Annotated in this window: 161 protein-coding genes, 6 tRNA genes, 1 other RNA gene and 1 riboswitch (1 of these 169 only partly in view); of the genes, 64 read left to right on the forward strand and 104 right to left on the reverse strand. The window is 72.8% G+C overall.

Translation table 11 applies throughout. The features are described from left to right. Together orn and ACZ4XJ_RS10060 are read left to right on the forward strand one after the other, a co-directional pair. Window positions 1-423, forward strand: partial view of an oligoribonuclease gene (gene orn, locus ACZ4XJ_RS10055; RefSeq protein ID WP_362879180.1) — the 3' portion only. The gene continues 180 nt to the left of window position 1, outside the view; only the last 423 of its 603 coding nucleotides appear in the window; its start codon lies off the left edge, out of view; it ends in the stop codon at window positions 421-423. A 94-nt stretch (window positions 424-517) separates the two neighbouring features. Continuing rightward, a tRNA-His gene (locus tag ACZ4XJ_RS10060) sits at window positions 518-590 on the forward strand. Window positions 591-695: 105 nt separating this feature from the next. Here the strand turns inward: ACZ4XJ_RS10060 and ACZ4XJ_RS10065 are convergent. Next, on the reverse strand, window positions 696-1,742 hold the full coding sequence (locus ACZ4XJ_RS10065) for a LacI family DNA-binding transcriptional regulator (protein WP_468495845.1): 1,047 nt from the start codon (window positions 1,740-1,742) through the stop codon (window positions 696-698). A 102-nt stretch (window positions 1,743-1,844) separates the two neighbouring features. On the opposite strand from ACZ4XJ_RS10065, the gene ACZ4XJ_RS10070 reads away from it, so the two are divergent. The 4 genes from ACZ4XJ_RS10070 to ACZ4XJ_RS10085 are packed head-to-tail and all read left to right on the forward strand — an operon-like array spanning window position 1,845 to window position 6,340. Next, on the forward strand, window positions 1,845-3,161 hold the full coding sequence (locus ACZ4XJ_RS10070) for an ABC transporter substrate-binding protein (RefSeq protein ID WP_468495846.1): 1,317 nt from the start codon (window positions 1,845-1,847) through the stop codon (window positions 3,159-3,161). Window positions 3,162-3,168: 7 nt separating this feature from the next. Next, window positions 3,169-4,185 (forward strand): carbohydrate ABC transporter permease, encoded by a 1,017-nt coding sequence (locus ACZ4XJ_RS10075; RefSeq protein ID WP_468495847.1) that lies wholly within the window; start codon window positions 3,169-3,171, stop codon window positions 4,183-4,185. Continuing rightward, window positions 4,182-5,006, forward strand: coding sequence for a carbohydrate ABC transporter permease (locus tag ACZ4XJ_RS10080; protein ID WP_362879184.1), 825 nt, complete (start codon window positions 4,182-4,184; stop codon window positions 5,004-5,006). Before ACZ4XJ_RS10075 ends, ACZ4XJ_RS10080 begins: the two co-directional genes overlap by 4 nt. Then, window positions 5,003-6,340 carry a GH1 family beta-glucosidase gene (locus tag ACZ4XJ_RS10085; protein ID WP_362879186.1) on the forward strand — a complete coding sequence of 446 codons (1,338 nt, stop codon included), beginning with the start codon at window positions 5,003-5,005 and terminating at the stop codon, window positions 6,338-6,340. The genes ACZ4XJ_RS10080 and ACZ4XJ_RS10085 overlap by 4 nt, the downstream gene beginning before the upstream one ends. A gap of 58 nt (window positions 6,341-6,398) precedes the next feature. On the opposite strand, the gene ACZ4XJ_RS10090 is transcribed toward ACZ4XJ_RS10085, so the two are convergent. Further along, window positions 6,399-7,223, reverse strand: coding sequence for an SDR family oxidoreductase (locus tag ACZ4XJ_RS10090; protein WP_468495848.1), 825 nt, complete (start codon window positions 7,221-7,223; stop codon window positions 6,399-6,401). Window positions 7,224-7,360: 137 nt separating this feature from the next. Here ACZ4XJ_RS10090 and ACZ4XJ_RS10095 point away from each other — a divergent pair, with 137 nt between their 5' ends. Continuing rightward, window positions 7,361-7,858 (forward strand): MarR family winged helix-turn-helix transcriptional regulator, encoded by a 498-nt coding sequence (locus ACZ4XJ_RS10095; protein ID WP_362879188.1) that lies wholly within the window; start codon window positions 7,361-7,363, stop codon window positions 7,856-7,858. Window positions 7,859-8,128: 270 nt separating this feature from the next. Next, the gene (locus tag ACZ4XJ_RS10100; RefSeq protein ID WP_362879190.1) at window positions 8,129-8,572 is read left to right on the forward strand and encodes a hypothetical protein; all 444 of its coding nucleotides are present in this window, start codon (window positions 8,129-8,131) and stop codon (window positions 8,570-8,572) included. Window positions 8,573-8,687: 115 nt separating this feature from the next. Here the strand turns inward: ACZ4XJ_RS10100 and ACZ4XJ_RS10105 are convergent, their stop codons facing one another. From ACZ4XJ_RS10105 to ACZ4XJ_RS10120, 4 genes are all read right to left on the reverse strand, one after another. Continuing rightward, window positions 8,688-8,987, reverse strand: coding sequence for a hypothetical protein (locus tag ACZ4XJ_RS10105; RefSeq protein WP_362879192.1), 300 nt, complete (start codon window positions 8,985-8,987; stop codon window positions 8,688-8,690). A gap of 15 nt (window positions 8,988-9,002) precedes the next feature. After that, window positions 9,003-9,329, reverse strand: a complete 327-nt coding sequence (locus ACZ4XJ_RS10110) for a hypothetical protein (RefSeq protein ID WP_468495849.1) — start codon at window positions 9,327-9,329, stop codon at window positions 9,003-9,005. Window positions 9,330-9,404: 75 nt separating this feature from the next. Next, entirely contained in the window at window positions 9,405-10,802 is a 1,398-nt protein-coding gene (locus tag ACZ4XJ_RS10115; protein ID WP_468495850.1) for a sensor histidine kinase, read from the reverse strand. After that, window positions 10,799-11,485 (reverse strand): response regulator transcription factor, encoded by a 687-nt coding sequence (locus ACZ4XJ_RS10120; RefSeq protein WP_468495851.1) that lies wholly within the window; start codon window positions 11,483-11,485, stop codon window positions 10,799-10,801. Before ACZ4XJ_RS10120 ends, ACZ4XJ_RS10115 begins: the two co-directional genes overlap by 4 nt. Window positions 11,486-11,562: 77 nt before the next feature. On the opposite strand from ACZ4XJ_RS10120, the gene ACZ4XJ_RS10125 reads away from it, so the two are divergent. Beyond that, on the forward strand, window positions 11,563-12,099 hold the full coding sequence (locus tag ACZ4XJ_RS10125; RefSeq protein ID WP_362879198.1) for a hypothetical protein: 537 nt from the start codon (window positions 11,563-11,565) through the stop codon (window positions 12,097-12,099). A gap of 21 nt (window positions 12,100-12,120) precedes the next feature. Here ACZ4XJ_RS10125 and ACZ4XJ_RS10130 read toward each other — a convergent pair whose 3' ends face one another. Both ACZ4XJ_RS10130 and ACZ4XJ_RS10135 read right to left on the reverse strand, forming a co-directional pair. Continuing rightward, entirely contained in the window at window positions 12,121-13,014 is an 894-nt protein-coding gene (locus tag ACZ4XJ_RS10130; protein WP_362879200.1) for a spermidine synthase, read from the reverse strand. A gap of 25 nt (window positions 13,015-13,039) precedes the next feature. Continuing rightward, window positions 13,040-13,459, reverse strand: a complete 420-nt coding sequence (locus ACZ4XJ_RS10135) for a hypothetical protein (RefSeq protein ID WP_362879201.1) — start codon at window positions 13,457-13,459, stop codon at window positions 13,040-13,042. A 260-nt stretch (window positions 13,460-13,719) separates the two neighbouring features. Between ACZ4XJ_RS10135 and ACZ4XJ_RS10140 the strand changes: the two genes are divergently transcribed. After that, window positions 13,720-15,042: a tetratricopeptide repeat protein gene (locus ACZ4XJ_RS10140; protein WP_468495947.1), complete on the forward strand. Its 1,323-nt coding sequence runs from the start codon at window positions 13,720-13,722 to the stop codon at window positions 15,040-15,042. A gap of 39 nt (window positions 15,043-15,081) precedes the next feature. Here ACZ4XJ_RS10140 and ACZ4XJ_RS10145 read toward each other — a convergent pair whose 3' ends face one another. After that, window positions 15,082-15,678: a histidine phosphatase family protein gene (locus ACZ4XJ_RS10145; RefSeq protein ID WP_362879203.1), complete on the reverse strand. Its 597-nt coding sequence runs from the start codon at window positions 15,676-15,678 to the stop codon at window positions 15,082-15,084. A gap of 117 nt (window positions 15,679-15,795) precedes the next feature. Between ACZ4XJ_RS10145 and ACZ4XJ_RS10150 the strand changes: the two genes are divergently transcribed. From ACZ4XJ_RS10150 to ACZ4XJ_RS10185, 8 genes are all read left to right on the forward strand, one after another. Next, window positions 15,796-16,734 carry a phosphatase PAP2 family protein gene (locus tag ACZ4XJ_RS10150; protein ID WP_468495852.1) on the forward strand — a complete coding sequence of 313 codons (939 nt, stop codon included), beginning with the start codon at window positions 15,796-15,798 and terminating at the stop codon, window positions 16,732-16,734. Further along, window positions 16,661-17,839, forward strand: a complete 1,179-nt coding sequence (locus ACZ4XJ_RS10155) for a hypothetical protein (protein WP_468495853.1) — start codon at window positions 16,661-16,663, stop codon at window positions 17,837-17,839. Before ACZ4XJ_RS10150 ends, ACZ4XJ_RS10155 begins: the two co-directional genes overlap by 74 nt. Next, window positions 17,827-19,413: a hypothetical protein gene (locus ACZ4XJ_RS10160; RefSeq protein ID WP_468495854.1), complete on the forward strand. Its 1,587-nt coding sequence runs from the start codon at window positions 17,827-17,829 to the stop codon at window positions 19,411-19,413. Before ACZ4XJ_RS10155 ends, ACZ4XJ_RS10160 begins: the two co-directional genes overlap by 13 nt. After that, a complete protein-coding gene (locus tag ACZ4XJ_RS10165) occupies window positions 19,410-20,741 on the forward strand; it encodes an AAA domain-containing protein (RefSeq protein WP_362879211.1) in 1,332 nt (443 codons plus the stop codon). The genes ACZ4XJ_RS10160 and ACZ4XJ_RS10165 overlap by 4 nt, the downstream gene beginning before the upstream one ends. A 156-nt stretch (window positions 20,742-20,897) precedes the next feature. Further along, on the forward strand, window positions 20,898-21,455 hold the full coding sequence (locus ACZ4XJ_RS10170; RefSeq protein ID WP_362879213.1) for an NADPH-dependent FMN reductase: 558 nt from the start codon (window positions 20,898-20,900) through the stop codon (window positions 21,453-21,455). Between the two features lie 77 nt (window positions 21,456-21,532). Next, on the forward strand, window positions 21,533-21,880 hold the full coding sequence (locus tag ACZ4XJ_RS10175; protein WP_362879214.1) for a hypothetical protein: 348 nt from the start codon (window positions 21,533-21,535) through the stop codon (window positions 21,878-21,880). Between the two features lie 178 nt (window positions 21,881-22,058). Continuing rightward, window positions 22,059-22,652 carry a bifunctional DNA primase/polymerase gene (locus ACZ4XJ_RS10180; RefSeq protein ID WP_468495855.1) on the forward strand — a complete coding sequence of 198 codons (594 nt, stop codon included), beginning with the start codon at window positions 22,059-22,061 and terminating at the stop codon, window positions 22,650-22,652. Then, window positions 22,643-22,716 (forward strand) — tRNA-Lys (locus ACZ4XJ_RS10185). The genes ACZ4XJ_RS10180 and ACZ4XJ_RS10185 overlap by 10 nt, the downstream gene beginning before the upstream one ends. Before the next feature lie 64 nt (window positions 22,717-22,780). On the opposite strand, the gene ACZ4XJ_RS10190 is transcribed toward ACZ4XJ_RS10185, so the two are convergent. Next, entirely contained in the window at window positions 22,781-24,016 is a 1,236-nt protein-coding gene (locus ACZ4XJ_RS10190) for a M6 family metalloprotease domain-containing protein (protein WP_362879218.1), read from the reverse strand. Between the two features lie 368 nt (window positions 24,017-24,384). Between ACZ4XJ_RS10190 and ACZ4XJ_RS10195 the strand changes: the two genes are divergently transcribed. Next, complete coding sequence (locus ACZ4XJ_RS10195; RefSeq protein ID WP_468495856.1) at window positions 24,385-26,238, forward strand: putative bifunctional diguanylate cyclase/phosphodiesterase; 1,854 nt, start codon at window positions 24,385-24,387, stop codon at window positions 26,236-26,238. 133 nt (window positions 26,239-26,371) lie between these two features. Here the strand turns inward: ACZ4XJ_RS10195 and ACZ4XJ_RS10200 are convergent, their stop codons facing one another. Both ACZ4XJ_RS10200 and ACZ4XJ_RS10205 read right to left on the reverse strand, forming a co-directional pair. After that, the gene (locus tag ACZ4XJ_RS10200) at window positions 26,372-28,066 is read right to left on the reverse strand and encodes a glycosyl hydrolase family 18 protein (protein WP_468495857.1); all 1,695 of its coding nucleotides are present in this window, start codon (window positions 28,064-28,066) and stop codon (window positions 26,372-26,374) included. 254 nt (window positions 28,067-28,320) lie between these two features. Further along, window positions 28,321-29,448, reverse strand: a complete 1,128-nt coding sequence (locus ACZ4XJ_RS10205; RefSeq protein WP_468495858.1) for an LLM class flavin-dependent oxidoreductase — start codon at window positions 29,446-29,448, stop codon at window positions 28,321-28,323. A 242-nt stretch (window positions 29,449-29,690) separates the two neighbouring features. Between ACZ4XJ_RS10205 and ACZ4XJ_RS10210 the strand changes: the two genes are divergently transcribed. Next, window positions 29,691-30,449, forward strand: a complete 759-nt coding sequence (locus ACZ4XJ_RS10210; RefSeq protein ID WP_281206459.1) for an IclR family transcriptional regulator — start codon at window positions 29,691-29,693, stop codon at window positions 30,447-30,449. A gap of 109 nt (window positions 30,450-30,558) precedes the next feature. Here the strand turns inward: ACZ4XJ_RS10210 and ACZ4XJ_RS10215 are convergent. The 5 genes from ACZ4XJ_RS10215 to ACZ4XJ_RS10235 all read right to left on the reverse strand — a co-directional run bounded on the left by ACZ4XJ_RS10215 (window position 30,559) and on the right by ACZ4XJ_RS10235 (window position 38,589). Continuing rightward, window positions 30,559-30,632: transfer RNA gene (locus ACZ4XJ_RS10215), tRNA-Lys, on the reverse strand. 200 nt (window positions 30,633-30,832) lie between these two features. After that, a complete protein-coding gene (locus ACZ4XJ_RS10220) occupies window positions 30,833-32,551 on the reverse strand; it encodes an AMP-binding protein (protein WP_468495859.1) in 1,719 nt (572 codons plus the stop codon). Between the two features lie 26 nt (window positions 32,552-32,577). After that, window positions 32,578-33,252, reverse strand: a complete 675-nt coding sequence (locus tag ACZ4XJ_RS10225; protein WP_468495860.1) for a lytic polysaccharide monooxygenase auxiliary activity family 9 protein — start codon at window positions 33,250-33,252, stop codon at window positions 32,578-32,580. Window positions 33,253-33,556: 304 nt separating this feature from the next. Next, entirely contained in the window at window positions 33,557-37,183 is a 3,627-nt protein-coding gene (locus ACZ4XJ_RS10230) for an SPFH domain-containing protein (protein ID WP_468495861.1), read from the reverse strand. 11 nt (window positions 37,184-37,194) lie between these two features. Next, entirely contained in the window at window positions 37,195-38,589 is a 1,395-nt protein-coding gene (locus ACZ4XJ_RS10235) for a peptidoglycan-binding protein (RefSeq protein WP_468495948.1), read from the reverse strand. A gap of 227 nt (window positions 38,590-38,816) precedes the next feature. Here ACZ4XJ_RS10235 and ACZ4XJ_RS10240 point away from each other — a divergent pair. Continuing rightward, window positions 38,817-38,890, forward strand: a tRNA-Lys gene (locus tag ACZ4XJ_RS10240). A gap of 79 nt (window positions 38,891-38,969) precedes the next feature. Here ACZ4XJ_RS10240 and ACZ4XJ_RS10245 read toward each other — a convergent pair. The 13 genes from ACZ4XJ_RS10245 to ACZ4XJ_RS10305 form a co-directional block, all read right to left on the reverse strand. Next, complete coding sequence (locus ACZ4XJ_RS10245; RefSeq protein ID WP_362879230.1) at window positions 38,970-39,632, reverse strand: class F sortase; 663 nt, start codon at window positions 39,630-39,632, stop codon at window positions 38,970-38,972. Continuing rightward, a complete protein-coding gene (locus ACZ4XJ_RS10250) occupies window positions 39,629-40,264 on the reverse strand; it encodes a hypothetical protein (RefSeq protein ID WP_362879232.1) in 636 nt (211 codons plus the stop codon). Before ACZ4XJ_RS10250 ends, ACZ4XJ_RS10245 begins: the two co-directional genes overlap by 4 nt. Window positions 40,265-40,402: 138 nt before the next feature. Further along, complete coding sequence (locus tag ACZ4XJ_RS10255) at window positions 40,403-41,182, reverse strand: HAD-IIA family hydrolase (RefSeq protein WP_362879234.1); 780 nt, start codon at window positions 41,180-41,182, stop codon at window positions 40,403-40,405. Window positions 41,183-41,322: 140 nt separating this feature from the next. Beyond that, a complete protein-coding gene (locus ACZ4XJ_RS10260; protein WP_468495862.1) occupies window positions 41,323-42,843 on the reverse strand; it encodes an alkaline phosphatase family protein in 1,521 nt (506 codons plus the stop codon). Window positions 42,844-42,988: 145 nt separating this feature from the next. Next, window positions 42,989-44,065, reverse strand: a complete 1,077-nt coding sequence (locus ACZ4XJ_RS10265; RefSeq protein WP_468495863.1) for a 2-aminoethylphosphonate ABC transporter substrate-binding protein — start codon at window positions 44,063-44,065, stop codon at window positions 42,989-42,991. A 32-nt stretch (window positions 44,066-44,097) separates the two neighbouring features. Beyond that, window positions 44,098-44,895 (reverse strand): ABC transporter permease, encoded by a 798-nt coding sequence (locus tag ACZ4XJ_RS10270; RefSeq protein ID WP_468495864.1) that lies wholly within the window; start codon window positions 44,893-44,895, stop codon window positions 44,098-44,100. Beyond that, on the reverse strand, window positions 44,882-45,814 hold the full coding sequence (locus ACZ4XJ_RS10275; RefSeq protein ID WP_362880335.1) for a 2-aminoethylphosphonate ABC transporter permease subunit: 933 nt from the start codon (window positions 45,812-45,814) through the stop codon (window positions 44,882-44,884). The genes ACZ4XJ_RS10270 and ACZ4XJ_RS10275 overlap by 14 nt, the downstream gene beginning before the upstream one ends. Beyond that, entirely contained in the window at window positions 45,807-46,856 is a 1,050-nt protein-coding gene (locus ACZ4XJ_RS10280) for an ABC transporter ATP-binding protein (RefSeq protein ID WP_362880336.1), read from the reverse strand. Before ACZ4XJ_RS10280 ends, ACZ4XJ_RS10275 begins: the two co-directional genes overlap by 8 nt. Then, window positions 46,853-47,548, reverse strand: a complete 696-nt coding sequence (locus ACZ4XJ_RS10285) for a phosphonatase-like hydrolase (protein WP_468495865.1) — start codon at window positions 47,546-47,548, stop codon at window positions 46,853-46,855. The genes ACZ4XJ_RS10280 and ACZ4XJ_RS10285 overlap by 4 nt, the downstream gene beginning before the upstream one ends. 5 nt (window positions 47,549-47,553) lie before the next feature. Continuing rightward, on the reverse strand, window positions 47,554-48,675 hold the full coding sequence (locus ACZ4XJ_RS10290; RefSeq protein WP_468495866.1) for a TIGR03364 family FAD-dependent oxidoreductase: 1,122 nt from the start codon (window positions 48,673-48,675) through the stop codon (window positions 47,554-47,556). Between the two features lie 158 nt (window positions 48,676-48,833). Next, entirely contained in the window at window positions 48,834-49,604 is a 771-nt protein-coding gene (locus ACZ4XJ_RS10295; protein ID WP_362880342.1) for a GntR family transcriptional regulator, read from the reverse strand. A gap of 83 nt (window positions 49,605-49,687) precedes the next feature. Then, on the reverse strand, window positions 49,688-50,434 hold the full coding sequence (locus ACZ4XJ_RS10300; protein ID WP_468495867.1) for a hypothetical protein: 747 nt from the start codon (window positions 50,432-50,434) through the stop codon (window positions 49,688-49,690). Between the two features lie 194 nt (window positions 50,435-50,628). Continuing rightward, a complete protein-coding gene (locus tag ACZ4XJ_RS10305) occupies window positions 50,629-51,792 on the reverse strand; it encodes an ROK family transcriptional regulator (RefSeq protein ID WP_468495868.1) in 1,164 nt (387 codons plus the stop codon). On the opposite strand from ACZ4XJ_RS10305, the gene ACZ4XJ_RS10310 reads away from it, so the two are divergent. Both ACZ4XJ_RS10310 and ACZ4XJ_RS10315 read left to right on the forward strand, forming a co-directional pair. Further along, window positions 51,791-52,888, forward strand: a complete 1,098-nt coding sequence (locus ACZ4XJ_RS10310) for a Gfo/Idh/MocA family oxidoreductase (RefSeq protein ID WP_468495869.1) — start codon at window positions 51,791-51,793, stop codon at window positions 52,886-52,888. The genes ACZ4XJ_RS10305 and ACZ4XJ_RS10310 overlap by 2 nt on opposite strands. Window positions 52,889-53,017: 129 nt before the next feature. Then, a complete protein-coding gene (locus ACZ4XJ_RS10315) occupies window positions 53,018-54,289 on the forward strand; it encodes an ALF repeat-containing protein (RefSeq protein ID WP_468495870.1) in 1,272 nt (423 codons plus the stop codon). A gap of 70 nt (window positions 54,290-54,359) precedes the next feature. Here the strand turns inward: ACZ4XJ_RS10315 and ACZ4XJ_RS10320 are convergent, their stop codons facing one another. From ACZ4XJ_RS10320 to ACZ4XJ_RS10330, 3 genes are all read right to left on the reverse strand, one after another. Continuing rightward, window positions 54,360-55,217, reverse strand: a complete 858-nt coding sequence (locus tag ACZ4XJ_RS10320; protein ID WP_362880350.1) for a fumarylacetoacetate hydrolase family protein — start codon at window positions 55,215-55,217, stop codon at window positions 54,360-54,362. A 138-nt stretch (window positions 55,218-55,355) separates the two neighbouring features. Then, window positions 55,356-55,559: a hypothetical protein gene (locus ACZ4XJ_RS10325; RefSeq protein ID WP_468495871.1), complete on the reverse strand. Its 204-nt coding sequence runs from the start codon at window positions 55,557-55,559 to the stop codon at window positions 55,356-55,358. 149 nt (window positions 55,560-55,708) lie between these two features. After that, window positions 55,709-56,578, reverse strand: coding sequence for a class E sortase (locus ACZ4XJ_RS10330; protein WP_468495872.1), 870 nt, complete (start codon window positions 56,576-56,578; stop codon window positions 55,709-55,711). A gap of 56 nt (window positions 56,579-56,634) precedes the next feature. On the opposite strand from ACZ4XJ_RS10330, the gene ACZ4XJ_RS10335 reads away from it, so the two are divergent. Then, window positions 56,635-57,633 (forward strand): SEC-C metal-binding domain-containing protein, encoded by a 999-nt coding sequence (locus ACZ4XJ_RS10335; protein WP_362880355.1) that lies wholly within the window; start codon window positions 56,635-56,637, stop codon window positions 57,631-57,633. Between the two features lie 141 nt (window positions 57,634-57,774). Continuing rightward, entirely contained in the window at window positions 57,775-58,269 is a 495-nt protein-coding gene (locus ACZ4XJ_RS10340) for a very short patch repair endonuclease (RefSeq protein WP_362880357.1), read from the forward strand. A gap of 218 nt (window positions 58,270-58,487) precedes the next feature. Here the strand turns inward: ACZ4XJ_RS10340 and ACZ4XJ_RS10345 are convergent, their stop codons facing one another. Next, window positions 58,488-59,783, reverse strand: a complete 1,296-nt coding sequence (locus tag ACZ4XJ_RS10345) for a hypothetical protein (protein WP_468495873.1) — start codon at window positions 59,781-59,783, stop codon at window positions 58,488-58,490. Window positions 59,784-60,148: 365 nt separating this feature from the next. Further along, entirely contained in the window at window positions 60,149-60,694 is a 546-nt protein-coding gene (locus ACZ4XJ_RS10350) for an acetyl-CoA sensor PanZ family protein (protein WP_362880361.1), read from the reverse strand. A 242-nt stretch (window positions 60,695-60,936) separates the two neighbouring features. On the opposite strand from ACZ4XJ_RS10350, the gene ACZ4XJ_RS10355 reads away from it, so the two are divergent. Together ACZ4XJ_RS10355 and ACZ4XJ_RS10360 are read left to right on the forward strand one after the other, a co-directional pair. Then, a complete protein-coding gene (locus tag ACZ4XJ_RS10355) occupies window positions 60,937-61,113 on the forward strand; it encodes a hypothetical protein (RefSeq protein WP_362880363.1) in 177 nt (58 codons plus the stop codon). A gap of 52 nt (window positions 61,114-61,165) precedes the next feature. Further along, window positions 61,166-61,465, forward strand: a complete 300-nt coding sequence (locus tag ACZ4XJ_RS10360; protein ID WP_468495874.1) for a hypothetical protein — start codon at window positions 61,166-61,168, stop codon at window positions 61,463-61,465. A 42-nt stretch (window positions 61,466-61,507) separates the two neighbouring features. Here the strand turns inward: ACZ4XJ_RS10360 and ACZ4XJ_RS10365 are convergent, their stop codons facing one another. From ACZ4XJ_RS10365 to ACZ4XJ_RS10385, 5 genes are all read right to left on the reverse strand, one after another. Then, on the reverse strand, window positions 61,508-62,824 hold the full coding sequence (locus ACZ4XJ_RS10365) for a DUF445 domain-containing protein (RefSeq protein WP_468495875.1): 1,317 nt from the start codon (window positions 62,822-62,824) through the stop codon (window positions 61,508-61,510). A 229-nt stretch (window positions 62,825-63,053) separates the two neighbouring features. Further along, complete coding sequence (locus ACZ4XJ_RS10370; protein ID WP_383993146.1) at window positions 63,054-63,818, reverse strand: DUF1707 SHOCT-like domain-containing protein; 765 nt, start codon at window positions 63,816-63,818, stop codon at window positions 63,054-63,056. A 100-nt stretch (window positions 63,819-63,918) separates the two neighbouring features. Further along, a complete protein-coding gene (locus ACZ4XJ_RS10375; RefSeq protein WP_468495876.1) occupies window positions 63,919-64,887 on the reverse strand; it encodes an ABC transporter ATP-binding protein in 969 nt (322 codons plus the stop codon). A gap of 6 nt (window positions 64,888-64,893) precedes the next feature. Next, entirely contained in the window at window positions 64,894-65,802 is a 909-nt protein-coding gene (locus tag ACZ4XJ_RS10380) for an ABC transporter permease (protein WP_468495877.1), read from the reverse strand. Further along, window positions 65,795-66,610: an ABC transporter permease gene (locus tag ACZ4XJ_RS10385; protein ID WP_468495878.1), complete on the reverse strand. Its 816-nt coding sequence runs from the start codon at window positions 66,608-66,610 to the stop codon at window positions 65,795-65,797. The genes ACZ4XJ_RS10380 and ACZ4XJ_RS10385 overlap by 8 nt, the downstream gene beginning before the upstream one ends. A gap of 175 nt (window positions 66,611-66,785) precedes the next feature. Between ACZ4XJ_RS10385 and ACZ4XJ_RS10390 the strand changes: the two genes are divergently transcribed. Continuing rightward, window positions 66,786-69,266 carry a transglycosylase domain-containing protein gene (locus ACZ4XJ_RS10390; RefSeq protein ID WP_468495879.1) on the forward strand — a complete coding sequence of 827 codons (2,481 nt, stop codon included), beginning with the start codon at window positions 66,786-66,788 and terminating at the stop codon, window positions 69,264-69,266. A 58-nt stretch (window positions 69,267-69,324) separates the two neighbouring features. Here the strand turns inward: ACZ4XJ_RS10390 and ACZ4XJ_RS10395 are convergent, their stop codons facing one another. The 3 genes from ACZ4XJ_RS10395 to ACZ4XJ_RS10405 form a co-directional block, all read right to left on the reverse strand. Beyond that, window positions 69,325-69,645, reverse strand: a complete 321-nt coding sequence (locus tag ACZ4XJ_RS10395; protein WP_362880371.1) for a DMT family transporter — start codon at window positions 69,643-69,645, stop codon at window positions 69,325-69,327. A gap of 31 nt (window positions 69,646-69,676) precedes the next feature. After that, a riboswitch (guanidine-III (ykkC-III) riboswitch) is annotated at window positions 69,677-69,756 on the reverse strand. A gap of 76 nt (window positions 69,757-69,832) precedes the next feature. Beyond that, window positions 69,833-70,174: a GroES family chaperonin gene (locus ACZ4XJ_RS10400; RefSeq protein ID WP_362880373.1), complete on the reverse strand. Its 342-nt coding sequence runs from the start codon at window positions 70,172-70,174 to the stop codon at window positions 69,833-69,835. Window positions 70,175-70,220: 46 nt separating this feature from the next. After that, window positions 70,221-70,538: a DUF3618 domain-containing protein gene (locus ACZ4XJ_RS10405; RefSeq protein WP_362880375.1), complete on the reverse strand. Its 318-nt coding sequence runs from the start codon at window positions 70,536-70,538 to the stop codon at window positions 70,221-70,223. Window positions 70,539-70,650: 112 nt separating this feature from the next. Between ACZ4XJ_RS10405 and bcp the strand changes: the two genes are divergently transcribed. Together bcp and ACZ4XJ_RS10415 are read left to right on the forward strand one after the other, a co-directional pair. Continuing rightward, on the forward strand, window positions 70,651-71,118 hold the full coding sequence (gene bcp / locus ACZ4XJ_RS10410; RefSeq protein ID WP_362880376.1) for a thioredoxin-dependent thiol peroxidase: 468 nt from the start codon (window positions 70,651-70,653) through the stop codon (window positions 71,116-71,118). Window positions 71,119-71,245: 127 nt separating this feature from the next. Next, window positions 71,246-71,328, forward strand: a tRNA-Leu gene (locus tag ACZ4XJ_RS10415). 147 nt (window positions 71,329-71,475) lie between these two features. Here ACZ4XJ_RS10415 and rdgB read toward each other — a convergent pair. The 4 genes from rdgB to ACZ4XJ_RS10435 form a co-directional block, all read right to left on the reverse strand. Then, window positions 71,476-72,090, reverse strand: coding sequence for an RdgB/HAM1 family non-canonical purine NTP pyrophosphatase (gene rdgB / locus ACZ4XJ_RS10420; protein ID WP_362880378.1), 615 nt, complete (start codon window positions 72,088-72,090; stop codon window positions 71,476-71,478). A gap of 43 nt (window positions 72,091-72,133) precedes the next feature. Further along, window positions 72,134-72,520 carry a hypothetical protein gene (locus ACZ4XJ_RS10425; protein WP_362880380.1) on the reverse strand — a complete coding sequence of 129 codons (387 nt, stop codon included), beginning with the start codon at window positions 72,518-72,520 and terminating at the stop codon, window positions 72,134-72,136. 104 nt (window positions 72,521-72,624) lie between these two features. Beyond that, a complete protein-coding gene (gene rph / locus ACZ4XJ_RS10430) occupies window positions 72,625-73,359 on the reverse strand; it encodes a ribonuclease PH (RefSeq protein WP_362880381.1) in 735 nt (244 codons plus the stop codon). Between the two features lie 434 nt (window positions 73,360-73,793). Next, the gene (locus tag ACZ4XJ_RS10435) at window positions 73,794-74,105 is read right to left on the reverse strand and encodes a PTS sugar transporter subunit IIB (protein ID WP_362880383.1); all 312 of its coding nucleotides are present in this window, start codon (window positions 74,103-74,105) and stop codon (window positions 73,794-73,796) included. 140 nt (window positions 74,106-74,245) lie between these two features. Here ACZ4XJ_RS10435 and ACZ4XJ_RS10440 point away from each other — a divergent pair, with 140 nt between their 5' ends. Next, complete coding sequence (locus ACZ4XJ_RS10440) at window positions 74,246-75,547, forward strand: PTS transporter subunit EIIC (protein WP_362880385.1); 1,302 nt, start codon at window positions 74,246-74,248, stop codon at window positions 75,545-75,547. A 321-nt stretch (window positions 75,548-75,868) separates the two neighbouring features. Next, entirely contained in the window at window positions 75,869-77,143 is a 1,275-nt protein-coding gene (locus ACZ4XJ_RS10445; RefSeq protein ID WP_362880387.1) for a PTS transporter subunit EIIC, read from the forward strand. A gap of 112 nt (window positions 77,144-77,255) precedes the next feature. On the opposite strand, the gene ACZ4XJ_RS10450 is transcribed toward ACZ4XJ_RS10445, so the two are convergent. Continuing rightward, complete coding sequence (locus tag ACZ4XJ_RS10450; protein WP_362880388.1) at window positions 77,256-78,008, reverse strand: MBL fold metallo-hydrolase; 753 nt, start codon at window positions 78,006-78,008, stop codon at window positions 77,256-77,258. Window positions 78,009-78,203: 195 nt separating this feature from the next. Here ACZ4XJ_RS10450 and ACZ4XJ_RS10455 point away from each other — a divergent pair, with 195 nt between their 5' ends. Beyond that, entirely contained in the window at window positions 78,204-78,629 is a 426-nt protein-coding gene (locus ACZ4XJ_RS10455; RefSeq protein WP_362880390.1) for a hypothetical protein, read from the forward strand. A 209-nt stretch (window positions 78,630-78,838) separates the two neighbouring features. On the opposite strand, the gene ACZ4XJ_RS10460 is transcribed toward ACZ4XJ_RS10455, so the two are convergent. The 7 genes from ACZ4XJ_RS10460 to clpS form a co-directional block, all read right to left on the reverse strand. Continuing rightward, entirely contained in the window at window positions 78,839-79,789 is a 951-nt protein-coding gene (locus tag ACZ4XJ_RS10460) for a PLP-dependent cysteine synthase family protein (protein WP_362880392.1), read from the reverse strand. Next, window positions 79,789-80,076, reverse strand: a complete 288-nt coding sequence (locus tag ACZ4XJ_RS10465; RefSeq protein ID WP_281208476.1) for a MoaD/ThiS family protein — start codon at window positions 80,074-80,076, stop codon at window positions 79,789-79,791. Before ACZ4XJ_RS10465 ends, ACZ4XJ_RS10460 begins: the two co-directional genes overlap by 1 nt. 88 nt (window positions 80,077-80,164) lie before the next feature. Beyond that, window positions 80,165-80,272, reverse strand: a complete 108-nt coding sequence (locus ACZ4XJ_RS10470; protein ID WP_338014447.1) for a putative leader peptide — start codon at window positions 80,270-80,272, stop codon at window positions 80,165-80,167. A gap of 77 nt (window positions 80,273-80,349) precedes the next feature. Continuing rightward, window positions 80,350-80,772, reverse strand: coding sequence for a M67 family metallopeptidase (locus ACZ4XJ_RS10475; protein WP_362880394.1), 423 nt, complete (start codon window positions 80,770-80,772; stop codon window positions 80,350-80,352). 131 nt (window positions 80,773-80,903) lie between these two features. Next, window positions 80,904-82,334, reverse strand: a complete 1,431-nt coding sequence (locus tag ACZ4XJ_RS10480) for an amino acid permease (RefSeq protein WP_362880395.1) — start codon at window positions 82,332-82,334, stop codon at window positions 80,904-80,906. A gap of 316 nt (window positions 82,335-82,650) precedes the next feature. Beyond that, window positions 82,651-83,259, reverse strand: coding sequence for a DUF2017 domain-containing protein (locus ACZ4XJ_RS10485; protein ID WP_468495880.1), 609 nt, complete (start codon window positions 83,257-83,259; stop codon window positions 82,651-82,653). Next, window positions 83,259-83,573, reverse strand: coding sequence for an ATP-dependent Clp protease adapter ClpS (gene clpS / locus ACZ4XJ_RS10490; RefSeq protein ID WP_362880399.1), 315 nt, complete (start codon window positions 83,571-83,573; stop codon window positions 83,259-83,261). The genes ACZ4XJ_RS10485 and clpS overlap by 1 nt, the downstream gene beginning before the upstream one ends. Before the next feature lie 81 nt (window positions 83,574-83,654). Here clpS and ACZ4XJ_RS10495 point away from each other — a divergent pair, with 81 nt between their 5' ends. Together ACZ4XJ_RS10495 and ACZ4XJ_RS10500 are read left to right on the forward strand one after the other, a co-directional pair. Further along, window positions 83,655-84,983 (forward strand): nicotinate phosphoribosyltransferase, encoded by a 1,329-nt coding sequence (locus ACZ4XJ_RS10495; RefSeq protein ID WP_362880401.1) that lies wholly within the window; start codon window positions 83,655-83,657, stop codon window positions 84,981-84,983. Window positions 84,984-85,107: 124 nt separating this feature from the next. After that, the gene (locus ACZ4XJ_RS10500) at window positions 85,108-85,701 is read left to right on the forward strand and encodes an isochorismatase family protein (RefSeq protein ID WP_468495881.1); all 594 of its coding nucleotides are present in this window, start codon (window positions 85,108-85,110) and stop codon (window positions 85,699-85,701) included. Between the two features lie 91 nt (window positions 85,702-85,792). Here the strand turns inward: ACZ4XJ_RS10500 and ACZ4XJ_RS10505 are convergent, their stop codons facing one another. Both ACZ4XJ_RS10505 and ACZ4XJ_RS10510 read right to left on the reverse strand, forming a co-directional pair. Beyond that, complete coding sequence (locus ACZ4XJ_RS10505) at window positions 85,793-86,098, reverse strand: hypothetical protein (protein WP_362880404.1); 306 nt, start codon at window positions 86,096-86,098, stop codon at window positions 85,793-85,795. 113 nt (window positions 86,099-86,211) lie between these two features. Continuing rightward, window positions 86,212-88,566, reverse strand: coding sequence for an immune inhibitor A domain-containing protein (locus tag ACZ4XJ_RS10510; RefSeq protein ID WP_362880448.1), 2,355 nt, complete (start codon window positions 88,564-88,566; stop codon window positions 86,212-86,214). Between the two features lie 476 nt (window positions 88,567-89,042). Here ACZ4XJ_RS10510 and ACZ4XJ_RS10515 point away from each other — a divergent pair, with 476 nt between their 5' ends. Further along, window positions 89,043-89,321 carry a hypothetical protein gene (locus ACZ4XJ_RS10515; RefSeq protein ID WP_362880405.1) on the forward strand — a complete coding sequence of 93 codons (279 nt, stop codon included), beginning with the start codon at window positions 89,043-89,045 and terminating at the stop codon, window positions 89,319-89,321. Between the two features lie 118 nt (window positions 89,322-89,439). Here ACZ4XJ_RS10515 and ACZ4XJ_RS10520 read toward each other — a convergent pair whose 3' ends face one another. Then, window positions 89,440-89,940: an RDD family protein gene (locus tag ACZ4XJ_RS10520; RefSeq protein ID WP_362880407.1), complete on the reverse strand. Its 501-nt coding sequence runs from the start codon at window positions 89,938-89,940 to the stop codon at window positions 89,440-89,442. A gap of 350 nt (window positions 89,941-90,290) precedes the next feature. Further along, on the reverse strand, window positions 90,291-91,715 hold the full coding sequence (locus tag ACZ4XJ_RS10525) for an RDD family protein (RefSeq protein WP_468495882.1): 1,425 nt from the start codon (window positions 91,713-91,715) through the stop codon (window positions 90,291-90,293). Window positions 91,716-92,070: 355 nt separating this feature from the next. On the opposite strand from ACZ4XJ_RS10525, the gene ACZ4XJ_RS10530 reads away from it, so the two are divergent. Continuing rightward, window positions 92,071-92,550 carry an SsgA family sporulation/cell division regulator gene (locus ACZ4XJ_RS10530; RefSeq protein WP_362880410.1) on the forward strand — a complete coding sequence of 160 codons (480 nt, stop codon included), beginning with the start codon at window positions 92,071-92,073 and terminating at the stop codon, window positions 92,548-92,550. Window positions 92,551-92,588: 38 nt separating this feature from the next. Here ACZ4XJ_RS10530 and ACZ4XJ_RS10535 read toward each other — a convergent pair whose 3' ends face one another. Next, window positions 92,589-93,995, reverse strand: a complete 1,407-nt coding sequence (locus ACZ4XJ_RS10535) for an FAD-binding oxidoreductase (RefSeq protein WP_468495949.1) — start codon at window positions 93,993-93,995, stop codon at window positions 92,589-92,591. 168 nt (window positions 93,996-94,163) lie between these two features. On the opposite strand from ACZ4XJ_RS10535, the gene ACZ4XJ_RS10540 reads away from it, so the two are divergent. Then, the gene (locus ACZ4XJ_RS10540; RefSeq protein WP_468495883.1) at window positions 94,164-95,780 is read left to right on the forward strand and encodes a tetratricopeptide repeat protein; all 1,617 of its coding nucleotides are present in this window, start codon (window positions 94,164-94,166) and stop codon (window positions 95,778-95,780) included. A gap of 84 nt (window positions 95,781-95,864) precedes the next feature. Here ACZ4XJ_RS10540 and hppD read toward each other — a convergent pair whose 3' ends face one another. Then, the gene (gene hppD / locus ACZ4XJ_RS10545) at window positions 95,865-97,010 is read right to left on the reverse strand and encodes a 4-hydroxyphenylpyruvate dioxygenase (RefSeq protein ID WP_362880413.1); all 1,146 of its coding nucleotides are present in this window, start codon (window positions 97,008-97,010) and stop codon (window positions 95,865-95,867) included. A 144-nt stretch (window positions 97,011-97,154) separates the two neighbouring features. On the opposite strand from hppD, the gene ACZ4XJ_RS10550 reads away from it, so the two are divergent. The 4 genes from ACZ4XJ_RS10550 (at window position 97,155) to ACZ4XJ_RS10565 (ending at window position 100,000) form a co-directional block, all read left to right on the forward strand. Next, window positions 97,155-97,631 carry an Lrp/AsnC family transcriptional regulator gene (locus ACZ4XJ_RS10550; RefSeq protein ID WP_362880414.1) on the forward strand — a complete coding sequence of 159 codons (477 nt, stop codon included), beginning with the start codon at window positions 97,155-97,157 and terminating at the stop codon, window positions 97,629-97,631. A 110-nt stretch (window positions 97,632-97,741) separates the two neighbouring features. After that, the gene (locus ACZ4XJ_RS10555; protein ID WP_362880416.1) at window positions 97,742-98,341 is read left to right on the forward strand and encodes an ArsR/SmtB family transcription factor; all 600 of its coding nucleotides are present in this window, start codon (window positions 97,742-97,744) and stop codon (window positions 98,339-98,341) included. A 121-nt stretch (window positions 98,342-98,462) separates the two neighbouring features. Then, window positions 98,463-98,705, forward strand: a complete 243-nt coding sequence (locus ACZ4XJ_RS10560; RefSeq protein WP_362880418.1) for a hypothetical protein — start codon at window positions 98,463-98,465, stop codon at window positions 98,703-98,705. Beyond that, window positions 98,702-100,000 carry an MFS transporter gene (locus ACZ4XJ_RS10565; protein WP_468495884.1) on the forward strand — a complete coding sequence of 433 codons (1,299 nt, stop codon included), beginning with the start codon at window positions 98,702-98,704 and terminating at the stop codon, window positions 99,998-100,000. The genes ACZ4XJ_RS10560 and ACZ4XJ_RS10565 overlap by 4 nt, the downstream gene beginning before the upstream one ends. Here the strand turns inward: ACZ4XJ_RS10565 and ACZ4XJ_RS10570 are convergent. Further along, window positions 99,930-100,727 (reverse strand): S16 family serine protease, encoded by a 798-nt coding sequence (locus ACZ4XJ_RS10570; protein WP_362880421.1) that lies wholly within the window; start codon window positions 100,725-100,727, stop codon window positions 99,930-99,932. The two genes, ACZ4XJ_RS10565 and ACZ4XJ_RS10570, sit on opposite strands and share 71 nt — an antisense overlap. A gap of 177 nt (window positions 100,728-100,904) precedes the next feature. Further along, complete coding sequence (locus tag ACZ4XJ_RS10575; protein WP_069920456.1) at window positions 100,905-101,546, reverse strand: IclR family transcriptional regulator; 642 nt, start codon at window positions 101,544-101,546, stop codon at window positions 100,905-100,907. A 364-nt stretch (window positions 101,547-101,910) separates the two neighbouring features. Here ACZ4XJ_RS10575 and ACZ4XJ_RS10580 point away from each other — a divergent pair, with 364 nt between their 5' ends. Further along, a complete protein-coding gene (locus ACZ4XJ_RS10580) occupies window positions 101,911-102,975 on the forward strand; it encodes a hypothetical protein (protein ID WP_362880423.1) in 1,065 nt (354 codons plus the stop codon). An 86-nt stretch (window positions 102,976-103,061) separates the two neighbouring features. Here ACZ4XJ_RS10580 and ACZ4XJ_RS10585 read toward each other — a convergent pair whose 3' ends face one another. Beyond that, window positions 103,062-104,894 carry a DEAD/DEAH box helicase gene (locus tag ACZ4XJ_RS10585; RefSeq protein ID WP_384001962.1) on the reverse strand — a complete coding sequence of 611 codons (1,833 nt, stop codon included), beginning with the start codon at window positions 104,892-104,894 and terminating at the stop codon, window positions 103,062-103,064. Window positions 104,895-105,100: 206 nt separating this feature from the next. After that, window positions 105,101-106,609 (reverse strand): MFS transporter, encoded by a 1,509-nt coding sequence (locus tag ACZ4XJ_RS10590; protein ID WP_468495885.1) that lies wholly within the window; start codon window positions 106,607-106,609, stop codon window positions 105,101-105,103. Between the two features lie 198 nt (window positions 106,610-106,807). Between ACZ4XJ_RS10590 and ACZ4XJ_RS10595 the strand changes: the two genes are divergently transcribed. Continuing rightward, window positions 106,808-106,879: transfer RNA gene (locus ACZ4XJ_RS10595), tRNA-Cys, on the forward strand. Window positions 106,880-106,947: 68 nt separating this feature from the next. Here the strand turns inward: ACZ4XJ_RS10595 and ACZ4XJ_RS10600 are convergent. From ACZ4XJ_RS10600 to ACZ4XJ_RS10655, 12 genes are all read right to left on the reverse strand, one after another. After that, on the reverse strand, window positions 106,948-107,223 hold the full coding sequence (locus ACZ4XJ_RS10600; protein WP_468495886.1) for a hypothetical protein: 276 nt from the start codon (window positions 107,221-107,223) through the stop codon (window positions 106,948-106,950). A gap of 263 nt (window positions 107,224-107,486) precedes the next feature. Then, window positions 107,487-109,781 carry a DUF6571 family protein gene (locus tag ACZ4XJ_RS10605; protein ID WP_468495887.1) on the reverse strand — a complete coding sequence of 765 codons (2,295 nt, stop codon included), beginning with the start codon at window positions 109,779-109,781 and terminating at the stop codon, window positions 107,487-107,489. Between the two features lie 8 nt (window positions 109,782-109,789). Continuing rightward, window positions 109,790-110,200: a hypothetical protein gene (locus tag ACZ4XJ_RS10610; protein WP_468495888.1), complete on the reverse strand. Its 411-nt coding sequence runs from the start codon at window positions 110,198-110,200 to the stop codon at window positions 109,790-109,792. A 32-nt stretch (window positions 110,201-110,232) separates the two neighbouring features. After that, window positions 110,233-111,420, reverse strand: coding sequence for a type VII secretion-associated serine protease mycosin (gene mycP / locus ACZ4XJ_RS10615; RefSeq protein ID WP_468495889.1), 1,188 nt, complete (start codon window positions 111,418-111,420; stop codon window positions 110,233-110,235). 21 nt (window positions 111,421-111,441) lie between these two features. After that, window positions 111,442-112,830 carry a hypothetical protein gene (locus ACZ4XJ_RS10620; protein WP_468495890.1) on the reverse strand — a complete coding sequence of 463 codons (1,389 nt, stop codon included), beginning with the start codon at window positions 112,828-112,830 and terminating at the stop codon, window positions 111,442-111,444. After that, complete coding sequence (locus ACZ4XJ_RS10625) at window positions 112,830-113,366, reverse strand: hypothetical protein (protein ID WP_468495891.1); 537 nt, start codon at window positions 113,364-113,366, stop codon at window positions 112,830-112,832. Before ACZ4XJ_RS10625 ends, ACZ4XJ_RS10620 begins: the two co-directional genes overlap by 1 nt. Window positions 113,367-113,462: 96 nt before the next feature. Then, window positions 113,463-115,715 (reverse strand): xanthine dehydrogenase family protein molybdopterin-binding subunit, encoded by a 2,253-nt coding sequence (locus ACZ4XJ_RS10630; RefSeq protein WP_362880449.1) that lies wholly within the window; start codon window positions 115,713-115,715, stop codon window positions 113,463-113,465. A gap of 110 nt (window positions 115,716-115,825) precedes the next feature. Further along, window positions 115,826-117,997, reverse strand: a complete 2,172-nt coding sequence (locus tag ACZ4XJ_RS10635; protein WP_468495892.1) for a (2Fe-2S)-binding protein — start codon at window positions 117,995-117,997, stop codon at window positions 115,826-115,828. Continuing rightward, entirely contained in the window at window positions 117,994-118,914 is a 921-nt protein-coding gene (locus tag ACZ4XJ_RS10640) for an FAD binding domain-containing protein (protein WP_362880439.1), read from the reverse strand. The genes ACZ4XJ_RS10635 and ACZ4XJ_RS10640 overlap by 4 nt, the downstream gene beginning before the upstream one ends. Before the next feature lie 326 nt (window positions 118,915-119,240). Then, on the reverse strand, window positions 119,241-120,932 hold the full coding sequence (locus tag ACZ4XJ_RS10645; protein WP_468495893.1) for a beta-N-acetylhexosaminidase: 1,692 nt from the start codon (window positions 120,930-120,932) through the stop codon (window positions 119,241-119,243). A gap of 160 nt (window positions 120,933-121,092) precedes the next feature. Further along, a complete protein-coding gene (locus ACZ4XJ_RS10650; RefSeq protein ID WP_281211013.1) occupies window positions 121,093-121,377 on the reverse strand; it encodes a DUF3039 domain-containing protein in 285 nt (94 codons plus the stop codon). A gap of 28 nt (window positions 121,378-121,405) precedes the next feature. Then, the gene (locus tag ACZ4XJ_RS10655) at window positions 121,406-121,966 is read right to left on the reverse strand and encodes a YqgE/AlgH family protein (RefSeq protein ID WP_468495894.1); all 561 of its coding nucleotides are present in this window, start codon (window positions 121,964-121,966) and stop codon (window positions 121,406-121,408) included. 263 nt (window positions 121,967-122,229) lie between these two features. Between ACZ4XJ_RS10655 and murA the strand changes: the two genes are divergently transcribed. Further along, window positions 122,230-123,573, forward strand: a complete 1,344-nt coding sequence (gene murA / locus ACZ4XJ_RS10660; RefSeq protein WP_362880443.1) for a UDP-N-acetylglucosamine 1-carboxyvinyltransferase — start codon at window positions 122,230-122,232, stop codon at window positions 123,571-123,573. Between the two features lie 142 nt (window positions 123,574-123,715). On the opposite strand, the gene ACZ4XJ_RS10665 is transcribed toward murA, so the two are convergent. The 8 genes from ACZ4XJ_RS10665 to ACZ4XJ_RS10700 all read right to left on the reverse strand — a co-directional run bounded on the left by ACZ4XJ_RS10665 (window position 123,716) and on the right by ACZ4XJ_RS10700 (window position 134,434). Continuing rightward, window positions 123,716-123,997: an HU family DNA-binding protein gene (locus ACZ4XJ_RS10665; protein ID WP_007264399.1), complete on the reverse strand. Its 282-nt coding sequence runs from the start codon at window positions 123,995-123,997 to the stop codon at window positions 123,716-123,718. 643 nt (window positions 123,998-124,640) lie between these two features. Continuing rightward, window positions 124,641-126,047, reverse strand: coding sequence for an NAD-dependent malic enzyme (locus ACZ4XJ_RS10670; protein WP_362881640.1), 1,407 nt, complete (start codon window positions 126,045-126,047; stop codon window positions 124,641-124,643). A gap of 561 nt (window positions 126,048-126,608) precedes the next feature. Continuing rightward, the gene (locus ACZ4XJ_RS10675) at window positions 126,609-128,915 is read right to left on the reverse strand and encodes a HelD family protein (RefSeq protein ID WP_468495895.1); all 2,307 of its coding nucleotides are present in this window, start codon (window positions 128,913-128,915) and stop codon (window positions 126,609-126,611) included. Between the two features lie 281 nt (window positions 128,916-129,196). After that, on the reverse strand, window positions 129,197-129,775 hold the full coding sequence (locus tag ACZ4XJ_RS10680) for a CGNR zinc finger domain-containing protein (RefSeq protein WP_362881643.1): 579 nt from the start codon (window positions 129,773-129,775) through the stop codon (window positions 129,197-129,199). Between the two features lie 82 nt (window positions 129,776-129,857). Next, entirely contained in the window at window positions 129,858-130,400 is a 543-nt protein-coding gene (locus ACZ4XJ_RS10685) for a GNAT family N-acetyltransferase (RefSeq protein ID WP_468495896.1), read from the reverse strand. A 75-nt stretch (window positions 130,401-130,475) separates the two neighbouring features. Continuing rightward, complete coding sequence (locus ACZ4XJ_RS10690) at window positions 130,476-131,771, reverse strand: uroporphyrinogen-III synthase (RefSeq protein ID WP_468495897.1); 1,296 nt, start codon at window positions 131,769-131,771, stop codon at window positions 130,476-130,478. A 227-nt stretch (window positions 131,772-131,998) separates the two neighbouring features. Beyond that, window positions 131,999-133,369: a nitrate/nitrite transporter gene (locus ACZ4XJ_RS10695; protein WP_362881647.1), complete on the reverse strand. Its 1,371-nt coding sequence runs from the start codon at window positions 133,367-133,369 to the stop codon at window positions 131,999-132,001. A 96-nt stretch (window positions 133,370-133,465) separates the two neighbouring features. Continuing rightward, entirely contained in the window at window positions 133,466-134,434 is a 969-nt protein-coding gene (locus ACZ4XJ_RS10700; RefSeq protein WP_362881649.1) for a LysR family transcriptional regulator, read from the reverse strand. Between the two features lie 84 nt (window positions 134,435-134,518). Between ACZ4XJ_RS10700 and ACZ4XJ_RS10705 the strand changes: the two genes are divergently transcribed. The 4 genes from ACZ4XJ_RS10705 (at window position 134,519) to ACZ4XJ_RS10720 (ending at window position 137,865) form a co-directional block, all read left to right on the forward strand. Continuing rightward, a complete protein-coding gene (locus ACZ4XJ_RS10705) occupies window positions 134,519-135,787 on the forward strand; it encodes an MFS transporter (RefSeq protein WP_468495898.1) in 1,269 nt (422 codons plus the stop codon). 94 nt (window positions 135,788-135,881) lie between these two features. Next, window positions 135,882-137,141 (forward strand): SH3 domain-containing protein, encoded by a 1,260-nt coding sequence (locus tag ACZ4XJ_RS10710; RefSeq protein ID WP_468495899.1) that lies wholly within the window; start codon window positions 135,882-135,884, stop codon window positions 137,139-137,141. 194 nt (window positions 137,142-137,335) lie between these two features. After that, the gene (locus ACZ4XJ_RS10715) at window positions 137,336-137,611 is read left to right on the forward strand and encodes a type II toxin-antitoxin system Phd/YefM family antitoxin (protein ID WP_362881654.1); all 276 of its coding nucleotides are present in this window, start codon (window positions 137,336-137,338) and stop codon (window positions 137,609-137,611) included. Continuing rightward, window positions 137,608-137,865: a Txe/YoeB family addiction module toxin gene (locus ACZ4XJ_RS10720; RefSeq protein WP_319198016.1), complete on the forward strand. Its 258-nt coding sequence runs from the start codon at window positions 137,608-137,610 to the stop codon at window positions 137,863-137,865. Before ACZ4XJ_RS10715 ends, ACZ4XJ_RS10720 begins: the two co-directional genes overlap by 4 nt. Before the next feature lie 62 nt (window positions 137,866-137,927). On the opposite strand, the gene ssrA is transcribed toward ACZ4XJ_RS10720, so the two are convergent. From ssrA to ftsE, 5 genes are all read right to left on the reverse strand, one after another. Further along, window positions 137,928-138,316, reverse strand: a transfer-messenger RNA (tmRNA) gene (gene ssrA, locus ACZ4XJ_RS10725). Window positions 138,317-138,444: 128 nt separating this feature from the next. Next, window positions 138,445-138,930 (reverse strand): SsrA-binding protein SmpB, encoded by a 486-nt coding sequence (smpB, locus tag ACZ4XJ_RS10730; RefSeq protein WP_362881658.1) that lies wholly within the window; start codon window positions 138,928-138,930, stop codon window positions 138,445-138,447. An 18-nt stretch (window positions 138,931-138,948) separates the two neighbouring features. After that, window positions 138,949-140,172, reverse strand: coding sequence for a S41 family peptidase (locus ACZ4XJ_RS10735; RefSeq protein WP_468495900.1), 1,224 nt, complete (start codon window positions 140,170-140,172; stop codon window positions 138,949-138,951). A gap of 67 nt (window positions 140,173-140,239) precedes the next feature. Further along, entirely contained in the window at window positions 140,240-141,220 is a 981-nt protein-coding gene (gene ftsX, locus ACZ4XJ_RS10740) for a permease-like cell division protein FtsX (RefSeq protein ID WP_362881661.1), read from the reverse strand. A gap of 17 nt (window positions 141,221-141,237) precedes the next feature. Further along, window positions 141,238-141,927 carry a cell division ATP-binding protein FtsE gene (gene ftsE, locus ACZ4XJ_RS10745; RefSeq protein ID WP_030240478.1) on the reverse strand — a complete coding sequence of 230 codons (690 nt, stop codon included), beginning with the start codon at window positions 141,925-141,927 and terminating at the stop codon, window positions 141,238-141,240. A 225-nt stretch (window positions 141,928-142,152) separates the two neighbouring features. Here ftsE and ACZ4XJ_RS10750 point away from each other — a divergent pair, with 225 nt between their 5' ends. Further along, window positions 142,153-142,344, forward strand: a complete 192-nt coding sequence (locus tag ACZ4XJ_RS10750; protein WP_468495901.1) for a hypothetical protein — start codon at window positions 142,153-142,155, stop codon at window positions 142,342-142,344. Between the two features lie 108 nt (window positions 142,345-142,452). On the opposite strand, the gene prfB is transcribed toward ACZ4XJ_RS10750, so the two are convergent. Continuing rightward, window positions 142,453-143,562: a peptide chain release factor 2 gene (gene prfB / locus ACZ4XJ_RS10755; protein WP_362881665.1), complete on the reverse strand. Its 1,110-nt coding sequence runs from the start codon at window positions 143,560-143,562 to the stop codon at window positions 142,453-142,455. 319 nt (window positions 143,563-143,881) lie between these two features. On the opposite strand from prfB, the gene ACZ4XJ_RS10760 reads away from it, so the two are divergent. Further along, window positions 143,882-144,937 carry an isopenicillin N synthase family dioxygenase gene (locus tag ACZ4XJ_RS10760; RefSeq protein ID WP_468495902.1) on the forward strand — a complete coding sequence of 352 codons (1,056 nt, stop codon included), beginning with the start codon at window positions 143,882-143,884 and terminating at the stop codon, window positions 144,935-144,937. A gap of 66 nt (window positions 144,938-145,003) precedes the next feature. Here the strand turns inward: ACZ4XJ_RS10760 and ACZ4XJ_RS10765 are convergent, their stop codons facing one another. Together ACZ4XJ_RS10765 and ACZ4XJ_RS10770 are read right to left on the reverse strand one after the other, a co-directional pair. Further along, window positions 145,004-146,263 carry a serine/threonine-protein kinase gene (locus tag ACZ4XJ_RS10765; RefSeq protein ID WP_362881669.1) on the reverse strand — a complete coding sequence of 420 codons (1,260 nt, stop codon included), beginning with the start codon at window positions 146,261-146,263 and terminating at the stop codon, window positions 145,004-145,006. A gap of 220 nt (window positions 146,264-146,483) precedes the next feature. Beyond that, window positions 146,484-148,253: a protein kinase domain-containing protein gene (locus ACZ4XJ_RS10770; RefSeq protein WP_468495903.1), complete on the reverse strand. Its 1,770-nt coding sequence runs from the start codon at window positions 148,251-148,253 to the stop codon at window positions 146,484-146,486. A 489-nt stretch (window positions 148,254-148,742) separates the two neighbouring features. Between ACZ4XJ_RS10770 and ACZ4XJ_RS10775 the strand changes: the two genes are divergently transcribed. From ACZ4XJ_RS10775 to ACZ4XJ_RS10795, 5 genes are all read left to right on the forward strand, one after another. Then, window positions 148,743-151,694 carry an FtsK/SpoIIIE domain-containing protein gene (locus tag ACZ4XJ_RS10775; protein ID WP_362881713.1) on the forward strand — a complete coding sequence of 984 codons (2,952 nt, stop codon included), beginning with the start codon at window positions 148,743-148,745 and terminating at the stop codon, window positions 151,692-151,694. Window positions 151,695-151,812: 118 nt separating this feature from the next. After that, the gene (locus ACZ4XJ_RS10780; protein WP_362881672.1) at window positions 151,813-153,201 is read left to right on the forward strand and encodes an ABC transporter substrate-binding protein; all 1,389 of its coding nucleotides are present in this window, start codon (window positions 151,813-151,815) and stop codon (window positions 153,199-153,201) included. Between the two features lie 63 nt (window positions 153,202-153,264). Beyond that, on the forward strand, window positions 153,265-154,578 hold the full coding sequence (locus ACZ4XJ_RS10785) for a carbohydrate ABC transporter permease (RefSeq protein WP_362881674.1): 1,314 nt from the start codon (window positions 153,265-153,267) through the stop codon (window positions 154,576-154,578). Further along, entirely contained in the window at window positions 154,575-155,450 is an 876-nt protein-coding gene (locus ACZ4XJ_RS10790) for a carbohydrate ABC transporter permease (protein ID WP_362881676.1), read from the forward strand. Before ACZ4XJ_RS10785 ends, ACZ4XJ_RS10790 begins: the two co-directional genes overlap by 4 nt. Before the next feature lie 128 nt (window positions 155,451-155,578). Then, entirely contained in the window at window positions 155,579-157,858 is a 2,280-nt protein-coding gene (locus ACZ4XJ_RS10795) for a bifunctional glycosyltransferase/CDP-glycerol:glycerophosphate glycerophosphotransferase (protein ID WP_468495904.1), read from the forward strand. A 63-nt stretch (window positions 157,859-157,921) separates the two neighbouring features. On the opposite strand, the gene ACZ4XJ_RS10800 is transcribed toward ACZ4XJ_RS10795, so the two are convergent. Further along, entirely contained in the window at window positions 157,922-158,536 is a 615-nt protein-coding gene (locus tag ACZ4XJ_RS10800; RefSeq protein ID WP_468495905.1) for a TetR/AcrR family transcriptional regulator, read from the reverse strand. Between the two features lie 147 nt (window positions 158,537-158,683). Here ACZ4XJ_RS10800 and ACZ4XJ_RS10805 point away from each other — a divergent pair, with 147 nt between their 5' ends. Next, window positions 158,684-159,604: an ABC transporter permease gene (locus tag ACZ4XJ_RS10805; protein WP_468495906.1), complete on the forward strand. Its 921-nt coding sequence runs from the start codon at window positions 158,684-158,686 to the stop codon at window positions 159,602-159,604. Window positions 159,605-159,686: 82 nt separating this feature from the next. After that, complete coding sequence (locus ACZ4XJ_RS10810) at window positions 159,687-160,430, forward strand: ABC transporter ATP-binding protein (protein ID WP_468495950.1); 744 nt, start codon at window positions 159,687-159,689, stop codon at window positions 160,428-160,430. 82 nt (window positions 160,431-160,512) lie between these two features. Here ACZ4XJ_RS10810 and ACZ4XJ_RS10815 read toward each other — a convergent pair whose 3' ends face one another. The 3 genes from ACZ4XJ_RS10815 to ACZ4XJ_RS10825 all read right to left on the reverse strand — a co-directional run bounded on the left by ACZ4XJ_RS10815 (window position 160,513) and on the right by ACZ4XJ_RS10825 (window position 167,016). Further along, window positions 160,513-165,480, reverse strand: coding sequence for an NAD-glutamate dehydrogenase (locus ACZ4XJ_RS10815; RefSeq protein ID WP_468495907.1), 4,968 nt, complete (start codon window positions 165,478-165,480; stop codon window positions 160,513-160,515). Between the two features lie 370 nt (window positions 165,481-165,850). After that, the gene (locus tag ACZ4XJ_RS10820) at window positions 165,851-166,519 is read right to left on the reverse strand and encodes an HAD family hydrolase (RefSeq protein ID WP_362881684.1); all 669 of its coding nucleotides are present in this window, start codon (window positions 166,517-166,519) and stop codon (window positions 165,851-165,853) included. Next, the gene (locus tag ACZ4XJ_RS10825) at window positions 166,516-167,016 is read right to left on the reverse strand and encodes a DUF6912 family protein (RefSeq protein WP_362881686.1); all 501 of its coding nucleotides are present in this window, start codon (window positions 167,014-167,016) and stop codon (window positions 166,516-166,518) included. The genes ACZ4XJ_RS10820 and ACZ4XJ_RS10825 overlap by 4 nt, the downstream gene beginning before the upstream one ends. 317 nt (window positions 167,017-167,333) lie before the next feature. On the opposite strand from ACZ4XJ_RS10825, the gene ACZ4XJ_RS10830 reads away from it, so the two are divergent. Continuing rightward, entirely contained in the window at window positions 167,334-167,819 is a 486-nt protein-coding gene (locus ACZ4XJ_RS10830) for an Rv3235 family protein (protein ID WP_362881688.1), read from the forward strand. A gap of 120 nt (window positions 167,820-167,939) precedes the next feature. Here ACZ4XJ_RS10830 and secA read toward each other — a convergent pair whose 3' ends face one another. Then, window positions 167,940-170,732 (reverse strand): preprotein translocase subunit SecA, encoded by a 2,793-nt coding sequence (secA, locus tag ACZ4XJ_RS10835; protein WP_362881689.1) that lies wholly within the window; start codon window positions 170,730-170,732, stop codon window positions 167,940-167,942. 240 nt (window positions 170,733-170,972) lie between these two features. Between secA and ACZ4XJ_RS10840 the strand changes: the two genes are divergently transcribed. Together ACZ4XJ_RS10840 and ACZ4XJ_RS10845 are read left to right on the forward strand one after the other, a co-directional pair. Continuing rightward, window positions 170,973-171,554 carry a GNAT family N-acetyltransferase gene (locus tag ACZ4XJ_RS10840; protein ID WP_468495908.1) on the forward strand — a complete coding sequence of 194 codons (582 nt, stop codon included), beginning with the start codon at window positions 170,973-170,975 and terminating at the stop codon, window positions 171,552-171,554. Between the two features lie 10 nt (window positions 171,555-171,564). Continuing rightward, window positions 171,565-172,755 (forward strand): winged helix-turn-helix domain-containing protein, encoded by a 1,191-nt coding sequence (locus ACZ4XJ_RS10845; RefSeq protein WP_468495909.1) that lies wholly within the window; start codon window positions 171,565-171,567, stop codon window positions 172,753-172,755. A 12-nt stretch (window positions 172,756-172,767) separates the two neighbouring features. Here the strand turns inward: ACZ4XJ_RS10845 and ACZ4XJ_RS10850 are convergent, their stop codons facing one another. The 6 genes from ACZ4XJ_RS10850 to mtrA form a co-directional block, all read right to left on the reverse strand. After that, entirely contained in the window at window positions 172,768-173,496 is a 729-nt protein-coding gene (locus ACZ4XJ_RS10850; RefSeq protein ID WP_362881695.1) for a response regulator transcription factor, read from the reverse strand. A gap of 197 nt (window positions 173,497-173,693) precedes the next feature. Next, window positions 173,694-174,389: a ribosome hibernation-promoting factor, HPF/YfiA family gene (gene hpf / locus ACZ4XJ_RS10855; RefSeq protein ID WP_362881697.1), complete on the reverse strand. Its 696-nt coding sequence runs from the start codon at window positions 174,387-174,389 to the stop codon at window positions 173,694-173,696. A gap of 355 nt (window positions 174,390-174,744) precedes the next feature. Continuing rightward, on the reverse strand, window positions 174,745-175,503 hold the full coding sequence (locus tag ACZ4XJ_RS10860) for a ComF family protein (RefSeq protein WP_468495910.1): 759 nt from the start codon (window positions 175,501-175,503) through the stop codon (window positions 174,745-174,747). A 438-nt stretch (window positions 175,504-175,941) separates the two neighbouring features. Continuing rightward, window positions 175,942-177,780, reverse strand: coding sequence for an LpqB family beta-propeller domain-containing protein (locus tag ACZ4XJ_RS10865; RefSeq protein ID WP_468495911.1), 1,839 nt, complete (start codon window positions 177,778-177,780; stop codon window positions 175,942-175,944). Further along, the gene (mtrB, locus tag ACZ4XJ_RS10870) at window positions 177,770-179,620 is read right to left on the reverse strand and encodes an MtrAB system histidine kinase MtrB (protein WP_468495951.1); all 1,851 of its coding nucleotides are present in this window, start codon (window positions 179,618-179,620) and stop codon (window positions 177,770-177,772) included. Before mtrB ends, ACZ4XJ_RS10865 begins: the two co-directional genes overlap by 11 nt. Before the next feature lie 97 nt (window positions 179,621-179,717). Further along, a complete protein-coding gene (gene mtrA / locus ACZ4XJ_RS10875; RefSeq protein ID WP_199810456.1) occupies window positions 179,718-180,407 on the reverse strand; it encodes a two-component system response regulator MtrA in 690 nt (229 codons plus the stop codon). Window positions 180,408-180,646: 239 nt separating this feature from the next. Here mtrA and ACZ4XJ_RS10880 point away from each other — a divergent pair, with 239 nt between their 5' ends. The 3 genes from ACZ4XJ_RS10880 to ACZ4XJ_RS10890 all read left to right on the forward strand — a co-directional run. Beyond that, window positions 180,647-181,912 carry a glycerophosphoryl diester phosphodiesterase membrane domain-containing protein gene (locus ACZ4XJ_RS10880; RefSeq protein WP_468495912.1) on the forward strand — a complete coding sequence of 422 codons (1,266 nt, stop codon included), beginning with the start codon at window positions 180,647-180,649 and terminating at the stop codon, window positions 181,910-181,912. Between the two features lie 6 nt (window positions 181,913-181,918). Beyond that, complete coding sequence (locus ACZ4XJ_RS10885) at window positions 181,919-182,599, forward strand: DUF4129 domain-containing protein (RefSeq protein ID WP_468495913.1); 681 nt, start codon at window positions 181,919-181,921, stop codon at window positions 182,597-182,599. After that, on the forward strand, window positions 182,596-184,052 hold a 1,457-nt coding region (locus ACZ4XJ_RS10890; protein WP_468495914.1), incomplete at its 3' end, for a DUF4350 domain-containing protein. The genes ACZ4XJ_RS10885 and ACZ4XJ_RS10890, both read left to right, overlap by 4 nt.

Here is a 184,052-nt window from a genome sequence, read left to right on the forward strand (position 1 = left end):
GAGATGCACACCTCCTCCGGGCTGCTCGACGAGCTGGCCGCCGGCACCACCCTCGCCGACGCCGAGGCCCAGGTCCTGGCGTACGTGCGGGAACACGTGAAGGAGCCCCGCAAGGCGCCCCTGTGCGGCAACTCCGTCGGCACCGACCGCGGGTTCCTGCTGCGCGACATGGGCGCGCTGGAGAGCTACCTGCACTACCGGATCGTGGACGTGTCCTCGGTCAAGGAGCTGGCGCGCCGCTGGTACCCGCGGGCCTACTTCAACAGCCCGCCGAAGAACGGCAACCACCGGGCGCTCGCGGACATCAAGGAGTCCATCGCCGAGCTGCGGTACTACCGCGAGGCGGTCTTCGTGCCGCAACCCGGACCGGACTCGGACACGGCCAAGAGCATCGCCGCCAAGCACGTCGTGCCGGGCGCGTAGTACCTCCGGAGACGGGCGCGGGCAAAGGGGGGAGCGAGCACCCTCCCGGACCCTGTACGCTTTTCTTCGGCCGGTCGTTCTGCGACCGGACATGGTGGGTGTAGCTCAGTTGGTAGAGCACCTGGTTGTGGTCCAGGTGGCCGCGGGTTCAAGTCCCGTCACTCACCCTGCGGGAAGGCCCCGGTTCGCGGAAGCGGACCGGGGCCTTTCGCATGTCCGGCGGCCGGCGGGGCCGGTGGCCGCCGGCCCGTCCGTACGGCCGTGCCGTGGTGTTACGTGGACTCCCGCACGACCAGCTCGGTCGGCAGGATCAGCGCCCGCTCCCCCGGCTCCTCGACCGCGCCGTCCCGCAGGCCCGCTATGCGTTCCAGCAGCACCCGGGCCATGGTCCGGCCCATCTCCTCGATCGGCTGGCGCACGCTGGTCAGCGGCGGGTCCATGTGGCGGGCCACGACCGAGTCGTCGAAGCCGACCAGCGCGACGTCGCCCGGGACCCGGCGGCCGGCCGCGCGGAGCTCGCGCAGGGCGCCCGCCGCCATCACGTCCGAGGCGGCGAAGACGGCGTCCAGGGCGGGCCGCCGCTCCAGCAACTCGCGCATGGCCCGGCGGCCGGCGTCCTCGGTGAAGTCCCCGACCGCGATCAGCAGCTCGTCGACGGGGTGCCCGGCGACGGTCAGGGCCTGCCGGTAGCCGTCGAGGCGGCACTGGGCCCCGTACACGTCGAGCGGGCCGGTGATGGTGGCGATCGTGCGGCGGCCCCGGTCGAGGAGGTGGCGCACCGCGCCGGCGGCGCCCGCCAGGTTGTCGGAGTCCACGCTCGGCAGGGTCTCGGCGGCCGACCGCCGGCCGCTGATCACCGCCGGGATGCCCAGCTCGGTCAGCAGCTCCGGCAGCGGGTCCCCGGCGTGCACCGAGGCCAGCAGCACCCCGTCGACCCGGTGCCCCGAGAGGTACTGGGCCAGCCGGCGGCGCTCGCGGTCGCTGCCGGCGAGGGTGAGCACCAGCTGTACGTCGGTCTCGGCGAGGGTGGCGCCGACGCCGCGCACCACGTCGGAGAAGTAGGGCTCCGAGAAGAAGCGGGCCTCCGGCTCGGGGATCACCAGGGCGATGGCGTCGGTGCGGTTGGCGGCGAGCGCGCGGGCCGCCCGGTTCGGCACGTACCCCAACTCGGCGACGGCGGCCTCGACGACCTCCCGCGTACGGTCGCTGACCTTGGCCGATCCGTTGATCACCCGGGAGACGGTGCCCCGCCCGACCCCGGCCCGGACCGCTACCTCTTCCAAGGTCGGCCGTCCTCCACTGCGCCCGTGCCCGTTCATGGCTTCCTCCCGGTTGTGAATCTACCTCTTGACGACTGTGGGAGCGCTCCCACACTGTGTCACACGACACCCGGCACGTTCCGTCCTTCAGGGAGGACCCAGATGCGAGCCCGAAGAAATCTCCTCACCGCGGCCGGCGCGCTCGCCGCGACCGCTCTGCTGCTCGCCGGCTGCGCACAGGACCCGGACGAGGGCCCGAAATCGGGCTCCCCGTCGGGCGGCTCGGGGCGCACGACCCTGACCGTCGGCGTCTTCGGGGCCTTCGGCCTCCAGGAGGCCGGCCTCTACGACGAGTACATGGCGCAGAATCCGGGGATCCGGATCGAGCAGACCTCCATCGAGCGGAACGAGAACTACTACCCGCAGCTCCTGACCCACCTGGGCAGCGGCAGCGGCCTCGCCGACGTCCAGGCCGTCGAGGTCAACAACATCGCGGAGATCACCGCGACCCAGGCCGACAAGCTGCTCGACCTGGGCAAGGTGGCGGGGGTCGACAAGGCCGCGTACCTGCCGTGGAAGTGGGCGCAGGGCACGACGAAGGGCGGGGCGACCGTCGGACTCGGCACCGACATAGGCCCGCAGGGCATCTGCTACCGCAAGGACCTCTTCGCGGCGGCCGGACTGCCCACCGACCGGGAGGCGGTCGGCGCGCTGTGGGACGGCGACTGGAACAAGTACCTGGAGACGGGCCGCGCCTACAAGGCGAAGGCCGGGGACGGCAAGGCGTTCGTCGACTCGGCGTCGGGCGTGATGGCCGCCATCACCGCGAGCAGCGCCCAGCGGTTCTACGACGAACGGGGCGAGGTCGCCTACAAGACCAATCCGGCGGTGCGCGGGGCCTTCGACCTCGCCGCCTCCTTCGCCGGCGACGGGCTGAGCGCCAAGCTCCAGCAGTTCACCCCGACCTGGGACCAGGGCTTCGCCAACGGCACCTTCGCGACGATCTCCTGCCCGGCCTGGATGCTCGGCTACATCCAGGACAAGGCGGGCCCGGCGGGCAAGGACAAGTGGGACGTGGCCCGGGCGCCCAAGCCCAGCAACTGGGGCGGGTCGTTCCTGGTGGTGCCGAAGGCCGGCAAGCACACCGAGGAGGCGGCGAAGCTGGCCGCCTGGCTGACGGCTCCCGCCCAGCAGGCCAAGCTGTTCGAGAAGCGCGGCAGTTTCCCGAGCGCGAGCGCCTCGTACGGGCTGCCGGGGGTGGCGGGCGCCCGGCACGCGTACTTCGGGGGCGCGCCCATCGGGGAGATCTTCGCGCGGGCGGCCGAGGGGGTACCGGTCACGGTGATCGGCCCGAAGGACCTGGTGATCGCCCAGAACCTGGCGGACATCGGGATGCTGCAGGTCGACCAGAAGGGCCGCAGCGCGCAGGAGGGCTGGGACGCCGCGGTGAAGGCCATCGACAACGCCCTGGACCGGTGAGGTCCCGGTGACCGACACGACCGCGGCTTCGGGCACGGCCCCGGCCCCGGCCTCCCCCGCCCGCCGCGTGCGGGGCGGGGAGGGCGGGGCCGGGGGCCGGGGGTCCGGGCGGGCTCAGGTGTGGCGCTCGCGCCGCTACCGGTGGGACCTGCGCTGGAGCCCGTACGCCTTCGTGGCGCCCTTCTTCCTCTTCTTCGCCGCCTTCGGGCTGTTCCCGCTGCTGTACACGGGCTGGGCGGCGCTGCACCAGGTCGAGCTGACCGACCCGGACGCCATGACCTGGGTGGGGCTGCGGAACTTCACCCGGCTGTGGGACGACGCCTTCTTCTGGAACGCGCTGCGCAACACCGTCACCATCGGGCTGCTGTCGACGGTGCCGCAGCTGGCGATCGCGCTGGGGCTCGCCCACCTCCTCAACTACCGGATGCGCGGCTCGGCGTTCTTCCGGGTGGTGGTCCTCACTCCGTACGCGACCTCCGTGGCCGCGGCCACGCTGGTGTTCGTGCTGCTCTTCGGCCGGGACTACGGAATGGTCAACTGGGCCCTTTCCAGCGTCGGGATCGGGGCGGTCGACTGGCAGAACGGGCCGCTGGCCTCCCAGTTGGCGGTGTCCGCGATCGTGGTGTGGCGCTGGACCGGCTACAACGCGCTGATCTACCTGGCGGCGATGCAGGCCATCCCCGGGGAGCTGTACGAGTCGGCCGCCCTGGACGGGGCCTCGCGGTGGCAACAGTTCGTCCACGTGACGGTGCCCTCCCTGCGCCCGACGATCTTCTTCACCTGTGTGGTCTCCACGATCGGGGCGACCCAACTGTTCGGCGAGCCGCTGCTGTTCAACGCGGGAGCGGGCGCGACGGGCGGCTCGGACCACCAGTTCCAGACGCTGGGGCTGTACCTGTACGAGCAGGGGTGGGTGAACCTGCACCTGGGGCGGGCCTCGGCGATCGCCTGGGCGATGTTCCTGATGCTGCTGCTGGTCGCGGGGGCCGCCCGGCTGCTGCGGGGACGGGGGGCGAAGCGATGAGGTCACTGCGCGCGGGCCGGCTGACGTACGCCGTGCTCGCCCTGTTCACGGTCGGATCGCTGTTCCCGCTGGTGTGGACGGCGATCGCGGCCTCGCGCAGCAGTACGCGGCTGGCGCAGACCCCGCCGCCGTTCTGGTTCGGCGGGAACCTGGGGCGCAACCTGCGGGTCGCCTGGACCGACGCCAACATGGGCGCCGCCCTGCTGAACACGGTCGTCGTCGCCGGTACGGTCGCGGCCGTGACCGTCGTGCTGTCGACGATGGCGGGGTTCGCCTTCGCCCGGCTGCGGTTCCGCGGGCACCGGGTCCTGTTGTCGCTGGTGGTCGGGACGATGCTGATCCCGCCGCAGCTGAGCGTGGTCCCGCTGTACATGTTGGTCGCCGAACTCTCCTGGACGGACCGGCTGCAGGCGGTGATCCTGCCGGCGCTGGTGTGCGCCTTCGGGGTGTTCTTCATGCGGCAGTACCTGGCGCAGGCGTTGCCGATGGAGCTGGTGGAGGCGGCCCGCACCGACGGGGCGAACTCGTTGCGGGTGGTGTGGCACGTGGTGTTCCCGGTGGCCCGGCCGGCGATGGCGGTCCTCGGGATGCTGACCTTCGTCATGACGTGGAACGACTTCTTCTGGCCGATCGTCGCGCTGACCCAGAACGGCAGCCCGACGGTGCAGGTGGCCCTGACGGGGCTGGGCCGGGGCTACGTCCCCGACCAGTCCGTGATCATGGCGGGTGCGCTGCTGGGCACGCTCCCGCTGCTGCTGGTGTTCGTCGTCTTCGGCCGCCAGATCGTGGGCGGCATCATGCAGGGAGCGGTGAAGGGATGAACGGCGTGGGGGACATGCGATTCCCGAAGGGGTTCCTCTGGGGAGCGGCCACGGCCGCCTTCCAGATCGAGGGCGCGGCCGGGCTGCGCGGGCCGTCGATCTGGGACACCTTCTGTCGTACGCCGGGCAAGGTGCACGGCGGTGACACGGGTGACGTGGCCGTCGACCACCACCGGCTGTGGCGGGAGGACGTCCGGTTGATGGCGGAACTCGGTCTGGGCTCCTACCGGTTCTCGGTGTCCTGGCCCCGCGTCCTGGCCGGCGGGATCGGCTTCTACGACGCGCTCGTGGACGAACTCCTCGCGCATGACATCGAGCCCTGCGTGACCCTGTACCACTGGGACCTGCCGCAGCACCTGGAGGAGGCGGGCGGTTGGCCGGCCCGGGAGACGGCCCACGCCTTCGCCGGGTACGCGCGGACCGTCGCCGACGTCCTCGCCGACCGGGTCGGGCTCTGGACCACGCTCAACGAGCCCTGGTGCAGCGCGTTCCTCGGCTACGCCTCCGGGGTTCACGCCCCGGGCCGTACCGATCCGGCCGACGCCCTGCGGGCCGCCCACCATCTGAACCTGGCCCACGGGATGGCGGCCGCGGCCCTGCCCTCGCACGTCCGGACGGGCATCGCGCTCAACCCGAGCGCGGTACGGCCGCTGACCGACTCGGCCGGTGACCTGGACGCCCAGCGCCGCATCGACGCCCTCGCGAACCGGATCTTCACCGGTCCCCTGCTGCACGGCGCCTACCCCGAAGACCTCCTCTCGGACACTGCGGCGCTGACGGACTGGTCCTTCGTCCGGCCTGGGGACGAGGCCCTCATCCACCAGCCACTCGGCTTCCTCGGCGTGAACTACTACACCCCGGCGGTGGTCTCGGCCTCCTCCGACGGCCCCCGCGCCGACGGCCACGGTGCCACCGGCCACTCCCCCTGGCCCGCGGCGGACGGCGTCGCCTTCCACCAACCGCCGGGCGAACGAACCGACATGGACTGGTCGATCGACCCGACGGGCCTCTACGACCTGCTGATGCGGTTCAGCGCCGAGGTCCCGGGCCTGCCCCTGATGGTCACCGAGAACGGGGCCGCGTACGCGCCGGACCTGCACGACCCCCGGCGCATCGGCTACTTGCGGGAGCACCTGTCGGCGATCCACCGGGCGATCGGCGACGGCGCGCCCGTCGGCGGGTACTTCCTGTGGTCGCTGATGGACAACTTCGAATGGTCCTACGGCTACAGCAAGCGGTTCGGCATCGTCCACGTCGACTACGAGACCCAGACCCGCACCCCCCGTTCCAGCGCCCGCTGGTACGCCCGCCTGGCCCGCACGGGCACCCTCTGACCGCCGGCGGTCGGTGCCGCCCGCCCTGGCCGCCCACCCCCGGCTGCCCACCCCACCGCTACGGCCTGCGGAAGTCGGCGGCGTTCTCCTCGGCCCAGGTTTCGAAGGACCGCGCCGGGTGTCCGGTGAACCGTTCGACGGTGTCGGTGGTGGCGGTCGGGAGGCCTTCGGCGGCAGCCCAGTAGCCGAGGAGCGCGTCGGCCATGGAGCCGGGCAGGTACGGGGCCACCTCGGCCTTCCACTGTTCGGGGGTGACCTTCTCGTAGGGCAGGGTCCGGCCGAGGACGGAGCCGAGTATCGCGAGTTGGGTCGCGAAGGTCAGGGACTGCGGCCCGGTCAGGGTGTGGGCCCCGCCACCGCGGCCCGGGTCGGTGAGCAGGGCGAGGGCCGTCTCCGCGATGTCGGCCTCATGGATCGGGGCGGAGTGCGCTCCCGGGTAGGGCAGTCGGACGGGCCGCCCCGCGGCGAGGGACGAGGACCAGCCGCGGGCGTTCCCCGCGAAGGCCCCGGGGCGCAGCAGGGTGGTGTGCAGCGAAGAGGCCGACAGGACCTCCTCGACGGCGAGGTGGGCGGCTGCGAGGGGGTTCACGGCGGCGTCCTCCGTGATCACCGCGGAGGAGGACAGGAGCACCACGTGCTCCACCCCGGCGGCGCCGGCCTCCTCGACGAACGCCTCGATCCCGGCGGCTTCGGCGTAGAGGAAGACGGCGCGGATCCCGGCCAGCGCCCCGGCGAAGGTGGTGGGATCCGCGAGATCGCAACGCACGGCCTCGGGCGTGTCGGGCTCGCGCGAGGCGAGCCGGTAAGGGAGTCCGCGACCGGCGAGGAGGGTGGTGAGGGAACGGGCGACGGCGCCGCGGCCGCCGGTGACGAGGATCGACATGTCGATCTCCTGATCTGCTCGTGAGGCTGGTGGGTTCGGGTGACCACTTCGGTGTGCCGTAAGCTGAGTACGTGACGCAGATTCTGTGCGATACATTCTCTGCGCCACACAGTTAAATCTCAGGCATGGAGAGGCCGATGTCAACGGATTCCCCCCGTACGGGTGAGTGGAGCCGCGCCGAACTGCTCGCGCGCATCGTCACGGAGAGCCAGCGGCACTACGCCGACTACTCGCTCTTCAGCCAGGCCATGGCCGATCACGTCGGCCTGCACCCCACCGACCTCCAGTGCGTCGGCCTCCTGGACCTGGAGCCGGGGCCCGTCAGCACCGGCGACGTGGCCCGCCTCACCGGGCTGACCTCGGGGTCCGCTACCCGTCTCGTCGACCGGCTGGTCAAGGCGGGCATCGTCGAGCGGCGGGCCGATCCGCACGACCGGCGCCGCTCCCTCGTCGTCCTCTCCCCCGCCGCCCGCGACCGGATCCACCAGGCCTGGGACACCCCCGGCCGGGCCTTCGGGGCCGTACTGGACCGCTACTCCGACACCGAACTCGCGCTCATCGCCGACTACCTCCACCGCGCCGCCGAGGTCGGCCGGGCGCAGGCCCAGCGGCTGAACTCCGGCGACCCCGCCTGACCACCCCTGCTCCGGGGCTACCGAGGCCCCCGTTCCGCGGCTACCGTCCCGCCCCACGGGCAACGACGCGCGCCGGAGACACGGGAGGGTCGGCGTGCGGCTGGAGGTTGCCCGACGATGCCCGACGCCCTTCCCGACACCGCCGCCGGCCCCGGCCCCACGCCCGGCCCCACGCCCGGCCCCGCCCCCGGAGCCGGCCCCCGCCGCCGGCGGCTTCCGCGGGGTGTTCGCGCTCGGCGGCCCCGCCCTGCCCGTGTTCGCGTTCCTCGCATGGGCGGCCACCGGGCCGGCCCGTTCCACCAGCCCGAACAGGGCGATGAGGTGCGGGCGACGGCCAGGCCGATGCCGGCGACGGCGACGGCGAAGGCGGCGCGGACCGTTCCGGACACCGCCAGGAACGTTAGCGACAGCGCCGCTTGGACGCCGATCGTCCAGCGCAGCCGCACCGTCAGTTCGGCCGTACCGGGCCGGGCCACGGTCAGTAAGCCGGCGACGGAACTGGTCACGGAACGGATGGCCGAGGCGATGACGGTGGTGGGCAGCGGCCTGATCCTGGGTCAGGCGTTGGCGGCGGCCGCCGCCGGGCCGCTGGCCGCGGCGTACGGGTACCGGGCCGCGTTCGCCGTCTCCTGCGCGGCGGCCGCCGCCTCGACGGCCCTGGCCCTGGCCCTGGCCGCGACCCGTCCGGCCTGCTTCCGCCCCGGACCGGCATGATCCGCCCGGGAGGATCCGTACGGCATGACCCGCCCGGGAGGATCCGTACGGGACGATCCGCGCGGGATGCCGCCGGACGGACCGTCCCCGTACCGAAGGCGATGCGACTCAGGGCCTAACGCCCCCCGCCCAAGGCCGCGAGGCCCTTCGCCAGATCCTCGGCATTCATGACGGGAGCGACCTCGATCTCCGCGTTGAGCTGGAGGAAGAGGTCCTCCACCAGAGCCGGGACCATCGCGCTGTCCTGGAGGTCGAAGACCATCCAGCAGGAGCGCACGCCCTCGTGCAGTCCGAAGTAGGCGGCCTCCGGCTTGACCGTGTCCATCAGTTTCTTGATGGTGTGCGGCAGCGAGCCGGTCTTGATCCCCTCGTTGGCCGCGGCGGTTTCCATGTGGGCGCGGAGCATGACTCTCATGCGGGGCTCCTTCCGTCACGCCCACGCTCCGTGCGCTGCGGGCGCGGGGCAACATCTGAGCCCCCGTCCGGGGCCGGCCCCGGGAAGGAGCCCGGGAGGTCGGGGTCCGGGGAGGGCCGCCGGAACGACGCGGTCCGCCGTCGCGTGGGCGACGGCGAGGACGACGCCGATGGCGACGGCCGAGACGGTGAACAGGATCCACGCCCACAGGTACAGGTACAGGTACAGGTACAGGTGCAGGCCGAGCAGGGAGCCGCCGTAGCCCTCGTTCCTCAGCAGGGCGTGCAGCAGCGTCCGGCGCCCGGCGGCGACGGAGCCGCCGATGACGGCGACCAGGGCCACGCTCAGCCCGCCGTGCAGTCCCGGCCGGTGACGGCGCCGTCGCCGAGCGCCGTACGGATGGCCCAACCCGCCCCGTCAGTCGCCCCGCCGCTTGCGCCGCGTGCGGCGGCCGCCGGCGCCGCGGTCGCCGCCCCGGGCGCGGTCGTCGAGGGCGATCCAGACCCGGACCTCGGTCCCCCCGAGGACGGAGCGGCTCAGCCGGACGTCGCCGCCGGTGGATTCCGCGACCCGGCGCACGATGTCCAGTCCGAGGCCCGTCGAGCCGTCGCGGCCTCCGTCGTTGCCGCGCCGCAGGGCGGCGTCCGGGTCGGCGATGCCGGGTCCGGCGTCGGAGACGAGGACGATGACGGCGTCGCCCGCGTCGTGCACGTCGACGGCGAACGGGGTGGCCTCGGGGGTGTGCCGGAAGACGTTGCCGAGCATGGCGTCGAGCGCGGCGGCGAGTTCGGGCCGGGCGACGGGGATGCGCACGACGCGGTCCACGCCGGCGAGCCGCACCTCGCGGCCCTCGTCCTCGGCGAGCGCCGACCAGAAGTCCATCCGGTCACGGATCACCTCGGAGGCGTCGCAGCCGGCTCCCGCACCACCGGCCGCGCCCGCGAACCCCTGCGAGACGGGCCGCTGTTCACGGGCGGTACGGATGATCGTGTCGACCTCCCGTTCCAGCTGCTCCACGGCGGCCCGGGTGTGTTCGGCGGCCGGACCGTCGCCGAGGGAGGCCGCGTTGAGCCGCAGCACGGTCAGGGGCGTGCGCAGCCGGTGGGAGAGGTCGGCGGCGAGTTCCCGTTCGTTGGCGAGGAGTTCGACGACCTGGTCGGCCATCGAGTTGAACGCGACGGCCGCCGACCGGAGTTCCTTGGGCCCCTCCTCGGGCACCCGGGCTCCGAGCCGCCCCTCGCCGAGCTGGTGCGCGGCGTCCGCGAGCCGTTCGGCGGGCCGTACGAGGCGGGCGCCGAGCCGGTCGGCGACCGCGACCGAGCCGATGATCAGGGCGAATCCGACGCCTGCGAGGACCAGCCAGGCGGTGGTGACGCCGTTGCTGACCTCGTTCTCCGGCACCAGGATCTCGATGACCGCGATGTCCCCGGAGCCGAGGGCCGTGGGCTGGAGCACGACGGAGTCGCCGCCGCCGACGTGGGCGGTCGTCGCCCGTCCGAGGCCGCGCACCTCGGCGACGACGTGCGCGCCCGCCCAACCGTCACCGATGTCGACGGCCCCGGTCCCGCCGATGGCGGGTACGTGGACGGCCATCCGGCCGGCGGCGCCCATCTGCGTCGACTCGACGGCCTTGCGCAGTTGCACCGGGTCGGTGGTGATGGACAGGGTCGGCCCCATGGTGGCGGCCTGCCGTTCCGCGTTGGAGATGGCCCGGTCGCTGGCCATCTCCTGCACGACCATGCCGAGCGGGACGGCGAAGGCCACGACCACCATCACCGTGACGGCGAGGCACACCTTGACCAGGGCCCACCTCACGCCGGCGGCTCCAGTTTCACGCCGACGCCCCGCAGCGTGTGGAGGTAGCGGGGGCGGGCGGCGGTCTCGCCGAGCTTGCGGCGCAGCCAGGACAGGTGCACGTCGATGGTCTGGTCGTCGCCGTACGACTGCTGCCACACCTCGGCGAGCAGTTCGCGGCGGGCCACGACCACCCCGGGCCGGCCGGCGAGGAAGGCGAGCAGGTCGAACTCGCGGCGGGTGAGGTCGAGGACGGTCCCGTCGAGTTCCGCCTGGCGGCGCAACGGGTCGATGGCGAGTCCGCCGACGCGCAGCACCCGCGAGGGGGGTTCGGCGCCGGCGGCGCGGGCTCGGCGCAGGACGGCGGCCATCCGGGCGGAGAGGTGTTCGACGGAGAAGGGTTTGGTGAGGTAGTCGTCGGCGCCGTCGTTGAGGAGCCGGACGATCTCGGCCTCGTCGTCGCGCGCGGTGGCGATGATGACGGGGACGTCGGTGATGCCGCGGAGCATCTTGAGGGCTTCCGCGCCGTCGAGGTCGGGCAGGCCGAGGTCGAGTATCACCACGTCGAAGCGGTGGTGGGCGACCTCGCGCAACGCCTCCAGGGCGGTGCCGACGCTCCGCACGGTGTGGGAGGCCTCGGTCAGGTGCCGGATCAGGGCGGAACGTACGAACTGGTCGTCCTCGACCACGAGCACACTAGCCATGGCCGCACGGTAGTCCATTCGGGGGACCCCAGGAGGCGCCGGGCCACCTCTGGGGCGGGTGGTGCAGTATGTCCCCGATGCGTCGAGGACTTGTACATGCCATGGCCTGGATCCTGGCGACCGCCGCGGCCGTGACCCTGTCGTGGTGGGGCGTGCGCACCGTCATGTCCGGGACCGCCTACGATCCGCCGCTGGCCGTGCCCCTGACGACGACCCCGCTGTCCTCCTCGACGCACGGCACGCAGTCCCCGTCGCCGTCCCCCTCGCCCCCCTCGTCGCCGTCGCCGTCCGCGACGCCCTCCCCCTCGGCCTCCGCGTCGGATCCGGCCCCGGCGGCGAGGCCGAAGTCGCCGCCGCCGGCCGCCGCGCCGTCCCGGGGGCCGGAGGCATCGGGTCGGGTGAAGGGGTACTCGGTCACGGGCGGCCGGGTCGTCCTCGACCTCGGGACCGCCTCGGCCGAGCTGGTGTCGGCGACGCCGGAGGCGGGGTGGCGGATGCAGGTGTGGAAGCAGGACCTGTGGATCCGGGTCACCTTCACCCGCGACGGCCGGGAGTCGTCGGTGTTCTGCACCTGGCACGACACCGCCCCGCGCGTGGAGTTCGACGAGCGCTGAGCGGGGACGGGACCCGGCCGCCTACCGGAACACCGAGGGCGGCGGTTGCGGCGAGGCGACCGCCGAGGCGTCCGCGACGGGCGCGGCCCCGCCGGTGAAGTCGGCGAGGGCCCGGCCGTGTTCGACCCGGCCGGGGTGCGGGTCGCCGGCGACCCGGCGGGTGAACTCCGCGACGGGCAGCTCCCGGTCGGCGGCGACGAGCACCGCGTTGCCGAAGCGCTTGCCCCGCCACACCACCGGGTCGGCGGCCAGGGCCAGTTCGGTGAACCGGGAGGCGGCGGTGGCGATCTGGCTCCGCAGGTGGGTCAGCGGCGGACCGTCCGCGAGGTTCGCCACGTACCAGCCGGTGGGCGCCAGGGCCCGGCGTACGTCGTCCAGGAACTCGGTGCTGGTCAGGTGCGCCGGGGTGCGGGCGCCGCTGAAGACGTCGGCGATGACGAGGTCGGCCCAGCCGTCGGGGATCTTGGCCAGGCCCGCCCGGGCGTCCACGGCGCGGACCCGGATGCGTGCCTGGGGATCCAGCGGCAGGTGTTCGCGTACGAAGGTGACCAGGGCGCCGTCGATCTCGACGACCTGCTGGGTGGAGCGGGGCCGGCCGGCGGCCGTGTAGCGGGCCAGGGTGAAGGCGCCGCCGCCCAGGTGGACCACGTTCAACGGCTGCCGGGCGGGGGCGACGAGGTCGATCAGGTGGCCGATCCGGCGCTGGTACGAGAAGTCCAGGTACCCGGGATCGTCCAGGTCCACGTGGGACTGGGGGGCTCCGTCGATCAGCAGGGTCCAGGCGCGGGCGCGCTCGCGGTCGGGCGCCAGCTCCGCCAGGCCGCCGCCCACCTGCCCGGAGACCGGCTCCGCGCTCCCGCGCGGTCCGCCGCCGCCGCCCTTGCCACCCCTGTTGCCCTTGCTCTTGCCTGCCACGGCTCCATTATGGCTGGTCAGCGCATCAGCGACAGTTGTCGGCCGCTTCGATGAGCCGGGCGGCCTCGCCGAGCGCCGCGCGCAGCACCGCCGGGTCGGTGACCGGTCCGACGGCTTCGGGCGGGAGCAGCCAGCCGGTGCCGCCGGCCGTGGGCGAGGCGGCCTCGCCGAAGCGCATGCCGCGTCCGTTGGTCTGCGTACAGGCGCTGCCGGGCAGGTCCCAGCCGTCGGCGGTGCCCGGGGGGACGAGGAAGCCGAGGGTGGCGCCGGAGCCGTCGTGCAGGACGGGGCCGACGCCGGGGGCGGTGAGGCCGGCGCCGCGACGGATGATGTCGACGGCCTCCAGGCCCTGCCGGGTGGGGACGGTCACCAGGTCGGGGGCGTCGGGGGTGTCGATGACGGTCGCGCCGGTCTCGGGCGCGAAGTCCGTTCCAGTGCTGTCCATGCCGGCCTCCACCAAGGGAACCCCTCCTCGATCCGTATCCGCATGGGTCCAACGCACCGGAGCGTCAACGGATGCGGCGGCAAGACGCCGCAAAGGATGGCAGTTCATGGCGGATCACGGGTGAGATATCCGTTTTGTAGCCAAACATCGCATGAACGACCCTGCGTCGGCGGTACGTTCATGCGCGCCGGGGCCCCTCATGGGGCAAGTACAACCGGGATCCACTGAGATTGCCGAGCTTGTCCAGAGAGGCCACGTCCATGGCGGCGTTCCCCCACTCACCCAACTCCTCCTTCCGGCGGCTGCGCGCGGCGCGCTCCCCGGCCGAGTTCGCGGCCATGGTGCGCCGGGCCGCACGGGAGATCGGCGAAACGGTTTCCTGCGACGCCCGTTACATCGGCCGGGTCGAGTCGGGCGAGATCCGCTGCCCCAACTACGCCTACGAACGCGTCTTCCTGCACATGTTCCCCGGCCGTACCCTGGCCGACCTCGGCTTCTCCCCCCGCGAGACGGTGCGCGGGAGGTCGGCGCAGCGCGCCGCCCCCGAACCGCCCGCCCCCGTCCACCTCATCCACCGTTCCAAGGAGAGCGACGTGCTGCGTCGCGCGTTCATGGCGGGCGGCTCCGCGACCGTGGCGGCCGCTACGCTCAGCCTCACCCTGCTCGGCGACACCCGCCGGCTCCCCACCCGCGCCGGCGAGGCCGAGGCCGCCGCCGTCGAGGACGCCGTACGCCAGATCCGGCTGCTGGACGACCGGCACGGGGCGGACGCCCTGTACCGGCGCGCGGCCGGACCGCTACGGACCGCCTACGCGCTCCTGGACGCGGGAGCCACCCGGCAGTCCACCGAGGACCGGCTGCACGCGGGCGCCGGGGAGCTCGCCGTCTCGGTGGGCTGGCTCGCGCACGACTCCGGCCGCTTCGAGGACGCCCGCTCGCACTACGCGGAGGCGCTGGCCACCGCCCGGGTGTCGGGCGACTGCGGGCTGGAGGCCCACGCGTTCAGCAACATGGCCTTCCTGGCGCGGGACCGCGGCCGCCCCCGCGAATCGGTACGTGCCGCCCAGGCCGGCCGGCACGCGGCCCGCTCGATCGGCTCCCCCCGACTGCTGTCGCTGCTGGCGCTGCGGGAGGCCGGCGGCTGGTCGGGGCTGGCCGACCGCAGGGCCTGCGAGGAGGCCCTGGCCCGGGCGCACACGGAGTTCTCCAAGGGCCCCTCGGCCGCGGACCCGGAGTGGATGTCCTTCTTCGGCGAGGCCGAACTGGAGTCGCTGGAGTCCCGCTGCTGGGCCTCCCTGGGCGAGTTCGCGCGCGCGGCCCGGCACGCCCGCCGGGCCGCCGACCTCCAGGACCCGCACTTCGCGCGGAACGTGGCCCTGTACACCGCCGAACTCGCCGACGACCTGGCCCGCGCGGGGGCGCCCGACGAGGCCGCCTGGGCGGGGGGCCGCGTACTGGACCTGCTCACCGAGGTCCGGTCGACGCGGATCCGGTCCATGGTGGCGGGCACGGCCAAGACCCTGGTGCCGCACCAGCGTTCCCCCCGCGTGGGCGCCTTCCTGACCCGGCACGCCTCGGCCTGAGGGCCTGAGGGCCTGAGGGCCGGGCCGGCGGCGGGCCCGTCAGGCGTCGAGGTGCCCGGTGTCGTTCCAGCGTTCCAGCGCGGGGGCCCCGTACGCCCAGCCCAGGACGGACAGGGAGGTCGGGTCCAGCCGGATACGGGCGCCGAAGGAGGCCTCGAAACCGAGCCAGCGGGCGGCGAGGGTACGCAGGATGTGGCCGTGGGCGAAGACGAGGACGTCGCGCTCCGCCGACCGGGCCCAGGCCACGACCTCGTCCGCGCGGGCCGCGACGTCGGCCACGGACTCGCCGCCCGGCACCCCGTCGCGCCAGATCAGCCAGCCCGGCCGGACCGCCTGGATCTCGGCCGGGGTCATGCCCTCGTAGTCGCCGTAGTCCCACTCCATCAGGGTGTCCCACGGCTCCGCCCGGATCCCGAAGCCGGCCAGGTCGCAGCTCTCGCTCGCCCGGACCAGCGGGCTGGTGCGCACCTGGAGGTCGTGCAGGTCCGACCACGGCTCGCGGGCGAGGCGTTCGCCCAGCAGCTTCGCGCCCTGCCTGCCCTCCTCCAGCAGCGGCACGTCGGTACGTCCGGTGTGCTTGCCGAGGCGCGACCAAGCCGTCTGGCCGTGGCGGGCCAGCAGGATGCGGGGAGCCATGTGAGTTTCTCCTGGTCCGTGGGGGTTCGCTCCGGTACGGGCGAATCCGTCGTCCGACCATCATCCATCACATGAACACAGGGCAACTCCTCCCCTCCCCGCAGCGTCATACACCGTATGACCAATCGACGGCGACCCACGTGGTGGGCGGAACTGCTGCTCCTGGCCCTCGTCTACGGCGCCTATTCCGGCGGCAGGCTGCTGGCGCGGGGCGACGTGGACCTGGCCGTCGACCACGGGCTGGCGATCCTGCGCGTCGAGGAGCTGCTGTGGATGGACTTCGAGCGGCCGCTGAATCGTCTCTTCTCCCAATCGGGAGTCCTCGGCATACCCGCCGACTTCGTCTACGCGTCCCTGCACTACCTCGTCACCCCGGCCGTGCTGATCTGGCTCCACCAACGCCGCCCCCGGCACTACCGCGCCGCCCGGACCTGGCTGGTGGCCTCCACCCTGCTCGGACTCGTCGGCTTCTCCCTGCTGCCCACCTGCCCGCCCCGGCTGCTCGACGCCTCGTACGGGTTCACCGACACGATGGCGCAGTTCAGCGCGTACGGCTGGTGGGGCGGGGAGGCCAGTGCCCCGCGCGGGCTCGGGTCCTTCACCAACCAGTACGCGGCGATGCCGAGCCTGCACGTCGGCTGGGCGCTGTGGTGCGGGGTGCTGCTGTGGCGGCACGCGCGGACGCCGCTGGTGCGGGCGCTGGGGATCGCCTACCCCGTCCTGACGACGGTGGTGGTCATGGGCACCGCCAACCACTACTTCCTCGACGCGGTCGCCGGCGCCGCCGTGATGGGCGCGGGCGCCCTGATCGCCCGCCGCCTGCTCGCGCTCCGCGACCCGGCCGGGACCGGCACGGACGCGGCTCCGGACGCGGCTCCGGACGCGGTCCCGGACGCGGGCCCGGGCGCGGCTCCCGGAGGTCGAGCAGTCGGTTTCCGCGGTAAGTCCCCGATTGTCGGTGGCGGATGGGACACTTCCGCCCGTGAGCTCCTTCCCGCCCAGCGGCCGCCCGCAGCCGACACCGCAGACGACGACACTGCGGCAGCGGCTCGCTGACCTGCGCGGCCCCGCCGTCCCGCCCCGCCCGCTCGACGCCCGGGCGCTCGCCGCGCTCGCCGCCAACCCCGGTTGCGGCAGAAGGGCCCTGCTCGACGGCGCGGGCGTGGACAAGACGGCGCTCGCGGCGGCCCTCGGTTCGCCCGCCTCCTTCGGCCAGTCCCAGTTCGCGATCGTGCGCGGGAACTCCTTCGAGGCCAAGGTCAAGGGCGACGGCGGCGCCGAGCTGCTGCGGCTGGTGCACGAGCGGCTCGGCGGCGGCGAGGCTCCCGGCCCCGACGCCCGCGTCCCCGACCTGACCGCCGCCGGGCCCGAGGGCCGCGCCGCCCGTACCGCGCTGGCGCTGCGCGAGGCCACCGCCGCCGGGGCGTGGACGCTGCTCGACCATCCGATGCTGGCCCTGGAGGTGGCGGGCACCCCCGCCTACCTGGAGCCGGACGCGGTCGTGGTGCACCCCGACGGCCGCTGGACCGTGGTGGAGATCAAATCGTTCCCGATGATCGACGGGGCGGCCGACGCGGCGAAGGTGGGGGCCGCCGCCCGGCAGGCCGCCGTGTACGTGCTGGCGCTGGAGCGGACCGCCGGGAAGCTGGCCGAGGCCGAGGTGGGGCACCGGATCGTGCTCGTCTGCCCGAAGGACTTCTCCAACCTGCCCACCGCCGCCCTGGTCGACGTACGCCGCGAACACGCGGTGACCCGGCGGCAGTTGGAGCGGCTGACCCGGGTCGAGGACCTCGCCGCGGCGCTGCCCGAGGGGCTCTGCTTCGATCCGGCCCGCCCCGCCGAGGAACTGGACGAGGCCGTCTCCGCCGTCACCGCGGCCTACGCCCCCGAGTGCCTGGCCGCCTGCGAGCTGGCCTTCCACTGCCGCGAGCGGTCCCGCGCCGCGGGCGACCCCGGCGCGCTGGGCCGTTCCGTACGGGGCGAGCTGGGCGGCCTGACCACCGTGGAGGCGGCCCTCGCGGCGGCTGCCGGGGCGGGCCCCGCCGACGATCCCACCGCCGCCGCGCTGCACCACGCGGCCCGGCTGCGCGCCGAGGCCCTGGAGCAGGCCGCGGCCCGCCCCCCGCACCACGCCCCGGAGACCCCCGAATGCCCCTGCTGAGCACCCTGGCCCGGCTTGAGGCGGTCCGCGCGGGCCGCGCCCAGCCGCTGGCGACCGTACGGCACCGCCACCTGAGCCCGCGTCCGATGGTCTTCGTACCGCTGACCACCGCGGGCGAGGCGGGCGCCCCGCTCGGCGCGATGGTGGGCACCGACCGGCACGAGCCGCGGGTGTTCGTGATACCCCAGCCGCGCGACCGCGACCTGCGCTGGGCGTTCCTGGCGGAGCTCGCCGTCCACGTGCTGGCGCACATCGACGCGTACGCGGACACCGTCGAGCCCGCCGAGCGGACGGAGACCGACCCGGAGAGCGGCAAGCGCGTCAAGGTCGAGACCGAGCTGTGCGTGGACGCGCCGCAGCTGATCGTGCCCAGCCGCGCCGGCGTCGAGTACGTACGGCTGCTCGGCCGCTCCATGCGGTTCCGGCGCACCGCCGAGGAGGATCCGGAGAACCCGTACCCGGCGCCCTCGCAGGTGCCGATGCTGGGCCGCTGGTTCTCGCACCTCGCCGAACGCTCCCGGGTGCCCGGCTCCTCGATGCTGCTGTCGGCGACCGATCTGCTGTCCCGGCACTGGGCCACCGGCCAGAGCAACCTGGAGGACCAGCACCTGGGCGCGCTGCTGGGCTGGATCGACCCGCCCGGGGGCACCTCGGGCGCGCGGGCGGCGTACGAGGCGGAACTCACCCGGGACGGGCGGGGCCAGTTGTCCTGCCCGCCGGCCGGCCCGGCCACCGATCCGGCGTTCGACAACACGCTGCTGGCCCCGGCCATCGCCCGCTTCGACGCGGCCCGCTCGGCCCTCGCGGCCGGGACCGGCGGCGAAACCCCGGTGCGGGAGGCCGAGGGGGCGGTGCGCGCCCTGGTCGTCTCGCAGATGGAGCGCGCCTGGCGGGACACCTGGCGGGCGCTCGATCTGGTGCGCGCGCTGCCGCCGGGCGAGCGGACCGAGGAGCGCTGGACCCGCGACCGCTGGTCCTACACCGGTCACCGGGACCGCGTCCGCGCGGGCGAGCCACCGCAGCCGCGCCGCGACGACGCGGTGACCGCGGCGCAGAAGCTCGCCACCCGGGAGACCGAGCAGGTGCGTCTGGACGCCCAGGAGGCACTGGACGATCCGCTGGTCATGGCGGGTCGGCGGCTCGCGGGCGAGGCGTTCGCCGGTGAGGTCACCGAGGTGGTGATGGAGTGGACGGACTCCAAGCGGCCCAGTCCGCGCCCGCTGGTGACGGTGGCGACGGAGGACCGGCCGCAGCTCGCCGAGGACGGCGGCGGGAAGGTGTACCGCTCGCTGGACGGCCGCCCCCAGTCGGCGCTGTTCGTGCGCCGGGAGGACGACGGACACCTCGTGCTGCGGCTGCTGGACAAGATGGGCCGTACCCGGGAGCCGGAGCCGGGCTCGGTGCCGGAGAAGGGCGACCGGATCTGCTGGACGCTGTTCGAGCACGACGCGCGCGGCGGACCGAAGCTGCCCGATCCGGAGAACACCCCGTGGACGCACGGAGGGCCGCCCGGATCGGCGGCGTCCGTCCCCGGCCCGCTGCCCGACGCCGTGACCGACGAGGACATCCTGTGACCGCCTTCGACCCGGGCGCGGCCGCCGCCCAGGCGACCGCCGCCATCCTGCGCGACACCCTGCACGGCACCGAGCGGGGCGTGGTGGTGGATTCGCCGCCCGGGGCCGGCAAGTCGACGCTCGTGGTGCGCGCCGCGCGGGAACTGGCCGCGGCCGGGCGCCGGCTGATGGTGGTCGCGCAGACCAACGCGCAGGTCGACGACCTGGTGCTGCGGCTGCACGACAAGGACCCGGAGCTGCGGGTGGGTCGACTGCACAGCAGCGACGGCGACGCCTACGACCCGGCGCTGCGCGAGCTGCCGTCGGTCACCCTGTCGTCGAAGCCGGGTGACCTCGCGGAGTTGCCCATCACCTTGTCGACGGCGGCGAAGTGGGCGTACGTGAAGGACGCCGAGCCCTGGGAGCACGCCATCGTGGACGAGGCGTACCAGATGCGCTCGGACGCGCTGCTGGCCGTGGCGGGGCTGTTCGAGCGGGCGCTGTTCGTGGGCGATCCCGGGCAGCTCGACCCGTTCAGCGTGGTCGGCGCCGAGCAGTGGGCGGGCCTGTCGTACGACCCTTCGGCGTCGGCGGTCTCCACGCTGCTGGCGCACAACCCGGGGCTGCCGCAGCACCGGCTCCCGGTGTCGTGGCGGCTCCCGGCGACGGCCGCGCCGCTGGTCTCGCGCGCCTTCTACCCGTACACCCGGTTCCGCAGCGGCACCGACCACGGCGACCGGCGGCTCTCGTACGGGGTCGCGGGCGACGGTTCGGGCCCCGACCGGGTGCTGGACGAGGCCGCCGAGGCGGGCTGGGGGTTGCTGGAGCTGCCCGCGCGGCACACCCCGCGCACCGACCCGGAGGCGGTCCGGGCGGTGGCGCTGGTGGTCCGTCGGGCCCTGGACCGGGGCGCGGTCACGGTCGACGAGCAGTCCCCGGACCCGTCGCCGCTGACGGCGGACCGGATCGCGGTGGGTACCGCGCACCGCGACCAGGCGGCCGCGGTGCGCGCCGCCCTGACCGCGCTGGGCGTGTCCGGGGTTACCGTGGACACCGCGAACCGGTTGCAGGGCCGCGAGTACGACCTGACAGTGGTGCTGCACCCGCTGTCGGGCCGCCCGGACGCCACCGCGTTCCACCTGGAGACGGGCCGGTTGTGCGTGCTGGCCTCCCGGCACCGGCACGCCTGCGTGGTGGTGGCCCGGGCGGGCATAGCGGACCTGCTGGACGCCCACCCGTCGACGGAACCGGTCCAACTCGGGGTCACGGTGAAGTTCCCGGACGGCTGGGAGGCGAACCATTCGGTGCTGGCGCACCTGGCGGAGCACCGGGTGGCGTGGCGGCCCTGACGGGGCGTCGCGCGGGCCGACTTTGACATAGTGCGCGGCCCGCGTTTCCCCAGGTGAGGCGCCCCCGGCCACAATGGCGGCCGTTCAGCACGGCGCGGCCGACCTCGGTCGTGCCGGGGCACCATCACGGCACCACCCACGGGGAGTTCATCCATCATGACCCGCCTGCTCGTCATCTCCGCCGCCACCCGCCCCACCTCCAGCGGCCGTCCGCTCGCCGCCTGGGTGGCCGACCGGGCCCGCGCGCACGGCGCCTTCGAGGTGACCCCGGTGGACCTCGCCGAGATCGCGCTGCCGTTCCTGGACGAGCCCGAGTACGCCTCCACCGGCATCTACGCCCACCAGCACACCCGCGACTGGAGCGCCCTGGTGTCCTCCGCCGACGCGTTCGTCTTCGTGCTGCCCATGTACAACGGCGGGTTCACGGCCCCGTTCAAGAACGCCGTCGACTTCCTCTACAGCGAGTGGCGGGGCAAGGCGGTCGGCGTGGTCAGCTACAGCGCGGGTCCGACGGGCGGCGTCCCGGCCGCCGAGATGCTGCTGCCGGTCCTGACCCGGCTGGGCATGCGGGCGGCCGGGCGCTCCGCGTCGGTCCCGGGTGTCAACGCCCTGATCGGGGACGCGGGCTTCGAGGCCCCGGCCGGGCTGGTGGAGCGGCTGGACGGGGTCCTCGACGACGTCGCGGCGCTGGCCAAGGAGCCCGTCGCCGTGTGACGCGGGGCACTCTTGCGCGACGTTGGACAATGGAGGGTGGCCCGGAAGGATTTCGCACGCGCAGCAGGAGGACACGCATGGCAGAGCCCGAGCGGACCGAGCGGAGGCTACGGCCCGCGCCGTTGCTCTTCGAGCCCTCGGCGGCCGCCACGGACCCGGAGCACTTCTTCGACCTGGAATCCATCGAGGATCCGCGTGAGCTGCTGGCCCGGGCCACCGAGCTGACGCTGGCCTTCCGGGCGGCGCACGACCGGGCCGTGGAGTTCCAGGCCCTGGCGGCGGCTCAGCTGGCGGATCCCCGGCGCTTCGACCGGATCCCGCCGGAGGCGATCGCGGAGGTCGCGGAGTGGACCGAGGACTACGCGCGCAAGATGATCGAGTTCGGCGAGGACCTCCAGCGCGGCGCCGCCCCGGAGGGACCGTAGGCGTACCGACGGCCGGGCGGGTGCGGATCCCGTATCCGCCGGGCGGGTGCGGATCCCGTACCCGCCCGGCGGAGGCACCTGGCATATGCGCGGCGCAACATACCCCAGCGACGCCCGCCCTGTCCCGGTTTTCGGTAACTCCCGGGAACGGTGGCATCACGCCCGGTAGACCTGGGGCATGACGACGCTGACGACGGCCTCCACCGGTCCCTCCCTCGACGGCACGGACGGACGCCCCGCGTCCGCGACCCACGTCACACCGCAGGGCGCCGCCTGGCTGGCATCCGCGTCCGCCCGGCCCGAGCACACCCTCGCCGCCTGGCTGGCCCGGCCCACCACGCCCGGCGCGCTGCCCTGCGGGACCGCCTTCGACGTCGTCAACGTCCCGCTCGTACGGGGCCGCCGGATGCTCGACCTGCTGTGGGAGCGGGGCCCCGGCTCCGGCCCGGCCGCCGTGCACCGCGGCCGGATGCTGCTCTTCGCCACTCCGGGGACGGCCCAGCGGTTGCCGGCCCTGCTGGCCTGGGAGGAGTGGAGCCCGGCCGCGCCGGCGCCGCTATGCCACGGTCTCGGCGACGCCGTCACCGTGCCCCCGCTGGCCGCCGTGCCCGGTCCCTCCCGGTGGCTCGTGGCGCCCGATTGCCGACTCCCCCGGCTGCCCGGCCCGGACGCCCTGCTGTGGGCGTTCCTGCACGCCGGCCGGGGTGCGGCGACGATTTTTCCTTCGCCGGATCCTGATGCTAATGTCTACGACGTCAGCACGCGCCGCTAGCTCAGTTGGTTAGAGCAGCTGACTCTTAATCAGCGGGTCCGGGGTTCGAGTCCCTGGCGGCGCACAGACGGAAGAAGGCCCCCCACGCGAGTGGGGGGCCTTCTTCGTGTGCCGTCCCGGGCGGCCGGCTATGTGGTGATCTTGACCGTGTACGCGCCGGACCGGGTGCGGTCGGCGACCTCGATCGTGATGCCCTCCCCGGGCACGGTGAAGGCCTCGCCGACCTCCAGGGGCGCGTCCGCCAGCGGCGGGTACACCGAGCGGTCCCAGCAGGCCTCGGTGCGCGGGTGCGCGTCCAGGACCTCGATGGGGCCACCGCCGGACGACGCCTCGTTGCGGACCCGGTAGACCAGCACCCCCTCGGTGCAGGTCTCCCCGTCGTTGCCGACGGAACCCCGCGCCTCGACGGCGATCGCGCTGCCGGGGCCCGTACGGATCACCGCCAGCCGGGTGCCGCCGGTGCTGCCGGGGGCGGGGGCCTGGGCGAGCGGCTGGAGGGTGTGCATCGAGGAGCCGGACCGTACGCAGTCCACCTGCGAGCGGTCCAGCCAACCCAGCTTCCACTTGTGCCACGCGAACAGGTCGGGGGCCATGCCGAACTGGCTGCCCATGACGTCCCAGTCACCGACGTACGTGTCCCAGTCGCCCTTGCCGTCGGAGGGGCGGTGGTAGAGGTCGGGCAGGTCGAAGACGTGTCCGGTCTCGTGGGCGAGGACGTTGCGGTCCGGGGGGTGCCGCTCGAAGACGGTGACGATCCGGCGCAGCGGCGTCCCGTCGGCGGTCGGCGGCCGGTCGAAGTTGACGACCTTGGTGGCGTCGGAGTCCACCCCGGGCGCTTCCGGATCGGCGACGAAGTAGACGACGTCGTAGGCGCTGAAGTCGACCTCCGGGTCCGCGACGGCGACCGCGTCCCGCAGGTAGGCCGCCCGGTCCTCGGGGGCCCAGTCCCGCCTTATCCCGTACTCGGTGGACGGCTTGGGCATCCGGATCCACTGCTTCTGCGGGTGCGGGACCAGCCGGAACCGTCCGTAGGAGGCCCGCTCGAAGAAGTCGCTGGTGGCGGGGAAGTAGTCGGAGGTCAGCTGGTCCGGGGTGAGGCCGGTGCGGTGGTCGGGGAAGGAGAGGAACACCATCACCGCGTTGAGGGTGCGTTCCGGCTTGGGATAGGCGCGGTTCCAGGTGTCGAGGCCGAGCGAGTGGTGCGCCGCCGTACGGGTCAGGGCGCAGGGGCCCGCCTCGGAGTCGGCCGCGGCGGGGGCGGCGATCAGCGACATGGCCGCGAGGGCCGCCATGGAGGTGAGGACCGCCGCGGCACTTCGGGCGCGGGAGCCGTCCACTCCCCCGGGTGTCTGCTGTCGCGGCACATCGACCTCCGGTGGTGGATTGGTGACCTTTCATCCACTTTGAGGCGATTGTCTTACTAATGCCTTGTTCCGGTGCCCCACACGAGTGAGCGCTACGGCAAGACGGTGACCCCCGGGGTTCACGCACACGCATACGGAACGTCACGATCGATCACCGGGGATCAGGTGCGGGTCACGGCTGCTCACAGGTGTGCGGAAACGATCAGCCCGGGGTGGTCGGCGGACCATCCGACAGGGCGTCAGCACGGCGCCGTCGCGACGAAGGACCGTGTTCCGTACGGCGACGCCGCTGGATAGGGCCTCCCGGCAGCCTCTATGATCGGCACACTTTCCTGCACGGACACTCACGAGCACTGCGGGAGCCAACGGTGAGCGGAACCTCAGAGGGGACCGGTTCGGCGGCCGACAGCATCCGATCGGCCCTTACGGAGCGTCACCCAGTAGTGCCGGCCGTGCCCGGCATGGCGGCGGCGCCGGACCGGTTCGCGCCGGAACCCCTCGACTACCGGGCCGCCTTCGACGCGGCCCACCTCGCGATGGCCGTGGTCGGCCGCGACGGCGACGTCATCGCCGCCAACCAGGCCCTCGCCGGGCTGCTGGGCGGTGAGCCGCGCGCGCTGATCGGGCAGTCGGCGGCCGACCTGGTGGACCTGGCGGCCGAGGCCCGGACCTGGCAGGCGTACCAGGAGGTGTTGCGCGGACGGCAGGCCCGGCTGCGCTGCACGCGCCGCCTCAAGCACCCCGACGGGCACTCCTTGTGGACGGAGGTCACCCTGGGGCCGGTCCCCGGCACCAGGGACGTGCTGCTCTCGGTCGCCGACATCAGCGACCGGCGCGACCTCCAGGCCCGGTTGCGCCACCTCCAGATGCACGATCCGGTGACCCGGCTCCCCAACCGGGCGCTGTTCTTCGAGCGGCTCTCGGCCGCGCTGGAGGCCTCCGCGTACGGGAAGGGCGGAACGGGCCGCATCGGCCTGTGCTACCTCGATCTGGACGGTTTCAAGGCCGTCAACGACACCATGGGGCACCGGGTCGGGGACCGGCTGCTGACGGCGGTCGCGGCCCGGCTGACCCAGTGCGCGGACCAGTCCGGGTACGGGCGCACCGGCGGCCACCTGGTGGCGCGGCTCGGCGGCGACGAGTTCGCGCTGCTCGTGGAGGACTCCACCGGCACGGACCAGCTCACGGACCTGGCGCGGAGCGTCCTGGCCGCCGTACAGGAGCCGTTCGACCTGGCCGGACAGCGACTGTCGGTGTCCGCGTCGATCGGCGTGGTGGAACGCGACACGGAGGGGACGACGGCGACCGGGCTGATGCAGGCCGCCGACACGACGCTGTACTGGGCGAAGGCGGACGGCAAGGCCCGCTGGACCCTCTTCGACCCGGAGCGCAACGCGCACCGGATGACCCGGCAGGCGCTGTCCTCGACGCTCCGACCGGCGGTGGAGCGCGGCGAGTTCGAGCTGGAGTACCAGCCGCTGGTGGACCTGGAGAGCGGCGCGGTGCGCGGGGTGGAGGCCCTCGTGCGCTGGAACCACCCGCAGTTCGGCACGTTGACGCCGAATCGGTTCATCGGCATCGCCGAGGAGGACGGTTCGATCGTCCAGTTGGGCGGCTGGGTGCTGCGGACCGCCTGCCGGCAGGCCCGCCGTTGGCAGATCGAACAGCCCAGTGACGCACCGGTGTTCGTGTCGGTGAACGTGGCGGTGCGGCAGGTGTGGGATTCCGACCTGGTCGGGGACGTCGCGGAGATCCTCGCCGAGACGGGGCTGGCCCCGCAGCTGCTCCAGCTGGAGCTGACGGAGTCGGCGGTCATGGGCTCGGCGGGCCGCCCGCTCCAGGCCCTCCAGGCGCTGAGCGACATGGGCGTACGGATCGCCATCGACGACTTCGGCACCGGCTATTCGAACCTGGCCTACCTGAGCCGGCTGCCCGTGTCGGTCCTGAAGCTGGACGGCTCCTTCGTGCACGGCTTCCGCTACGAGGACGGGGCGCACCCGAACCCGGCCGACGAGACCATCGTGGAGGCCCTGGTCCAGCTCGCCCACCGGCTGGGCCTGACGGTCACCGCGGAGTGCGTGGAGACCGCCGGCCAGGCCGCCCGCCTGCGGCGCGTGGGCTGCGACACGGGCCAGGGCTGGCTGTACTCCCGCGCGGTGGCCCCGGACGTGATCGCCCGCATGATCGGCCGCCAGGCCGCGGCCCCGCGTCCCGCGGTCTGAGGGGGCGCGGGGCGACGCGGCGCCGGGCCGTGCGCCGCGGGAGCGCGGCATCGGGCAACCGTGGGACACACCCCGCCCCGCACCCGGAATCCGGGGCGGGGCGGGGTGGCGCTCGGCGCGGGGTGGGGGGAGATCAGCAGGCGCCGAGGTCCTTCCAGACACCCCATTCACCGGTGGTGCCGGGCGCCTCGTTCTGGGTCCACCACTGGGCCTTGTACTTGCGGCCGTTGTGGGAGACCTCCGTGCCGCCGGTGTAGACGCTGCCCGCGACGTAGGCCGGGACGGAACCGCAGCCGGTGGGCGGCGTCGTCGGAGGCGTGGTCGGCGGGGTCGTCGGCGGGGTGGTGGGAGGCGTGGTCGGCGGGGTGGTCGGCGGCTGGGTGGTGCCGCCGAGGGCGTCCGAGATCTGGTTCAGCAGGGTGGTGTTGTTGTCCAGACCGAGGAGGGAGTACATCATCGCGCCGGCCAGGCCGCGCTGCTTGCCGTAGTCGACCCGGGCCTGGATGGCCTTCTGGTTCAGGCCGGTGAAGAACTCGCCGTCCTTGTAGAAGTAGGCGGACTTGGCGCCCTCGTCCCAGAAGGTGGTCGCCGGGTTGTCGACGATCCCGCCGAGCTCCTTGTAGTGGGCGATGCCGGCCTGCTGGCTGACCGGGCGGACGTTGGAGGCTCCGGTGGCCGACTGGGCGAGACCGTTGTTCGCGCCGGCCGGGACGCCCTTCCAACCGCGGTAGTAGAACTCGTAGCCCAGGGTCAGCTTGTTGGCGGGGAAGCCGCCGGCGATCCCGTAGACCGGGTTGCCGTCAATCCAGGAGTCGATGGCGTTGTCGACGCTGTACTTCTGGGTGCCCGGGGCGATCGGGTCGGTCGGGTCACCGGCCGGGGAGTAGAGCGGGGACTGGTGGTAGGTCGGGCCGTCGCTGTCCCAGGCGCCGTGCATGTCGTACGTCATGATGTTCGCGTAGTCGAGGTACGCGCCGATCTTGTCCGTCTCGATGTACTTGATCTTGTCCTGGCCGGCCGGCAGGGCCGCCGTCAGCAGGTACTTCTTTCCGCCGTTGGCCGTGCCCTCGGCGTCGAGCTGCTTGCGGAACTCCTGGAGCAGCAGGGTGAAGTTCTGCTTGTCCTCGGGGCCGTAGTGGTTGCCCAGGTGGCCGCCGGAGGAGCCCGGGTACTCCCAGTCGATGTCGATGCCGTCGAAGACGCCCGCCGCGGTGCCGGGGCCGCCGAAGCCGCCCTCCACCGGGAGGTCGCCCTTGATGTACTGCTTGATGCAGGAGGCGACCAGCTTCTTGCGGGAGGCGTCGGTCTTCGCCGCGTCGTGGAAGAACTTCGAGTAGGTCCAGCCGCCCAGCGAGATGTTGATCTTCAGGTGGGGGTACTTGGCCTTCAGTTCCTTGAACTGGTTGAAGACGCCCACGATCGGCTGGTCCCACTTGTCGGCGACGCCGTCCACGCTGTCGGCCGCGCTGAAGGACTTCTGGTAGTCGGCGTAGCTGTCGCCCGCGCCGTCACCGGCGTTCGGGTTGTTGTCGTCCCCGGCCGCCTTGTTGGCCTCGAAACAGGTGAGGTCGGTGGGGTGGATGTTGCCGAACGAGTAATTGATCACGTCCAGCTTCCCCGCGATGCCCCGGGTGTCGAGGTGCTTGGGGTAGAAGGCGTTGCCGTAGACGCTCCACTGGTCGTAGTAGGCGATGCGGACACCGCCGCTGCTCACGGTGGTGGAGGCGTCCGCGGCCTGCGCGGTACCGAGTCCCGCGAAGGAGGCAAGCGCTCCGGCTGCCAGCGCGGCCGTGGCGGCGGCCGCGATGAGGGGTTTACGGATGTGCATGAACTGCCTCCGGGGGGTGGGAGGGGAGGGCATCGGCTTCAGGTGAGAGAAGTGATAGCGATCACCGACCGCCCCAGTCAATGGTTTGGACCAAAGAAGGACTAGACCACTGAGCGGCCAAATGTGCTCGTCAGAGACCTGAGCGCACACGAAGAACCGCCCGCCACCCCGGGTGACGAGCGGTTTAAGACTCCCTTAGGCCATGCTCCGGCAAGGTTTCGGCAACAAACCAGCCAAACCCCGTTCTCGACCGCTCAAGACGGAATCGAGAGGTCCGTCGGCATGCCGTACGCATCTGCGACGAGCCCGTAGGACCGCAGACGGACGTCTCCGCCGTGGGCGTTGGCCGTCAACATCAGCTCATCGGCGCCCGTCCGCTTCACCAGCCCGTCGAGCCCGGAGCGGACCTCGTCGGGGGTGCCGTGGACGATGTTCGCGAGCCAGCCGTCGACGAACTCCCGCTCCGGCGGGGAGAAGGGGTACGCCGCCGCCTCCTCGGGCGTCGGGACCAGCCCGGGCCGGCCGCTGCGCAGCCGGAGCATCGACAGCGCGCCGGTCAGGACCTGGGCGCGGGCCTCCCGCTCGGTGTCGGCGGCGAGCGCCGAGACTCCGATGACGGCGTACGGGGCGTCCAGGACGGCCGACGGCCGGAAGCTCTGCCGGTACAGGTCCAGCGCGGGCAGGGTGCCGGCGGCCGAGAAGTGGTGGGCGTACGCGAAGGGCAGGCCCAGCTCGCCGGCGAGGCGGGCGCTGAAACCGGAGGAGCCGAGCAGCCAGACGGGCGGGCGCCCGGCGGGCCCCTGCACCGGTCCGGGGACGGCGTGCACGCGGGCGTACGGGTGCCCGTCGGGGAAGTCGTCGTCGAGGAAGCGGAGCAGCTCCGCGAGCTGCCGGGGGAACTCGTCGGCGGCCTCGTCGAGCCGCCCGGAGCCGCGCAGCGCGGCGGCGGTGCGCGGGTCGGTACCCGGCGCCCGGCCGAGTCCGAGGTCGACGCGGCCCGGGGCGAAGGCCTCCAGGGTGCCGAACTGCTCGGCCACGGTCAGCGGGGCGTGGTTGGGCAGCATCACCCCGCCCGAGCCGAGCCGGATGCGGGAGGTGTGGGCGGCCAGGTGGGCCAGGATCACGGCCGGTGAGGAGCTGGCGACCCCGGGCATGGAGTGGTGCTCGGCGACCCAGTGCCGGTGGTAACCGCGGGACTCGGCGAGCCGCGCGATCTCCACGCTGGTGCGCAGCGACGCCGTCGCCGTGCTGCCGCTGCCGACGGTGACGAGGTCGAGGACCGACAGCGGCACCGGCGCCCCGCCCCGGACGGTCCCGCGGATCGGATCCGCGGCCCCCCGCCCCTCACCCGTGTGCCGGCCCGCGTCCCCGGTGTCGCTCATCGTCGCTCCCGTCCCGTCCCGTTCGTCTCGTTCGGTGGCTCTACGAAGTAATCGAACGGTCCCGGTGCCCCCGGGCATTCCCGGCAGACCGGGACGCGCTCATGCATCTGGCATATGCCAGATGAGTTACGCCTGATGGAGGGACTTGATTAAGCCATCAATCTCATCAACACACGCTCCACGTGGGCCTCTTGATGGCTATCGTGGTAGAGCAAGCGGTAACAACCTGGTAGGGGGAAACCGTGGCGCTGAAGCCCGAGCCGACCGCGCCGTTCCACTCGGTGCAGTACGCCCTGCGCGTACTCGAAACGATCGCCCGCCACACCGGCGGCGTGACCGACGTACAGATCGCGCGTGAGACAGGCCTGCCCGCGGCCCATCTCGCCCCGATGCTGCTCATGCTGCGCCGGGAGGGGTACGTCCTGCAGGTGTCGGACGGCGCCTACGCCATAGGGGACTCCCTCGTCCTGCTCGGTTCCGGGATCGACCGGCAGCAGGCTCTCCAGGAGAAGCTCCAGGAAACCCTGGACCGGCTGCGGGATTCGGTCGGCGCGGCCGTGTACATCAGCCGGTACGTGGACGGCGAGGTCCGCATCACCCAGTTCGCGGACAGTCCGCGCACGCCGAAGGTGCACGAGTGGGTCGACTTCCGTTCGGCGGCGCACGCCAGCGCGGTCGGCAAGTGTCTGCTGACGCAGCTCGACCTGAACGGGCGGCGCGACCACCTGTCGCGGCACAAGATCGCCCGGCTCACCTCGAAGACGATCGTGAACGAACGGATCCTGTTCTCGAAGCTGGACAGCCAGCCGGCCACCGTGCCCATGCTGGACCTGCAGGAATACGCGGTCGGGACGGTCTGCGCGGCCGTACCGATCACCGCCGGAGCGGCCGTGGGCTGCCTGGCGCTGTCGCTGCCCGTCGAGCACGCCCACCGACTGCGGGCCGCCGCCGACACCCTGAACCGCAAGGCAGCACCGCTACTGCTGTCGCTCACGCTCTGAGGGGCGCGTCCCGGTTGGTCCACCGAGGCCGGAGAGGCCGGAGAGGCCGGAGAGGCCGGAAAACACTTCGGGCGGTTCCCGGTGAACCGGGAACCGCCCGAAGTACAGGTGCGCCGCCAGGGACTCGAACCCCGGACCCGCTGATTAAGAGTCAGCTGCTCTAACCAACTGAGCTAGCGGCGCCTGACAAAGAAAATACTACCTGCTCCCCGGGGGTGCTCAAAACCATTACCGCGCGCGGGCGCACGCGCCGGCAGCCGCCGGGAGGCGTCCCGGGGCGGGTCCCTCGCGCCGACCGAAACGCGTCTGCGTCCGGCGCCCGGGTCGGCGGGGCGCCTGGGACGAGTGGTGCGGGCGGGGTGGGTGGGGCTGGTGGGGCGGGGTCAGTGGTCCAGGAGGGCGCGCCGGCCGTGGGCGTCGTACGCCGTCAGCAGGGCGCGGAGGTCCGGGGCGTCGAGCGGGCGGTAGCCGGGGGCGCCGGGCGGCCGCCACCAGACGGGTTCCGGGCAGCGGAAGCCGGTGCGGCGCAGGGCGACCCGGTGGACCTTGTTCGTCGCGGTGACGGGCAGGGCGTCGAGGATCCGCAGGTAGCGGGGGGTTATCTTGGTACCGAGGTCCGGTTGGGCGGTGAGGAAGCGGGTGAAGGCGTCCGGATCGAAGGCCTCTCCCCCGCGCAGTGCCAGGGCGGCCATGACCTGGTCGCCGGCTGCTTCGTCCGGGACGGCGTAGACGGCGACGGCGGCCGCCGCGTCCCAGCGGGCCAGGATGTTCTCGATCATCGCGGCGGCGAGGTTCTCGCTGTCGACGCGCAGCCGGTCGTCCGTGCGGCCCGCGAACCAGAGGAAGCCGCCGGGGTCGCGGAAGAAGAGGTCCCCGGTCCAGTACCAGCCCTCGCGGGTGCGGGCGGCGTCCGCGTCGGGGTTGCGCCAGTAGCCCTCGAACCGGCTGCGACCCCGGTTGACCAGTTCGCCTATGGCCTCCTCGCCGTTCAGCAGGCGGCCGTCGGGATCCAGCAGGGCCGGGGGGCATTCGCGCCCGGTCTCCGGGTCGATGACGGCGAGGTCGTCGCCGGCTCCGGCGCGGCCGAGGGCGCCCGCCGGGGTGTCGGGGGTGCGCTGGACGGAGGCGCCGCCCTCGGTGGCCCCGTACCCCTCCACCAGCCGGACCCCGAACCGCTCGGCGAAGCGGGCCGCGTCGACCGCCCCGGCCTCGGTGCCGAAGCCCAGGCGCAGGGTGTGTTCGCGGTCGTCGGGGCGGGGGCCGGTCGCCAGGAGGTACTGGACGGCCCGGCCGACGTAGGTGAAGTAGGTCGCGCCGTAGGCCCGTACGTCGTCCAGGAACGCGGAGGCCGAGAAGCGGCGGCGCAGGGCGACCGCGGCGCCGCCGGCGAGGGCGGGCAGCCAGTCGGCGATGACGGCGTTGCCGTGGAAGAGCGGCATGCAGACGTAGTGGACGTCGTCCGGGCCGACCGAGAAGTGCCGGGCCAGGGAGTGGCCGGCGGCGGCGAGCCGGCCCTGGGTGCAGATGGCGGCCTTGGGGGCGCCGGTGGAGCCGGAGGTGAAGTAGAGGAGGAGCCGGTCGGCGGGGCCGGGCGGGCGGCGTACGGCCGCGTCGCCGGGCGCGGCGCCGGCGTACGGGGCGAGCAGGGCCTCGTACTCCTCGGTCCCGGTGACCAGGATCCGTACGCCGGGCAGGTCGAGGCCGCGCAGCAGCGGCAGGTGGGCGGCTTCGGTGACCAGGATCCGGCAGTCGGTGTGCAGGATGTCCCGGGCCAGCTCGGGGCCGCGCCGGGTGGGATTGATCCCGGCGACGGCGGCCCCGGCAAGGGCCGCCGCGCCGAGCCAGAACGGGAACTCGGGGGTGTTGTCGAGCAGCACGCCCACGTGCGGCTGCGCCCCCGGCGCCAGCAGGTCGACGAGCAGGGCCGCCCGGGCGGCGGCCTCCCGGGCCGCGCGGTGGTGGCTCAGCGCGGTGGGGCGACCGTCGTCGTCCCGGTACTTCAGCCCGGGCCGGTGGTCGTCCCAGCCGCGCGCCACGAGTTCCGCGACGGTTCCGGGTGCGTCGGATGCGTGGGGGGCATCGGGTGCAGTCGTCGTCCGCATGCCGCCGGAGGTTAGCTGACGTTCCGTCAGAATTGAACGTCGGAGCAGGAGTAGAAGGCCATCGGGGTGTCGTGGACGGTCCACACGGCCAGGATCATGTGCCGGCCGGTCTTCCCGCTCGGCATGGCGCCCTGGTGGGTGGTGGTCATGGCGGGACGGGCGCCGTTGTAGGCCACCGTCAGGAAGGGCTGGAGGTCGAGCGCGGAGCGGGTGAGGGGCCGGCTCGGGTCCCAGCCGTTCTTGGTGACGTAGTACTTGATGTCGGTGGTGGCGTGGTTCGCGGTGAACTGCCAGCGGAAGCTGTAGCCCTGCCCGGCGCTCACGCTCGTGGCGGGCCAGGCGCCGCCGCGCGGGTCGTCGAGCTGCGCGAACTCGGGGTGACCGGCGGCGCATATCGTGCCGTCGGAGGGGCCGAGGCCCGGGAAGCCCTTGGGGCCCTCCGCGCTCTGCGGCTCCCACTGGATGGGCCCGCAGTTGGAGACGGTCTTGTTGGCGCAGAGCTTCTGGCGGCTGATCGGGGTGTCGGTGTAGCCGTGGCTGCTCGCGGTGGGCGCGGTGACCAGGGCGGCGGCGGCGAGGAGGCCGAGGCCGAGCACGGTGGCGCCGGCGGCGCGGCCGGTGCGCGCGGGGCCGCGGGGCGGCTCGACGCCGCTGGAGTGCGCGGACGGGTCGGGGCGGGTGGGCATGCGGAAGAGACGCATGATGCTCCTTGGACGTGGGGGGACGCGGGGATACGTGGGGGTCGTGGGGATCGTGGGGGATCCGGCGGGAGCGTGCGCGCGCGTGGGGAGGGTGACGAGCTTCTAGGTCTAGACCAAGTTCCACAGTATTGACGGGAGTTGGCCATGTCTATACCAATGCGAGAACGGGTGGTCCGGTCATGACCGGCCACCCGTTCCCTTTGGTCCGGTCCATGGGACGGACCGGTGTTCCTGTTGCCCTCGTTGCTCCCGGTGTTTGCGGTGCTGCCGGTGTTTGCGGTGTTTGCGGTGTTCCCGTTCGGTGTTACTGCTCGGCGCGGCCGGTGTAGAAGGCGACGGTGAGGTCCTTCACCAGGGCCTTGCGCTCGTAGTCGTCCAGTTCGACGATCCCGCGCGAGGTGAGTCGGTGGACGGTGTCGTCGACCGCGTCGACCACCGAACTCAGGACGGCGTCCCGGTGCTTGGCGTCGATCGCGGCGACCCGGCGACGGCGCATGGCCTCCGCGACCTCGGGGGCGTACTCGATCCGGGTCGGCTGCGCCGAGAACACCTCCACCCCGACGGCCTCGGTCTCGGCCGCCAGCATCCGGGTCAGCGCGTCGCCGACGGCCTCGGCGTCGCGCAGGGTCGGGGCGTCCTCGTGGAAGGCGTCGGCGGGGAGCTGGGACAGCACCCGGGCCATGGCCGACTCCACCTGCTCGGCGAGGTAGTCCGTGTGGTCCTCGACGGCGAGGGTGGCCCGGGCGGTGTCCTTGACCTGCCAGACGACCTGGACGACCACCTGGAGGGCGAGGCCGCCGGAGTCCACGGCCGGCATCGGCTCACTGCGCCAGTGCCGCAGCCGCACGTCGACGCGGCGGCGCAGCAGGAGGGGGCTGACCCAGGTCAGGCCGGTACGGCGGACCGTGCCGCGATAGCGCCCGAACAGGGTGAGCACCCAGGCGTGACCGGCCTTGGCCCGGCCGAGGCCGCCGAGCGCGAGGAGGGTCACGATGCCGAGGAAGGCCAGCGGGGGCCAGTGCGTGACGCGGAGGCCGCGGTAGGGGCGGGGGGTCACCCCGAACGCCTCGGCGAGGGCCGCCGGCACGGTGCCCGCCCGCCACAGCAGGGCCGCGCAGCCGGTCATGGCGAGCGCGCCGACGGCCAGGGCGAACCAGCCGGGGAGCACCGGGCCGCGGTGCTCGCGGAGCCGGTCGTCGCCCCGGGGGACGCGGCGGCCGGCGGGCAGCCGGGTGCTGCCGCCGGGACGCCGCGCCGGGCTCGCGGCGGGGTCGGCCGGGGCCGGCGTGGTCGCGGTCGGGGTCGGGTGGGCGCGGAACGGGAGGTGGACGGGGATCTCCGTCACCGCGGCTCCGCGCGCGGGGCGGACGTGGGGCAGGTCCTGGGTGTCGTCCTCCTCCCGCGTCGCGTCCATGCCGCGGGCGACGGCCCGGGCGACGAGCCCGGCCACGTCGGGGGTCGGTGTCGGGTGGACGGCCTTGTCGGGGCCGGGGTCGGGACCGGGAATCCCGCTTCCCCTCGGGGGGTCGGCGGGCGCCTCGGCCGGCCAGAGCTCGCTCCGGGGGTGGCCGGGGGCCGCCTCGGGCGCGGGGTGGGGGATGTCCAACCCCGCCCCGGACCCGGCCGTTGCGGCCTCCGCCTGAGCGGGGGCCACCAGCACGTCACCGCGCGGGTCGGGGGCACTGGGGAGGCCGGCGTGCTGGGGCACGGGGACGCCGGTGTCGCTGCCGCGCGGGTCCGGGGTGGCCGGCAGGCCGGCGTGCTGCGACGCCGGGATGCCGGTGCCGCTGCCGCGCGGGTCTTGAGCAGCCGTGACCCCGGCGTGCTGGGGCACGGGGACGCCGGTGTCGCTGCCGCGCGGGTCTTGAGCAGCCGTGACCCCGGCGTGCTGGGGCACGGGGACGCCGGTGTTGCCGCCGCGCGGGTCTTGAGCAGCCGTGACCCCGGCGTGCTGGGGCACGGGGACGCCGGTGTTGCCGCGTTCGGGCGCGCCCGGGACGCCGTCGTGGCGGGGGGCGACGTCCGTGTCATTGCCGTGGGGGGAGATGGAGCTGCCCCTTTCGCTGCCGCGCCGGTCCGAACCGGTCGAGACCGCATCGCGACGCGAGGCGTAGCCGGCCGTGTCGCTGCCGCTCCAGTCCAGAGACACCGGGATCCCGCGGTGGCGGGAGCCCGAACCCGCCGTGCCCGCGCCGCGGGGGTGCTGAGCAGACGGGGTGCGGGCGTGCTGGGGGGCGGAGTTGCTCGTACCGCTGGCCTGCCGGCCCGGGAGGCCGTCGTAGCGGGAGCCCGAACCCGCCGCGTCCGCGCCGCGCAAGTCCTCAGCAGGCGCGATGCCCGCGTGCTGCGGAACCGAGTCGCCCGTACCGCTGGCCTGCCGGTCCGGGAGGCCGTCGTGGCCGGAGGACTGGCTCGCCGTGTGCGCGCCGCGAAGGGGCGGTGAGGCGGAGTTGCCGGCGGTCGTGGCTTCGGTCGGCTGCGGCGCGGGGCCGAACGGGGTCGCGTCGCCCGGCTCCGGGGCGGTGGGCAGGCCGCGGCGCGTCGGCGTGGAGGTGGACGTGCTGTCGCCGTGCGGGGTCGAAGCGCCTTCTCGACCCGGTACGGAGGGCGGGTTGCCGTCGGTCGGGTACGGCTCCGCCGGGCTCCCCTCCCGGTCCGGTGCGGAGTAGGACCGGCCCCGACCGGCGGTCGGGACCTCGATCCACCGGCCTCGGCGCGGAGCCGGGGCCTCCGGCTCGGCGGGGTCCGGCCGCGCCGCCGGAACGCCGGCCGGCGCCGCGTCCTGCGGGTGGGGCCGCGCCGGGTACGCCGCCGGCCCGGCGAAACGGCCGCCCGCCGGGGGCGGAGCCTGTCCCTCCGGTACGAGGACTCCGCCGGTCAGGGGCTCCGCCCTGGAGGCCCCGGCCGGGACCGGAAGCTGGGCCTGCGCTCCCGCGTACTCCTGCACGCGCCCCTCGGCCGGGACCCGGCCGTGGTACTCCGCGCCGGAACGGGCCGTGGCCGGCGCGGCCTCGGGCCGTCCCGCCCGGGCGGCCTCCTCCGCCGGGCCGTCGCGCCCTGCGCGGTACTCCGACGACCGGTCCGCGCCCCGGGCACGGGCCTCGTCCGCCCCGGAACCCGACGCGGCCGAAGCCGCATCCGCGAACGCCGCCGCCCGGGCCGCGTACGGGGCGCCGGACTCCGCCTCCAGGGCCGCACCCCGCGCCGGGTCCGCGTACTCGGAGCGGTGTTCCGACTCGCGGTCGGCAGCCGACGTCCGAGCCCCGATCGAGGCCGGCTCGGGCCGGACCTGTCCGAACGGATCGGCGGCGCCGACCGCGTACGGGGACGCGGACCCCGCCTCACGGGAGCGACCCCGTGCCGGAGCCGACGCCCGACCGCCCGGACCGGCAGCCCCGAACTCCTCGGACCGGCCGGCCACGTACGAACCCGCCTGCTCCAGCGACCCCGCCTCACGGGAGCGACCTCGTGCCCGAGCCGACGCCCGACCGCCCGGACCGGCAGCCCCGAACTCCTCGGACCGACCGGCCGCGTACGAGCCCGCCTGCTCCGTCGGTTCCGCGAACCGGGACGCGTAGCCGGCACCGGGCTGCCACAGCTGCGCCGGGGCCCGCTCCGACGACCGGTCGGGCGTCGCCCAGGACTCCGCCTCGCGGGAGTGACCCCGCGCCGGGGTCGACGTCCAGGCGGCGGGACCGGCGGGACCGGCGGGACCGGCGGTCGGGACTTCACCGGATCGGGGCGTGCGGTAGGCGGCCGGCGCCGACGCGGGCCCGGACGCCGGGTCGGCGGCGAAGTCGTCGCCGGGATGGGACGCGGCAGGCGTCCCGGCCGCGGTCGGGGGTCGCGTCGCGGGGGTGTGTCGGGTCGGGGGCAACGCCGGGGGGACGTGGAGGGTGCCCGTCGTGGACGTGGTGCGCGTGGGGTACATCGTTGCCTCCGTCATGCGAACAGCCGCCGCCAGGTTTCCGGGCCCGGGTAACCGTCGGCCGAGGAGCCGCGCCAGCCCTGGGCGCGCTGGAACGCCTCGACGTTGCGGCGGTCGGCCTCGCTCCAGCGGACGCTCGGACCGGACGTGTAGTGCTTGCCGAAGCCCTTCTTCACCAACTGCCGGCCGAGGGCGCCGATGGCCGGATGGGACGTGCCCGGGCGGAAGACCCGCGCCCCCGGGTACGCCGCCACCCCGCCCGGCCCCGCGTGACCGATCGGAACCGTCGGAGCGGTGGGAGCGGTGGGGGTCGTGGGGGTCGTGGGGGTCGTCGTACCGCCGGGGGCCGCCGGCGGGATGTCCTTGCCCCCGCGTTCCACCAGCAGCCGCCAGGTGTGCGAGCCGGGGACGCCGTCGGCGTCGGTGCCCGTCCAGCCCTGCGCCCGCTGGAAGGCCTGCGTGGCCTGCCGGTCGGAGTCGCTCCACTTCCGGCTCGCGCCCTGCGGGTAGAAGCGGGACGCGCCCCGGCCGATCAGCATCGCGCCGAGCTCGGCGACGTGCGCGTTGTCCGCGCCCGGTCCGAACTTCGACGTCCCCGGGAAGACGGTCGAGACGACGGGGGACGGTCCGGGCTGTGGCGCGCCCGGCACGATCCCGCCCGCCACCCCGGTGAACCGGTACGGCAGGTACTTGGTCGCGTTGTTCCAGTACGCGTACGGCGTGGCCTGCTTCCGCGTGTTCGGGCGCGTCTGCTCGTAGGCGATGTAGTGGGTGCGCGTCGCGTCGGCCCAGCCCCCGAACAGGGTCACGTGGGAGCCGTTGTTCGGGTTCGCCGGGTTGTGGAAGAGCAGCATGTCCCCCGGCAGCAGCTCGTCCTTGGTGATCGGGGTGGCGAACGTGTGGAGGCTGCCGGTCCACTCGTTGGTGCCGAGGTTCCAGGCCATCGAGACGTAGCCCGAGCAGTCCTGCCGGTAGCCGTCCGTCCAGTACGCGGACATGCTGTAGGGGACCTTGGCGTCCAACCACAGCTTCGCCCGGTTGATGATCGTCGCCCGGTCGATGCGTCGGACCGCCGACGGGGCGCCGGGCAGGCCCGGCGGGCGCGTGACGGTCGACGGGCGTCCGTGCAGCGGGGCCCGGCCGCCCTGCGGGGTGTCGGGGTCGTCCAGGGTCACCGGCCCCGGGCCCGGGGCCGGTGTGTGCAGGGCCACCGCGGATCCGCCTCCGCCCAGGACCACACCGGCCGCGGTGGCGAGCACCAGCGCCCGGCGGGCTCCGCGTGCGGCCGGGTGGCCGCCGTCCCGGAGCGGTATGGCCCGCCCGCGCGCGAGGGCGCGACGCCTCTGCGCGCATCCCGGGCACGCGCAGTCGCCCGCGGGTTGGTAGTCCTCGAAGACCGGCATCGGCATCGGTGCCGGCGGCTGCTCGTGCACCGGAGGCTGCGTCGTCATGCGGTTCCGTCCACTCCCCTGCTCGTCCACTGGTCGGCCGGGCACGCATCTGGCGGGGCATCAGATTCGGCTCGACCAGACATATCGTGCACGATAAACACCCCAAACATGGGTTAATCGGACAGCGCGGGCGCGGCTGGTCACGAGCAACCCTTGAGGTGGGGTAGAGTTTTCTCTGTCAGCAGGCGCCGCTAGCTCAGTTGGTTAGAGCAGCTGACTCTTAATCAGCGGGTCCGGGGTTCGAGTCCCTGGCGGCGCACGACAAGGAGAAGCCCTCCACAGCGAAAGCTGTGGAGGGCTTCTCCCGTTGCGCCGTGCGGGTCACTTCGTGCGGAGCCTCAGACCGCGGTGCCGGAGCGGACGCCCGCGCCCGTCAGGTAGGCGGAGACCACCACGTTCGCCGAGTACTGCTTGGCCGCCTTGTCGTAGGCGCCGCCGCAGGTGACCAGCCGGAGTTCGGCCCGGCCGCCGACCCGTGGCCCGTACGCCTTCTTGGGGTCGAAGCCGGTTCGCTCGTACGTCTTGACGTCCTCGACGGTGAACTCGGCGACCGTTCCGTCCGCGCGGGCGACGCGGATCTTGGCGCCCGGTTTCACCGTCGCCAGGCCGAAGAACACCGCCGGCTTCGACTTCGTGTCCACGTGCCCCACCATCAGCGCCGTCCCGGCCGCACCCGGCGCGGCGCCCGCGCCCCACCAGCCGACCGTGCCCGGCAGTTCGTACGGCGGCGGGTCGATCGACCCCTGGGAGTCCAGGCCCCGCGAGATCACCGGGGCCTGGACGCCTATGGACGGTACGTCGATCCGGGCGGGCATCGCCCCGGACATCGGGGCGTGGGCGGCGGGCATGCCCGCACCCACCGGGCCGCCGCCCTGCCCGGCCTGCGGACCGGACGGCACACCGGTGATCTCCTTGCCCCACAGCCACAGGCCCAGGACCAGCACCGACCAGGCCGCGAAGGTCAGCAGCCGGCCGCCCGCGGTGGCCCGGTCCTCGCTCATCCGCCGCTGCGGCGACGGCGCAGGGTCAGGGCGCGGCCCGCGACCGCCAGGGTGGCCACGGCCGCGAGGGCCGCTCCGATCAGGGTGTGCGGCAGGCCCGGGCCGTCGGCGCCGTGGCCCTTCTTCGTCGCCGCGGCGAGCCGCGTCGTCTCGGCGAGCTGCGCCGACATGCCGCCGCCGCCCGCGTGGACGGGCCAGATGGGCGAACGGTACGGATCGGGGCGGTGGTGTTCGCGGTGGCGAACCTCGATCGAGCCCCGCAGCTCCTCGCTGCCGCCCTTGCCGCCCTTGTCACCGTGGCCGCCCTTGCCGTCGCACTTCACGCGGATCTCGTGCCAGCCGGCCTCGGCGTGCGAGCGGACGATCGCCTCGCCGTACAGCGCCTGCCCGTCGCGGCCGTCGGACAGGCGGACCTCCGACACGAAGACGGAGGAGTGGGCCAGCCCCCAGCCGCCGTGACAGCCGCGCACGCGCAGCTTGACCAGTGCTCCCGGCTCGGCCGGGTTCGGTTCCGCGGAGACTCCGCCGCGGTCCCATTCGTTGGCGAGGGCGGTGGGGGCGGTCACGACGGAGCATGCCGTCAGGGCGACGGCCACCCCCGCGACACGGAGAGCGAACAGTGAACTGCGCATGGTGAACCTCCTCTACGAGGAGATTCACGCGCGACGCGCCGATCCGCATCCGGAGCGGCGCTCTCTTGGCCCGTATGTGTCAGCCGTTCGCGCCAATGCCGCGCATGGGCGCGGCCGGTCCGGAGGCCGGCGCGGCGCTCAGACCAGGTCGACGAGGTCCGCGATCGAGTTGACCGTCTTGGTCGGCCGGTAGGGGAACTTCTCGGTGTCCTGCGCCGTGGTCAGGCCGGTCAGCACGAGGAAGGTCTGCATGCCCGCCTCCAGTCCGGCCAGCACGTCGGTGTCCATCCGGTCGCCGATCATGGCGCTGCTCTCGGAGTGCGCGCCGATGGCGTTGAGCCCGGTGCGCATCATCAGCGGGTTGGGCTTGCCGGCGAAGTACGGCTTCTTGCCGGTGGCCTTGGTGATCAGCGCGGCGACGGCGCCCGTGGCGGGCAGCGGGCCCTCGGTGGAGGGGCCGGTCTCGTCGGGGTTGGTGCAGATGAAGCGGGCGCCGCCGTTGATCAGGCGGACGGCCTTGGTCATGGCCTCGAAGCTGTACGTACGGGTCTCGCCGAGCACCACGTAGTCGGGTTCGTGGTCGGTGAGGATGTAGCCGATGTCGTGGAGGGCCGTGGTCAGGCCGGCCTCGCCGATGACGTAGGCGGTGCCGCCCGGGCGCTGGTCGTCGAGGAACTTCGCGGTGGCGAGCGCCGAGGTCCAGATGTTCTCCACGGGTACCTGGAGGCCCATCCGGCTGAGTCGGGCCTGGAGGTCGCGCGGGGTGTAGATCGAGTTGTTCGTCAGCACCAGGAAGGGCTTGCCGGACTCGCGCAGCCGCTTGATGAAGGCGTCGGCACCGGGGATCGGGGTGCCCTCGTGGATGAGGACCCCGTCCATGTCGGTGAGCCAGGATTCGATCGGCTTGCGCTCTGCCACGGGACTGTTCTCCGCTCTGCGGGGCCTCTGACCTCGGAGGCCTACTGGCCTCGGGGGCCTCTGGTCTGAACCACCCTATCCGTGTCGGGCCGTGGACGCGGAGCGCGTCCACGGCCCGGACGGTTCACCCCGTCGGCGGGTCAGCCGAGGGTGACGTTGTCGACGGCCCAGAACCAGTTGTTGTTGCCGCTGTAGCGGAACCGGACCTGGACGTCGGTGGCGCCGGCCGGGACCTGGAGGGCGATCGTCTCGCTCTTGGCGAGGGCGTCGGCGGTGTAGCCCTTCACGACGGTGGGGGCGCCGCCGTTGTAGGAGACGAGGACCTGGGCGCTCTGGCCGACCTCGTGGCGGTAGTGCGACTGGAAGGAGAGGGTGCGGGCGGCGCCGCCGGTGACGGCCCACTTGGGGGTGATCAGGGTGGAGTCGAAGGTGCCGGTGTGGCTCTTGTCGTCCCACTCGTCGGAGTCGGCGACGGCGAACACGTCACGGGAGCGGACGTTCAGCTCGCGCCACTGGTCGCGCTGGGCCTGGGTCCAGAACTCGTCGGTGGCGAAGGTCCAACCGGCCCACTCGGTGATGCCGCCGGTGCCCATCTTCGAGTTGTCGACGGCCCAGCCGGTGGGCGGGGTACGGGTGAAGCCCTTGGTGCCGGCCGGGATGCCCGTCTCGTCGACGCGGGCCTGGAGGGCGGGGCGCAGCGTGTCGAAGGCGTCGTTGTCGGGGGCGTTGAGGGGGACGCCGTCCAGGCCGGTGGTCGGGACGCCGACCTGGGCGAGGGCGGTCGCGGCGACGTCGGACAGGCGTACGTCGTCGCGTACCGAGCCGGCGGGGATGCCGGCGCCCTTGGCGATGACGAAGGTGCCGCGCTCGGCGGTGCTGGAGCCGCCGTGGCCGCCGGTGGTGGTGTGTCCGTGGTCGGTGGTGACCAGGATCTTCCACTTCTCCTGGGCGTAGGTGGGGCGCTGCTGGACGGCGGTGAGGAGTTGGCCGACCAGGACGTCGACGCGGGCGACGGTGTCGAGGTAGGTCTGGCTGCCGGCGCCGGAGGAGTGGCCGGCCGCGTCGATCTCGCCGAGGTAGACGAAGGCGGCGTCCGGGTTCTGGGTGCGCAGTTCGGTGGCGGCGGCCGCGGCGATCTTCGGGTCCTCGTTGCGGTAGCCGTCGCGGTCGCCCTTGAGGGAGAGCCGCTTGTCGACCTTCGTGGAGAAGATGGGGCCGTTCTGGTCGGTGGAGGTGATGGGCTCCCAGTCCGCGGCGGCGTACGTGTTGAGCGCCGGCTTGGCGTTCTCGATGCGGGTGAGGAAGTCGGGGTGGGCCGCGAAGTTCTTGCCGGTGAAGGAGTTGTCCTTCACGCCGTGCTTGTCGGGCCACACGCCGGTCGCGATGGTGGACCAGCCGGGGCCGGAGGACGTGGCGCCCATCGGGTTCGCGTAGAGGTTGCTGCGGGCGGTGAGGCCCTGGGCCATGAGGCCGTTCAGGTTCGGGGCGTTGGCGACCTTGACGCGGTCGAGGACGGCGCCGTCGAGGCCGATGACGAGGACCTTGTCGGTGTTGGCCGCCTTCGCCGCCGCGCTCGCGGTGGGCGCGCCGAGAGCGGCGGCGAGCAGGGCGGTGGCGGTGGCCGCGACGGCGAGGGTGCGTCCGGACAGGACAGGGGACACGTACTCCTCCAAGGAGCAAGTGGGGGCATGGTGAGCAGGCGGGTACTGCGGACATGCGGCGGGTCCGACCGGGGGTGCGGTTCCCGGTCCAGACCCGTTATACGACGGTCACTCTTGCGGGCGGGGGTGGCCAGGAAGTAACCGGTCAGCTTCCGGTTGCCGACTTCCACGCGTCGACGTGGGCGGTGAGGTTCGTGTCGATGTCGGCCCAGTCGGGTTCGAAGACCTCGACGCCCGTCAGCAGCTTGGTGAGTTCGACGGCGTTGGCGTCGGTCGGCTTGACGTCGGTGCGCGCCGGGAAGCCGCCGCCGACTCCGCTGACGAGCTTCTGGGCCTCCTCGCCGAGCATGTGGTCGAGGAGCTTCTTGCCGTTCTCGGTGTGCGGGGCCTTGGCGACGAGACCGGCCGCGTAGGGCAGGGCGAAGGTGGTGGGCTTGCCGCCCTCCTTCGCCGGGAACCATATGCCGATGTTCGGCATGGACTTGGACTGCGCGAAGTTCATCTGGACGTCGCCGTTGGCGACGAGCAGTTCGCCCTTGTCGGTCTTCGGCGCGAGCTTGCTGGTGGAGGAGGACGGGCCGACGTTGTTGCTCTGGAGCTTCTTGAGGTACTCCATGGCGGGTTCCCGGCCGCCGAAGTCGTGCATCGACTTGATGAGGACGGCGGTGCCGTCGCCCGCGACGCCGGGGGTGGAGTACTGGAGCTTGCCCTTGTACTTGGGGTCGAGCAGCTCCTCCCAGGTCTTGGGGGCCTCGGTGAGTTCCTTCTTGTTGTAGATGAAGCCGAAGTAGTTGTTGACGACGGACGTCCACTTGCCGTCGGCGGCCTTGTCGGCGCCGTTGACCTGCTCGGAGCCCTTGGGCCGGTACGTCTGGAGGAGGCCCTTGCCGTCGGCCTGCTGGATGAAGGGGGGCAGCGTGATCAGGACGTCGGCCTGGGTGTTGGTCTTCTCGCGGACGGCGCGCTGCACCATCTCGCCGGAGCCGCCCTCGACGTACTTGACCTCGATGCCGGTCTTGCGCGTGAAGTCGGCGAAGACCTTGTCGTACCAGCCGTCGCCCTTGTCGCTCTTGAGGCCGTCGGCGCTGTAGACGGTGACGACCTTGTCCTCGGTGGAGGAGTCGGCGGAGGTGTCGGAGCCGCAGGCGGTGAGGGCGCCGGCGAGGACGACCCCGGTGGTGACGGCGGTGGCGGTGCGCAGGAGGCTGCGGTTGCTGGGCATGGAACTTCCTTACGGGGAAAGGGAGTCGGGGATCAGCGGTACGAGGCTTTGGTGCGGATGCGGGAGACGGCCAGCAGCACCGACAGGGTGGTGGCCATCAGGACCACGGCGACGGCGGAGCCGCTGAAGAGCGAGCCGCGGTCGGTGGCGGTGAAGATCCGCACGGGCAGGGGCATCCAGTCCGGCGGGTAGAGCATCATCGTGGCGCTGAGCTCCCCCATCGACAGGGCGAAGCAGAGCCCGGAGGCCGAGGTGAGGGACGGCAGCAGCAGGGGCAGTTTGACCCGCCACAGGACGTACGCGGGGCGGGCGCCGAGGGAGGCCGCGGCCTGCTCCCAGGCGGGGTCGAGGCGGACGAGCGCGGCCGAGACGGACTGGTACGCGAAGGCCGTCACGAGCACGGTGTGGGCCAGGATCACGAGGGAACTCGTGCCGTTGAGCAGCAGCGGGGGCCTGCTGAACGCGACGAGCACGGCGAGGCCGACGACCACGGACGGTACGGCGACGGGCAGCACGAACAGGGCGTCCAGGAACCGCTTGCCGCGCTTGCCGAGGCCGGCGGCGGCCAGTGCCGCCCAGCTGCCGACGGTGAGCGCGAGCAGGCTCGCGACGAGGGCGGTGACCAGGGAGGTGGTGAGGGCCTGGAGGGATTCGCCGCGCACCGCGGAGGCGTAGTTCTCGGTGGTCGGGCCGGAGGGGAAGGCTCCGGACCAGTGGGAGGAGAAGGACGCGGCGACCACGACGAGCAGCGGCAGGGCGAACAGGGGCAGGAAGAGGAGGCCGAACAGGCCCCAGGCGGCCCAGCGGCCGGTCTTGCTATGCACCAGCACGCTTGCTCACCACCCGGTAGAGGCCGAACAGGCCGACGGAGATCGCGATGTTGACGACGGCGACCACGCAGGCGGCCGAGTAGTCGGATTCGAGGATCGCCTTGCCGTAGATGAGCATCGGGAGCGTCGTGACGTCCTTGGCGCCGGTGAACAGCACGATCCCGAACTCGTTGAGGCACATGACCAGGACGAGGCTGCCGCCCGCCGCCAGGGCCGGCAGCGCCTCGGGCAGGATGACCCGGCGCACGATCCGGGCGGGCTTGGCCCCGAGGGAGGACGCCACTTCCAGCTGTGCGGTGTCCAGTTGGGAGAAGGCGGCGAGCAGCGGGCGCATCACGAACGGGGTGAAATAGGTGATCTCCGCGAGCAGGACGCCCCAGGGGGTGGCCAGGAAGTGGAAGGGGCCCTCGGCGGCGCCGGTCAGCTCGCTCCAGGCCCCGTTGGCCATGCCCACGGTCCCGTAGATGAACAGCAGGGCGAGGGTGACGAGGAAGGAGGGGAAGGAGAGGAAGACGTCGATGAACTTGGCGACGGCCTTGGAACCGGGGAACGGGACGAAGGCGATGACCAGCGCGAGGGCGAAGCCGAGGACGAGACAGCCGACGGTTGCTCCGACGGCCAGCCACACCGTGGTGCCGAGGGCCTCGCGGAAACCGCGGGAGGCGAACACGGAGGCGTAGGCGTCGAAGGCGCCGCCGCCGCTCTCGGGGCTGAGCGACTGCTGCACGACCAGCGCGAGGGGGTAGAGGAAGACCAGCGCGAGCACGGCCAGGGGCGGCGCCGTCCACAGCCAGGCCGGGACGGTGCGCGGGCGCCGGGCGGGCGGGGCCTGCGGCGGGCCGGGCGGGGCGGCCCGTACGGCCGGGGTCGGCAGGGTCGCGGCGGCGGGTTCCCGCAGGTTCCCGGCGAGTTCAGCCATCGGAGACCCCCGCGGACAGCAGCACCGCGTCCCGCGGTGCGAAGTGCAGGGTGACCGCGTCGCCCAGCGCCGGGGTCTCGCGCAGTTCGGGCAGGTCGGCCTTGACGCGGTGGCCGTCGACGTCCACGTACAGCCGGTGCGTGGAGCCGCGCCACTGGACCTCGGTGATGGTGCCGCGCAGGGCGTTGGGGCCCTCGCCGAGGCCGAGCAGGTGCGGCCGTACGCACAGGGTGGCGCGGGCGCCGGGGGCGGCGCCGCCGCGGTCCAGTTCCAGGGCGCGGCCCTCGAACACGGCGCCGTCGTCGGCGACGGTGACCGGCAGCAGGTTGGCGTTGCCGACGAAGGAGGCGGTGAACTCGGTGCGCGGGGAGCGGTACAGCTCCTGCGGGGTTCCGCAGTCCTGGAGCCGGGCGCGGTCCATGACGGCGATCCGGTCGGCGAGGGTGAGGGCCTCCACCTGGTCGTGGGTGACGTACAGGATGGACACGTCGGGCAGTTCGCGGTGCAGGCGGGCCAGTTCGGCGAGCATCCCGGAGCGCAGTTGCGCGTCGAGCGCGGAGAGCGGCTCGTCGAGCAGGAGCACGCCGGGGCGGATGGCGAGCGCCCGGGCGATGGCCACCCGCTGCTGCTGGCCGCCGGACAGTTCGCGCGGGTAGCGCTCGGCGTAGGCGCCCATCCCGGTCATCTCCAGGGCCTCGGCGACCCGTTCGGGGATCCCGGCCCTGGGGGCCTTCTGCGCCTTGAGGCCGAAGGCGACGTTCTCCGCGACCCGCATGTGCGGGAACAGCGCGTACTGCTGGACGACCATGCCGATGCCGCGTCGGTGCGGGGGCAGCGCGGTGACGTCCCGGCCACCGATCAGGATCCGGCCGGCGGCGGGCCGTACGAAGCCGGCGACCGCGCGCAGCGCCGTGGTCTTGCCGGAGCCGGAGGGCCCCAGCAGGGCCATGACCTCGCCCGGCTCGACGGTCAGATCGAGGGAGTCCAGGACGGTGTTCCCGCCGTAGGCGACCGAGACGGAGTCGAAGCGGATCCCGCTCACGCCCCGGGCTCCCGTGCCAGCAGGGCGGGGAGTTCGGCGATGGAGTCCAGGACGTGGGTGGCGCCGTTCGCGGTGAGCGTCGCCCGGTCGTGGGCGCCGGTCAGGACGCCGGCGACGGTGCCCGCTCCGGCGCGCCGGCCGCTGAGCATGTCGTACGCGGTGTCCCCGGCGACGACCGTCGCGCGTACGTCGTCGGCTGCGCCGGTGCGCAGGAACGCGGCGAGCACCATGTCCGGGTAGGGGCGGCCGCGGCCGCCCGCGTCGGCGGGGCACAGGGTGAGGTCGGCGAGGTCCCGCCAGCCCAGGGCGTCGAGGATGGCGTCCTGGGTGACGCGGGCGAAGCCCGTGGTCAGGACGACGGTGCGGCCGTCGGCGCGGAGCTTCTCGACGGCCTCGTGGGCGCCGGGGATCGGGGCGATGAGGCCGCCGTCGACGAGTTCCGCGTAGGCCTGCTCGAAGGCGGAGTTGGCGCGGCGGGCGAGTTCCTCCGTACCGAAGAGCCGCCGGAAGACCGAGATCTTCGACTCGCCCATGGTGTCGCGGACGTACTGGAGCTTGCCGGCGTGGTCGGCGCCGCCGGGCTCGACGCCGAGGGCTTCGGCGGCGCGTTCGAAGGCGCGTTCCACGAGGCCGCCGTCGGCGACGGTGGTGCCGGCCATGTCGAGGACGATCAGCTTGTTGGCATCGGTCATGTCGGTCACCAGCCCAGTTCGTTCGCGGTGGTCTCGGCCATGGCGGGCGAGCAGGTCATCCCGCGCCCCCCGGGTCCGGTCACCAGCCACACGCCGTCGGCCACCTGTTGGCGGTGGACGACGCGGGTGGTGTCGGTGCACTGGGCGTAGACGCCCGCCCAGCGGTGGCGGATCTTGGGCAGCGGGCGGCCCAGGAAGGACTCGGCGACCGCGGCGACGTGCTCGTAGGGGTCTTCGAGGGTGTCGAAGGCGAAGGGGTGCTCGTACTCGTGGGTGTCGCCGATGGTCAGTCCGCCGTCCTGGCGCTGGACCATGAGGAGTTGCATCCGGTGCGCGGCGGCGACCGGTTCCTGCGGCTGCCCGGCGTTGAGCGCGTCGAGTGCCGGGGACGCGTAGGCGGGGTAGTAGCGGAAGCTGTCCGCGTCGGCGACCGAGGTGGTCAGGGGCTCGCCGAGCGGGGCGGTCTGCATCATCTGGAGGCGGACCCGGCGCACCGGCAGGTCGGGGACCAGCTCGCGGACCAGGCCGGACAGCCAGGCGCCGGTGGCGAGGACGACCGCTTCGCCGCGGTGGACGTCACCGTGGTCGTCGCGGACGGCCCCGGGTCCGACGACCTCGCGGACCTCGCGGCCGGTGAGGAAGGTGTACCGGCCGGACGCCCGCAGGGCCTCGTGGAGGTGGAGCTGCGCGGTGCGCGGCTCGACGGCCGCGTCCCGCTCGCACCACAGGGCCGCCTCGAAGTCCCCGCGCAGGGCCGGGTTGATCTCCCGCGCCTCGGCGGCGGTGACCAGCCGGTAGCCGCGGGCGGCGGCGTCGGGGCGGGCGACCGCCGCCCGCGCCACCGCGTGCTCGCGGGCGCCCCGGACGGGGGTGAGGGAACCGATGGCGCGAAAGCCCAGTCCGGGCACCTGTGCGCCGATCCGTTCCCAGAGCTCGCGGGCCCGCAGGGCGGTGTCGAGCTCCTCGCCCCCGGCCCGTCCGCTGACCCATATCTGGCCGAAATTGCGCAGTGACGCGCCGCGTGCCTCCGCTTCTCGCTCGATCTGGACGACCTCGTGGCCGCGTTCGACTGCTTGCCAGGCGTGCATGGTGCCGACCACGCCGCCTCCGACGACTATGACTCTCACGCCGTCCAAGGTGGCCGGGGCCGGTGACCCGAGAGGGTCCGGTCGGCGTCGGGACGGTGAACGGCCCCCGACGCTTGGACCAGACCCGTTACCGTTCCGTGATGTATAGCCGCCCCGTTTGGTGCTGATTGCCGGGTGTGCGGGGCGTCCGCTGCGCGCTATTCGGGGCGCAGGCGCGTCGTGAAGCTGAACCGGTCGCCACGGTAGAGGGAACGCACCCGCTCCAGCGGCCCGCCCTGCCCGTCCCGCGAGAACCGGTGGATGAGCAGCATCGGAAGAGCCGGCGGGGTGCCGATGAGGAGGGCTTCGCGGGGGGTCGCGAGGACGGTCTCCAGCTTCTCGTCGGCCTCGCCGAAGGCGATTCCGAGACCGTCGCGGAGGTACCCGTAGAAGGAGGAGTCGGGCTGGAAATCGACGTCGAGGCGGGGCGCACGGGCGACCCGGATGTACGTGCTCTCCAGGCCGACGCGCTCGTCGTCGGCGAGCAGCACCCGCTCCAGGTGCCAGACGGGCTCCCCCGCCCGCGCGCCGATGCCGGCGGCGAGTCCGTCCGGGCAGGGGAAGCGTTCCAGCCCGATCAGGTTGCGGCCCGGGCGGCGGCCCTGGCGGCGCACCCCTTCGGTGTAGCTGGCGAGGGAGAGCGGCTGCTCCAGCTTGGGTCCGGCGACGACCGTCCCGCGCCCCGCCCGGCGCAGCCGGCCTTCCAGCAGCAACTCGCGCAGGGCCTGGCGTACGGTCTCGCGGGACACCGCGTAGCGCTCCGCGAGATCGCGCTCGGTGGGCAGCGCGCCGCCTTCGCCGAGCTCGTCGAGCAGATCGGCGATCAGCGCCTTGACGGCGTAGTACTTGGGGATCCGGCCGTGCTCGGGGATGCCGGAGCGCACGGGCCGGCCCGGGAGGTGCTGGTGCCGCTGGGTCTGTTCTTCCACGTGGGGACTGTACGTGGGGCAGATGTACGGAGATCGCCGCCTGTGGGGTGCGGCGGCCGGGCGGGGCTCGTCGGATCGGGGCCTCAGCGGGGGCGGGGCGCGCGGAGTCGGCGGGCGCCCAGGAGCAGGACGCCGCCGGCGGTGAGCGCGACGAGGGCGCCGGTCCCGTACGCCCGGCCGCGGGGCCCGGTGTGCGCGAGCGTGCCCGCCTCGGCGGGATCCTGCGGCCCCTCCACCTCGAACCGGTAGCCGCCGGCCTCCCCGACCCAGTCGCCGTCGTCTCCGTGGTCGCCCTTGCGCTGGACGAGGGCGGCGTCCGCGACGACCTCGCCGTGGGGGGCCTCCTCGGCGAAGGCGAGCCGGACGGTGACGGTGATCGAGCCGCCCGCGCCGACGGAGAACCCGGAGAAGGCGTCGCCACCGTCGAACACGGCGATGATCTCGTCGCGGTCGGTGCGCTCCAGGCTGACGGGGTGGGAGCCGCCCGGGGAGTCGAACTCCATCCGCAGGTGGGCGGGGCGCAGGGCCCGCGCCTTGTCCGTGAACACGACGACGGGGTGGATCGCGGTGCATACGCCGCCGGTGGTGTTCGTGAGGTCCAGCAGCCAGGTCTGCGCCCCGCCACCGGCCCGGTAGACGGCCGGGCCGCCACGGATCCGGGCCCCGATCGGGAAGGCGGCGCCCTTGCCGTCACCACAGCTGGCCAGTGCCCGCGAGGGGAGCGCCGGGGCGGCGTGGGCGCCGCCGCCGGTGCCGACGTCCGCCACGGCGGAGGGCGCGGCGGAGACGAGCAGGACGGCGGTGAGGGCAAGGGCTTTGCGCAGTCGCATGGAAGACCTTCGCTGCTCGCCGGACGGGACGATGATAGGACGAGGTGACAATCACCCCGGCCTTGTCCGCACCCTTGCACGCGCGCGCGACCCCTTGCCGGGAGCCGCGCGTGAGCCCTCCCGGTTTACGCCCGATCGGCGCACCGGGTCAAGCACGGGTCCGTTCGCGCACGTCAGGGGGGCGGCACGCCCTGTCAGCCCCCGTCCACCGGCGCGGACGGGTGGACGTACAGCGGGGTCAGGGCCAGTTCCGCGGCGCCCTCCGCGATGCCGCCCGGGGCCGGCGCCACCGTCGGCGGGGGCGTGTCGGTGAGGGGGCGGGCCGCCAGCACGGTCCGCACCCCGGTGACGAACACGTCCGGAGCGGCGTCCACGACCCGGCCGCCCAGCAGCACCCGGTCGACGTCGAGCAGCGCGACCAGGTTCGCCGCGCCCTCACCCAGGATCCTGGCCGCTTGCGGCAGGTCCCCGCGGGCCACCGCGTCCAGGCAGAGCACCTCCAGACAGCCCCGCCCCCCGCACCGGCAGGGCGGGCCGTCCAGCAGCAGCACCTGGTGCCCGAACTCGCCCGCCGCCGACCGCGCGCCCCGGTGGATCTCCCCGTCCAGCCGCAGCCCGGCACCGAGCCCGGTGCCGACGTGCAGGTACACCGACGTGCCCGCGCCCGGCCCGCCCGGACCCCCTGCCGCGACGGCGGCGTTGGTGTCCTTGTCCAGCACCACCGGCAGCCCCAGCCGCCCCGCCAGCACCTCCCGCAACGGGAATCCCGCCCAGTTCGGGAACCCGGTCACCCGGCCCATGACCCCGGTGCGCCAGTCCAACGGCCCGGGCGCCGCGACGCCCACCCCGAGCGGCGGGTGCGCTCCCGCCCGCTCGGAGACCCGTACGACGGCCGCCGCGACCGCGTCCACGACCGCCTCGGGGCCCGCCCCGAAGTCCAGCGGGGCGCTCCACCGCGCGACGACGCTCCCGGCCAGGTCGACCCGTACGGCACTCAGCTCGTCGCGGTCCAGGTGGACGCCGACCGCGTGCCGGGCGCCGGGGACCAGCCGCAGCAGCGTGCGCGGCTTGCCGCCGGTGGAGGGGACCCGGCCGGCGTCGGCCACCAGGCCGTCCGCGGCCAACCGGGCCGTGATCTTGCTGACGGCCTGCGGGGTGAGTCCCGCGGCGCCCGCGAGTTCGGCGCGGCCGAGGCCGGGCGGCCCGGCGGCGCGCAGCAACCCCAACAGCACCGCCTCGTTGTGCCCGCGCAGCGCGGGCAGGTTCACCCCGCCACGACCGGCCCCGTCACCCCTGTTCACCTGCCCATTGTCCACCCTCCTTGCACTTGCGCAACAGTGTTGCCAAAGTGGTCGCATGAACACCGCCTCCCCCACCGCCCCGCTGCGCGTCGCCCTCGTCGGCTACGGACTCGCCGGTTCCGTGTTCCACGCCCCCCTGGTGACCGCGACCGAGGGCCTGGTCCTCGACACGGTCGTCACCTCCGACCCGGGCCGGCAGGGCCAGGTCCGCGAGGCCTTCCCCGAGGTCCGGCTCGCCGCGTCCGCCGACGAGGTGTGGGCCCGCGCGGGCGGCGAGGACGCCCCGGACCTCGTCGTCATCGCCTCCCCGAACAAGACGCACGTGCCGCTCGCCACCGCCGCGCTCACGGCGGGTCTGCCGGTGGTCGTCGACAAGCCGCTCGCCGCCACCGCGGCCGAGGCCCGCGAACTCGCCGCCCTCGCCGACCGGACCGGCACCTTCCTGTCCGTCTTCCAGAACCGCCGCTGGGACAACGACTTCCTCACCCTGCGCCGGCTCCTGGACGCCGGCGACCTCGGCGAGGTGCTGCGCTTCGAGTCCCGCTTCGAGCGCTGGCGCCCGCAGCTCAAGGGCGGCTGGCGCGAGTCCGGGGCGCCGGAGGAGATCGGCGGCCTGCTGTACGACCTCGGCAGCCACGTCGTGGACCAGGCCCTCGTCCTGTTCGGGCCGGCCGTACGGGTCTACGCGGAAGCCGACGTGCGGCGCCCGGGCGCCGAGGCGGACGACGACACCTTCATCGCGCTCACGCACGCGAACGGCGTCCGCTCGCACCTGCACGTCAGCGCGACCACCGCCCAGCTGGGACCGCGGTTCCGGGTCCTCGGCTCCCGGGCGGGCTGGGTCAAGTACGGCCTGGACCCCCAGGAGGCCGCCCTGCGCGAGGGCCTGCGCCCCGGCGACGAGGACCGGCCGTGGGGCGAGGAGCCCGAGCACCTGTGGGGGCGACTCGGTTCCGGCGAGTCCCCGCTGACCGGCGGCGGCCTCCCGGTGCCCACCGCGGCGGGCGACTACCCCGCGTACTACGCGGCGGTCGCGGCCGCGCTGCGCTCGGGCGGACCGGCCCCGGCCACCGCGCACGAGGCGGCGCGGTGCCTGGAAGTACTGGAGGCGGCGCGGCGGTCGTCGGCGGAGGGCGTCGCCGTAAACCTTTGACGGGCCGCCCGAATGGCAACCGGACCCGCAACCGGACCGGGCCGGGCGCGGGTTCGGCGTGAAATCGACGCTTCGGAAGAAGTGATCGACATATTCTTCACAGGTTGTCGATCATCACACGTGTGAAGAATGGAATTCCCTGAAGTGAAACTGCCCCGGATCGCAAGCGTCGTGGCCACCGCCGCGATGGCCCCGGCCGTCCTGCTGTCCTCGCCCGCGTTCGCCGCCGACTCCGCGCCGGCGACGAACGCCGGGTCCGCGTCGACGGTGCCCGACGCGGCCCCGGAGGCCGCCCAGGGCGGCACCACGACCACCCCCGCCGAGGACCCGCAGGCGGTGAAGGACCGGGCCCTGATCGACACGATCCTCAAGAACCCGGCCACCAGCCGGGACATCCGCGAGGCCGCCGAGAAGGCCTCCAAGGGAACGGCCGCTCAGATGCGGCAGTTCCTGACGGTCGAGCTGCCGCAGCTGCAGCTGGAGGACGACCGCGTACGCGTCGCCGCGATCGGCGAGGCGGGCGGCCGGGCCGTGCGGGCGGCCGCCGCCGAGACCCTCAACGTCAACACCCGCGAGGCGATCACCGCGTTCCTGACGACCGGGCAGCACAAGGCCCGGTACGCCGACGACCGCGTCGAGATCGCCCGCATGATCAACGGCGCCGGCAAGGGCATCACGAAGGCCGCCGACGAGCTGCTCGCCAAGGGCACGCCCGAGGAGATCCGCGCCTTCGTCGCGACCGGCCAGCACGCGGTCCGCGCGGAGGACGACCGGGTCGCCGTGCTCGGGATGCTGAAGGACGCGGGTCCGGGCCTCAAGGGGGGCATCATCAAGCTCCTCGAAGGCAACCCGAAGCCCGAGCAGCTGCGCGAGTTCGTCAAGACCACGCAGCACGTGCTGCGCGACGACGACAACAGCGTCCTCATCTCCGCGATGGTGACGGGCGCCGGCCCCGAGCTGAAGAAGGCCGCCCTCGCCGCCCTCAAGGGCACCGCCGAGGACCGGACGGCGTTCCTGCGGACCGGCCAGCACGAGGCGCGTGCCAAGGACAGGGCCACCGGGGGCCAGACCGGCGGCACGGGGACGACCGGTACGACCGGGACCACCGGCACGACCGGGACCACCGGGACGACCGGGACGACCGGGACGACCGGGACGACCGGGACCACTGGCACCACGGGAACGACTGGCACCACCAGCACCACCGGCACCACGGGAACGACCGGCAGCATCGGGAACGGGAACGTGACGCCGGCGGGCAGCACCGGCTCCGGCCCGCTCGCGAACACGGGCGCCGGTTCCGAGAACGTCCTGATCGGGGGCGCGGCCGCCGCGACCCTCGCCGCCGGCGCCGGCCTGGTGATCGCCAACCGCCGCCGCCGCACGACCGGCGAGGGCTGATCGGCACCACCCACGGGGACACCGAAGGGGCGGACCGCACCGGCGGTCCGCCCCTTCGCCGTGCCGTGGGTCAGGCGCTCTTGAACTCCTGGCGCTGACGTCCGAGGCCCTCGATCTCCACCTCGACGACGTCACCGGCCCGCAGGAACGGCTTCGGCTCCGGCTGTCCGGCCGCCACGCCCGCCGGCGTGCCCGTGACGATGACGTCGCCCGGGTACAGGGTCATGAAGTGGCTCAGGTACCGCACGACCTCGCCGACCGCGAAGATCTGGTCCGAGGTGTGGCCGTCCTGCTTCAGCTCGCCGTTCACCCACAGGCGTACGTCCAGCACCTGCGGGTCCGGGACCTCGTCCGCGGTGACCAACCAGGGGCCCAGCGGGGTGAAGGTCTCGCAGTTCTTGCCCTTGTCCCAGGTGCCGCCGCGCTCCGTCTGGAAGGCGCGCTCCGTGACGTCGTTCGCCAGCAGGTAGCCGGCGACGTGGGCGAGGCCCTCTTCGGCGGAGCCCAGGTAGCGGGCGGTGGCACCGATGACGACGCCGAGCTCGGCCTCCCAGTCGGTCTTCACGCTGCCGCGCGGGATCAGCACGGTGTCGTCCGGGCCGACCACGGTGTCCGGGGCCTTCAGGAAGACGATCGGTTCCGGCGGCGCCTCGGCGCCGACCTCCGCCGCGTGGCCGTGGTAGTTGAGCCCGATGCCCACGATCTTGCCGATCCGGCCGACCGGGGAGCCGACGCGCAGCCCCTCCGCGTCGAGGACCGGGAGCTCGCCCGCCGCCACGGCGTCCCGTACCCGGGACAGCGCGGAGTCGTCGGCCAGCAGGTCGCCGTCCACATCCGTGATCAGGCCGGACAGGTCACGCAAGGCGCCGTCCTGGTCGAGCAGCGCGGGGCGCTCCGACCCGACGGGTCCGACACGCAGCAGCTTCATGGGCATTCTCCCGTGGTCGTGGGTGGTCGGCCCGGGGCATGCCGGGGCCGGCCGATGGGTTGCGGCCATCGGAGGATTGGTTGATCCTCCAAGATGACCGCCCCATCCGCAAGACCCTGTTCACGGACTGGAACGCCCCTACCGCTCACCGGACGCCGCCGGCGCGCTCGGCGCGGCGCCCCCACCGGTGGATACCGCCGCCGCCGCACGGTCCTTGCGGTAGTGGAGCCAGGCCCGCTCCACCACCGACCAGGCGGTGGTAGTCAGCAGGTACGGCCCGGCGGCGAGCGGCACCACGAACAGCGCGGCCATGCCGAGCAGCATCGGGACGAACAGCAGCACGAAACGGCACCCCGCCCGGCCGCGGCCCGATCCGGTTCACCAGCGGCAGCACCCCGAGGAACAGCACGAAGGGCACCCCCAGCCACAGCACCTGCGGACGCTTCACCCATTTCGGACGCACCCGGCCCATCCCAGGCCTGCCGTCGGGCCTAAGCCGACTTGAGGGTCCCCCACACCACCAAGCGGTACTTGGAGCTGTACTCGGGCGTGCAGGTGGTGAGCGTGATGTACGCGTCCGGCCGGCTGTAGCCGTACTCGGGCCGCACCGCGCTGCGCGGCACCGGTGCGATCACGCCGGTGTCCCGCTCGGTGGTCTCGTTCAGCACCTGCCCGACCACGTACGTCCAGCGCCGGCCGCGTACGTCGACGTGCAACTCGTCCCCGGGACGGAGCCTGTTGACGTACCGGAACGGCTCCCCGTGCGTGTTGCGGTGCCCCGCCAGCGCGAAGTTGCCCCGCTCGCCGGGCCGCGCGGTCCCCGGGTACTGGCCGACGTACCCCTTGTCCAGCACGGCCCGCTTGTCGATCCCCTGCGCGACGGGAACGGCGAGGCCGAGGCGCGGAACGCGCAGCACGGCGAACGCCTCGTCCCGCGCGGGCGTCGGCGCGGGCTTCGGCCGGGGCGCGGTGGAGGCCCCCTCCGCCGACCCCGCGGACGGGGACACCGGCGCGGCGCCCGTCGGGGACCCGGTGACCTCGGCGGCCGGGGACGAGCCGCCCCCCGGCGCGGCCCCCACGGACCCCACGGACCCGTCGGAGACGCCGGTGTCGCCCGAACCCGTCTCCGCGCCCGCCTCCGCGCCGTCCCCCTGCCAAGCCCGCTCCAGCGCCTGGACCCGTTCCTGCGCGGCGGCCGCGGCCTGCCGGTTCGTCCACCACACCTGGTGCACCACCAGCAACGCCACCACCACGCCCAGCGTGGTCACCACCTCCCCGGCCACCCACAACAGCCGTGCGAGACGGACCCCGCGCCCGCGCCGGCCGCCGCCCTGCACCACCACACGTATGTGATCCCGCACGGGCCGCACCTTAAGTCCTCCCCCCTCAACTGACCAGCGGCAGTACGGTGTGAACCATGCGCCCCGACACGCCTGCAGAGCACATTGCCGAAGCCGAGCGCCTCATCCGCACGGCGACCCGATACCCCGAGGACCAGGAGCCGTTGCTCCTCCAGGCCGCCGCCCACCTCGAACTGGCCGACGCACGGGACCGGGCGAGCGCCCTCTACGACCAACTCCTCTCCGCCTCACCCGCCGACCCGCACCTGATCAAGGCCCTGCAGGCCGCGAACCTGTGGGAGTACGGCCACGAGGCCGAGGCCCGCGCCCTGATCTCCGGCATCCGGACCGCCGCCCCCGCGGACCCGGCCCCCTGGGAGGTGATCGCGGAAACCCTCGAAGCCCACGACGAGCTGGAAGCCTCGCACGACTGCTTCACCGAGGCCGCGACCCTGCTGACCTCGGAGGACACCCCCCTCACCCCGGCCACCACCGCACTGCTCACGGGCCGCCACCGGGTCCGCCGGCTGCTCGGGCTCCCGCACGACGAACGGGACATGGTCGCCGACACCCGTCACGTCGGCCCGATCCCGCTCGACGAACTCCACGACCCGAAGCGCATCTGGGCCCTCGGCTCCGACGACCCGGCCGAACTCCGCGCCGAGATCGCCCGTCTGCGGGCCGAACTGGGCGACCGCCGCGCCGCCCTCTCCCGGCCCTTCCCCGTGGCCATCCTGCACTGGCCCCAGCGCGAACTCGCCGAGCTCCTCACCTCGTACCCGACGCTCGCGGCGGAGTACCCCTCCCACGCGACGCACCTGACCGCCATCGAGGCCTCCCTCCGCGCCCTCGCCGCGTCGGGCACGACCAACCTCGGCATCGTCACCGGCAGCGTCCCCTCGTACGAGGCCTTCGCCGCCTCGGAGAAGACCTCCCCGGCCTCCCCCTCCCTGCTGGCCGAGTACGCCACCACCCTCGCCGCCCGTGGCAAGGCCACCACCTGGCCGCCCGGCGCCACGGCGCCCTGCTGGTGCGGCTCGACCAAGCCCTACGCGGAGTGCCACGGGCTGTCCTGACCCCGCCGGGACCTCACGGGCCCCCGCCGTGCGCGGAGGGGGCCGGTCGGGCCGTCCGGCGCTGTCGGCGCCGTTCCGTACCATCGGCTCCAGGGGCCGCACCCGTCCCCCACGACCACCGGCGAGCGGGGAGGAACCGCGATGCTCCCGATCGAGCCCTCCTCCGCCGCCGTCTCCGCCCGGATGAGCCGACAGTCCGTACGGAACACCTCGCCGGAGATGGCCGTCCGCAAGCTGCTCCACGCGGCGGGACTGCGCTACCGGCTCCAGGTGAAGGTGCCGGGGATGCCGCGCCGCAGCATCGACATCGCCTTCCCCGGAGCGAAGGTCGCCGTCTTCCTGGACGGTTGCTTCTGGCACGGCTGCCCGCAGCACGCGACGCGGCCGAAGGCCAACGCCGAGTGGTGGCGCGAGAAGCTCGAACGCAACATGGCGCGGGACCGCGAGACGAACGAGCAGCTGACGTCGGCCGGTTGGACGGTGCTCCGGTTCTGGGAGCACGAACGGGCCGAGGCGGTGGCGGCGCGGGTTATCGCGACCCGGTCCGCGGCGACGCCCCAACGCACCGCACCCGAAGCCCCGGCGCGTCGTACGCCCCCCACCGAGGGGAACGGGCCCGCCCCTAAGCGGGATTGACCTCCGGCGCGGGGGCCGGACTCCGGACGGACCGGGCCGTCCCGTTCGGATCCCGCCGGTCGGGCCCGCGTGGCCCGGTGCCGTGGTCCGGTGCCGTGGTCCGAAGGCGTGGTCCGAAGGCGGAGGGCCCCCGTGTACGGGGGTACTCGGGCGCTCCGACCACGCGCGGAGCCGCGGTACCGGACGACGCGGGGCGGGGAAGATCCGAAGGAGACGGCCTACCCCTTCGCCGGAAAGAGCGTGAGCTGTTGGTGGCCTCGGGCCCGGGCCGTGGGCGGGGTCGGGCGGGACCCGGCGAGGGCGAGGAGGGCCCGCAGCGCCGCGAGGACCTCCGCCGGGGTGTCACGGAGCATCGACGGGGTCGCGCTGACCACGAGGATGCCGTGGGACTCCAGACGCAGGCGGCGGCGCAGCGTGGCCTGCCAGGCGTCACGGGTGTAGTGGTACTCCGCCGAGTCGACCTCCAGGGCCACGCCCTCGTCGGGCCAGTAAGCGTCCGGGCTGGCCAGGAAGGCGCCGTCCGAGGTGTGGAGCCGGGCGTTCCAGAGGGGGGTCGGGAGGTCGGTGGCCTCCAGGGTGTCGCGCGCCCGGCCCTCCGCGACCGACCGGACCCCGGCCAGCAGTTCCGCGGCGGCGGCGCGGACCGCGGGGCGGTGCAGGAGTCGGGAGGCCCGCAGTTCGGCGTGCAGGTCGTGCGGGTGGCACCAGCCGGCCTGGACGACCTGGGCGAGGACGGAGCGGATCCGGTCGGGGGGCGCACCCTGTTCCGTCCGGGCGGCGAAGTCGGCGGCGGCGCGCACCGGGCGGGCCGTGGGTACGCCGGACACGGTCATCGTGCGCGGCCAGCGGGACGTGGCCCGGGTCCGGACCCCGGGGGCGGCGGCGAGCCGGCGCGGCGCGCGGATCAGGACGTCGGCCGGGCTGGTCGGGGTGTCGCGGATGCCGAGGAGGGCGAGGGCGGCGCCGCCGGTGAGGACGGCCGTGTCGCCGGAGAGCGGGTCGGCGGTGGCTTCGGCCGCGTAGAGGACGGCGGCCAGCGCGCGCCGGCGGGGGTCCGGGGGGCCCGTCTGCAGGAGGTACACGCGGGGCAACAGGCGTTGCCAGGGCCCGCCGGGGCGAGTCCGGGACGCGATCGTGCCGCCGGGCACGCCCGCGGCGGTGAGCTGATGCCGGGTGGCGAGCCCGTGCTGCCGCCGGGCCACACGCACGGCGCCGAAAGGCCCGGAGGCCCGCGCACCGGGCCGAGCGGTGGACGACCGGACGGTGCCGGGCCGGGTGGTGGGCGGCTGGACGGTGCCGGGCAGGGCGGTGCCGGGCTGGACGGTGGACGGCCGGATGGTGCCGGGCATGGTGGTGGGCGGCCCGGCGGCCGGCGGCCCGGTCGGGGGCTTCGCGACGACGGCCCGTCCACCGACCGGCTCCAGAACGGCGGCCTGCCCGGTCGGGGGCTTCTGGGCGGGGCCGTCACCGGGTGCGGGCGTCGGACCGGCGGGATTCCTCTGCGCTGTGATCATGGCCCGGGTATGCCCCACCCCGGGCCGGGTGTACCGCCCGCCCGCCCGCTTCCGGGCGCGAGGCGACGGCCCACAGCCCGACGCACGCGCCCCCGCCCGTCCCGGCAGGTAGGCCGGGTCCGGCGGCCGAGCCGGGCGGTACACCCACCTCGGACCGGCCGAGCACGCCGAGCACGCCGAACCGGCCGGACCAGCCGAGCACGCCGACGAGGCCAAGCAGGCCGAACCAGCCGAGGCGGCCGAACCGGCCCAGCAGGCCGAACGAACCGGGCCGACCGCGTCAACCGGGCAGGTCGGCGACCCGGGCGCCCGTACCGAGCACCTCGGTCCGTACCCCGCGCCCGAGGGGGCGCCGGAGGGGAGGCTCAGGGATTCAGTTGGCTCGGGTGGGTCGGGGAGAGGAAGACGATCACGCCCGTCTCCGTGCCCGGCAGCGCCGGGACCTCGCGCCAGCCCAGCCGGCGGTACGTGGCGACCGTGTCCGTGGCCAGGCGGGAGGTCAGCAACCAGGCCCGCCCCTCGGGGGCGTCCGCGGTGATCTCGGTGAGCAGGGTCCGGCCGGTGCCGTGGCCGCGCGCGTAGCCGCGTACGGCCAGTTCGTCGATCTCCAGCGCCCCGACCAGGAGTTCCCGGACCCGGGCCGCGCCGAGCTGCGCGGTGACCTGCGGGTACGCGCGGTTCTTCGGGAAGGGGGCCGGGGTGAGCCAGCCGGTCGCGAAGCCGTCGATGCCGGTCGCGGACTGGGCGAAGGCCGTACGGAACCCCGCCCGCCGGACGTCCGTCTGAAGCCGGGTCGAGAACTGGCGAATGGTTTCTTCACCTTCGTTCCAGGGCGGACCGGAAAACACCTCCGCGTAGGCGTCGACCAGCTCGTCCGCGAGGTCGAGGACGGCTCGTCCGTAAGAGATCAAGGCGTCGACTCCTGGTGGTGGGTTGAGCGGGTTTCCCCCTGGAAGACCGAATCTACGCCTTCCGGGTTCCCTTCCCGACCGCTCCGCAGAAACGGAGAGTGTGCGACAAATCGCCGCCCTGACCTCCCCGATCTCCCTGAATTCCCTGACCTCCCCGGCCTCCCTGACCTCCCCGGCCTCCCTGACCTCCCCGTCCTCCCTGGCCTCCGTGTCGCGTCCCCGGTCGGGGCGTTGAGCAGCCCGTGGACAGACTGCTGCGCGTGACGGGCGGGTTCGCGCTCGCCTTCCTGCTCGTCCTCGGCGTCGTCGCGGTACTGCCCCGGACCGTGCGGGACGCGGTGCCGCACGCCGTGATCGGCGGGGCCGTGCTCCTCCTCGGTGCGGTGGGCGCCCGACGGATGTCCCGGCGACCGCGTTAGCCTCGTGAGCGGCAGACCAGCACAGCAACCCGAAAAGACGAGGGAGTTCGACATGGCGCGGGTACCGAGTTCCGTGGTGGCGGCCGCAGGCCTGGTCGGCGGTTACGCCGTAGCCCGCTGGACCGGGAAGCGGCCGCTGGGCGGTGTCGTGCTCGGCGCCGCCGGGCTCGCGGCCGGACGGGAGTGGCAGCGGCGCGGCGGCGCCCCGGTGGCGGCCGGTCTGGGGGCCCTGTACGTCGCAGGCTTCGCCGGATCGCACCCGCTGGCCAAGAAGGTCGGGGCCTGGCCGGCCGTCATCGGCGCCGCCGGCGTCGTGGCCGCCACGACCTGGGCCGTCGCGGACCGCGCCTGACCCGCGCGGACGGCCCGACGCCCCGTCGGGCCGTCCCCGGGACTACGCCCCGAACGCCCGCGACACCGTGTAGATCAGGAGGCCGGCCAGCGCGCCGACCACCGTGCCGTTGATGCGGATGAACTGGAGGTCGCGGCCGATGTGGGCCTCGATCTTGCGGGAGGTGTGTTCCGCGTCCCAGCTCGCCACCGTGTCCGTGATGAGCGAGGTGATCTCGGTGCGGTAGGTGGTGACGACGTACACGACGGCGCCCTCGATCCAGCCCTCCACCTTCGCCTGGAGCCGGCCGTCGGTGGCCAGGCGCGCGCCCAGCGACATCAGTGAGGCCCGGACCCGCAGCCGCAGCTCGCTCTGCTCGTCCTCCGCCGCCGAGAGGATCATCGAGCGGATCGCGGTCCACGCGGAGGCGATCACGTCCTGCACCTCGCCCCGCGCGAGGATCTCGGACTTCAGCCGCTCCACGCGCGCCCGCGTCTGCGTGTCCGACTGGAGGTCGGAGGCGAAGTCGGTGAGGAAGCGGTCGACGGCCCCGCGCGCCGGGTGCTCCGGCATGTCCCGCATCTCGATGACGAAGCGGAGCAGTTCCTTGTAGACGCGGTCGCCGATCTTCCGGTCGACGAAGCGGGGGGTCCAGCCGGGGGCGCCGCCCTGGACGGCGTCCATGACCGAGTCCCCGTGCATGACGAGCCAGTCGTGGGCCTTCGCGCAGATCAGGTCCACGGCCCGGCGGTGGCCGCCGTCCACGACCACCTTCTCCAGGGTCTTGCCGAGGCCCGGCGCGATCTCGGCGTGCTCGGCGCGCCGGGTGATGGCCTCGCCGACGACGGCCTGGACGTCGGAGTCGCGCAGCACGGTCAGCGCCCCGCGCAGCGCGGTGGCCAGCTCGGCGGTGACCCGGTCGGCGTGTTCGGGTTCCGCCAGCCAGGAGCCGAGCCGGCCTCCGATGCCGAGGGCGCCCAGTCGGGCGCGCACGACGTCGGAGGAGAGGAAGTTCTCGCCGACGAACTCCCCGAGGGAGACGCCCAACTGGTCCTTCTTGGTCGGGATGATCGCGGTGTGCGGGATCGGCAGGCCGAGCGGCCGGCGGAAGAGCGCGGTGACCGCGAACCAGTCCGCGAGGGCGCCGACCATGCCGGCTTCGGCCGCCGCCGCCACGTACCCGGCCCAGCCGCCGGCGCCCCAGGCGTGCTGGGCGTACTTCGCCAGTACGTAGACCAGCGCGACCAGGACCAGCAGGCCCGTCGCGGTGGTCTTCATCCGGCGGACGCCTTGGCGCCGCTCCTCGTCCGCCGCGTTGAACAAGAACGCGCCCCGGGTCGGTGGGGGTGGCGCGGTGCGCGCCCTCGTGTCGCTGTCCACGTCTTTCACGGGCTCCTGCCTTCCCCCGGTGGCCGGTTTTGTCTGCATAGCATCCGACTCCCGGGAGGCCCGGGGAGTTCCCGGCGCGCCGTTCGGGTGTGCGAGGCGCCGGCCGGGACCCGTCCGGTCCCGTGGCCGCGTACCCCGTACCCGCGCACGTACCCGCTCCCGCACCCGTACCGGCACCCGCTCTCGCGCCCGTACCCCGCTCCCGTACCCCCTGCTCGGCCTACAGCTCCTTGCGGCGCTTCTCGCCGTCCAGCGGCTTCGATCCCTTCGGCTCCTTGACCTTGATGCCGACGCCGCCCCAGAAGGCGAGGCCGTTGACGATCACGCGGGGCGCCCCGGGGTCCGGCCGGGAGGGGGCGGCGCCCTGGTCGAAACCGCCCATGATGCCGATGCCCCGTACGTCGACCTCGACGCCCGGCGGGACCGTGATCTCGATGCCGCCCATCACGGCGATGCAGGTGATCACCACCTCGCGCTCGGCGAAGTCGGCCTCGCGGAGGTCGATCTCGCCGCCGCCCCAGAAGGCGACCGCGTTGAAGCGGGCGGGGACCGTCCAGTGGCCCTTGCGCTGGAAGCCCGACATGACGGCGACGGCCGTCGCCGAGGTGCCCCGGCCCCCGATGCGGGACTGCCAGGAGGACCGCGCCCCGTCGCCCCGGGCCGGGCCGGCGGGCGCGGGGGCGCCGGGCTGGGACTCGCCGGGCACCTGCGGAAGGTCGCGGGTCAGGGGGGCGAGTTCGGCGTACGTCCTGGAGGCGTAGACCGCCTCCAGCCGCTCCTCGAACTCCTCCATGTCGAGCCGACCCTCGGCGACGGCGTCCCGCAGGCGCTCCACCACCCGGTCCCGGTCGGCGTCGGAGGCCCTCAGCTCCGGCAACGGCGCCCGCTCCGGCGATCCCTTCTCCCACGACACCTTCCGCGGCGCCGCCGGCTCCGCTACCGGAGCCTGCTCGGGCAACGACTTCTCGGGCCGCTCGTCACTCATGTGGACCACACTATGCAGAGATCCGCACCAGTTGAACGGCCCACCCCCGGACGTCTTCCCGGACGTCGCCCCGGGATCGACCCTGAGGCGGGCCCCTGACTCAACCCCGACCCGCGTACATCCGGGCGATGACGTCCTCGATGTCGGGCTCCCGCACCGACAGGTCCAGGAGCGGGTAGCGGGCCGCCACCTCCGCCACCAGCGGCGCCGCCGAGGCCTGTGCGGGGAAGGCCAACCACTGACGGGGGCCGTCCACCTTCACCACCCGGGCCCCCGCGACCTCGATCGGCGCGATCTCCGCCTCCAGGTCGACCACCAGGGTCCGTTCGCCCGCCCCTTCCGGGCCGGCCGCGTGCAGCCCGCCGAGCGGGCCGTCGTACATGAGGCGGCCGTGGTCGATGACCATCACCCGCTCGCAGAGCTGCTCGATGTCCTGGAGGTCGTGCGTGGTGAGCAGGACGGTGGTGCCGAGTTCCTCGTTGAGCTGCCGCAGGAAGCCCCGTACCTTCGCCTTGCTGACCACGTCGAGGCCGATCGTCGGCTCGTCCAGGTACAGCACCTCCGGATCGTGCAGCAGCGCCGCGGCGATGTCCCCGCGCATCCGCTGCCCCAGCGACAGCTGGCGCACCGGTACGTCGAGCAGTGCGGCGAGGTCGAGCCGGTCGACGCAGCGTTCCAGGTTCTCGGCGTAGCGGGCCGCCGGGATCCGGTACATCCGGCGCATCAGCCCGTACGAGTCCTTCAGCGGCAGGTCCCACCACAGGGTGGTGCGCTGTCCGAAGACCACCCCGATCCGGTGCGCGAGGCGCATCCGTTCCCGCGCGGGGTCGATGCCGGCGACGCGCAGCCGGCCGCCGCTGGGGGTGAGGATGCCGGTGAGCATCTTGATGGTGGTGGACTTGCCGGCTCCGTTGGGCCCGATGTAGCCGACCATCTCGCCCCGCGCGACCTCGAAGCTGATCCCGTCCACGGCCCTGACCTGCCGTTTCTCCCGCCGGAACCAGTTCACGCGGCGGCGTACGTCGAAGACCTTCTCGACGCCGTCCAGTGCGATCAGTGCTTCTGTCATCAGCCCTCAACTCCCCGTGCTGCGGTACGAACGGACACCCGCGCGCCAGGCCTGCGACGCGGGCAGGAACACCAGGAAGGCCACCAACGGGCTCGCGAACGCCACCCACGACGGCAGCCCGAGCGGATCGGGCCGGCCCAGGACGTACAGGGCGGGCAGCCAGTTGACGAAGGCGAGCGGGACGATGAAGGTGACCCCGCGCAGCAGGTCCTTGGCGAAGACCGACGGCGGGTACTGGAGCATCGTGCAGCCGCCGTACGTGAAGGAGTTCTGCACCTCGGCCGCGTCGCCGGCGGCGAACTGGAAGGCCGCGCCGGCCACCATCACCGCCCCGAAGATGCCCGCCCCGGCCAGGATCATCACGGGGACCAGCAGCACCTTGCCGGCCGTCCACTCCACGTCCAACGCCGAGACCGCCCAGGTCAGCACGCCGAGGCCCTGCACGATCCGGCCGAGGCGGCGCAGGGCGAACCGGTCCGCGGCGACCTGCGCGAGCACCGGGACCGGCCGCACCAGCATGGTGTCCAGGGAGCCGTCGCGGATCCGGGAGCCGATCCGGTCGGTGTTGCCGAGGAGCAGGTCGGCCAGGCCCAGCGACGCCGAGCAGGAGCCGTACAGCAGGGCGATCTCGGGGAGCGTGAACCCGGCGAGCTCGTCCACGTGCGAGAACATGATGACGATCGTCGCGAAGTCGAGCAGGGTGATCGCCGCGTTCCCGAAGGTCGCGAGGAAGAACGACGTCCGGTACGTCATGGTCGAGCGGATCCACATCGCGACGATCAGCCCGTAGCCGCGCAACCCCTCCCACGCGCGGTTGCGGACGGCCCCGTCGAACCCCCCGAACCCCCCGGGCCCGTCGGCGCCCGCGTCCGTGCCGGGACCGTCCAGGGCGGCGACGCCCGTTGCCTCAGCCACCCTGGACCACCACCTTCCGCGTCGCCGCCGTCTGCATCAGCCGGCCCGCGCCCAACAGGACCAGCGCCCAGCCGGCCTGGAAGCCCAGCGCCCGCGCCGCGTTGCCGGCGCCCGCGTGCGTGCCGAGCAGCACGTCCATCGGGACCTGGAGCATCGCCGCCCACGGCAGCGCCCGGGCCAGCTCGCCGAACGCGCCGGGGAACACCGTCAGCGGCAGCACCATCCCGGAGAAGAAGATGGTCACGACGGTCGCCATCAGGGTGATCCCGGTGCCGTCCAACAGCCAGAACGCGGCCAGCCCGAGCAGGAAGCGCACCGCGAAGCTGACGATCAGCCCGAGCGCGACGGACACCAGGAACAGCAGCCAGCGCACCGGGTCGACGGGCAGCGCCAGCGGGAAGGCGAGGGCGCCGGCGATCAGCGGCACCACCCCGCGGCCCAGCAGTTGGAAGGCGGCCCGCCCGAGGTCGGAGGCCAGCCACCACAGTTGGAGGTCCGCCGGCCGGTACAGGTCGACGGCGATGTCCCCCGTGCGGACCCGTTCCTGGAACTCCTCCTGGAAGCCGCCCCCGATGAGCGCCGCGGCCGCGAGCACGGACTGGCTCACCCAGACGAAGGTGAGTGCCTGCGCCTGGTCGTAGCCGCCGAGGCCCGGCCGTTCGTCCCACAGGGCGACGTACGTGTAGGCGACGATGAATCCGAACACGGTGTTGGTGAACACCCCCGCGGCCGTCGCCGTTCCGTAGGCCGCGTACCGCCGGAAGCCGCCCGCGGCGACGGCCCCGTAGAGCAGCGCTCTCTGACGCACCGTATCCCCTCCGTTTTCCCCATCGTTCCCACGTCGGCCAAAGCGCGCGAGCTTAGTGCGGAGGGGCGAGCCACGCGACCGATTTATGCCCGTCCGGCGCGGAAACTCCGGGCATCGGGTAGACACCATGAGGTACGGATGTGGATATTTCGCACGGCCCCGAGGAGTTCCGGCGATGAGCGACCAGTCACCACCACCGGGCTGGACGCCTCGCGATCCGGACACCCCCGAGGGCGCACCCCCGGAGCCCGTCGCCGCACCCGCCCCCCGCGGGGCCGCCGCCGGCGGCCGGCCCGCCGGCAAGGGCGGGCGCCGGCGCACCGGTTGGCGGCGCGTCGTTCCGACGTGGCGGATGCTGCTGGGTTCCCTCCTGCTGATCGGGTTGCTGTTGGGCGGCGCCCTGGTGGCCGGTTACCTGCTGGTGGACATCCCGCCGGCGAACGCGGCCGCCACCGCGCAGTCCAACGTGTACCTGTACGCGGACGGGTCGCAGCTGGCCGGTGACGGCGAGGTCAACCGGGTCAACGTGCCGCTCTCACAGGTTCCGCTGACGGTCCAGGAGGCCGTACTGGCCGCCGAGGACCGGGACTTCCACTCCGAACGGGCGGTGGATCCGAAGGCGATGGTCCGCGCCGCCTGGAACACGATCACCGGGAAGGGCAAGCAGTCCGGCTCGACGATCACCCAGCAGTACGTCAAGAACTACTACCTGGGCCAGGAACAGACGGTGAACCGGAAGGTGAAGGAGTTCTTCATCGCGATCAAGCTCGGCCGGGAGAAGTCGAAGGACTACATCCTGGAGGGCTACCTGAACACCAGCTACTTCGGCCGCAACGCCTACGGGATCCAGGCCGCCGCGCAGGCCTACTACGGCAAGGACGTCAACCGGCTGACCACCGCCGAGGGCGCCTACCTGGCGACCCTGCTCAACTCCCCCAGCGCCTTCGACGTCGTCGCGCACCCCCGCGGTCGGGACCGGGCCGTCGCCCGTTGGAACTACGTGCTCGACGGGATGGTGAAGAAGGAGTGGATGGACCCGGCGGAGCGGGCCGCGGCGCGGTTCCCCGAGCCGGGCAGGATCCGTCCGGCGTCCGGGCTGTCGGGCCAGCGCGGGTACCTGGTGGAGGCCGTCAAGGACTACATCACCGAGCGCGGGATCCTCGACGACAAGACCCTCGCGGAGGGCGGCTACCGGATCACCACGACGATCGACAAGCGCCGTCAGGCGGCGTTCGTCGACGCGGTGCGGACCGAGATGGTGGACGACCTCGACCCGGCGGCCCGTCCCGCGGACCGGCTGGTGCGGGCGGGCGGGGCCTCCATCGATCCGGCCACCGGCAAGGTCGTCGCCCTGTACGGCGGCATCGACTACACGAAGCAGTACGTCAACAACGCGACCCGGCACGACTACCAGGTGGCCTCCACCTTCAAGCCGTTCGTCTTCGCGGCCGCCGTGGAGAACGACTCGCGCACCCAGGACGGCCGGCGCATCACCCCGAACACCGTCTACAACGGCGACAACAAGCGCCCGGTGGTCGGCGGCCGGATCCGCTTCGCCCCCGAGAACGAGGGGCAGGTCTCGTACGGGAACATCACCGTCAACACGGCGACCGACCTCTCGGTCAACACGGTCTACGCGCAGATGGCCGTGGACGTCGGCGGGGAGAAGGTCAAGCGGACGGCGATCGCCCTGGGCATCCCCGAGAGCACCCCGAACTTCGACGCGGGCCCGGCCATCGCCCTCGGCACCATGCAGGCGAGCGTCCTGGACATGACGCAGGCGTACGCGACCCTCGCCGACCACGGCCGGCGCACCCCGTACACCTTCCTGGAGAAGATCACGAAGGACGGGGACACCATCGGGCTCCCCGACCGCACCGCGGAGCAGGTCGTCAGCCGTGAGGCCGCCGACACGACGACGTCCATGCTGGTCAGCGTCGTCGACAACGGCACCGGTACGGCCGCCCTGGCGGCGGGCCACCCGGCGGCGGGCAAGACGGGCACGGCCGAACTGGACCGCTCGGCGTGGTTCGCGGCGTACACCCCGGACCTGGTCACGGTGGTGTCGATGATGGGCCAGGACCCGGACACGGGCACGCTCCAGTCCCTCTACGGGGCGCTGGGCGAGCGGCGCATCGGGGGCGGCGGCTATCCGGCGCGGATCTGGGCGGCGTACACGAAGACGGCCCTGGAGTCCTCGGACCCCGTGGACTTCGACCTCGAACTCCAGCGGGGCGCCTCACGGCCGCAGCAGCCGGACGTCCCGCAGCCGCCGGACGGCTTCCCCATCGACCCGGACACCCCGCCGACGGAGGGCCGCACGGACGGCGGTCAGACGGACGGGGGCCGCGAACAGGGCGGGCAGACCGACGGCGGCCGGACGGACGGGAGGCGGACGGACGGGGGGCGGACGGACGGGGGGCGCAACCAAGGCGGGCAGACGCAGGCCGGCCAGACGCAGGGCGGCCAGACCGACGGCGGGCAGACCGACGGCGGCCAGACGGACGGCGGCCGGACGGACGCCGGGCAGACCCACGGCGGGCAGACCAACGGCGGCCAAACGGACGGAGGCCGGACCAACGGCGGCCAGAACACCGGCGGCGACACCCCGGGTGGCGCCTTCGGCCGCCGGCCGCCGGCGGACTACCTCGAATGAGACCCGGTCGGGCCCGTACGGGTCGGGCCCGACCGGCCTCGTACGACGCCGGACCGGCTCAGTGGCCGGAGGTGGCCTTCAGCCCGACCACGGCGACCAGCAGCAGGCAGATGAAGAAGATCCGGGCGGCGGTGACGGGTTCCCCGAGCACCGCCATGCCGAGCACCGCGGCCCCGGCCGCGCCGATGCCCACCCAGACCCCGTACGCGGTGCCGATGGGCAGCGTCTTGGCGGCGTAGGACAGTAGGACCATGCTGGCGACGATCCCGGCACCGGTGAACACGGACGGCCACAGCCGGGTGAATCCCTCGGTGAACTTCATGCCGATGGACCAGCCGACTTCGAGCAGACCGGCGATGAGAAGCAGAACCCAGGCCATGACAGGCACCTCCGGGACGAGACGGAAACGGGGTGCGTCGTCTTTGCGTCCTGCAACCCGGTACGGCGCGTCTCGTCGGGGGTTCCCCTCCACCGTAGCAAAGGGGCAGCACTGAGGGCCGGTGACCTCGGCCACCGGCCCTCAGGGTTCGTCAGGCCTCGTCAGGCCTCGTCAGGCCTCGTCAGGATCAGAGATAGAGCCCGGTGGAGTCCTTCGACCCCTCCAGCCGCTCGGCGGCCACCGCGTGCAGGTCCCGCTCGCGCATCAGGACGTACGTCGCCCCGCGCACCTCGACCTCGGCCCGGTCCTCCGGGTCGTACAGCACCCGGTCACCCGGCTCGACGCTCCGGACGTTCTGTCCGACGGCGACCACCTCGGCCCAGGAGAGCCGCTTGCCCACGGCCGCCGTCGCCGGGATCAGGATCCCGCCGCCGGAGCGGCGTTCGCCCTCGGGCAGGTCGGACTTCACGAGCACGCGGTCGTGCAGCATGCGGATGGGCAGCTTGTCGTGGGTGGTGTTCTCGCTCACGCCCCGAACCTACCTGCCGCGCTCCGCCCCGTCCGAAGGTGGGTGCTCACCGCTTGCGGCGCGCCGACACCACGAGGAGTCCGACCACGCCGGCGGCCAGCAGGGCCACGGGCACGATGCGCTCGATGCGCGGCGCCCCGTCCTCGTGGCGAAGGCCGTCCTTGACGTCGGTGACGAGGCGGTTGACGGCGACGAAGGCCCGTCCGGCGGTCTGGTCGACCGTCGAGGCGACCCTCGCCTTCGCGTCCCCGACGATCGTCTTCGGGTGCATCCGCACGCCGATCTCGTCGAGCGTCTCGGCGAGCTGCTCGCGGCGACGGACGATGTCCGCCTCGATCTGAGCGGGGGTCCTGGCTTCCGGCACCGCGCTGCCTCCGTCGTTGTGTCGTCTGTGGCGTGATCCGTCATGGACAGTCTGTCAGCTCCGTCAGCTTAGGCTCATGACGTACCGATCCCCTCCCGAGGAGACTGTTGAGATGAGCGAGCGACTCCAGCCGGGCGACACCGCCCCCGCCTTCACCCTGCCCGACGCGGACGGCAACGAGGTCTCGCTGGCCGACCACAAGGGCCGCAAGGTGATCGTGTACTTCTACCCCGCGGCCCTGACGCCGGGCTGCACCAAGCAGGCCTGCGACTTCACCGACAACCTGGACGCCCTGGCCACCGCCGGGTACGACGTCATCGGTGTCTCCCCCGACAAGCCGGAGAAGCTCGCCAAGTTCCGCGAGGTGGAGAACCTGAAGGTGACCCTGGTCGGGGACCCGCAGAAGGAGACCCTGACGGCGTACGGCGCCTTCGGCGAGAAGAAGCTGTACGGCAAGACGGTGACCGGGGTCATCCGTTCCACGGTGGTCGTGGACGAGGACGGCAAGGTCGCGCACGCCTTCTACAACGTGAAGGCGACCGGCCACGTAGCGAAGATCATCAAGGACCTGGGCATCTGACGCGCCCGCCCACCAGGGCGCCCGTACCGCCCCCGGTCCGGGCGCCCGGCACGGGTGGGAGCGCGTCGACGCAATCCGCGCGACACCCGTGCCGCGGCCGGTGATCGGCCGCTACGATGGGCCTCACGCGGCCTTGGCGGAACGGCAGACGCCTCGCATTTAGGGTGCGATGGGAGAAATCCCGTGAGGGTTCGAATCCCTCAGGCCGCACGAACCAAGCAATCGAAGGCCCGACTCGTCGAGTCGGGCCTTCGGTGCGTTTGGTGCGTTCGGGTGCGTTTGTTGCGTTCGAGTGCGTTCGGGTGCGTTCGGGTGCCCCGGGCGTTCTCGGCGGGCGGTGGGCGGAGGCGGCGGGCCTCAGCCCAGCAGTTCCCGGATCACCGGGACCAGGGCGCGGAAGGCCAGGCCGCGGTGGGAGATGGCGTTCTTCTCGGCCGGGTCGAGCTGGGCACAGGTGCGCGATAGGCCCAGCGGCTGGAGGATCGGGTCGTAGCCGAAGCCGCCGCCGCCTTCGGGGGCGTGTCGCAGGGTGCCCAGCAGCCGACCCTCGACGACGCGTTCGGTGCCGTCCGGCAGGGCCAGGGCCGCCGCGCAGAAGAAGTGGGCGCCGCGGTGCTCGTCGGCGATGTCGCCCAGCTGGGCGAGCAGCAGGTCGAGGTTGGCCTTGTCGTCGCCGTGGGAGCCGGCCCAGCGGGCGGAGAAGATGCCGGGCGCGCCGTTCAGGACGTCGACGCACAGGCCCGAGTCGTCGGCGACGGCCGGCAGGCCGGTGGCCCGGGCGAGGGCGTGGGCCTTGAGGAGGGCGTTCTCGGCGAAGGTGACGCCGGTCTCCTTGACGTCCGGGATGTCCGGGTACGCGTCCGCGCCGACCAGCTCGTGCGGCAGGCCGGCGTCGGACAGGATGGCGCGGAGTTCGGTGACTTTGCCCGCGTTGCGGGTGGCCAGGATCAGGCGGCTGGGCGTCGAGGTCATGCCGCCATTATTCCGGGCCGTCCGTTCCGGGCCGCCGGCCGGTTCAGCCCGGGGTGCAGACCTTGGAGATCTCGGAAGCCGCGTCGGCGACCGGCTTGATGTCCGGGTTGACGTTGCCGCCCTCCAGGGAGGTGCGGACGTTCTGCACGGCCGTGGTCATCGAGTCGATGGCCTTGCCCAGGTCGGTGTTGTCCGTCTGGTCGCCGATCTTCTTCAGGCTCGCGTCGATCGAGTTCAGCGCGTTCTGCGCCTCCTGCGGGCTGTTGCCGGCCTGCGAGACCGCCTGCTGGAGGTCGTTGGCGCTGTCGGCGATGGCCACCGCCGTGTTGGCGCAGTCCATCGCCGTGGATATCGCGTCGCAGGAGGTCAGGGCCGGGACGGTGAGCGCGGCGGCCAGCGCCACGGCAGCGATGCGGAACTTCGGCTTCATTTAGGGGTCCCCCACAACTCGGATACGTGGACGGGCGCACGGCTGTGACACCGTGCGCCCGTACTTGCTCGGACGCGGCTGCGCGCCCGGTGGTTCTGCGCGGACTACGGAACCTGCAGCTCCAGCGCGCCCAGCTGGAGGGCCTCCAGGTCGGCGCAGCCGCCGGTGGCGAGGTCGAGGAGCGCGTTGAGCTCCTTGCGGTCGAAGGGCTCGCCCTCGGCGGTGCCCTGGACCTCGACGAAGCGGCCGTCGCCGGTGCAGACCACGTTCATGTCGGTCTCGGCGCGCACGTCCTCCTCGTAGCAGAGGTCGAGGAGGGGCTCGCCGTCGACGATGCCCACGCTGACGGCGGCGACGGTGCCGGTGAGCGGCTTGCGCCCGGCCTTGATCAGCTTCTTCTTCTGACCCCAGGCGACGGCGTCCGCGAGCGCGACGTAGGCGCCGGTGATGGCGGCGGTGCGGGTGCCGCCGTCGGCCTGGAGGACGTCGCAGTCCAGGACGATGGTGTTCTCGCCGAGGGCCTTGTAGTCGATGACCGCGCGCAGCGAACGGCCGATGAGGCGGGAGATCTCGTGGGTGCGGCCGCCGATCTTGCCGCGGACGGACTCGCGGTCGCCTCGGGTGTTGGTCGAGCGCGGCAGCATCGAGTACTCGGAGGTCACCCAGCCCTCGCCGCTGCCCTTGCGCCAGCGCGGGACGCCTTCGGTGAAGGAGGCGGTGCAGAACACCTTGGTGTCACCGAAGGAGATGAGGACGGAGCCCTCGGCGTGCTTGCTCCATCCGCGTTCGATGGTGACCGGGCGGAGCTGTTCGGGCGTGCGGCCGTCGATGCGAGACATGGCTGTGAGCCTAGTCGGTACCCGAATGCGCGAGGACCCCGTCCGAACCCCTCCGGACGCAGCCCTCCGCCCACCGGTGACGGCCGCTCGATGCCACTCCTCCCGCTCGGGCGGGGAGCCGGCAGTCCGTCCCGCACGGCCGCAACCACCACCACATGGAGACGGGGGGACGGGGCCCGGACCATGAGGGCGGGCGGGGGCGGCCGGGGACGGTCGGGCCGAGGGCCGAATGCGCCGCGTCTCATGTCGGGACGACGGAGCGTCGGTCGGGGCGTTCTGCGGCAGCGGCCGCGGTCCCTGACGCCGGTCATCGGCTGTCCGCCCGTCTCGGCCGCGGGGTCGTGCGGGCAACGGCAAAGGACGCTGCGCCCGACCGTGTGACCAGGTCGGACGGAGCGTCCTTTTCGTTCGTGCGGATCAGCCCTGGGGCTTGATCACATCATGTCCTCGATGTCCGCGGCGATCGGGTCGGCGTCGGTGCCGATGACGACCTGGATCGCCGTGCCCATCTTGACGACGCCGTGGGCGCCCGCGGCCTTCAGGGCGACATCGTCGACCAGGGACGGGTCCTTGACCTCGGTGCGCAGGCGGGTGATGCAGCCCTCGACCTCTTCGATGTTGTCGATGCCGCCGAGCCCGGCGACGATCTTCTCAGCCTTGGTGGCCATGTGTTTCTCCCTGAGTGGTTCGAAGAACGAGTCTCGGCGGCCGTAACCCGCGTCGTCCGCTTCGTCACGGTAGCTCACGGTTGGCCCATCTACACGGGCGCGTGCCCCGTAGCTGCCGAATGATGACCATCAGCAGCAGCCTGCCCGTCAACTGGTCTACACCAGTGTGCCGCAAGTGTTGCGACTGCCAAAAACCGGGCCGGGTCAGGGAGGACGCGATGAGCACGAGCAGTGCCGCGACGGCGCCACAGCCGAAGTGGTGGAACGGCTTGTTCCAGGGCCTGCAGAAGATGGGACGGAGCCTCCAGCTGCCGATCGCCGTCCTCCCCGCGGCCGGCATCCTGAACCGCCTCGGCCAGAACGACGTCTTCGGCAAGGACGGCCTCGGCTGGACCGACGTCGCCAAGGTGATGGCGAGCGCGGGCGGCGCCCTCCTCAACGCCGACCTCGGACTCCCGCTCCTCTTCTGCGTCGGCGTCGCGATCGGCATGGCCAAGAAGGCGGACGGCTCCACCGCGCTCGCGGCGGTCGTGGGCTTCCTCGTCTACCGCAGCGTGCTGCGGGCCTTCCCGCAGGGCTGCCCCGAGGGGACGAAGGACATCGGGGGCGGCTGCCTGGGGCCCGACGACACCTTCGCCGAGTACAGCTTCCAGAACCCGGGGGTGTTCGGCGGCATCATCATGGGCATGCTGGCCGCCTGGTTCTGGCAGCGCTACCACCGGGTGAAGCTGGTCGACTGGCTGGGCTTCTTCAACGGCCGCCGGCTCGTCCCGATCATCATGACCTTCGTCGCGATCGCGTTCGCCGTGCTGTGCCTGTGGATCTGGCCGCCGATCGGCGACGGGCTGGAGAGCTTCTCCGACTGGCTGGTGGGGCTCGGCTCCTGGGGCGCCGGCATCTTCGGCCTCGCGAACCGCGCGCTGCTGGTGATCGGCTTGCACCAGTTCCTGAACGTGCCGGTGTGGTTCCAGTTCGGCAGCTTCACCACGCCGGACGGACAGGTCGTCCACGGCGACATCCCGATGTTCCTGAACGGCGACCCGAGCGCGGGGCAGTTCCTGTCCGGGTTCTTCCCCATCATGATGTTCGCCCTGCCGGCCGCGGCCCTGGCCATCACCCACTGCGCGAAGCCGCTGCGCCGCAAGGAGGTCGGCGGTCTGATGCTGTCGGTCGGCCTGACCTCGTTCGTCACGGGCATCACGGAACCGTTGGAGTACTCCTTCCTCTTCGTGGCGCCGGCGCTGTACGCGATCCACGCCGTGCTGACCGGTGTGTCCATGGCGGTGACCTGGGCACTGGGGGTGCACGACGGCTTCAGCTTCTCGGCCGGCCTGATCGACTACGTCATCAACTGGAGCCTGGCGACCAAGCCCTGGATGATCATTCCGATCGGTCTGTGCTTCGCCGTCGTCTACTACGCCGTCTTCCGCTTCGCCATCACCAAGTTCGACATCCCGACCCCGGGACGCGAGTCGGACGAGGAGATCGCGGCCATGCAGGCGGACAACACCAAGGCGTAGCCAAGCCGTTATGAAGGCGCGGCCGGCCGCGCGGGGCCCGTCGGCCCGGCCGGTGGAGGCCCTCGGATCCCAGGATCCGGGGGCCTTCGCCACGTCCGGAAGTCCACGGTTCCGGATGGCGGACCCGCTCGGGGCGGGTGTGGCGTACGCCACTGGAAATTGAAGGTTCCTTATCTAACCCTCACCGTGTTACAACTGGTCTACACCACCTATTGGTGTAGACCACGCGTGGCTCGTTCCGGCCCCCGCGGTCCCCCTTTCCGAGACGTCGCCAACCCCTTTTTCCCGCCCTGGCAGCGCCTTGTCCACTGGAGGAAGTCCATGTCCACAGCCACCGCCGCTGCGGAAAAGAAGAAGGGCGCTGGCGTGATGGCCGTCATGCAGCGCATCGGCCGGAGCCTCATGCTCCCCGTTGCCGTGCTGCCCGCCGGCGCGCTCCTGCTCCGCCTGGGCGCGGCCGACATGCTCGGCGACAAGGACGTCTTCCCGACGTTCATCCTCAAGATCGCCGGTTACATGGCCGCCGGTGGTGGCGCGATCCTCGACAACATGGCGCTGCTGTTCGCCGTCGGCATCGCGATCGGCTTCGCGAAGAAGTCGGACGGCTCGACCGCCCTCGCCGCGGTCACCGGCTACCTCGTCTTCAAGGCGGTGCTCGCCACCTTCACCGACAGCAACCTGCCCAAGGTCGCCAAGGTCGTCGGCGGGAAGATCGTCAACGTCGACGCCCCGGTCAACGCCGGTGTGCTCGGCGGCGTCGTGATGGGTGTCATCACCGCGCTGCTCTACCAGAAGTTCTACCGGACCAAGCTGCCGGACTGGGCGGGCTTCTTCGGCGGCCGCCGCCTCGTCCCGATCCTCTCCGCCCTCGCGGGCCTCGTCACCGGCATCGTCTTCGGTCTGATCTGGCCGGTGCTCGGCACGGGCCTGCACAACTTCGGTGAGTGGCTGACCGGTTCGGGCGCCGTCGGCGCGGGCATCTTCGGTGTCGCCAACCGCGCGCTGATCCCGATCGGCATGCACCACCTGCTGAACTCCTTCCCGTGGTTCCAGGCCGGCTCCTTCGACACCCCGACCGGCGCCGTGCACGGCGACATCGGTCGCTTCCTCGCCGGTGACCCGACCGCCGGACAGTTCATGACCGGCTTCTTCCCGATCATGATGTTCGCCCTCCCGGCGGCCTGCCTCGCGATCGTCCACTGCGCCCGCCCCGAGCGCCGCAAGGTCGTCGGCGGCATGATGTTCTCCCTCGCGCTCACCTCCTTCGTCACCGGTGTGACCGAGCCGATCGAGTTCACCTTCATGTTCATCGCCCCGGTGCTGTACGCGATCCACGCGGTGCTGACCGGTGTCTCCCTCGCCCTCACCTGGGCCCTGGGCATGCGGGACGGCTTCGGCTTCTCCGCCGGCCTCGTCGACTTCCTGCTGAACCTCGGCATCGCGGAGAAGCCGTGGATGCTGGCGGGCGTCGGCCTGTGCTTCGCGGCGGTCTACTACTTCGTCTTCCGCTTCGCGATCACGAAGTTCAACCTCCCGACGCCGGGCCGCGAGTCCGACGAGGAGCTCGCCGAGCTGCAGAAGGCCGAGGCCAAGTAAGCAGCCCGCACCACGTACGACGGAGCCCCCGCTCTCCCGGAAGGGAGGGCGGGGGCTCCGCCGTGGGCGGGTGGCGGGGTGACGGAGTGACGGGGGGCTCCCCGTACCCGCCTCAGAGTTCGTAGACCGCGCCCGCGTACGCCAGGTCGACCCGGCCGTCGTAGACCGCGCGGGCGTCGGCGAGGTTCTGGCCGGCGTCCGTCCACGGCGGGATGTGCGTCAGGACCAGCCGCCCGACCTGCCCCGCGCTGGCGTACTCCCCGGCCTCGCGGCCGTTCAGGTGAAGGTCGGGGATGTCCTCCTTGCCGTGCGTGAAGGAGGCCTCGCACAGGAAGAGGTCGACGCCGTCGGCCAGGGCACCCAGCTCGGGGCAGACCCCGGTGTCCCCCGAGTAGGCCAGCGAGCGGCCGCCGTGCTCGATGCGGATGCCGTACGACTCCACCGGATGGCAGACCTTCTCGGTGCGCACCGTGAACGGCCCGATCTCGAACGCGGCCGTCTTCAGCGTCCGGAAGTCGAAGACCTCGCTCATCGAACTCGCGTCGGGGACGTCCTCGTACGCGGTGGTCAGGCGCTGCTCGGTGCCCTCGGGACCGTAGACGGGGATGGTGCCGCAGCGGCCGCCCTCGTGGCGGTAGTAGCGGGCGACGAAGTACGCGCACATGTCGATGCAGTGATCGGCGTGCAGGTGGCTCAGGAAGATCGCGTCGAGATCGTAGAGGCCGCAGTGGCGCTGGAGCGCCCCGAGCGAGCCGTTGCCCATGTCGAGGAGCAGGCGGAAGCCGTCGGCCTCGACGAGGTAGCTCGAACAGGCCGATTCCGCGGACGGGAACGACCCCGAGCAGCCGACGACGGTGAGCTTCATGGAGCGTGAACCTCCGTGGACGGTCCGTGGACGGAATGCGGGCCGTGCGTGCGTCGAGCGTAAGGCGCGAAACCTCGGGTCGCTCCTCCACGGCGGGCCGTTGTGGGGGGAATCACCTGTCCTGTCACCCGGGGGAGCGACGGCGGGTACGGGCGTTGCCGCGCCGGGCGCCCCGCGCGCGACTACGGTCGGAGGATGGACACGTCCTGGTGGCCCGCGCTCGCGGCGGTGGTCGCCGTGGCGGTGGTGGTGCTGCTGCCGCGGCGGGTCCTGGGTGCCCGCGGCGGGGCGCCGGCGTCACCGCCGCACGGGCCGGGGCCGCCCCCGCCGGTGCGGGTCCGCGAGCTGTGGGGGCTGGTGGACGGCAGGTCCTGCCTGGTCCTGGCCGTGCGGCCGCACCGGGAGCGGGCCCGGGTCGCGTGGATCACCGCCAAGTACGACGACCGTCGCCCCGGGGTGATCCCGCTGCCGCCCGGGGTGGTGGGCCGGCAGGGACGCGGGAGCTTCCTGGAGGCGGACCGGCCGGCGGAGGTGTCGTTGTGGGAGTTCCGCACCCGGCTGGGCACCCTGGACCCGACGCTGTGGGACGAGGCCAAGGGACTCGGAGGGGGTGCGGGGTGATCCGGTAGCGGCGCGGCCACGATGCCCCCGACCCGACGGCGGACCGCCCCGGAGGCATCCCCGGACGGAGTCCGGGTCCTCGTCTCCGGGTCCTCGTCTCCGGGTCCTCGTCTTCGGGACCCGGCGCCCGGCCCCGCCGCCGTCCCCGCCGCACTGCCGGCCCCCGCCCCCTGACCCCGCCGGGCGGGCGGGTCGGGGGCGCGTACGGCTCACGCCCAGAGCTGGCCCTGGAGGGCCTCGATGGCCTCCTCCGTCGTGGCCGCCGTGTAGACGCCCGTCGACAGGTACTTCCAGCCGCCGTCGGCGACGACGAAGACGATGTCGGCGCTCTCCCCCGCGGCGACGGCCTTGCGGCCCACGCCGATCGCCGCGTGCAGGGCGGCGCCGGTGGAGACGCCCGCGAAGATGCCCTCCTCGCGCAGCAGGTCCCGGGTGCGGGTGACGGCGTCCGCGGAGCCCACCGAGAAGCGGGTGGTGAGCACGGAGGCGTCGTACAGCTCGGGGACGAAGCCCTCGTCGAGGTTGCGCAGGCCGTAGACCAGGTCGTCGTACCGGGGCTCGGCCGCGACGATCCTGATGCCCTCGACGTGCTCGCGCAAGTACCGGCCGACGCCCATCAGGGTGCCGGTGGTGCCCAGGCCCGCCACGAAGTGCGTGATGGACGGGAGGTCGGCGAGGATCTCCGGCCCGGTGGTCGCGTAGTGGGCGCCCGCGTTGTCCGGGTTGCCGTACTGGTAGAGCATCACCCAGTCCGGGTGCTCCACGGCCAGCTCCTTGGCCACCCGGACCGCCGTGTTCGAGCCGCCCGCCGCGGGCGACGGGACGATCTCGGCTCCCCACATCGTCAGAAGGTCGCGCCGCTCCTGGGAGGTGTTCTCCGGCATGACGCACACGATCCGGTAGCCCTTGAGCTTCGCGGCCATCGCCAGGGAGATGCCCGTGTTGCCGGAGGTGGGCTCCAGGATGGTGCAGCCGGGGAAGAGGCGGCCGTCCTTCTCCGCCTGCTCGACCATGTGGAGCGCGGGGCGGTCCTTGATCGAGCCGGTCGGGTTGCGGTCCTCCAGCTTCGCCCAGATCCGCACGTCGGCGGAGGGCGAGAGCCGGGGCAGCCGGACCAGCGGCGTGTTGCCGACGGCCGCGAGCGGGGAGTCGTAGCGCATTACTTCGAGCCGCCGGCCACGGCCGGAAGGATGGTGACGCTGTCGCCGTCCTTGAGCGCGGTGGAGATGCCGTCGAGGAAGCGGACGTCCTCGTCGTTGAGGTAGACGTTCACGAAGCGGCGCAGCTGACCACCGGCGGCCTGGTCGACGATGCGCTCCTCGATGCCCTTGTGCCGCGTCTCCAGGTCCGCGAACAGCTCGGACAGGGTCGCGCCCTCGCCGTTCACGGCCTTCTCGCCGTCGGTGTAGGTGCGGAGGATGGTGGGGATGCGGACCTCGATGGCCATGGCAGGCTCCAGTGTCGTGAAGGGCGTTAAACCGTAAGAACGTGGATGCGCGCGGTTCTTGCGCCCCCGCGCGGGAGGGCTGGGTCGCTCAGCCGGCCGGACAGATGGCGCTGGCGAGGCGGCACAGGTCGACGTGCAGCCGCGCCACGAGCAGCAGCCTGCCGGGCGTCTCGATGCTCACGTCGTGGGGAACCATGCGGTCATGTTAACGATTCCCGGTCCCCCGTTTGGAGTGTGATCCCGCATCGTGGACGACATCCGCTCATATACTGGTCAGTAGCCTGCCACGACCTGCACTTCCTCCTCCGTGATCACGCCCTCGACGATCCGGTACGAGCGGAACTGGAACTCGCCGAGACCGTCCTGGTCGGCCGTGGAGACGAGCACGTAGTGGGCGCCCGGCTCGTTCGCGTAGGTCACGTCGGTGCGCGAGGGGTAGGCCTCGGTGGCGGTGTGCGAGTGGTAGACGATCACCGGTTCCTCGTCGCGGTCGTCCAGCTCCCGGTAGAGCTTCAGGAGGTCCTTCGAGTCGAACTCGTAGAACGTGGGCGATCGGGCGGCGTTGAGCATCGGGATGAACCGCTCGGGGCGCCCGGTGTCCGCCGGGCCGGCCACGACGCCGCACGCCTCGTCGGGGTGGTCCTTGCGGGCGTGCTCGACGATCCGGTCGTACAGGTCCTGGGTGAGGGTCAGCATGAGCGACAGGATAGACAGACGGGCCCTCCCGTACCGAGGCGTGGTACGGAAGGGCCCGAATGCCGGACGGAGCGCCGCGGGGACACGGGTCCCGGCCGGGACGGCGGCCGGGAGGTCCGGTCCCCGCGGGGTCAGGAAACCTTGTTGAAGGCCGCGCCGCGCGGGTTGCGGGACTTCAGCACCAGGTAGGAGACGCCGAGGAGCAGACCCCACAGCGGGGCGCAGTACAACGAGACCCGGGAGTCCTTGTCGACGCCCATCATGACGATGACCATCCCGATGAACAGCAGGGCGAACCAGCTGGTCCACGGGGCACCGGGGGCGCGGAAGGAGGACTGGGGCAGCTCGCCGCGGTCGGCCTTGGCGCGGTAGCGGATCTGACAGACCAGGATCATGATCCAGGCCCACATCCCGGAGATGGTGGCGAAGGAGACGACGTAGTCGAAGGCCTTGCCCGGGGCGACGTAGTTGATCCAGACGCCCACCAGCATCAGCGCGGCGGAGAAGGTGGTGCCGAGCAGCGGGGTGCCGTTCTTCGTCAGCCTGGTGAAGAACTTCGGGCCCTGGCCGTTGAGCGCGAGGTCGCGCAGCATCCGGCCGGTGGAGTACATGCCCGAGTTGCAGGAGGACAGGGCCGCGGTCAGGACGACGAAGTTGACGATCGCGGCGCCGACTCCCAGGCCCATCCGCTCGAAGGCGGCGACGAAGGGCGAGACGCCGGGCTGGAAGTGCGTCCACGGCACGACCGAGAGGATCATGACGAGCGCGCCGACGTAGAAGACGGCGATGCGCCACGGCACGGTGTTGATGGCCTTGGGCAGGGTCTTCTCGGGGTCCTTGGACTCGCCGGCGGTGACGCCGACCAGCTCGACCGCGAGGAAGGCGAACATCACGATCTGCAGGGTCATCAGCGTGCCGCCGATGCCCTTGGGGAAGAAGCCGCCGTCGTTCCACAGGTTGGAGACGGAGGCGGTCGCCGCGGCGTCGGAGAAGCCGATGGTGAGGATGCCGGCGCAGATCAGGATCATGCCGACGATGGCGGTGACCTTGACCATGGAGAACCAGAACTCCAGCTCGCCGAAGAGCTTCACGGAGATCAGGTTCGCGGCGTAGAGGATGACCGTGAAGATCAGCGCGTACGCCCATTGCGGGAAGCTGTCGTCGGTCCAGTACGACATGTACTTGGCGGCGGCGGTGACCTCGGTGATGCCGGTGACCACCCAGAAGAGCCAGTACGTCCAGCCGGTGGCGTAGCCCCAGAACGGGCCCAGGAACTCGCGGGCGTAGTCCGAGAAGGAACCGGACACCGGCCGGTACATGAGCAGTTCGCCCAGGGCCCGCATGATGAAGAAGATGACCAGGCCCGCGATGGCGTAGGCCAGGATCAGGCTGGGTCCGGCTTTGGAGATCGCCTTGCCCGCCCCGAGGAACAGCCCGGTGCCGATCGCTCCGCCGATCGCGATCATCTGGATCTGGCGGGCGCCGAGTGCGCGGTGGTACCCCTCGCCCTGATCGCCCTCGCCGGGCGTCCTGTCGTGCTGCTCGACCTGCACAGAGGTCATGTCTGGTGCGCCTTTCTCCACGCCGACCCGCGCCTTCGCTGGCTGCGGATCGGGTCCTCGATCCCCCCGGATACGGATGGAGTTGCACGCCGGCGGTGAGCCGGTTCAAGCGGGCCGGGGGACAGGGGTGGCGTCCCTTCGGCAGTCGTGAAGATTTATCACGTGCTTATGGGGACGCGAGGGGAGGAACTGTGGCGCAAGGCATAAAAAAATCGGGGCATAGGCCCCGGCGGCGATCAGATCACCGCATGGCGGTGATCTGATCGTTATCCGGATTTGAGCGTCCGCTGAGCGAACAACGTCCGCGTCGCGCGGGTCATCGGATGAGCGTTTCGATCAGCGTCTCCTGGAGGCCGCCGAGCCACAGGTAGGCCATCACCATCGGCTTGCGCGGGTCCTCGTCCGGCAGCCGGAACAGGATGGCGCTCTCGTCGTCCTCGGTGATGTCGAGCCGGGCCGCGATCGTCAGCCGCAGGTCGTTCAGGGCGCCGAGCCAGCGCTGCGGCAGGTCCCCGGTCAGCTCCAGGACCGCCGCCCCGTCGCCGGCGGGGCCGAGGCCGTCCAGGCTGCGCACGACGGCCAGCGCGTCCTCCCGCTTGCGGGAGCGCAGGTCGTTCTCGGTGAAGCGGCGGAACTCCGAGGAGCGGGCCCGCAGCTCCTCCGGGTCGTCCTTCGGTCCCGCGCCGGGGCCCCCGTAGGCATCGGGGAAGAGCCGGGCCAGGGCCGGGTCGGACGGGGGCTCGCTCGGGCCGTCGGAGGCGAACAGCACGGCCAGCGGGTCGGCGTCCGCGGCGGGTTCCGGCTCGCCGGGGCCGATCAGCTCCAGCAACTGGACGGCGAGGGAGCGCAGGATGGAGATCTCGATCCCGTCCAGCGCGACGGCGGCTCCGGGGCCGCCCTTCAAGGGTTCGAACACGCCGCCCATCAGGTGCGGTCCTGCGAGAGGGTCGCCCAGAGCCCGTAGCCGTGCATGGCCTGCACGTCGCGCTCCATCTCCTCGCGGGAGCCGCTGGAGACGACCGCCCTGCCCTTGTGGTGGACGTCCATCATCAGCTTGGTCGCCTTGTCCTTCGGGTAGCCGAAGTACGCCTGGAACACGTACGTCACGTAGCTCATGAGGTTGACCGGGTCGTTGTGCACCAGGGTCACCCAGGGGACGTCGGGTTCGGGGACCGCGTAGGTCTCTCGGGCCGATTCGGTGCGTTCGATCTCAACGGGAGCAACACTCACTTGTCCCATGCTGCCACTGCCGGGGGGCCGTCGCACAAACGGGCCCCCACATCTCGTCACTTTGACGAGATGTGCGCTAGCATCCGTGACATGAACCCTGCGGACCTGGGCCTGCCGGTGGACGTGCCGTCCACAGCGCTCTTCACGGACCATTACGAGCTCACGATGCTGCAAGCCGCACTGGCCAACGGCACGGCGGACCGCCGTTCGGTCTTCGAGGTCTTCACCCGACGGCTGCCCGAGGGACGCCGCTACGGAGTGGTCGCGGGAACCGGGCGCGTGCTCGACGCCGTGGAGAACTTCCGCTTCGACGGAGCCGTCCTGGAGTTCCTGCGGGAGCGGGCCGTCGTCGACATGCGCACGCTCGACTGGCTGGCCTCGTACCGCTTCTCGGGTGACATCTGGGGCTACCCCGAGGGCGAGACCTACTTCCCCGGCTCGCCGGTCCTGCGCGTCGAGGGCAGCTTCGCCGAGTGCGTGCTGCTGGAGACCGTGATCCTGTCGATCCTCAACCACGACTCGGCGATCGCGGCGGCCGCCTCCCGGATGTCCTCGGCGGCCGGCGGTCGCCCGCTGATCGAGATGGGCGCCCGGCGCACGCACGAGCTGGCGGCCGTCGCCGCCTCGCGGGCCGCGTACGTCGGCGGCTTCACCTCGACCTCGGACCTGGCGGCCGGCTTCCGGTACGGCATCCCGACGGTGGGCACCAGCGCGCACGCCTTCACCCTGGTCCACGACAGCGAGCGGGACGCCTTCACGGCGCAGGTCGCCTCGCTGGGCCGCGGGACGACCCTGCTGGTGGACACGTACGACGTCGCGGAGGCGGTGCGCACGGCAGTGGAGGTCGCCGGCACCGACCTGGGCGCGGTCCGGATCGACTCCGGGGACCTGCTGCTCGTCGCCCACCGGGTGCGCCAGCAGCTGGACGAGCTGGGGGCGACCTCGACGCGGATCGTGGTCACCTCCGACCTGGACGAGTACGCCATCGCCTCGCTGGCGGCGGCGCCCGTGGACGCGTACGGGGTCGGCACCCAGCTGGTCACCGGCAGCGGGCACCCGACCTGCTCGATGGTCTACAAGCTGGTGGCGCGGGCCGCCTCCGACGACCCGAAGGCCCCGCTGGTGCCGGTCGCGAAGAAGTCCTCGGGCGGCAAGACCTCCCTCGGCGGCCGCAAGTGGGCGGCCCGCCGGACCGACGCGGACGGCATCGCCGAGGCCGAGGTCATCGGGACCGGCGCGGTCCCCTCGGCCCTCGCCGACCACCAACTGCTGACCCAGCTGGTCAAGGGCGGCGAGGTCGTGGCCCGGGAGTCGCTGGAGACCGTACGGGAGCGCCACACGGCGGCCCTGGCGCGGCTCCCGCTGTCGGCGACGCAGCTCTCGCGCGGCGAGGCGGTCATCCCGACCGAGTACGTGTGAGCGCGGCCGGGGCCGGCGGATCCGCCGGGGGCCCCGGGTTCGGGGAGGGGCGGGGTGGGGCAAGAGCCACCGCGAGGCCCCGCCGCACCGCACCACCCACCCACCGACCCGAAGGACACGCGACATGCACCGCGCACTGATCGTCGTCGACGTACAGAACGACTTCTGCGAGGGCGGCAGCCTCGCGGTCCCGGGCGGGGCCGACGTCGCCGCCGCGATCACCGAGCTCATCGGTCAGAGCACGCCCGGCTACCGGCACGTCGTCGCCACCCGCGACCACCACGTCGACCCGGGCGCGCACTTCGCGCGGCCGCCGGCCGTCCCGGACTACGAGACGTCCTGGCCGGTGCACTGCGTCGCCGGGACCGAGGGCGTCGGGTTCCACCCGAACTTCGCGCCGGCCGTCGCCTCGGGCGCCGTCGCGGCCGTCTTCGACAAGGGCGCGTACGAGGCCGCCTACAGCGGCTTCGAGGGCGCCGACGAGAACGGCGTGACCCTCGCCCAGTGGCTGCGGGACCGGGAGGTCACCGAGGTCGACGTCGTCGGCATCGCCACCGACCACTGCGTCAGGGCCACCGCCCTGGACTCCGCCCGCGCCGGCTTCACCACCCGCGTCCTGCTCGACCTGACGGCCGCCGTGGCCCCCCACACCACCACCAAGGCCCTGGAGGAACTCCGCGGGGCCGGGGTCGCCCTGGTCGGCGACCGGGCCGCCTGAGGCCCGGCGGGGGCCGCGAGGGCTCCGGGCGGGGGTCGCGAGGGCTCCCGGCGGGGGCCGCGAGGGCTCCGGGCGGGGGCCCGGGGGTGTCCTACGCGCCGCCCAGGAGGGCGCGGATCGGGTGCCAGAGTTCCGCCGCGCGGTCGGGGGCGCAGCGCCACAGGAGGCCGTCGGGGTGGTGCAGGACGGCCGTGACCTCGTCCGGGGTAGGCGGCTGGGTGTTGCCCCGCAGGTAGACCGCCCGCATCCCGAGGTTCCGCAGCCTGGTCAGGGCGCGGGCCCGGTTCACGGCATGCACCAGCACGCGGACATTTCCACCTTCTCCGGACGGCCTGGGCAGGGTCAGGGCCACCACCACACTGCCGCCGGGCAATCTGACGAAACCTCCACCGGGCATGCTTTCCCTCTCCCCCGTCAATAAGAAAACTCGCACCACGCATCTAAACGCGATCGGCCGCCGCCCGCTAGAGGGCGACGGCCGATCATGCTTTGACCTGCGGTTTTACCGAATTACTTGCTGGAGGGTCCGACCTCGATCGTCATTTCGGTGCCCTCGTAGGACTCCTTGAGGATCTTGATCTTGGTGTTGGTGTCAGTGACCTTCACCGAGCCGGTCGGGTTCTCGTCGTAGTAGTACTTGCCCTTGCGGTCGTCGAAGACGAGGTTGGTCGGCTTCGGCTTCAGGAAGAGCGACTCACCGTTCTTGTGCAGGGTGAAGGCGTCCGTCGAGTACGCGCTGAAGGTGGCGTCGTACGGCTGGATCTTGTTGCGCAGCAGGGTGCCGTCCGACCACTTCATCGGCTTGGCGTTGGCGTCGATCGGAAGGATCAGGCCCTGGCCGGGGTGCTGGCTGGTGTTGTTGTCCTTCTGGGAGGTGTCCCAGAGCCAGATCAGCAGGCCGTCCTGGTACGGGTAGTGCTCGACCCAGTCCGGACGGGTGTTCGCGTGACCGAAGTTGTACGGGCCGACCTTGAGGGTCTGGTCGAACGAGACGTAGCGACGGTTCTCGGCCAGGTAGTACTGCGCGTACTCCTTGGTGAAGCCGGCGCCGATCCGGGAGAAGCCCTTGCCCGTCCAGCCGTTGTCGCCGTTCTCGGCGCCGTCGGTGAACAGCGGGGAGCCGTCCGCGGTCAGGGTGACGGCGTCGGCCGTGAAGCCCTTGCCGCCCGCGCCGCCGTCCGTCTGGTAGCGGAAGCGGAGGTCGACCTTCTTGCCCGCGTAGGCGTCCAGCGGGAAGTTGAGCGACTTCCAGGCACCCGAGACACCGGTCAGAGAGGGGCTGCCGGCCGCGTCGACCGGGAGGGCCGCGCCGTCGGCGGTGCCGGCCAGCGCGGTCCAGTTGGCGCCGCCGTCCGTGGACACCTCGGTGTAGAGGTAGTCGTAGTCGGCCTCGATGTCCCACCAGCCCTTGAGGGACAGGGCGGCGGAGGTCTTCCCGGTGAGGTCGACCGAGCGGGTCAGGGTGTTCTTGAGGTCGTCACCCATGTTGCTCCACCACTGCGAGGAGCCCTCGGCGGGAGCGACGATGTCGGTCTTGACCTGCTTCTTCGGCAGCTCGACGACCAGCGCCTGCTTGTCCTTGGTGTTGTACGCGGAAACGCCCAGCTTGTGCGTGGACTTCGTCGCGGCCTTCGCCTGGTCGAAGTTCAGCCAGCCCAGCTGGAGCTTGTCCCAGGCCGTCATGTCGCCCGGGAGGTCGCCTATGGACTCCTTGCCGGTGCCGAGCCAGGAGCCCGCCGACATCAGGGACCAGAAGCCGACGCCGTTCTCGCCGCCACCCGAGGTGTCGTAGAGGTCCGGGAGGCCGAGGTCGTGACCGTACTCGTGCGCGAAGACGCCGAGGCCGCCGTTCTCCGGCTGCATCGTGTAGTCGCCGACCCAGATGCCCGTGTCACCGATCTGCGTGCCACCGGCCTTGTTGCCCTCGGGGCCGGTCTTGCCCGCGCTGGTGCCGTAGGCGTACCAGCGGTGCGCCCACAGGGCGTTGGTCCCCTGCGCGCCGCCACCGGCCGACTCGTCCTCGCCGGCGTGGACGACCTGGAAGTGGTCGATGTAGCCGTCGGACTCGTTGAAGTTGCCGTCGCCGTCGAAGTCGTAGCGGTCCCACTGGTCGTACTGGGCCAGCTGCGCCTTGATCTGCGCGTCGGTCTTCCCGGCCTTCTTCTGCGCCTCGGTCCACGCCAGGACGCCGTCCTTGACGGTGTCCCACACGTTGGAGCAGTTGGTCTGACCGCAGTAGTTCGAGCCGTAGCGGGCCTCGTTGTACGGGATCTTGACCCAGTCGGCGACCTCGCCCTCGACCGAGTAGCGACCCGAGGAGGTCTTCTCGTAGTAGGTCTTCAGCGAGTTCTTGCCCTGGCCGGTACCGAAGTACAGGTCCTGGAAGTAGGAACGGCTGAAGTCCTTGCGCCAGGCGGTGCTGTTGTCCTGCGCGCGGTCCGGCTGGGCGATCTGGTTGTGCAGCGGACCGGGGGTGCCGCCGTACTTGGGGGCCGGCGGCTTCGGGCCGTCCGGACCGTCCGGGTCGTGCATGGTCGTGTTGTCGACCTGGTCACCGAACTCGACGAGGATCGTGAAGATCTTGTCGGTCTTCTCGCGGCCGAGCTCGACGTACTTCTTGTCGTCGAGCTTGACGACCTTGGAGGCACCGCGCTGCTCGATGCCCTTCTTGCCCGACAGCACCTGGTCAAGGGCCGCCTCGCGCTGCTGCGCCTGCTGCTTGCTGAACGGACCTTCGAGGTCGTGCTTGACCTTCTCCTTGGACGGAGCGGTCGGGTCCTGGTGGTCGGCCGCGGGTGCGCCGCCCCAACTGGAGTCGGCGGTGGCCGTGGTGAAGAAAGCGCCGGAAGCGGCGGTCGCGGCCATCGTCACGCCGACGGCGGCGGCACGCAGCGCGCGCTTCCTTGCGGAGTTACTGGTCACTTGATGTCGTTCCCCTCCCGCGGCCGCAACGTAGGTCGGAACGTCTCCATAGGAGCGGGGGGTTCCGCGCGGCGCGCGTCTCAAGTGACGACATTTGACCGGAGAGTCGAAAGAAAAGACAGACCTTGACTTGTTCCTTACAACTGCACTATGCGGTCAGTCAGTTCCGCTATTCGGACGTTCCGCAGCCTTACGGGTCCTTCCGGGGCGAAGGACCCCGCCGCTCCCCCGGTCGAGAACCCGTCCGGAATCCCTCGCGATCGGCCGGAGGATGAGCCGTGTGCGCCCCCCGTGCTCCGATACCGGGGGTGGGGCCACGCATACCGGTCCGTCGGCTCGGGCATCCCGTCAGGGAGTCACTTGACACGCGCACCTGTCGAGCCCGAGCCCCCCTCCCCGCTCCGAGGACGGAAACCGCCATGCCCCGACCGACTGCCGCACAGCTCGCCTACGGGTCCGCCACCGTCATCGTGTCGACGATCGCCATGCTCCTGCTCTCGCAGACGAGCACCGGACTCGGGGTGGCCGTCATCTCCGCCGCCGCGCTCGCCCTCGGCCTCCTGGTCGCGCTGACGGTGCCCGCGCCGCGCCGCCGCGGCCGGCACGCCGCCCCGCCCGCCCGTCAGGGCGCCGAGGGGACCTCCCCGGCGACGACCCGGTCCGCCGGCGCCGACGCGGAACACCCCGTGCACCACTGATCCCCCACGCCACCGGACCCGGCCGCCACCGGGTCCGGACACAAGGGTGCGGGCGGCCGCCCCCCTTCCGGGGGACGGCCGCCCGCGACGGGACGCCCGGTTCGGTGCGTCGACCGGGTCAGGTGTTCGCCCTGACCACCACGGTCTTGGCGACCTTGTCGTGCAGGCCCTGCTTGTACGGCTTGTCGATGAGCATCGACACGATCAGGGCGAGCGGCCACAGGCACAGGCAGCAGACCAGGGTCGGGATCCACAGCAGCGCGGCCCGGCCGAGCGCCGCGTTCGAGGGGGGCACGCTGCCGTCGTTGAGCATCGCGGTGCGCAGGCCCAGCGCCTTCTTGCCGAGGGTCTGGCCGTTCTTCTTGGTGAACCACCAGTCGTAGCCCACGTACACGATGATCGAGATCAGCGTCCACACCAGGCCGGTACCGCTGTACGAGCGGGTGATGATCTCGGTCGCGTCCTCGCCCTGGTTCGTGTCGACGGTGTACCGCCGCGTGTTGAACGGGAGCTGGATCAGGTAGAGCGGCACCCCGACGATGAGCACGTCGATGACGCGTGCCGCGAGCCGCTTGCCGAAGTCCGCGAGCGGCGGCATCCCGGCGAGCGGGTCGGGCATGCCGTAGCCGCCTCCCCCGCCGTACGGGTCACCGCCGCCGCCGTACGGGGGCGGCGGGGGCGGGTATCCGCCGCCCGGGCCGCCCGGGCCGCCGGGGGGCGGCGGAGGTGGAGGCGGTGGGTATCCGCCGCCACCGCCGGAAGGCGGAGGGGGATACCCGCCGCCACCGGTGGGCGGCGGGCCGTACGGCGAGCCACCCGACGGAGGCGTCGGTCCCTGGGGCTTCTTGAGGAACGGGTCGTCCTCGGGCGGCTGGCCCGGCGGCGGCTGGTCGGTGCTCATGGCCCGAGTCGAACCCGGGCCCGCGCGGCCCGCAACGGGACCGCGTCCGTTCGGGGGAGGGGCTGCGCCTACCGCGCGACGTAGGTGCCGGCCGCCTTGTCGTGCCAGGCCTGACGGCGGGTCCGGTCGAAGAGGGACCGCAGGCTGCCCGGCAGCCCGAGGAGGGCGCCGACCAGCCAGCGGCGCAGGGCCGCGCCGAAGGAGGGCGGACGCAGGGTGGCGACGGCCAACACCCGGACGCCGCAGAGCTTCTTGCCCGGGGTACGTCCCCAGCGGGCGGTGGGCAGCACCTCGTAGAGCACCCCGAAGAGCAGTACGGCGGCCAGCAGGAGGCACCCGTACCCGACGGTGGTGGCGTCGAGGAGCCAGACGGTGGTGGTGCGCCCGCTCCCCCGGGCGGCGTCGACCTTGACCTGGAGGTGGTCCGTCACCCGGGGCACCAGCGGGACGGCGGCTCCGGCCGTGACGGCGGCGAGGGCGAGGGTGTCCAGGGCGCGGGCCAGGGCGCGGCGGACCAGCCCGGCCGGGCGTACGGCCCGCTCGGCCATCCGCTCGAACACGGCCCGGGTCGTGGCCGGCGCGGCCGGCTGCGGCGGGTTCTCCGGGAGGGTGGGCCGGCGCCGGGGCGCGGGCTCGGGGCGGCCCTCGTCGTCCCAGGGGACGGCCGGGCGCGGCCGGGCCTCCTCGCCGGCCGTGACGCGGGTCTGCGCGGGCTCGGCCACTTCGGTACGGGATCCGGTCGGGCGGGCCCCGCGGACCTCGGCGTCCCGCGGCGCGGCCGGGCGGGCGGGCTCGGGCCGGGGCGCGGGGGCGGCGGGCGGGGCCGGGTGGGCGGCGGGACGGGCCGCGGCCTCCCAGGGCGCGGCCGGGGCCCGTGGGGCGGGGGCGGGGCGGCCCGCACCCGGCGGAGCGGGCTGCGGGGCGGCGGAGCGGGCGGGGGTCGCCTCGGGCCAGGACGAGGTCAGGCCGGACACGCCGCCGCCGGGGGCGTCGGGCCACGCGGGCGGACGGGCCGACAGGATGCCCACGCTCTCGGCGGCGGCCTGCGCGGGAAGCCGCCGGGCGGCGGGGGCGGCGGGGGCGGCGGCCTGCGCCGTCTCGCGGGCCAAGGAGATCCCGCCGGCGGGGCGGCGTTCGGGTTCCGGCTCGCCCGGCTCGCCCGGGCCGCCCCAGGAGACGCGGACGTCACGGGGGCCACCGAAGCCGGCCTGATGGGCGGGGTCGGCCTGCCAGCCCGGCGCCGAGGGCCGGGGTTCGCGTCCCCGCTCGCGTTCCGGTTCGCGTTCCGGTTGGTGGTCCGGTTCGGGGAGCGCCTCGGTCACGGAGGTCTCGTCGAGGAACAGCGGCCCGGTCTCGTCCGCGGGGACGGCGGGGCGGCTCGTACCGGGCACCCAGGCCGCGCCGTTCCAGTACCGGACGTACCCGGGGATGGACGGGTCGGGGTAGTAGCCCTCGCGGGCAGCGTGTTCGCCGTCACCAGGGGAGGCCGTCAATGTCCCCAACTCCGATCGTGGCTTGAGGCTTGTGCAGGGGAGGACCATAGCCAAGAACCCCCTCCCGACAGGTCCGGTAACGGGAGATTCCAAGCCTTCGGGCGAACCTCCGCCCTTTGTTCGCCCCGCGAGGAGCTCGCGGGGGCAGGCGATGGAACCGCCCCGACACCCACCGGCACCGGAGCCGTCCCCACCCGATCCCGACCATCGACTTTCGGACGCTTGACAAGTTTTCGGCCAATCTGCGGTTCGTGCCCCGAACCCGCGTCATCGCCGGCCCGCCGCGCGCTCTCTGCGGGTGCGGGGCCCGGTCCGGTCCCGCGCCCGGACACGAACGCACCGAAGCGAGGCCGTCATGCAGCATCCCGTCATCGAACGCGAGCTGGAACTCAAGCTGGTCCTGTCCCCCGAGCGCGCCATCTCCGTCCCCGCCCGGCTGCTCTACCTCCTCGACGACCCGTTCGCCGTGCACATCACCTTCCACACCGGCTCCAGCACCCCGGTCAACTGGACGTTCGCCCGCGAGCTGCTCGTCGAGGGGGTGTTCCGGCCGTGCGGGCACGGGGACGTCCGGATCTGGCCGACGAAGATCGACAACCGGGCGGTCCTGTGCATGGCCCTCAGCTCCCCCGACGGCGACGCCCTGCTGGAGGCCCCGGCCGGCGCCGTCTCCGCCTGGCTGGAACGGACCCTGCGCGTGGTCCCGCCGGGCACCGAGGCCGACCGGCTCGGCCTGGACGCGGCGTTGGCGGAGCTGCTCGCCCCGACCCCGGCCGACGACCTGTGGCTGCGGGACCCGTGGCCCTCGGACGAGTCGGCGGACGGGGAGGCGTGATGCGGGGACGGACGCCGGGCCGCCCCCGGGGGTTCACGTCAGAACAGCTTGCCGGGGTTCAACAGGCCGAGCGGGTCGAAGGCGTGCTTGACGCCGCGCTGCATCTCCAGCCCGACCGGCCCGAGTTCACGGGCCAGCCACTCCTTCTTCAGCACCCCGACGCCGTGTTCGCCGGTGATGGTGCCGCCCAGCTCCAGCCCCAACGCCATGATCGCGTCGAAGGATTCGCGGGCCCGGCGCACCTCGTCCTCGTCGGCGGGGTCGAAGCAGACGACCGGATGGGTGTTGCCGTCGCCCGCGTGCGCGCAGACCCCGATGAGCAGGTCGTACGTACGGGCGATGGCCGCCGTGCCGTCGAGCATTTCGGCGAGCCGCGAGCGCGGCACGCACACGTCGTCGATCATCGTCGCGGGCCGCAGCGCCTCCAGCGCGGTCAAGGACATCCGCCGGGCCTGGAGCAGCAGTTCGGACTCCGCCGCGTCCTCGGCGGGGACGACGGCGGTGGCCCCGGCGGCCCTGCACAGGGCGGCGACGGCATCGAGTCCGGCGGCGGCGTCCGGGGTGTCGAAGGCGGCCAACAGCAGGGCCTCGGTGCTTTCGGGCAGCCCCATCTTCCCGAGGGCGTTGACGGCGCGGACGGTCGTACGGTCCATCAGCTCCAGCAGCGAGGGCGCCAGGCCCGCCTCCATGACGGCGCACACGGCCGCGCAGGCGGCGGCGACGGAGGGGAACTCGGCGGCCAGCGCCAGCTGTCGGGGCGGCGCGGGCCGCAGCGCGAGGACGGCCCGCACGACGATGCCGAGGCTGCCCTCGGAGCCCACGAACAGCCGGGTCAGGTCGTATCCGGCGACCCCCTTGGCCGTGCGCCGCCCGGTCCGCATCAGCCGCCCGTCGGCCAGCACCACGTCGAGGCCGATCACGTACTCCGCGGTGACCCCGTACTTGACGCAGCACAGCCCGCCCGAGGCGGTGCCGATGTTGCCGCCGATGGTGCACTGCTCCCAGCTGGAGGGGTCCGGCGGGTAGTACAGGCCCTGCGCGGCGACCGCCCGCGAAAGCACGGCGTTGACCACTCCGGGCTCGACGACGGCGATCCGGTCGACGGCGGAGACCTCCAGGATGCGGTCCATCTTCACGAGGGACAGCACGATGCAGCCGTCGCCCGCGTTGGCGCCGCCCGACAGGCCCGTCCGGGCGCCCTGCGGGACGACGGGGATCCGCAGCTCGGTGGCGGTGCGCATGACGTGCTGGACCTGTTCGACGGTCCGGGGCAGGGCGACGACGGCCGGGGTGCCGGCGGCGCAGAAGCTCGCCATGTCGGTGGCGTAGGAGGTGGTCACCTGAGGGTCGCTCAGGAGGGCTTCGGCAGGGAGCCCTTCGGCGAGGCGCGCGAGGAGCCGCGCGGCGAGCTCCGGGGGCAGCGCGGCGGGCTGCGGTGCGGGCAGCGCGGCGGACTTCGGTGCGGGCAGCGCGGCGGACTTCGGTGCGGGCAGCCGTGCGGAGAGGTCATCAGCCATGGGGCCAGCGTGACACCCGGGGCCATCGGTGTGAACACGGCCGCGACCGGCTTCGGGCATCCCGGCACGCTCTTCATATTGACGCACAGTGACCCCATGGAGCGTATCGACGAGGAATCGCAGCAACCCGCGCCGCCCGTGACCTTCACCGGCCGCAAGACGGTCGTGGCGGCCGCGGTCGCCGTGGTCCTGATCGCCGGCGCCCTGCTGATCCGCCCGGCCCGCCCGGCCGACGACGCCCGCCCTCCGGGGCCCACCGAGCGGGCCGCCTCGGCGGTCGGCATGGGCGCCCCGCCCGCGGCGGTGGACCTGACGGCGCTGGTGGCGGACCGGGAGCGGTGGGTCGCGGGGCATCCCGACGACGACGCCTCGTGGGCGGTGCTCGGTACGGCGTACCTGGAACAGTCGCGGCGCACGGCCGACCCCGGCTGGTTCCCGAAGGCGGAGAAGGCCCTCAAGCGCTCGCTGGGGCTGCGGCCCGCCGAGAAGGGCAACTTGGACGCGATGACGGGCATGGGCGCCCTGGCCAACGCCCGGCGGGACTTCGGCACGGGCAAGAAGTGGGGCGAGCTGGTCCGGGCTCAGGCGCCGAAGCGCTGGACGGCGTACCCGGTCCTGGTCGACGCGTACACGGGCCTCGGCGACTACAAGGCCGCCGAGAAGGCCATGGAGCGACTGACGGAGCTCCGGCCGGGCCTGGTGTCCCACCTGAGGGCCGCCCAGGTGTACCGGGACCGGGGCTGGCGCGAGGACGCGGTGGTGTCGCTGGAGCACGCGGGGGGCGCGGCGAAGGCCCCCGCGGAGAAGGCGTACGTCCTGTACCGGCTCGGGGAGATGTCCTGGGAGCGGGGCGAGGTGGCGGAGGCGATGCGGCAGTTCGAGGCCGCGCTGCGCACGGACCCGGCGCAGTCGGACGCCCTGGGCGGCCGGGCCCGCGCCCTGGCGGCACTGGGCCGCTCCGGGGAGGCGGTACGGGACTACCGGCTGGCGCTGGGCCGCACCCCGCAGCCGCGGCTGGCGCTGGAGCTGGGCGAGCTGCTGCAGTCGCTGGGCCGGGACGAGGAGGCGCGCGCGCCGTACGCGTCGCTGTCGGCGCTGGCGGCGCGGGGCGCCACGAACGGGGTGAACGAGGAGCTGGTGCTCGGCCTGTTCGAGGCGGACCACGGCGATCCGTCGGCGGCGGTGCGCCGGTTGTCGGCGGAGTGGTCGCGGCACAAGAGCGTGCAGGTCGCGGACGCGCTGGGCTGGGCGCTGCACCGGCTGGGCGATGACGAGGCGGCGCTGGAGTACGCGAAGAAGGCGACCGAGCTCGGGCTGCGCAACGCCGAGTTCTCCTACCACCGGGCGATGATCGAGCGGGGTCTGGGCGACGACGAGGCGGCCCGCCGGCACCTCCAGGAGACGCTGCGGACGAACCCGCTCTTCTCCCCGGTACGGGGTCCGCTGGCCAAGGAGGCGCTGGCCGCGATCGGGCAGCAGGCATCCGGCGGCCCGGAGAACATGCAGCCGAGCAAGCCGTGGGTGGCTCCGGAGATGCCCAAGCCCCGTCCGAAGCCCAAGCCCAAGCCGAAGCCGCAGCCGAAGGCCGAGTCCCAGCCGAAGGCCGAACCGAAGGCGGAGCCGAAGCCGAAGCCGAAGGCGGAACCGAAGGCCGAACCGAAGCAGCCCGACGCGCCCGCCCCCGGGGCCGCGGCGCCGAACCCCGCCCCCTAGTGCTGGGGCCGCTCGACGCGGCGCCCCGGCCCCGCCGGAGGGCGGGGCCGGGGGCGGGATCCTCGGACGTGACGTGCGCGGCGGCTACAGGTTGCCGCGCTTGTCCTGCTCGCGCTCGATCGCCTCGAACAGCGCCTTGAAGTTGCCCTTGCCGAAGCCCATGGAGCCGTGGCGCTCGATGATCTCGAAGAAGACCGTCGGCTTGTCCTGCACCGGCTTGGTGAAGATCTGCAGCAGGTAGCCGTCCTCGTCGCGGTCGGCCAGGATCTTCAGCTCGCGCAGCTCGTCGATCGGCACGCGGGTGTCGCCGACCCACTCGCCGAGGGTGTCGTAGTAGCTGTCCGGGACGGACAGGAACTGCACGCCCGCCGCGCGCATGGTGCGCACGGTCGCGACGATGTCGTTCGAGGCGAGGGCGATGTGCTGGACACCGGGGCCGCCGTAGAACTCCAGGTACTCGTCGATCTGCGACTTCTTCTTCGCGATCGCCGGCTCGTTGATCGGGAACTTGACCTTCTTGGTGCCGTCCGCGACGACCTTGGACATCAGCGCCGAGTACTCGGTCGCGATGTCGTCGCCCACGAACTCCTTCATGTTCGTGAAGCCCATCACCTTGTTGTAGAAGGCGACCCACTCGTTCATGCGGCCGAGTTCCACGTTGCCGACGCAGTGGTCGATGGCCTGGAAGGTCCGCTTGGCGGGCGCGGCGACCATCGGCTCGACGGCGACGTAGCCCGGCAGGTAGGGGCCGGTGTAGGCGCCGCGCTCGACCAGCGTGTGGCGCGTCTGCCCGTACGTCGCGATCGCGGCGAGGACGACGGTGCCGTGCTCGTCCTTGACCTCGTGCGGCTCGTCCAGACCGCGGGCGCCCTGCGCGACGGCGTACTCGTACGCGGCGCGGACGTCCGGGACCTCGATGGCGAGGTCGATGACCCCGTCGCCGTGCTCGGCGACGTGCTCGGCGAGGAAGCGGCCGTGGTCGGTGGCGGGCTTGATGACCGAGGTCAGGACGAAGCGCGCGGAGCCGTTGGTCAGGACGTAGCTCGCGGTCTCGCGGCTGCCGTTCTCCGGTCCGGAGTAGGCCACGAGCTTCATGCCGAAGGCGGTCGAGTAGTAGTGCGCGGCCTGCTTGGCGTTTCCAACGGCGAAGACGACCGCGTCCATGCCCTTCACCGGGAAGGGGTCTGCCTCACGCGCGGTGGCCGGGGTGGTGTCGAGGGTCTCAGTCATGACCGCAGATTCCCGCCCTTCCACAAGCTGCGCAATAGTTTCGATTTCGGCTGTACAACCTGACCAGCACAGCCGCAGGATGGCTGAAAGATCTGCGCAGTATGACCAGCGGTACGAGCGGCTTCGCCGCGCCGGGAGGAATCCATGGGAATCGACGAACTCGACGGCCGGCTCATCGTCCTGCTGGCCCGCGAGCCGCGGATCGGCGTACTGGAGGCCTCACGCCGGCTCGGGGTGGCGCGCGGCACGGTGCAGGCGCGGCTGGACCGGCTCCAGTCGAAGGGCGTCATCCGCGGCTTCGGCCCGCAGGTGGACCCGACGGCCCTCGGCTACCCGGTGACGGCCTTCGCCACCTTGGAGATCAAGCAGGGGCAGGGCGCCGACGTACGGGCACACCTGGACGGGGTGCCGGAGGTGCTGGAGCTGCACACGACGACGGGACACGGGGACATGCTGTGCCGCCTGGTGGCGCGCTCCAACGCCGACCTCCAACGGGTCATCGACCGGGTCGTCGGCTTCGAGGGGATCGTGCGGGCGTCGACGGCCATCGTGATGGAGAACCCGGTGCCGCTCCGGATCATCCCGCTGGTGGAGCAGGCGGCGGCGGACGGGGAGGACTGAGGGGGTTCGTTCCCGCTCCCCCCGGGGGCGGCCGGGACGCTCGAAAGTTACAAAGAGTTCTCTGCAAAGAATCCCTTGCAGAGAAGTCTTTGTAACTCTACTGTTGAGGCATGCCCGAGGAGAAGACCGAGAACCCCGAGAACCCCGTCCCCAACGTCCGCACCCTGGACGCCCATTCGCTGCGCGGCCTCGCCCACCCGTTGCGCATCCGCATCCTGTCCGCGCTCCGACTGAACGGGCCGGCCACCGCCTCGCAGCTGGCGGAGCGCCTCGGGGAGTCCAGCGGGGCCACCAGCTACCACCTGCGCCAGCTGGCCGCGCACGGGTTCGTCGAGGACGCCCCGGAGCACGGCAAGGGCCGCGAGCGCTGGTGGCGGTCGGCCCACGACGGCACCAAGTTCGACGAGACGCTGATGTACGACGACAACCCCGAGACGCGCGGCGCCGCCGACGCCTTCCTGCACGAGATCGCGACGATCCACGCGCAGGAGGTCAACACCTGGATCGGCGACGCCGTCCACTGGAGCAAGGAGTGGCGCTCCTCCTCGGACATCAGTGACTTCACGCTGCGGCTGACCGCCGGGCAGAGCCACGAGCTGACGCACCGGATCCACGACCTGATCAACAGCTACCGGGACCTGCCGCCCGCCGAGGGAGCGGAAGCCGTCCGCTTCCACACGCACACGCTGCCGCGCCGCGACCCCGCGTAGTCCGCGTAGTCCGCGTAGTCCGCGTAGTCCGCACCACCGCACAGCCCCCGCAGCCGTCAGGCGGCCCGCCGGTCCTGCCCGCGCCGCCCCGCGCCCACCCATGCCCTGAAGGAGTCCTGCCGTGCACGCCTTCGACCACGCCCTGAACCACACCGCCCGCACCACCGAGCTGGCCGCCGAGGCCGCCGCCTGGCACCTCGCCCACGAGGCCGCGCCCGCGCCCGCTGCCGCCGCCACCACCACGCCCGTGCCGACCGTGCTGCCCGCCCTGCGCAACCGGCTCGGGGAGGTGCTGGTGAGCGCCGGGATCCGGTTGATGCAGCCGGCCCACGTCCCCGCCCGCGTCCACCGGCCCACCGCGTGAGCCGTCGGCCGTTCACGGCGGTCCTGGCCGCCAACACGATCTCCATAGCCGGTAGTTCGCTCACCCTGATCGGCGTCCCGTGGTTCGTGCTCCAGACCACGGGCAGCGCCGGCCGGGCCGGGATCGTCGCCTTCTGCGCCACCCTGCCCGTCGTGGTGGCCGCGCTCGTCGGCGGCCCCGTCATCGACCGGATCGGCCGCCGCCGGGTCTCCGCCGCCTCCGACCTGGTCTGCGCGCTGTCCGTCGGCGCGATCCCGTTGCTGCACCACGCGGGGCTGCTGGAGTTCTGGATGCTGTGTGCGCTGATGGCCGTCACCGGCCTCGTCCACACCCCGGGTCTGACCTCGCGCTACGTCCTGCTGCCCAGCCTCGCCGAGCACGCCGGTACCAGCCTGGCCCGGGCGGCCAGCCTCTACGACGCCGTCTCGCGCGGGGCCCGGATGATCGGCGCCGCCGTGGCGGGGCTGCTGATCGCCGCCTTCGGCGCCGGAACCGTCCTGCTGGTGGACGCGGCCACCTTCGCCGCCTCCTCGCTGCTGGTCGCCGTCTTCCTGCGCGGAGTTCCGGCCGCCGAGCCCCAACCGGCGACCGGGAAGGTCTCGTTCGCCTCGTACCGGACCGAACTCGTCGAGGGTTGGGTCTTCCTGACCCGTTCGCGGCTCCTGTTGGGCGTCACGGTGATGGTCATGGTGACCAACGGGCTGGACCAGGGCTGGTCCGCGGTCCTGCTGCCGGTCCACGGCGACGAGGCCCTGGGCGGGCCCACCACCCTAGGCCTGATGGTCTCCCTCTTCGGCGGCTTCGCGCTGCTGGGAGCCCTGTTGTACGGGATGTGGGGCGAAAGGTTCCGCCGCCGGACGGTGTTCGCGGTCGCCTTCCTGATCTCCGGCGGCACCCGGTACCTCGTCGCGGCCTTCACCGACACCCCGCTGCCGCTCGCGGTCACCATGGCCCTGGCCGGCCTGGCCGCGGGCGTGCTCAACCCGATCCTGAGCACCGTCGTGTACGAGCAGGTGCCGGAGGACCTGCGCAGCCGCGTCAGCAGCGTGTCCACGGCGGGCGCCGAGCTGGCCATGCCGATGGGCGGGCTCGCCGCGGGCCTACTGGTCGACGGCTTCGGGGTCGTCCCGGCCCTGCTCCTGTTCGGCGGCGTCTACGTCCTGACCACCCTGACGCCACTGGTCTTCCCGGCCTGGCGCGGCCTGGACCGGAGCCCGTCGGGGATCAGCAGGACGGAACCTTCTCGTTCCGGTTCAGTGCCCGCAGCGAGCTCACCGCGTCCGTCAGCGAAGTAACGGGGATCAGCCGCAGCCCGTCGGGCAACTCCGCCCGCGCGTCCGAGCATTCGGCCTTCGGCACGAGGAACACGCTCGCCCCGTCGCGCTGGGCGGCCTGGGTCTTCAGGCCCACTCCGCCGACCGGGCCGACCGCCCCGTCCGCGGCGATGGTTCCCGTACCGGCGACGGTGCGGCCGCCCGTGAGGTCGGCGCCGCTGCCGTCGCCGTCGAGCTTGTCGACGATGCCGAGGGAGAACATCAGTCCGGCGCTCGGGCCGCCGACGTCGGCGAGGTTCAGCTCGACCTTGACGTCCTTCGGGTCCTTGCGCAGGAAGCCGAGGGCGGCCTGGGCGGCGGCCGACTGGGACTTGGTCATCTCCTCCAGGTTGTGCGCCTCGATCTCCTTGTCGCTTCCGCCCGACGGGTACACCGCCTCGCGGGGCATGACGGCCTCGCCGGTCCCGAACCAGTACCGGAGCAGTTCCGGCAGCTTGATCGTCGAGGACGGGCCGGTCGCCCGGATGGTGGTCATCCGCAGCTGGCCCTTGGTGTCGCGGACCGGGACACCGGAGATGGAGATGACGGGCTTGCCCTGGTCGGAGCCCAGCACGTCGGCCGTGGGGCCGGGTACGGCGACCACGTAGGGCAGCGGCGCGAAGGCCGCCACGGCGAACAGCCCGATGACGGGCGCGGCGCAGACGGCCAGGGCGGCGGGACGCGGCAGACGTGTGAGGCGTGAGAGCACCCGGTCAATCTACCGACCCGACCGGCCCGCGCCCCTCCCCCGGGCCCCGGCACGGCGGAGCCGGCACCGGGGAGGGGCGTGGGGCGGAGCGCAGAGCCGTACGCCGTATCGCGGCCCGGCGTACGGAAACCCGGCCGGGCGCGGGGCCGGGCCGGGATCGGCGGCTGTCGCCACGGGTCAGCGCAGGGCGTCGGCGACCTCGCGTGCCGCGTCGACGACCCGGGGCCCGACCCGCTCCGGCACGGCGTCGGCCAGCATGACGACGCCCACGCTGCCCTCCAGTCCGGTGATGCCGACCAGCGGGGCGGCGGCGCCGCTGGCGCCCGCCTCCAACTCGCCGTGGGTGAGGGTGTATCCGGGCTCGATGAGCGCCCCCTGACGGGCCGCCAGGATGGCCCGTCCGGCCGCGCCCCGGTCCAGCGGGTGGCGGAAGCCGGCCCGGTAGGCGACGTGGTAGTCGGTCCAGGTCGGCTCGACGACGGCCACGGCCAGCGCCTCGGTGCCGTCGACGAGGGTCAGGTGCGCGGTGGCCCCGATGTCCTCGGCGAGCGACCTGAGGGCGGGCAGAGCCGCCTCCCGTACCAAGGGGTGGACCTGGCGTCCCAAACGCAGCACGCCGAGCCCGACACGGGCGCGGCCACCGAGGTCACGACGGACCAGGGCGTGCTGTTCGAGGGTGGCGAGCAGGCGGTAGACGACCGTGCGGTTCACACCGAGTCGGTTGGAGAGCTCGGTGACAGTCAGACCGTGGTCGGTGTCGGCGAGCAGCTTGAGGACCCTGAGTCCCCGGTCGAGAGTCTGGGAGGTTTCCGCGGTCACGACGCCTCTCCCTCTTTCGGTGGGCGGCGGTGACTCTCACGGGGTGGAGCGCCGCCGGTCCCTCGGCGACGCACGGAGAGGCCGCCGGTAGCGGCCATGGCACCGGCTGCGCTCCCGCGGCGGCGCTGCCACGGGGCGTTCGATGCGGGGACAGTAGCGAGCGGGTCCGCTCAGCGGAAGGCCTCGTCCAGAATCCGGGCGCATGCCGCCGTTTTGCGGGGATTGTCCCGCGCGCGTGTATCAATTCGTAATGATCATCCGCCGAAAATCGCTTTACACGCCCATTACTCTGATCATGTTCAAAAGTTGCTGGGGGTGGGCAGGCCGTTACGGCCCTGAGCTCACACAGGGGAGAGAAGTAAAAGTGAACTTGAAGCGCATGGCCGTCGTGGCCGCCGCCGCCGTCGTGGGTCCGACCGTTCTGATGGCGACGCCGGCGATGGCCGACGAGGCCCAGCCGACCGCCGTCACCACGCCGGACGCGGCCCCGGCCGCCGAGGCCCCCGAGGCTCCGGCCGCCGAGACCCCCGCCCCGGAGGCGAAGCCCGCCGTCGAGGCCCCGGCCGAGAAGCCGGCCGTCGAGGCCCCGGCCGAGACCCCGGCCGCCGTCGCGCCGGTCGCCCCGCCCGTCGCCCCGGCCCCGGTCGTCCCGGTCGCCCCGGCGACGCCGGACGCCAAGACCCCGGACACCAAGACCCCGGAGACCAAGCCGGTCGCCGACGAGGACGAGCTGGAGCTGGGCGACGAGGACCTCGTCGCGACCGGTCCCGTCCTGGAGCTCAAGGACGTCCCGGCCACCTTCAAGGTCGGCACCTGGACGAAGTTCTCCGTCGCCGTCGACAACTCGAAGAACAAGGCGCAGGACAGCTACGTGCTCGTCCTCGGCATCGCCGACGAGCACGGCAAGCTCAAGGGCAAGGACGTCCAGGTCCAGGTCTTCTGGAACGGCACCTGGCACTCGGTCGAGATCATCGACGACGCCGGCCTCCCCGTCGCGCTGCTGGCCGACGACCTGCAGATCCCGGTCGGCAAGCTCAAGCTCGAAGTCCGCATGAAGTTCGGCACCGGTGCCCCCAAGGGCGACATCGCCGTCATCGCGGGCGGCAGCAGCAACGACGACGACGGCGTCTGGTCCGAGCCCGTCGTGGTCGAGTCGAAGATCGTCTCCGCCGGCAACGGTGGCGGCAACAACAACGGTGGCGGCAACACCGGCACCAAGCCGAACGGTGGCACCTCCACCACGCCGATCGTCGACAACAGCAACAACGGCGGCACCACCAACAACGGTGGCACCACCACCGCCGGTGAGCTCGCCGAGACCGGTTCCGACGCGGCCACCACCTGGGCCATCGGTGGCGCCGGCATCGCGCTCGCCATGGGCGCTGCCCTGGTCGCCGGCACCGGCCGTCGTCGCCGCACCAACGCGTAAGCGGTAGGGCACCACGAGAACGGGGTCCGTGCGCAGCCGCGCACGGACCCCGTTTCCGCATCCGTCCTCCACGGCGGCGGCGGGCGCTACCGCATCCGCGTGGCCCACTCCTGAACCTTCTTGATCCGCTCCCGCAGCTGCCCCGCCGTCGCCTCCGCGCTCGGCGGCCCACCGCACACGCGGCGCAGCTCCGTGTGGATCACCCCGTGCGGCTTGCCGCTCTGGTGGACGTACGCGCCCACCATCGTGTTCAGCGACTTGCGCAGCTCCAGCAGCTCCTTGTGGGAAACCACCGGCCGCCGGTCGGCGGGAAGTTCCAGCAGGTCCGCCTCCGCGTCCGGCTTGCGTCGGCTGTGCGCGATCTGCCGCGACTGCCGCTTCTGGAGCAGCATCTGCACCTGGTCCGGCTCCAGCAACCCGGGGATGCCGAGGTAGTCCTGCTCCTCCTCGCTACCGGGGTGGGCCTGCATGCCGAACTCGGCGCCGTCGTAGAGGACCCGGTCGAAGACGGCGTCGGACTCCAGCGCCTCGAAGGACATCTGCTCGTCCTCGGCGAGGTCCTCGTCCTCCAGCTTGTTCGCCTCGTCCATCTCCTTCTCGGACTCGGCGTACGGGTCCTCCTCGCCCTGCTTCTTCGGCTTGTCGAGGACGTGGTCGCGCTCGACCTCCATCTCGTTGGCGAAGCCGAGGAGGTAGGGGATCGTCGGAAGGAACACGGACGCGGTCTCGCCGCGCCTGCGCGATCGCACGAAGCGGCCGACGGCCTGCGCGAAGAACAGCGGCGTCGAGATCGTCGTCGCGTACACGCCGACCGCCAGGCGCGGGACGTCGACGCCCTCGGACACCATGCGGACCGCGACCATCCAACGGTCGTCGTTCTCGCTGAAGGTGTCGATGTTCTTCGAGGCGCCGGTGTCGTCGGAGAGCACCAGGGTCGCCTTCCGCCCGGTGATCTCACGGATCAGCTTGGCGTAGGCGCGCGCCGAGTCCTGGTCGGAGGCGATGACCAGGCCACCGGCGTCGGGGATGCCCTTGCGGACCTCGGTGAGCCGCTGGTCGGCGGCGCGCAGCACGTTCGGCATCCAGTCGCCGCGCGCGTCGAGCGCGGTGCGCCAGGCCTGGGAGATCGCGTCCTTGGTCATGGGTTCGCCGAGCCGGGCGGCGATCTCGTCGCCCGCCTTCGTCCGCCAGCGCATGTTGCCGCTGTAGGACAGGAAGATCACGGGGCGGACGACGCCGTCGCCGAGGGCGTTGCCGTAGCCGTAGGTGTAGTCGGCCGAGGAGCGGCGGATGCCGTCGTTGCCCTCCTCGTACGTGACGAACGGGATCGGGTTGGTGTCGGACCGGAAGGGCGTTCCGGTCAGGGCCAGCCGGCGGGTCGCCGGGTCGAAGGCCTCGAGGCAGGCCTCGCCCCAGGACTTGGAGTCGCCCGCGTGGTGGATCTCGTCGAGGATGACGAGGGTCTTGCGCTGCTCGCAGCGGTTGCGGTGCAGCATCGGGCGCACGCCGACGCCCGCGTACGTCACCGCGATGCCGTGGTAGTCCTTGCTCAGCGGGCCGGCCGAGTACTCGGGGTCCAGTCGGATCCCTATCCGCGCGGCGGCTTCGGCCCACTGCTTCTTCAGGTGTTCGGTCGGGGCGACCACGGTCACCTGCTGCACCACGTGGTGGTGCAGCAGCCAGGAGGCCAGGGTGAGCGCGAACGTCGTCTTGCCGGCGCCGGGGGTCGCCACCGCGAGGAAGTCCCGCGGTTGCTTCTCCAGGTACCGGTTCAGAGCACCCTCCTGCCAGGCACGCAGCTTGCTGGCGGTACCCCACGGCGCGCGGCCGGGGAAGGCGGGTGAGAGGTGGTGGGAGGCGGTAGTAGTCACGGTCTCCGGTTCGTCTCGGTCGCGGGTCGCGGTCGTAACGCGGGTCATCCGCGGTCGTACGTAGGACAACCGGGCCACCTTACCGGCCCGCGCGCACCCCTCGCGGAGGGACAGGCCCGTGACCTCGGCGGGTGCGGCGAGGGTCACACGGGACACCGGGCGCGGCGCCGGCGGCGGCTGTCGACGGCTGGCGACGGCCGCCGCCGGCCGCCGCCAGCTTCCGGACGGGCGGGGTACGCGGGTACTCGGACGAGCTAGGCGGTGGCTCCGCGCACGGCCTCTCCCTTTCCGGCCGGGGTCGCGGGGTCCAGCCGGGTCGCGACCCAGGCCCCCACCAGCGCGACGGCCGCCATCGGGAGGAAGACCACCACGAAAGCGGTCGGATGCGACGCGCCGCCCTCCGCTACGGCGTGCCCCGCTCCCACCGCTCCGCCGCCGAGCGCGGCGAACGCGGCGCCGCCGGCCGCCAGCAGGACCACGTTCGCGAGGGCGTCGGAGATCTGCAGCGCGGCGGAGTTCGTGCCCGCCTCCTGCGGCGGGGACAGCTTCAGCAGCAGCACGCTCGTCGAGCCGATCACCAGCCCCATGCCGAGGCAGCCCACGGCCCAGGCGAGGGCCAGGGTCCACACCGGCACGGACTCCACGAGCACCGCCGGGGCCGCCGCGATGGCGAAGGCCACCAGCACCATGCCGAGCACCATCAGCCGCTCCCGGTAGGGCGCCGTCCGGCCCTTGGACTGCACCCACGACCCGGTCGCCCAGGTCACCCCGCCCAGCGCGAGCGAGAAGCCGGCCATCGTCGGGCTCAGGCCCCGCTGGGTGACCAGCATCAGCGGCACGAAGCTCTCGGCGGCGATGAACGACCCCGCCGCCACCCCGCGCAACAGCACGACGGACGGCAACCCGCGCCGCGCCAGGTACGTACCCCGCGGCAGCAGCCCCAGTACGGCGGGCACCAGCAGGGCCGCGCCGACGACCCCGGGGAGCAGCGACAGCCACCGCAGGTCCTGGGCGGCGTACTGGAGCAGGGCCGCGCCGGCGGAGATCCCGAGGGCGAGCCGGATCCGTCGCCCGTCGAAGGCGGCGGGGGCCCCGCCCGTGTCGACGGGCCCGGAGGCGGTGCGCCGGATCGCGGGCAGCGCTATGGCGAGCGGAACGACGACGAGCGCCGGTATCCCGAGGAACACCCACCGCCAGCCGAGGTGCTCGGTGACCGTCCCGGCGGCCAGCGGGCCGACGATCGACGGCACCACCCAGCTCGCCGCGAACGCGGCCATGATCGCGGGCCGCAGCCGCTCCTCGTACGCCCGGCTGACCACCACGTAGAGGGCGACGATGACCAGCCCGCCCCCGAAGCCCTGCACGGCCCGCCCGAGGACGAACAACCACATGGCCCCGGCCGTCCCGGAACACACCAGCCCGGCGGCGAAGGCCCCGATGCCGACGGTGAGCGGCCGCAGCGGACCCTGCCGGTCGGACCACTGCCCGGACAGGACCATGGCGAACAGGCTCGTGGTGAAGTAGGCGGAGAACGCGAACGCGTACAACGCGATCCCGTCCAGCTCCCGCGCGGCGACGGGCATGGCCGTCCCCACGGCGGTGGCCTCGAACGCGATCAGGAAGATCACCGAGATGATCCCGATGCTGAGCGCCCGGTACGCCGGCTCAAGGATCCCGCCGGGCGACGGCCGCGGCGACTGCTGCGGCTGCACGGGCACGGTGGTGTCGGGCCCGCTCGGCACGCGGGGTTCAAGAGCGCTCATCGCCCCAGAGTAAGGTGCGTAGCCCGCGAGCGCCCCTGTCAAATAGTCCCATCCCGACTCGGCCCGTCGACCTAGGACCATGAACGGGGCGTGGCAGTCGTATTGCGTCCCCCCGATCGGCCTTCCGACCGGCGAGACCTCCCCGTACGGTCATGACCAGCACCAAGCAACACCACGCAACACCAAGCAACACCCCACAGCCGTGTGCCCGAGTGGTTGAGGGACTCGCCTGCAAAGCGAGTTACGCCGGTTCGATTCCGGTCACGGCTTCTGCGAAGGCCGTCCAGAGGCGGGAGGTCCCCTGGACGGCCTTCAGCACGTCCGGGGGTCCGTCGCCCCTACTGCCCGCACCGGGTCTGTTCCCGGGCGGCCGCCAGATACTTCGCCATCAGCCGGGCGAACAGCGCCCGCGAGGTCCCCGGCTCCATGTGCTCCACGGACCCACTGATCCCGAGCTCCAGCTCGAAGCCATCGGTGGGCCCGTCACAGGTGAGGGCGACCCGGGCTCCGGTGTCCCAGACGATCCCCTTGTCGCCGAGGGGGAGGGGGTCGGGCTTCTGCTCGGTCAGGGGCCAGAAGAACGTTCGGCCCAGGGGTTGCCGTTCGGCAGTCACGTGTACGCGATCCCGGTCGTCCACCTTGACGGTGCACATTGCTTTGGGTCGCTCCTGAGTAAGGAGCATGGCCCGAGGTGACTCAGCTTCCACCGCATCACCGTCACCCAACAAGGACTCCAGGTCTGACGGGTCGAACACTCCGAAGCACGCGCGTGCGGACATGCGCGGCACCTGATGGCTCTCTTCGCTCGTGCATCCTGCCAGAAGCGCCGTAGAAGCCACCGCCGCGACGACTACCGAAAGACTTCGGGTAGCGGACATCAGGAACTCCCGGTCGATGTCGCAACATGGCCACGGCCCACCGCATGGGCGTTTGCCGTCTCCGTCGACGCGACTCCGGCCAGTGCGTCAATGCTCCGTTGATTCATGTCAGTGCCCTCAACAGCTTTGCGGACCGAATGAGCAGCTGACTTGCCAGCCTCTACTTGCGCATTTCCGTAATCAATCACTGCCTTGCCATCGGCTGCGTCCTTCTGCACCGCATAGTCCTCCTTGGCCCGCTCGACCACGCTCTCCCTGGCGTCTTCATGGAGCCACGTCACGACATCCCCCGCCAGCGGCACCATCTCCAAGTACTTGCCGCCCGCCGCGTCAATGCCGCGTTCGATCCACTTCGCGTTGTTCTCCACGCCCTGCACGTACTCCTCCTGCTGGTGCGCGCTCTCCGCGAAGACGCCCTCGGCACGGGCCTGGGAGAGGATGCCCGCGATCTGGCCGCCCGGGTGGACCGCGCTCTTGATCCCCGCGTCGAGTTCCTCGTACTCGCTCCGGTGGACGATCACGTCGTGCACCAAGGTCGTCGTGAACGCCCGCTGCGCGTTGGTCATCGCACCGTAGGCGTCCGGGTCCTGGCCCACGGCGCCGACGAAGCTCGCCATGGCCGACTTGTCGAACTCCGCCATCTCTCCGTTCGCCTTGATCATCCGGCTGCCGTTCTCCGCCGACGCCTGGATGTCCGGCATGTACTCCGCCGCCATCTGCCCGAAGTGGCCGGACAGGCCCTTCAACGGGCCGTCCGGCTTGCCCGGGTCGGCCGCCACCAGTTCCGGCTTGTCGCCGATCTTCTCGACGATCCGTTCCATGACGGCCGCCATCTCCTTGGTGTGCGGGACCGGCGGGGAGTCGTCGTCGCCCGGGGTCCGGTGGGAGACGGCGGCCATGAGCGCGTCGCCCACCGCCTGCTGTCCCGCGTGCAGGCCGCCGGTCCGTGTGATGTCGAAACCGTCCGCGCCCGGAGGCTTGTCGAGCATGTAGTCGACCATGCCCTGCGCCTTGCCGTGCTGGCCCGTGACCACCCTGTCCGCCGTCGTGACGATGCCGTCGCGGTTGCTGTCCTCGCGGACGGGCTCGTTGAAGAAGGCCGTGGCCGCCTCGGGGTTGTTGCCGAGGGCCTCCATCAGCCCCGTGAGCGGGTAGAAGCCCTTGCCGCCCTCCGTGCCGTGGTTGAGCGCCATGCCCATGTCGTACGGAGCCCCGTACTCCCACCCCTTGGGGTCCTTGCGGTCCATCGCGACCATGTCGCGTCCGACCGACACCAGGAACTCCTTGTCGTACTTCCCCTCCCGCAGCAGCGAGCCCAGCGCCTGGTAGCCGAAGACGCGCGCGTTGAGCCCGGCGACGCCGGTGACGTCCAGTTCCTTGTGGCCGGCCCGCATCAGCTGCCGTGTCCAGGCGGCGTCCAGGTGGTGCGGGACGTCCTTGTGCGTGGCCAGACCGAGCATGGCGCCCATGTCGCTCTGGATGTTCGCGACCATCAGCTGGCGGTCCCGGCCCGTGGGGCCCAGGCCCGTCGCGTCCAGCGACATCCTCGCGTACATCTCCAACGTGTCCTCGGGGCCGACCGAGCGGTAAAAGGACGTCGCGAACTCGGGATCCGTCCGGTTGTCGTCGAGCAGGTCCTCCAGTTCGCGCAGCGCCGCGACGTTGCGGCCCGTTCCGCCTTCGCCGGTGACCGTCCTCATCAGGCCGGCGGCGCGGGCGGACTGTTCCGCGTCCAGGGTCGTGAACTTCGGACCGCTGAAGTTGTGGTCCTCCGCGACGTTGGCCCGCAGCGCGCGGACCAGCGAATCGTCCGCGTCCTGCGCGTCCTCGACCGCCCGGTCGACCCGCTGCTGCCACAGTTGCCGGTTCGTACGGAGCAACTCCTGGAAGTCGGGGTCGTGCCGGGCCGCGTTGCGGTCCGCCTCCGTCGGGAGCGGCAGGACGAGGACCCGGCCGCCCGCGTCGATCCGGAACCCGGCGGCCGGAGCATCCTCGGCGATCTTCCTCAGCTGGTCGCGGGCGAGCTTGAAGGTGGTGTGGGCGTCGGCGAGGACCAGGTGGACGCCCTTGGCCTCCTTGGCGGCGTCCTCGAACTCCTTGGCGGTCTTCGCGACGAACGGTCGGGCCACGCCGGCCGTTACCCCGCTCCACTCGGCCCTGTCGGACTTCGCCTTTATGCCGTTGCGGGCGACCTCGGCCAGCTCGTCGAGCTTGGCCGCCATCGCCCGCCAGTCGCCGGCGGCCGTCCGGAGCTGGTCCAGCGGCGCGTTCAGCACGTTCTCGTACGTCAACACGGGCGCGCCTACTTGAGGTACTCGTCGATCTTGGACGTGGTGAAGGCGGCGTAGAGCTGTTGCTCGTCCTTGCCGTGCGAGGAGAGCGAGTAGTTCAGGCCGTTGGAGATCTGGGCGCACGCGGCGACGAGGGTCTTCACCTGGCTCTCCCAGCGCGTACTCACCTTGCTCAGGGCCGCGCCGCTCGCGAAGCCCTCGCGCGTCAGCGCGCCGGCCGCTTCGGCGGTCGCGGTGGCGGCGTGCTTGCCGTCGGCCTGGAGTCGCGCGTGGAGGCGGTGCGCCTCGGAGCCGACGGCGCCGATGTGGTCCTGGTCGAGCGCCAGGTCCGCGCCGCCGGGCGGCGACGCCTGGTTGAGCCGGAGGGAGACGTTGGTCGCGGCCGTGGCACGGGCGGCGGACCATTCCTCGTCGAACGACATCGCGTGAACTCCTGGGTCGGGTCCGGCTCTGATCAGCGGTGGTGGGTACGGCGTACGACGACGGCCGCGACGGCCCCGCCGATGAGGAGGCAGGCCCCGATCCCGAGCGCGAGCCAGGGGGGTCCGCCGCCGGTGTCGCCGCCGGTTCGGGGTACGGATGCGGCGGCGCGCGACGCCTTGCCGGCCGCCGGGGTGGTCGCGGACGCGGTCACGGTCGCGCCCCTGGCCTCGGCTGCGGCCAGGTCGGGCAGCGGGTACACGTCCGCCGGCCCGGGGTCCCCGGGCGCGGGCACCGCGACCCGGGGTCGCACGACGCCGTAGCCGACGTAGTCGTTCCGCTCGACGCCGTCCACGGGCTTCCCGGCGGTGTTCAGCAGGACGCGGAGCACCTGGTGGTTGGTCCATCCGGGGTGCGCGGCCCAGACCAGCGCGGCGGAGGCGGAGGCGAGCGCGGAGGCGTCGCTGGTGCCGTGGCTGGTGCAGAGCCCGGTCTCCTTGGCGCAGCCCGTGACGATCTCCGTGCCGGGGGCCGACAAATCGACCTGTCGACCATGCTGCGATTCCTTGGTCGCCGCACCTTCCGCGTCCACGGCCGCCACCCCCACCACACCGGGCGTGGCGGCCGGGTAGCGGATCTCGTTCGTGGTGTCCCCGTCGTTGCCGACACTGGCAAAGATCAACTTCCCCTTGGAAAGGGCGTATTTCACGGCCTCGGTCCGGCCGGGATCATCCTTGGCCGTGCCCATGGAAATGTTGATGACCTTGGCTTGGGAGTCAGCCGCGTACCGAATCGCAGCTGTCCAAATCGGCCTCGTCTCGTTGAATTCGTGCGGCACTCTGATCGGTAGGATCTCCGCGCCAGGGGCTAGACCGAAGGCACCATCGCCGCTTGGATGCTTTCCGGAACCGGCAATCACTGCGGCCATGGTGGTGCCGTGCTTCTCCTGATCGTCACGCTCGCCACCCCGGTAGCCCTTGTGTCCAGCGGCGAAATCCTTGCCCGGAAGAACTCTCCCGTCGAGTTCCGGAATTCTTCCGACGCCTGTGTCGATGACGGCGACGGTGACCCCCTTGCCCGTACTGAGCTTCCAGATCTCATCGGCTTTCATGACATCGAGGTGCCATTGCTGTTCTCGGATCGTCTGCGCATGGGCAGGAGTCGTTGCGACCCCAGCCAGCAGAAGACCTACCAAAGCCGCGATCGCATTCCGCGTGCGCATCCCGTGCAAGGTCCGTTCCACTCAGTCGATCACCGGAGGAACAACGCGACGGTTGCCCTGCCAGGCCTCGACGTCCTCGACCAGATAGTCGGGGCGACTGCCCCTCTGCCCATCACGTCGGCCTCCCGACGTCTGGAACCCCCCACCGGCAGGACCCATCACCCCACCAACTCCGCCAGGCCCCATCCCGTTGCGCACGAGGCCTGAGCCACCCTGGGTGAAGGGCTGGTTCCCTGTCGCCGACTGCCGTCCTCCTACGACACCGCCCGACTCCATCACCGGCCGCCGACCGGTCGCTGCTCCCGGGCCACCGGGCGGCGCACCACCGAAGCCGCCACCCATGCCGCGACTCACTGCGGGCGCACCTTCAGCACCGATCACCGTGCCATGCCGAATTCCCGCATTCGTGCCGTGAGGTGGGGTTGATCTGCCGCCGACGACGTTGGCTACGGAGCCAGTACCGGCCGGAGCACGCGTGGCAGGCAGTGGACCACCGGCAGAACTGGATGCGACGACGTTGGGTGGAAGCGGGACGACCGGGATGGGCTGATGCGATGCGATGCTCCCCCCGGTGCCAGGACTCATGGTTCCGATTCCTCCCGGCCCGCTGAAGGTTGGGGTCGGCGTCCGCTCCGACAGCATCGTGGCGCGGTCGAGAGACAACTCCACATCTCGGTCCGGCATAACGGGCGCAGAAAGGTGCCGCATCGCCGGCGGAAGGGTGGGGTCGCCTGAAGACTGCTGCCTGTGCTCCCATCCGACTTCAGCCTCGGTAAGGGTGCCCCCTGGAGCCGAGGTCACGTCATGGGCACGCAGACCGGCACCGCCATCCGGGACATCCCGTACCCGGCTTCGCAGAGCATCACCCGAGGCGGGCGCCGGCTCGAAAACCCCCGGGGGCGGTGGGAACGTCGGGATTTCGGCTCGCTGGAGTTGCGTCGTCGCGGTCTCGTACGACTGGGCCAGCTTCGTGAGTTGTTGGACCGCCCGGTCGTGGTCGGCGGTGAGTTTGGTGTGGGCCGTGCGGGCCGCCTCATGGGCGTCGGGGTCGTTGTGGTGGTCGCGGGCCGAGCGGAGGTCGGCCGCGGCGGCGGTGTCGTACGGCGGGGTGTTCGCGCGGACCTCGACCATCGTTTGGGCGGCTTCCGTCAGCCACTTGCCGGCCTCGGCGCTGTATGCGGACAGCCGGAGCGTGGCGTTGCCGGTGCGGCTCACCCAGTCCTGGAAGGCGTGGGCGGCTTCGCCCTCCCAGCCCCCGACCCGGTGCCTCTTGAGGCTTTCGCCGATCTCCTCGATCGCCGCCGCCGCGTTCGACAGGTGCGCGGCACGCGCCGTGACCGTCTCGGGGTCCAGGGTGGCGATCATGGCCAGGAGTTGCGCGTGGGTCCGGCCCTCGAAGTCCGTGGCCATCAGAGGCCGCCCCCGGCCGTGCTCGCCCCGGCCCGCCCGGCCTCCTCGGCGGCGGCCTGCTCGGCCCGCTCGGCCCGCGCCGCCCGCGCCGCCTCCTCACGGGCCCGCGGATCGCGGTCCGGGACGTAGTCCCGCTTCGCCTGCCCGACGATCGCCCGCATCCGCCGACGCGTGTCCTCGTCCACGTCCCCGTAGCCCTTGCCCGCCGTGAGGATCGCGATGCCCAAGGCCTCGATCTGCGCCGCCAGGCCGCGGGAGAGGCCGCGGAGTTCGCCGTGGACGGCCCCGTACGCGCGGAGGAGGGCGTCGGCCTCCGCGAAGCCCGTGCCCAGCGTGCCCGTCGGGAGGGCGCCGTGGGCGAGTGCGCCGTCGTCGGCCGCGGAGCCGTCGAGCTTCGCCAGGAGGGCGTCCACCAGCTTCTTGTAGCCGGTCATCGACGCGTACTCGACCTCCAGGGCCCCGGCCTGCCGCGTCAGCGCGTCGGCCACGCCCGCGGCCACGCCCGCGCCGGCCACACCCCCGGATAACCCCGACACCGCCGCCACACCGGCCTCCCGTCACACCCCGCGCACGTTCGCGCACTCAAGGTGAGCACTCTGGCCCGGGTCGGCACCGCAACGCGGCGCGCCGGATCAGGAGTTGGTCGTGGTCACCGGCGCCGCCACCGCCGCCGACGGCCGGATCGGGATCCGGTTCACCGGCCGGCCCGTCGCCGCCCGGACCGCCGAGGCGATCGCCGCCGGCGTGGTCACCACCGGGACCGCGCTCGCCGCCTTCGCGCCGAACGGGGCCACCACGTCGCGTTCCTCGACCAGCTTGACGATGCGCACCGTCGGCGCGTCCAGCGACGTCGGCAGGGCGTAGCCGGTCAGGTCGGGGTGGCGTACGAGGCCGGCGACCGAGCGGAGGTTCTCCGTCAGGGCCGCGCCCACGCCCTGGGTGACGCCCGCTTCGATCCGGGCTTCCAGCTGGCGCGGGTTGAGGACGCAGCCGACGTCCTGGGCCACGGCCAGTTCCACGACCCGGACCGAGCCGAGCTCGATGTCCACGTCGACGACCGCGCGGATCGCACAGAACGCGAGGCCGACGAACGCGTCGCCCTGCCCGTCCGCGTCCAGCGGCTCCGTCGGATGCGGGCGGCACTGGGCGGTCGCCCAGAGCTCCTTGCCCTCTATCGCCTCCGGTACGGACATCGAGAACGCGCCGTCGTACGACGTGATCCGGCCGTCCGCGATCTGGAGCAGCTCGGTCGACATGCCGAGCTTGTGCGCCATGGGTTGCAGCAGCTGGGTGCGGACCATCTTCGCCGCGCGTTCCACCGCGCCGCCCGACACCCACGTGTGGCGGCCGTGCGCCGACGGGCCGGCCGGCGGCTGGTCGGTGTCGACGGGGGCCATCGCCACCTCGTCGACGCCGAGCACCTCCTGGACGATCTGGCGGGCCAGCGTCGCGAAGCCCTGCCCGGTGTCGACGGCCGCGCAGATGACGGTGGCGGTGCCGCCGACCACCTTCACCGTGGCCGTCGAGACCTCGTCGGCGCCCTCGGCGCCGAGCATGTGGACCATGCCGAGGCCGTACCCGACCCCGCGCCGCACCGCCCCGGGCTCGCCCGCGCCCTCGGGGCCGCCCGGCAGCAGCCACTCCTCCTCCGGGGTGTCCTTGGGGAGGGAGGGCAGCGGGTAGTCCCGTACGGAACTCAGCAGTTCCGCCACGGGCGCCGGGCAGGTCACGGTCTGGCCGGTGGGCAGGATGTCGCCGGTCGCCATGACGTTGCGCATGCGCAGTTCGGCGCCGTCGATGCCGAGCGCGGCGGCCAGCTTGTCCATCTGGCCCTCGTACGCGGCGCAGACCTGCATCGCGCCCTCACCGCGCACGTGGCCCGAGGGCGGGTTGTTCGTACGGACCGCCCAGCCCTCGACGAAGGCGTGCGGGACGACGTACGGGCCGCAGGCGAACGCCACGGCCGCGGCCAGCGACTCGGAGGAGGCGTCGGCGTAGGCGCCGGCGTCCATCAGGATCTGCGCCTCGACCTTGACCAGCCGGCCCTCGGCGTCCGCGTGGTGGCGGTAGCGCAGCAGCGTCGGGTGGCGGTGGGCGTGGCCGAGGAAGGACTCCTCGCGGGTGGCGGCCAGTTTCACCGGGCAACCGGTGCGCAGGGCGAGCAGGCCCAGCGGGAGCTGGAAGGCGGGGTCCTCGCGGTCGGACGTCGCTCCGGGCACGCCCGTGACGACGACCCGCACCCGGTCCGGCTCCAGCCCGAAGCAGGCGGCGGCGAGGTCGCGGTCGGTGTGCGGGTCGGTGGAGGCGGTGTAGATCTCCACGCCCCCGTCGGGCCGCGGCACCGCGAGGCCGGCCTCCGCGCCGATGGGCGCGGGATCCTGGCGGCCGATCCGGTACAGGCCCTCGACGACGATCTCGCCGGTCGCCTCGGGGTCGCCGTAGCGCAGCGGGATGTGTCGGATCAGGTTGCCGTCCGGGTGGAGCGGGGCGGCGCCGAAGGACTGCTCGGGGTCGGTGACGGGGTCGAGGAGCTCGTACTCGACCGCGATGGCGGCGGCCGCGAGGCGGGCCGTGTCGGGGTGGTCGGCGGCGACGGCGGCGATGGGCTCGCCGTGGTGGCGCACCACGTCGTGGGCGAACACGGGCCGGTCGGCGATGCGGCGGCCGTGCGTGCCCGCGCCGGGGACGTCGAGGTGGGTGATGACGGCGCGCACGCCGGGCATCTCGGCGGCGGCCGAGGTGTCGACGGACAGGATCCGGGCGTGGGCGTGCGGGGAGCGCAGCACGGCGGCCCACAGGAGCCCCTCGGCCCACAGGTCGGCGGCGTACGGGAAGGTGCCCTCGGTCTTGGGCCGGGCGTCCGCCGACGGGACGGAGGCGCCGATTCCGCGCGGGGTGCGCGGCTGGTCGCCGTCCCCGGCGGCGGTGACCGTCGTGACGGAGGTGGTGGCCGTCGTCGCGGCCGTGGTCGTCGCCGTGGCGCCGTCGTGCCCGCTCACGCCATGCCTCCGTTGTGCTGGAACCCGGGGTTGCCGGGGTTGCCGAGGTTCCCGGGACGGCCGGGGTTCCCGAAGTCGCCGTGGTCGCCCGGGTCGCCCGCGCCTCCGGGAAGACCGGAGTGACCGGGATGACCGGGATGACCGGGATGACCGGGATGACCGGGATCCCCCTGGACCCCGCCCTCACCGGGCAGCGCCTGGTGCGGAATCCGCGGCTCACCGCCCGCGCCGGCGGCACCGTCGGCGGCACCGGCCGCCGCCGCACCGCTCGCCTGCGCCTCGTCGTCCGTCGTACCCGCGCCCGTACCCGGCGCCCCGCGCTCCGCGACGACCTCGCGGACCGCCTCGATGACGCCCTTGTAGCCGGAGCAGCGGCACAGGTTGCCGCACAGCGCCTGCCGGGTCTCCAGGTCGCTGGGGGCGTGGTTGCCCTCCAGCAGGTCGTGGATCGTCATGGCCATGCCCGGAACGCAGAACCCGCACTGCACCGCGCCCGACCTGCACAACGCCTGCTGCACGTCCGACAGTTCCCCGTCCGTGGCCAGCCCCTCCACGGTGCGGACCTCGCTCCCGGCGGCCGTCGCGGCCGGCACCAGGCAGGAGGCGACGAGCCGGCCGTCGACCTGCACCGCGCAGGCCCCGCACTCACCCTGCGAGCAGCCGTCCTTGGCGCCCGCCAGGCCGAGGCGCTCGCGCAGCACGTAGAGCAGGGACTCGCCGATCCAGGCGCCGGTGACGGGCCGATCGGCGCCGTTGACGCGCAGGACGTAGGAGGCCGCCGGGTGCTCGTGCTGCGCGACCGCCGGGCTCGGCTCCTCCTCGTACGTCGCCCCCTGCACCGGGAACCGCTCGGCGCCGTCCCCGGCCGGGGGTGCCTGGTCGCTGTCGGGGGTGTCCTCACCCGGCGCGGGCGGGTCCCCCGCTTCGGCCGGTGTGGGCGGCACGGCCGCGAATCCGTGTCCGTGGGTGTCCCCGGGGCCCGTGGCCCCGGCGTCCACCGGACGGGGCCGCTCCTCCTCGACCGGCGTCCGCGCCGGGCCGTGGTCGGCGTCGATGTCGGGGCCGGCGTGCAGCAGGGGCTCCGGCTGCGGGCCGGGCTCGGGCAGCGGCTCCGGAAGCGGGGTGCCCACACCGGGGCCGCCCAACACCCTCGGGCCACGCCCGGCGGCTCCCGCCCCGGTCCCATCGGCCCGCCGGTCGCCGTCCTCGCCGGCCCCGACCGAACCGGGCAACACCCCGGCGGTCAGCATCCCGCCGGCCAGCGCCCCGGCGGGGTCCGGGTCCCCGCCGTCCGCGCCCGCCCAGGGGGCGGCGCCGCCGAACGTGTCCGTCCGACCGTCGTCCTGGTAGCCCCCGGCGTACCCGCCCCGGTATTCCGCCGGGTATCCGTCCTGCCCGGCGGCCGGGAACTCGCCGGTTCCCCGGTAGCCGTCCGCGCTCGCGTAACCGTCCCTACCCGCGTAGCCCTTCGCGCCGGCGGAACCCGCTGGGTCCGGAGCGTCCCCGAAGGCCGAGAAGTCCGAGAAGTCGGAAGAGCCCGAAGCGTCCGAAGGGTTGGAGTAGTCCGAGAACTCCGAGAACTCCGCATACGGCGAGAACTCCCCGTTCCCGCCGGAAAGTTCCGGCGCTCCCGCGCCGCCCGTCGGCAGCGTCCACTGCCCGGTGCTCACGGACCCGTCGGACTGCTGCGCCGCGTCGGGGAACTGCCACTCGGCCGTCGCGGAGGGGTCCGGGTCGTGTCCGGGCTCCGTCGGGCCGGTGTCGCCGTAGGCGGCGGCCACGGAGGGCGGCAGCGGGATCGACGCGGGGATCGGTCCGCGGTCGGGGGCCGCGTCGGCGCCCGACCCGCCCCCGTTGCCCGCCCCGGCCTCCGGCCACTGGAACGGCATCGTCCAGGTGCCCGTGGCCGTCGGGTCGGCGCTGGCCGAGCCGAGGGGCACGATCATCGGCGGCGGCACGTACCCGTGTCCGGGCGCGGCGAGGGGCTCGCCGCTGTCGAGCGCGTCCAGCATGTGTTGCGGCAGCTTCACGAAGGCGGTGGCCTCGGAGTCGAACTCGCCGCCGTGCGGCACCGGCTCCCAACCCCAGTCGGTGCCGCCCGGGTTGCCCCTGTTGTCCGAGTTGCCCGCGTTCCCGGTCGATCCGCTCACGTTCTCGTTCTCACTCATGAGGTCAGTGCCCTCCCCAGGGCCCTGCGCGCCAGCACGGCCACCGTCCGCCGCAGATGCAGTACTCCGGAGGACACCGGTTCCCCCTGGTCGGGCACACAGGCGGCCGCGACGTACTCGCCGAAGGCCTCCAGCGCCTCGGGGGCCAGGGTCCGTTCCCCGTCCCAGTCGATCAGCGAGGCCACCCACCGCTCGGCCTCCAGCGGCCGCAGCGGCATCGGGGCGACCGCGCCGACGGCGCAGCGCACGCCCCGGCGCGCGGGGTCGAGCACGAGCCCGACGGAGGCCAGGGCCCGTCCCGGTCCGGTGCGCCCGGTGGCCTTCAGGAACACCTGCGGCGCGTGCAGCAGGGGCACCCGTACGAAGCCGATCAGTTCGCCGGGCCGGAGCATCTCGCGGCCGGCCAGCAGGTGGGAGACGGGGATCTCGCGCTGCGATCCGCCGGGTCCGACGATGATCAGCATCGCTTCCAGCGCGGCCAGCACCGGGAGGGCGTCACCGGTCGGGGCGGCCGTGGCGATGTTCCCGCCGAGGGTGCCCGCGTTGCGGATCTGCGGCGGGCCGGCGGCGCGGGCGGCCGCGGCGAGCGCCGGGATCAGGGCGGCGAAGTCGGGGCGGCCCATGCGGGCGTGCGTCAGGCCGGCGCCGAGCAGCGCGTGTCCGTCCTGGTACTGCCAGCCGCGGATCTCGTTGATGCGGCCGAGGCCCACCAGCGCGGCGGGCCGCAGCAGGCCGGCGTTGACGGCGGCCATGAGGTCGGTGCCACCGGCCACGGGTACGGCCGCGGGCATGGCGGTGAGTGCCGCCACGGCCTCGTCGAGCGAGGTCGGCAGCGTCACGGACTGCGACGCCCGGTCCGCATGCGGAGGTTGCGGCTCCTGAGCCGCATGCGATGCGTGCGGTGCGTGCGTGGTCAACCCAGCTGCCCCTTCCCGATGTCCCGGTCCCGGCGCTCACGCCTGTCCGCCGTACGGTACGTCCTCACCGCCGGGAGGTGGCAACTCTGGCACATCTTCCGGAGCACCCGGCGCGAGGGTCTCCCGGGTGCCGCACGACCCGAACCCGACCGCGCACCGCGACGCCGGCCCGACCACCGCGAGGGCGCCCGGGCGGGTGGCCGTACGACCACGCGCCCGGGCGCCCGTTTTTCCCCGTATCAGCCTTATTCGGGAGAGAGTTCCAAAGGTTTCCGAAGAGTTCCGCTTCCGGCCGTCGGCCGTCGTGGCGCCGGCACCCGCCCGGGTCACACGATCGGAGGCTCCCCCTCGATCGGCCGGCCGAGCACCCCCGGCCGGCGCTGCCACGGCAGTGGGCCGCCCGGAGGCCGGTAGTCCACGCCGAGCGCGTCGAGCCGCGCGTAGTGGGCCACCATCCGCGCCTCGAACCCGACGTGGTCCCGGGATTCCGGTTCGGGCAGCGTCGACCACACCACCTCGGCGAAGGCCGCCAGCCTCGGGAACACCTGGTAGTCGACGCGGCTCTGATTTTCCATCACCTCGCTCCACACGTTGGCCTGCGCGCCCAGCACGTGCGCGGCGGCCTCCGGCGACAGCTTCGGCGGCACCGGCTCGAAGCGGTACACGTCCGCCAGGGAACGCACGTACCCGATGGGCATCGGCTCGTCCGGACCGCCGGCCTGACGGTGGTCCAGGTACACCTGCTGCTCCGGGCACATCACCACGTCGTGCCCGGCCTCGGCGGCGGCCACGCCGCCCGCGTAGCCCCGCCAGGACGACACGACGGCGCCCTTGCCCAGGCCCACGGCGCTCAGCCCCTCGCCGGACCCGGCGGCCCGCGGGTCGGCGCCGGCGCCGCCTTCCAGGATCTCGTCCCAGCCGACGAGGCGCCGGCCGCGCGCGGCGAGCCAGCGGTCGAAGTGCCGGATGAACCAGGACTGGAGGCCGTCCTCCCCGTCCACGCCGAGCTCCGCGATCCGCGCCTGCGCCGCCGGGGAGGCCTTCCACTGGACCTTGGGGCACTCGTCGCCGCCCACGTGGACGAACGGGGACACCTGGGCCGGGAACAGCTCCAGCAGCTCCTCGAAGACGCCTTCGTAGAACCGCAGTACGGCCTCGGTCGGCGCGAGCACGTTCTCCGAGATGCCCCAGTCGTCCCACACCTCCAGCGCGGCGGTGTCCACCACGTCGGCGTTCCCGAGCTCCGGGTAGGCGGCGATGGCGGCCTGGGAGTGGCCGGGCAGGTCGATCTCGGGCACCACCCGCACGTGCCGTTCGGCGGCGTAGGCGACGATCTCGCGGATGTCGTCCTGGCTGAGGAAGCCGCCGTGGGGCGTCTCGTTCCACAGCGGTGAGGCCCGGTGCCCCAGACGGCTGCGGGAGCGCCAGGCGCCGGTCTCCGTGAGCTTCGGCCGGCGCTTGATCTCGACGCGCCAGCCCTGGTCGTCCGTCAGGTGCAGGTGCAGCACGTTGAGCTTGTGCGCGACGAGCAGGTCGATGTAGCGCAGCACCCCGTCCTTGGGGAGGAAGTGCCGGGCGATGTCCAGCATCATCCCGCGCCAGCCGAAGCGCGGGGCGTCGTCGATCGCGGCGTACGGCAGGCTCCAGGTCCGGTCGGGCAGCGGCGCCCGGCGGTACGCGTCGGGCCCGAGCAGCTGACGCAGCGTCTGCGCGCCCCAGAACAGGCCGGCGGCCGAGGCTCCGGTCAGCTCGACGCCGTCCGCCCCGATGTCCAGCCGGTACGCCTCCGGTCCGGCCCCGCCCGCGCGCTGCGGGTCCACGGTCAGGCGTACGTCGCCCCGCGCGCCGGGGTCGGCGTCCGGCAGCTCCCACCCGGTGGCCGCCCCGAGTTCGCGCCGCAGCCACCGCGCGACGCCCTCGGCGCCGGGTCCGACGACGAGGGCCGGCCGGGGGCCGAAGGCGTACCTCCGTCCGTCCCCGTCGGGAACCGCGTTCCGGGGTGCGGGGATCAGGTCCATGCGTCAGCCCTTCGCCACAGCCAGCGTGTTGCACCCTGCGCAACGCACGTTCCGCAGGATGCTCGTCGCGCCGACACTAACCCCCGTCACGGGCACACAAAAGGCCCCCGGCGCGCATCCGCGCACCCGGGGACCTTCGGCGGAGGGGTCGAGGACCTTCCTACTTGTCCTTGCCGCCCTTGTCCTTGTCGCCGCCGGCGCCCATGGACTCGTAGATCTCCTTGCACATGGGGCAGACCGGGTACTTCTTCGGGTCGCGGCCCGGGACCCAGACCTTGCCGCAGAGCGCGACGACGGGGGTGCCCCCGAGCGCGCTCTCCATGATCTTGTCCTTCTGGACGTAGTGGGCGAAGCGCTCGTGGTCGCCGTCGCCGTGGGAGACCTGCGGCGTCGGCTCTACGAGGGTCCCCGTACCAGTCCCGCGATCGGGCTCAAGAGTGCTCATAAAGCCAGGGTACTGAACGCCACCGGGCTCAGTTCAGCGACGGGTCGTCCAGATAGGTGGCGACCATCGCGAGGTCGCTGCGCTGGCGGCGCAGCACCGCCCGCCACAGCCGTTCGGGGTCGGGGAAGGAGACGTCGCCCGGCTCGGAGTCCACGACGTACCAGGCCCCGTCGCCCAGCTCGACCTTCAGCTGACCGGGGCCCCATCCGGAGTAACCGGCGAAGATGCGCAGGCCCCCCAGGGCCGCCGCCAACAGTTCGGGCGGCGCCTCCAGGTCGACGAGGCCGATCGCTCCGTGCACCCGGCGCCACCCGAGCGGCCCCTCCTCACCCGGGATCACGGCGACCCCCAGGGCCGAGTCGAGCGCCACCGGCCCGCCCTGGAACACCACCCCGGGGTCTCCGGCGAGCGGCGCCCACGGCAGCAGGATGTCCCGTACGTCCACCGGGGTGGGCCGGTTGAGGACGACGCCGAGGGAGCCCTGCTCGTCGTGGTCGAGCAGCAGGACGACCGCGCGGTCGAAATTCGGGTCCGCGAGGGCTGGGGTGGCCACGAGCAACCGCCCTGTGAGGGAGGACACCTCGGTCATGCGGACATGATCCCGCACAATCGCCCTTCAGGGGGAGCGGACGGCGGTATCGGATCGTGCGCAGCTCAGGGCGCACGGCGGCAGCGAGGAGCGCGCGCGGCGAAATCCCCCGGAAGTGAACGCTCCGCTACTTGCCGCGCACACAGGGTGCCGTACCGGGTTCATGACAGTCCTACGGCCGCGTCAGCCATGCGAACAAGGGGGTGGTGCCCCTTACCCTTGCCACTGATCCCCTGCCCATCCCTCTCCGGAACGCGAGATCCATGACCGGCATCAGCGACGATGTACTGCTTGTTCACGGCGGAACCCCGCTCGAGGGCGAGATCCGTGTCCGCGGCGCGAAGAACCTCGTGCCGAAGGCCATGGTCGCCGCACTCCTCGGCAGCGAACCCAGCCGTCTGCGCAACGTCCCCGACATCCGTGACGTCCGGGTCGTGCGCGGGCTCCTGCAGCTGCACGGCGTGACCGTGCGCCCCGGCGAGGAGCCGGGCGAGCTGGTGCTCGACCCGACCCACGTAGAGAGCGCGAACGTCGCCGACATCGACGCGCACGCGGGTTCCTCCCGGATCCCGATCCTCTTCTGCGGCCCGCTGCTGCACCGCCTCGGCCACGCCTTCATCCCGGGCCTGGGCGGCTGCGACATCGGCGGCCGGCCGATCGACTTCCACTTCGACGTGCTCCGCCAGTTCGGCGCGACCATCGAGAAGCGCGAGGGCGGTCAGTACCTGGAGGCCCCACAGCGCCTTCGCGGATGCAAGATCCGCCTGCCCTACCCGTCGGTCGGCTCGACCGAGCAGGTGCTGCTGACGGCCGTACTGGCCGAGGGCGTCACCGAGCTCAGCAACGCCGCCGTCGAGCCGGAGATCGAAGACCTCATCTGCGTCCTGCAGAAGATGGGCGCGATCATCTCCGTCGACACCGACCGGACCATCCGCATCACCGGCGTCGACCGCCTCAGCGGCTACAACCACAAGGCGCTCCCGGACCGCCTGGAGGCCGCCTCGTGGGCCTCCGCGGCCCTGGCGACCGGCGGCAACATCTACGTCCGCGGGGCGCAGCAGCGCTCGATGATGACCTTCCTCAACACGTTCCGCCGGGTCGGTGGCGCGTTCGAGATCGACGACGAGGGCATCCGCTTCTGGCACCCGGGCGGCCCGCTGAAGGCCATTCACCTGGAGACGGACGTCCACCCGGGCTTCCAGACGGACTGGCAGCAGCCGCTGGTCGTCGCCCTGACCCAGGCCTCGGGCCTGTCGATCGTCCACGAGACGGTCTACGAGTCCCGCCTCGGTTTCACCTCGGCGCTGAACCAGATGGGTGCTCACATCCAGCTGTACCGGGAGTGCCTGGGCGGCAGCGCGTGCCGTTTCGGCCAGCGCAACTTCCTGCACTCGGCGGTCGTGTCCGGCCCCACGAAGCTCCAGGGCGCCGACCTGGTCATCCCCGACCTGCGCGGCGGGTTCTCGTACCTGATCGCGGCGCTGGCGGCCGAGGGCACCTCGCGCGTCCACGGCATCGACCTGATCAACCGCGGCTACGAGAATTTCATGGAGAAGCTCGTCGAGCTGGGCGCGAAGGTCGAACTGCCGAACGGCGACCTGGTCTGATCCCCGCCTGATCCCGTCCGGGGCCCCACGGGGCCCCGGAAACGCCGAAGGGCGGCCACCCCCGCGGGGGTGGCCGCCCTTCGGCGTTCTACGTACCACTGCCGTCCCGAGGGCCTCTGCGGCCCTCGGCACAAGGGCGGTGCTACTTGCCCTTGGCGGCTTCCTTGAGCTTGGAGCCCGCGGAGACCTTCACGCTGTAGCCGGCCGGGATCTGGATGGGGTCGCCGGTCTGCGGGTTGCGCGCGGTGCGAGCGGCACGGTGGGTGCGCTCGAAGGTCAGGAAGCCGGGAATGGTGACCTTCTCGTCGCCCTTGGCGACAATCTCGCCGACGGTCTCGGCGAGCGCGGCCAGAACGGCGTCGGCGTCCTTGCGGGTCACCTCGGCGCGCTCGGACAGAGCGGCCACCAGCTCACTGCGGTTCATGTTGTACTCCCGTGTTCAACTTGCCTTAGAGGCGTGAGATCGAAGCCGATGCTGCCAGGGCCCTCGGACAGTCCCCGGACCCGGGTCTGAACGTCAGACCCTCTCGCCCGGTTACGCATCCTGCCCCCACCAGCGGCGGGAAAGCCAATCCGGCACCCGCCAGGGTCACACGAAAAGCGCCACAGTCACGCCGCGGTGACGCTCCGTCCGCACCGGAGGCCATCCGGTTGGATGCGGACCGCGAGCCACGCGGGCATCCCCGCAACCCTAGAGGCGGCCCGCCGGGCCCGCATCCCGCGACGCGCCGGGACGCGGGCGTGGGGCCCGTCACAACGGCGGCCGGAACGCGCTTCGAACGGGTCTTCGGACAGTCGTGGGACCGTCCGGCAGCGGCCGTTCGGACGGAGCGCCCGAACGGGCGGCCGGAACGGCGCGCGGGGGGCGGTCCGCGGGGCGGGCCGACGGAGGCCGGCCCGAGGGGCCGAACGGGGCCCCGGGCCCCGCCTGTCGGCCACGAGCCGCCCGTACGGCCGTGACGGCACGCGGCGGGTGCGTGCGGCGCCGCACGCACCGCCCCACGCGCCGTCAGGCACGCCGAACGGGCCCGGCGGGCCCGTGGTGGCCGCCGAGCCCGTCCGGGAGGCTACTGGCCGGCGGTGGCGGCCTTGCGGACCGCTCCGGCGACCGCGCCCGCGACCTTGTCGTTGAAGACCGACGGGATGATGTAGTTCGCGTTCAGCTCGTCCTCGCCGACGACGTCCGCGAGGGCGGTGGCGGCGGCCAGCATCATGTCGGTGTTCACGGTGCGGGACTGGGCGTCCAGCAGACCGCGGAAGACGCCCGGGAAGACCAGCACGTTGTTGATCTGGTTCGGGAAGTCCGAGCGGCCGGTGGCCACGACGGCCGCCGTCCGGCGGGCGACGGCCGGGTCCACCTCGGGGTCCGGGTTCGCGAGCGCGAACACGATGGCGCCCTCGGCCATGGCCGCGACGTCCTCGCCGGAGAGCACGTTGGGGGCCGAGACGCCGATGAAGACGTCGGCGCCGACCACGGCCTCCTTGAGGGTGCCGGTGTAGCCCTCGGGGTTGGTGTTGTCCGCGATCCAACGCAGCGGGGAATCGGCCGCCGCGTCCACCAGGTCGGGACGGCCCGCGTGCACGACACCGTGGATGTCGGCGCTGACCGCGTTCTTGACGCCCGCCGCGAGGAGCAGCTTCAGAATGGCCGTACCGGCGGCGCCGGCGCCGGACATGACGACCTTGACGTCACCAACTGCCTTGCCGACGACGCGAAGTGCGTTGGTCAGCGCGGCGAGGACGACGATCGCGGTGCCGTGCTGGTCGTCGTGGAAGACGGGGATGTCGAGGGCCTCGCGCAGCCGGGCCTCGATCTCGAAGCAGCGCGGTGCGGAGATGTCCTCCAGGTTGATGCCGGCGAAGCCCGGGGCGATGGCCTTGACGACGGCCACGATCTCGTCGGGGTCCTGGGTGTCCAGGCAGATCGGCCAGGCGTCGATGTCGGCGAAGCGCTTGAAGAGGGCCGCCTTGCCCTCCATGACCGGCATGGCGGCCATCGGGCCGATGTTGCCCAGGCCCAGCACGGCGGAGCCGTCCGTCACGACTGCGACGGTGTTGCGCTTGATGGTCAGGCGCCGGGCGTCCTCGGGGTTCTCGGCGATCGCCATGCACACGCGGGCGACGCCCGGGGTGTAGATCATCGAGAGGTCGTCACGGTTGCGGATGGGGTGCTTGGACGCCATCTCGATCTTGCCGCCGAGGTGCATCAGGAAGGTTCGGTCGGAGACCTTGCCGAGGCTGACGCCCTCGATGCCGCGCAGCTTCTCGACGATCTCGTCGGCGTGCGCGGTGGAGGTCGCGGCGATGGTGACGTCGATGCGGAGCTTTTCGTGGCCGGAGGCGGTCACGTCGAGGCCGGTGACCGAGCCCCCTGAAGACTCCACGGCGGTGGTGAGCTGGGAGACCGCGGTTCCGCTCGCGGGCACTTCCAGGCGGACCGTCATCGAATACGAGACGCTGGGCGCCGTTGCCATGGCCGTGTTCCTCTTCTGTCCCTGATTTCGCTGTACACGGGGCCCGCACACGACAGGTGTGACGGGTCCCGTTGTCCGATCGTCCCACCTACCAGCCGGTAAAAGGTAACCAGCTACAAATTTCGGAAGAACTCTTCCACCATACGAGAGAGTCAGGGCGGGCGGAATGGTGGATTAACACAAAACAGGTCCGCGCCCCCCACTGGGTGGAGGGCGCGGACCTGGTGTTCCGTCTAAGACACCGACCCGCCATGCTCGCCTCGCGGCAAGTGGTCGCTCTGGGCGACGAAGGTTGGGCCCGGGGGCTTGGATCGAGCCGGTGTCCTGACCAGGCTAACAAAGGTTCGCCGAATGCGATCCCCCTCCAGCGGGTTCGATCGCCCGATCACGCTCCTGGCCGCGGGCCATCCGGCCCCGCCCGGGAAGCCGACCCGGGGGCGGGCGGCTGGAACCCGGCCCCGGGACGCGGGCGGCGTACGGGGCCGGGGTTCGCGTACCGGGTTCGGGTACCGGGTTGGCGTACCGAGTTGGCGTACCGAGTTGGCGTACCGGGTTCGCCCCTCAGGGCCGCAGCAGCTCCGCGACGCCGTCCGGGCCCGGCCGGTCGCCCGGCGCCGAGACCACCGTCAGCTGCTGCGTCGCGCGCGTGAGCGCCACGTACAGGACGCGCAGGCCGGCCGGGGACTCGTTCGCGATCTCCGCCGGGGAGACCACCACCGTGGCGTCGTACTCCAGGCCCTTGGCCTCCAGGCTGCCCAGCGCCACGGCACGCTCCCCGAGGTCGGCCAGCCAGCCGGCCGCCTCCGCCCGGCGTTCCATGGCGACGACGACGCCGACCGTGCCGTCCACCTGCTCCAGCAGCCGCCGGGTCTCCTCCCGGACGGACGCGCCCAGGTCGGCGCCGGCCACCGCGAAGCGGGGCTCCAGGCCGGTGGAGCGCACCGCGGTGGGCGGCTCCATGCCCGGCATCGCCAGCTTCAGCACCCGCGAGGCGACCTCGGCCACCTCGGCCGGGTTGCGGTAGTTCACCGTGAGCGTGAAGCGCCGGCGCGGCCTGCGCCCCAACGCCTCGTCCCGGGCGGCGGCCGCCTCCTCGGGATCGGTCCACGAGGACTGCGCCGGGTCACCGACCACCGTCCAGGTGCCCATCCGGCCCCGCCGGCCCACCATCCGCCACTGCATCGGCGTCAGGTCCTGGGCCTCGTCGACGATCACGTGCGCGTACTCGGTGCGCTCGGCCGCGATCCGTTCCGCCCGCTCCCACTGGGTCTCCTCGCGGGTCGGCATCAGCTCCTCCAGCCCGCTGAGCTGGTCCAGCGGATCCATGTCCCGCCTGCGCCTGGGCCGCGCCGGCGCGCCGAGGAGCTGCTGGAGCTCGTCCAGCAGGGCCACGTCGTGCACCGACAGCGGACCCTTGCCGTCCGGGCCGACCCGGCGCAGGGAGCGCGCCAGCTGCCGGGTCTCGCGCGGGTTCAGGTCCCGGCGAGACCAACGGCCGAGGCGCCGCTCGTCGGCCATCGCCGCGAGGACCTTGCGCGGGGTGAGCTCGGGCCACCAGGCGTTCAGGAACCCGATGAAGTCGTCCTCCGTCGAGATGTCCTCGTCGAACGCGGACCGCAGCTCGGCCGCGAGCTCCGGGTCGCTGTGCCGACCCGCGCCGCCGGACTTCGAGTAGAGGGCGTCGAGGAGCAGCTTGCGGGCGCGCGGGCGCAGCAGGTTCACCGGCGCCGTCCCGCCGAGCACGTTCTGCCGGATCCGGTTCAGCTCGGCGGACTCCAGCTCCTGACGCCGTCCGAAGGCCACGACGCGCAGTCGATCGGGCGCGTCGCCCAGCTCCAGGGCGCCCCGTACGGCCTTGCGGAGCACCTTGAGCATCCGGGAGGAACCCTTGATCCGGGCGACGGCCGGATCGTCGTACGTGGTCGCCTCGGCCCCGTCGACGAGCGAGCCGAGTGCCCGGATGGCGACCTGCCCCTCCTCGCCGAGGGAGGGCAGCACGCCCTCCGTGTAGGCGACGAGCAACGGGGTCGGCGACACGATCAGAATGCCGCCGGAGTAGCGCCGCCGGTCCTGGTAGAGCAGGTACGCCGCCCGGTGCAGGGCGACGGCGGTCTTCCCGGTGCCGGGCCCGCCCGCCACCTCGGCGACGGACGCGGCGGGGGCCCGGATGACCAGGTCCTGTTCGGCCTGGATGGAGGAGACGATGTCGCGCATGGAGTGCGTCCGCGCCCGACCGAGGGCGGCCATCAGCGCCCCGTCGCCGATGGCGGGCAGCTCGACGCCGTCGAGGGTGGCGGTGACCTCGGGACGCATCAGGTCGTCCTCGACACCGAGCACCTTGCGGCCCTTGGACCGGATCACGCGCCGCCGCACGACACGGCCGGGGTCCTTGGGCGTGGACCGGTAGAACGGCGCGGCCGCGGGGGCGCGCCAGTCGATGACGAGGGGCGCGTAGTCGGTGTCGAGTACGCCGATGCGCCCGATGTGCAGGGTTTCGGCGATGTCGGCGGTGAGGTCCGGGCGGATCGCGTCGTCGGCGGGCTCGACGGAGGTGAAGGCGCCGTCGGCGCCGCGCTCCCCGTCCTTGCCCTGGACCAGGTCGATCCGTCCGAAGAGGAAGTCCTCGAACTCGTTGTTCAACCGGTTGAGGTGGATCCCGGCGCGGAACACCTGCGCGTCGCGCTCGGCGAGCGCGCCGGGCGTGCCGACCTGGCCCCGTTTGGCGGCGTCGTTCACCAGGAACTCGGCCTCGTGGATCTTCTCCTCAAGGCGTCGGTACACCTGGTCGAGATGCGTCTGCTCGCCCGCGATCTCCCGATCGCGGACGGAATCCGCCGTGCTGTCGACAGCGGCATTCTGCGCGGCCACCAAGGCCCCCTTCTGACGTGCATGGGCGACCGTCAACCGTACGCGAATCCAGCCCCTGTCCGCACGCCGGTTCCGCGCGCCGGACGAATTGCGCGGATCGGGGCGGGGGGAGCGGGATCGGACTTGGGCGGGTTGGGGAGGGTTTGAGGGGAGGGGGTGGGGAGCGGGTCTCTCAACGATGAGACGAGGGGACGGACCCGTTCCTGCCCATCCGTCCCCCATGCCGTTCCTTCGGGGGTTTCCCGACCCCCCCCGCCCCGAGGTGCGCCGCCCACCCGTCGTCAGCCCGACCCCGCCCCCGCCACCCCCGCCACCCTCCGGCGGTGGCGGGCCACGCGTTCGCGGTTGCCGCAGAGTTCGCTGCTGCACCAGCGGCGGCGGTGGCCGCGGGAGGTGTCCAGGTAGACCCGGGCGCAGCCGTCGCCCGCGCAGGCGCGGAGCAGGGCCATGTCGCCGGGTTCCGTGAGGAGTTCGACGGCGTCGCGGGCCACCGCGGCGAGCAGGCCGGCGCATTCGACGCCGCCGCACAGTTCCCGTACGAGGTGGCCCTCACGGTCCCGGACGGCGCACAGGCCCGGGGGTGGGCCCGCGGCCGCCGCGTTGACCCGGGCGAGGGCGTCCTCGGCGGGGGGCCGGCCATTGAGTGCGGCGCGGACGAGGCGGTCGACGTCGTCGCGCAGGCCGCGGAACGCGGCCACCCAGTCGGGGCCCAGGCCTCCCAGCGGGGTCCGGTCGGGCACCAGGCCGGCGCCGACGAGCCACAGGCGCAGCTCGTCGCCGTCGCGGAGGCCTTCGGTGTCCCCGTGGGGGGTGAAGGTGGCCAGCAGGGCCAGACAGACCCGTCCGGACTCGAACCACATGCCCGTCACCGCCTCGGTCGCCGGGAGCCGCCTCCCCAGAGTGCCGTCGGCGGGGGCGATGCGGAACCCCCCGCGAGGGGGGCTACGGGGCGGGCGGGTCGTCGTGGAGCAGGCGTTGGAAGAGGACGTGGTCGCGCCAGGCCCCGTTGATGTGGAGGTAGCGGGGCGCGAGTCCGTACGCGGTGAAGCCGGCCTTGGCCAGGACCCGCTGGGAGGCGAGGTTGTCCACCAGGGTGCCGGCTTCGACGCGGTGCAGCCCGGCCTCGTCGCGGGCGATCCGGCAGACCTCCTCGACGGCGGCCGTCGCGATCCCCTTGCCGGCCCACGCCCGGTCGATCCAGTAGCCGACGCCGCCGCTGCACAGCGGGCCGCGGACGAGACTGCCGAGGTTGATCGTCCCGATCGGGGCGCCGTCGGCGGTCAGGACGTACGGCAGGGCCCGCCCGGCGTCGCGGTCGGCGAGCAGGGTCCGCAGCCGCTCCAGCTGGCCCCCCTCGGTGTAGAACTCCGGGGCGCGCCGGGGCTCGTACGGCGCCATGTACGCGCGGTTGCTGGCCAGTACGTCGGCCAGCCCGGCGGCGTCGTCGAGCGTGACGCCCCTCATCCCCACCCCGTCAACGATCATCCGAGCACGCTAACGGAACCGCCCCGCCCTGCCCAGGCCCCGGCCCGGCCGGCTCACGGGCAGGGCGCCCCGCCCTCACCCCCGCTCCGCGAAGCGGTCCTCGCCGCCGGCGTCCACCGACAGCCGGTAGCCGCGTTTGACCACCGTCTGGATCAGCAGCGGCGCCCCGAGGGCGGCCCGCAGTCGGGCCATCGCCGTCTCGACGGCGTGCTCGTCGCTGCCCGCGCCCGGCAGGGCCCGCAGCAGGTCGGCCCGGGACACCACCCAGCCGGGCCGCCGGGCCAGCGCCGCGAGCAGGGCCATGCCGGCCGGGGGCACCGCCCGCAGCTCGGCGTCGACGAGCACCGCGTGTCCGCGGATCTCCAGCCGGTGTCCGGCCACGGCGAGCACCCGGGCCCGCCCGGGCAGTTCCTGGCAGAGCAGTTGGACGAGCGGTCCGAGCCGGAAGCGTTCGGGCTGGACGGTGGGGACGTCCTCCGCCTGTAGCGGCAGCGCGGTGACCGGGCCCACGCAGGCGGCCAGGACGGGCCCGCGCAGCGCCTCCAGCACGGCCTCCCGCAGTCCGCGTTCCGCGGCCCGGGAGAGCAGGGAGGCGGCGGCGGGCGCGGAGGTGAAGCCGAGGGCGTCGACGGCGCCCACGGCCACCGCGTCGAGCAGTCGGTCCAGCGGGGCGAGGTCCTCCGGCGGCATCCACCGGTAGACGGGTACGGGGACCACGTCGGCGCCGCCGGCGCGCAGCGCCTCGACGAAGCCGGGGAGGGGTTCGCCGTGGAGTTGGAGGGCGATGCGGCGGCCGGCGACGCCGCCGTCGAGCAGCCGGTCCAGGACCTCGGCGAGCGATTCGGACGCCGGTGACCAGGACTCCACCAGCCCGGCGGCCCGTACGGCGCCCTTCACCTTGGGTCCGCGTACGAGGAGTTCGCTCGCCCGGAGCCGGGCCAGCAGGTCCTCGCCGATGCCCCACCCGTCGGCGGCCTCGATCCAGCCGCGGAAGCCGATGGCGGTGGTCGCGACGACGACGTCCGGCGGGCTGTCGACGAGTTGCTTGGTCGCGGCCATCAGCTCGCTGTCGTCGGCCAGCGGCACGATCCGCAGGGCGGGCGCGTGGATGACGACCGCCCCGCGCCGCTTCAGCAGCGCGATGAACTCGTCCGCCCGGCGAGCGGCGGTGACCCCGACGGTGAACCCGGCGAGCGGTCCGGTGGGAACGGCCGCTCCTCCGGCCCCTCCCCCGCCCGCTCGGGCCGCGCCACCGGCGGCCCGACGCCCGCCCCCGGCCGAACCCCCGTCCGCGCTCCCGCCCGCGCTCCCGCCCGCGTCCGCGGCCCGTCCGCCGTGCGTCGCGTCGTCGCCCTCGTGGTCGTCGTCCATCGTTGTGACCTGCCTCGGCTGCCGTGCCCGGGGCCCGCTGGGCCTTCCCGGGTGGGGTGGGGTGTCTCGTACGCGGTGGAGTCTCCCGTCCCCGAGGGGGTCGGGGTGTCCCGTCCCCCGATCGGATCGGGGTGTCCGGCCGCGCGCACCGAGCCTGCCAAGCCGGCGTGTCGGACTCGGTTCCACCGCATTTCGGCGCCGTAACGCCGCCCGCCGCGCCGGTGCCGTCACACGGCGGTGAGCTGCGGTTTCGCCTCGGTTCCGGCGGTGGGTGCCGGTACCGCCGCCGGGCGGCGAAGGTATACCGCCCAGGTGACGGCGCAGCACGCCGCGTAGAAGCCGAGGAAGGTGACGAAGGCGGCGGTGCCGGAGCCGGAGGAGGCGAACGCCTCCCGGAACACCAGGTTGATGGCGAGTCCGCCGAGCGCGCCGACGGCCCCGATCAGTCCCATGGCGGCGCCGGAGAGCCGGCGGCCGTACGCGGCGGCGTCCTCGCCGTCCATTCCGCGGGCCAGGGCCTTCGCCTGGAAGATCCCGGGGATCATCTTGTAGGTGGAGCCGTTGCCGACGCCGCTGAGCGCGAACAGGGCGACGAACCCGATCAGGAACACGGGCAGGGAGGCCCGTACGGAGGCCAGGACGACCACTCCGGTCGCCGCCGCCATCGCCACGAAGCAGGCCAGGGTGATCCGGGCGCCGCCGAGCCGGTCGGCGAGCGCGCCGCCCACGGGCCGCACCAGGGAGCCGAGCAGCGGTCCGATGAAGGTCAGCGACGCGGCCTGGAGCGGGGTCCGGCCGAACTGGGTCTGGAGCACCAGGCCGAAGGCGAAGCTGTAGCCGATGAAGGAGCCGAAGGTGCCGACGTAGAGGAACGCCATGATCCAGGTGTGGGCCTCACGGACCGCCTCCCGGACGGCGCCCGCGTCGTTGCGCACGGGTGCCAGGTTGTCCATGCGTACGAGGGCCAGGGCGGCCGCGGCGACGATCAGCGGCAGGTAGGCGGCGAGCAGCAGCCGGGGCCGGTCGGCCCCGGCGGTCGCGATGACGAGGAGGGCGGCGAGCTGCACGACGGGGACGCCGATGTTGCCTCCGCCCGCGTTGAGGCCGAGGGCCCAGCCCTTCTTGCGGAGCGGGAAGAAGGCGTTGATGTTCGTCATCGACGAGGCGAAGTTGCCGCCGCCCACCCCGGTGAGCGCGGCGACGACCACGAAGGTGGCGTACGAGGTGCCGGGCTCCATGACGAAGAGCGCGGCGACGGTCGGCGCGAGGAGCAGCAGGGCGCTGACGACGGTCCAGTTGCGGCCGCCGAAGCGGGCGACGGCGAAGGTGTAGGGCACGCGCACCAGGGCCCCGACGCAGGTGGCGGTGGCGATGAGGAAGAACTTCCCGGCGGGGTCGATGCCGTAGCGGGGACCCATGAAGAGGACCATCACGGACCACATGGACCAGATGGAGAAGCCGATGTGTTCGGAGAGGACGGAGTAGAGGAGGTTGCGGCGGGCGGTCCGCTCCCCGGTCTCCTTCCAGAACGTCTCGTCCTCGGGGTCCCACCGCTCGATCCAGCGGCCCCCCTCGCGCGGTGCGGTCGTACGGGTCATCACTCGCCTCCACAGCTCTCGCGTCCTTGGTCCGACGGTAGGAAGGGCGCGTTTCGGCCCCGGTCCCCGCCGGATGACCGGCGGGATACCGTGCACTCACCCGCCGCCGGGGCCCGGTGTGAGTGTGGCGGGGAGCCAGCTGCCCGGGGGGACGTCCAGCCAGCCGGCCGGGCCCTGGAGTTCCTCGACGGCCCGCAGCAGGGCGTCGAGGCCGGGGTGGCGCAGGTCCGTGCGCCACACCATGGCCAGCGGGGACAGCGGGACGGGGTCGACGAGGGGCCGTTTGACGGCTCCGGGCATGTCGGCGAAGCCGACGGTGACCAGGACCGGGTTGCGGGTCTTGGCCATCACCCGGCCGAACTCCTCCTTGCCGACGGCGACCGGGGCGGGCGGCGCCGCGTGGATGCCCCGGCCGGCGAACAGTTCGCCGGCCAGCCGCGTCCACTCCGCGGTGCGCGGGTTCCCGGCCCCCGTGTACACGGTCTCCCCGGCCAGCGCGGCCAGTGGTACGTCGTCCCGCGCGGCCAGCGGGTGCCCGTCGGGCAGCAGCACGGCGAGGGGTTCGTACCGCACGGGCCGGTGCGCGAGGCGGGAGCGCAGCGCCGGGTCGAGGCCGGCGGCGTAGCCGAAGGAGACGTCCAGCCGGCCGGCGACGACCTCCCCGGCGGCGTGGGTGAGGCCGCTCTCGAAACGGGCCATCAGTTCGCAGCCGGGGGCGAGTTCGCGGGCGCGTTCCAGGACGCTGCGGCCGGTGCCGGGGCCGTCGGTGTTGACGTCGACGAGGAGGGCGCGGGGCGGCCCGGTGAAGGCGGCGGCGAGTTCCTCGTGCGCGCGCAGCACCTCGCGGGCGTACGGGAGCAGTCGCTCGCCCTCGGGGGTGAGTTCCACGGCCCGGGTGGTGCGGGCGAACAGCGGCGCGCGGACGAGGAGTTCGAGGCGGCGCACATCGCGGCTGAGCGCCTGCTGGGCCACGTGGAGGCGGGCGGCGGCGCGGGAGAAGTGGAGGTCCTCGGCGACGGCGACGAAGCCGCGCAGCAGCCGGGGGTCGACATCGCGGGTGGTCATCCCCGGAGATTAACAACTCGGAGCGGTGAATGGCCCCCGAACAGGTGTTGGACCGCGGGCCGGTGCGGGCCGCAGGCTCGTGGCATGCCGCAGAAGACCCCGTTCATGGCCGTGACGGGCAGCACCCTGGTCCTGTCCCCCCGCCGCCCCGGCCCCGTCGCCCCCGCCACCCGCCGTACCCGCCCGCCGGGCCCGTACCGCCGGCTGTTCGCCGTGCCGGGCGCCCGGGGCTTCACCGCCGGGAACCTGATCGCCCGCCTGCCGATGGGCATGTTCGGGATCAGCGCCGTACTGATGATCGCGGGCCAGCGCGGTTCGTACGCCCTCGCCGGCGCGGTCACCGCGACCGGACTGGCGGCCACCGCGCTCGTCGCCCCGTGGACGGCCCGGCTGGTCGACCGGTACGGCCAGGCCCGGATCGCCCTGCCGGCCACCGCGGTCGCGGTCCTCGGCTCGCTGTCGCTGGTCCTGTGCGTCCGTACGCAGGCACCGGCCTGGACCCTGTTCGCCTCGTACGCGGCCACCGCCACCACCCCCAACATCGGCGGCATGTCCCGGGCCCGCTGGACCCACCTGCTGCCCCCGGCCTCGCACCACACGGCGATGTCCTTCGAACAGGCCGCCGACGAACTCTGCTACCTGCTCGGCCCGGTGGCGGCCGCGTTCCTGTGCACGGCGCTCTTCCCGGAGGCGGGCACCCTCGTCGCGGCGGTCCTGCTGCTGACCGGGATGGCGGTGTTCACCGCGCACCGCGCCACGGAGCCGCCGGCCGCCGCCGCCCGGCCCGTGACCGGCGCCGGCCCTTCCCCGGCGCGCCGGCTGCTGCCGCTGCTCGGGCTGTTCCTCGCCACCGGGGTCGTGTTCGGCTCGATGGAGGTCACCTCGATCGCGCACCTCGGCGCGCAGGGGCTCGGCGCCGCCACCGGCCCGGTCCTCGCCCTCCAAGCGGCGGGCTCCTGCGCGGCCGGGCTGCTCTACGGCACCCGCCGGCCCCGGAGCCTGCGCACGTGCCTGCTCGCCCTGGCCGCGGCGATGGCGCTGCCCTGGATCGCGGCCCGCGCCGAGTCCCTCGCCCTGTTGGGCTGCGCGCTGTTGCTGGCGGGCGCGGCGACGGCCCCGGCGATGGTCACCGCGATGGCCCTGGTCCAGCGGGCCACCCCGCGGGAGCGGCTGAACGAGGGGCTGACCCTGGCCGTCACGGCCATCCTCGGCGGCATCGCCGTCGGTTCGGCCACGGCGGGCCTGACCGTCGACCGCCTCGGCACGACGACGGCGTACCTGCTGCCCGCCGCGGCCGCCCTGTTGGCCCTGCTCGCCGCCGTGACGGGACGATTTGATCCGGCGGCCGAGTGATCACTCCCGCGTGGTACGCACCACCGCCGCGCGGGATCGGCCATAACTGGGGGGCCTTCCCCCCGACGCCCTTCCCCTTGCGGAGGAACACCCCTTGCCTGCTTCCCGTTCCGTGCCCGCCGCCCTGTTCGTCGCCGCCGTCACCGCCGGCTGCCTGCTGCCGGCCGCGCCGGCCCTGGCCGCCGCCTCGGACCTGCGCTTCTCCCAGCCGTACGTCCCCTCGATCGCTCCCGGCACGACGGGGCGCGTGGTCATCTCGGCCGCGGGCGGGGCGGACGCGACGCGCAGCAGCACCTTCCGCATCACCGCTCCGGAGCGGACGACGTTCCCCGAGGCCCGCGTCTACTGGAACGGCGACCGCGCGGCCGGTTCGTGCGAGCGCTCGTCGGACGCCCGCCTGCTGACCTGCGACGCGGGAACCCGCGCGGGCTTCACCTTCCCGGCGAACACCCGGACCCGGCTCGCGGTGGCGCTGCACGTGGACGCGGACGCCCCCGAGGGCGCCACCCTGGACGGCGGCGAATGGGCCGCCGGCTCCGAGGAGTCGGCCCTGTTCGCGGTGTCCACCCCGGTGACGGGCCCCAAGGGCGACGACGGCCGGCCGGGCCACGACGGTCACCACGGCAAGCCGGGCCGCCCCGGCCCGCAGGGCGACAAGGGCGACAAGGGCGACAAGGGCGACCAAGGGGACCAGGGCGAACGCGGCGAACGCGGCCCCAAGGGCGACCGCGGCGACACCGGCCCGCAGGGCCCGAAGGGCGACCAGGGCCCGTCGGGCGGCCCCCGCGGCGAGAAGGGCGACCGCGGCGAACGGGGCGAACGCGGCCCCAAGGGCGACCGCGGCGACACCGGCCGGGGCGGCCCCGCCGGTCCCCGCGGCGAGGCGGGCCCCCGCGGCCCGAAGGGCGACCGCGGCCCGTCCGACGGCCCCCAGGGCCCCAAGGGCGACCGCGGCGAGAAGGGCGAACGCGGCCCGAAGGGCGACAAGGGCGACACCGGAAAGCCCGGCGCCTGCAAGAAGTGCGAGAACGGCCACGGCGGTCACGACAAGCCCGGCCACGACAAGCCGGGCCACAGCAAGCCCGGTCACAACAAGCCGGGCCACGACGGACACGGCAAGAAGACCCCGAAGGCCCGCATCATCTCGCCCGGCAAGGGCCTCGGCATCCGCTCCGGCCCCGGCACCAACTACGCCGAGAAGGGCAAGGCGCCGACCGGCACGGTCGTGGCCCTCCAGTGCAAGGTCAACGGCCAAAAGGTCGACGGCAACACGATTTGGTACAAACTCGCCGACGGCACCGGCTGGATCGCCGCCCGCTACGCCCAGAACCTCAACAAGGTCCCCTTCTGCTGACCTGACCCCCGCAGGGGTCCCCCACCCCGCCCGGACATGACGAAGGCCCCGCAGCCAGGAGCTGCGGGGCCTTTACCTTCGAGGAGCACCGAGGAGCACCGGAACCGGAGGAAGAGGAGACCCCCTTCCAGATAGGTACCAGTTCACGGTACCGGTCTCGTACCGTAAACTGGTACGAACGAGAAGGAGTGATCATGTCCATGAGCGCCAGCGAAGCACGGGCCAACCTCTTCCCCCTCATCGAACGCGTCAACACCGACCACCACCCGGTGCGGATCACGTCGCGCGGCGGCGACGCCGTCCTCATGTCCGCCGACGACTACGACTCCTGGCAGGAGACCGTCTACCTGCTGCGCTCCCCGGCCAACGCCCGGCGGCTGATGGAGGCCGTCGCCCGCGACCGGGAGGGTGCGCCCACGACGGTGACATCCCTCGATGAGCTTCGGGAGTTGGCCGGAGGCGAGGAGTGAGGAGCGTCCACTTCGACTCCGACGCCTGGGAGGACTTCCTCTTCTGGCTCGCGTCCGACCGGAAAATGGCTCGCAGGATCACCCGTCTGATCGGGGAAATCCAACGCGACCCGTTCACCGGCATCGGCAAGCCCGAGCCCCTGAAGGGAGAGCTGTCCGGCTACTGGTCCCGCCGCATCGACGACGAGCACCGCCTCGTGTACCGGGCGGACGAGAAGGAAGTGAAGATCCTCAAGGCCCGGTATCACTACTGACCCCGCCCGGACATGACGAAGGCCCCGCAGCCAGGAGCTGCGGGGCCTTCGCCTACATGGGGTGGTGGAGATGGCGGGAATCGAACCCGCGTCCAACGGTGCAGAAGTAGGGCTTCTCCGAGCGCATTCCGCTGCGCTTTTCTCGGCCCCGGAGATCACACGGACAAGTCTCCGACGGGCTCAGTCACTGTTTGATTTCCCTCTATCCCCCGTGACCGGAGTTAGAGGTTTAGATCCCTAATTGACGCCAGGATCCGGACCGGGACCACTTCCGGGCTGACGCTCCTCACAGAGGCTTCAGCTCACTGTTATTAGGCAGCGAGGGTGAAGCGGGAGTTATCGCTCTTGGAGTTGGCGATTATTGTTTGCGACATATGGTTAACGAGATCATTGCCGCTTCCTCGGCTCGCTTCCCCTACATCGACAGCCGCTGTCGAAACCGATCATCCCCATGTTTCACGCTGTTCAGTTATTGAGATCCAGCGGGCGCTCTCCATGCGTCCCGCTCGACCGGCGCCACCCGCAAGCGCGTGGTGCTGACGCCATCGTACGCGAAGTGGACCACTGCGTGCCAGGACATTAGAGCCGGCCCCGCTCCTTGCGCTTGACGGCCGAGATCACCCGGTTCGTCTCGCGCGTGTCCTGCTTCTCGCGCAGCGACTGCCGCTTGTCGTACTCCTTCTTGCCCTTCGCCAGCGCGATCTCGATCTTCGCCCGGCCGTCCTTGAAGTAGAGGGCGAGCGGCACGATCGTGTTGCCGGTCTCCCCCGTCTTCGAGTCCAGCTTGTCGATCTCCTCGCGGTGCAGGAGGAGCTTGCGCTTGCGCCGCGCGCTGTGGTTGGTCCAGGTGCCCTGGCTGTACTCCGGCACGTGCACGTTGTAGAGCCACGCCTCGCCGCTCTCCACCGACACGAACCCGTCCACCAGCGAGGCCCGGCCCTGACGCAGGGACTTGACCTCGGTGCCCGTGAGCACGAGACCGCACTCATAGGTGTCGATGATCGTGTAGTCGTGCCGCGCCTTCTTGTTCTGGGCGATCATCTTGCGCCCTGTTTCCTTAGCCATAGTGCGGTCATTTTCGCACTACGGACCCACCCCGAGGCCACCCAATACCTTGCGCGCCCGTTCCTCGGCCCCTTCGCGGGCCGCGAGGTCCGGGGTGATGCCGCCGCCGTCGAGGCTGCGGCCCGCCGGCGTGCGGTACGTGCCGACGGTCAGCTCGGCCACCGAGCCGTCCGGGAGCTCCGTGGGCATCTGCACCGAGCCCTTGCCGAAGGTGCGGGTGCCGACGGTGACCGCGCGGCCGCGGTCCTGGAGGGCGCCGGTGACGAGTTCGGCCGCGCTCATCGTGCCGCCGTCGACGAGGGCGACCAGGGGCCGCCCGGTGTCCCCGCCCGGGGCGGCGTACAGGGCGCGCTCGGAGCCCCGTACGTCGTACGTCGCCACCAGCCCGCCGTCCAGGAACGCGGAGGCCGCGGTCACCGCCTCGGCGACCAGCCCGCCCGGGTTGCCGCGCAGGTCCAGCAGGACGCCGGCGCCGGGCGGCGCCTCGCGGACGGCCGCCCGCACCCGCTCCCCCGAGCCGCGGGTGAAGGAGTCGACCTTGATGACGGTGACCCCGTCCGCGAGCCGGCGCACCGTCACCGGCTCGGCGCGCAGTTGCTCCCGGCGGACGGTCTCGGTGAGGTCCGCGCCGTCCCGGCTGAGGTGCAGCACCACCGGTGTGCCGGCCTCGCCGCGCAGCAGCGCCACCACGTCGACCACGGCGAGGCCGGTGACGGCCCGCCCGTCCACGCTCAGCAGTCGGTCCCCGGCGCGCAGGCCGGCCCGGGCGGCGGGGCCGGCGGCCTGGACGCGGTCGACGCGGATCCAGCCCTCGCGGGTGCGTTCGGCCCAGAGCCCGACCCCGGTCCACCGGCCGTCGAGGTCCTCGGCGAAGGCGGCGTACTCGCCCCGGTCGTAGACGATGCCCCAGCGGTCCCCGCTGCGGCTGACCACCTCCTGGGCGGCCTTCTTGCCGGACTTGCCCTCGGCGACCGCCTCGGCGGCGGCCCGGGCGACGGCCTCCCGGTCGGCGGTGCCGCTCGCCCGGGGCGCGTCGGGGACGGCGGCGGGCGCGGGGCCCGGCGTCGGCCCGGAGGCGGCGGCCCGCGCGGGAACACTCGTACGGGCGAGGGCGCCGGCATGCGCGGCGTCCCGGTGGCCGGTGCTCGCGGCGGCGACGACGGAGGTCACGAACACCAACGTCAGGACGGCCCCACGACGCAGGTCGCGGGGCCGGAGACGGTGAGCGGGCAGACCCGGCATGGCGCCGAGTCTAGGACAAGGCCCGCCGTGGCACGGCGGGTTGGACGTACCTCACAGGGGGCGCTCGTCACACCTTCAGGTACTTGCGCAACGCGATGAAGGCGGCCAGCGAGGGCATCAGCAGCCCGATGACCAGCACCAGCGGCAGCTTGGTGAGGACGGCGTCCCAGCCGATGAAGTTGATCAGTTCGAGCTTGTCGCGGAGCGCGGCGCCGTGGTCGATCACGAAGTACTGGCCGGTGCCCAGCATCACGCAGGCCAGGACCGCCCCGATGAGGCCGGCGACGGCCGCCTCCATGATGAACGGGACCTGGATGTAGAAGCTGGAGGCGCCGACGAGCCGCATGATGCCCGTTTCCCGCCTTCGGCTGAAGGCGGAAACCCGCACGGTGTTGACGATCAGCAGCAGCGCCACGACCAGCATGATCAACATGATGCCGAGGGCCGCCCAGTTGAGGTAGCCGAGCAGCTTGAAGAGGTTGTCGAGCTGCGAGCTCTGGTCGGCGACCGACTGAACCCCGTCGCGGCCCGTGAAGGCGGAGGTGATGACCTCGTACTTCTCCGGGTTCTTCAGCTTCACGCGGAAGGAGTCGGGCATCTGGTCCGGGGTGACGACCGAGGCCAGTGCCGTGTGCCCGAAGCGCTCCTTGTAGTGCTTGTACGCCTCGTCCGAGGACTCGTACGTGACGGTCTGGACGAGCGTCATCGCCTTGAGCTCGGTCTCGATGCCCTGGCGCTGCTCGGGCGTCACGGCCCCCTTGGCGCAGGCGCGCGGCGAGCCGACCGCGTCGGACGCGCCGCCGGCGGCGGGCGGGCCGGCGGCCGCGGTCCCGGCGGCCTCCAGGGCGTCGTTCTTGGTGCAGAGGTAGACCGTGACGTTGACCTTGTCGTACCAGTACCCCTTCATCGCGCTCACCTGGTCGCGCATGAGCAGGGAGCCACCGAACAGGGCCAGCGACAGGGCCACGGAGATGATGACCGCGAAGGTCATGGTGAGATTGCGGCGGAGGCCGACGCCGATCTCCGACATGACGAACTGGGCGCGCATGACGTCTCAGGGGCCTTTCAGTGCTGGTAGCCGTAGACGCCGCGCGACTGGTCGCGCACGAGTCGGCCCTGTTCGAGTTCGATGACGCGCTTGCGCATCTGGTCCACGATCTGCTGATCGTGCGTCGCCATGATGACGGTGGTGCCGGTCCGGTTGATCCGGTCCAGCAGTTTCATGATCCCGACGGAGGTCTGCGGGTCGAGGTTGCCCGTCGGCTCGTCCGCGATCAGCAGGGCCGGACGGTTGACGAAGGCGCGGGCGATGGCCACGCGTTGCTGCTCGCCGCCGGACAGCTCGCCGGGCATCCGGCCCTCCTTGCCGCCGAGGCCCACGAGTTCCAGTACCTGCGGGACGGCCTTGCGGATCTCGCCCCGCGGTTTGCCGATGACCTCCTGCGCGAAGGCGACGTTCTCGGCGACCGTCTTGTTGGGCAGCAGCCGGAAGTCCTGGAAGACCGTCCCCAGCTGGCGCCGCATGTGCGGGACCTTCCAGTTGGAGAGCTTGGCGAGGTCCTTGCCCAGGACGTGCACCTGGCCGTGGCTGGCCCGCTCCTCGCGCAGGACGAGGCGCAGGAAGGTGGACTTGCCGGAGCCGGAGGAGCCGACCAGGAAGACGAACTCGCCCTTGGCGATGTCCAGGGAGACATCTCTGAGTGCGGGCCGGTTCTGCTTCGGGTAGGACTTGGAGACGTTGTCGAATCGGATCACGGGTGCACCACGGGGTCGCCGGGAGTAGGTGTGCGTGACCATACGCGAACGGACGGTGGGTGTGGACCCGGCCACCTCAGTTGCCCGAATAATCCCCGGGTACCCCCGCAGCCCGATCGTGATTGCCCGGACGGGCCGCGCCGAATGCCCTCGGAGCCGGCACAGTGGTAGAGGGAACGGACTCGGTCCCTGTGCCGTTGTACGAGGGGACGAGAGGAGGAGCGCATGACTTATGACCGGCTCGTGTGCGCGAACTGCGCCGCGCCCGTCAGCCAGGGCCGGTGCCCGGTGTGCCGGGCGAACCGGAAGCACCTCCAGCAGGAGGGCAACCCCTTCGCCGGGCTGAACCCGGTGACACTCATCGCGCTTCTGGTGGTGCTGGTCGCGGCGCTGGCGCTGGCGGCGCAGGCCGCCTAGCCCGCGACACGTCCCGATCACACGGAATGGGGAAGGGCCCGGACACCCACGGTGTCCGGGCCCTTCCTCGCGTCGTACCGTGCTGGGCCCCGCCTCGCGGGAAGTCCGTTACGCGGACTGCTCCTGCTGCTTGCGCCAGCGGATCCCGGCCTCCAGGAAGCCGTCGATCTCGCCGTCGAGGACCGCCTGCGGGTTGCCGACCTCGAACTCCGTCCGCAGGTCCTTGACCATCTGGTACGGGTGCAGGACGTAGGAGCGCATCTGGTTGCCCCAGGAGCTTCCGCCGTCCTTGAGGGCGTCCATCTTGTCCTTCTCCTCCTGGCGGCGCCGTTCCAGCAGCTTGGCCTGGAGCACGTTCATCGCGCTGGCCTTGTTCTGGATCTGCGAGCGCTCGTTCTGGCAGGAGACGACGATGCCGGTCGGCAGGTGCGTGATGCGCACCGCGGAGTCGGTCGTGTTGACGCCCTGGCCGCCGGGACCGGAGGCGCGGTACACGTCCACGCGCAGCTCGGTCTCGTCGATCTCGACGTGGTCGCTCGTCTCGACGACCGGCAGCACCTCGACGCCCGCGAAGGAGGTCTGGCGGCGGCCCTGGTTGTCGAAGGGCGAGATCCGGACGAGCCGGTGCGTGCCCTGTTCGACGGAGAGGGTGCCGTAGGCGTAGGGGGCCTTGACGACGAAGGTGGTCGACTTGATGCCGGCCTCCTCCGCGTACGAGGTCTCGTACACCTCGGTCGCGTAGCCGTGCCGCTCGGCCCAGCGCAGGTACATGCGCTGGAGGCGCTCGGCGAAGTCGGAGGCGTCGACGCCGCCGGCCTCGGCGCGGATGTTGACCAGGGCCTCGCGCTCGGCGTACTCGCCGGAGAGCAGGGTCCGGACCTCCATCTCGTCCAGCGCCTTGCGCACGGAGACCAGCTCGGTCTCGGCCTCGGCGAGGGTGTCCGCGTCGTCCATTTCCTGGGCGAGCTCGAACAGCACCGCGAGGTCGTCGATGCGCCCGCGCAGGTTCTCGGTCTTGCGGACCTCGGCCTGGAGGTGCGAAAGCTTGCTCGTGATCTTCTGGGCGGCATCCGGGTCGTCCCACAGGGACGGCGCGGCGGCCTGCTCCTCAAGCACGGCGATATCGGCCCTCAGCTTGTCGAGGTCCAGGACGGCCTCGATCGACCCCATGGTCGAGGAGAGGGACTTCAGCTCTTCGGATACATCGACAACTGCCACGGGCCCAGCCTAGCCGGTCCCCGGACGGCACTCTCCGGTCAGGCCGGATCGGCACGTACGGAAGGGGGTGGGTACAGGCGTACGCTCACCGTATGACTGTCCTCCTCCTCGTGAAGCGCCGCCATGTGGACCACATGCGTGTCACGACGACGAGCTGTCTGCCGACGGAACACGCACGAGCCTGATCCACCCCGATCCGACTTCGGTCCTGTACGCGGCGGTCACGCGGCCCCGGCGCCACCCCTGCCGACCTGCCGTTCCTCCGCTGCCCCGCCATCTTTGGGGCGCAGGACCCCGTGACATCCGAAACGGAGCCGTCATGCCGTCCGCGCACCCCTCCTCCTCCGCGGCCGCCTCTCCCGTGGCCCCTTCCGCCCCGCCGACCGCCTCCCTGGCTGTGATCGACCTCTCCCGGGCCGACGACCCCGCGCAGCGCGACGACTTCCTGCGGCAGCTCCACGCGGCCGCCCGGGACACCGGGTTCCTCTACCTGACCGGGCACGGGATCAGCGAGCGGGAAACCGCTCGGATCCTGGAGCTGACCAGGGCCTTCTTCGCACTGCCGGAGGCCGACAGGCTGGCCGTGAGCAATCTGAACTCCCCGCACTTCCGCGGCTACACACGCATAGGTCACGAGCTGACGGGCGGCGCCTCCGACTGGCGCGACCAGCTGGACGTCGGCGCGGAACGGCCCGCGCCGCGGGTGGGGCCGGGGGATCCCGCGTACCTGTGGCTGGAGGGCCCCAACCAGTGGCCGGCGGCCCTGCCCGAGCTGCGGGAGGTGGTGCTGTCCTGGCAGTCCCGGCTGGCGGCGGTGGCCCACCGGCTGCTGCGGGAGCTGCTGGCCTCGATCGGCGCGGCCCCCGACGCCTTCGACGCGATCTTCGCGAACCGCCCCCACCTGCACACGAAGCTGATCCGCTACCCCGGCTCGGCCCCGTCGGGCGCCGATCAGGGCGTCGGCGCGCACAAGGACTACGGGTTCCTGACCCTGCTGCTCCAGGACGGGGTGGGCGGGCTCCAGGTGGTGCGGGACGGCGGCTACGTCGACATCCCGCCGATGCCGGGGGCCTTCGTGGTCAACCTGGGCGAGCTGCTGGAGATCGCGACGGAGGGCTACCTGGTGGCGACCGACCACCGGGTGGTGAGCCCGCCGGGCGCGGTGGAGCGGTTCTCGGTGCCGTTCTTCTACAACCCGCGGCTGGACGCGGTGGTGGAGACGGTCCCCGGGGAGTACCTGCGCACGGCCCCCGGGGTGGCGCACGACGCGTCGAACCCGCTGCACGCCGAGTACGGCCGCAACGAGCTGAAGGGCTGGGTACGGGCCCACCCGGCGGTGGCCCGCCGTTGGCACCCGGAACTGGTCACGGCCTGACGGCCGCCGACCCGGACCCGTTCGGGGTCCGGGCCGGCGCACGACCCCGTAGCGGGCGGCCGTGTCCTACGGTCGGGCGGGCGCCGAGCGCTTGCCGTCCTGCGGCGGGGCCTGGCCCTCGTCGTCGCCGGACAGGGCGAGCCAGCTGCCCAGTCCCACGGCGGCGGCCAGCGCCACCGCCGACGCGGACATCACCAGCCTCCGCTTGCGCGCGGCCTCGGCGCGGTGCCGGGCGGACCCGGGCCGGTGCCCGCCGGCGGGACGCGGGACGCGGGCGGTGCCCAGCGCCCCGCCCGCCAGCTCGTCCGGGCCCGGGACCCGCATGGAGGTGTGGGTGTCGCGGTTGGAGTCGGTGGCGGAACCGGGGACCAGCGGGACCACGCCCCGGCGCCGGACCGGGTCGGCCGGCAGGTCCTCGGCCTCCGGTTCCTCCGGCTCGGCGTCGTCCGGTTCGTCCACGTCCAGCGGCGGCATGCCGGCCAGCAGCGGCAGCAGGTCGCGCAGCCGCGCCGACAGCTCGGAGGCGCGGAGCCGGGAGGCGGGGGCCTTGGCCAGGCACTGCACCATCAGCTGCCACAGCTCGTCCGGGATGCCAGGCAACGGGACCACGGTCTCCGTGACGTGCCGGCGCAGCACCGCGCCCGGGTGCCCGCCGCCGAAGGGGGTGAAGCCCGCCAGCAGCTCGTACAGCACCGTGGCCAGGGCGTATATGTCGACGGCGGCCCGCGGCGGCAGGCCCTCCACGATCTCGGGGGCCAGGTAGTCGGGGGTGCCGATGATCCGGGTCGGGGACGACGCCCGCGTCCCGGGCGCCCCGGAGGCCCGGCGCGGGGAGTCGATGAGCTTGGCCACGCCGAAGTCGGTGAGCAGCGCGGGGTGCGCGCCGCCCGGGCCGAGCGGGCCCTGCATGTCGAGGAGGACGTTCTCCGGTTTGACGTCCCGGTGGACGACGCCCGCCGCGTGTGCGGCGGCCAGCGCGTCCGCGACGTCCGCGACGATGGCCACGGCCGCCTCGGGGGCGAGTCTGCGCTCGCGGTCGAGGCGCGTGCGCAGGTCGGTGCCGCGGACGAGGTCCATGACGAGGGCGAGGTCGTTGCCGTCGACGACGAGGTCGCGGACGGAGACGACGTGCGGATGGTCCAGGCCGAGCAGCGCGCTGCGCTCCTGTACGAACCGTCCGACGAGTTCCTGGTCGGACGCGAGGTCCTCGCGCAGCAGTTTGACGGCGACGGGCCCGTCCGGCCCCTCGCCCAGCCACACCGTGCCCGCGCTGCCGCGCCCCAGGATCTGGTGCGCGGTGTACCGGCTGCCGATCTTCCGTGCCAAGACTGCTCCCTCAGCGGCTGGCGTACGCACCAAAGCTACGCGGCCGAATGGGGGTTGAGCGCTCCGGATCGCGGCGACCTTCACTTCTGGGGGCGAAATCACGTCCCGGATGTCGACAAATCCACGAACTCGGCGCTACGGACGGCCGCTCCGGCGCTCCGCCGGGCCGCCGGAGCGGGCCGGCGAGCGCCGGAGGGAACGTACGGAGGGCCGGTCCCGCTCAGGGAGTGGCGGAGCCGTCCCCGCCGGCGCCGCCGACGGAGGTGACCCAGTCGACGGTGTCGGAGCCCCAGGTCCACACCTGGTCCCACCAGCCGCGGCCGGTGCCGACCCATTCCTGGAGCGGGGTCAGTTCCCAGACCAGCCAGCCCGCCACGAAGAACAGCAGGATCATGACGAGGCAGCCCTTGAGGCAGCCCAGGCCGGGGATCCGCACCGGGTTGGCGCTGCGCCGGCGCGGCTCGCGGGGTTCGCGCGGGGGCCGCGGAGCCCGCTGCTGCGGCGGCGGGGACTGCGGCGGCTGCTGCTGCGGCGGCTGCCGGTACTGGGGCTGCTGCGGCTGCTGGTACTGCTGGGGCGGCGGCTGCGGCTGGTATTGCTGAGGCTGGTGCTGCGGCTGCTGCGGCCCCCGGTGCTGCGGCTGCTGGTACTGCTGCGGCGGCTGCGACTGCTGCTGGTAGTGCTGCGGCGGCGGGGCCGGGCGGTACTGGGGAGGCTGCTGCGGCTGCTGCGGCGGGCGGGGCTGGTGCTGCGGGGGCGGCGGGGCCTGGCGCTGCGGGCGGCGGCGCAGCGGGTCCTGGCTCGGGTCGAGGTAGTGCATCTGCGTCTGCTCGTTGCGGTCGCGGACGGCCCGCATCTGCGACTGCCACGGGTGCGCGGCGTCCGGCTGCTGCACGGGCGGCATGACGGAGGTCGCCTCGGCGGGCGCCGCCCCGGTGGTGGGCAGCACGGTGGTGGCGTCGGCCCCGCCGATGGGCGGCATGACGCTGGTCATGGCGTTGGGGTCGTACGCGTCCTGCGGGCCGGCCGGCGCGTGCGCCGGGCCGATGACCCCGGGCGTCGCCGGGACCGGGGCGGGCGAGGGGTCGGGGGCGAGCAGGGCGCCGACCCCGAGGGCGGCCTCGACCTCGGCCGGCGAGGAGTGCACGCCGATGCCGGAGGCGACCACGCGCAGGCCGCGGGCCAGGCTCTGGGCGCTGGGGCGCTCGTCGGGTTCCTTGCGCAGGCAGCGCTCGATGACGATCCACACGGGTTCGGGCAGGGTCGCGGGTCGCTGCGGCTCCTCGCTGAGGTGGCGGTGGAGCACTTCGAGCGCGGAGCCGCCCGCGAACGGCGGCCGGCCGGTGACCAGCTCGTACAGGAGGATGCCGGCGCCGTAGATGTCGACCGCGGAGGTCTGCGGGCGTCCCTCGGCGGATTCGGGGGCCACGTAGGCGGGGGTGCCGACGAACTCGTGGGTGCGGGTCAGGCCCGGGGAGTCGGCCAGGCGCGCGATGCCGAAGTCGGTGAGCATCGGCTTCATCTGGCCGTTGCTCTCGTCGAGCAGCACGTTGGCCGGCTTGAGGTCGCGGTGGACGACGCCGTCGGCGTGGCTGGCGGCGAGCGCGTCCGCGATCTGGGCGGTCAGCAGGCTCGCGGCGACCGGGCTGAAGGGGCCGTTGGCGCGGAGGTACTTGTGCAGGTCGGGACCGTCGATCAGGTCCATGACCAGCGCCAGCAGGTCCCCCTCGACGACGAGGTCGCGGGTGCGCACGATGTTGGGGTGCGTCAGGCGCAGCAGGACGGAGCGTTCGCGCAGGAAGCGCATGACGATGTCCGCGTCCTGGGCCAGCTCCTCCTTGAGGACCTTGATGGCCACGGTCTCGCCGGGCTGCCCGGCGACGGCTGCCTCCGCACCGGCGGTCTCCCGCTGGCGGGCACGCCAGACAGTGCCCGTGGCGCCGCGTCCGAGCGGCTCCTCGAGCAGGTACTTGCTGCCGACTGGCCGCACGTCTCGCGCTCCCCTGCTGTCGTCTGTTCCGGTGTTCGGGGCTTCCGGTTCCCGGCTGGGACCGGAGTTCCTCGGCTGATTCCGCTGGATGGGTTTCGGCCCCCCAACTCTAGGGGGTGTCCTCGGGGAAGACGCGGGGCGACGGAGGTTGGTTGCCGCACATATGTACGAAGAGTGAGATTCACCGGGTATGCCGGGGGCGTTTTCGCTCGGATTTCATCCGGCGGCCTGTCCGGATTTGTTCGGTCCGGACGCCCCCGCCGACCGATCAAGATCATTTGTTGCCGGGCGCCGGGCGTGTTGTGCGTGACAGGTGCGAGGATGCACCCGTACGGAACGGCCGGGACGGGAGCCCTGCCCTTCCGGCGTACCTGACCGGACGACGCGTCCGCGCCGGGTGGGGGTGGTCGGGCAGGCATGTCCCACCGGTTCCCCGCCGGGCGCACGCACCGCGCACTGCGCTCCGCGCAGAAGGGACCGCTGACGGCGATGCAGATCCGGCTGACCGTCCTTGGGTCGCGCAGCGGCCACCAGACCGCCGGCGCGCCGGCCAGTGGTGACGTACTCGTCACCGCGCCCGCCGGTACCCCGCTGGCCGCCGTGGCCTCCGGGCTCGCCGCGACCGCGGGCGGCCCCGACACCGGTGGAACCGTGGTGCTGTACGCCGGCTCGCAGCGCCTCGATCCGCAGCGGGCCGTCCTGGGCGAGCCGCCGCTGGTCGACGGGGCGGTGCTGGCCCTGCACACCCCGCTGCCGAACGCCGACGCGCTGCCCGACGAGGGCCCCGGCGGCGCGCAGCTGCACGTGGTGGCCGGCCCGGACGCGGGCGGGGTGCACCTGCTGCACCCCGGAGCGATCCGGATCGGGCGCTCGGCGGACGCCGACGTACCGCTCGACGACCCGGACGTGTCACGGCTGCACTGCGCGGTGACCGTGATGGCGGACGGCCGGGTCGCGGTGGCCGACCTCGGATCGACGAACGGCACCACGCTCGACGGGACGCCCGTCGGACCCCGGCCGGTCGCGCTGGCCCCGGGAGCCCTGCTGCGGATCGGCGAGTCCACGCTGCGGCTGGCCCGCGGGGGCCCGGCCCCCCTCGCCGTGGTCCCGGACCTGGAGGGTCACCTGTCCCTGACCCGCCCCACCGACGGGCGCGAGCCGGAACCGACCCCGCCCCCGACCCCCGACGCCGGTACGAGCGCCGCCCCGCGCGAGCCCGCCCCGTACGCGGCCGGCGACCCCGACGGCGGCGACCCGGCCGGCGCCGCCGACCCGTACGCCGATCCGTACGGCGGCGCGGGCCCCGACGCGTCCCCGACCGGCGGTGCCCGGCCGCGCCGCGGGATCGGGGCCTGGGCCCGCAAGTGGGTCCGGGGCGAGGAGGTCGAGCCGGAGGCCGTGGTGGAACCGGAGGCGCCCGTCGCCGCGGCGCCCGACCCCGACGAGCCCGCCGCGCTGCTGCTGGCCGCCCTCGGGCCCACCGACCGGCTCTGGTCGCGCGGGGCCGGGCACCCCCGGCTCCTGGAGGTCGGCCTCGGCGCCGGCAGCCGGGTCCCGCTGCTCACCACCGGCTCGCTCGGCATCGCCGGCCCGCGGGCCCGACTGACCGGGGTGGCCCGCTCGGTCGTCGCCCAGCTGGCCGCGCTGCACCCGCCCGGGCAGCTGGAGATCGTCCTGATCGCCGCCGACCGGGCCCGGCCCGTGCAGGAACGCCTCCGGGACTGGGGCTGGTTGGGCTGGCTGCCCCACGTACGGCCCGCGCACGGACAGGACTGCCGGCTGCTGCTGGCGTACGACCGCGACCAGGCCGCGGCCCGGGCCGGGGAACTGACCCGGCGGCTGGACGACAGCCCGCTCGGCACCCCCTGGGCCGGCGCGGACCCGGCCGCCGTGCGGGAGGCGGCCCGCGGCTACGAGGGGCCGCGCACGGTCGTCGTCGTCGACGGCGATCCCGGCTCGGGCGCCCTGCGGGACCTGACCGGCCGGCTGGCCTCGCACGGTCCGGCCGCCGGGATCCACGTCGTCGCCCTCGCGGAGGCCTCGGCGGCCACGCCCGCCTCCCCGGTGCTCACCACGTACGAGAGCGCCTGCGCGGCCACCCCCGCCTTCCGCGACTGCGCGACGGCCGCCCTGCTCAGCGGGGACGTCGCCACGGCCGTACGGACCTTCGCGGTCAGCGGCGGCAGACCCGTGGCGCCCGGCGGTACCGCCGTCGCCGACGGCGTCTCCGCCGCCTGGGCGGAGCGCTTCGCCCGGGCGCTGGCCCCACTGCGCGCGGACGCGCCGGCCGCCGGCGACGGGTACCGGCCCGCCGCCGCGAACCTGCCCGCGGCCTCGCGGCTGCTGGACGAACTGGGGCTGGCCCGGGCCACCCCGGCCTCCCTGATGGCGCGTTGGGCCGCCGCGACCGAGCAGGGGCAGGGTGTCGGCGGCCTCGCGGAGATCGTCCTCGGCACCGGCAAGCGCGGCCCGGTCGGCGCGGAACTGGCCCACGAGGGCCCGCACCTGCTCATCGAGGGGCCGGCCGGCAGCGGCCGTACGGAGCTGCTGCGCTCCCTGGCCGCCTCGCTGGCGGCGGCGGCCCGCCCCGACCGTCTCGCCCTCCTGCTCCTCGACGGCGCCGGCGGGGAACGCGGCGACGGCCTCCTGCCCTGTACGGAGCTGCCGCACGTCTCGGCGCACCTGGTGGCGTCCGACCCCGTGCGGATGCGGGAGTTCGCGCAGGCCCTCGGCGCCGAACTCAAGCGCCGCCACGAGCTGTTGGACGGCATGCCCTTCGCGGAGTGGCACGCCCACCGGACGCTGTCCGACCACATGGTCTCCCCGCGCCGGCCCGCCCCCGGCGAGCAGCACGGCGACCTGGATCCGTCGCGCACCGGGACCCTGCGGCTGCGCGCCTCGACCCCGCGCACCGATCCGGCGGCGGGTCCCAGTCCGTTGCCCCGGCTGGTGGTGCTGGTCGACGACTTCGACGCGTTGGTGGCGCCCGCCCTGGGCAGTACGGGCCGGCCCGCGGCCGGTTCGGTGGTGCGGGCGCTGGAGGCGGTGGCCCGCGAGGGGACCCGGCTCGGGGTGCACCTGATCGCGGCGACGGCCCGCCCGGAGCGTACGTCGGACTCCGAGCCGGCCCGACTGGCGGCGCTGCGCGTCGTGTTGGACTCCCCCGACCAGCCGGGTCCCGGGCGCGGGGTGCTGCGGTACGCCGACGGGCGCCGGGTGCCGTTCCAGGGCGGTCGGGTCACGGGCCGGATCCCGCGGACGGCGACGCTGCGGCCGACGGTCGTGCCGGTGGAGTGGGACCGGATGGGCGACCCGCCGGCCCGCCGGCCGGTGCGCGAGTTGGGCAACGGTCCGACCGACCTGGCCCTGCTGGCCAGCGCCCTCGAACGGGCCTCCCACCTGGTGTCGGCGGTGCCCGTGCTGTTCCCGCCGGCCCCCTGACGTCCTCCCCCGTTCCACCGGTGCCCCCGCGAGGCGGTATTGCGGGGGTGCGCGGGGCGGCGTAGACCTTGTGGCACGGGACACACCATCAAGGCCACACGGCATCGGGGGCACCACCATGCGACGCCAGCGAGCACAGCGAAGTACGGGCCGTACGAGGGGCCTCGCGCACAGCGGGGCGTGGACGGCCCTGGCCGCGGCGGGGGCGCTGACCCTCGCCGGCTGCGGGGACGGCAAGGATCCGGAGTCCGGCCCCCCGCAGGGGGAGCGGCCCTCGGCCAACCGCGTGCAGTTACCGCAGTTGCCCGGCGAGAAGCTGGAGGTCGCGGCGGTGTGGACGGGCCCGGAACAGGCCAACTTCACCAAGGTGCTCAAGGAGTTCGAGAAGCGGACCGGGGCGAGCGTCACCTTCGTCCCGGCGCAGGACCCGATCGTCACGTTCCTCGGTACGAAGGTGGCGGGCGGCGCCCCGCCGGACGTGGCGCTGCTCCCGCAGGTGGGGGCGTTGCGGGCGGCGGTGCAGAACAAGTGGGCGCAGCCGGTGGGTCCGGAGGCGAAGGCCCAGCTCGACGCGAACTACTCGGCGGGCTGGAAGGACCTCGGCGCGGTCGACGGCACCCAGTACGGCGTGTACTACAAGGCGGCCAACAAGTCGCTGATCTGGTACAACGCGAAGGTCTTCGAGGCGGCGGGGGTGACGCCCCCGAAGACGTGGAAGGACCTCGTGGCCGCGGCCGACACGCTCTCGGCGTCCGGTACGCCGGCGGTGTCGGTGGCGGGGGCGGACGGTTGGACGCTGACGGACTGGTTCGAGAACGTCTACCTCTCCCAGTCGGGTCCGCAGAAGTACGACCAGTTGGCCAAGCACGAGCTGAAGTGGACGGACGACAGCGTCAAGCAGGCGCTGACGACGCTCGGCGAGTTGTTCGGGCGCAAGGACTTCCTGGCGGGCGGCCAGAGCGGGGCGCTGTCGACGGAGTTCCCGAAGTCGGTGACGCAGACGTTCACCGGTGGTGACCGGCCGGCGGCGGCGATGGTCTTCGAGGGCGACTTCGTGGCGGTGAACATCGCGCAGACCGAGGCGAAGGTGGGTGAGGACGCCCTGGTGTTCCCGTTCCCGGCGGTGGGCGCGAAGCCTCCGGTGGTGTCGGGCGGTGACGTGGCGGTGGCGTTGAAGCCGTCGAAGGGCGCGCAGGCGCTGTTGACGTTCCTGGCGTCGCCGGACGCGGCGGAGATCCAGGCCCGGGAGGGCGGTTTCGTCTCACCGAACAAGGCCGTGGACCCGGCCGCCTATCCGAACGACATCCAGCGCGGGATCGCGAAGTCGCTGATCGCGGCGGGCGACGACTTCCGCTTCGACATGTCGGACCAGGCTCCCGCGGCGTTCGGCGGTACGCCCGGCTCGGGCGAGTGGAAGGCGCTCCAGGACTTCCTGGCGAACCCGGCGGACGTGGCGGGGGCCCAGGCGAAACTGGAGGCGGAAGCGGCCAAGGCGTACGGGGGCTGACCGGTGGCGGCCACGACTTCACGGGAGCCGACCCCGGGTACGCCGGCCCCGGCCGGGCCGACCGTGCGGAAACCGGTCCCGGGCAGGTCGGCCGAGGAGCGACGGCGGCGACTGATCGCGGCGGCGTTCCTGCTCCCGGCCCTCGTCCTGCTGGGCGCCCTCGTGGTGCACCCCATCGGCTACTCGGTGTACCGCAGCTTCTTCGACCGCTCCGGCGGCGCGTTCGTCGGCGGAGCCAACTACCGGGAGATCCTGGGCGACGACACGATCCGTACGGCCCTGACGAACACCGCGGTGTGGGTGGTGCTGGCGCCGACGACGGCGACCGCGCTCGGCCTGATCTTCGCGGTGCTGACCGAACGGGTGCGCTGGGGAACGGCGTTCAAGTTGATCGTCTTCATGCCGATGGCGATCTCCATGCTGGCGGCGGGGATCATCTTCCGGCTGGTGTACGACCACGACCCGGGCAAGGGCGTCGCCAACGCCGTCTGGGTGGGGGTGCACGACACCTTCGCGGAGTCCTCGGCCTTCCCCCGGGCGCGCCCGGGCCGCGACTCGCCGCTGGAGCCCGTCGCCGGCGGCGCGTTCGAGACGCGCGAGCCGGTACGGGCCGGCGCGGCGGTCCTGCTCCCGCTGGTCGGGGTGGCGCCGGAGGACCTGCCGCAGGGAACCCGTACGGCGAAGGCGGCCGGCTCGGATCCGCTGAAGGTCACCGGCACGGTCTGGCAGGACTTCACGCGGGGCGGCGGCGGGACGACGAACGCCGTGGACCCCACCGAGTCGGCGTTCGCCGGGATGCGCGTCGAGGCGGTCAAGGACGGCAGGGTGGTGGAGTCGGCGACGACCCGCGCCGACGGCATGTTCCTGATGTCCGCGAAGGCGGACGGGGCGCGGCTGCGGCTGCCCGCCGAGAACTTCCGGGAGGCGTACGCGGGGGTGCAGTGGCTCGGTCCGACGTTGGTGACCCCGGCGGTGATCGGGGCGTACGTCTGGATGTGGGCCGGTTTCGCGATGGTGCTGATCGGGGCCGGGTTGGCGTCGGTACCGCGGGAGCTGTTGGAGGCGGCGCGGGTGGACGGGGCGAGCGAGTGGCAGGTGTTCCGCAGGATCACGGTGCCGTTGCTGGGGCCGGTCCTGGTGGTCGTGCTGGTGACGCTCGTCATCAACGTCATGAAGGTCTTCGACCTGGTCTTCGTGATCGCGCCGGGGGCGGTCCAGGACGATGCGAACGTGCTCGCGCTCCAGCTGTACCGGACCTCGTTCGGCACGGACGCCGATCCGGGATTGGGCAGCGCCATCGCCGTCCTACTGCTGGTGCTGGTGGTGCCGGTGATGCTGGTGAACATCCGTCGGCTGCGCAAGGAGGGATCGCGATGAGCGGCGCCGCGGGTGGACGGACCGCGTCGGCCGGCCGGGCGGTGGCCGCGCGGGTGGCGTCGGGGGCGGTGCGGGTGTTCCTGGTCGTCGTCGCCGTGTTCTGGCTGGTGCCCGCGCTCGGGCTGCTGCTGTCCTCGTTCCTGGCTCCCGACGACCTGAACCGGGGCGGCTGGTGGCAGGTGCTGACCGCGCCGTCACGACTGACGGCGTCGAACTACGGGCGGCTGCTGGAGAACGACACGATCACCGGTTCGCTGCTGAACACGGTGGCGATCGCCGTCCCGGCCACGCTGCTGGTCCTGGTGCTGGGCGCGTTCGCCGGATACGCCTTCGCCTGGATGGAGTTCCCCGGGCGGGACTGGCTGTTCCTGCTCGTCGTCGGCCTGTTGGTGGTCCCCGTGCAGGTCGCGCTGATCCCGGTGTCGGAACTCTTCGGCGCCATCGGCCTGTTCGAGACGACGGCGGGCGTGGTGTTGTTCCACACGGCGTTCGGGCTGCCCTTCGCGGTGTTCCTGCTGCGGAACTTCTTCGCGGAGATCCCGCGCGAGCTGTTGGAGGCGGCGCGCCTCGACGGGGCGGGCGAACTGCGGCTGTTCGCGCGGGTGGTGCTGCCGCTCGGCGGGCCGGCCCTCGCCTCGCTCGGCATCTTCCAGTTCCTGTGGGTGTGGAACGACATGCTGGTCGCGCTGGTCTTCGCCGACTCGGCGAACCCGCCGGTGACGGTGGCGCTCCAGCAGCAGGTACGGCAGTTCGGGAACAACATCGACGTCCTGGCCCCCGGCGCGTTCCTGTCGATGGTGGTCCCGCTCGTCGTGTTCTTCGCCTTCCAACGGCAGTTCGTGACGGGGGTGATGGCCGGAGCGGTCAAGTGATCCATTGGCGATCACGTCGTTGACGTGGGACGTTGACGCCAGGTCATCCGAATGCCGCAGCCGGCGTAACCCGATCACCACACCCGGGGTTCCTGGGCCATATGCCCGCGCCGACCCCTGGATGTGCCGTGCCCCGGTTCAGCGTCATCGTGCCCGCGTACAAGGTTCAGGCGTACCTCCAGGAGAGTCTGGATTCGGTCCTGTCCCAGTCGTACCCGGATCTGGAGCTGATCGCGGTCGACGACGCCTCCCCGGACGCCTGCGGTGCGATCATCGACGAGTACGCGGCCCGCGACCCCCGCGTCACGGCCGTGCGCCTGGAGCACAACCAGGGCCCGGGACCGGCCCGCAACGCGGGTCTGGCCCGGGCCGGCGGCGACTACCTGATCTTCCTCGACGGTGACGACACCCTCGCCCCGGGCGCCCTCCAGGCCGTCACCGACCGGCTCAAGGCCACCGGATCGCCCGACGTCCTCGTCCACGACCACGCGCGCGTCCTGTGGACCGGCGAGGTGGTGCGCGACCGGGTCGGGGACCGGTTGAGCGAGCAGGGCCCGGCCAGTTTCCGGCTGACGGACCGCCCGGAGCTGCTCGGCATGCCGATGGTGGTGTGGAACAAGGCGTACCGCCGCGCGTACGTGGAGCGCGAGGGCCTCACCTTCCCGCCCGGCTTCTACGAGGACACCCCCTGGACCTGTCCGGCGCTGCTGGCCGCCGAGTCCGTGGCCGTCCTGGACCGGGTGTGCGTCCACCACCGCGAGCGCCGCACCGGCTCGATCCTCACCACCTCCAGCCGCCGCCACCTCGACCTCCTCGACCAGTACGAGCGGGTCTTCGGCTTCCTCGGCGCCCGACCCGAGCTGGAGCGTTGGCGACCGACCGTGTACCGGCGGATGGCCGAGGACTTCTGCGCCCTGTACGCCGACCCGCGCCGCCTGCCGCGCGCGGGGCGCGCCGAGTTCTTCGCCCGGGCCGCCACCCTGCTGCGCGGCCACCGGCCCCCGGTCGGCCCGGCCGGGGGGCGGTGGCGCCGCAGCGGGGTGACGACCCGGACGGACCGGCTGCGGCACGCCCTGATGCGGCTCGGAGCCCGGCGGACCCACCGGGCGCTGTCGCTGGCGCGCCGGGCCGCCCTGACCGCGGGCGGCGGGGCCCGGGTGCTGGGCCGGGGCCTGCGCGAGACGCTGCTGCGGCTGCACTACCGGATCCAGCGGTGGCTGCCGCTGCGCCCGGAGCTGGCGGTCTTCTCCGCGTACTGGCACGGCGGTTACGCCTGCAACCCGGCGGCGATCGAGGCGAAGCTGCGCGAACTGGCGCCGCGGATGCGGACGGCGTGGATCTGCGACCCGGAGCACGCGGCGACGCTGCCCGCGGCGACGACCGCGCTGCGTCCCGGTTCCGCCGCGTACTGGACGGCCCTCGCCCGGGCCACCTACCTGACCACGAACGTCAACTTCGACCGTGCGCTGGTCAAGCGGCCCGGGCAGATCCTGACGCAGACCCAGCACGGCACCCCCCTCAAGCGGGTCGGCCTGGACCTCCGGGACCGGCCGGCGGCGACCCCGACGACGGACTTCGCTGGGCTGCTGCGGGGCGCCGACCAGTGGGACTACCTGCTCTCCGCGAACCGTCACTCCACCCTGGTCTGGGAGCGGGCGCTGCCGTCCTCGTACACCACGCTGGAGTACGGCTACCCGCGCAACGACGTCTTCCACCGGGCCGGCCGCGCCGAGGTGCTGGAGCTGCGCGAGCGCCTGGGCATCGCGCCGGGTTCCACCGCGATCCTGTACGCCCCCACGCACCGGGACTACCGGCGCAGCCGCCCCGACCACCTGGACTTCGAGCGGGTGCTGCGCGATCTGGGCCCGCGCTTCACCGTGCTGGCCCGTACGCACCTGACGTACGCGGGCACCACCGCGCCGTGGGAGCCGCACCCGCGGCTGATCGACGTCTCGGCGCACCCCTCGGTGGAGGAGCTGTGCCTCGCCTCGGACGCGCTGGTCACCGACTACTCGTCCCTGATGTTCGACTACGCGACCCTGGACCGGCCGATCGTGATCCACGCCGACGACTGGGAGGCGTACGAGGCCGCCCGCGGCACCTACTTCGACCTGCGGGCGTGCCCGCCGGGGGCGATCGCCCGCACCGAGGACGAGCTGGTGGACATCTTCGCCACCGGCCACTGGCAGGGCTCCCGCTCGGCCCAGCTGCGGGCCTCGTTCCGCTCGCGGTTCTGTGCCCACGACGACGGCCACGCGGCCGAACGCGTCGTGCGCCGGGTCTTCCTGGGGCAGGCCGTCCCGCTGCCGACCACCGTCCCGCCGGCGGAACGCCGGCCGGCGCCCGCCGCGCCCGCCCCGGCGCCGGAGCCGACGTTGGCGAACCTCGGCGCGGGCTTCGGCTTCTGAGCGCTCCCCCGCCGGCCGCCGGCTTCCGCCGGGCGGGCTTCCGCCGGGCGGGCCGGGTACGGGTCAGCCGGCCCGCAGGCCGGCGACCACCGAGCGGGCCAGCTCGTCCAGGTAGCCGGCCGGCACCGGTTCCCGTACGACCACCTGCCGCCAGTACAGCGGGCCGATCGCCAGGTCCAGGGCGCGGTCGGGGCGTGTCGACTCCGGCAGTTCGCCGCGCGCGACCGCCTGGGACACGATCCCCTCGGCGAGCCGGCGCTGACCGTCCAGGATCGCGCCGCGCACCGCGTCCGCGATCTCGGGGTTGCGCGCGGCCTCGACCAGCAGGTCGGGGATGACCGCCGAGGCCACGGGGTGGCGCAGCACGTGTGACATCACCTCCAGCAGGGCCCGTACGTCCCCCCGGAGCGAGCCGGTGGCCGGCACCGGCAGGCCGTCGACGGCGAAGGCGCCGACGAGGTCCAGGACCAGGTGCAGCTTCGACTTCCAGCGGCGGTAGACGGCGGTCTTGCCGACCCCGGCACGGCGGGCGATTCCCTCGATCGACATCCGCGCGAAGCCCACCGCCGCCAGCTCCTCGACCACGGCCGCCCGGATCGCCTCGGTGACGTCCTCGCGCAGGACGGCGGCCCCGGCGGGGGCTCGGCGGGCAGGGCTGGCTGCGGGCTCGGAAGTCATGCGGCGAGCATAGCCGCGCACACCGACCCCCGTCCGTCACGACGATACGGTTGCGTTCCGTCGTGGACGGGCCTAGTGTCCACGTAGCGACGATACGGACCCGTCCCTTCGCCATCCGGTGCCAAGCCCCCGTCGAAAGCGACCCCTGTGACCGCGACCACCGTGACCACCGCGACCGCCCCGGCGGAGCACGCGCCACCGCCCACCCCGGCCGAGCTGGCCGCGGCCCACGGCCTGACCGTCAGCGGCGCCCGCCCCACGCTCCCCCAGTACGTCGCGCAGCTCTGGGACAGGCGCCACTTCGTGACGGCGTACGCCACCGCCCGCATGCACGCCACGTACAGCACGGCCAAGCTCGGGCAGGTCTGGCACCTGGTGACCCCGCTGCTCAACGCGGCCGTCTACTACTTCATCTTCGGCCTCGTGATGCGGGCCGACCACGACGTGCCCGACTACGTGCCGTTCCTGATCACCGGCGTCTTCGTGTGGGACTTCATCGGCAGTTCCATCAATACCGGCACCCGCGCCATCCACGGCAACCTGGGCCTGGTGCGCGCCCTGCACTTCCCGCGCGCCAGCCTGCCGCTGTCCTCCGTCGTCCAGCTCTTCCAACAGCTGCTCGTCACGATGGGCGCGCTGGTCGTCCTGCTCCTGGCCTTCGGCCAGACCCCGTCCTTCTCCTGGTTCCTCGCCGTCCCGACGCTCTTCCTGATGGCGGTCTTCTGCGCCGGCTGCGCCATGGTCATGGCCCGCATCGGCAGCAAGAACCCCGACGTCAGCCAGCTGATGCCGTTCGTGCTGCGGACCTGGATGTACTCCTCGGGCGTCATGTGGTCGATCGACAGCTTCCTGCGCGCCGACGACCTGCCGCACTGGGTGCTGTTGGCCCTGAAACTCAACCCGGCGGCCGTCTACATCGACCTGATGCGCTTCTCCCTGATCGACAGCTTCGGGACCGGTTCCCTGCCCCACCACGTCTGGCCGATCGCCATCGGCTGGGCCCTGCTCGCCGGCGTCGGCGGGTTCGTCTACTTCTGGAAGGCAGAGGAGGAGTACGGCCGTGGCTGACACGTCGACCCGCACCGCACCCGTTTCCGTATCCGCGTCCGCACGGACCGCCGCGCCGGTCCCCGACACCCGCGTCCCGACCGTGATCGCCGACGAGGTACACGTCGTCTACCAGGTCCACGGATCCGGCGCCCGCAAGGGCGGCGCCACCGCCGCCCTCAGCCGCGTCTTCTCCCGCCGACCGGCCCCCGGCGTCCGCGAGGTGCACGCCGTCAAGGGCGTCAGCTTCACCGCGTACAAGGGCGAGGCCATCGGCCTCATCGGCTCCAACGGCTCCGGCAAGTCCACCCTCCTCAAGGCCATCGCCGGACTCCAGCCGGTGGCCTCGGGCACCGTCTACTCGCACGGCCGGCCCTCGCTCCTCGGGGTGAACGCCGCCCTGATGAACGACCTGACCGGCGAACGCAACGTGGTCCTGGGCGGCCTCGCGATGGGCATGTCCCGGGAACAGGTCCGCGAGCGCTACCCGGACATCGTCGACTTCTCCGGCATCAACGAGAAGGGCGACTTCATCTCACTGCCCATGCGCACCTACTCCTCCGGCATGGGCGCCCGGCTGCGCTTCTCCATCGCCGCCGCCAAGGACCACGACGTCCTGATGATCGACGAGGCCCTCGCCACCGGCGACGCCGCCTTCCAGCGCCGCAGCCAGGCCCGCATCGAGGAACTCCGCGAGCGCGCCGGCACCGTCTTCCTCGTCAGCCACGGCATCGGCACGGTCCGCGAGACCTGCGACCGGGCGATCTGGCTGGAATCGGGCGTCCTGCGCATGGACGGCCCCTCAGCCGAGGTCTGCGACGCCTACGAGGCGTTCACCCGCGGCTGAGCGGGCGCCGCACCCACCACGGGGAAGGCCCCGGTTCCCGGACGTGGTCCGGGAACCGGGGCCTTCCCCGTTCGGGATGGTGTCAGCCGTGCGTGCGCAGCAGGCTGCGCATCGTCCGCATCGCCACCGACAGGTTCGCCAGGTCGAAGTCGTCCGACCCCTGGATCTCCTCCAGCGTGGAGCGGGCCCGCCCGATGATCGCGGCGTTCTTGTCCTCCCACGCCTTGAACCGCTCCTCGGGGGTCGAGGTGCCGTTGCCCACCGCCAGGACGTCGGCGGTCAGCGCGGCGTGCGCGGCGAACAGGTCCTCGCGGATGGAGGCCCGCGCCATCGACTGCCAGCGGTCGGCCCGCGGCAGCTCGATGATCCGGTCCATCAGCTGGGTGATGTTCAGCCGGTCGGCGAGGTCGTAGTAGACCTCGGCGACGTCCAGCGGGTCCACGCCCGTGCGGTCCGCGATGGCGACGATGTCCAGCGTCGGGAAGGCCGAGGAGAACCCGGCGACCTTGGCCGCGAGTTCCTCCGGCACGCCCTCGCCGGTCAGCTCGTCCATGATCGACCGGTACCAGTCCAGGTCGGCGCCGCGCACCAACTTGGGCAGCTCCGACCAGACCTCGGAGACCCGACGGCCGAAGGCCTCGATGGTCTCGGTGATCTGGAGCGGCTGCGGCCGGTTGTTCAGCAGCCAGCGCGTACCGCGCTCGACCAGCCGCCGCGAGTGCAGCCGCACCCGGGTCTGGACACTGGCCTCGACCTCGTTGTCCAGCGCCTCGACGTCGTTCCACACGTCGGCCAGGCCGAAGATCTCGCGGGCCGCGAGCTGCGCCCGCACGATCTCCTCCAGGGAGGCCCCGGTCTCCTCGCGCAGCCGGTGCAGGAACGTCGAACCACCGGTGTTGACGGTGTCGTTGACCAGCAGCGTCGTGATGATCTCCCGGCGCAGGGCGTGGCCCTCGATCTGCTCGGGGAACTTCGCCCGCAGCGCGCCCGGGAAGTAGGCGTGCAGCAGCCGGCGCAGGTACGGGTCGTCCGGCAGCCCGGTGGCGATGAGTTCGTCCGCCACCGTGATCTTGGTGTAGGCGAACAGGACGGCCAGCTCCGGCTGGGTCAGGCCCTTGCCGTTGCTCAGCAGCTCGCGGATCTGCCGGTCGGTGGGCAGGAACTCCAGCGCCCGGTTGAGCAGCCCGTCGCGCTCCAGGCGGCGCATGAAGCGCTGCTGGGCGTGCAGCAGGCTCGGGGCCTGCGCGGCGCCGTTGGCCAGGGCCACGTTCTGCGCGTAGTTGTTGCGCAGCACCAGGTGGCCGACCTCGTCGGTCATCTCGGCGAGGAGCGCGTTGCGCTGCTTGACGGTCAGGTCGCCGTCGGTGACGACCGCGTTGAGCAGGATCTTGATGTTCACCTCGTGGTCGGAGGTGTCCACGCCCGCGCTGTTGTCGATGGCGTCGGTGTTGATCTTTCCGCCCTCGCCACCGGCTCCGGTGCGGGCGAACTCGATCCGGCCGAGCTGGGTCAGACCCAGGTTGCCGCCCTCGCCGATGACCCGGGCGCGGACGTCGGAGCCGTTGACGCGGATGGCGTCGTTGGCCTTGTCACCGACGTCGGCGTGCGTCTCGGCCGTGGACTTGACGTAGGTGCCGATGCCGCCGTTCCACAGCAGGTCCACCGGGGACCGCAGGATGGCCTGCATCAGCTCGGCCGGGGTCATCTTGGTGACGCCCGCCTCGATGCCCAGGGCCTCGCGGACCTGCGCGTTGAGCGGGATGGCCTTGGCGCTGCGCGGGTGGACGCCGCCGCCCGCCGACAGCAGCGAGGTGTCGTAGTCGGCCCACGAGGAGCGCGGCAGGTCGAACAGGCGCCGGCGCTCGGCGTAGGAAGTGGCCGCGTCCGGGTTCGGGTCGATGAAGATGTGCCGGTGGTCGAAGGCCGCGACGAGGCGGATGTGCTCCGAGAGCAGCATGCCGTTGCCGAAGACGTCGCCGGACATGTCGCCGACGCCGACGACGGTGAAGTCCTGGGTCTGGGTGTCGTGCCCGAGCTCGCGGAAGTGCCGCTTGACGGACTCCCAGGCGCCACGGGCGGTGATGCCCATGCCCTTGTGGTCGTAGCCGGCCGAACCGCCGGAGGCGAAGGCGTCGCCCAGCCAGAAGCCGTAGGCCTCGGCGACCCCGTTGGCGATGTCGGAGAAGGTGGCGGTGCCCTTGTCGGCGGCGACGACGAGGTAGGTGTCGTCCTCGTCGTGACGGACCACGCCGGTGGGCGGGACGACCTCGCCCGCGACCATGTTGTCGGTGATGTCGAGCAGCGCCGAGATGAAGATCTTGTACGCGGCGATGCCCTCGGCGAGCCAGGCGTCGCGGTCCACCGACGGGTCGGGCAGGTTCTTCGCGACGAAGCCGCCCTTGGCGCCGACCGGCACGATGACGGTGTTCTTCACCATCTGCGCCTTGACCAGGCCGAGGATCTCCGTACGGAAGTCCTCGCGGCGGTCGGACCAACGCAGCCCGCCGCGGGCGACCTTGCCGAAGCGCAGGTGGACGCCCTCGACGCGCGGGGAGTACACCCAGATCTCGTAGGCGGGGCGCGGGGCCGGCAGGTCCGGGATGGCCTGCGGGTCGAACTTCACCGACACGTAGGAGTGCTGCTCGCCGCTGCTGGTGAGCTGGAAGAAGTTCGTGCGCAGGGTCGCCTTGATCAGGGTGAGGAAGGCGCGCAGGATGCGGTCCTCGTCGAGCGAGGCGACCTGGTCCAGGGCCCCGTCGAGCTCCTCCAGCATGGCGTCGACGAGTTCGCTGCCGGCGGCCTGGCGGACCGGCGACATCCGCGCCTCGAAGAGGGAGACCAGCAGCCGGGTGGTGTGGACGTTGTTGCGGAGGGTGTCCTCCATGTAGTCCTGGCTGAAGGTGGAACCGGCCTGGCGCAGGTACTTGGCGTACGCGCGCAGCACCACGGCCTGGCGCCAGGTGAGCCCGGCACCCAGCACGAGGGAGTTGAAGTTGTCATTCTCAGCCTCGCCCTGCCAGACCGCCGCGAAGGCGTCCTGGAAGCGTTCGCGGGCGTCGTCGCCGAGGTAGGAGTCGTCGTTGCCGCTCGACAGCGGCATCCGCAGGCCGAAGTCGTAGATCCAGTCGCTGACCCGGTCGGTGCGGCGCAGCTCGTACGGCCGCTCGTCGGTGACCTCGACGCCCAGGCGCTGCAGGACGGGCAGGACGGCGGACAGCGAGACCTGGTCGCCGGTCCGGTAGATCTTGAAGCGGCGCTCGCCGGGGCCCGCGCCGACGGGCTCGTACAGCGAGAGCGCGAACTCGCGGTCGCTGGCGGAGAGCCGCTCCAGGTGGCACAGGTCGGCGACGGCCGCGCGCGGCGAGTGGTCGGCCTTGTAGCCCTCGGGGAAGGAGGTGCCGTACTTGCGCAGCAGCTCGCCGGCGCGCTCCTCGCCCAGCTCCGCGACGAGGGCCTCGCCGAAGCCGTCGGCCCAGGACCGGGCGGCCTCGACGAGCCGCGCCTCGATGCGCTCCACGTCGCCGTCGGTCAGGACGGGCAGTTCCTTGCCCTGCGGGACGCGGACGACGAAGTGGATGCGGGACAGGATCGACTCGGTGTTCCAGGCGGTGAAGTCGACGCTGATGCCGTCGAGCTCCTCCTTCAGGATGTCGATCAGGCGCAGCCGCACGCCGGTGGTGTAGCGGTCGCGCGGCAGGTAGACCAGCGCGGAGTAGTAGCGGCCGTACTCGTCCTGGCGCAGGTACAGCCGCAGTCGGCGGCGTTCCTGGAGGTACAGGACGGAGGTGGCGATCGACTGGAGCTGGTCGACGGGGGTCTGGAACAGCTCGTCGCGCGGGTAGGTCTCCAGGATCTGGAGCAGGTCGCGGCCGTCGTGGCTGCTGGGCGAGAACCCGGCGCCGTCCAGCACCTCGGCGACCTTGCGGCGGATCACCGGGACGCGGCGCACCGACTCGGTGTACGCGGCGGAGGAGAACAGGCCGAGGAAGCGCCGCTCGCCGACGACGTTGCCGTCGGCGTCGAACTTCTTGACGCCGACGTAGTCGAGGTACGAGGGGCGGTGCACGGTGGAGCGGCTGTTGGCCTTGGTCAGCACCAGCAGGCGGTGTTCGCGGGCCTTGGCGCGGGCGTCGGCGGGCAGCCGGTTGAAGGACGGCGAGACCGGGTGGCCGTCGTCCTTGCCGCTGTGGTGCGGGTCGGAGCGCAGGATGCCGAGGCCGGTGCCGGGGACGGCGGACAGGGCGTCGCCGTCGACCAGGTTGTACTCGCGGTAGCCGAGGAAGGTGAAGTGGTCGTCGGCGAGCCAGCGCAGCAGCTCGCGGGCCTCTTCGAGCTCGTACTCGCGCAGGTCCGGGGCGGTCGGCTCGGCGGGCAGCTCCTCGGCGATGCGCAGCGCGGCGTCGCGCATCTTCTCCCAGTCCTCGACGGACTCGCGGACGTCGGACAGGACGCGCAGCAGATCGACGGTGATCTGCTTGAGGTCGGCCTTGTCGGTCTCGCGGTCGATCTCGACGTGGATCCAGGACTCCACGAGGGAGTCGTGGGGGCGCGCGGTGCGGGGGCCGTGGGCGTCACAGTCGGGGCCGAGGATCTCGATGAGCTTGCCGGTGACGTCACGGCGCACGACGACCTGCGGGTGGATCACGACGTGGATGCCGCGGCCCTGGCGGGACAGCTCGTTGGTGACGGAGTCGACCAGGAACGGCATGTCGTCGGTGACGACCTCGACGACCGAGTGGCTGGAGGTCCAGCCGTTCTCCTCGACCGTGGGGGTGTGCACGCGTACGTTCGCGGTGCCCTGCGGTCGCTTCTCGCCCAGCCGGTAGTGCGAGAGCGCTGCCCCGAACACGTCGACGGGGTCCCGGTCCAGCAGGTCCTCGGGTGCGGTGTGCAGGAAGTAGCGCTGGAGGTAGGACAGCGTGGTTCCCCGGTCGGTGCGCTCCCCCCGCTCGGACCCAGTCGGAAGTAGCCCCCCGGCCGGGCTGTTCTCAGCTACCCGTGCCGCCCGCGCGAGCAGCTCGGCCTTTGCTTCGTCCAGCTTGGTCTGCATGTCCTCTGGCTCCTGTCGCGCGCCATTGCGTGACGTAGGTGGTGAAGGAAGGAATGACGAGGCGCCGCCAGGAGGCGGGATGTCCGTCAGGAATCGTTGCCGACGCTATGGCGTCGACCGGGCCGACCGGGAGGGATTCGGCCAAGATCGGCTCGGTGTCCCGGCAGCGGAGATCGGCGAAGGCCCGGGCACGGTCGTGCGCCGGGCGCGGGCCGGGGGCTTCAGTGCCCCCGATGACTATCGCGCTGATCACGGGTACCAGGCTATCCCGTTCCACCCCCGGCCCGTCATGAGCTGCATGTGTACAAATCCGGGGGTGGAACTTTGACACTCTGGACAGCGACCGGGCGGCCCTGTTCGTGCCCGGTGGCTATCCGGCCTGTTCGCGAGCTGCGGCTACGGCTTCGGCCAGGGTGTCCACGACGAGCACTCCGGCCGATTCCAGACTTGCGCGGCTGTGCGAACCTCCGGTGTAGAGCACCGCGCGGGCGCCGACATGGGCCGCGGCGAGCGCGTCGTCCACGGCGTCCCCGATGAGGACCGTACGGGTGGCGCTCACCCCGGCCGCTTCCATGGCCGCCAAATGGCGTACGAGATGTCCTGCCTTGGTCGTGTGCGAGGGCCCGGTGCGCCCGTCGACGCGCAGGAAGTGCCGGTCGATTCCGTGCGTCCGCACCAGGGGCACCAGCTTCTCGTGGGGCGCCAGCGACAGCAGGGACTGGGTCAGTCCGTCGTCCTGCCAGCCCCGCAGCAGCTCCAGCGCGCCCTCGGCCAGCCCGGCGCCGTCGGCGGCGGCCCAGTAGTGCCGGTGGAAGGCCTCGTCCATGACGAGCCACTCGGCGTCGGTGGGCAGCCGTCCCATGAGGCGCTCGTAGAACTTCGGGACGGGGACGACGTACAGGTCGCGGTAGGTCTCCAGCGTGATCGGGTCGAAGCCGAGCTCGGCGAAGGAGGCGTTGGTCGCGGCTATGACGGCGTCGATGTCGTGCAGCAGCGTGCCGTTCCAGTCCCACACGAGATGGGGGTTCGAGCCGGTCATCTCAGCAGCCCCGGGATCTCCTGGACGCCGAACCACAGCAGCTCGTGGTCCTCGGAGGCGTCCACGAGGAAGCGGGCGGCGCCGTCCCCGCCCTCGGCGGCCTCCACCGCCGCCGCGGCGGCCGTGACGTCCTCGCGGGCGTCCTCGGCGTCGAGGTGGACGGCGGCGGCCACGGCCAGGCGCACGGGCGCGGCCAGCGCCACCCGGCCGAGGGCGGCCTCGTCGGGCCCGGGGTCGGCGGTGGCGGCCTTGTCATCGACGTCGACGGCGACGACGACCCGTGTGCGGGGCGCGGCCGGGTCGGCGGACAGCAGCCGCAGCGAGGCGACGGCGGCCCGGTTCAGGGCCGCGTACTCCAGTTCCTCGATGTCGTCGGACACGTACCACTCCCGCAGCTCCGGGGTCACCGCGTAGGCGCGGAGCGGGGCGGGCCCCAGCTCGCCCGCCTCGTGCGCCGCGGCGAGGGCCGGGAGGGTCAGGGGGACGTAGACGCGCATGGCCGGCTGCTTTCGGTAGTCGGAAACGCCCTCAGGATACGACCGCCCGCCCGGTTCCCGGAGGTGCGTCCGCCGGAGTGACGGGCCCGTACCCTTTCGGGCCCGCCCGGCCGCCCCCGGGCGCGTCCACCGGCGTCCCACCGGGCGGTGCCGGGTACGCGGCGGCGGGGCCGCGGCCACCCGGATAAGTGAACCGGCCCACCCACCGGCCCGGCCACGCGCCCCGGTTGCGGAGCGTGTTCGGCGGCCGTAGACATCCCCCACCGAGTTACCGCCCGGTACGACCAGCCGGGCCCGGCCCGCACGGGGGAGACGCCATGGACACCACCACGCGCAGCACGGCCGGCGGCGAGGGCAGCCGCAGCAGGCCCGCCGCCGCCCCGCCCGGCGGCCGCCACCGCCCCGCCGGTCGGCGCGACCAGCGGCGGCCACCGTCGGGCCCCCGCACGGTCCCCCGGGTCGCCCCGCGCCCCCTGCGGCGCCCCGGCGGCCCGCACGACTGGTTCGCCGAACGCCTCCTGGCGGTGCTCAGCGGCCAGCGGCCCGTGCACTCCCTGCTCGGCCTCACCGTCGGCGGGGCGTACGAGCAACTGGTCGTCCTGGCCCCCACGGGGCCGCCGCGCGAGCGGCTGCGCCCCGTGCTGCGCCACTGCGGCCGCTTCCACCCCGGCCCCGGCGTCATCGAGGCGTTCGCCCGCATCACGACGGGCGACCGGGTCTCGGCGATGGCCTTCCGCCTGGAGCAGGGCTCCGACCTGCGCTGGCGGTGCGCGGCCGTCGAGGTCGGCGCCCCGCGCCCCTGACCGGCCCGGAGCCGCCGCGGTCCCCGTACCCGCCCCGGCGGGTACGGGGACGGCCGGGGCCGGGCACCCTCACGGTGCCCGGCCCCGGCCGTCGTACGCGGGGTCACAACCCCTACGCGGTCACTTCTTGCGACGCCGCCCGCCGGAGGCCTTCTGCGCCTTGCGGCGCTCCGCGCGGGTCATGCCGTCGCCGCCGTCGACCGAGCCGTCCGTGTCGAACTCGCCCTCGATGACACCGCCCTCGCCGTCCACGGACGGGGCCGAGAAGTGCAGCCGGTCCGGACGCTGCGGGGCGTCCAGGCCCTTGGCCCGGATCTCCGGGCGGGCCGCCGGCTCCTTCGTCAGCGACGGGGAGTCCTGCACCGGAAGCTCCTCGACCTGCTGCTCGACCTGGACCTCCAGGTTGAACAGGTAGCCGACGGACTCCTCCTTGATGCCCTCCATCATGGCGTTGAACATGTCGAAGCCCTCGCGCTGGTACTCGACCAGCGGGTCCTTCTGGGCCATCGCGCGCAGGCCGATGCCCTCCTGGAGGTAGTCCATCTCGTAGAGGTGCTCGCGCCACTTGCGGTCCAGCACCGACAGCACCACGCGCCGCTCCAGCTCGCGCATGATGTCCGAGCCGAGCGCCTTCTCACGACTCTCGTACTGCTCGTGGATGTCGTCCTTGACGGACTCCGCGATGAACTCGGCGGTGATCCCGACGCGGTCGCCCGCGGCCTCCTCCAGCTCCTCGACCGTGGTCTTGATCGGGTAGAGCTGCTTGAAGGCGCTCCACAGCCGGTCCAGGTCCCACTCCTCGGCGAAGCCCTCGACCGTCTCGGCCGCGATGTACGCGTCAATGGTGTCGTCCATGAAGAAGCGCACCTGCTCGTGCAGGTCCTCTCCCTCCAGGACACGACGGCGCTCGCCGTAGATGACCTCGCGCTGGCTGTTGAGGACCTCGTCGTACTTCAGGACGTTCTTGCGCGTCTCGAAGTTCTGGGTCTCGACCTGCGACTGGGCCGACGCGATCGCGCGCGTCACCATCTTGTTCTCGATCGGCACGTCGTCGGGGACGTTCGCCATGGCCATGACCCGCTCGACCATCTGCGCCTTGAACAGGCGCATCAGGTCGTCGCCGAGCGACAGGTAGAAACGGGACTCGCCCGGGTCGCCCTGACGGCCGGAACGACCGCGCAGCTGGTTGTCGATGCGGCGCGACTCGTGCCGCTCGGTGCCCAGGACGTACAGCCCGCCCAGCGACTTGACCTCCTCGAACTCGGCCTTCACGGCCGCCTCCGCACGGAGCAGCGCCTCGGGCAGGGCCTGCGCCCACTCCTCGATGTGCTCCTCCGGGTCGAGGCCGCGCTGGCGCAACTCCGCCTCGGCGAGGTCGTCCGGGTTGCCGCCGAGCTTGATGTCCGTACCGCGACCGGCCATGTTCGTGGCGACCGTGACGGCGCCGCGGCGGCCGGCCTGGGCGACGATCGAGGCCTCGCGCTCGTGCTGCTTCGCGTTGAGGACCTCGTGCGGGACGCCGCGCTTGGAGAGCTGCTGCGAGAGGTACTCGGACTTCTCGACCGAGGTGGTGCCGACCAGGATCGGCTGGCCCTTCTCGTGCTTCTCCGCGATGTCGTCGACGACGGCCGCGAACTTGGCGACCTCGGTGCGGTAGATCAGGTCCGGCTGGTCCTTGCGGACCATCCCGCGGTTCGTCGGGATCGGGACGACGCCCAGCTTGTAGATCTGTTGGAACTCGGCGGCCTCGGTCATGGCCGTACCGGTCATGCCGGACAGCTTCGAGTAGAGGCGGAAGAAGTTCTGCAGGGTGATCGTGGCGAGGGTCTGGTTCTCGTCCTTGATGTCCACCCCTTCCTTCGCCTCGATCGCCTGGTGCATGCCCTCGTTGTAGCGGCGACCGGCCAGGATGCGACCGGTGTGCTCGTCGACGATCATGACCTCGCCGTCGATGACGACGTAGTCCTTGTCGACCTTGAAGAGTTCCTTGGCCTTGATCGCGTTGTTGAGGTACCCGACGAGGGGGGTGTTCACCGACTCGTACAGGTTCTCGATGCCGAGCCAGTCCTCGACCTTCGCGACACCGGCCTCGTGGATGCCGACGGTGCGCTTCTTCTCGTCGACCTCGTAGTCGCCGGTCTCCTCGATGCCCTTCAGCGGCTGGCCCGCCTCGCCCTTGGTCAGGCGGGTGACCAGCTTCGCGAAGTCGGCGTACCACTTGGTGGCCTGGTCGGCCGGGCCGGAGATGATCAGCGGGGTACGGGCCTCGTCGACGAGGATCGAGTCGACCTCGTCGACCACGGCGAAGTTGTGGCCGCGCTGGACGAGCTCGTCCTGCGACCAGGCCATGTTGTCGCGGAGGTAGTCGAAGCCGAACTCGTTGTTCGTTCCGTACGTGATGTCGAAGCCGTACTGCTCGCGGCGCTGCGCCGGCGTCATGTTCGCCAGGATGCAGCCGACGTTCAGGCCGAGGAACTTGTGGACGCGGCCCATCATCTCGGAGTCGCGCTCGGCGAGGTAGTCGTTCACCGTGATCAGGTGGACGCCCTTGCCGGACAGCGCGTTCAGGTACGCGGGCAGCGTGCCGACGAGGGTCTTGCCCTCACCGGTCTTCATCTCCGCCACGTACCCGAGGTGCAGCGCCGCGCCACCCATGATCTGGACGTCGTAGTGACGCTGGCCGAGGACGCGCTTCGCCGCCTCGCGGACCGTCGCGAAGGCCTCGGGCAACAGGTCGTCCAGGCTCTCGCCGTCCTGGAAGCGCTGCTTGTACTCGTCCGTGAGCGCACGCAACTCGGCGTCGGAGAGGTTGACGAAGTCCTCTTCGATGGAGTTGACCTGGTCCGCGATGCGGTGCAGTTTGCGCAGGATCTTGCCTTCGCCTGCACGCATGAGCTTGTTGAAGACGGACACCGAGGTTTGTCTCCTTGCCGGTCGGGCCTGGGCACTGTACGTACACGGGCACGGCAGGTGGGCCCCACCGCAACGGCCATCGTAAGCGAGGACGTGGTCGCGTCGGGAGGTCCGCCGGGTCCGCAGGGCACGGACGCCCGGAATGAGAACGTACGGGGGCGGCCGAAGGTGCCGCACTTCACGGCAGGGCTTTGCGAAATCTGTTCGCGATACCACCGGCTCCGCCCGCAGAATCCGCCCATGAAGCCGATCACGCTCACCACCGACCGCCTCGCCCTGGGCCCCTTCACCCCCGCCGCCGAGGACGAGGTGTACGCCGCCGCGCAGGACCCGGACGTGCAGCGCTGGACGATGGTCCCCTCCCCCTACGAACGCGCCCACGCCCACCACTTCGTGAACGAGGTGGTCCCCACCGGATGGCGCGAGGACACCGCCTACTCCTTCGCCGTGCGGATCGCCCCCGACGGCCCCCTGGTCGCGGCCCTGGGCCTCCACCGGCGCGATCCGGACGTCTTCGAGATCGGCTACTGGGCGGTCAGGGAACACCGGGGCCGGGGCTTCATGACCGAGGCCGTCACCGCCGTCGCCCGCTGGGCCTTCACCGAGCTGGGCGCCGTACGACTGGAATGGCGCGCGGAGGTCGGCAACGCGGGCTCCCGGGCCGTGGCGCAGAAGGCCGGCTTCCGGATGGAGGGCCTGCTGCGGGCCGCCCTGCGCCGGAACGACACCGCCCGCGACTGCTGGATCGGCTCGCTGCTGCCCTCCGACCTCGGCCTGACCCCCGCGCTCGCCCACCTCCCCGCTGTCGGTGACCCGGCCTAGGCTGCGGCCCATGACGAGCCTGCCGCAGCCGACCCTGTCCCTGTCCGCCGACGAGGCCCGCCGCATCGCCCTGCGCGCGCAGGGCTTCCTGGGGGCGCCCGACCGCAGGGGCGGGGTCCGCGGGGTGCTGCGCCACCTCGGCGCCGTGCAACTGGACACCATCTCGGTCCTGGCCCGCTCGCACGAGCTGATCCCGTACGCCCGCCTGGGCGCGGTCGGCCGGAGCACCGTCGAGCAGGCGTACTGGTCGCAGGGCCACGCCTTCGAGTACTGGTCGCACGCCGCCTGCGTCCTGCCGATCGAGGAGTGGCCGCACTTCGCCTTCCGCCGGCGCGCCAACCGGGCGCGCGGCCACCGCTGGCACGTCCTGCAGGACAAGGAGCGTTCGACGGCGGCGGTCCTGGACCGGCTGCGCGCGGAGGGCCCGCTGACCTCCACCGAACTCGGCGGCGCCAAGAACGGCGGCGAGTGGTTCGAATGGTCCGAGACCAAGATCGCGGTGGAGTGGTTGCTCGACACCGGCGAGGTGGTCTGCGCCGAGCGGCGCGGCTGGAAGCGGGTCTACGACCTGCCCGAGCGGGCCGTCCCGGACGCCCTGCTCCACGACGACCTCGACGACCACGAGTGCCTGCGGCGCCTGGTGGCCCTGGCCGGCCGCTCGTTGGGCGTCGGCACCCGCGCCGACATCGCGGACTACCACCGCCTGAAGGGCGACCAGTTCGACGCGGTCGTCGCGGAGTCCGGACTGGTCCCGGTGACGGTCGAGGGGTGGGGCAAGCCCGCGTGGGCCGACCCCCAGGCGCTGGCGTCCGTACCGCGCGGCCGGCACCGCACCACCCTGCTGTCCCCGTTCGACTCGCTGGTCTGGGACCGCCCCCGGACCGAGCGGATCTTCGGGTTCACCCACCGGCTGGAGGCGTACGTCCCCAAACCGCAACGGATCCACGGGTACTTCGCGATGCCGCTGCTGTCCGGCGGCCGACTCCAGGGGCGCGTCGACCCGGGCCGCGAGGGCGCCGTCCTGGTGGCCCGACAACTGTCGCTGACGTCCCCGAAGGCGGCCGGCGCGATGGCCGAGGCCCTGTGGGAGGCGGCCCGGTGGGTGGGCTGCGAGGAGGTCCGCGTCGACCGGGCGGCCACCGCGCGGGAGGCGCAGGCGGTGACCGCCGAACTCCGCGCGCGCGGCGCGCTCGGCGCCTGAGGAGCGTCCGCCTCAGCGGATCTCCAGGATCTTCTCCCGCATCGCGTAGACGACGGCTTCCATCCGGGAGTGCAGCTGGAGCTTCTCCAGGATGTTGCGGACGTGGTTCTTCACCGTGTTCTCGGAGATGAACAACTGCTTCGCGATGTCACGGTTGTTCATGCCGGTGGCCACCAACTTCAGGACCTCCAGCTCCCGGTCCGTGAGCCGGGGCGCCGGTACCAGCCGGCGCTCGTCGGTGCGCTGGATCATCGACTTGAACTCGGTGAGCAGCTTCGACGCCATCGAGGGACTGATCTGCGACTGGCCGTCCGCCACCGCGCGGATCGCCGTCGCGACCTCGTCGGTGGAGATCTCCTTGAGCAGGTATCCCGTCGCGCCGGCCTTGATCGCTTCGTAGAGGTCCGCCTCCTCGTCGCTGATCGTCAGCATGATGATCTTCGCGGAGGGGGCCACCTCCTTGATCGAGGTGCAGGCCTCGATGCCGCCGCGCCGGGGCATCCGCACGTCCATCAGGATGATGTCCGGCAGCAGGTCGGCGGCCTTGTCCACGGCCTCGGCGCCGTCCCCGGCCTCGCCGACGACCTGGATGTCCTCCTCCTGCGCGAGGACGATCTCCAGGCCGCGCCGGAAGAGGGCGTGGTCGTCGACGACGAGCACCCGGATGGGCTCGCCGGCCGGGTCCGCGTCCCGACAGCCCGCGCCGTCGTCACCGCGCACCGGCCCGAAGCTGTCCGCCATCGTTCCTCCCCCTGCATGTGCTGAGCTGCTGGGCCGAACCGACGGGATGGAGCGCCGGCTGACTGTCCGCCATGATTCCACGTCCGCGGCGCCGAACGGGGATCCGGCGAAATTCGACTGGCTCATACCCGTCCATGCGGATGCCCCCGCGGAACGCGTGTGCGTTCCGCGGGGGCATCCGCATGGAGCGGGACGGATCAGCCGCCGAGCGCACCGCCCGCGCCGGCCGCTCCCTCGTCGGAGCTGGAGGCACCGTCCGCGTTCAGGTGGACGACGCCGTAGTCATAGGCGTGGCGGCGGTAGACGACGCTGGGCATTTTGGTTTCGGAGTCAACGAACAGATAGAAGTCGTGGCCGACCAGTTCCATTTCGTACAGGGCCTGGTCGAGCGACATGGGTCCGGCGGAGTGCGTCTTCTCGCGGACGATGAGCGGGCCCTCGCCCTGGACCTCCAGCGGTCCGATCCGGGTGGTCGGGACCCCGTCCGACGTGTCCTCCCCGACGGGCTCGCCGTTGCTGTTGAGCGACGCGACCCCCGGCACCACGTCGGCGACCTCCGCCGCCGAAATCCGGCCGTTGCCGCGGCGCGTGTAGCGCTTGTCGTGCTGCTTGCGCAGCCGGGCCTCCAGCTTGTCCTGAGCCAGGTCGAGCGCCGCGTACGGGTCGGCTGCGGCGGCCTCGGCACGGATCACCGGGCCCCGCGAACGCAGGGTGATCTCCACGCGGTCGGAACGGTCGGCCTGCCGCGGGTTGTGCTCCTTGGACACCTCGACGTCCAAGCTGATCACCTTGGCGTCGAGCTTCTGGATCCGCTCAGGATTCAGCTTCTCGGCCACGTGCTTGCGGAACCGCTCGGGTACCTCGGTCTTGCGGCCCTTGACGACGATGTCCACGCAGAACTCCGTTCCCGGAGACCCTCGCCTCGTTCGGCGAAGCGTCTCCCTTTCGCACCAGACTCCGGTGAACACCGGAGCCTCGGACTTGGCGACTTTCACCTCCTCCTCCCCCATCGGCAAGATCTACATCCCACCGACTTCGGAGTAGAGGGACACAGCCTCTTCACGAAGATTCCAAACGGGCGGACTGGTGCTCCGATACCTGGGGCCCAAGGATCGCCAGTTCCTCACAACCGAACATATCTCTCAATGCCGGTTGTCGGCACCCGCTACCGGAACGTACCTCCGTTCAGGTGGCTGTTCCCTCTTACTACCTGCAACGTTGCGCATTCCCCAGCAGTTCCAAATCTATTCACAGGATTTTTGGTCTGTACGGGTACCCGCCCGGTTCCCGGACGGAGCCGCCGGCGCCCGGCCGGACGAAGGAGTCCCCCGGCGCCGCCACCACGGCCGCGACCTCCACCCGCAGCCCGGCCTCCCGCAGCGCCCTGGCGGCCTCCGCCAGGGTGGCCCCGGTGGTGACCACGTCGTCCACCAGCACGATCCGGGCCCCGTCCACCGGCCCGGCGCCGCCCCTGCGGACCTCGAGCGCCCCCGAGAGGTTCTCCCGCCGCTGCCGGGCCCCCAGGCCCGCCTGGTCCGCCACGGGCCTGCGCTGGCGCAGTACGGACGCCACGCGCGCGGCCGTACCGTCCCGCCGCAGCCGCGCCGAGGCGGCCAGCGCGATCCTGCGCGCCGGGTCGTGGCCGCGCGCCCGGACGGCCCGTCGCGCCGAGGGCGCCGGGACCAGGACCACCTCCCCCGCCCGACCCGCGCCCGAGCGGCGCACGGCGGCGGCCAGGGCGCCGCCCAGCGGTTCGGCCAACGGCAGCGCGCCGCGCTCCTTGTGGGCCAGTACGACGGCCCGTACGGCCCCTTCGTAGGGCGCGGCGGCGTACACCACCGGCAGCCCCGAGGGACCCGGACGTCTCGACGCGGGACGCACCTCGGCGGCCCCGGACCCGCTCAGCCCGTCCCGACAGTCCGCGCACAGCACCGCCCGCGCCGCGCCGCAGCCCGCGCAGTCGACCGGAAGCACCAGCCCGGAGATCTCCCGCCACCAACCCCGCACGACCGCACCCCCACGACCCACTCTGCCGGGCCGACCCCCCACCCGCCACCCCTGTGGAAAACCCCCGAGAACCGCCCCCGGCACCAGCCGAACGGGCCGCACCGCAGACCGGCACACCGCGCACACCGCGCACACCGGGCCGCACCCCGGCCGAAACGAACCACAGGCCCGAACCCACCGCGCCGGAGCGAACCGCAGGCCCGAGCCCACCGCATCCGGAACGAACCGCGGGCCCGAACACGCCGCCGCTACCGACGGACCGCCGCCCCGACGGCACCGCAGCCCGGACGTCCCGCAGCCGAAGCAGCTCCGCAGGCGAGTCACCCCGCAGCCCAGGCACGCCACAGGCCCGCCGCACCACCGGCCCGAGCCGCCCCGGCCTCCGGCCGCCGGCCGTCAGCCCGGGGCCGTCAGCCGGAGTCGGTCAGCAGGAGTCCCTCAGCCCGGGTACACCGGGGCCTGGCCGCCCGCCGCCACCGTGCGCCACTGCGCGCCCGGGGGCAGCCACACGATGCCGTCCTCGCCCGAGTAGGCCACCACCGGCCGGGACTCGTCCTCGGCGGCGGCGATCGCGCTCAGTCCGGTCGCCCCGGGCAGACTCGCCGCGATCATCGAACCGTCCGCCAGCATGTAGCGGGCCTGGTCGACCCCGCCGCTCTCCCGCCCCACCACCAGCAGCCGGCCGCGCGGCGCCCAGCTCATCGCCGTCACCTCGGCCATCTGCGGGGCCGCCGGGCGCAGCTCGCGCACCGAGACCCGCGAGGCGTCGCCCTGCCCCTCGGGGCGCTCGATCCGGCCGGTGAACAGGTTCTTGCGGCCGCCCTCCTTCTCGACGAGCAGCGCCAGGCGCACCCCGTCGGCGGATGCCTTCAGCCCGGTGATCCGCCCGTCCAGCCCGGCGACGTCGACCTTCTGCGGGGCGCCGGTTCCGCCGGGGATCCGCCACAGGCCCTGGGCCTGCGGGTCGAGGTCGGCGACCCACAGGTCTCCGTGGGCGTCCCAACTCGGCGCGCCCAGCTTGCCGTTCTTGCTGCTGAGCACGGGCTGCGGCATCGGTCCGGCCGTCGTCAGCGTGACCACGTACAGGTCGCGCCCTTCGAAGGAGACCACCGCGGCGCGCTTCTCGTCGTAGGTGACGGCCGCCGAGCCCACCTTGAAACCGGCGGCGGTGGCCAGCGGCCCGGGCGCCGGCTCCGCCTTGTCCTGCTGTTCGTCGGCGTTGACGCTGAGGAACATCCGGACGAGCCTGAAGTCCTTGTCCACGTAGTACTGGTGCTCGGGGGACGGCGTGGGGCTGACGAACGCGGCGGCGGACGCGGCGGTCACCGAGCACAGCAGCGACTTGCCGTCGGGACGCAGCAGTTCGACCCGGTCCAGCCGGGAGCCCGTCAGGTCCCGGACGGTGTACAGGAGTTGGGTGGCCATCTTCTGGCACTGCGGCTGGGCGACGTTGGAGCCGTTGAGGTTGAGCGGGACGCGCAGGGTGTTCTGGCCGTCGTAGGAGAGGGACTTGGTGCCCTCGCGTAGTTCGGTGCCGGTCGGGAAGCTGGTCGCGACGACCGGACCGAGCCACTTGGAGGGGCCGGCGAGCAGCGACTGGACGGTCTGCGTGGTCGGGTCCATGCGGGATTCGGGGTCGGTGCGCTGGCGGACGTACACCGGGTCGGCGACGAGCGAGTTGCCGGCGAAGTAGTACTTGTTGACCGGCTTGTAGATGCGCTGGAAGTCGGACTCGCTGAGCACGAGGCTGCTGGGCGGCGTCGCGATCCGCCACTGCTTGTCGACCTGGACGAGCTGGAGGTACTCCTCGTAACGTCCGCCGCCGGTCTCCGGCTGGTAGGCGCTGCGCTCGTCGACGGTCGCGAGCTTCTTGCCGGTGACCTTCCAGCGGGGTCCGTCGGGGTCCTTCTCACCCTGGACGGGAAGCCGGTCGAGGCCCGCGGACAGGACGGTGACGGCCGAGCCGGGCTTCCAGTCCTTGGCGGCCTCCGCGGTGAGGTACTTGCGGGCGGTCTCCAGCTGCGGGTCGTCGCTGGTCATGGCTTCGAGGAAGCCCTCGACGATGTCGGCCGGGCTCGCCTTGTCGGCGGGCGGTACGCCGAACACCCGGACCTGGGAGTCGACGCCCTGCGAGGCCTCGACGGGACGGATCTCGCCGCGGGTCGGCATGGACGCGCAGCCCGACACCAGTACGGCGCTCGCGCCGAGCGCGAGGAGCGCCGTCGCGGTCCTCGACCGTCCGACCTCCGCGCGTCGCGGCCCGCGCTCAGCGTCCACCGGTTCCGTCCTCCTGTGCTGTCGACTGGTCGGCCGGCCTGGCGACGACCCGGGAGCCGCTGCCCGGCAACGCCGTGGGGTCGGTGGGGACCGGCGGGGCCGTGGCGACGGCCGGGCGCGGCGGTATCGGGGAGCGGTCCGGGCGCTCGGCGGGGCGTCCGGCGGCGCCGGGTCCGCGGCCGGCGGCCTCGGCGGCGGCGCGGGCCCGGTTGCCGCGCGAGTCCTCGGGCTCCAACGGGATCGGGGATCCGCGCAGGGGCTCGTCGGCGGTCCGGGGCAGGGTGAGCCGGAACTGGGAGCCGCCGCCGGGTTCGCCCCAGGCCTGGAGCCAGCCGCCGTGCAGCCGGGCGTCCTCGACGGCGATGGACAGGCCGAGGCCCGTTCCGCCGGTCGTACGGGCCCGCGCGGGGTCGGCGCGCCAGAACCGGTTGAAGACCCGGGTGGCCTCGCCGGGCTTGAGACCGACCCCGTAGTCCCGTACGGCGACGGCGACGGCCCCGCCCGCGGAAGCGAGCCGGACCACGACGTCGCGGCCCTCGCCGTGCTCCACCGCGTTGACGACGAGGTTGCGCAGCACCCGCTCGACGCGCCGGGCGTCGGCCTCGGCGATGACGGGCTGGGTGTCGCCGAGGACCCTGATCCGGGTGCGCTTGTGCTCGGCGAGCGGTTCGGCCCCGTCGATGACGCGGCGCACGACGTCCCGCAGGTCGATCGGCTCGGCCTCCAGGGCGGCCGCGCCCGCGTCGAAGCGGCTGATCTCCAGCAGGTCGGCGAGCAGCGATTCGAAGCGGTCGAGTTGTCCGGCGAGGAGTTCGGCGGAGCGGGCGGTGACCGGGTCGAAGTCGACCCGGGCGTCGTGGATGACGTCGGCTGCCATCCGTACGGTCGTGAGCGGGGTGCGCAGCTCGTGCGAGACGTCGGAGACGAAACGGCGCTGCATCCGCGACAGGTCCTCCAGCTGCTGGATCTTGTTCTGGAGGTTCTGGGCCATCTTGTTGAAGGCCTCGCCGAGGCGGGCGATGTCGTCCTCGCCGGTGACCTTCATGCGTTCCTGGAGCCGCCCGGCGGACAGCCGCTCGGCGATCCCGGCGGCCATCCGCACGGGGGTGACGACCTGGCGCACGACCAGCCAGGCGATGGCGCTGAGCAGCACGACGACGAACAGGCCCGCGGTCGCGATGGTGCTCTTGACCAGGCTGAGGGACTCCTCCTCCTGGGTGAGCGGGAAGAGGTAGTACAGGTCGTACGGGGAGCCGTTGATGTCGGTGAGCTGCTTGCCGACCACCAGCGCGGGCTCGGGCGCCTTGTCGCCGACGCCGGCGGTGTAGCGGATCTCGGAGAAGGTCTTGAAGGTGCCGGTGGCGTTGTTGACGGCCCGGCGCAGCTCGATGGGGACGCTGGCGGTCGGGTCGACGTTGCCGGAGGCACGGGCGCCCTTGACGCCCTGGGCTCCGGACGCCTGCTCACCGGCGCCGAGCGCGGCGACCTCGAAAGCGGTCTGGCCGCCACTGGCGAGCTGTTTGACGAGGGAGTTCATCCAGGTGCTGGCGTCCCGGCCGACCTTGTTGTCGGTGGCGTCGGCCCCGTCCACGGACAGGGGCGTGTTCGCCTTCTCCTGTGCGACCGCGAAGCCGCCGGCGGCCTGGCTCTGCGCGGCCTCCTCCTTGGCTTCGAGGAGTCCCCTGCTGACCTGCGCGACGACGACGAAGCCGAGGGCGAGGACCACGGCGAGCGACATGAGCAGCGTCGCGACGACCACCCGGAGCTGGATGTTGCGCCGCCACAGCCGGACAGCCGGAAGCACCGGCCGGCGCACGAGGCGTACGCAGAGCCGGAGCACGGGGCCGCCGGCCGCTCCGTCCGTCACCTGGCGGAGCCGCCGGCCGCCCCACGGGGCTCCCCATCGGGAGCCGCCCCGGGGCTTGCCGGGCTGCACGTCAGCTCGGTCCGGCCTTGTAGCCGACACCGCGCACCGTCACGACGATCTCGGGGCGCTCGGGATCCTTCTCGACCTTGGAGCGCAGGCGCTGTACGTGCACGTTGACCAGGCGGGTGTCCGCGGCGTGCCGGTAGCCCCAGACCTGCTCCAGCAGCACCTCGCGGGTGAACACCTGCCAGGGCTTGCGGGCGAGGGCGACCAGCAGGTCGAACTCCAGCGGGGTGAGTGCGATGGAGGCACCCTCGCGCTTGACCGAGTGCCCGGCCACGTCGATGACGAGGTCACCGATGGCCAGCTGCTCGGGCGCGGGCTCCTCCGACCGGCGCAGACGGGCCCGGATGCGGGCGACCAGCTCCTTCGGTTTGAACGGCTTGACGATGTAGTCGTCGGCCCCGGACTCCAGGCCCACGACCACGTCAACCGTGTCACTTTTGGCAGTGAGCATGACAATAGGCACGCCCGACTCGGCCCGGATCAGCCTGCACACCTCTATGCCGTCCCGTCCGGGCAGCATGAGGTCGAGCAGCACGAGGTCCGGCTTGGCCTCCCTGAAAGCAGCCAATGCCTTGTCACCGTCCGCTACGAACGACGGCTCAAAACCTTCTCCACGCAACACGATGCCGAGCATCTCGGCCAGTGCGGTGTCGTCGTCGACGACAAGGACGCGTCCCTTCATGCTTGACATCATCCCATTAGCTAATCGTTACCCGGCGGTGAGCTGTCCCACAGCCAAAAGGGCTGGAAATCGCCCCTCGGACCTGCGTGGTGATCAGGACGTCCAGTCTGCCCCGGATCGGCGCGACAATTGAAGGGACGAGCTGCCCGAGATCTCGGAGGGGGGACGGCCGGTCCGTCCGGCGTTCCCCCATGGCACGATGGCAGCCGACCAGCGCGCCCGCCACGGCAGGTGCACGTGAAGGAGCGACGATGAACGACTCGCCGGGCTGGGCCACCCCCGGTTCCCCGTCCGACGGCCAGGGCTCCGACGGCAGCCGGCCGCCCGCGCAGCCCTCCGACGCCCCCAAGTGGTCGGACTCCCAGCCCCCGCCCGGACAGTGGTCGAGCCCGGGAGCGGGCCAGGCCCCGCCCCCGCAGCAGGGCGCCGGCTGGGGACCGTACGCCCCCCAGCCCGGACAACAGCCCGGGGCACCCTACGGCGCCCCGTACGGCCATTCGGGTGGCCCCGGCGGCTGGGGCGGGCCCCCGCCCGCCGCCAAGCCCGGAGTGATCCCCCTGCGGCCCCTGGGCCTGGGCGAGATCCTGGACGGCGCCGTCAGCACCCTGCGCGCCCACTGGAAGACCGTCCTGTCCGTCAGCCTGGTCGTCGCCGCCCTGGTCCAGCTCGGCCTGCTCGGCACGCAGCGCCTGCTGCGGGACAACCTCGTCGTGTCGACCGACGAAACCGCCACCCCCGACGAGCTCGTGCGCCTGATGAACGACACGATGCTCGCCGGCTTCGCCAGTTACTACCTCCAGCTCCTCGGCCTGCTCCTCGTCACCGGCCTGCTCGCCGGCGTCGTCAGCCAGGCGGTCCTCGGCCGGCGCTCCACCGTCGCCGCCCACCTGCGCGGCGTGCGCCCCATGGCCCCGCGCATGCTCGGCCTCACCGCCGTGCTGTTCCTCGGCGCGCTCGCCGCCGGCATGCTGCCCGCGCTCCCCGGCCTGCTGACCGGCAACGCCGTCCTGACCGTCCTCGGCGTCCCCATCGGCCTGGTGCTGCTGGCCTGGTTCTTCGTCACCTTCGTCCTCGCGCCGCCCGCCCTGATGATGGAACGCGGCAAGGTCACCGACGCGCTGAAGCGTTCCGCCAAGCTGGTCAAGGGCTCGTGGTGGCGCATCTTCGGCATCAGCGCCCTCACCTGGGTCATCACCTGGCTCGTCTCCGTGATCATCGCGGTGCCCTTCGCGGTGATCGCCATGATCGTGTCCCCCGACGGCTTCGACGGCCTGCTCAGCGGCACCTCCGCCCAGTCCTGGACCTTCCTGCTCGTCACCGCCGTCGGCGGGCTCATCTCCCTCACCGTCACGGTGCCCATGCAGACGGGCGTCACCAGCCTCCTGTACATCGACCAGCGCATCCGCCGCGAGGCCCTCGACCTGGAACTCGCCCGCGCCGCCGGCGTCCACGACCACCAGGACCACGCCGCGGTCGGATCGCGGCCCGGCGGCGCCGGACCGGCCTCGGGAGGCTGACCGACGATGGGAACGGGGGGACTCATCGTCACCGGCGCCGCGGCCCTGCTGCCCGGCGCCGAGGCACCACCACTGACGACACCGCGCGACGCCGCCCGGGAGGCGGCCGACCGCGAGCTCGCCAAGAGCGTCTACCACCAGGACGACCCGAGCCTCTTCGAGCGCGGCCTGGAGCGCCTCTGGGAATGGCTCGACAACCTCTTCGAGGGCGCCGCCTCCGTCACCCCGGGCGGCGGCGTCGGCCTGCTCGCCGTCGCCCTCCTGGTCGCCCTGGCCGTCGCCGCCCTCTGGTGGCGCCTGGGCACCCCCCGCCGGACGGCCACGAGCACCGGCCTCCTCTTCGACGACGGCCCGCGCAGCGCCGCCGACCACCGCACGGCCGCCGACGCGCACGCCGCCGCCGGCCGCTGGACCGAAGCCGTCCAGGAACGCATGCGCGCCCTCGTCCGGTCCCTGGAGGAACGCACCCTCCTCGACCCCCGCCCCGGCCGCACCGCCGACGAGGCCGCCGCCGAAGCCGCCGTGTCCCTGCCCGGCCACGCGAGCGACCTGCGCGCCGCCGCCCGCACCTTCGACGACGTCACCTACGGCGGCCGCGGCGCCGACGCCGACACCTACGCCCGCCTGCGCACCCTCGACCTCACCCTGGAACGCACCAAGCCGCTCCTGACGGGACCCACCGCATGACCGGCCCCACCGACCCCGCGACGCCGCCCGCCCGGCCCACCGAGCCCGAGCCGCGACGCGCCGACCCCGCGACCACCCCGCCGGCCGGCAACCCCGGGACGGCCCCCGCGCAGGCCGGCAACCCCGGCACACCGCCCACGCCGACCGGCGACCCGGCGACACTGCCCGCGCCGACCGGCAACCCGGCGACACTGCCCGCGCCGACCGGCGACCCCGGCACACCGCCCACGCAAGCCGGCGACCCGGCGACGGCCCCCGTGCGGGCCGGCGACCGGCCCACCCGCCCGGGAGCCCGCGCCGCCACCTCCACCGCCCTCACCCGCGCCCAGATCTGGACCCGCGGCCGCGGCTTCCTCCTCGCCCTCGGCATCCTGCTGGCCTCCGCCGCCCTCCTCGCCGGCCTGCAGACCGGAGACCACCACGGCCGCCTCGACCCGCGCTCCGCCGACCCCTCGGGCAGCCGGGCCCTCGCCCAACTCCTCCAGGAACGCGGCGTCACCACCCGCGTCGTCACCAACGCCGCCGACGCCGCCGCCGCGACCGGCCCCGGCACCACCCTGCTAATCACCGACCCGGACCGGCTCGGCCCGTCCCAGCGCCGCGCGATCCGCTCCGCCGGCGACCTGTCCGGCGGCCGCACCGTCCTGATCGCCCCCGACGACTCCCTCCCCGACCTGGCCCCCGGCACCCGCACCGCCGGCCCCGCCCACCCCGACGACCTCGACCCCCGCTGCGCCCTGCCCGCCGCCGTCACCGCGGGCCGCGCCGGCACCGGCGGCGACCTCGGCTACACCGCGGCCCCGACCGGAGCCACCGGCTGCTACCCGAGCGACGGCCGGCCCACCCTCGTCGTCCGGCCCGGCGCCACCCGGGGCGGCGACACCGTCCTCCTCGGCTCCGACAGCATCCTGCGCAACGAACACCTCGCCGAGCAGGGCAACGCCTCCCTCGCCCTGCAACTCCTCGGCTCCCGCCCGGACCTCGTCTGGTACCTGCCCACCCTCTCGGACATGACCGACGCCGACGACACCGAGGACAAGAGCCTCCTCGACCTCGTCCCGACCGGCTGGCACTGGGCCCTGCTCCAACTGCTCCTCGCCGCCGTCGTCACCGCCCTCTGGCGCGCCCGCCGGCTCGGCCCCCTCGTCACCGAGAAGTTGCCCGTCGCCGTTCGCGCCTCCGAGTCCACCGAGGGCCTCGCCCGCCTCTACCGCAAGGCCGACGCCCGCGACCGCGCCGCCACCGTGCTGCGCGCCGCCGGCCGCGAACGCCTCGCCGCCCTGGTCGGCGTACCGCCCACCCAGGCCCACGACCCGATCTCCCTGGTCCCCGCCGTGTCCGCCCGCCTCGTCGACGGCCGCGAACGCCTCGCCGCCCTGGTCGGCGTACCGCCCACCCAGGCCCACGACCCGATCTCCCTGGTCCCCGCCGTGTCCGCCCGCCTCGTCGACGG

This window comes from Streptomyces sp. NPDC029836 (genome assembly GCF_055574495.1).

Bases quoted from the DNA above. Each gene is read 5' to 3' on its own strand.
- rph (WP_362880381.1), bottom strand. From the start codon at position 73,359: ATGTCTCGCATCGACGGCCGCACGCCCGAACAGCTCCGCCCGGTCACC.
- ACZ4XJ_RS10650 (WP_281211013.1), bottom strand. From the start codon at position 121,377: ATGAGCACTCTTGAGCCCGATCGCGGGACTGGTACGGGGACCCTCGTA.
- ACZ4XJ_RS10700 (WP_362881649.1), bottom strand. From the start codon at position 134,434: ATGACCACCCGCGATGTCGACCCCCGGCTGCTGCGCGGCTTCGTCGCC.
- ACZ4XJ_RS10265 (WP_468495863.1), bottom strand. From the start codon at position 44,065: ATGCCCAGCAACCGCAGCCTCCTGCGCACCGCCACCGCCGTCACCACC.
- ACZ4XJ_RS10125 (WP_362879198.1), top strand. From the start codon at position 11,563: ATGCGTCGAGGACTTGTACATGCCATGGCCTGGATCCTGGCGACCGCC.
- ACZ4XJ_RS10880 (WP_468495912.1), top strand. From the start codon at position 180,647: ATGAACGACTCGCCGGGCTGGGCCACCCCCGGTTCCCCGTCCGACGGC.
- ACZ4XJ_RS10705 (WP_468495898.1), top strand. From the start codon at position 134,519: ATGCCGCAGAAGACCCCGTTCATGGCCGTGACGGGCAGCACCCTGGTC.
- ACZ4XJ_RS10105 (WP_362879192.1), bottom strand. From the start codon at position 8,987: ATGAGAGTCATGCTCCGCGCCCACATGGAAACCGCCGCGGCCAACGAG.
- ACZ4XJ_RS10690 (WP_468495897.1), bottom strand. From the start codon at position 131,771: ATGGACGACGACCACGAGGGCGACGACGCGACGCACGGCGGACGGGCC.
- ACZ4XJ_RS10145 (WP_362879203.1), bottom strand. From the start codon at position 15,678: ATGGCTCCCCGCATCCTGCTGGCCCGCCACGGCCAGACGGCTTGGTCG.
- ACZ4XJ_RS10390 (WP_468495879.1), top strand. From the start codon at position 66,786: ATGAGCGACCAGTCACCACCACCGGGCTGGACGCCTCGCGATCCGGAC.
- ACZ4XJ_RS10225 (WP_468495860.1), bottom strand. From the start codon at position 33,252: ATGCGTCTCTTCCGCATGCCCACCCGCCCCGACCCGTCCGCGCACTCC.
- ACZ4XJ_RS10775 (WP_362881713.1), top strand. From the start codon at position 148,743: ATGCAGATCCGGCTGACCGTCCTTGGGTCGCGCAGCGGCCACCAGACC.
- ACZ4XJ_RS10800 (WP_468495905.1), bottom strand. From the start codon at position 158,536: ATGACTTCCGAGCCCGCAGCCAGCCCTGCCCGCCGAGCCCCCGCCGGG.
- ACZ4XJ_RS10275 (WP_362880335.1), bottom strand. From the start codon at position 45,814: ATGGCTGAACTCGCCGGGAACCTGCGGGAACCCGCCGCCGCGACCCTG.
- ACZ4XJ_RS10345 (WP_468495873.1), bottom strand. From the start codon at position 59,783: ATGATCACAGCGCAGAGGAATCCCGCCGGTCCGACGCCCGCACCCGGT.
- ACZ4XJ_RS10505 (WP_362880404.1), bottom strand. From the start codon at position 86,098: ATGCCCGGTGGAGGTTTCGTCAGATTGCCCGGCGGCAGTGTGGTGGTG.
- ACZ4XJ_RS10250 (WP_362879232.1), bottom strand. From the start codon at position 40,264: ATGCGCAGTTCACTGTTCGCTCTCCGTGTCGCGGGGGTGGCCGTCGCC.
- ACZ4XJ_RS10370 (WP_383993146.1), bottom strand. From the start codon at position 63,818: ATGAGTGACGAGCGGCCCGAGAAGTCGTTGCCCGAGCAGGCTCCGGTA.
- ACZ4XJ_RS10550 (WP_362880414.1), top strand. From the start codon at position 97,155: ATGGGAATCGACGAACTCGACGGCCGGCTCATCGTCCTGCTGGCCCGC.
- ACZ4XJ_RS10680 (WP_362881643.1), bottom strand. From the start codon at position 129,775: ATGTGGTTCGAGTCCGGACGGGTCTGTCTGGCCCTGCTGGCCACCTTC.
- ACZ4XJ_RS10830 (WP_362881688.1), top strand. From the start codon at position 167,334: ATGGACACCACCACGCGCAGCACGGCCGGCGGCGAGGGCAGCCGCAGC.
- ACZ4XJ_RS10465 (WP_281208476.1), bottom strand. From the start codon at position 80,076: ATGGCCATCGAGGTCCGCATCCCCACCATCCTCCGCACCTACACCGAC.
- ACZ4XJ_RS10135 (WP_362879201.1), bottom strand. From the start codon at position 13,459: ATGGACAGCACTGGAACGGACTTCGCGCCCGAGACCGGCGCGACCGTC.
- ACZ4XJ_RS10655 (WP_468495894.1), bottom strand. From the start codon at position 121,966: ATGACCGAGGTGTCCTCCCTCACAGGGCGGTTGCTCGTGGCCACCCCA.
- ACZ4XJ_RS10495 (WP_362880401.1), top strand. From the start codon at position 83,655: ATGAACCCTGCGGACCTGGGCCTGCCGGTGGACGTGCCGTCCACAGCG.
- ACZ4XJ_RS10080 (WP_362879184.1), top strand. From the start codon at position 4,182: ATGAGGTCACTGCGCGCGGGCCGGCTGACGTACGCCGTGCTCGCCCTG.
- ACZ4XJ_RS10670 (WP_362881640.1), bottom strand. From the start codon at position 126,047: ATGGCAACGGCGCCCAGCGTCTCGTATTCGATGACGGTCCGCCTGGAA.
- ACZ4XJ_RS10160 (WP_468495854.1), top strand. From the start codon at position 17,827: ATGCCCCTGCTGAGCACCCTGGCCCGGCTTGAGGCGGTCCGCGCGGGC.
- ACZ4XJ_RS10440 (WP_362880385.1), top strand. From the start codon at position 74,246: ATGAGCACGAGCAGTGCCGCGACGGCGCCACAGCCGAAGTGGTGGAAC.
- ACZ4XJ_RS10285 (WP_468495865.1), bottom strand. From the start codon at position 47,548: ATGACCGATGCCAACAAGCTGATCGTCCTCGACATGGCCGGCACCACC.
- ACZ4XJ_RS10205 (WP_468495858.1), bottom strand. From the start codon at position 29,448: ATGAGCGACACCGGGGACGCGGGCCGGCACACGGGTGAGGGGCGGGGG.
- ACZ4XJ_RS10790 (WP_362881676.1), top strand. From the start codon at position 154,575: ATGAGCGGCGCCGCGGGTGGACGGACCGCGTCGGCCGGCCGGGCGGTG.
- ACZ4XJ_RS10840 (WP_468495908.1), top strand. From the start codon at position 170,973: ATGAAGCCGATCACGCTCACCACCGACCGCCTCGCCCTGGGCCCCTTC.
- ACZ4XJ_RS10315 (WP_468495870.1), top strand. From the start codon at position 53,018: ATGGAATTCCCTGAAGTGAAACTGCCCCGGATCGCAAGCGTCGTGGCC.
- mtrA (WP_199810456.1), bottom strand. From the start codon at position 180,407: ATGATGTCAAGCATGAAGGGACGCGTCCTTGTCGTCGACGACGACACC.
- ACZ4XJ_RS10540 (WP_468495883.1), top strand. From the start codon at position 94,164: ATGGAGCGTATCGACGAGGAATCGCAGCAACCCGCGCCGCCCGTGACC.
- ACZ4XJ_RS10520 (WP_362880407.1), bottom strand. From the start codon at position 89,940: ATGCCCGACCCGCTCGCCGGGATGCCGCCGCTCGCGGACTTCGGCAAG.
- smpB (WP_362881658.1), bottom strand. From the start codon at position 138,930: ATGGCTAAGGAAACAGGGCGCAAGATGATCGCCCAGAACAAGAAGGCG.
- ACZ4XJ_RS10515 (WP_362880405.1), top strand. From the start codon at position 89,043: ATGCCCCGACCGACTGCCGCACAGCTCGCCTACGGGTCCGCCACCGTC.
- ACZ4XJ_RS10585 (WP_384001962.1), bottom strand. From the start codon at position 104,894: ATGACCCGCGTTACGACCGCGACCCGCGACCGAGACGAACCGGAGACC.
- ACZ4XJ_RS10450 (WP_362880388.1), bottom strand. From the start codon at position 78,008: ATGAAGCTCACCGTCGTCGGCTGCTCGGGGTCGTTCCCGTCCGCGGAA.
- ACZ4XJ_RS10070 (WP_468495846.1), top strand. From the start codon at position 1,845: ATGCGAGCCCGAAGAAATCTCCTCACCGCGGCCGGCGCGCTCGCCGCG.
- ACZ4XJ_RS10455 (WP_362880390.1), top strand. From the start codon at position 78,204: ATGGACACGTCCTGGTGGCCCGCGCTCGCGGCGGTGGTCGCCGTGGCG.
- ACZ4XJ_RS10510 (WP_362880448.1), bottom strand. From the start codon at position 88,566: ATGGCCGCGACCGCCGCTTCCGGCGCTTTCTTCACCACGGCCACCGCC.
- mycP (WP_468495889.1), bottom strand. From the start codon at position 111,420: ATGCGCACGCGGAATGCGATCGCGGCTTTGGTAGGTCTTCTGCTGGCT.
- ACZ4XJ_RS10685 (WP_468495896.1), bottom strand. From the start codon at position 130,400: ATGATCGTTGACGGGGTGGGGATGAGGGGCGTCACGCTCGACGACGCC.
- ACZ4XJ_RS10885 (WP_468495913.1), top strand. From the start codon at position 181,919: ATGGGAACGGGGGGACTCATCGTCACCGGCGCCGCGGCCCTGCTGCCC.
- ACZ4XJ_RS10735 (WP_468495900.1), bottom strand. From the start codon at position 140,172: ATGCCGGGTCTGCCCGCTCACCGTCTCCGGCCCCGCGACCTGCGTCGT.
- ACZ4XJ_RS10085 (WP_362879186.1), top strand. From the start codon at position 5,003: ATGAACGGCGTGGGGGACATGCGATTCCCGAAGGGGTTCCTCTGGGGA.
- ACZ4XJ_RS10220 (WP_468495859.1), bottom strand. From the start codon at position 32,551: ATGCGGACGACGACTGCACCCGATGCCCCCCACGCATCCGACGCACCC.
- ACZ4XJ_RS10230 (WP_468495861.1), bottom strand. From the start codon at position 37,183: ATGTACCCCACGCGCACCACGTCCACGACGGGCACCCTCCACGTCCCC.
- ACZ4XJ_RS10310 (WP_468495869.1), top strand. From the start codon at position 51,791: ATGAACACCGCCTCCCCCACCGCCCCGCTGCGCGTCGCCCTCGTCGGC.
- ACZ4XJ_RS10645 (WP_468495893.1), bottom strand. From the start codon at position 120,932: ATGGACCTGATCCCCGCACCCCGGAACGCGGTTCCCGACGGGGACGGA.
- ACZ4XJ_RS10100 (WP_362879190.1), top strand. From the start codon at position 8,129: ATGGGCGGCCACCGGGCCGGCCCGTTCCACCAGCCCGAACAGGGCGAT.
- ACZ4XJ_RS10235 (WP_468495948.1), bottom strand. From the start codon at position 38,589: ATGCCGATGCCGGTCTTCGAGGACTACCAACCCGCGGGCGACTGCGCG.
- ACZ4XJ_RS10780 (WP_362881672.1), top strand. From the start codon at position 151,813: ATGCGACGCCAGCGAGCACAGCGAAGTACGGGCCGTACGAGGGGCCTC.
- ACZ4XJ_RS10760 (WP_468495902.1), top strand. From the start codon at position 143,882: ATGCCGTCCGCGCACCCCTCCTCCTCCGCGGCCGCCTCTCCCGTGGCC.
- ACZ4XJ_RS10610 (WP_468495888.1), bottom strand. From the start codon at position 110,200: ATGTCGTTCGACGAGGAATGGTCCGCCGCCCGTGCCACGGCCGCGACC.
- ACZ4XJ_RS10620 (WP_468495890.1), bottom strand. From the start codon at position 112,830: ATGGCCACGGACTTCGAGGGCCGGACCCACGCGCAACTCCTGGCCATG.
- clpS (WP_362880399.1), bottom strand. From the start codon at position 83,573: ATGGGACAAGTGAGTGTTGCTCCCGTTGAGATCGAACGCACCGAATCG.
- ACZ4XJ_RS10460 (WP_362880392.1), bottom strand. From the start codon at position 79,789: ATGCGCTACGACTCCCCGCTCGCGGCCGTCGGCAACACGCCGCTGGTC.
- ACZ4XJ_RS10695 (WP_362881647.1), bottom strand. From the start codon at position 133,369: ATGACCCGTACGACCGCACCGCGCGAGGGGGGCCGCTGGATCGAGCGG.
- ACZ4XJ_RS10750 (WP_468495901.1), top strand. From the start codon at position 142,153: ATGACTTATGACCGGCTCGTGTGCGCGAACTGCGCCGCGCCCGTCAGC.
- ACZ4XJ_RS10825 (WP_362881686.1), bottom strand. From the start codon at position 167,016: ATGCGCGTCTACGTCCCCCTGACCCTCCCGGCCCTCGCCGCGGCGCAC.
- ACZ4XJ_RS10090 (WP_468495848.1), bottom strand. From the start codon at position 7,223: ATGTCGATCCTCGTCACCGGCGGCCGCGGCGCCGTCGCCCGTTCCCTC.
- ACZ4XJ_RS10475 (WP_362880394.1), bottom strand. From the start codon at position 80,772: ATGCTGACCCTCACCCAGGACCTGTACGACCGGATCGTCGAGCACGCC.
- ACZ4XJ_RS10470 (WP_338014447.1), bottom strand. From the start codon at position 80,272: ATGGTTCCCCACGACGTGAGCATCGAGACGCCCGGCAGGCTGCTGCTC.
- ACZ4XJ_RS10665 (WP_007264399.1), bottom strand. From the start codon at position 123,997: ATGAACCGCAGTGAGCTGGTGGCCGCTCTGTCCGAGCGCGCCGAGGTG.
- ACZ4XJ_RS10445 (WP_362880387.1), top strand. From the start codon at position 75,869: ATGTCCACAGCCACCGCCGCTGCGGAAAAGAAGAAGGGCGCTGGCGTG.
- ACZ4XJ_RS10845 (WP_468495909.1), top strand. From the start codon at position 171,565: ATGACGAGCCTGCCGCAGCCGACCCTGTCCCTGTCCGCCGACGAGGCC.
- ACZ4XJ_RS10375 (WP_468495876.1), bottom strand. From the start codon at position 64,887: ATGACAGAAGCACTGATCGCACTGGACGGCGTCGAGAAGGTCTTCGAC.
- ACZ4XJ_RS10425 (WP_362880380.1), bottom strand. From the start codon at position 72,520: ATGAAGCCGAAGTTCCGCATCGCTGCCGTGGCGCTGGCCGCCGCGCTC.
- ACZ4XJ_RS10150 (WP_468495852.1), top strand. From the start codon at position 15,796: ATGACCAATCGACGGCGACCCACGTGGTGGGCGGAACTGCTGCTCCTG.
- ACZ4XJ_RS10200 (WP_468495857.1), bottom strand. From the start codon at position 28,066: ATGCACATCCGTAAACCCCTCATCGCGGCCGCCGCCACGGCCGCGCTG.
- murA (WP_362880443.1), top strand. From the start codon at position 122,230: ATGACCGGCATCAGCGACGATGTACTGCTTGTTCACGGCGGAACCCCG.
- ACZ4XJ_RS10530 (WP_362880410.1), top strand. From the start codon at position 92,071: ATGCAGCATCCCGTCATCGAACGCGAGCTGGAACTCAAGCTGGTCCTG.
- ACZ4XJ_RS10340 (WP_362880357.1), top strand. From the start codon at position 57,775: ATGCTCCCGATCGAGCCCTCCTCCGCCGCCGTCTCCGCCCGGATGAGC.
- ACZ4XJ_RS10500 (WP_468495881.1), top strand. From the start codon at position 85,108: ATGCACCGCGCACTGATCGTCGTCGACGTACAGAACGACTTCTGCGAG.
- ACZ4XJ_RS10170 (WP_362879213.1), top strand. From the start codon at position 20,898: ATGACCCGCCTGCTCGTCATCTCCGCCGCCACCCGCCCCACCTCCAGC.
- ACZ4XJ_RS10820 (WP_362881684.1), bottom strand. From the start codon at position 166,519: ATGACCGGCTCGAACCCCCATCTCGTGTGGGACTGGAACGGCACGCTG.
- ftsX (WP_362881661.1), bottom strand. From the start codon at position 141,220: ATGCGCGCCCAGTTCGTCATGTCGGAGATCGGCGTCGGCCTCCGCCGC.
- ACZ4XJ_RS10715 (WP_362881654.1), top strand. From the start codon at position 137,336: ATGTCCATGAGCGCCAGCGAAGCACGGGCCAACCTCTTCCCCCTCATC.
- ACZ4XJ_RS10065 (WP_468495845.1), bottom strand. From the start codon at position 1,742: ATGAACGGGCACGGGCGCAGTGGAGGACGGCCGACCTTGGAAGAGGTA.
- ACZ4XJ_RS10360 (WP_468495874.1), top strand. From the start codon at position 61,166: ATGGCGCGGGTACCGAGTTCCGTGGTGGCGGCCGCAGGCCTGGTCGGC.
- ACZ4XJ_RS10590 (WP_468495885.1), bottom strand. From the start codon at position 106,609: ATGAGCGCTCTTGAACCCCGCGTGCCGAGCGGGCCCGACACCACCGTG.
- ACZ4XJ_RS10175 (WP_362879214.1), top strand. From the start codon at position 21,533: ATGGCAGAGCCCGAGCGGACCGAGCGGAGGCTACGGCCCGCGCCGTTG.
- bcp (WP_362880376.1), top strand. From the start codon at position 70,651: ATGAGCGAGCGACTCCAGCCGGGCGACACCGCCCCCGCCTTCACCCTG.
- ACZ4XJ_RS10395 (WP_362880371.1), bottom strand. From the start codon at position 69,645: ATGGCCTGGGTTCTGCTTCTCATCGCCGGTCTGCTCGAAGTCGGCTGG.
- ACZ4XJ_RS10320 (WP_362880350.1), bottom strand. From the start codon at position 55,217: ATGAAGCTGCTGCGTGTCGGACCCGTCGGGTCGGAGCGCCCCGCGCTG.
- ACZ4XJ_RS10095 (WP_362879188.1), top strand. From the start codon at position 7,361: ATGTCAACGGATTCCCCCCGTACGGGTGAGTGGAGCCGCGCCGAACTG.
- ACZ4XJ_RS10555 (WP_362880416.1), top strand. From the start codon at position 97,742: ATGCCCGAGGAGAAGACCGAGAACCCCGAGAACCCCGTCCCCAACGTC.
- ACZ4XJ_RS10635 (WP_468495892.1), bottom strand. From the start codon at position 117,997: ATGAGTGAGAACGAGAACGTGAGCGGATCGACCGGGAACGCGGGCAAC.
- ACZ4XJ_RS10120 (WP_468495851.1), bottom strand. From the start codon at position 11,485: ATGGCTAGTGTGCTCGTGGTCGAGGACGACCAGTTCGTACGTTCCGCC.
- hppD (WP_362880413.1), bottom strand. From the start codon at position 97,010: ATGACTGAGACCCTCGACACCACCCCGGCCACCGCGCGTGAGGCAGAC.
- ACZ4XJ_RS10850 (WP_362881695.1), bottom strand. From the start codon at position 173,496: ATGGCGGACAGCTTCGGGCCGGTGCGCGGTGACGACGGCGCGGGCTGT.
- ACZ4XJ_RS10180 (WP_468495855.1), top strand. From the start codon at position 22,059: ATGACGACGCTGACGACGGCCTCCACCGGTCCCTCCCTCGACGGCACG.
- ACZ4XJ_RS10305 (WP_468495868.1), bottom strand. From the start codon at position 51,792: ATGCGACCACTTTGGCAACACTGTTGCGCAAGTGCAAGGAGGGTGGAC.
- ACZ4XJ_RS10480 (WP_362880395.1), bottom strand. From the start codon at position 82,334: ATGACCTCTGTGCAGGTCGAGCAGCACGACAGGACGCCCGGCGAGGGC.
- ACZ4XJ_RS10300 (WP_468495867.1), bottom strand. From the start codon at position 50,434: ATGCGACTGCGCAAAGCCCTTGCCCTCACCGCCGTCCTGCTCGTCTCC.
- rdgB (WP_362880378.1), bottom strand. From the start codon at position 72,090: ATGACCTCGACGCCCAGCCGCCTGATCCTGGCCACCCGCAACGCGGGC.
- ACZ4XJ_RS10140 (WP_468495947.1), top strand. From the start codon at position 13,720: ATGGCGGCGTTCCCCCACTCACCCAACTCCTCCTTCCGGCGGCTGCGC.
- ACZ4XJ_RS10815 (WP_468495907.1), bottom strand. From the start codon at position 165,480: ATGCAGACCAAGCTGGACGAAGCAAAGGCCGAGCTGCTCGCGCGGGCG.
- ACZ4XJ_RS10245 (WP_362879230.1), bottom strand. From the start codon at position 39,632: ATGAGCGAGGACCGGGCCACCGCGGGCGGCCGGCTGCTGACCTTCGCG.
- ACZ4XJ_RS10485 (WP_468495880.1), bottom strand. From the start codon at position 83,259: ATGGGCGGCGTGTTCGAACCCTTGAAGGGCGGCCCCGGAGCCGCCGTC.
- ACZ4XJ_RS10335 (WP_362880355.1), top strand. From the start codon at position 56,635: ATGCGCCCCGACACGCCTGCAGAGCACATTGCCGAAGCCGAGCGCCTC.